This window comes from Yersinia sp. 2540 StPb PI (assembly GCF_052217165.1).
GTDB lineage: Bacteria > Pseudomonadota > Gammaproteobacteria > Enterobacterales > Enterobacteriaceae > Yersinia > Yersinia enterocolitica_E.
Window position 1 is genome coordinate 1,037,807 of sequence record NZ_JAZGQC010000001.1, and the last position, 230,686, is coordinate 1,268,492.

Consider the following 230,686-nt stretch of genomic DNA (forward strand, 5'->3'; position numbering starts at 1 on the left):
TGAGTGTATCGGATATTGCCAATAAGGGCAGTGAGGCCGTGAGTCATGTGGTTGATAAGATGCAGGCAATTACCACCAGTTCGCGCCGTATCTCCGATATTATTGCCGTAATTGATGGTATTGCGTTTCAGACTAATATTCTGGCACTTAACGCTGCGGTTGAGGCCGCCAGAGCCGGTGAACAGGGGCGTGGTTTTGCTGTGGTCGCGGGTGAGGTACGTAATCTGGCACAACGCAGTGCGCAGTCGGCGAAAGAGATCAAAGATCTGATTGTTGAGTCGCAAAGTCGGGTGAAGGAGGGCGCAGACATGGCCGAATCGGCAGGGAAAACCATGCATGAGATCGCTGATGAAGTTAGCCGGGTAACGGCATTGATGCGTGAGATCTCAGCCGCAAGTTATGAACAAAGTAGCGGTATTGAGCAAGTGAATGTAGCTATTGCGCAAATGGATCAGGTTGCCCAGCAGAACGCCGCATTGGTTGAACAGGCCGCCGCGGCGACGCGATCATTAGAAGAGCAAGCCAATGCATTGTCAGCCAGTATGGCAGTGTTTAAATTGCACAATCATGAGTTGGCGGTTGGAGCATAAAAAAGCAGCGGCTTAGGGGCCGCTGCTCTCTTTTTTAACTGTATTTACCCAAATTACTTGGCTTCTTCATCCGGGAATTTGGCAATAAAACCTTCCGCATCTTCCACCATGGATTTGGTACCGACAAAGAAAGGTGCGCGCTGATGCAGTTTCTCTGGCACGATATCCAAAATGCGGTTCACCCCATCCGTCGCCTTACCACCGGCTTGTTCTGCCAAGAAGGCCATAGGGTTGCATTCGTACAGTAAACGCAGTTTCCCTTGTGGGTGGCTAGCGGTGCTTGGGTAAATATAAATACCGCCTTTCAATAAGTTACGATGGAAGTCGGCAACCAGTGAACCAATGTAGCGTGAGGTATACGGGCGCTGGGTGGCTTCATCTTGTTCCTGGCAGTACTTGATGTATTTCTTCACACCCAATGGGAATTTAATGTAGTTCCCTTCGTTGATGGAATACATGCAACCGGTTGCGGGATAACGCACTTTTTCGCCGGATAAACAGAAAACGCCCAGCGACGGATCATAAGTGAAAGTATGGACACCGTAACCTGTGGTATAGACCAGCATGGTTGAAGAACCGTAGACGACATAACCTGCGGCAACTTGTTTAGTGCCAGGTTGCAGGAAGTCAGCTTCGGTAATCGGAGTACCAAATGGGGTAATGCGGCGATAGATGGAGAAAATAGTACCGACGGATACATTCACATCGATATTTGAAGAACCATCCAGCGGATCCATCAGAACGACATATTTGGCATTTTCTGCCCGGCCACCATCAAAGATAACAATATCATCTTCTTCTTCGGAGGCGATACCGGCAACTTCGCCACGCGCTTTTAGGGCCGCTTTTAATTTTTCATTGGCAAACAAGTCCAGTTTCATCTGGTCTTCGCCCTGAATATTGGAAACACCGCTGGCACCTAAAATATCAACCAGACCTGCTTTGTTGATATCGCGATGAATAATCTTCGCGCCGAGTTTGATTGCTGAAAGTAATGCAGTTAATTCGCCGGTGGCGTGAGAGAAGTCTAGCTGTTTCTCAACGATGAATTCGCCTAACGTTTTCATGACTCAATCCCTGGATCTACGGTTAAATATCGATTTATTAACAAACAACACACCTGATGGCAGCAGTGTAGCCCAAAGGTGAGAATGATTCATAGGCAATTCCATTTCTTCTCTTTGATTCTGAGCGGTAGAATGGTTACAAACTCGAAGCTTATTAATACGGAAAATTTATGCGCATTCACATATTAGGTATCTGCGGCACTTTTATGGGCGGCCTGGCAATGCTGGCCCGCTCATTAGGTCATGAAGTGACAGGAGCGGATGCTAACGTGTATCCACCAATGAGCACGTTGCTGGAGAATCAAGGGATCGATTTAATTCAGGGATATGACCCAGCTCAACTGAGTCCCACCCCGGATTTAGTGATCATTGGTAATGCCATGAGCCGTGGTAACCCTTGTGTTGAAGCAGTATTAGAGCAAGGCATCCCTTATGTTTCCGGCCCACAATGGTTACATGACCATGTATTGCCAGAGCGCTGGGTATTAGCGGTGGCGGGTACACACGGAAAAACCACCACTGCGGGTATGGTGACCTGGATTCTGGAAGCCTGTGGTTATGAACCGGGATTCGTCATTGGCGGAGTGCCGGGTAATTTTGATGTATCAGCACGTTTAGGTAATAGCCCATTCTTTGTCATTGAAGCTGATGAATATGATTGCGCCTTCTTTGATAAGCGCTCTAAGTTTGTTCACTACAGCCCAAGAACGCTGGTTATGAATAACCTTGAGTTCGATCATGCGGATATTTTTGACGATCTGAAAGCTATCCAGAAGCAATTCCATCATCTGGTACGTTTAGTGCCAGGGAAAGGCAAAATCATCGTGCCGGATAATGATAATCACCTGAAGCAAGTGATGGCGATGGGCTGCTGGAGTGAGCAAGAGTTGGTCGGCGAAACTGGCAGTTGGTCGGCGCGCAAAGTATCAACCGATGCCAGTGTTTATGAAGTGTTTCTTGATAATAAATTAGTGGGTGAGGTCAGCTGGTCACTGGTGGGTGAACACAATATGCATAACGGTTTGATGGCGATCGCTGCCGCCCGTCATGTGGGGGTTTTACCCGCCGATGCTTGCAAGGCACTGGGTGATTTTATTAATGCTCGTCGCCGGCTGGAATTGCGGGGTGAAGCTCATGGTGTCACGGTTTATGATGATTTTGCTCACCATCCAACCGCTATTCTTGCCACTCTGGCGGCACTGCGCAGTAAAGTGGGTGGGACTGCGCGTATTTTGGCTGTTTTAGAGCCACGTTCTAACACCATGAAATTAGGGCTATGTAAAAATGAGTTAGCACCTTCATTAGGCCGTGCGGATGAAGTGTTCCTGTTCCAGCCGCAGCATATCCCTTGGCAGGTAGTGGAAGTGGCCGAAGCTTGTATTCAGCCTGCACATTGGAGTGCTGATATTGATGCGTTAGTCGATATGATCGTGAAAACAGCACAACCGGGTGATCACATTCTAGTGATGAGTAACGGTGGTTTTGGTGGGATTCATAACAAATTGCTGAGCGCTTTGGATAAAAAAGCGGAGCAAGAAGCTCTATCGCAGGATTAAGTCGGATAAAAAAAGCCCCCGCGATAGCGGGGGTAAAGGGTTCGTCGGATAGACGAGGGATTATTCGGATGTGGGCTGACTTCAGCCAATACCTTGTTGCAATCAATACTCTATTCAATAAGCTAAAAATTAGTATTTATCTTTATTTTCAGTCTATTGAATAAATCATCAAGATACGAAAGTATGCCCCTCTGAGCGGGGCATTTACTTTCACTGCTGGCGCTTAATCTTATTTGTAAATCTTAGCTGTGGCGTGCCAACCATTGTCTTGATGCATACCAATGATTTTGTATGCCGTAGCGCCTTCACTATCAGCTTTTTTCGCGATGGCCTGCTCAATATCAGAAGGAGCACCGGTAATCGCGCTCACACTGACTGCGCCTAAATCAGTCATTTTGCTTGCTTGGGCGGCATTGATTGATTCCGCAGCAGATGCGCCGAAAGCAACAACAGAAAGTAAACTCAGGGCTGCCAGAGTAGTTTTGATTTTCATGATTTTTCCTTAATCAGATTCAACAATCCAAAAGTACTTTTAATGATTCTGGTACTTTTAGTTTATTGTTTTTACTGTTTATTTAATTTTTTTCAATTTGGGCTTCACGCCATTTTTGATCTATCTATCGCGAATTACTGGTAAATCTTGGCAGTGGCATGCCAGTTATTTTCTTCTCGCACTTCGATCACTTTGTAAGCTTTAGCGCCCATAGCATCAGCTTTATCAGACAGCGCCTGACGAATATCGGATGGTGCGCCGTTAAGGCCACTGACGGTAATGGTGCCCATTGGTTGTAATTTTGCAGCCTGATTCTCATTGATAGAATCTGCTGCAAAAACACCAAATGACAGTACAGAGAGAATGCTGGCGGTTGCGATGGTAGTTTTAATATTCATGTTATTGCCTCTATTTATTCTTTATCACTTTGCATGAAGTGTGATTTACGTCACGAAAATGAGTATACATCTAGTAACTGAGAATATTAATAGCAAGCTAATAATATTTAAGGTCACTTTATCGTTAGTGACTACTTTTTAAGAACTAAAAGGAATAAAAAGTGATTAAAAAACAGCACGCTCAAGTAAAAACTTAATGTTTTCAATTGAATAAGCGTTTTTGACTAAAAGTGCGTTAGTCAGTGGTAGGTTTGACTGTAAGGGAGAGATAAGCAGAATTATTTTGTGGCTTAGACCGAAATCAGTAGTTATATGCCCTGGTTAAAGGCTATGAAGGTATGATTAATCGGATAACGGTGACAGGGATACAGTGCGGCGCAGAAGGCCGCATCTATATACATCAGACATAAAGATGTGGAATTAAAGCTCTTGTTCGAATAGCCCAAGAATGGCTTCATGCAGTTGTTTAACCGTAAAACCTCTGGCAGGCGTTGTGAAAATGGTATCGTCACCAGCAATACTGCCTAAGATCCCTTCAGCCTTACCTAATGAATCCAGCAGGCGGGCGATCAGCTGTGCCGCACCAGGGCTGGTATTAATCACAACGACTGAATCATTATAATCGACATCCAAGACCAGATTTTTTAGTGGGCTACTGGTTGTTGGCACCCCCAATTCTGCGGGTAAGCAGTAAACCATCTCCATTTTGGCATTACGCGTTCTAACCGCACCGAATTTGGTTAGCATACGTGAAACTTTGGATTGGTTGATATTTTCGAAGCCTTCTTCCTGCAAGGCCAAAACGATCTCACCTTGAGAACTGAATTTCTCTTCTTTCAATAACGCTTTAAACGCTTTGATAAGATCTTCTTGTTTTGCGGGATTACGCATTTTCTATGCCTTAATCAGTCAATAGTGAATAGGATTATTATGCATATAAATGAATTTTTATTCAACATGACTATGGAGTATTGGTGATAAAAGCACTGATATCAAGGTGTGGTGAAATTTTCACATCATCTTACTGTTACGATTATGCTAAATCAGTTTTTATCAACATTCGGCGTGAGTAACTAAAATGTTATTAAAATGATGTTGTTCTGATGTAACGGAAGGGTGTAATGTAACCGCCGATTAACCTGTCATGAATACTTCAGTAAATTTTAGAATAATGTGCGCTATATCATTAATGAATAAGCGATTTACTCTAAAATGCATACGTCTTATGCGCCTTTTTGATGCGTGATATCTCAATCTGACTGTTAATAGATTGTGTTTAAAATCACAATAAATTAAGGTGCCTAAATAGATGAATTCACGGCAAATTTAAATTAAATATAAAAAGGAGTATAGGATGAAAGTTGCAGTTCTCGGTGCCGCTGGTGGTATCGGCCAGGCCCTCGCTCTTCTACTCAAGACCCAGCTTCCTTCAGGTTCAGACCTCTCATTATATGATATCGCGCCAGTGACTCCCGGTGTTGCGGTTGATCTGAGCCATATCCCGACCGCTGTTAATATTAAAGGCTTCAGCGGCGAAGATGCTACCCCAGCCCTTAAAGGGGCCGATATTGTTCTGATTTCTGCGGGTGTTGCACGTAAACCGGGCATGGATCGTTCAGATCTGTTCAATGTTAATGCTGGCATCGTCCGTAATCTGGTTGAGCAAATCGCGCGTACTTGCCCGAAAGCATTAATCGGTATCATTACCAACCCAGTTAACACGACAGTAGCGATCGCCGCAGAAGTACTGAAAAAAGCCGGTGTTTACGACAAGAATAAATTATTTGGCATTACGACACTGGATACCATTCGCTCTAATACCTTTGTTGCTGAACTGAAAGGTAAGCAACCTCAAGATATCGAAGTGCCGGTTATCGGTGGCCACTCTGGTGTTACCATTTTGCCATTGTTGTCACAAATTCCAGGCATTAGCTTTACCGAGCAAGAAGTGGCTGACCTGACTAAACGTATCCAGAATGCGGGTACTGAAGTTGTTGAAGCAAAAGCCGGTGGCGGGTCAGCGACTCTATCGATGGGGCAGGCTGCGGCACGTTTTGGTCTTTCTCTGGTTCGTGCTCTGCAAGGCGAAAGCAATGTTGTTGAATGTTCTTACGTTGAAGGCGACGGTAAATATGCCCGTTTCTTTGCTCAGCCAATCCTGTTAGGTAAAGAGGGTGTTGCTGAACGTAAAGACATTGGCAAACTGAGTGCGTTTGAACAGCAAGCGCTAGAAAGCATGCTTGATGTATTGCACAAAGATATTGAGTTGGGCGAGCAGTTCGTCAATAACAAGTAGTAGCAGGGGCTTAAAGCTGCCCCTGAGATAATATTATCAACCGCCGAAGCTATGCATCGGCGGTTTTTTTATGCCCGAAGAATAGCCGGCCGTATCCTCACTTTTCGGTCAAGAAGAACCCCTGTTTTCGGATCAAAATAGCGTGTTGGCCAAATTTCGGAAGGATGAATCTCTAAACATTCGGCAATCAACCATTCCCCTTTTGGCCAAGGGCGAGTTAACGCATTGGCAAGAGTGGAGGAACTTAACCCTGCCTCACGAGAGAGGGCGGCTAAAGTTGTGCCTTTTTTACGTAGTGCGGCAATGATGTCTGCTGGGTGCCAATCAGATTTCCTTAAAATCATCTTTAATCCTTTTTTTTTCTAAGCAGCTGACGTGTTAGTGATATAAATAACAGTACATTGTTAATCGTACTGTGAACAGAAAGTGACCATTTAGAAAGATCATACCATTTATTTTCTAAAAGATTTTAAATGTTTTCTAAATATTCCTTTTTTGTGTCGCAACGCATATTAGGAAGCAACACCATGAAAAAAGAGTGGTTTGCCGCTAAGGAACTGGCAGGTCTTGAGGGATTACCCTCATCACCACAAGGCATTAACCTCATGGCGAAACGTGAGGGGTGGGAACAGCGCCGTCGTCGTGGCGTTCAAGGGAAGGCGGTGGAGTATCATGTTGAAAGTTTACCTTCCACCATACTGAATTCATTACATTTAAGAGAAGAGCCGGCACAGTATACGCCAGTACGGCAAGACCCATTAGCCCTATGGATAGAGGCTTACTATCGTTTTACGGAGGCTGAACGGGAGCAGGTTATTACCTTTATTTTTCGTGAAGGAGCTAAAAGCCTGATCGAGCAATTGAGAATCGATTAAGTCCGCCAGATGTGCACTTTGTGCCAGGAACTTGCTACAGCAGCTCATTGATAGAGAATGGATATGAAAAAACAATGGATTACCGCTGCTGAGCTTATTGGTATTGGCGGGTTGCCTAAAACGCCTGCAGGGGTTAATGGTCGAGCCAGAAAGGAAGGTTGGGAACGCAGACGTAAACTTGGGGTGCAGGGAAAGGCGGTAGAGTACGCTATCGAGGGGTTACCATCTGATGTACTGAGTGTTTTACGCTTGAAAGAAACCCCCGCGGAATATGTTGTGCAGCGCAATGACCCATTGGCTATATGGATTGAAGCTTACAATCAACTCACTGATGCTGAGCGCTCGCGAGCTATTGCATTTTTGCTGCGGGAAGGGGTAGGAACACTGATGAAACGTTTGGATTAATAGCAAAAAAGATAAACCCGGGCGGCAAAGCGCGGGTTTCTTAATGGTTTCTCAAAAATCGCGTTGTACGGCAATGTGCGCTAAACCCTCAAGAGCCAGACGGTATTCACTTTCAGGGAGAATCTGTAACGCAGCAATAGCTTTGTCAGCCTCTTCCTCTGCACGCCGACGGGTATAGTCAAGTGAGCCACACTGCTGCATTGCAGCCAATACGGGTTCGAGTAAATGGCGGCCATTGCCTTGTTCAATTGCTTGCCGAATCATGGCTGCTTGTTCCACTGTGCCATTACGCATGGCATGCAGTAGGGGCAATGTAGGTTTACCTTCATTGAGGTCGTCACCGGTATTCTTACCCAAAGTGGTGCCATCAGAGCTGTAATCGAGCAGGTCATCAATGAGCTGGAATGCAGTACCCAGATAACGGCCATAATTCTGTAACGCTAACTCCTGCGTTTCAGTGGCATCCGCCAGCACGGCCGCAGACTGTGAGGCTGCCTCAAACAAGCGAGCCGTTTTGCTGTAAATAACCTGCATATAGTTTTCTTCAGTGATGTCTGGGTTATTACAGTTCATTAACTGTAAGACTTCACCTTCAGCAATAACGTTTGTGGCTTCTGACATCAAAGTAAGAACGCGCAGTGATTCGAGGTCGGTCATCATCTGGAATGAGCGCGTATAGATATAGTCGCCCACCAATACACTGGCGGCATTACCAAATGCCGCATTAGCCGTCGCTTTACCACGGCGCATATCAGATTCATCGACCACATCATCATGCAGCAAGGTCGCTGTGTGGATAAATTCAATCAATGCCGCGACAGTGATATGCTTACTGCCTTGGTAGTGCAACGCACGGGCCACCAAAACGGCGATCATAGGGCGAATTCGTTTCCCGCCACCACTGATAATGTAATGGCCCAATTGATTGATGAGAACAACATCAGAGTTCAACTGGTCGAGAATTGTTGTGTTTACTGCCGCCATATCCGGCGCGGTTAACTCGATAATCTTTTCTAGGTTCATTGTTATATTCAGCTGTTTTTCTCTTTAACTGCGATGAGATTACCGCCCACATTATTACATGACGTTCCCTGAGACTATGATTGTACTTGAAAAATCCATCAAATAAACATGATGTAAGAAACTGTGCTTTTTTTCTTCGCTTGGGCTGATTATATACTTGTCATTCACTACATTTTTGCGTAGAATTCGCGCCCTATTGTGAATATTTATAGTGCGCTCTGGACTACAAAAGTGGAGTGCACGGAAAGCGGAGTTTTATATGTACGCGGTTTTCCAAAGTGGTGGTAAACAACACCGAGTAAGCGAAGGTCAAACCATTCGCCTGGAAAAGCTGGACATCGCAACTGGTGAAACTGTTGAGTTTGACCAAGTTCTGATGATTGCTAACGGTGAAGAAATCAATATCGGCGCTCCTTTAGTCGATGGTGGCAAGATCAAGGCTGAAGTAATTGCTCACGGTCGTGGCGAGAAGATTAAGATTGTTAAATTCCGTCGTCGTAAGCATTACCGTAAGCAGCAAGGTCATCGTCAGTGGTTCACTGATGTTAAAATCACCGGTATCAGCGCTTAAGATTTAGGAGAGCGGATAAATGGCACATAAAAAGGCTGGTGGCTCGACTCGTAACGGTCGTGACTCCGAAAGTAAACGTCTTGGCGTAAAACGTTTTGGCGGCGAAGCAGTTCTGGCAGGCAGCATCATCGTTCGTCAACGTGGAACTAAGTTCCATGCAGGCACCAACGTAGGTTGCGGTAAAGACCATACTCTGTTTGCTTTGGCTGACGGTAAAGTCAAGTTCGAAGTTAAAGGCCCGAAAAACCGTAAATTTATCAGCATCGAAGCTGTATAAGTTTTTCGCGTCCTGTAAATAGATGTAAGCCCTGCAATTTCGTTGCGGGGCTTTTTACATTTCAGGGTTAACCCCCTTCGGTAAAAAATGGATACGAAGCAGCAGGCTGGTTTAGGTATTTTTTTGGCACTAACCACTGCCGTATTCTGGGGTGCCTTGCCGATCGCAATGAAGCAAGTGCTTGAGGTGATGGAGCCTTTTACCATTGTTTGGTATCGCTTCACGATGGCGGCTATCGGCTTGGGGATTATTCTGGCTTCGCGTCGTCAGCTACCCTCGCTTACACTTTTTCGCCAACGTCGCTGGCTGGTATTACTGATAGTTGCGACGTGTGGCCTGCTGGGGAATTTCATCTTCTTCAGTTCATCATTACAATATCTAAGTCCGACGGCATCCCAGGTTATCGGGCAATTATCACCAGTCGGTATGATGGTTGCCAGTGTGTTGATTTTAAAAGAGCGGATGCGCATTACCCAGGTTATTGGTGCGGGTATGCTGATTTGCGGCTTGTTGTTATTTTTTAATACCAGTCTGCATGAAATCTTTACCCGTTTGACTGATTATACGCTTGGCGTGGCATTGGGTGTCTGTGCAGCGGTTGTTTGGGTCAGCTATGGTGTCGCCCAGAAGGTGCTATTAAGGCGTATGGCATCGCAACAAATCCTATTATTGTTGTACACTTTATGTGCAATTGCATTATTCCCAATGGCGAAACCAGCCGTTATTTTTCAGCTAAATGGGTGGCAGTTTGCCTGTTTACTATTTTGTGGGGTTAATACCCTGGTGGGTTACGGTGCTTTGGCTGAGGCCATGGCGCGCTGGCAGGCAGCTCAGGTAAGCGCACTTGTCACATTGACGCCGTTGTTTACCTTGTTTTTTTCAATTCTATTGGCGCTGGCCTGGCCAGAAATGTTTGCTGCACCGTCCCTCAATCTTGTGGGATACGCAGGCGCATTCGTGGTAGTGGCCGGCGCAATGTTTTCCGCAATTGGACATCGTTGGTGGCCACGTCGGACAGAAATAAACCTGGTTGCTCCGCAAAAGCAGCGGCCCGGTGAATGATTTACGGAGAAAGTAAATGAAGTTTGTTGATGAAGCTACGATTTTGGTTGTAGCCGGTGACGGTGGTAACGGTTGTGTCAGCTTCCGCCGCGAAAAATATATCCCTAATGGTGGTCCTGACGGTGGTGATGGTGGTGATGGCGGCGATATTTACCTGCTGGCCGATGAAAACCTTAACACGCTGATTGATTACCGTTTTGTGAAGTCTTTCCGTGCTGAACGTGGGCAGAATGGCCAGAGCCGTGACTGTACCGGCAAACGTGGTAAAGATATCACCATTAAAGTCCCGGTTGGTACCCGCGTACTGGATCAGGGTACGGGTGAGATTGTGGGTGATATGACCCGCCATGGTCAGGTTCTGATGGTCGCGAAAGGGGGGTTCCATGGGTTAGGGAACACTCGATTCAAATCATCGGTAAACCGTGCGCCACGCCAGAAAACCATGGGTACTGAAGGCGAAACACGTGAATTGATGCTTGAGTTGTTGCTGCTGGCTGATGTGGGGATGTTAGGTTTGCCAAACGCGGGTAAATCCACCTTTATTCGTGCGGTTTCTGCGGCTAAACCAAAAGTAGCTGATTATCCATTTACGACATTGATCCCAAGTCTGGGTGTGGTACGAATGGATCATGAGCAGAGCTTTGTGGTTGCCGATATTCCCGGTTTGATCGAAGGCGCATCAGACGGTGCTGGTCTGGGTATTCGCTTCCTGAAGCATCTGGAACGTTGTCGTGTACTGTTGCACTTGGTTGATCTGGCTCCGATCGATGAATCAGATCCGATTGAGAATGCCAAAGTCATCGTTAATGAGTTACAGCAATACAGCGAAAATCTTGCAGAGAAGCCACGCTGGCTTGTTTTCAATAAGATTGACCTGATAGGTACAGAAGAAGCTGAGGTCCGCGCTAAGGCCATTGTAGAAGCGCTGGGATGGGAAGATAAGTACTACATGATTTCCGCAGCAAATCGCGACAATGTAAACGCGCTGTGCTGGGATGTCATGAAATTCCTTAACACCCAACCTAAAGCTATGGCCATTGCAGAAAGTGCGCCAGAAAAAGTTGAATTCATGTGGGATGATTATCACCGTGAACAACTGGCTGAAGTGGAAGCGGCAGCGGTAGAAGAAGATGATGACGATTGGGATGAGGAAGATGATGACGGCGTAGAGTTTATCTACGAACGTTAAATTTCCGGTTGTTGTGAGTCATAACGTTGTTATGAGTATAAATGAGGGCTGCCACTTCACCTGTGGCGGCCCTTTTATTTGAACACCTAATGGGCGACACTAGCTAAATGGAGGTAATGCCGTGCCATGGGTGACGGCAGGTATCCAGCATTGCGCCTGCAGTCCTGAACGGTCTGGGCGGTTCTCCAGTGTTAACCTGCCTTGGTGCAGTTGAACAATACGGATCACGATATTTAGCCCTAACCCACTGCCGCCATAGCGTTGATCCATACGACGAAACGCTTGAGTCAGTTCACCCGCCTGTTCTGGTTTTATTCCCGGCCCTTCATCCATCACTTGCAGAATGGCACCCAAGTTTTCAGTAACGAGTTTGACTGAAATCTGGCTACCAACCGGGCTATAACGATGGGCATTTTCAACCAGATTTCGCAACATCAGGCGCAGTAGCGTGGCGTCACCTTCTGTCTTGGCATAAGGCGGAAATTCCCACTGGATAGTTTGTTGCCGAAGATCACACATTTCCTGTAATTCATCTTGCAGTGGCTGCACCACATTTTCAGTCCAATCAAGAGATTGATATAGGCCACTAGCAAAATTTTGGCCTGCTCTGGAGAGTGTCAGTAACTGTTCAATAGTATGCATCAATAAGTCGATGCGACTAATCAATGAGTTACTTTCAGTGATCCCTTGTTGTTCCATCAACTCAAGGTGCAGACGAATCCCGGCCAGAGGTGTGCGTAACTCATGTGCGGCATCGGCAGTGAACAGGCGTTCTTGCGCAATAGTATTAGAGAGCCGGAATAACAACTGGTTAAGTGTCGATGTTACAGAGACGATTTCTTGCATATCGCTCTTAACAATCACTGGGGTGAGATTATCGGCTGAACGTTCAGCCAGCTTTTTTTGCAATTGATCCAGTGGACGAATAATCCAACTGATCGCCCAGAAAGAGAGCAAAAGGGTGATGGCCATCATGATGAGCGACGGCGCAAGCAGTGATGCAATGGCTTCCGCTATTTCCGTATCAACCCGCTCATTACGCGCTTGTGCGCTAAGGGTTTCATCAACCAGGAAGCTGATTTGCTCCTGACTTTCATGCCATAACCAAAAGGCACTGATCAACTGGGTAACCAATAATATTAACGCCAGCATTAAAATCAGACGGCGTCGCATACTGATCATGATTGTGCCTCCAGACGATAGCCAATACCCCTTACGGTACGAATACGATCTTTGCCTAATTTGCGGCGAAGATTATGGATATGCACTTCTAGCGTATTGGAGCCGAGATCATCATTCCAGGTATACAGATCCTGCTGTAATAACTCACGGTTAACGGTTTGACCGGCCCGCATAATTAAGCGCGAGAGGATCGCAAACTCCTTGGGCGTGACTTCCAGCGGCTGATCCTGCAAACAGACTTGCTGTGTTGATAAGTTAAGGCTCAGGTCATCTTGTTGCACCAAATTGTCACTTTGCCCCTGATAACGACGAATCAATGCGCGAACGCGTGCCAGTAACTCGGCTAACGCGAAAGGTTTGATAAGGTAATCGTCAGCACCGGCATCCAGCCCGTCAACCCGATCTTCCAGTGCATCACGGGCGGTGAGGATAAGTACCGGTAAGGTGACATGCTGGCGCCGCCATTGACGCAACAACACGGCACCATCTTGATCCGGCAGGCCGAGATCGAGGATTACCATGCTGTACTGACTGGTGTGTAATAAACTGTGCGCTTCGGCTGCGGTACCGGCACAGTCACAGGCATAGCCCTGATTGGTCAGGGCCATAGCTATCCCGCGTTGCAGCAGTTCATCATCTTCAACAATCAGTAGTTTCATAATTTTTAATTATTCTGATAGATGTCTTTATACAGGCGGCTTTCGAAGCGAACCAAAGGTGCCCGACGATTTTTTTGATCTTCAGGTGGTACGGCGTAACCCGACAAGAATTGGACAAATGCCATGCGTTGCCCACTGGCGGTAGTAATAAATCCGGCCAGATTGTATACGCCTTGTAGTGCACCGGTTTTGGCCGAAACTTTGCCATCAACACCCGCTTCATGCAGGCCACCACGATAACGTAATGTACCGTCATAGCCCGATAATGGCAGCATTGAGATAAAATTAAGTTCTTGATCATGTTGAGCTATATATTGCAAAGCTTGCATCATGGTTGCCGGTGAAATGAGATTATGACGTGACAAACCCGATCCATCCACGACAATACTGTTCCCCAGATCCACACCGGCCTTCTGGCGCAGAACCTGACGCACCGCATCGGCACCGGCGCGCCATGTGCCCGGTACACCAAATCGCTGATGACCAATGGTCCTGAATACGGTATCGGCAATCATGTTGTCAGACTTTTTCAACATGATTTTCAGTAAGTCATGTAACGGTGCTGACTGCGCTTGCGCTAGCACGGTGCCAGCGGCATTGGGGGTCGTCTGCCGGCGTAGGCTGCCGTCAATCTGAATATCCGCTTTTTTCAGTTCATCTTTCAAGATGGCACCGGCATAGCTGGCACCATTTTGTACTGCAAAGGCCAGAGGCAGCGGTTCACTGCGTTGTGTCAGGCATCCGGTAAGCGTGAATCGGTTTAATTCGCCTGGAACGACATCTAACTCGCAATATTGCGCATCTGGTGAACCTTTAGCTAAAGTACGTACTTCACTGAACATTTGCACCGGATAATAGGATGCAACTCGGATAAATGCCATGTCACCCGGATTAGGTGCGCTGTATAGTGAGACTGAAAAACAGTTACGATCGACAATGGCCGCCGCAGGTGGGGCACTAAAACATTGTGTCATATCGTTCCACGGCCAACCGGGTGCTTTGTCGTGGCTGGCAAAAACCGACGTATCAATGATCAAATCACCTGCAACTTGTTTTACACCGGCTTTTCTTAGCGTAGCCACCATATTACGCAACTGCTGGCGTGTTAAAGTGGGGTCACCATCAAAACGTGCAACTAAATTGCCGCGCAACACACCATCGGTGATCGGACCGTGACTTTCTAGTGTGGTATTGAAGCGAAAATCAGGTCCAAGCTGTAGCAAAGCGGCCAATGCGGTCAGGACTTTTTGCGTACTGGCGGGTAAGGCCATCTGCTGAGCGTGATAGTCTATTGCTGGGGTCGTAGCCCCGATTTTTTGTACTACTAACGCAAGATTTGCCCCATCAGGCAGATACTGTGTGTAATTTTCGACCTGAGCCGCATTGGCGTTAGATATGCTGATATTGATCGCAATAGCACAGGCCAATCCACTGACAATTCGTGAAAAATGCATAATTTCGGTATAACTGCTGAATAACGTGTTGCCATACTACGGTGCAACGAGGGCGAAAGTAAACGATGACCCTAAAGGAACTCTACGTTAAAATGCATATCAAAATGCAGAATTGATCCTGACTTGGGGTTTTGGCTCCGGGGTGATTTTTTTTGTTTATCGCCTGGAGGCGGGTAGGCTATCAAACTAGCCGCATTTTCATTCGAAAACGTTAGGATGACGGTTTTTTGAACAGGATAGATTTAGAGGTATTTAAAAGATGAAACAGATTCCGATGACGGTAAATGGCGCAGAGAAACTGCGTGAAGAGCTGGATTTTTTAAAAGGCGTTCGTCGCCCTAAAATTATTGCTGATATCGCCACTGCCCGCGAACACGGTGACTTGAAAGAAAATGCGGAATATCATGCAGCCCGCGAGCAACAAGGGTTCTGTGAAGGCCGGATTCAAGAAATAGAAGCAAAACTCTCTAATGCGCAGGTGATTGATATCACCAGAATGCCTAATAATGGCCGCGTTATTTTTGGTGCCACGGTTCGTGTATTAAATGTGGATAGCGAAGAAGAGCAGCAATACCGGATTGTGGGTGATGATGAAGCGGATTTTAAACAAAATCTTATTTCGGTTAACTCACCTATCGCTCGTGGCCTGATTGGTAAGGAAGTCGATGACGTCGTTGTTATTCGAACTCCAGGCGGCGAAGTAGAATATGAAATTCTTAGCGTGGATTATGTGTAATACTTGTCCATCTGAGCAGCTATTACGCGTTATTTCTCAAAAATGAAGTTGTAAAGAAAAGTAAAAGGCCGCTTGCGGCCTTTTATCAGAACAAAGTGCATGGCACCTTTTCTCTAAAACAAGCGTCATTAACGCGGTAAAATAATTTTCCGCTCTTTCGCTGGGCGATAGAGCACTAAAATATTACCGATGATTTGGACGTTAACGGCACCGGTCTCACGCACGATGGCATCAGCAATTAGGGCTTTGGTTTCACGCTCTTCAGCAGTGATCTTCACCTTAATAAGTTCATGATGTTCCAGCGTTTGTTCGATTTCAGCCAGCACCCCTTCGGTTAACCCGTTATTGCCCAGCATGACTACTGGCTTTAATGGATGGGCCAGGCTTTTCAGGTGCTGTTTTTGTTTGTTATTCAGATTCATCGTCTTTTTTGCTTAAGTTGGGATTGAAAACGGTTCATTCTACCGCCATCTCATGTGTATCACCAAATCGGTCTACGTCGATGGGGAGTTTACGCGAGCTAAGCAACAGATGCGCGGGCTCTTAATTAAGATAGTTGGAAAAAGAGATGTCTAATAAAAAGCGTTCGGCTAGCTCTAGTCGCTGGTTACAAGAACACTTTAGCGATAAATATGTAATTCAGGCACAGAAAAAGGGGCTACGCTCCCGCGCCTGGTTTAAACTTGATGAAATACAACAGAACGATAAACTTTTTAAACCCGGTATGACAGTAGTCGATTTAGGCGCTGCACCCGGCGGTTGGTCCCAATATGCAGTAACCCAAATAGGCGGTAAAGGGCGGGTCATCGCATGTGATCTTCTACCAATGGATCCTATCGTTGGTGTCGATTTCCTTCAGGGCGATTTTCGTGATGAACTCGTCCTGAAAGCTTTACTTGAGCGTGTTGGGGATAAAAAAGTTCAGGTGGTCATGTGTGATATGGCCCCGAATATGAGTGGTACTCCGGCAGTCGATATACCTAAATCAATGTATCTGGTTGAATTAGCTTTAGATATGTGTCGTGATGTACTTGCGCCAGGCGGAAGTTTCCTGGTGAAGGTGTTTCAGGGAGATGGCTTTGATGAATACCTACGGGAAATTCGCTCCCTGTTTACGAAAGTTAAGATTCGTAAGCCAGACGCTTCTCGTGCGCGATCGCGTGAAGTGTACATTGTAGCGACAGGGCGGAAACTGTAGTACCCTAACGCTGTTTGTTAACACAGTTGTAATATGAGGTTAATCCCTTGAGTGACATGGCGAAAAACCTAATTCTCTGGTTAGTTATTGCAGTCGTACTGATGTCTGTATTCCAGAGCTTTGGACCCAGCGAATCGAATGGCCGTAAAGTGGATTACTCTACTTTCATGTCCGACGTAACCCAAGAACAGGTTCGTGAAGCGCGTATTAATGGGCGTGAAATTAACGTCAGTAAGAAAGATAACAGCAAATATACGACTTTCATTCCGGTCAACGATCCAAAGCTGTTAGATACCTTATTGACTAAAAATGTGAAAGTTGTTGGTGAGCCACCGGAAGAGCCGAGCTTGCTGGCCTCTATCTTTATTTCCTGGTTCCCAATGTTGTTGTTGATTGGGGTCTGGATCTTCTTTATGCGTCAAATGCAAGGTGGCGGCGGCAAAGGGGCGATGTCCTTTGGCAAGAGCAAAGCCCGCATGCTGACAGAAGATCAAATAAAAACCTCTTTTGCTGATGTGGCCGGTTGCGACGAAGCAAAAGAAGAAGTCAGTGAATTGGTTGACTATCTGCGTGAGCCAAGCCGCTTCCAGAAACTGGGCGGTAAGATTCCGAAAGGCGTATTGATGGTTGGTCCTCCAGGGACAGGTAAAACCTTGCTGGCGAAAGCCATTGCAGGTGAAGCTAAAGTGCCATTCTTCACTATTTCTGGTTCTGACTTCGTAGAAATGTTCGTTGGTGTGGGTGCATCCCGTGTCCGTGACATGTTTGAGCAGGCTAAAAAAGCCGCACCTTGTATCATCTTTATCGATGAAATCGATGCGGTAGGCCGTCAACGTGGCGCTGGTTTGGGTGGTGGTCATGATGAACGTGAACAGACACTGAACCAAATGCTGGTTGAAATGGATGGCTTTGAAGGCAATGAAGGCATCATCGTCATCGCAGCAACTAACCGTCCAGACGTTCTTGACCCGGCGTTACTGCGTCCAGGTCGTTTTGACCGTCAGGTTGTGGTTGGCTTACCTGATGTCCGTGGTCGTGAACAGATTCTGAAAGTTCATATGCGCCGCGTGCCATTAGATACCGATATCGATGCTTCAGTTATCGCACGTGGTACACCAGGCTTCTCTGGTGCTGACCTGGCTAACCTGGTCAACGAAGCCGCGTTGTTTGCTGCTCGTGGTAATAAGCGTGTTGTTTCGATGGCTGAGTTTGAGAAAGCGAAAGATAAAATTATGATGGGTGCGGAACGTCGCTCCATGGTAATGACAGAAGCACAAAAAGAATCAACGGCTTATCATGAAGCAGGCCATGCGATCATCGGTCGTCTGGTACCTGAACATGACCCAGTACATAAAGTGACCATTATTCCACGTGGTCGTGCGTTGGGTGTAACATTCTTCCTGCCGGAAGGTGATGCTATCAGCGCTAGCCGTCAGAAACTGGAAAGCCAGATCTCTACCTTATACGGTGGTCGTCTTGCTGAAGAGATAATTTACGGGCCGGAAAAAGTCTCTACCGGTGCATCGAATGATATCAAAGTTGCCACGTCTATCGCGCGTAACATGGTGACGCAGTGGGGCTTCTCCGAAAAACTGGGGCCGTTGCTGTATGCTGAAGAAGAAGGCGAGGTATTCCTTGGCCGTTCTGTGGCAAAAGCCAAGCATATGTCTGATGAAACCGCGCGTATTATCGATCAGGAAGTTAAATTACTTGTCGAGCGTAACTATCAGCGTGCACGTACTTTGCTGATGGAAAATATGGATGTTCTGCATACCATGAAAGATGCTTTGATGAAGTATGAAACGATTGATGCACCGCAGATTGATGATTTGATGAATCGCAAAGAAGTTCGCCCGCCAGCGGGTTGGGATGATGCGACCAAGAATAAATCATCTGACAATGACAGCACACCAAAGGCACCAACGCCGGTTGATGAGCCAAATGTACCAACGCCAGGCAATTCAAATACCATGTCAGAACAGTTGGGCGATAAGTAAGTCAACTGTTGGCATCTAAAAGCGTTGTGATTAATATAAACCTCGGGCTTGCCCGGGGTTTTTCTTTTTCTGTCATATCCTGCTTACTTGGCGTTGCTGCGGTTCCCACTTGAATCACTGAACTTTGGTTTGTTCATCGGGGCTTGTTCGGTTTGCCTTGCTGCAACGCAATGACTTTGGGTATAAAATTAAAGTGAATTGCCACTTTTGAGGCGTAATTACATGCAGTTAACTGCCAGAGATCGGGTTCTGGATCTCTCTCTCCCACAAGTTATGGGTATCTTGAATGTCACCCCGGATTCGTTTTCGGATGGTGGACATCACAATAATATTGATAAAGCATTACAGCATGCCCAATTGATGTTATCAGCAGGTGCTACGCTGATTGATATTGGTGGCGAGTCCACCCGTCCTGGTGCTGCACAAGTGAGTGAGCAGGAGGAGCTTGATCGGGTAGTGCCAGTTGTCGAGGCATTAGCCAAGCGCTTTGATATTTGGTTATCTGTAGATACCTCTAAAGCGGCGGTTATCACTGAATCTGCTCAAGCTGGCGCCCATCTGATTAATGATATCCGCTCATTACAAGAGCCAGGTGCGCTTGACGCTGCGGCAAAAACCGGTCTGCCGGTGTGCCTGATGCATATGCAGGGGCAACCGCAAAGTATGCAGCAGTCACCGCATTACGATGATTTACTGGCTGATGTAAACCAGTTCTTTGAATACCATATCGCTCGCTGTGTTGCGGCCGGTATCGCAAAAAGTAAATTGTTACTCGACCCAGGCTTCGGTTTCGGTAAAGATTTGGCGCATAATTATCAGTTATTGGCGCGACTGGCTGAACTGCACCATTTTGGGTTGCCATTGTTAGTGGGAATGTCGCGAAAATCGATGGTGGGTCAGTTATTACATGTTCCGCCACAACAGCGGGTCATCGGGAGTGTCGCTTGTGCTGTCATTGCCGCTATGCAAGGCGCACAGATTGTCCGAGTGCATGATGTCAAAGAAACTGTCGAGGCGATGCGTATCGTCGAGGCAACACTTTCAGCGAAGGGATAAACAAAAATTATGAGTAACCGTAAATACTTTGGTACAGATGGCATTCGCGGCAAAGTGGGTGAGAGTCCGATTACGCCTGATTTTGTATTAAAGCTCGGCTGGGCTGCCGGTAAAGTTCTGGCTCGACATGGTTCTCGTAAAATTATCATCGGTAAAGATACGCGTATTTCCGGCTACATGCTGGAATCGGCGCTGGAAGCCGGCTTGGCTGCCGCTGGGCTATCGGCATCATTTACCGGCCCGATGCCGACCCCTGCTGTTGCTTATCTGACCCGAACTTTCCGCGCTGAAGCCGGTATTGTTATTTCAGCGTCCCATAACCCTTTCGAAGATAATGGCATTAAATTCTTCTCAATTGATGGCACCAAACTGCCTGATGATGTGGAGGAGGCCATTGAAGCAGAAATGGAAAAACCATTAACCTGCGTTGAATCTGCCGAATTGGGTAAAGCTAACCGTATCGTGGATGCGGCCGGGCGCTACATTGAGTTCTGTAAAGGCACATTCCCGAGCGAACTTAGCCTGAAAGAGTTAAAAATTGTGGTCGATTGCGCCAATGGTGCCACCTATCACATCGCCCCAAGTGTATTACGTGAACTCGGGGCAAATGTTATCACCATCGGCTGTGAACCTGATGGAATGAATATCAATGAAGAATGTGGTGCCACGGATGTTCGCTTGCTGCAAGCGCGTGTGCTGGCTGAAGAGGCACATGTTGGCCTGGCATTTGACGGTGATGGTGACCGCTTGATGATGGTTGATCATCTAGGCAACAAGGTTGATGGCGACCAGATTTTGTATATCATCGCGCGCGAAGGCTTGCGTCAGGGCCAACTGAAAGGCGGTGCGGTTGGTACGCTAATGAGTAATATGGGCCTAGAGCTTGCACTGAAACAGCTCGGCATTCCTTTTGTTCGTGCCAAAGTGGGCGACCGCTACGTGCTGGAAGCCATGCAAGAGAAAGGCTGGCGTATTGGTGCTGAAAACTCAGGCCACGTGATTTTGTTGGATAAAACTACCACCGGTGACGGCATTGTTGCTGGTCTGCAAGTGCTGACGGCGATGGTGCGTAACCATATGAGCCTACATGACCTGTGCAGTGGCATGAAATTGATGCCACAAATTCTGGTCAATGTGCGTTTCTCCGGCGATCATGACCCACTGGAATCAGAGAAAGTTAAAGAAGTTAACCACCAGGTTGAAAAAGAATTGGGCGAGCGTGGCCGCGTTCTGTTGCGTAAATCAGGTACCGAACCATTAATCCGCGTGATGGTTGAAGGTGATGCTGAAGAATCATTGATTGCTGAAATGGCAAACCGGATCGCAGATGCGGTGAAAGCGGCAGGTTAATGGTGTTTTTATGGGGGAGGGTGTGACTCTTTCCCCCATAAATTGCGCTGAAGTTGAATAACTTGACGTTTTTTTCTGCAAATGAACTCGTGTTGTGAAATTGCCCTTGCGTGTACTATGCGCTTTGGTTAGTATTCACACCCGCTTAAGTGGGTGAATAAGTCCCCGCTGATGGGTGAAAAGCATTTGGCATGCGGTGAATCCGCAAGGATACAGGTACAACTATGTACGAAGCTCTTCTGGTATTTTTCTTGCTGATTTCGATTGGGCTAGTTGCTCTGATCATGTTGCAGCAAGGTAAAGGCGCGGATATGGGAGCCTCATTCGGAGCAGGTGCGTCTGCAACTCTGTTCGGTTCGAATGGTTCCGGTAACTTTATGACTCGCATGACGGCTTTATTGGCGACGCTGTTCTTCGTCATTAGCTTGATTCTGGGCAATATGAGCACCAACCAGGGCCATACAGGCAGCGAGTGGGAAAACTTGGGTACGCCTGCAAAAACTGAGCAGACTACAGCTCCAGTAGCACCAGCTAAGCCAAGTAGCGATATCCCGCAGTAATGTTTTGCCAGCAGTAAGTAGTAACGATAGAAAAAAGTTTTAAAATGGTTGTGACGACTTAAATAGTAAAAACAACCAGTTGAATCAGTGCCGGGGTGGTGGAATTGGTAGACACGCTACCTTGAGGTGGTAGTGCCCGATTGGGCTTACGGGTTCAAGTCCCGTCCTCGGTACCAAATCAGTCAGATAACTTGCTTTTTTGTCGTTATCAACGTAATATTTGCCACGTTTTCGGACGCGGGGTGGAGCAGCCTGGTAGCTCGTCGGGCTCATAACCCGAAGGTCGTCGGTTCAAATCCGGCCCCCGCAACCACTTTCCTAAAGTGTTTTTTTTCAAATGTTGTATTCGGTAGACCTCAGATACTTTCGATTTCAATTTGAAAAAAATACTTGTCAGAAAGTTGTACCGAAGCCGCTTTGCGGCAAACAGGGTCCAGTTGCATAAAGCCCCGAATTTCGGGGTTTTTTGTTATTTGACAGCAGAATCACTGGGCTATTAGGCCCTTTTTTTATGTCTTGGGGGTGGGCTTGTCCACATTAGAACAAAAGTTAACAGAGATAATTTCAGCACCGGTTGAGGCCTTAGGCTATGAATTAGTCGGCATCGAGTTCATCCGGGGGCGCCAATCGACGCTACGAATCTATATTGATAGTGACGACGGAATCACTGTTGATGCTTGTGCTGATGTCAGCCACCAGGTCAGCGCTGTATTGGACGTAGAAGATCCAATTACGGTCGCTTACAACTTAGAAGTTTCCTCTCCGGGCCTTGATCGCCCTATGTTCACCGCTGAACACTATACTCGTTACCTCGGTGAAGAAGTCACTTTGGTTTTGCGTATGGCAATGCAGAACCGCCGTAAATGGCAGGGCATTATTAAAGCCGTTGATGGTGAAATGATCACGGTTACTGTGGATGGAAAAGATGAAGTGTTCGCGCTGAGCAACATCCAGAAAGCGAACCTGGTACCCCACTTTTAAAGTTTGGATGAGGCAACTAGGATGAACAAAGAGATTCTGGCTGTTGTAGAAGCAGTTTCCAATGAGAAATCCCTTCCGCGCGAGAAGATTTTTGAGGCGTTGGAAACCGCTCTAGCGACAGCGACCAAGAAAAAATACGAACAAGAAATTGAAGTTCGCGTCAGCATCGACCGTAAAACCGGTGATTTCGACACTTTCCGCCGTTGGGTCGCAGTTGACGAAGTTACCATGCCAACGCGTGAAATCACGTTGGATGCGGCTCAATATGAAGATCCAACCCTCCAGTTGGGTGATTATGTCGAAGACCAGATTGAATCTGTTACTTTTGACCGTATCACAACCCAAACAGCTAAACAGGTCATCGTACAGAAAGTACGTGAAGCCGAACGTGCTATGGTGGTTGATCAGTTCCGTCAGTATCTGGGCGAAATTGTTACCGGTGTGGTGAAAAAAGTTAACCGTGACAGTATTGCACTGGATCTGGGTAACAATGCTGAAGCCGTTATTGGCCGTGAAGACATGCTACCGCGTGAAAACTTCCGTCCAGGCGACCGTATCCGTGGTGTTCTGTATGACGTGCGTCCAGAAGCTCGCGGTGCTCAGTTATTTGTCAGCCGTTCACGTCCTGAAATGCTGATCGAACTGTTCCGTATTGAAGTGCCAGAAATTGGCGAAGAATTGATCGAAATTAAAGCTGCCGCCCGTGATCCTGGTTCGCGTGCTAAAATTGCGGTCAAAACCAACGACAAACGTATCGATCCAGTCGGTGCTTGTGTCGGTATGCGTGGTGCCCGAGTTCAGGCTGTTTCCAGCGAGCTTGGCGGCGAGCGCATTGATATTGTATTGTGGGATGATAATCCAGCCCAGTTTGTTATTAATGCCATGGCGCCAGCTGATGTTGCGTCTATTGTGGTTGATGAAGACAGACACACGATGGATGTTGCCGTTGAAGCCAGCAACTTGGCCCAGGCAATTGGCCGTAACGGCCAGAACGTACGTTTAGCAGCACAACTGAGTGGCTGGGAACTGAACGTAATGACGGCGGACGATCTTCAGGCGAAGCATCAGGCCGAAGCTCATGCCGCTATTGATACCTTCACCAAATATCTTGATATCGATGAGGACTTTGCCACCATATTGGTAGAGGAAGGTTTCTCTTCTCTGGAAGAATTGGCTTACGTGCCAATGAAAGAACTTCTGGAAATCGATGGTCTTGACGAAGATACGGTTGAAGCGCTGCGTGATCGCGCCAAAGCTGCATTGACCACGCTGGCCCTGGCACAAGAAGAAAGTCTTGGCGACCAAAAACCCGCTGATGATCTGCTGAACCTGGCGGGTCTGGAACGTAGCATGGCATTCAAATTGGCTGCGCGCGGTGTGTGTACGCTGGAAGATCTTGCCGAGCAGGGTATCGACGATCTGGCAGATATTGAAGGGCTTAGCGATGAGCAAGCCGGCGAGCTGATTATGGCTGCACGTAATATCTGTTGGTTTGGCGATAACGCGTAATAAACTGTAGCAGGAAGGAACAGCATGACAGATGTAACCGTAAAATCGCTGGCAGCTGAGATTCAGACCCCAGTTGATCGCCTGGTACAGCAATTTGCTGATGCAGGGATCAAGAAGTCTGAAGTAGACTCAGTTACCCAGCAAGAAAAAGAAACATTGCTGGCGCACTTAAACCGTGAACACGGCAGTGCGCCTAATAAACTCACGTTGCAACGCAAAACGCGTAGCACCTTGAATATTCCGAGCACCGGCGGAAAAAGTAAATCGGTGCAAATCGAGGTCCGCAAGAAACGCACTTATGTAAATACGCCGGAAGCTGAACAAGCGAAAGCGGAAGAGCAGGCACAGCGTGAAGCGGAAGAGCAGGCACAACGTGAAGCGGAAGCAGCAGCGCAGAAAATCGCTGAAGAAAAAGCTAAACGTGCGGCCGAAGAACAAGCCAAACGTGAGGCCGCTGAAAAAGCTAAACGCCAAGCAGCGGAAAAAGAAAAAGTGACGAATCAACAAACCGACGAAAAAATCAAGCCAGCTCAGACCGATAAAGCACGCCGTGAAGCTGAAGCTGCCGAGCTGAAACGCTCAGTAGAAGAAGAAACACGCCGTAAGGTCGAGGAAGATGCTAAACGCGTTGCTGAGGAAGCCCGTAAAATGGCAGCCGAAAACGAAGGTAAATGGCCAGAACCTGTGGCTGAGCAGACTGAGTCTGCTGACTACCATGTAACCACCTCACAACATGCGCGCGCCGCGGAAGACGAAAACGACGCCAAAGTTGAAGGTGATCGCCGTAGCCGCACTCGTGGTGGTAAAGCAACTAAGCAGAAAAAAGGCAATAAACTCTCCGAGTCTAAAGCTGATCGTGAAGAAGCACGTGCTGTTGGCCGTAAAGGCAAACGTAAACCAAGCACACTGCAACAGAGCTTCAACAAGCCTGTTGTTGCGGTTAACCGCGATGTTGTGATTGGTGAGACTGTAACAGTTGCTGAACTGGCAAACAAAATGGCTGTTAAAGGCTCTCAGGTCATCAAAGCAATGATGAAACTGGGTGCTATGGCAACCATTAACCAGGTTATCGATCAAGAAACAGCACAGATGGTTGCTGAAGAGATGGGCCACAAAGTGATTCTGCGTCGTGAAAACGAACTGGAAGAAGCTTTGATGAGCGACCGTGATACTGGCGCTGAAGCCGCAGCCGAGCATCGCGCTCCGGTTGTGACCATCATGGGCCACGTTGACCACGGTAAAACCTCTCTGCTGGATTACATCCGCTCCACGAAAGTGGCGTCAGGTGAGGCCGGTGGTATTACACAGCACATCGGTGCTTATCACGTTGAAACTGAAAACGGCATGATCACCTTCCTGGATACCCCAGGACACGCCGCGTTTACTTCAATGCGTGCCCGTGGTGCTCAGGCGACTGATATCGTGGTGTTGGTTGTTGCAGCCGACGATGGCGTGATGCCACAGACTATCGAAGCTATTCAGCATGCCAAAGCGGCGAAAGTGCCGGTTGTGGTTGCAGTGAACAAAATCGATAAGCCAGAAGCTGATCCAGACCGCGTTAAAACCGAGCTGTCTCAGTACGGTGTCCAGCCAGAAGAGTGGGGCGGTGACTCTCAGTTCATCAACGTATCTGCGAAAGCTGGTATCGGTATTGATGAATTGTTGAACGCAATCCTGCTGCAAGCTGAAGTTCTGGAACTGAAAGCAGTTCGTACTGGCATGGCAAACGGTGTGGTTATCGAATCCTTCTTGGATAAAGGCCGTGGCCCTGTTGCTACCGTGCTGGTTCAGAAAGGTACCTTGAACAAAGGTGATATCGTACTGTGTGGCTTTGAGTATGGCCGTGTACGTGCGATGCGTGACGAGTTGGGCCGTGATATCACGTCTGCTGGTCCGTCTATTCCGGTGGAAATCCTGGGTCTGTCCAGTGTTCCTGCTGCCGGTGATGAAGTGACCGTGGTTCGTGACGAGAAGAAAGCTCGTGAAGTTGCACTGTACCGTCAGGGCAAATTCCGCGAAGTTAAACTGGCTCGTCAGCAGAAATCTAAGCTGGAAAACATGTTTGCTAACATGACCGAAGGCGAAGTTTCTGAACTGAACATCGTAATCAAGTCTGACGTACAGGGTTCTTGTGAAGCTATCTGTGATTCACTGGAAAATCTGTCTACCGATGAAGTGAAAGTGCGCATTGTTGGCTCAGGCGTTGGTGGTATCACCGAAACTGACGCAACACTGGCCGCAGCTTCTGGCGCAATCATCCTTGGCTTTAACGTTCGTGCTGATGCTTCAGCCCGTCGTGTGGTTGAAACTGAAGGTCTGGATCTGCGTTACTACTCAGTAATTTATAGCCTGATCGACGAAGTCAAACAGGCGATGAGTGGTATGTTGGCACCTGAGTACAAACAACAAATCATTGGTCTGGCTGAAGTTCGTGATGTGTTTAAATCACCGAAATTTGGCGCCATTGCAGGTTGTATGGTTACTGAGGGTGTGATTAAGCGTAACAATCCAATCCGTGTTCTGCGTGACAACGTGGTTATCTATGAAGGCGAGCTGGAATCTCTGCGCCGCTTCAAAGATGACGTTAACGAAGTTCGTAATGGTATGGAGTGTGGTATCGGCGTTAAGAACTATAACGACGTCCGTACTGGTGATGTGATCGAAGTCTTCGAAATTATCGAAATCAAACGTACTATCGATTAATCGCCTCAGATCTGCTTATATCCATTTGGGGGGCCTTGGCCCCCCAATTTGTCTGGAGAATCCAAATGGCAAAAGAATTCAGCCGTTCTCAACGTGTTTCGCAGGAAATGCAAAAAGAGATCGCACTCATCTTACAACGCGAAATCAAAGACCCACGTGTTGGCATGGCTACCGTATCCGGTATCGAGCTGTCCCGTGATTTGGCTTACGCTAAAGTCTTTGTGACCTTCCTGAATGTGTTAACCGATAACGCAGACCCGGATACAGTTAAAAATGGCATTAAAGCACTGCAAGATGCCTCTGGTTATATCCGCACTCTGCTGGGTAAAGCGATGCGCTTGCGTATCGTACCGGAACTGACCTTCGCTTATGATAACTCATTGATTGAAGGCATGCGGATGTCTAACCTGGTGACTAACGTCATCAAAAATGATGTAGAACGTCAGGTTAATCCAGGTAACGACGAGGAGAAGTAATGGGGCGTCCACGTCGTCGCGGCCGTGACATTAACGGCGTTCTGTTATTGGATAAGCCGCTGGGCCTCTCCTCTAATGATGTTTTGCAGAAAGTAAAACGTCTCTTTAGCGCTAACCGCGCAGGCCATACCGGTGCACTCGATCCACTGGCGACCGGTATGTTGCCTATCTGTCTTGGTGAAGCGACCAAATTCTCTCAATTCTTGCTCGATTCTGATAAGCGCTACCTGGTGGTTGCCCGTTTGGGCCAGCGCACAGATACTTCGGATGCCGAAGGTGCGTTAATCAGTGAGCGTGAAGTTAACGTCACTCAGGCGCAGATGGATGCTGCTCTGGATAGTTTCCGCGGCGATAGCCAGCAGATACCTTCCATGTATTCGGCACTGAAGCATCAAGGTAAACCGTTGTATGAATATGCCCGGCAGGGGATTGAAGTAGAGCGCGACGCCCGTAGCATTACCGTGTATGAATTGCTGTTTATCCGCTGGGAAGGCAATGACCTTGAGCTGGAAATTCATTGCTCAAAAGGCACCTACATTCGCACTATTGTTGATGATTTGGGTGAATTATTAGGCTGTGGGGCACATGTTAGCTATCTGCGTCGTTTGCAAGTGGCCGCTTACCCAAGTGATCGCATGGTGACTTTAGAGCAGTTGACTGCCATAGTTGAAGCGGCACAGGCAGAAGAGCGCTCACCAAATCCAGAGCTGGATTTACTGTTGCTACCGATGGACAGTGCAGTATTAAACTTCCCTGAAGTCAATCTGTTACCTGCTGTTGCAGCCTATGTAAAGCAAGGACAACCGGTGCATGTTGCTGGCGCGCCAAGCGAAGGTATGGTCCGTATCACTGAAGGCGAAGAGCGTAATTTCATTGGTATCGGCACTATCGCAGAGGATGGCCGTGTTGCACCCAAACGCCTGGTAGTAGAGGCGCAGGAAAATGCACTGTAGGCCATACCTTATATAATTCGAGTTGCAGGAAGGCGGCTACCTTGCGATTCCGCAGTGCAAAGAGTAGAATAGTGCGGCTTACATATTGGGTTGCTGAATTAGAGATCGGCGCCTGTTTTAATTTATCTATATATTTGGAGTTGTATCATGTCTCTAAGTGTTGAAGCGAAAGCTAAAATTGTTGCTGACTTCGGTCGCGGTACCAATGACACCGGTTCAAGCGAAGTTCAGGTTGCTCTGTTGACTGCTCAAATTAACCATTTGCAAGGTCACTTCTCCGAGCACAAAAAAGATCACCACAGCCGTCGTGGTCTGCTGCGTATGGTATCCACGCGTCGTAAGCTGCTGGACTACCTGAAGCGTGAAGATGTAGCACGTTATGCTTCCCTGATCGAGCGTCTGGGTCTGCGTCGCTAAGTCTGCGAGTTTCGGGAGAAAGGGGCCAAATTGGCCCCTTTTTTCTAAGAAGCAATGATAGAATACGTTAGTATATTGTTGTTCATTACCCAAAGTAATTGAAGTTGTAAGTAAGCAGCAAACGGATCCGCCCCGCAGAGTTGGCTCAGGTCAGTGATTCTGGTGAGTGAGAAAGGTTAACACTGCTGTGGCGTCAAGTATGAAGCGTAAATTTCAAACATAGGATCTTCCGGTGCAGAGGTTCGCGCGGCTAATGAGAGACTTTAACTCAATGAGAGTTAAGGATTGTCATTAGTCGCGAGGATGCAGTGTGAAGGTATTAGTAACAGGTGGATGAGGTCGTCAATACGATCCGGCACCGCATAGTATAAGGATACTATTTTGCTGACTCCGATTATTCGTAAATTCCAGTACGGTCAACATACCGTTACCATTGAAACCGGTATGATGGCTCGCCAGGCAACGGCTGCTGTAATGGTAAGCATGGACGACACCGCAGTATTTGTGACTGTTGTTGGCCAAAAGAAAGCCAAGCCAGGTCAGAGCTTCTTCCCTCTGACTGTTAACTATCAGGAGCGTACTTACGCTGCTGGCCGTATCCCAGGTAGCTTCTTCCGTCGTGAAGGCCGCCCAAGTGAAGGCGAAACACTGACTTCACGTCTGATTGACCGTCCGATCCGCCCACTGTTCCCAGACAGCTTCTTGAACGAAGTGCAGGTGATTGCGACCGTTGTTTCTGTTAACCCACAAGTTAACCCAGACATCGTGGCACTGATTGGTGCCTCAGCGGTGCTGAGCCTGTCAGGTATTCCATTTAACGGCCCAATTGGTGCTGCTCGTGTTGGTTACATCAACGACCAGTATGTGCTGAACCCAACGACCGATGAGCTGAAAGAGAGCCGCTTGGATCTGGTTGTTGCCGGTACTGCTGACGCAGTATTGATGGTTGAATCAGAAGCACAGATTCTGTCTGAAGATCAAATGTTAGGCGCGGTCATCTTCGGCCACGAACAACAACAAGTTGTGATTGAGAATATCAACGCTCTGGTTGCTGAAGTTGGCAAACCTAAGTGGGATTGGCATGCAGAGCCAGTTAACGAAGCGCTGCACGCGCGTGTTGCTGAGCTGGCAGAAGCTCGTCTGGGTGATGCTTATCGTATCACTGAGAAACAAGAGCGCTATACTCAGGTTGATGCTATTAAAGCTGACGTCACTGAAGCGCTGTTGGCACAAGATGAATCTTTAGATGCTAGCGAGATTCATGACATTCTGGGCGATGTTGAGAAAAACGTCGTTCGTAGCCGCGTATTGCGTGGCGAGCCACGTATCGATGGCCGCGAAAAAGACATGATCCGTGGTCTGGATGTGCGTACTGGCGTATTGCCACGTACCCATGGTTCTGCGTTGTTCACCCGTGGTGAAACTCAGGCGCTGGTTACTGCAACACTGGGTACTGCCCGTGATGCGCAAAATATTGATGAGCTGATGGGTGAGCGTACTGACTCATTCCTGCTACACTATAATTTCCCTCCATATTGTGTTGGTGAAACAGGTATGGTTGGTTCACCTAAGCGTCGTGAGATTGGCCATGGCCGTCTGGCGAAACGTGGTGTACTGGCAGTAATGCCAAGCCCGAGCGAGTTCCCTTACACTGTTCGTGTGGTTTCTGAAATCACCGAGTCTAACGGTTCTTCCTCAATGGCTTCTGTTTGTGGTGCTTCTTTGGCCCTGATGGATGCAGGTGTGCCAATTAAAGCCGCTGTTGCGGGTATCGCGATGGGTCTGGTTAAAGAAGGCGAAAACTTTGTTGTTCTGTCTGATATTCTGGGTGACGAAGATCACTTGGGCGACATGGACTTTAAAGTGGCCGGTAGCCGTGACGGTATTACTGCACTGCAAATGGACATTAAAATTGAAGGTATCACCCGCGAAATCATGCAGGTGGCTCTGAACCAGGCCAAGGGTGCGCGTCTGCACATTCTGGGTGTTATGGAACAGGCTATCAGCACACCTCGTGGTGATATCTCTGAGTTTGCTCCACGTATCTACACCATGAAAATCAATCCTGAGAAAATCAAGGATGTGATCGGTAAAGGTGGTTCTGTGATTCGTGCGCTGACTGATGAAACTGGCACCACCATTGAAATCGAAGATGATGGCACCATTAAGATTGCAGCAACCGACGGCGATAAAGCGAAACACGCTATCCGCCGTATCGAAGAAATCACTGCTGAAATCGAAGTGGGCCGTATCTATGCGGGTAAAGTAACTCGTATCGTTGATTTCGGTGCATTTGTGGCAATCGGCGGCGGTAAAGAAGGTTTAGTTCATATTTCTCAAATCGCTGACAAGCGTGTAGAGAAAGTGACTGACTATCTGCAAATGGGCCAAGAAGTGCCAGTTAAAGTAATGGAAGTTGATCGCCAGGGCCGTATCCGCCTGAGCATCAAAGAAGCCACTACTCCTGACGCAGAAGCTCCGGCACCAGAAGCAGCAGAGTAATAAAGTATTCCATAGCCCCTTACCTCTGGTGAGGGGCTGTGTTATCTCGAGGGCAGGATGCTCTTGTGTTAAACAAATGGATGAAAGGATATTTATCCAATGTTTGTCTTCGGGAGTAGGAAATGAAGCCTTTCTTGCGCTGGTGTTACGTTGCGACAGCACTCATGCTGGCAGGATGCAGCAACCATGATTGGCGTAAAGACGAGGTGTTGGCTATCCCGTTGCAACCTACGTTGCAGCAGGAAGTGATTCTGGCTCGCATGGAACAAATCCTTGCAAGTCGGGCACTTACGGATGATGAGCGCGCGCAGCTTTTATATGAGCGCGGAGTGCTGTATGATAGCCTCGGGCTACGGGCACTAGCGCGAAATGATTTTTCGCAAGCGTTAGCTATTCGTCCTGATATGCCAGAAGTTTTTAACTATCTGGGCATTTATTTAACGCAGGCAGGCAATTTTGATGCTGCCTATGAAGCGTTTGATTCTGTACTAGAGCTTGATCCAACTTACAATTACGCGCGTTTAAACCGGGGTATCGCTCTGTATTATGGCGGTCGACTCCCGTTGGCGCAGGATGATCTGCAGGCGTTTTATCAAGACGATCCAAATGATCCCTTCCGTTCGTTATGGCTGTATCTGGTGGAAAGAGAAATCGATCCCAAGGCGGCTGCAGTAGCGTTACAACAGCGCTATGAAAAATCGGACAGAGGGCAATGGGGATGGAATATTGTCGAATTCTACTTGGGCACGATCAGCGAAAAAACGCTGATGGAAAGGCTCAAGTCAGATGCAATGGATAACACTTCGCTCGCTGAGCATCTCAGTGAAACTGACTTCTATTTAGGTAAACATTACCTAAGTCTGGGGGACAAGGACACCGCTTCGGCGCTGTTCAAACTGACGGTAGCTAACAACGTTCATAATTTTGTTGAGCACCGCTATGCATTGTTGGAATTGGCGCTTTTGGGCCAAGAACAAGACGACCTATCGGAATCGGACCAGCAATAGCTGACGAACAACTATTAGCCTGACTATCTTGGTTTTTACCAATGTTAATCACCCTAACAGGTGATGGCCTTTTTGTTCGTTTTATAATCTAATTTGAGCCGGTTCACACTTTTCAATGAAAATGACTGAAAATTTTCTCGACGAGTTATGTAGACTGGCTGCCATTATTAATGAGGCACGTGTACATGACTACTGAGCTTGAAACCTCTTTTGCTGATCTGGGGCTATCTGCTCCTATTCTTTCCGCTCTGACTGATCTTGGTTATGAAAAACCATCTCCTATCCAGTTGGAATGTATCCCACACCTGTTAAACGGCCGTGATGTTCTCGGCATGGCGCAAACAGGCAGTGGTAAAACAGCCGCGTTTGGTTTGCCGCTGTTACACAATATTAAAGCTGAGCTGAAAGCTCCACAGGTTCTGGTGCTGGCACCAACCCGTGAGTTGGCTATTCAGGTCGCACAGGCATTGTCTGATTTCTCTAAACACATTAATGGCGTCAACGTTGTAGCCCTTTACGGCGGCCAGCGTTATGACGTTCAATTACGCGCTTTGCGCCAGGGGCCACAAATTGTTGTTGGTACCCCAGGTCGTCTGTTAGACCACCTGAAACGCGGTACTCTTAACCTGTCCAACCTGAGCGGTTTAGTGTTGGATGAAGCAGATGAAATGCTGCGTATGGGCTTTATCGAAGACGTCGAAAACATTCTGGCGCAGATGCCGGCTGAGCATCAGACCGCACTGTTCTCTGCGACTATGCCAGATGCGATCCGTCGTATTACCCGTAAATTTATGAAAGATCCACAGGAAGTCCGCATCCAGTCTAGCGTGACTACCCGCCCTGACATCAGCCAGAGCTTCTGGAGAGTGGGTGGCGGCTATCGCAAAAACGAAGCACTGGTACGTTTCCTGGAATCTGAAGATTTCGATGCAGCTATTATCTTCGTGCGTACCAAAAATGGCACACTGGAAGTGGCTGAAGCCTTGGAAAGTAGCGGTTATAACTGCGCTGCCTTGAACGGTGACATGAACCAGTCTTTACGTGAGCAGACACTGAACCGCCTGAAAGATGGCCGTCTGGATATTCTGATTGCAACTGACGTTGCGGCACGTGGTTTGGATGTTGACCGTATCAGCCTGGTCGTAAACTATGATATCCCTATGGATTCAGAGTCTTACGTTCACCGTATCGGCCGTACTGGTCGCGCCGGTCGTGCTGGTCGTGCGTTGCTGTTCGTTGAGAACCGTGAACGCCGTCTGTTGCAAAACATTGAACGCACCATGAAACTGACTATCCCAGAAGTTCAGTTGCCAAACCCCGAATTGTTGGGTGAACGTCGTTTAGCTCAGTTTGCTGCTAAAGTTGGCCAACAGCTGGAAAGCAGTGATTTGGACCTGTACCGTGCATTGCTGGCTAAGCTGCAACCAGAAGAAGAGTTTGATCTCGAAACCCTGGCTGCTGCACTGCTGAAAATGGCACAGGGCGAACGTCCTCTGATTCTGCCACCAGAAGCTCCGCGTCGTCCGCAGCGTGAATTCAATTCCCGTGATGACCGTGGTAGCGATCGTGGCCGTGATCGTGGTGACAGTCGTCGTGAGCCTCGTCCTGACAGCCGTGATGGTGGTGAGCGTCCAGCACGTCGCGAACGTCGTGATGTTGGTGAGATGGAACTGTACCGCATTGAAGTGGGCCGTGATGATGGTGTTGAAGTCCGTCATATCGTTGGCGCGATTGCTAACGAAGGCGACATTAGCAGCCGTTACATTGGTAATATCAAGCTGTTTGCTTCGCATTCAACTATCGAGTTGCCAAAAGGCATGCCGGGCGAAATGTTATCTCACTTCACCCGTACCCGTATCCTGAACAAGCCGCTGAACATGCAGTTGTTGGGTGATGCGCAGCCACATGAACGCCGTGAGCGTCCTGCTGGTGGTGCTGGTGCCGGTGGTGAGCGTCGTGGTGGTGGTGGCCGTTCATTCGGTGGCGAACGTCGTGATGGCGCAGCAGGTGCTCCTCCTCGTCGTTCATTCGGTAGTGACCGTGCTCCAGCCGGTGGTGGCGAACAACGTCGTGGCAACCGTGATGGTCAGCGCTCAGCAGCTCCGCGTCGTGAAGATGCACCAGCGCCTGCACCAGCAGCAGCGGCACCTACTCGCCGTCGTTTTGGTGACGCATAAGTCTTAATCATTTCTGATGATTAAAAATAAAAACCAGCCCTCGGGCTGGTTTTTTTATGTCTATAATTTTGCTTCAGTTGGCGGGTTATAGGTGCTCAACAGCTTGTAACTCTGGCTGTAATCCGGCAACTATTTCAAATGAATATAGTCGTGCCTGATGGTCGAAAATCTGGCCATTCACCATCAATTCGTCAGCCTGGGTCTCCCGCAGTAATGACTGAAGCCCATGCCGCACTTTACTTTTATCACCAATAATAGATAGGCGTAGCGCCTGATCGACACCAAATTGTTCGGCGGGTGAGCAGATCTTATCCATGTTTTCTACTGGTGGCGGTAGTTGACCCGGCGTGCCGCGGCGCAAATTGACAAATTGCTGCTGCATGGAGGTAAACAGGAAACGGGCATCGCGCTCGCTATCTGCGGCCACCACGTTCACACAAACGATAGCATAGGGTTTTGGCCATTGAATGGACGGCTTGAAGTTTTCCCGATAGAGCTTGAGCGCCTGGAATAACATATCTGGTGCGAAATGTGAGGCGAAGGCGAACGGCAGACCCATGGCCGCAGCCAATTGAGCGCTATACAGACTGGAACCCAGTAGCCACAATGGAACGTGCAAACCCTGCCCAGGCACCGCTTGTACCGCTTGCCCCGGTTGTACTTCAGCAAAGTAGTTTTGCAGTTCGCCAACATCGGCGGGGAAGTTATCCACTTCACCGGACAGATGGCGGCGTAATGCCATCATGGTGCGTTGGTCACTGCCGGGCGCACGGCCAAGACCGAGATCGATACGGTCTGGGTAGAGAGAGGCGAGGGTACCAAACTGTTCTGCAATCACCAGTGGTGAGTGGTTAGGTAGCATGACGCCGCCGGAGCCGACACGGATGCTCTTGGTACCTCCGGCAATATAGCCAATCAGTACTGAGGTCGCCGCGCTGGCAATACCTGTCATGTTATGATGCTCAGCGAGCCAATAGCGGTGATATCCCCACTTTTCAGCATGTTGAGCCAGATCCAGCGAAGCATGAAAAGCCTCTCGTGGTGTTTTGCCTTGCGCTATCGGCGATAAATCAAGCACTGAAAGCGGAACTGTCTTTTTGTCAGTCATAGAATCGTCCATCTTAACCTTATGTCGAGTCGCTTGAAGGGCGAACGCACTAATTTATTAATCCAAACAGGGGAGCTAGCCGCATTAATACGCACATAAGAAGCCACATACAGTGCGCGACTATCACCTATAAAAGCATAATCTAAATCGTGGTTTGGCAAGGGGGAATAAATGCGGCGGCAAAAGGATGATTGAAGCGATGAAAAAGAGAACGCTATGGCCCCTACGATTCGTTGTGGTAGCTATATCGAGTGACTGGGTAAGCATGCCTGCGCATGGAGTGATACGGGCGTAGTGCTACGCCCGATGGGTTCTTATGACACCAATTCCAGCCCGGCGAGACGCCGCCAGTAGCCGTTACAGTCGGCTTTATCGGTCAAGATGAGTGGGCTCAATCCCTGCTCATTAGCCCGGAACTGCTCGATAACTGTCAGCGTATCCAGACCTTGCGGAGAGAGTCGCACGATATCCACTAATCCTTGCATGGAAATCAGTTCATTACCGAGGTTATAGCAGTAGCCACTTTGGGTTTGAATACCGTTTAGGATGAATACCTGTTGGTCTTCTTGTGATAATACCGGCCGCCCTTGTGGGTAGTTGATGCAGCAGGTTTCACACTCATCTTTGGCTCGGTCTTCTGAGCGCGCGGTGAAGCAACGGGCAGAATAAGCCAGCGGCAGGTGGCCGTAGCTCAATACTTCTACCTCAAACTGATTGCGGAACCCCAACTCTTCGCACTGTTGCAGCACATTAACCAGCCAGTCACGTGATAGCTCAACCGGCATACACCAACGCATCATGCCCTGACGGTGTAAAATTCGCAGAGTATAAGCGTTGTAGCAATTCAGGGCATGGCCGGCAACAAAGGGTAAGCCACGTTCAGCGGCCATATTCACCGCCCCCAGGTCATTGGCTTCCAGCAAAAACTCACCGTTTTCCACATAACGCTTTAATTCATTCAACTCTGACGGTGCTTGCAGCAGCGCCAGTGTGGAAATCACCACCTGTTTGCCACTGGCAGCCACTTCTTTAGCAAGTGCCAACCAGTCACCCACCTTCATTTCACGGCGTTTGGTACAGACATTCTCACCGAGATAAATAATGTCGGCGCTGCTGTTGGCCGCAGTCTGGTAAAAGGTTTCGATATCAGTTTTTGGCCAGTAATAGAGTACTGCGCCTAAGGCGTACTTCATGTTTCCTCCGGCTACTGCCACTTACGATGATAAGCACCCAATGTAGTTTGAGTACCTTCGGACATTGCGCCCAGTTGTTCCATCCATTCCGCTTTGGCGACAAACTGCGAAGGGTTGGCCTGATAGCGGTCAATCGCCTGTCGCCAGACCTTGGCAACCTGGCTGACATAAGCTGGACTGCGTTGGCGGCCTTCAATTTTCACTGACGCAATGTTGGCAGCAAACAGCTCCGGTAATAACTCAAGCGTATTCAAGCTGGTTGGCTCTTCCAACGCATGATAGCGCTGACCGTCTACCCGATAACGGCCTTTGCACAGGGTGGGATATCCGGCATTCTCATTATCTTCATAACGGTCGATCAGCACTTCATTAAGGCGAGACTCCATCCCCTGTGGGGTTTGCTGCCAGCGAACAAAGCGCGCTGGAGAGCAGGCTCCGACCGTATTGGGTGATTCACCGGTCAAATAGGAAGAAAGGTAGCAACGCCCTTCAGCCATAATGCATAAGCTGCCAAAGGCAAATACCTCCAGTGGCACCGGGCTGGTACGCGACAGTTGTTTCACCTGATGCATTGACAGTACGCGTGGTAAAACCACTCGCGCCACATCGAAATGACGTTGATAAAAGCGGATAGCTTCATCATTGGTGGCCGACGCCTGTACCGATACATGGCGCTCAACCTCCGGGTAACGTTCGGCGGCATATTCCAGCATGGCCAAATCAGCCAGGATCAGGGCATCCGCCCCAAGTTGTGCCGCCATATCCACCGCCCGCTGCCACCGGGAATAACCGTCAGGGTGGGCGAAGGTGTTAATGGCGATATGCAGTTTACGTTTGCGGCTATGAACGTAATTGACCGCTTCCTGCAACTTTTTATCGGTGAAATTGAGGCCAGCAAAATGGCGGGCGTTGGTATCATCTTTCAAGCCAATATAAACCGCGTCGGCACCATTATCGATGGCGGCCTTTAATGCGGGTAAGTTGCCGGCAGGACAAAGCAGCTCCATAGAGTTTTCCTGAATGAGTCAACGGCTCGCCTTGCTGAGGTTACCGCTGGCAATTATTGTTCCCCATCCGAAGATGATATTCGTGGCGATGAAAATTTTATCGAGTGGCGATTCTAGTTAACCTGCTCCCCCCGGACCTTGATTTAAGGCAGTTTCTTTGGCATTGGTGTCATTCTTCTGATATTTAGCAATACTTTCAGCGATAACTTGGTGCAAAATTTATCGATATAACGCGCTTTCCGGTTTTGCTAATGTGGCAAAATAGAACTTTATTTTATGCAGATTGATACCCAAAGTAATTGGAATTGCAGGTAGCCAACACCCCTGCGGCTTCAAGTACAAAGGGGATATCACCAAAAAGGAGTCTGCCTGTGTTGGGAGAACTACGAGCACGTCTGGTGCGTCAAGGGCCGGCGCTACTGCGGGGTCCGTTAAAATTGACCCCCTTTGCCTTAAAACGTCAGGTAATAGAGCAAGTGCTGGGGTGGCAACTTCGTCAGGCTCTGCTGGACGGAGAACTGGAATTTTTGGAATCCCGCTGGTTAAAAATTGAAGTGCGAGACCTCGCATTGCAATGGTTTATGACAGTAGAACACGGTAGGCTGGTCGTAAGCCAACAGGCTGAAGCTGATGTGAGCTTTAGCGGTGATGCCAACGATCTGATTTTGATCGCTGCCCGTAAAGAAGATCCGGATACGCTGTTTTTCCAGCGCCGGTTACGAATTGAAGGGGATACCGAATTGGGCCTGTATGTCAAAAATCTAATGGATGCCATTGAGTTGGAGTCCATGCCAACACTACTGCGTGTTGGCCTGCAACAACTGGCTGAATTTATCGAGGCAGGTCAGCAAGAGGGTGCGGTGAGTGCTTCCCGTACATTAGCATCGTGCTGATCCGGGTTGAAATTCCGGTGGATGCGCCGGGGATAGACGCCCTGTTGCGTCAAGTCTTCAAGCAAGATGCAGAGGCCGAGCTGGTACAGCAACTGCGTGAAGATGGCTTATTGACGTTGGGTATCGTGGCAACTGACGATGAAGGCGGTGTGGTTGGCTATGCAGCATTCAGCCCGGTTGAGGTGGGAGGTGAAGACCGTCAATGGGTCGCACTGGCACCACTGGCCGTGGCGGAGGGGTTGCGCCGCCAGGGTTTGGCTGAAAAACTGGTCTACGAAGGGCTAGACTCTCTGAATGAGTTTGGCTATGCCGCTGTCGTGGTGCTAGGCTCCCCAGCCTATTATCAGCGTTTCGGTTTTGTACCAGCGGCTCGTCATCAATTGACCTGCCGTTGGCCCGGTACTGAAGAGGCTTTTCAGGTTTATGCGTTGGCGGAAGATGCACTGGCGGGTGCTGATGGTGAAGTGGTGTTCTCTGCCCCGTTTAATCGCTTTTAACGCCTGGTAACGATAGCAACGAAGAAGGCTGGCTAATTACCAGCTTTTCTTTTTGCTGCTTATTGAGTTGCTTCACCCGATATTCTAACTTCAATGCTGTCGATCTATCCCCTGCCTCACACTGAAATACCAATGTTAACTCACCTTTTCCTCGCAGCGCTTTCGCGCCTTTCCCTACCTGATGTTGGGCCAATCGCCGTGTTACATCTGTGGTGATACCGGTATAGAGCATGCCAGTGGGGGTGCGCAGTAGATAGAGATACCATAGGCTGTCCGACATAATTTTATTCCAGTCCGGGGGTAGCGGTGCGGAACATTATTACCGGAATCGGCTGCGGTATCCTGATTTTTTATCTACTGGCACCTGATTGGTTAAATATACGGGGGAAGTGACCTTCCACCCGCAGGGTTATGGCGAGTTATTTGGTTTTTGCTGCAAACTCAAAGCGTGGTGAAACCAAACCGTACAGTGTCCAACCAAGGAAGGTAACAATCGCACCCCATGTCATGGCTTCTTGCCCTGAGCTGTAAAGCGCATAGAAGCTATACATCGCACCAATGAAGGCAATGATATTGGCTTTACGCGCTTTGGCTGGTGGCACATTGGCGGTTTTCTGGATAATGACCAGCGCCGCCATCGACAGAATATAAGGGATGATATTGGTGACTACCGCCAGATTGACCAGCACGTTGAACTGTTTGTTCAGTGACGGGCTAATGGTCATCAGGGACAGCACACTCTGGATGACAACAATGGTCAGCATCCCTTTGATGGGTGCATCGGCTTTACTGACTTTTGAGAAAATTTTCGGGAAGAAGCCTTCATCAGCAGAGGATTTGAATACCTGAGCGATGGTGAACTGCCAACCCAGTAATGAACCCACGCAGGACATGATCATCAATGCCATGATGATTTTACCGACCGCAGGGGTGAACATATAAGCGAATGCCAGGCCAAACGGCGCTGTAGAGTTAGCCAAATCCATATTTGGTACGATACCGGCAATCACGTTGGTTGAGATGATATAGATAACTGCTGCACCTAAAGTCCCACCGAGTACGGCGATCGGAACGTTACGTTCAGGGTTTTCGACAGCATCAGTATTGGCACAAGCAGATTCCAGACCAAGGAAGGCCCACAGCGTCATTGAGATTGAAGAGCCGATGGCTTCAAAAGTGGGAACTGCATGTGGGTTCCAGGCCGCCATATAGGCTGAACCACTAAACCAGAACCAACCAACGATTGAGATACCGACCACTGGGATAATAACCCCCCAGATAGTAACACTACTGATCTGCCCGGTAATGCGCGCGCCACCGAAGTTAGCAACTGTTGCCAGCCACAGCACGCCAATGGTTGCAATACAAATACCCAGTGGTGTTAGTGTCGCTCCCAACAATTCAGTGCCGTAACCTACCGCAGAGATTGCAATGGCGATATTGGCAATCAACAGTGAAGCACCATAGGTGTAGTTCGCCATAAAGTTGCCAGATTTGCCGAACGCATATTCAGCATAGCCGCCCATACCACCGGATTTACGGCTGAACATCCCACATTGGGCGAAGGCATAGGCCAGTGCCATTGAACCTACTGCGGTGACTAACCATGAGACGATAGAGATTGTCCCGACTTCGGCGAGTTTGGTTGGCAGCATAATTATTCCTGACCCCATCATATTGACGGCGGTTAGAATTGTTAGCTGTACTACTCCCATCTTATTATTTGTTTTACTCATTTTTATTATCTCTTTTTTAATTTCAGAGACTGCAGGAATAATTTATTCCCGCAGGTTTGAGTTATTGGTGTCGTCAAATCCCTTTTTATTTGAAATTACAGCCTTGTTGGCGATTATCATTACTCGGTCCATCCTACTTGGACCACGCAAATAGAGTTGTCACCCGAATCACTTAATGTTAACCAGTGATTCGGGATTATTTCGTTTGCCGCTAGGCTGTAACGCCAACTAAATTGGGTATAAATTTATTATTGTTAACTTATTGCTTCATCATATAACCGTATGCACGGTTCCAACCATCTTCGTCGACTTGTAAATAAACGCCTTGTAACTCAGGCGCAAACCCTGGTAGTAAATTAATACTTTCTTCTAATGCCAGGAAATAACGCTGTGCAGCACCCCCCCAAACTTCACCAGGGACTACACACAATACTCCCGGTGGGTAAGGAAGCGCACCTTCAGCAGCAATTCGACCTTCGGCTTTACACAATGGTACTAATTCGGCATGACCACGGACGAATTCAATATTGGCATCCTGTGGATTCATCATAACTTTAGGGAAATACTGTTTGCGGAACATCTCTTTCTGTAGCTGTTTAACATCATAGCTGACATAAAGGTCATGCATTTCCTGACATAATTTGCCAATAGTATAACCTTTGTAACGTGTTTCATTATTACGATACACAGTAGGTAATACATCGCTTAACATTGCATCTTCTTCGATGAAACGTTCAAAACGGGCAATTTGTGCGACCAGGTGCTGCATTTTCGCCAAGTCTTCTGCTGGCGTTAATAAGAATAGAATCGAGTTGAGGTCACATTTTTCTGGCACGATACCATTTTCGCGCAGGAAGTTAGCCAGAATGGTTGCTGGGATCCCTGATGCTGTATATTCACCAGTATTAGTATCAATACCCGGAGTGGTTAATAATAGTTTGCATGGGTCAACAAAATATTGTGACTCTTCATAACCTTCAAATGCATGCCATTTTTCGCCAGGAATAAAGTTAAAGAAGCGTAAGTCTTGTGCCATGGCATCGGTGTCATATTGCTGCCACAGTTTGCCATCAACTTCTACCGGTACAAAAGGCTTAATCATATTACAGGTATTCAAGATCATTTTACGTGCTTCAATACCGGTCTTAACACAATCAAGCCACATGCGTTGACCACTTTTGCCTTCATGCATTTTTGCGTTAACATCTAAAGCAGCAAACAATGGATAGAATGGGCTGGTGGAGGCGTGTAGCATAAAGGCGTTATTAAAGCGTTTATGATTGCAGTAACGATCCTGACCTTTAATATGTTTATCTTTTTTATGGATCTGCGACGTTTGTGAGAAACCGGCTTGTTGTTTATGTACTGATTGAGTAACGATAATGCCCGGATCATTTTCATTCAGTTCAAGTAATAATGGTGAACAATCTTTCATCATTGGAATGAATTGTTCGTAACCTACCCAAGCAGAATCGAACAGAATATAGTCGCAAAGGTGGCCAATTTTATCCACAACCTGGCGAGCGTTATAGATGGTGCCGTCATAAGTACCCAGTTGGATGATAGCCAGACGGAATGGGCGCGCTTCGTTAGCACGATCAGGTGCTACGCTACGGATTTGTTCACGCAGGTATTTTTCTTCAAAACAGTGGGCATCAATACCACCAATAAAGCCAAATGGGTTACGGGCAGTTTCCAGATATACCGGTGTTGCACCGGCCTGAATCAGCGCACCATGATGGTTGGATTTATGGTTATTACGGTCAAACAGCACCAGGTCACCACGCGCTAACAGCGCATTGGTAGCGACTTTATTAGAAGCCGAAGTGCCGTTCAGTACGAAATAAGTTTTATCGGCGTTAAATACTTTTGCTGCATGTTTTTGAGCATCACAAGGTGCGCCTTCATGAATAAGCAAATCACCTAATTTTACGTCGGCATTACACATATCAGAGCGGAAAATAGTTTCGCCGTAGAAGTCAAAAAATTGGCGGCCCGCTGGGTGTTTACGGAAGAATTGACCACCCTGATGACCAGGGCAAGCAAAGGTAGAATTACCCATCTCCACGTATTTCTTTAGTGTACTAAAGAACGGTGGCAGCAGCTCTTTTTCATATTTTTCTGCGGCTGATTCCAGTTGTTTACCATAAAAATCAGTATTGTCGCCACACAGTTCAAATACCCCATTTAAAGAGGGTAATACATCGGTATTCAACTCTTCTTCACAGCAGACAGCGGCAAAAATTGGAATCTCTAAACCCAACTCATGAATGCTATCAATTACACCATTATTAATGTCCTGAACTGAAAGCACCACGGCTGCAATATCAGTAAAATCGGTATGTAAAACATCTACGACTTCGCGCTGTGATTCAAAGCAAGGTATTGCCGATAAACTTGCCGCGATATTTAATTTTTTCATCATAAATTCTCTTTTATTTTAAGAGGCTATTTTACTTGTCACTTTGAGGTTGAGCAGTGCTCGAAATCCTCACGTAACCATGATTTATAAGGTCATGGTGTACGCTCCGGTTTCTGTGCGCTGGTCGTACTAAAATTGCCTGTGACAATTACGCCTACATTATTTGTTGGTTTATTTAAGTTAATTGCCATTAAATTTTTTGTATAGCAGTCCGTATCAATGAAATAACATTCATTAATAGTCTTGGCTGCTTTCTGCGTAACACCGTGACTGAATTTCAGACGCAGTGATCCTCTGGTCATTTAGCATTAATGACAAAGGTGACAGTAAATTTTACAGGATAGCTATGTTTCTGCTGAAAGATGAATAACACAGGCTGAGTATCGATTGGTTAATAAAAACCCACAATCAGATAGACGTATAAATATAATCGAGTGTTAGTCTCTTCGGAGAAAGCAGACAATAGTTAACTCAACGTAAAGGTCGTAAACACTTTTCGCATTTGTTAAATATTGTGCATAGACAATGACTATCCAATAAAAGTGGATGTCATCGCAGGGAGGATGTTATCTATAGTGATAATAAGAAAAGTTAAAATAACTACGATGTGCCGGCATCATTAAATGCGTTGTTCGCCTTATATGCGCCATTTTTTTGTTGTTATTTTCCATTTACGTAAGGTCTCTATTTTTTAATCAAGGTTTACGAGCAATGAACTGATGGTGGCTATTTTAGTCATAACACTTATTCATTCTGTGACTCAAGTCATGTTTTCTACCGATTTTAAAAGGTGACATGACTAAAAAATGAATAATTTATCGATTTTATTCATTTTAAACGTTGTTTATTCAAAACTGTACTGTATGTTATGCAAAACAGTAAGGTTATATTTAACACGACGGATACATTGGCAGGCTTATTATTATCCAATATTAGTAATGAGAGCGGGTTCTTAATAGTTTTTGTATTTTATTTGTTAATCCATAATTATTTGTTACATCCAAATTTATACGTAAATTTTGCATATAAATTCATATGTGCCTTATGCGGTAAATGTTAGCTAAATCACGTTATTAGGTTGTTTCTCGGCTAAGACCCTATTATCAGGAAGGATATGCTGGCAATGATCCCCTGCTCAGAGATAAGTATGGGGAAGGAGGGGCAATGGCTTTTCAGTGTGAGTAAGCTCAACTGAATAGCCGCAGAGCTGCTTGTTGCGGGGGACTTGATGTACAATCAGGACTATTTCTAAGCCAGAGGGTGTTGTGAATTATGAGTGACGTGAATAACCCTGAGGATCTGCTTGGTATTAACCGCTTTCTGCGCCAGCAACATGTACTGACGCTGTGTGCGGGCAGTGGTATCGATATGTGGTGTGCCAACTGTTTTTACGTATTTGACGAAACACAGATGGCACTTTTTATCATGACAGAAAAGCACACCCGACATGGTGAACTGATGCAGATAAACCCACAGGTTGTCGGCACCATAGCCACCCAGCCGCGTACAGTAGCCTTGATTAAAGGTATTCAATACCGCGCAGAGATAAGCGAATTAACGGGAGATGCGGAACACCGCGCCCGCCAGCGCTACTGCCGCCGTTTTCCGGTGGCTAAAGTGGTATCCGCCCCACTCTGGCAGCTCAATCTGCTGGAAATCAAGATGACCAATAATACCCTTGGTTTTGGCAAAAAACTGTATTGGCAGCAAGACTCTTCACTATAAATTCCCTGTTTTAATGATAACTGCTATTTCTCGATGCTATGTCATATATCCGTCATACTTCAAGCTGCATGTGTGTTGGCTGCCTTTGTTCACCCCAGTCACTTACTTATGTAAACTCTTGAGGATTCGCTCAGTTGCCGCCTTCATGCAACTCGAATTATATAGGGTATAGTGTTTCTGGTATGTATTATTCATAACGATTGATTTCAATAATTGTTTCTGCACTTTTTCGCGGCATTATCATCAATACCAGAAGGCAGGAGGTCAGATGGCGAAGGTATTATTACTGGGCGCAAGTGGCCTGGTGGGGGGCGAATTACTGCGCCTGTTACGTTTGGATGCCAGAGTGACATCCATCATTGCACCTAGCCGTAATCCCTTGCCAGCCATGAATAAACTGATTAATCCGCAGGGTGAAAATATCGGTGAGTTGCTGAAAACCTTGGATCAACCGGTGGATTTGGTCTTTTGCTGTTTGGGGACCACTCGTAAGCAAGCTGGCAGCCAGGCGGCATTTCGTTTGGTGGATTATCGCTTGGTATTGGCCGCTGGTGAAACCGGCTTGCGGCTGGGCGCACGGCATTTTCTATTGGTAAGCGCGATGGGGGCTAATGCCAACTCATGGGTGTTTTATAACCGCACCAAAGGTGAGGCCGAGCGTGACTTACAGGCTCAGGGCTGGCCACAACTTACTTTTGCCCGGCCCTCAATGCTGGCGGGTCAGCGCGACAAGCCCCGCTTGATGGAGAGCCTAAGTGCACCTCTGTTTGCCTTATTGCCGGATAAGTGGCGCTTGATTAAAGGCAAAGATGTAGCTCAGGCGATGCTGGATCAGGCTTTTGCGCCGCCGAAAGAGGGCGTGACAATCTTAACCTCCGCTCAGATGCAGCAGCGTTGATCATAATAGGGTAATCGTCTGATTATCATGGGCGATTGCCACCTCTGCCGGTAATGGGTGGTCAAGCAACCATCGATCAAGTTGGTGGCTGGCGTGGGTCAGCAACGTCTGTTGTGGCATTAGCAAATCCTTAATGGCTAACGCGATGGTTACATCATTATGATTGCGTGGCGGCGGCGTCTGCGGCGGATGGCTGCAATCCAGCACCAGCAGATCGATATTTTTGCTGGTCAGAAATAGCGCACTATCAGCGGGTAGCCCGACGGTATCGGTTAAATAGGCGATGGTCCGGCTGGGGCTTTGCAATAAATAGCCGAAGGTTATTTTGGAATGGGTTAGCGGCACCGGTGTGACCCGTAAGTCACCAAAATGGATGGTCTGGAATGCGGCCATCGGCGGCTGAAAATGCAGAATTCCAGGATGTTTGAACAGATCGTCACAGCCGTCTGGATCCGGCGGTCCGTAGATCGGGATCGAATTTCCGCATCCCCAACGTAACGGAAATAACCCCTGAACATGATCCATGTGGTAATGTGTAAGCAAAAAACGCTGAATTTCCCCCGCAGTAAACTGCTGATCCAGTGTCGGTAATCCGGCATCAATCAAGGTAGTTTCCCCTTGATATCGCAACATGGCACTGCAAGGTTTGCGGCCCAATGCGGGCTGCACTCTGGCTTTAGCACAAATCACGCAGTCACAACCAAATACCGGCACCTGCTGGGCGCATCCGGTGCCTAACAGTGTCAGTTCCATTTTTTATCCCCCATTTCTTTACCAGCTAGGGGAGCTACCAGTAATTGTTGTAACTGCCCCAGTGTGTGGTGCAACTCACCATCATTAGACAGTTGTAAACAGTTAACCGGTAGCTGTTGCTGATAGTGCTGCGCCCGTTGTAATCGTGCATTGATCTGTTCACTGTTCTCTCGGCCACGTTGTTGCAATCGTTGCGCCAAAATAACCGGAGAAACCGTCAGACAGAGCGGCAAAAGTTGGTCGGGATAGCGCTGTTGTGCCTCTGGCAGATAAGCTCTGGAGCCATTAACCACCACATCCAGCCCGTTTTGTAGCCAGATATCAATCTCAATACCTATCCCATAGCGATACTGATGTGCTTGCCAGTACAACGCGAATAATCCTTGGGCCGCCCGCAGTAAAAACTCCTGTTCACTCAGCGCAACATGGTTTTCCGCCCCGGCATTGGCCTGGCGGGTGATATAACGATGTGCCACGATAATATTTGCCGGATTGGCTGCCCGCAGAGCCGACAGTAGGCAATCTTTTCCGGCCCCCGATGCCCCCATCAGATAGATTAAGCGCCCCATCAGAACACCTGTATTCCCTGACGCCAGACGTTTTGCACGTACACATGTTTACTTTGCGCACTGTCATGAGCGCGTGCCAGTATCAAATCAGCTCGTTTACCTTCGGCAATAACACCGCGATCCTTTAGTCCCAAGGCGTTGGCAGGATTACGTGTTACCAAATTAACCGCTTGCGGTAAGGTGAAGCTATTGGTTGCATCGTGTGCGATACGAAAGGCCGCATCCAGCAAGCTGGCCGGGTAATAGTCAGACGATAAGATATCCAGTACTCCAATAGCGGCCAGTTGGTGTGCTGCAACATTGCCTGAATGGGAGCCGCCACGGACGATATTTGGCGCGCCCATCAATACTTGTAAACCATGCTGATGTGACGCTCTGGCTGCCACCTCCGTGGTTGGAAATTCAGCAATCACACTGCCCAGTGCTTGTGATTGTGCCACATGTTCCGCCGTGGCATCATCGTGGCTGGCGAGGGCAATGCCCCGCTGAGAGCAGTGATCGGCGATCGCTGTTCGATTCGGCGCGGACCAGCGCGCTGATAGTGTGATTTGCTCTTCCTCAAACTCTGCCATTTGTTGATCATTAAGATGGTATTTGCCCTGATAATACTCACGATATTTTGCCCGGGAGGCGAATTGACGCTGGCCTGGTGAGTGATCCATCAGCGATACCAATGACAGTTCAGGCTGCATCATCAGTTCTTCAAACAGCGGCAGAGTACTTTCATGAGGTAATTCACAACGTAAATGAATCCGGTGTTCTGCCCGGTTCAGTCCCGCCCGCTGACTATCCACCACCGCATTAATCATTTTTTGCAGATTATCCAGACGATGCCCGCCATCGCGTACATCGCCAATCGCCACTGCGTCCAACACGGTGGTGATCCCACTGGCAACCATCAGCGCATCATGGCTGCTCATCGCCGAATGAGCTGGCCAATCAACGTTGGGGCGTGGGGTAAAAAACTTATCCAGATTATCGGTATGCAGCTCGATCAATCCCGGCAACAGCCAGCCATTTTGTCCATCTATGGCGGCAGAGAGTTGGGTTGGGCGATCACTGTAATTGTGGATAACCCCGTTTTTGATTTCGAGTGATCCGTTGACCACCTGATCTTCAAGAATAAGGTTGATGTTATTGAGGATCATGCAGGTATCTCCGGACTGGCATCGGCGGGAAAGGGCGTCATGACCAGTAAGCGATCACTGACATGGTTACGTACGGCCTCATCGTGGAAAATTCCAATGATGGCGGCCCCTCGCTGTTTAGCTTCATCAATCAGGCTAACAACTGCCGCGCTATTGGTGCTGTCGAGCGAGGCCGTTGGCTCATCAAGCAGCAATATGGGGTAATCTTTGATAAAACCACGGGCGATATTGACCCGCTGCTGCTCGCCGCCGGAAAAGGTCGAGGGGGCCAGATCCCATAACCGTGGTGGAACATTAAGGCGAGTCAGGAGATCCTGCGCGCGTTGTTGGCATATATGGCGTTCAACGCCAAGCTCCAGTAGCGGTTGCATCACCACATTTAATGCACTGATCCGTGGGATCACCCGCAAGAATTGGCTGACCCAACCCACGGTATGACGGCGTACCGCCATAATTTGTCGCGCTGGGGCTGCCACAATGTCGAGCCATTCCCCCTGATGCTTGACCCAGATATGACCGCTGTCTGGCAGATAGTTGGCATATAAAGAGCGTAGCAGAGTAGATTTACCGCTGCCGGAATGGCCGTGTAATACCACACATTCACCGCTACTCACTTCCAGTGAGGTTTGATGCAATACCGGCAAGCGAATACCATGCTGGTGGTGTAGTACGAAGGTTTTACTGAGATTTTCAACTCTCAGTTGTGGGTGATTGATAGGCGGTTGCTGGTGATTCATAGTGAGTTCTCGTTAATCTATTCACGGGTTAACAGACAAAACAGTCAGTTTTGTAGCACCGATGAAACCAATAGTTGGGTGTAGGGGTGATGGGGATCGTCTAGCACTCGATCGGTCAGGCCGCTTTCGATAACCTGACCCTCCTTCATCACCAGCAACCGGTGTGCCAATAGCCGGGCCACACCGAGATCATGAGTGACAATCACCACTGCCAGTTGCATTTCCACCACCAGATTGCGCAGTAAATCCAGTAGTCGCGCTTGTACTGATACATCCAGGCCGCCCGTCGGTTCGTCCATAAATACCAGCTTGGGATGGGTCACCAGATTGCGGGCAATTTGTAGGCGTTGTTGCATGCCGCCGGAGAAGGTAGTGGGTAAGTCATCCAGGCGTGATAGTGGGATCTCGACATCCTCCAGCCAGCGCCCTGCTTGTTGGCGGATGTCGCCGTAATGGCGCTGGCCAATAGCCATCAGACGCTCGCCGATATTGCCACCGGCGGAAACCTGTGGGCGCAAACCATCCAGTGGATGCTGATGAACCACCCCCCATTCGGTGCGCAGTAAACGGCGGCGCTGACTTTCAGCCATCTGATATAAATCAACCGGTTGCTGGGCACCAGAGTGGTAAATAACCTGCCCATGCTGTGGCGGCAACCGGGCAGAAATCGATTTTAATAAGGTGGTTTTGCCAGAGCCGGATTCACCGACAATTCCCAATACTTCACCGGGATAGAGCTGGAAAGAGACGTTGCTAAACCCCTTACCTGGCGCATACAAATGTGTGAGATTCTCCACTGATAGCAGTGGGTGAGCGGCTGCGGATGATGAAATAACCTGTTCGGAAATCATTGAATATTTACCTCTTGTGCCACCAGTTGCTGCTGGCAAAAATCAGTATCAGAACAGACAAACATTCGGCTGCCCTGATCGTCCATCACCACTTCATCAAGATAGCTGTGGCGCGAGCCGCACAAGGCACAGGGTTCATCCCATTGCTGCACGGTAAATGGGTGATCGTCGAAATCCAGACTTTCCACCTTGGTAAAGGGAGGCAGGGCATATAACCGCTTCTCGCGACCGGCCCCGAACAGTTGTAGCGCGGGCATCATGTGCATTTTGGGGTTATCAAATTTTGGGATCGGCGAAGGGTCCATCACGTAGCGATCGTTCACTTTGACCGGATAGGCGTAGGTGGTGGCGATATGGCCGTAGCGGGCGATATCTTCATACAGTTTTACCTGCATCACGCCGTATTCTTCCAGCGCATGCATTTTGCGCGTTTCGGTTTCGCGTGGTTCGATAAAGCGCAGTGGCTCTGGGATCGGTACTTGATAGATAAGGATCTGATCTTCGCTCAGAGGTGTTTCAGGAATGCGATGCCGGGTTTGGATCAAGCTGGCATCGACCGTGCTTTCGGTGGTCGCCACCCCGCTGACGCGCTGAAAAAAGCGGCGGATAGAGACAGCATTGGTGGTGTCATCTGCCCCTTGGTCGATCACTTTTAACACATCTTTGCGGCCAATCAGGCTGGCGGTCAGTTGAATGCCACCGGTGCCCCAACCATAAGGCATCGGCATTTCCCGCCCGCCGAACGGCACTTGATAACCGGGGATCGCCACTGCTTTTAGCAGCGCGCGGCGTAAAGTCCGTTTGGTTTGCTCATCCAGGTATCCCAGATTATAACCGGTGAGAACCTCAGTCATGGCGTGGTTCCTGTTCTTGAGAGGATGGCTGTTGCGAGGCGAGTAAGTGCTCACGACGCAGGCGTTTTAGCAATTCCAGTTCCGCTTGAAAATCTACGTAGTGCGGCAGTTTAAGATGAGAAACAAACCCCGCGGCTTCGACATTATCGGCATGGGAGAGCACGAATTCTTCATCCTGCGCCGGGCTGGTGACCTTTTCGTCATATTCGCGGCTTTGTAAGGCTCGATCCATCAGCGCCATCGACATCGCTTTGCGCTCACCACGGCCAAACACCAGACCATAACCACGTGTAAAGTGCGGAGGTTCTGATTCCGGGTTGACAAAGCCATTCACCATCTCGCATTCGGTCAGTAAGATTTCGCCGATATCAATAGCAAATCCCAGTTCTTCCTGCTGAATTGAAACGGTCAGGTGACCGGTGCGGATCTCGGCGGCAAAGGGATGGGTGCGGCCATAACCGCGTTGCGTGGAATAGCTCAGCGCCAGCAGAAAACCTTCGTCACCACGGACCAATTGTTGCAGCCGGGCCGAGCGATTGCAGGGATAAACGGGGGGATTGCGGGTGATATCTTCCGGCTGAGTATCGTCATCTTGCTCTGTCAGGGCAAGCTGCTCTTGAACTAATAAATCAAACACATGGGCACAGTTATTGCGCAATAAATCATCGGATAATGTTTCGCCACCGTTGCGGGCTTGCGGTGCATCGCCTGCGGCCAGCAGGGTAAAATCCAGCAGCCGGTGGGTGTAATCATAGGTTGGACCGAGCACTTGCCCGCCGGGCAAGTCTTTGTAAATGGCTGAAATACGACGCTCTAGCCGCATATGCTCGCTTGCTAGCGGTTGACTGACAGCCAAACGGGGTAAGGTTGTGCGGTAAGCGCGTAGTAGGAAAATGGCTTCCACCATGTCACCACTGGCTTGTTTAATTGCCAGTGCGGCCAGCTCGCGATCATAGATGCCCCCTTCGGTCATCACCCGATCAACCGCCAGACCGAGTTGTTGCTCAATTTGCTCGCAATCGACTGCCGGGATCTGGCTGTCGCCACGCCGTTGCTGTTCCAGCAATTGATGGGCTGCTGCAATCGCTTTTTCGCCCCCTTTGACGGCAACGTACATCAGCACACCTCCACATGGGTGGTTCGTGGGATTGCCATCAGGTTCTCGCCACAGGTAAACAGAAAATCGATGCCAGCCGGAAATGCAGCAGGGCGGTTAAGCAGATAATTCAAGACGGTGGCGGGCAGGTGTGGTGCAACGGTGCGGCTGTGTTCAATACCTGGCCCGCGTAACCGTAATGGCATGCCGTGATGTAGGCTGTCGGTCTGAATCACCACCGTAGTGGATTGTTCCGGTGACAGTTCATTACCTGCCGGGCAGGTGGCGAGTTGCTCCGCTGTTATCTCATTATTAAATAATGAAAAAGAGGATTTATCACTGCATGTCATCAGGGGCGCACCGGTATGAAAACGCACATTGTGTTGCACGCTGTCACTATTAAGTGCCGCGTCGAGATAGAGCGGCGTCTCTTGGTCGGCCAGCGTGAGCAGAACACTGGTGGTTGCTGGGTTCAGTGGTTGCCAGCCGGTAGCATGGGGCAGTGTTACCAGCACGCCCGGTTCACTCAACGCTTTGAGAATACGACGAAAAGTGTGCTGCGCATCATCTACCGGATGCTCAAAATGAGTTAATAAGTTCATCAGTCCTCTCCCCGCACCAAGGTGAAGAAATCAACCTTACTGGCGGTGATAGCATCAGCGCGTAATTGCCGCCGTTCTTGTTGTATTGCGGCCAGTGGGTGAATCACGGTTTTCAGCAATAATTCATTCAACCCGGCGGGTTTACCCTTGACGGTGGAGAGTTGTAACAAGGCATCCAGCACGGCGCACAGCTCGGCATGAGGCTTATTACGCCCGGCAATGTAGCTGTAACCATAAACATCCGTGCTGTCGTTAAGCTTGATAACGGCACGCGTTATGGTCATATCACCAAGGATAAAACGGCGACCAGTAGCTCCCATCCGTGCCTGTAATTGGTTTAAACCTATCTCTGGGGCGCGGATCACCTGATATTCCGGTGATAAATTCAAGGCTTGCCAGTGAGCGAGCAACTCTGCTGGCTGGCAGTGGGCTAACACCGACATCCAGTTTTGCCGAGTGGTATGGCGAGTTTCCATTCAGTGCTCCATCGTCAATTCAATCATGTCGGCCCGCGTCAGGCTGACGGAGTATTCCGCCACCAGCTGGCTATCAACACAGATATTTAAGGTCCGCACACAGAGCAGCGGCGCATGAGTCGCAATCTCGAGTAAGCGGCTCTCTTTTGCCTGCGCACGACGTGCGCTGATGCGGGTTTGGCTACGACTCAGTGGTTGTTGTAAATGCTGGGTGATGAATTGATGCAATGAACCGGAGTTGAATTGTTGTAAAGCAGGCCACCAGCGTAGGTCTGGCAGGTAGTGATCGATAACACAGACTGGCACGCCATTAACCCGCCGCAGAGTACGTAAATGGATCACTGTGGTGCCTTCTGCCAGTGAGAGCGCTTTGGCTACATGCTCTATACACGGGCGCAAGACTGCGAGTAAGCGCTCACTGGTGGGGTCGCTACCTTGATCCAGCAAGTTCTGGCTAAAGCGAGCATTAGCATGCAGTGGATAGTCATACGGGCGCATTAATACCAGCGTGCCGATACCCTGGCGGCGTTGTAGCCAGCCACGCTCAACCAGTTCATCCACTGCCCGGCGCAAGGTATGGCGGTTAACTTGATAGCGATCAGCCAGTTGTTGTTCAGAAGGCAGGTAATCGCCACAACGATAGGCACCACGCAATTCCTGTTCTAATTGGGCCGCAATTTGTTGATAGCGGGTGGGGTAGCTGGTCGGTGGTCTAGATAAGTGCATGGCAGATATACCCTCTCAGTGCTATCCCCCTCATGGCCGTTTCTAGCCGCAGCGAAGTAACAGCAGTAGCAAAACGGACGAGCAGAGGGCGGATAGTCATAGTGATAACCGGTAAGTGATCTCACCGCTATGCTGGCTGTTTTTGATGACAGTAGGGTTAAGCTGAGATGGCGGAACGATGAAGTTTTTGCGCTTATCGGTGCGGGTTTTATTCAGAAAATAGAGATTTTTATAAGAAAAAGTTTTATCGCATTATCAAAATGATACATATCCAGCCGATAAATTTTCATTTCAAACAAAAAATAAACATTGTCTTAACTTGAGTGAAACATAAGTGTCTCTTATAGTTATTTCACGCCGCTGTGGCGTTCTCTCTGGGGGGTTATGCTATGAGCCCTAATAATATCAGCCGTCTGAGCACAATCAGTTTGGTAATATTGCTTGCCAGCTCACTTGCGGCATGTAGTGGAAGTGGTGGTGGTTCTCACAATACTGCGAAGAATAATTCGGGTCAGGCCGCCGGTGGAACCGGTTCTGGTAGTGATGGCAGTGGCGGCGATGGCAATGGCGGCACTGGCGGCGGAACGGGCGGAGGAACAGATAACGGTGGTGGGACAACCGCGAATAATTCCGCGGTCGGGAATGTGGTTAGTGGTGTCGGTACCGCCGTAGATGGTGTCGGCAATACGGTCAGTGATGTTGTCAGCCAAACACCTGTCGGCAGCTTGCCAATCGTCGGTGGTGGTTTGGTCACCGTGGTCGACAGTGCAGGTAATGCAGTCAGTGAGGTTGGGACCGGATTACAGAATGGCGTCGGCCAATTAGGAAATAATCCTAATGCTTTAGGCACGACAGCAGCCAGTGTACCGAAAGCCGTCGCTGATGTCGGTACTGGTGTTTCAGGATTGGGAGGCACGGTCTCAGGTATCGCTGCTAATACACCATTGGGCGGTGTTACCAGTACGGCAGGTGGGCTGGTGGATAAGACCGGCGGTGCGGTAACGTCCATTGGTAATGGGCTGGCGCAAGACCTGCAAACCGGTACCACCAGTAAGTTGACGACCGCAGCGACTGGCATAGTGACGCCGGTGGTGGGTCAGGTACAAGACATTACGCAAACCGTAGGTGGAACAACGGGGATTGGCGCGCCGGTTAATAACTTATTGACCGCGGTCGGCGGCACCGTTGCGGCGACGGGGACACAAGTGGGTACGAGTGTGTCAACCTTAGCGGGCGTGGGCCAGGTATTACAAGGCACCGGGCAGGCAGTTGAGAAGGCCGGTGGTCTGGTCACTCCTCCTGCGTCAACTGGTGGTTCGAATGGCTTATTGGCGGGCGTTACCACGACCTTGACTCCCAGCACCGGTGGCAGTAATAGCGGGTTGCTGGCAGGTGTGACTAACACCGTTGGTGGCATTACCGGTGGGTTGACTGCGGGCGTCTCCGCTAACGCAAATGCCAGTGCGGGGGGAGGCTTGGGCGGAATATTAAAACCAAAAACCAATTAAAAATATAATGAGATTTGCTCTCCCTTACTCTCTGGGGAGAGCCTCGCTATCTGACGATAATAAAAATAGGCTATTAAAATTATAATTTAATGTGCGCATAAGGAAATATTCTATGAATAATAGAGTGTGGCTGTTATTGTTATTTGGTACTGGTGGGATATGGCAATATAGTGCATGGGCCAATACGGTTCCCATGTTGATTGATCAGAATAACCCGTCCAGAATATCACGTGACATTGCTAAACCCCAAACCACACGAACAGCGCCACCTGCTATTTCAGTGCCTGCTCCCAACGCTAAGTTAACACTTGAAACCTTAATTGATGTGCAGCATATTCAATTTATTGGTGGTACGCGTTATGATCTTAAGTTACTTCGTGAACCGTTCAACGGTTATATTGGTAAAAAAGTACCGTTAAAGAATTTATTGGTGGCAACCCAATCTATTACTACATTATATCAGCAAGACGGTTATATTCTCTCTTATGCTTATTTACCCTCAGATAACTTTATTAATGGCACGGTAAAAATAGGCTTGGTTGAGGGTTACATTGCCAATACGCGGATTCAAAGTGAAAATGTTGCGATAGGCCGCTGGCTAACCAAGCTATCACAGCGCATCATGGCAGAGAAGCCACTGACGCAGGACACCTTTGAACGCTACAATATTTTGATGAGCCGGACCCCGGATACCAAAGTCATTGCCACGGCTAAAAACCCGGATAATATTTATGGCGCGACACTACTGGACGTTAAAGCCAGACATCCACGTAACTGGAATGTTAGTACTGCGCTGGATAGCCGCAAAGGAGTATACAGTGGTGTACTTAATGCAACCTTAAGTGGATTTACACCCTATGCCGAACAATTTGGTGTGGCGACGTTATTACCGCTCGACAGTAAAAATCGCGACCAATATCTTGGTTTAAACTATCAGCAATATCTAGGGAGCAATGGATTATTACTACAAACCCGTGGCAGCTATTATAAGCAGGTGCCCAAAGACTATACCGATGTACTGACATTGTATCCGCAGGATATTACCTTATCAACGCGTTCCGAGCAGACGCAATATACCGGTGGTGTGGTATTGAGTTATCCATTGCAATTAACGCGCAAGCGGCAATGGACCCTGAGTGGTGGCGTAGATTATCTGGAGAAAAGTTACAATCTAAAAACTCGCGCCCGATTTAATACTGTTAATAATTATTTGCTGGATTTAGAAGAGCAGAATCAGCGAATGCGTTATCCGGCGGCTGAATTAGCACTGGCGGGTTATCAGGAATATACCCAATCTTATTGGAGCACCCGCGCCAGTGTGCGCAAGGGGATCAATGGTGCTCTGGCATCCAGTTCGGTACCGTGGGGCGACTTGGGCTTTACCCGCTGGAAACTCACCGGTGACGGGGCATATCTGATGGATGAGAAATGGCGCTTGAGTGCCTCGGCAGAAGGGGATTGGTCGGACAATGATTTACCCGAGGCCGAGCATGTCACATTTGGCGGACTGCGCTTCGGCCGTGGTTATCCAGACAGTGACGCAACCGGGGATTATGGTTATGGCGGGCAGGTAGAAATGCGCTATCTGCATAACCGGGAACAGGGCAACTGGTTGAAGACGGTTCAACCTTATGTGGTTTTGGATACAGCCCACACGTGGTACAACTCTGCCATTTTCCCCGCGAAGAAGCTGGCTTCATATGCCGTTGGGGTGACCTTTGGTGACAACAAACACTATTCACTGTCATTGGAAGGGGCGAGGCCGATTGGCGACCTCCCCAGTGATAGCACACGCCGTGATTGGCGGTTTAATGCTACTTTGACCTATAATTTTGCCAATTAACGCAGGTGATGGATAACCTGATTAACGCAGGTGATGGATAACCTGATTACCGCTGCCACGCCAGATAAGCGAAGGATCTTTTAGATCTTGTACGAATTTGCCGTCAACCAACACGTTGATCAGATCAACCACTTGCTGTTGTTCGTCGCTCAGTTCAGCCAGGGTGTAGCCCGTCCAGACCCAAATATCTTTGCTATCGCACTCATTACGCACTCGCTTAACCAGTTGCAGTATCGCAGACAGGTTTTGCGGGTGCAGCGGATCACCGCCGGAGAGGGATAACCCCTGCCGATGGATGCGGGCGTCATTGAGATCAGCCACTATCTGATCCTCTAGTTCACGAGTAAATGGCTTACCCGAATTCAGTCGCCAGGTACTTTTGTTATAACAACCCACACACTGGTGCACGCAGCCAGAGACGAACAGCGTGCAACGGGTGCCGGGGCCGTTGATGACATCGACCGGGTAGTATTGATGATAGTTAATAATTACTTGTCCAATATGTTCCCCTTCGTACTTGAAGCTGAAGGGGGGGCGCTGCTTTCACAAACCCGAATCACTTGACTGCGTAAGTTCATCGGGATTAATGAGCCTCATCCTTGAGGCTCACCCTACGGGCTAGCATAAATGCTGTTCAAATCAGTTCCCGACCGATTTGTTATTCGCTTGCTGCCTACCTGCAACTCCAATTCCTTTGGGGGCGATTAATATTATTGGGGCAATTTCAATATTGAAAATCAGCCCAGTTGTCCGTTCGCCAGATGTTTCACGCGCCGCTTCACTTCTTCTTGCTTACCGGCATTGAATGGTCGTGCATCCGGGCTACCCAGATAGCCACATACTCTGCGGGTTACCGAGACTTTCGATGGCTCATGATTGCCACATTTCGGGCAGGTAAAACCTTTACTGGTACAAGAGAATTCACCGGTGAAGCCACATTCGTAGCACTCATCAATTGGCGTGTTAGTACCGTAATAAGGCACCCGACTGTAGCTGTAGTCCCAGACATCTTCCAACGCTCTGAGGTTGTGCTGCAAGTTAGGGTATTCGCCGTAACAAATGAAGCCGCCGTTCGCCAATGGTGGGTAAGGTGCTTCGAAGTCCAGTTTGTCGTATGGGTTAACTTTTTTCTCAACATCCAGATGGAAGCTGTTGGTGTAATAGCCTTTGTCGGTGACGCCGTCCACCACACCAAATTCAGCGGTATCAAGGCGGCAGAAACGGTCACACAGGTTTTCACTTGGTGTGCTGTACAGGCTAAAGGCGTAGCCGGTTTCATCTTTCCAGCTATCTGTTGCTTGTCTCATCCGTTCGACGATAGCCACGCCTTTTTCACGCAACTTTTGGTCATCAAAGACATGGGTCTGATGACCAAACAGCGCATTAACCGTTTCATGAATACCGATAAAGCCCAGCGAGATGGATGCGCGGCCATTTTTAAAGATCTCAGAAACGTTGTCGTCGGCTTGTAAGCGCACGCCGCAAGCCCCTTCCATATACAGAATCGGAGCCACACGGGCTTTAATCCCTTCCAGACGGGCAATACGGGTCATCAGGGCTTTCTTGGCTAACAGCAGGCGTTCATCCAATAATTGCCAGAATTGGGCTTCATCGCCTTTGGCTTCCAGCGCAATACGTGGCAGGTTGAGACTTATAACCCCGAGGTTATTACGGCCATCGTGGATCTGTTTACCCTCTTCTTCATACACTCCGAGGAAGCTGCGGCAACCCATTGGTGTTTTAAAGGAACCGGTTACTTTTACCACTTGGTCGTAATTTAGAATGTCCGGGTACATGCGTTTAGTCGCACACTCCAGCGCCAACTGTTTGATATCGTAATTGGCATCGCCAAACTTGTGATTAAGACCGTCACGGATAGCAAACACCAGTTTCGGGAATACCGCGGTTTTGCGATTTTTGCCCAAACCGGCAATACGGTTACGCAAAATGGCCTGCTGGATCATGCGCGATTGCCAACTGGTACCTAAGCCAAAACCGAAAGTGACAAAGGGGGTCTGACCATTGGCGGTGTGGAGGGTGTTAACTTCATATTCCAGTGACTGGAAGGCGTCGTAACACTCTTTCTCGGTGCGCGACATGGCATAACCGGCGGCATCAGGAATTTGCCACTCTTGAGCCACAGATTTATGTTTGTTAAAACTTTCAGTGACAAACGGGGCCAGAATTTCATCGATACGGTTAATGGTTGTACCACCATAGATATGGCTGGCAACCTGCGCGATAATCTGTGCGGTCACTGCGGTGGCGGTAGAAATGGATTTCGGTGGTTCAATTTCCGCATTACCCATTTTAAAGCCTTGGGTTAGCATGCCATCGAGATCAATCAACATACAGTTGAACATTGGGAAGAAGGGCGCGTAATCCAAATCGTGATAGTGGATTTCACCACGTTCATGCGCTAACACCACATCCCGTGGCAAGATATGCTGTTTGGCATAGTGTTTCGCCACAATACCGGCCAGCAGATCGCGCTGGGTGGGGATCACTTTACTGTCTTTATTGGCATTTTCGTTAAGCAGCGCTTTGTTACTTTGCTCAACCAATCCACGGATTTCCTGATTCAGGCGACCACGCAGCTCCCGCGAGATATCCCTGTCATGGCGATATTCAATATAGGCGCGGGCTAACTGCTTGTATTGACCGGCCATCAGTTGGTTTTCTACCGCAGTTTGGATGTCGCGGATATCAACTTTCGGCTGGTTTTCCATCGTCTGAGCGACCACACGGGCAACAGTTGCACAATAATCTGCGTCCACAACGTCAACAGCCAAGGCTGCGCGCTCGACGGCTTCCTTGATCCGCACCTCATCAAAAGGTACCTGACAACCGTCCCGTTTAATCACTACTGTTTTCACAATGCCTGCTCCTGTAGCCGGTAATAATTATCCACAAGAAATCTTATCCACAAGGCAAGCCGCAGCGGGTAAGGGCTGCGAGGGAGGTGTGGATGGTTTTGTGGATAACTACTACATATAGATGTTTGAATTCCTACAACCACTATATATGGGTAATGGCAGAAGTGACAGTCAACTAATTTGACTTAGAACAAGGAAATCGACGTTAGGTCTATTCCCTGCTCAGTGCGTCACAAAAACGATATTTTTATGTGACTTATTGTGCGGATAAAGCGTGATGTGGGCCGAAATGTTTTAACAGAAAATCAACCCAAACACGGACTCTGGGGGGTAAATCGGCAGAAGCATAATAAAGCCATACTGGGGTCGGGGCGGGCCAGTAACTCACCAATACCGGCATAAGGCTGCCATCGGCAAAGTGTGGCGCTGCATGCCATTGTGCCACATAGGTGATCCCCATATCCGCTAATGCGGCATGTAGCAGCATATCCGGCTGGGAAGAGATCAAACGACCTGACAACTCTAAGGATTGAACCTCATTATTCTGCTGCAATTGCCATTTTACTCTCCGGCCATTTGATGGATTACGGTGTATTAAACACTGATGCTGATAGAGGTCTTGTGGGTTACTGGGTGAACCATTGCGGGCCAGATAAGCAGGGGATGCCGCCAGCAGCATTTGCATTGGGTAAAGCTGACGAGCAATCAAGCGGCTATCGGGATCGATGCGAGTGCCGATACCGACATCAAATCCTTCTCCGACCAAATTCACCACTCTGGCCTCCAGTGAAAGATCCAAATCAATCTGCGGATAACGCGCCATAAATTTTGGAATAAGTGGCATCAACAGTTGGCGGCCAAAGCCGGGGATGACACTGACCCGCACCGTACCACTGGGTTGTCGCTCATCATTACGCACCGTATCCAGAGTGGTGGAAAGTGCCTGCCACAGTGGTGCCACTCGTGCCAATAATGTTTTGCCTTCATCCGTTAGCACCACGCTGTGGGTATTGCGCTGAAACAGACGTAGCGCCAGTTTTTCTTCCAGTACGCGGATATTCTTGCTGACCGCAGCGGGTGTGATACCTAGCTGCCTGGCTGCGGTGGAGAAGTTGTCACTCTGAGCTGCGGTGAGAAAAGCGGGCAGTAAACGATGAATATCCAGAGGCAGCGACATAGTGGTTGATACCTTTAGTTGAAATTAATGTGACTGATAGCAGCCTACACCGACCAGCCGGAAAATGAAAAAATAGGTTTATCAAACTGGTTGGAGAAGTGCTATGCCCGCTATTTTAGTCTTAACATCTCATCGTCACCCGGATGAGTCTCGTATTAACCGTCGGTTGATAGAGGCCATCCGCCCATTAGTGAATGTCACGGTGCATGAACTGATGCGTGAATACCCTGATTTTCAGATAGATGTGGCGCGGGAACAGGAGTTGTTGAAGTCACATGATGTGATTGTGATGATGTTTCCGTTTTACTGGTACAGCTCACCGGCTATTTTAAGTGAATGGCAGGATGCGGTATTAACCCATGGTTTTGCCTACGGCAGTGGTGGCAATAAGCTACAGGGTAAGCCGTTGCAGTTGGTGGTCTCCACTGGAGGGAAGGCTCAGGATTATACGCCACAGGGATATAACCGTTATCCGGCGTTAGATCTGTTATTGCCCTTCCATGCCATGGCAAACCTGACCGGAATGGATTATTTACCACCGTTTTTGGTGCAGGGGGCAAATGAGATGGAGGAGGAGACGTTGGATGGTTATGTGCAGGGTGTGGTGGGGTTGATGAAGGGGTTTTAGTCACTCGTCCTGGTGGTAAGTGATCCGGTTGATTATTTTGGTTGATTTGGTGATCCGGTTGATTCGGTTGATTCGGTGATCCGGTTCGGTTGTTAGAATAGATCGGATCACTGTTTCGGTTGATAATCGTTCAGTGCTCAATTCATTTCCGCCGCCTCAACCGAGTTAAGGCCCATAAGCGTGGGCCTTAACAATCCGCGCTTGCGCACGTATCGCTGGCCTGCTTCGCAGGTGCCCTCAATCATCGTTCCGGCTAACGGACGGCTTTATTCGCGTCCCTGCTCATGACGCCTCAACCCGCCGTCCTTGGCGGGTTGCCTTGCCTACTCTCTTCACTCGGCTGCTCAAATGTGCTTTTAAACATCAAAACCTAAAGAAAAGGTTTTGATTTTGACGTTGGGCGCAATCAGGAATATTGCCGACAAAGATTGCAGGCCGAATGAGCCGCATGGACGCGGCGAAAGGGGCTGTCGAGCTGGGAGCGAGTCGGGCCCGGTTCGATTAGCCTGCAAGCTGCCGGAGGGCATGGCGAAGCCACAATATTTCGCGCAAGCGCGGGATTCCATAAGGGGGCGCGCCCGCCCCCTTTGGCGGTTGAGGCGACTAAGGTTAGGTTAGCCGTAAAGTTATAACAACCGAATCCGAGCACCGAATTAACGGAAACAGTGATCCAATCTATTCTAACAACCGAATCCGAGCACCGAATCAACGGAAACAGTGATCCGATCTATTCTAACAACCGAATCCGAGCACCGAATCAACCGAAACAGTGATCCGATCTATTCTATCAACCAAACTTAACCCACGAGTGAACGGCAAAACGCTATCCCATAAAATGCTCAGCTAGCTCTAAATCCCGCCGGGCAAACTCTCTTACTATCTTCCCGCTCTCCATCAGGGCCGCGCGTTCAGACATATGGGCCACCACATCGCTGTCGTGGCTGACCAATAAATACGTCATGCCATGTTCGCGTTTCAAGTGATTGAGCAAATTGAGGATTTCCGCCTGAACCGACATATCTAATGCTGAAGTAGGTTCATCCAGTAACAACAGTTTTGGTCGCAATAACAGGGCGCGAGCAATAGCAATACGCTGGCGCTGGCCGCCAGAGAACTGATGAGGGTAACGCTGGGCGGCAGAAGCAGGCAGACCTACTTGCTCTAATGCACTTACGATTCGCTGCTGGATATTCTTTTCACCGTGAATCTGTAATGGCTCACCCAATGTGCGTTGAATATTATGCTGAGGGTGCAGCGACGCATAAGGGTCTTGAAACACCATCTGCACATCTTTACGCAGTTGGCCGGTGAAACGTTGCCCTGGCCGTAACGGCGTACCCAGCAAGGTTATCTCCCCTTGCCATTCTCGCTGTAGACCGGCCAAAGTACGTAATACCGTGGATTTACCACAACCGGATGCGCCGATCAGGCTGAAGGTTTCACCCGCTTCAACGGCAAAACTTACTGATTCAACCGCTGTTTTTACCTGATTCTTCTGAGGGAAACTGACCCGGAGATTATTGACTTCAATCAGTGCCATGGGAACCTCCAGAGAAATCAGCGCTGCGATCTAATACTGGCAAGTCAGTGCCATAGGTACCGGCATTCGGGCGGCAGGCCCATAACGTATGGGTATAAGGATGAGTTGAATAAGGCAAATCTGCCGCCGCCCCTTGATCGACCAGTTTCCCTTGATACATCACCAGCACGCGATGGCAATGCTCAGCGACCAACGGCAAATCGTGGCTTATCAACAGTAAACTCATATTGCGCTGCTCGGTTTGTTCAACAATCAATTCAAGAATTTGATTACGCAGTTTGGCATCCAAGGCTGATGTTGGTTCGTCGGCAATTAATACTCGTGGGTTATTCACCAATGCTATAGCTAACATTGCCCGCTGGCCCATTCCGCCGGAGAGTTGGCCAGGATAGCTGTGGTAAGCACCTTCATTCAGCCCGACGGCAGCCAGTGCATTTAATACTCGTTCATGAGCATCGGCCCCTGAGAGAGCATTATGTAACAGCAGGGATTCTTCAATTTGCTTACCTACGGTTCGCACCGGATTCAGTGCGTAGCGGGGATCTTGCAGCACCATAGCAATTTCACTGCCACGTAACTCACCCCACTGTTTCGGCTTAAGGGATGTCAAATCGTGTTCGACGATCTTACCGGGATTTCCTTGTTCATCGGTATTGTCAGAGTAATAACTCAGCTTTTTGGCGCTGACTTTGCCCGGTGAGCGAACTAACCCCATCAGTGCTCTGGCAGTAATGGATTTACCGGAACCGGATTCACCGACCAGTGCTACGCGCTCATGGCCGAGCTGGAAAGAGATATTATCCACCACCCGCTGTTGTTTAAAGTCGACACTCAAGCCTTCAACGGCGAAAATTTTATCAGTCATGGTGAGGATCCAAAATATCGCGCAGGCCATCGCCTAACAGATTAAAAGCCATGCTGCTGAGCAAAATGGCGCAGCCTGGGATCGCGGCGATCCACCATTGATCGAAGATAACCTGCATTCCGTCAGCAACCATTGATCCCCATTCGGACATGGGCGGTCTGGCTCCTAGCCCGAGGAAACCTAACCCGGCAGCGGCCAAAATAATGCCAGCTAAATCCAGCGCCAGACGCACCACCGCCGAGGGGAGACACATGGGTAAAATATGGCCCCACAATAGCCGAAGACCTTTAATTCCCATCATTTCAGCGGCGGCCAGATAATCACTTTTGCGCAATAATTGGATCTCGGCTCTGGCCTGACGGGCATAGGCCGGCCAGGTAGTCAGTGCCAATGCCAATGCACCGTTAATCAAACCGGGGCCGAGCATCGCCACGAAGGCAAAGGCCAGAATCAGCCGTGGCATCGACATCACTACATCAGTGATGCGCATCAAAATGCGTTCGAGCCAGCCACCGTAATAGCCGGACAGCACGCCGACCAGTAACCCCAATGGTAGCGTGATCACGGTAACCAGCAGTACCAGCCCTAAGGTTGGGCGGGTGCCGTAAATCAGGCGCGACAGCATATCGCGGCCATAACTATCAGTACCGAGCCAGTGGTGTGCACCCGGCGGTAATAAACGGTCGGCTGCGTTTTGCCAGTTGGGATCTTGTGGCGCTAACCACGGAGCGAAAATCGCAATGATCACCAGCGAGGAGAGAATAAACAGTCCAATGCTGGTGGAGGGGGAACGCTTTAGCGCGTGGCAGAAGGTTATCATCGACATATCAGCGCGTTCTCGGATCCAGCAGGCGGACCAGCAGATCCGTCACATTGTTAATCAAAATAAAGCAGATACCTAGCAGCAGTGTCCCGCCCATAATCGCGGTGGTATCGCCAGCAAATAGTGCGCTGGTCAGGTAACGGCCAATACCCGGCCAGGCAAAAACGGTTTCGGTTAACACCGCACCTTCCAACATACTGGTATAGGCCAGCGCAATCACGGTCAGTAATGTGCCACGGATATTGGGTAGTACATGCATCAGCAGAATTCGCATTTCACCCGCGCCTTTCGCTCGCGCCAGTGTAATGTACTCTTTATTCAGCTCGCTCAAGCAGGCTGAGCGGGTCAGGCGGGTGATACTGGCCAGAGCATAGTAAGAAAGCAGGGAAACCGGCAAAATTAAATGGGCGATGGCATTACTAAAGGCACCGGTATCATTGGAGCGCCAGGTGTCAATCAGCGCAAATCCGGTCTTCGCTTCCACAGTATATTGATAAATATCGTCAAGGCGACCGGGCCCCGGGCTCCATTGCAGGCGCGCATAAAACAGCAGCAACATCAGCAGGCCAAGCCAAAAGATAGGTACCGAGTTACCCAGCAAGGTGATAAAGCGAATCGTGGCATCCAGCTTGCTGCCTGCCCAGCGGGCGCACAACAAGCCGAGGATAACCCCCAGTGCTGCGCCAATCACTAATGACAAGGTGGCCAATTCTAACGAGGCGGGGAAAACTGTCAGCAGATCCTGTAACACGGGTTGGCCGCTGGCACTGGCAGTACCCAGATCGCCATGCAGCAGCCGCACCAAATAGTGCCAGAACTGCACGGCTAATGGCTGATCCAGCCCAAGTTGGTGTTTAACTTGTTGATAGGTAGCCTCACTGGCGTGGTCCCCCACGATTTGTAATACCCTATCTACCGGCGACAGCGCCGACAGGAAAAAGGTAATTACCAGCAGACCGAATAAGGTCAGGGCCAGGGTAAATAAACCCTGTAAAAACCCCCAAAGACGACGCCGGGATTGGGTTCCCGGCGTATTATTTAGTGCTACAGACATCGACTAGCAACTCACTGTTTCATAGATACATTTATCGATATATCAACCAGCTATGCCCAAGAACTTGGCGTTACAGGTAGGCGGCAAATGAACGAGTCCCGATGAGCTTACACTGGTAAGTGATTCGGGTAAGTTCACGCAGCTAACAACCCTGCAACTTCAAGTACGCAGGGAATAGGCTATTTGCTGACACGGTCATAATAGACCATATCCGCATTCAAACCTTGCTGGTAGCCTTTTACGTTATCGCGCAGCACAACTTGTGCTTTGGCTTGATCAATAAAGATATAAGGCGAGTTCTGTTGCAGCTCTTGTTGCAACTGGGTATAGAGCGCAGTGCGTTTCGCCGGATCGGCTTCTGCGACGGCGGCCAGTGTTTGTTTATTCAGCTCAGGAATAACCCAACCGTTTAAACCGGCAACAGTGCTGCTCTTGCCGTCGTTATAGGCAAAGGCGCTGGCATTGGAGTGCGCATCAAAGTAATCCGGGATCCACAAGCGGATAGCAGACTGATGTTGTTTAGCGCGGACTCGACCATACACTTGGCTGCCTGCTGCTGGCAGTAACACCAATTTCACGCCACCTTGAGCAAAACTTGCCTGTAACGATTGAGCGATGGTGATAAACGGAGGTTTGTTCTCAACATCCAGTGTCAATGTGGCATCTTTAATGCCTGCTTTGGCCAAAATCTCTTTAGCTTTAGCCGGATCAAAGGTGAATGGATTGCTTTCGAGAGCACCTGGTAAACCGACCGGCAGGAAACTTTGATGCACGAAATATTGGCCTTTCAGCAGATCTTTGGTAATTCCTTCATAATCAACCAAATAGCGTGAAGCGAGCCAGAATTCAGGTTTGCTCAATAGTGGGTTAGCAGGGTTGGCGGTGTTGAATACCAAATAGTTTTGTTCCGCTGAAGGGATCTCAACCACCTTAACGCCAGCTTGTGTTTTCAGCGCGGCGGTCTGATCTGGCCCCAATTCACGGGCAATATCGGCATCACCCTGCTGAATAAGCAGGCGGCGGGCACTTGGGTCCGGTACGTTTTTGATAATGATATTTTTAATCAGCGGCTTATCACCCGGAGATGTCGGGTTGGCATCCAGCACGATGGCTTGGTGCGGCTGATATACCCGCATTTTGAACGGACCACTACCGGCGGAATGCATTTTCAGCCAGGCATTACCATAGTCGTTTTCTTTAACATTGGCGCTGACGGCTTTCTTATCAACAATTGAGGCGATTGGGGTTGATAAGATATTCAGAGCAACCGCTGGGCTGACATCAGCGCTCCAGCTCAGTTGAACGGTCTTGTTATCAATCTTTTTCAGATGTTGATCGATGTTGCTAGCATCCCAGCCCAGTACGTTAAGGATGAAAGCCGGTGAACGGTTCATTTTTATCGCACGGGTAAAGGAGTAAATCACGTCATCGGCCTGCACTGGATTACCAGAAGCAAATTCAGCCTGCGGACGTAATTTCACGGTAAGGGTTTTGGCTGCGGCATCACCTTGCCAACTTTCAGCAAGGATCGGCACCACTTTTGCCGGGTCATCACGATCAGCCTGTACCAGCCGCTGGTAGAGACTTGGAACCGTTTGAATACTCGACAGTTCATTACTTTCAGCCGGATCAAGGCTGACGATATCATCCAGGGATTGTACTACGACCAGAGTATCTGGTGGCGTTGCTGCCAATGCACCGCCAGATAGTGCTGTCAAAACCAATAATGACAGAATTTTAGCTTTCATTGTGACTCCCCGAAATGGGCTACAACCACGAATGTTTTCGCGTTAATAGCAAGTATAGATAGTTAACATCGCTAGGAAATTATTGTTTTTTCGACTATTTCATCGCAGTTTCTCACGATAATGGCTTTACTGTCTGTGGTCAAAGTCTCAACAGTTATTTGTTATAACAATTAGTGATAAAAAAATTTTACAAAAAAGTAATGATTATTAATTCGTCCAGCAGCACAATCTTTATTCCAGCTTAATAAATGTTAAACACTTCCCACTAAATGAACAGTGAACTGGTTATAATGAAACGTTATTTCATTTTATTTACACGAAAGGGAAAGCCATGATTACCGGAAATATTCATCATTTGGAATTGTTGCCTTATCTGCCTGCACAATTAAAAGAAGCTATTGAGTATGTGAAGAGCCATATCACCGCAGAAACCCCATTGGGTAAGCATGATATTGATGGCAATAATCTATTCGTATTGATCTCCAATGACTGCACGGATTATCTGGAAAATCGCCGTGCGGAATATCACGCTAAGTATCTGGATATTCAGATTGTTTTGGCGGGCGTCGAGGGGATGACGTTCAGTAATCAGCCTGCCGGTAAGCCGGACACTGACTGGTTAGCGGACAAAGACATCGCTTTTTTACCGGCGGGTGTTGATGAGAAGCAGTTTGTTATGCAGACCGGTGATTTTGTGGTGTTCTACCCGGGTGAAGTGCATAAACCACTGTGTGCGGTGGGGGAACCGGCTAATGTGCGTAAAGCTGTTGTGAAGATATCTGTAAAATAAGCTATTTCACTTGTCAGCTTGAGCTTCGGGCAGTGCTCGCCGCCGTCACATACTCCGTGTATGCTCCGTTGGCTGCGCGCTGTCCGCACTCAATCTGCCTGCGCCAATAACGCTTATTGATTAGATGTGAAAATAATTAAAAGCCGACACATCAGATGATCGGCCCTGTTATGTTTAGTCTTGACCCAATGTCGCGACCATCACTGCTTTGATGGTATGCAGGCGGTTTTCTGCTTGATCAAATACGATGCTGTGAGCAGATTCAAACACCTCTTCGGTAACCTCCATTCCCCCCGGCAAATCATACTGTTCGGCCATTTGTTTGCCCACGGTAGTTTGGTCATCGTGGAATGCAGGCAGGCAGTGCAGGAATTTGACCTGCGGGTTACCGGTGAGTTTTACCACCTCCATATTGACCTGATAAGGTTTCAGTAAGGCAACACGTTCTTGCCACACCTCTTTCGGCTCACCCATTGACACCCAAACATCGGTGTACAGGAAATCAGCGCCTTTTACCCCTTCGGCAATATCTTCTGTCAGCGTGATTTTTCCGCCCGTTTTCTGTGCCTGCGCTCGACAAGCCGCCACCAAACTGGCCTCCGGCCAACATGCTTTTGGTGCAACCAGGCGCAGATCCATTCCAACCAGAGCCGCCGCTTCCAGCATGGTGTTACCCATGTTGTTACGCGCATCACCAAGATAGGCAAACTTCATTTCACTCAGCGCCTTACCCGGCAAATGCTCTTGCATGGTCAGCAAATCAGCCAGTAGCTGGGTTGGATGGAATTCATTTGTCAGACCATTCCATACCGGGACGCCGGCAAATTCGGCCAACGTTTCAACGATTTGTTGCCCGTGACCGCGATATTGGATACCGTCATACATGCGGCCTAGCACTCTGGCGGTATCTTTAATTGATTCTTTATGCCCAATTTGGCTCCCGCCTGGGCCGAGGTAAGTCACGCGAGCACCTTGATCATATGCGGCAACTTCGAAAGAGCATCGGGTACGAGTCGAGTCTTTTTCGAAGATGAGCGCGATATTCTTACCTGCTAATTTTTGCTGCTCACAGCCTGATTTCTTGGCTTGCTTGAGTTCAGCAGCTAGATCCAGCAGGGCCGTAATCTCGATGGGGGTAAAATCCAGTAACCTTAGAAAGTGACGTTTATAGAACTGACTCATCTGTTCATCTCCATTTGCCCTTCATACTTGCTGTCTGGCTACAACACCAATTATTGGGGGGATTAATTGAACTTCAATGTGAATTTAAATTCAATTTATACGTATAAATATTCAATTACAACCCTAATCAATAAATCTTTCTCGTTTATAGTGGAGGCATTAGCGTGGGTGTGGGAAAATAGCATCATACAAAGCCCATTGACTGAGGATAAAGGCATGGCAAACCGCGAAATGCTGGACGAACAACGTGACGAGACCCGCCTGATCATCGAAGAACTGCTAGACGATGGCAGTGACCCAGATGCGCTATACACCATTGAACATCACCTTTCCGCTGAGAAGTTCGACGTGTTGGAGAAGGCTGCCGTTGAAGCATTCAAGCTGGGTTATGAAGTGACAGATGCTGAAGAGCTGGAAGTGGAAGATGGCTCATTAGTGATGTGTTGTGACGTGATCAGTGAAGTTGCACTAAATGCTGAAATCATTGATGCACAGGTTGAACAACTGATTGCACTGGCCGAAACCTGTGGCGTTAACTACGATGGTTGGGGCACCTACTACGAAGACCCGAACGCCGAAGATGACGAAGAGGGTGATTTCGACGGTGAAGAGTTGGTGGATGAAGACGACGACGGTAAGCGCCACTAAATTACCCTTCGTCCTTGACGCTATAGCGGTGTTAGCTGCACTCACTCACCCGAATCACTGACTTGAGTCAGCTCATCGGGATTTGCTCGTTTGCTGCCTTGCTATAGCGCCAATGACTTTGGGTAATTGCCCTGGTGCTTGACGCTATAGCGGTGTTAGCGGCATTTTCCAGCTAATACTATCAGGGCGCTCGATGCGCCCTGAATAATCACAGTTTTTTCAACATCGTCACTTCGCAGTCCACATGGCCGGTATTGCCCATCGAACAGTTAATATGCTCAAAACCCAGTTTCTCATATAAGCCAATGGCGCTGGTCAGGCTGGCAGTGGTTTCCAGATAGCAGCGACCAAAACCCTGCTGACGAGCAAACGCCAACGCTTGTAACGCTAACTGTTTTGCCAAACCTTTACCGCGTAATATGGGCAGGAAATACATTTTCTGCAATTCACACAGATCGGCTTCGCCACCTGACAACGGTGCTACGCCGCCGCCGCCAGCGATATTACCGTCGACCTCGATCACCCAATAAGCGCTACGTGGCTGACTATACAGCTCAAACAAGTGATCCAGATTAGGATCAGATACGGTATAGCCTTTATCTGCGGTCAAGCCGAATTCAGCCGAAACATCACGGATAACATTGGCGATAGCGAGATTGTCTGCGACAGTGATAGGGCGCACCAGCAGACGGATCGGTGTGGCAGTGGTCATGGCGTATTACTCTATAAACCAATGGGTAATAACATAGTAATAATCTGTAATACCATCTATACCCGTCATACTTCAAGCTGTATGTGCGTTGGTTGCACTCAATAACCCGAATCACTTACTACCAGTAAGCTCATCGGGATGAATGAGCCTCATCCTGCGGGCTGGCATAAATGCTGTTCAAATCGGTTCCCGACCGATTTGTCTCTCGCTTGCCGCCTTCCTACAACTCGAATTATTTAGGGTATGACACTGAATGAATGTAATGATAAAAAAACAGCGGCTAAATAATTAGCTCGCTGTTCTTATCAGGCTGTCGGGACCCGGGTTAATTACAGAGCAGCGATGACTGCCTGCTGCTCAATTAACTTTTGTTTGGCTTCAGCACAGGCCGCCATTCTTTCACGCTCTTTGGCAACTACCGCTTCAGGCGCGCGCGCCACAAAGCCTTCGTTACCCAGTTTGCCTTCGATACGCTCAATCTCGGCTTCCAGTTTTGCGACTTCCTTCGCCAAGCGATCCAGCTCAGTGGCTTTATCGATCAAGCCCGCCATTGGAATCAGCACTTCTGCGCCTTCAACCAGTTTGGTCACCGACACCGGGCCTTTATCACCGTCAGCGAGCAGAGTGAGAGAGGACAAGCGTGCCAGCGACTGGATGAAACTCTGGTTTTCTAACACACGGCGCTGAGCTTCAGCACTGGCTCCACGCAGTATGACTTCCAGCGGCTTACCTGGCGCGATGTTCATCTCTGCACGGATATTACGCACCGCAATGATGGTTTGCTTGATCCACTCCAAATCACTCAGGGCTTTCTCATCGACCTGGCTGGCATCATATTCTGGGAAAGGCTGTAGCATAATGGTATCTGCTGTGATGCCTTTCAGGGTTTTAACCCGCTGCCAGATAGTTTCAGTGATGTAAGGAATGATTGGATGCGCCAGGCGCAGCAATGCTTCCAGAACCTCAATCAGGGTATGACGGGTACCGCGCAGTTCAGCATCAGAACCACTGTTCATCACCGGCTTGGTCAGCTCCAGATACCAGTCACAGAACTGGTTCCAGGTAAACTCATACAAAATACCCGCCGCCAGATCGAAGCGGTAAGTATCCATCGCTTCACGGTAGGCTTTGATGGTCTGATTGAATTCCGCCAGAATCCAGCGGTCAGCCAGTGATAGCACCATTTCGCCGCCGTTCTGCCCGCAATCTTGTCCTTCAGTATTCATCAGCACGAAACGGCTAGCATTCCACAGCTTATTACAGAAGTTACGATAGCCTTCCAGGCGTTTCATGTCCCAGTTGATATCACGGCCGGTAGAGGCCAGCGCTGCCAGCGTAAAGCGCAGGGCATCAGTGCCGTGCGGTTCAATACCATTCGGGAACTGTTTCTCGGTGCGCTTGCGGATTTTTTCCGCCAACTGTGGCTGCATCATGTTACCGGTACGTTTTTCCAGCAACTCTTCCAGTGAAATACCGTCAACCATATCCAGTGGGTCGATGACGTTACCTTTCGACTTGGACATTTTCTGCCCTTCGTCATCGCGAATAAGACCGGTCATATAGACGGTCTTAAACGGCACCTGCGGCTTACCATTTTCATCTTTCATAAAGTGCATGGTCATCATGATCATGCGAGCAATCCAGAAGAAAATAATGTCGAAACCACTGACCACAACACTGGTCGGGTGGAAGGTTTTCAACGCATCGGTTTGCTCAGGCCAGCCCAATGTGGAGAATGTCCACAGACCGGATGAGAACCAGGTATCCAGCACGTCTTCGTCTTGACGCAATGCCACGTCTGCGCCCAGATTGTTTTCGCGGCGCACTTCAGCTTCATCGCGGCCGACGTACACTTTACCTTGCTCGTCATACCAGGCCGGAATACGGTGGCCCCACCACAGTTGGCGAGAGATACACCAATCCTGAATGTCGCGCATCCATGAGTAATACATGTTTTCGTACTGCTTAGGCACGAACTGAATTTCACCGTTTTCTACCGCTTCAATGGCAACTTTAGCCAGCGGTGCTGTGCGTACATACCATTGGTCGGTCAGCATCGGCTCGATAACCACGCCGCCACGGTCGCCATAAGGCACCGTCAGGTCGTGCGGTTTAACCTCTTCCAGCAGGCCAAGTTTATCAAATTCAGCGACGACAGCTTTACGGGCAGCAAAACGTTCCAGACCCTGGAATTGTTCTGGGATTGCACCGCTGCAAGCATCGGTAGCTTCACCGTTAGTATCAAACACTTCAGCTTCAGCACGGATATCACCGTCGAAAGTCAGAATGTTGATCATCGGCAGGGCGTGACGTTTACCTACTTCATAGTCATTAAAGTCGTGCGCTGGGGTGATTTTCACGCAACCGGTGCCTTTTTCCATATCGGCGTGTTCATCACCGAGGATCGGAATACGGCGGCCAACTAACGGCAGGTAAACTTCTTTACCGATCAGATCTTTATAGCGCGGATCTTCCGGGTTCACTGCAACACCGGTATCACCCAATACGGTTTCCGGGCGAGTGGTGGCGACCACCAGATAATCTTTACCTTCGGCGGTTTTGGCACCATCGGCTAGCGGATAACGCAGATGCCACATGGAACCTTTGGATTCGCGGTTTTCTACTTCCAGATCAGAAATAGCGGTGCGTAGTTTTGGATCCCAATTCACCAGGCGCTTGCCACGGTAAATCAGATCTTCTTGGTGCAGGCGAACAAACACTTCTTTAACCGCATTAGACAGGCCATCGTCCATGGTGAAACGCTCACGTTCCCAATCCACGGAGTTACCCAGACGGCGCATCTGGCGAGTGATGGTGCCGCCGGACTCGCCTTTCCACTGCCAGATTTTATCGATAAACGCATCGCGGCCATAATCGTGGCGGGTTTTGCCTTCTTCTGCGGCAATCTTACGCTCAACCACCATTTGGGTTGCGATACCGGCATGGTCGGTACCCGCCTGCCAGAGGGTATTTTTCCCCTGCATGCGCTGGTAGCGAATCAAGGTATCCATAATCGTCTGCTGGAAAGCATGGCCCATGTGCAAGCTGCCGGTTACGTTTGGCGGCGGGATCATGATGCAATAGCTTTCTTTACTGGTATCGCCGTTCGGTTTGAAATAGCCCTGTTTTTCCCAGTGTTCATACAGCGGCTGTTCGATTTCTTGCGGGCTGTATGTTTTATCGAGGGACGGCTCAGTTTTGTCGATATTAGAAGGTGTGTTTTCCATTTTCTTTTTATTTCAATTAGTTGGCGGCGTTGCCGTAGTCAAGTGGAAGCCGACGCTGCGATAAGACTTATATCGGTCGCGCGCCAACTGTTTCAAATTTTCTTCGTAAGGGACGAAGTCTACCACTTCATGGAAAGCGGTGGCAAAACCTGCGAACTCTGGCAGCAGGCTGATAAGCAGGTCGCGGGGTGAATTACCGCGCCGTTCCGGCCAGGCAAGTTCGACTGGCGCGCCATATTTTGGCCCTTCACCGGCCAGATTGTGTGGCACAAATTGGTCTGGTGCTCGTTGCCACAGGGCTTCATCCAGCCGCTGAGCCTGTTCCTGACTTTCACAGGCGATTAGCACCCGTTTGCCCGCCCGCCAATGGACAGCTGCAACTTCGCAGGCCAACGCCTCATGAGCACGTAGTTCACCGGCGGGCGTGTCGTGTTCGAGCAGGTAAAAGGTGGCGTTTTTCATAGGTTCTCAGCACCCTTGGTCCTTGACGCCGCAGGGGTGTTGGCTGCACTCACTCACCCGAATCACTTGACTGTGTAAGCTCATCGGGATGAGTTCGTTTGCCGCCTACCTGCAACCCCAATGAGCTTGGGTGTATATCAAATGGAATATATCAAACGATTAATCGTCGCCGTTTAGTCCTGCACGATTTAGCAGGAACTGAGACAACAACGCGACCGGACGGCCTGTTGCACCTTTGTTCTTACCTGAACGCCATGCAGTGCCAGCGATATCCAGATGCGCCCAGCTATATTTACGGGTAAAGCGCGACAAGAAGCAGCCTGCGGTAATGGCTCCACCAGCACGGCCACCAATATTTGCCATATCGGCAAAATTGGAGTCCAGTTGCTCGGCGTATTCATCACCCAGCGGCAAGCGCCATGCACGGTCACCGGCTTGTTCGGACGCCCCAATCAGCTCATGAGCCAATGGATTATGATTCGACATCAAACCGGTAATGTGGTGCCCTAATGCCACCACACACGCGCCGGTCAGTGTCGCGATATCAATCACCAGTTCTGGATCAAAACGCTCAACGTAGGTCAGCGCATCGCACAGTACCAAACGGCCTTCCGCATCGGTATTCAACACTTCGACTGTTTGGCCGGACATGGTGGTTAGAATATCACCAGGGCGATAAGCACGGCCACCCGGCATATTCTCACAACCCGCCAATACACCAATTACGTTCAACGGCAATTGCAGCTCAGCCACCACCCGCATCACGCCATAAACGGTTGCTGCACCGCACATGTCGTATTTCATCTCGTCCATGCCTTCGGCCGGTTTGATGGAAATACCACCAGAGTCGAAGGTCAGCCCCTTGCCTACCAGCACAATTGGCTTAGCGTCAGGGTTCGGATTACCCTTATATTCTATCACCGACATCAATGATTCATTCTGCGAACCATGGCCAACAGCCAGATAAGAGTGCATTCCCAGCTCTTTCATCTGTTGCTCGCCAATAACGCGAGTAATGATGTTGGTGCTAAACGCATCGGCCAGTTGGCGCGCCTGAGACGCCAGATACGCGGCGTTACAGATGTTGGGTGGCATATTGCCCAAGTCTTTAGCGGCTTTGATACCAGATGCCACAGCCAGACCGTGCTGTATTGCGCGCTCACCGCTGGTCAATTCGCGGCGGGTTGGCACATTGAACACCATTTTACGCAACGGGCGGCGAGGCTCGGTTTTATTACTTTTAAGTTGATCGAAGGTGTAAAGCGTTTCTTTGGCTGTTTCTACCGCCTGACGCACCTTCCAATAAGTATTGCGGCCTTTAACATGCAGTTCAGTCAGGAAGCAGACTGCCTCCATTGAACCGGTGTCATTAAGGGTATTGATGGTCTTCTGGATCACTTGCTTGTACTGGCGTTCATCAAGCTCACGCTCTTTACCACAACCAATTAACAAGATGCGCTCGGAGAGAATATTCGGCACATGGTGCAGTAACAGCGTCTGCCCGACTTTGCCTTCAAGTTCACCACGGCGCAATAAAGCGCTGATGTAGCCATCACTAATTTTGTCGAGTTGTTCGGCAATTGGAGATAGACGACGAGGTTCGAAAACGCCGACTACAATACAGGCACTGCGCTGTTTTTCCGGGCTGCCGCTCTTTACACTGAACTCCATGCACTCTCCTGAATCTTAAAGACAAAGGCGGAAGCTGCCGCTAGAATGTAGCGCTCCGCAACGATCTCTCTCCGTTGTGTTAACGACGTGTGTTAACCTTAACGGCATAAGTTGTTTTGTTTTGGCGACTATAAGCATGTTCCTATAGGACACCTAAACGCTAGATGCTGTAATACTATTTTAGCTGTGAAGGTTGCCATATGATGAGAATAAATGGCGGATTAACGATGAAACTATCGATTTTCCTGCAAAAAGACAAGTTTTCACAGGCGTATTAGCGTGATCATCATTAGATATCTGGTACGGGAAACACTTAAGAGCCAAATTGCGATTCTGTTCATCCTGCTATTAATCTTCTTTAGTCAGAAGTTAGTACGGATATTAGGCGCTGCGGTCGATGGTGAAATACCGACAAACCTGGTTTTATCCCTTTTGGGGCTCGGTGTGCCGGAAATGGCACAACTTATCCTGCCATTGAGCTTATTCCTTGGCCTGCTGATGACGTTGGGCAAATTGTACACGGAGAGTGAAATCACCGTGATGCATGCCTGCGGCATGGGCAAAAAATCCCTCATAATGGCTGCATTGATTCTGGCGCTGGTGACTTCTGCTCTGGCGGCGGTTAATACCATCTGGCTTGGTCCGTGGTCTTCTAAACATCAAGATGAAGTATTGAACGACGCCCGCGCTAACCCAAGCCTGGCCGCTTTGGCCGGTGGGCAGTTTAAGTCTTCAACCGATGGCAATTCAGCCTTATTTATCGGTAATGTGACAGGCAAAGAGTTTAACCGTGTATTTTTGGCACAATTGCGGCCAAACGGTAATCAACGCCCCTCTGTGGTTGTGGCAGATAGCGGCCATATGACCGAACGGCCAGATGGCTCACAAGTGGTTATTTTAAACAAAGGTACCCGCTATGAAGGCACCGCGTTGTTGCGCGATTTCCGCATCACTGATTTTGTTGATTACCAAGCAATAATCGGCCATCAGGAAGTGCAACAAAACAACAATGTGGCTGAACAGATGAGCATGAAACAGCTATGGCGTGCAAATGAACCCGATGCCCGCGCAGAGTTTCATTGGCGTCTGACACTGATTGTATCGGTGATTATCATGGCGTTGTTGGTGGTGCCACTGAGTGTTGTCAATCCACGTCAGGGGCGAGTGCTGAGCATGTTGCCGGCAATGTTGCTGTATTTGATTTTCTTCCTGTTACAAAGCTCCCTGCGCTCTAATGCAGGTAACGGCAAGCTGGACCCACTTGTCTGGATGTGGACCGTAAACGGTGCATATCTGGCGGTTGCGGTGGTATTGAACCTGTGGGATGGCCTGCCGGCTCGTAAGTTACGTGCGCGATTGAGAGGTGCTGCCTGATGTTTGGTGTATTAGACCGTTATATCGGACGGACTATCCTCAATACCATTTTGATGACGTTATTCATGCTGGTATCGCTCTCTGGCATCATCAAGTTTGTCGATCAGCTACGTAAAGTCGGGCAGGGTGACTACTCAGCAGTTTCCGCTGGCATGTACACCCTACTGAGTATCCCTAAGGATATTGAGATCTTTTTCCCGATGGCGGCGCTATTAGGCGCATTGCTGGGTCTTGGGTCATTAGCGACTCGCAGTGAACTGGTGGTGATGCAGGCATCAGGTTTTACCCGCATGCAAATCGCTGCGTCGGTGATGAAAACCGCGATTCCGCTGGTATTGTTGACAATGGCGATCGGCGAGTGGGTTGCGCCTCAAGGTGAGCAGATGGCGCGTAATTTCCGCGCTCAGCAGATGTATGGCGGTTCACTCTTATCAACGCAATCGGGTCTGTGGGCGAAAGACGGTTCTGACTTTATCTATATCCAGCGGGTATCGGGTGACAATGAACTGACCGGGGTTAACATTTATCATTTTGATAAACAAGATCGCCTGCTTTCGGTGCGTTACGCCGCAACAGCCACTTATGACGACAATATTTGGCGTTTATCGCAGGTTGATGAATCTGATCTTACCAATCCTAAGCAAGTGACTGGTTCTCAGACCTTGACTGGCGAGTGGAAAACCAATCTGACCCCAGAGAAACTGGGGGTGGTTGCGATGAATCCCGACTCGCTCTCCATTCGTGGTTTATACGATTACAGTAAGTACCTGCGGCAAAGTGGGCAGGAATCGAGCCGTTACGAGTTGAACATGTGGGGCAAGATATTCGCACCATTCTCAGTCGCGGTAATGATGCTAATGGCGTTGTCATTTATTTTTGGCCCATTACGTAGTGTACCGATGGGGGTTCGGGTGGTTACCGGTATCTTCTTCGGCTTTGTTTTCTACGTACTGGATCAGATTTTTGGTCCACTTAGTTTGGTTTACAGCATTCCACCGGTCATTGGTGCACTGTTGCCGAGTATACTTTTCCTCCTAATCAGTGTTTATTTGCTGCTAAAACGGCGTTGATGGCGTTTTTTTCGACACTTAGACTAAACTTGGTGGGATAACAGTTGCATGCAGATCATTGCTAGGTATAATTCACCTCGTTCTCCGCATACTACTTCAGTGCCGAAGTGGCGAAATCGGTAGACGCAGTTGACTCAAAATCAACCGCCGCGAGGCATGCCGGTTCGATTCCGGCCTTCGGCACCATTAGTATGTAAATAGACCTCAACTGAGGTCTTTTTTTATGTCTAAAATCCAGTCCCCGCAAGGCTCCTCTCGCTTTTTCAGTCAACATAAGTCAACCTGATTCAATCTACATCAACTTACTGATGCGGGTACAAATGCGGGTATATCCCGGTTCGATAATATTTGTACCCACACAGAACCCTTGAAAGGATACTCATCATGGCTCTGAGTGATGTGAAGGTTCGTACGGCCAAGCCAGAAGTAAAAGCCTATAAGCTTACTGACGGCGAAGGTATGGTGTTACTGGTTCATCCTAATGGTTCCAAATATTGGCGGCTACGTTATCGCTTTGGCGGTAAAGAAAAGATGTTAGCGTTGGGGAAGTACCCTGAAATATCACTGGCTGATGCCAGGGCGCGACGTGATGAAGCTCGTAAGCAGTTAGCTAATGGTGTGGACCCAAGTGAGAGCAAGAAAGCCGTTAAGGTAGAGCAGGAGCAAGAAGCGATAACTTTTGAAGTGGTAGCCAGAGAGTGGCATGCCAGTAATCGTCAATGGTCAGAAGCTCACAGTGCTCGAGTGCTCAAAAGCTTAGAGGACAATCTCTTTCAATCCATAGGCAAACGGAATATCACAGACCTCGGAACCCGTGATCTTTTACCTCCCATTAAGGCCGTAGAGATGTCTGGGCGTCTTGAGGTGGCTTCCCGCCTGCAACAACGAACCACAGCGATAATGCGCTATGCCGTTCAAAGCGGTTTAATTGATTACAACCCCGCGCAGGAGATGGCGGGCGCTGTTGCTACCGGTAAAAGAAAGCACCGTGCTGCACTCGAGTTAAACCGTGTTTCAGAGTTGCTTCATCGCATCGACTACTACAGTGGCAGGCCACTCACTCGACTAGCGGTAGAATTGACTTTATTGGTCTTTATCCGTTCCAGTGAATTACGCTTTGCCCGTTGGTCAGAAGTAGATTTTGAGACCGCCATGTGGACCATTCCCGGAGAACGTGAACCACTGGAAGGTGTTAAACATTCGCACCGTGGCTCAAAGATGCGCACTCCCCATCTTGTCCCCTTATCCCGCCAGGCTCTCGCCATTCTGGAAAAGATCAAAAACATGAGTGGAAATCGTGAGTTGATCTTTATCGGTGATCATGACCCACGCAAACCAATGAGTGAAAACACGGTAAACAAAGCCCTGCGGGTTATGGGATATGACACGAAAACGGAAGTTTGTGGGCATGGTTTTAGAACCATGGCCTGTAGTTCATTGATTGAGTCGGGATTGTGGTCGAGGGATGCAGTAGAACGACAGATGAGCCATCAGGAGCGTAACTCTGTGCGTGCGGCTTATATTCATAAGGCCGAGCACTTAGATGAGCGCAGATTGATGATTCAGTGGTGGGCAGACTATCTGGATGCTAATCGGGAGAAGGGGGTGAGTCCGTTTGATTTTGGTAAGATAAAAAGTCGTTAGACACGTATTCTGAAGCAGGGGATGTTATGTATACGGATGAGTTATTCGCTATTCAATCTGATTGGTCAAAAGATTCATTGTTATTAATGAGAGAACTCCTACCCTTAATGACTCCGGTTGCTTTATTTGACCAATGGACCAAGGAAGAGCAAAGTACGATTGGTTTTTTACTTGCTGCATCAGCAAGGTCCACAGAAAGTCTATTTTTATTGACCTCGTATGGGCAGCTTTGGGACGCAGAAATGATGCAAAGGGCTATCATTGAAGCATCGTTAAAATTTGTATTTCTTCTTGAATCTAGAGAAACATTTAAAGATAGGTTTAATGAATACTCAACAGCTCAATACGAGATATCCCTACTCAAGGATGATAATAAGGTTTTAGAGCTATTAAGCATCCTGCCTAACCTTGATGATGAACAGTGGCTCCCTTTGCGGAAACGTTTGCTTGCTGATGAGGAAAGAAAAAGGATTAATGAAACGTACGAGAAAAGTTATCGCAGATCTCTTGAAACGCGATGGGGGTTTACTAGTATTATAGGAAGCTTGACCCGTAGCGAAAAACTATTTCATGGGTTCAGTGGGTTATCATATGGGTACTCTGTATCAAGCCATGTTCTACATGCCGATTATTTAGGGGTAGCATTACCGATTGAAAGAGGTAGTAGAGAACATGAGCATCGATCCGCTATACATTTGGCTCATTTGAGTAGACATATCTCTGATGCTTTCACATGTCTGATAATGCGACTATATGCTGGGTATCGATTTGCTGGGATAGATACGGCGCCTATAAATGAAGCTATTAAGAAAATAGATGACCTACAGGTACCATTTCACGAAGAATATAAGAAATGGATAGATATAGAGTACGGAGGTAAATAGAATTAAGAGCCTGTCCGCAATTCTGTGTAACTGCCCACTTACTAAAAGTGATCGTTTAGATGATCACCGAACTCGATAATAAAACGACTCATTGCTAGCCGCAAGTTCTGTATCGTCATATTGCATTTTTTCGACGCTGACTGGGTCGACAGATAAATAACCTTCCTATCGAGTCGTCTGTCGGGAAAACTTTACGTTTCTTAATCGCCTGCCGGATCACGTTGTTCAGGGATTCGATGGCATTAGTCGTATAAATAACCTTGCGAATTTCAGATGGATAACTGAAGAATATATTGATATTTTCTCAGTGGGACGCCAATTTGTGGGTCTTTCTCATCCAAGATGTCAGCGAACTTATCCAACGCCATCAGTGCTGTTTCTTCTATACCATTTTTAATCCGCTGGTCGCTGCGTAATAGCCTGACTTGCTCCCCAGAAATTATAATCTCGTTCAATATAATCAAATACCGTTATTTTCATCGCTTCTTGACTGCTAAACCGTTCAACGTGAATACAGTCCACTTTCAGATGGTAAAAAAGCTTTCCACACAGGCATTATAACAACAACCCTTGACACCCATACTGCCTCGCAGATTATGTCGTATCAGCCAACTGATAAGGTAAAAAATAATCATCCACAATAATATCGCAAGAACCTTTGGCAATGGTTCGTTGAGACCATAATGTTTTTTGGTTATTAGATGAATCAACTGATTATTAAAACCATGAGTTACATCAATATTTTAGCCTCTAAATAGCTCAACTCTAGGTTTTTTTGGATTTGATGGGTTACTATCTTTCAGATACACAATTGGCATGGTACTGAAGTAAGAGCCGTTATCCTTAGCAAGCTCCTTGGGACACTTATATCTAGTTGAAGGGTTATCCTTGTATCGTTTACGAGGCAAAGAATATGATATCACTCCTTTTCCTGTGAGGGCGACGTTGTGTACTGATGTATATAGGATTTCGATCAAAGAGTCGTCTCTTGGATAGCATTGTGGGAAAGCTCAATCCGCTATTGCGGCTAGCAGCCATTTCGGGCGTTGAGGCTGCGATCACATTTCATATTCTTCGGGGTGATGACTTGGATGCTCGCGATAGTAGTGGCTCAACGCCTCTAATCCTTGCCGCATCTAGGAAAAACAGCGGAGCTGTAAGGCTTCTACTTGACGCGGGGGCAAATCCGGTGCTTGTCGATCCAAAAGGGATGAATGCTCTAGCGTATGCCTTACGAGCCAATTGTCCCGAAACAGTTGGGATACTAAGTGAGGCATTCAATATTTCACCCTTGGAGTCTTCTGAGTCAGAGGAAGTGATTACAGAAAATCAGGAGGAGATATCCTCTTGCTTCGATAAAATATCAGATGGCCAGGCATCGGGGAGCGAATCCCATGCAGTGGGCAAGAATTTACCTACCTTTCCTGAATATCACTCCGAGTTCATCTTCCCTAAGGTAACAACACGATATATTTTAGACGTAGATTCCCTCTCCCTAGATCCCTTCCCCTTGGATGCTGAATTTGAGGACTTCTGGGAAGTTGAGATCAATCCTGTTGCGCCCGTTGGTGACCAGCATGTTGCAGAGGCCGTCAAGAATGTTCACAAGGCGATAGGTCAACATAAGGCAGTAGACAACGACGAAGATTGGGGTGATGTCGATCTCTATCTTCCTGTAATAAAATCTATTTTAGACAATGGGAGGGGGGATTATACCCTCCGGATTTTCCTCCTTGCTGTAATCCGCGATGGGGTTGTCTCTAAAGAAAACCTTGTTGAAATTTGCTTAAACCCCGACGGATCGCGCAATGAAGATTTTGAGAGATTCATTGGTGTTGCTGTAGGAGAGCTTGGTGCAATTGTGGACGAACAGAGTGGAGCCACTATAAATGATACTTCTCTCGATGAGTCGTCTCTTGAGGAAAAACTCCTTCTCGAGGAGGCAATTGAGTTCATCAAGGATCTAGCCTCGGATCACAATGAACCATTTAGATTTTATTCCAAGGATATCCGATGCAGGCTCCTTGAAGCCCAAGAAGAGATCGCTCTTAGTCGAGAGATGGAAGAGGCTTGGCAAGATGTGTTATCGGTCCTTGCTCAATGGCCAGAAGGACTCGCGGTGTTATTTGACAACGCTGAAAAGGTTTTGAGAGGAGAGGCTGATGCTGGAGCTTTCAGCACTGGACCTGATTCGGTTGTGGAAGATGAGGCTACAGAACATGAGGATGTATACGATGAGGATGGAGAGGAAAAAGAACACGATGCAGGTTCAGCATTTGTGACTGCCATAGCAGCCGTTCGGAGTAAGGTTGGAGACTTCCAGCGAACCAAAGAAGCATTAGAAGCGGCTAAGCTAACTCGTGGATTTCTTTATGAGCTAACCGAACGAGCCAAAGATGATTCTACTGCAAAGGGCCTTGTTGATGCTCTTGAGCGGCAGTCTTACGCTAGGGATCGCATGATTCAGTGTAATCTTAGACTCGCTCTATCCATTGCCAAGAAACACCGATGGTCAGGGGTCCCAATAGACGATCTTGTTCAAGAGGCAAATATTGGTCTTATGAAAGCGGTTGAGCGTTACGACTGGCGTCGAGGTTTCCGCTTCTCCACATATGCCACGTGGTGGATTCGTCAACAAATAACACGTTCTATCGCTGATAAAAGCCGGTGCGTTAGGGCACCGGTACACATTCAGGATAAGGCTTGGAAGATCATACGGGAGCGTGATGATATAGAGTTACGGGGAGGGTATCCCGAACTCAATATCGATACAGCTAAGCGGCTTGGAATGCCTCTATCAAAATTATGGACTCTCCTGTCGATGTTTGATGATGCTGTGTCCCTTGATGAGATCGGTTCAAACATGGAGTGTGCTCGAGTTGATCTTCTCGTGAATCAAGATGACTTAGAACCATCTAGGCTTGTTGAACAGTCATCCCTTTGTTCTACGCTTTCAGGAATGTTGGAAGAGTTAGACGAAAGGTCTCGCGCGGTGATCTTGTATCGCTTTGGGTTAGGCAACATTGAAGCGATGACCTTGGAGGAGGTAGGGCAGATCTTCGGGGTTACAAGAGAGCGTATCCGCCAGATAGAGTTTAAAGCGATACGTAAGCTTTCCAGCGAGAAGAGGAAGGAGATTCTAGCTCCCTTTATGGGCGAGGATGATTATCAATAATGCAGAAAACCAGATATGCGCCGCCGAAAGCCAACGCAATGATGGAGGCCCTCAGAGGGCTTGGTTATTCAACCGCAGCAGCCTTGGCCGATGTTGTAGACAACGCTGTTTCTGCAGGTGCTTCCGAGGTGTATCTGCGATTTGAATGGGATGGAACGCAAAGCCGAATTTCAATACTAGATGATGGTCATGGTATGACTGATGCCGAGCTTGAAGCTGCCATGACCCTTGGGACGATAAATCCGTTGAATGAAAGGACTGCGACTGATCTCGGACGCTTCGGTATGGGTCTGAAGACAGCCTCGTTCTCACAATGCCGTAGGCTTACCGTTGCTTCCAAGCGAGAAGGTGGAGCTCTGGTTTGTTTACGCTGGGACTTGGACGCTATCGCTACAGATCCGCAGGTTGATTGGCGTATATTCGAGGGGCCAGCTATTGGTTCCGAGCGGTTCATTGAACCGATAAATGACTTGAGTTCGGGGACACTTGTTCTTTGGGAACTAATGGATAGAGTTGTCACACTTGGCTCGGACTTGGATCACTTTTCTGACTTAATTGATGATGTGGAGTCCCGTTTATCGATGACCTTCCATCGGCTTATTGAGGGAGCTCGCCCTGATTTCCGTCTGTTCATCAATGGAAAACCGGTGATCCCTTGGGATCCGTTTATGGTTGGTCACCCTGCGAAAGCCTTAGAATCTCCCGTGGAGCGTAGGATCACTCAGTCAGGAGTTTTGGAAGTCCAATGCCATGTTCTCCCGCACAAAGATAAATTATCGAACGAGGATCTTTTCAAGGCTGGCGGCCCTGACGGCTGGATATCTCAGCAGGGGTTCTATGTCTATCGTAACAAAAGGCTCCTTCTGGCCGGTAGCTGGCTAGGGCTTGGAAGAGGAAGAGCATGGAGCAGAGATGAATCACACCGGCTTGCAAGAATTCGGGTTGATATACCGAATACCGCCGACACAGATTGGAAGATCGATGTTAAGAAGTCCACTGCCCGACCACCTGTCTTTGTTCGTAACTGGTTGACTGGATTAGCAGAAAATACGAGAGACAGAGCTCGTAAGGTGTTCGCCTTCCGAGGATCTCCGACGTCTAGGTTGAGCAGTGCTCCTATCGAGCAGACTTGGCGGGTTGAACATCTGAAGAGCGGCGTTCGATACCGCATAGATGAGATTCACCCCGCTGTCGCGGCAGTTATTGAGGCTTGCTCAGACCAAAAGCATCTTGTTAGAGCAATGCTCCGGGTCATTGAGGAGACTGTCCCTGTCCAACGGATATGGCTCGATACTGCCGAGAACAAGGACACTCCTAGAACAGGGTTTGATGGGGAACCGAACGAAGCCGTTATAGAGGTTGCGAGCGTCCTTTTCAATGATTTGATCGAGCGCAAGGGACTGAGTGTTGAGGAAGCCCGTAAGTCGATGCTCAAGACTGAGCCCTTCCAAAAATATCCCTCGCTAATTGCAAATTTACAGAGAGATGAATGAACATGATGGAAGAGGTTGGTTCGCAAGCCGAACTGCTAGAAAACGTTATCGCCACAGCTCAACGGTTAGTAAAGGCAGAGAAAGATAAATCTAAGATAACCCCGGCGTTCATTGCTGAGAAGGTAAGCTTTGCTGCGAAGGTATTTGCTGATGCCTCACCTCACTCGGTGGATCAACATCAGGCTACCACGATACTGATTCAGCGTTTCAGCCACCGAATCGGCAAGCCAACCACGTTGAAGAACGATATAGACCATGTTGTTTGGCTTTCCGCGGCGAGGAAACGTGATTGGCGCTATTGGCGTCGATATGGAGACTACTTGGAATCCAAACTTTCCGACGTTGTAGTCGAGGGGCTTAACGAGACCACTGATGACATCCTCAGTCTCCTAGAGGATCCAGAAAGGTCGGACCCATGGGATCGTAGGGGTCTTGTCGTCGGGCATGTGCAATCAGGCAAAACCAGCAACTACTCAGGACTAATTTGTAAGGCAGCTGATGCTGGCTACAAAATTATCATCGTCCTTGCAGGTATGCACAATAACTTGCGGTCGCAAACTCAGATGCGGCTAGAAGAGAGCTTTCTTGGCTACGAGACGACCACTGATCGTGATGTCGGTATACCAATAGGTGTTGCTGAGTACGGTGATGACCTGAAGACCAACTCTGCAACAACGCGAGCTGAGAACGGTGATTTTAGTAAGGCGATTGCGAGGCGATTTCACGGCATATCCCCAGAGGAGAGGCCATGGCTTTTCGTTGTAAAGAAGCAAAAGACCGTTCTCACAGCTTTGTTAGACTGGATTCAAAAACGGGTAGCTGATAGCACCGACTCAATTGATGGTCGCAAGCTTGTGACTAAGCTCCCGCTTCTAATGATCGACGACGAGGCAGATAACGCGTCAGTTGATACCGGAGAGCAGATATTCAAGGATGATGGTACACCTGACGAAGAGCATCAGCCTAAGACTATTAACAGTCTTATTCGTCAGATCCTTCATACTTTCACCAGAAAGGCGTATGTTGGCTACACTGCAACGCCTTTTGCCAACATTTTTATCCACCACAAAGGTGCAACAGCGAAGGAAGGTCCTGATCTTTTCCCTCGTTCTTTCATCATCAATTTGGCAGCTCCATCCAATTATGTCGGTCCTACGCAAATGTTTGGCAAGATGACGAAGGATGGCCGTACGGATGGACTACCTCTAGCTAGAAATATCCTTGATCACTATGATCCCAAGTCAGAGTCTGGTTGGATGCCACCAAAGCACAAGAAGACTCATCACCCTAATTACAAAGGCGAAGAGGAGATTCCTCCATCGTTGATGCAAGCTATCTGCACGTTCATTTTGTCATGCGCTGCCCGTCAATTGCGGGGGCAAGGTGGCCAACATAGCTCCATGCTGATTCACGTGACCCGTTTCGTTGATGTTCAAAAACTTGTGCGCGAACAGGTTGATAAGACAGTGCGTCGTATGCGGCAATGTATAACTCGAGGAATAGGGACTGAGGAGATTCTAGGACAGTTACACCAAATTTGGATCGATGACTTTCTTCCTGTTCGAGATAAAGTCGCAACGCTTCTCCCAAAAGAGGAGTGCCCTCCGAAAATGCCGATTTGGAATGATATTCTCGCTGTTCTACCTGAGGTGCTGGAGGATATTGAGGTTCGTTCCATTAATGGTACTGCCAAGGATGCTCTCGACTATGCAACCCCAGGTGCGGCTCTGAAAGTAATTGCAATAGGGGGCGACAAGCTTGCTCGCGGACTTACATTAGAAGGGTTATGTGTAAGCTACTTTGTGCGCACAACGAAAATGTATGACACGTTAATGCAAATGGGGCGCTGGTTCGGCTATCGCCCTGGTTATCTGGATTTGTGTAGACTATACACATCTCCTGACTTGGTGAGATGGTTTGGTCATATTGCTGACGCTTCGGAGGAGCTCCGTGAAGAATTTGATTTCATGGCAGAGGCAAATCTCACTCCTGAGCAGTATGGGCTTAAAGTAATGTCACATGAAGTTATGACGGTAACTTCTCCCTTGAAGATGCGTAATGCACAGACTCTTTCATTTACTTACAGTGGGGCGCGCTCCCAGACTATCCTCTTTCATCGTGATTCCAAGATTCAGCAACAAAATCTCGATGCTACAGACGCTTTAGTGATGTCTCTTGGCACTTCTTGGAAAGAATCACCTAGATATGAACGTGAAGGAACCCCTGACTCTTGGCTTGATGCACGTCTTTGGATGGATGTTGATGTTTCCAAAGTTCTTGATTTTCTTAACACCTATTCAACGTATCCTGCACCCCGCGCAAATGCGGCTGTACTGTCCGAATTTATCTCAAAAATGGTAGAGATAGGCCAATTAACCAAATGGAATGTCGCTCTGCTAGGGGGCGGTGAGGGCGATGGGGACAGTCATACTTTCCCTGGAGGAGTCCCTTCAGGAAGATATTTCATCCGTAAAACAGAAGAGTTGGGGTCGCTTGACCAAGAGGAGCCGAATAGCTTCGCTATTGGTGTACTTACTGGTCCGAGAGATGAAAGTATCGATCTTAACGACGACATTTGGCATAAAGCCTTGGCTTTAACTCGTGCGGCTTGGAAAGAAGATTCTGCTCGTGGTCGCGTCAATCAACCGGATTTTCCAAGCGGCAAAGCTATCCGAGAGATTCGTGGGAAACTCGGCGGTGAGACTGACAGAGGGCTACTACTGCTCTATCCACTTTCTCCCTATTCATACAAAGGTAAACAAAAGGACAGGTTGATTGTTCCCGGATGGAGTAAACCAATCATGGCCTTCGCTATTTCTTTCCCTGCTAGCGACACAGCGATTAAGGTGGAGTACAAAGCTAACCTTCTTTATTGGATGCAAGAATATGGCCCGTCAGAGTGAAGAATTCATTTTAGCTTGGCTGTCCCTCTCCAGTGACAGTGAAGTTACCGGCTGGCAAGTTATCTCACTACCCTCTTCTGGCACCGTCGAGATTCAGGCTGGCCGACGCTTGCCGGATAACGCCGAGGCAGTCTTATTCTCTTTCCCCACATCGCGCCTGGCACGTGCCGAGAAGTTGCCAGGGGGCAAAGGATTCTTGCTGGAGAGGGCGGAAGCTATAGGGTCGAATGGCCTCCAATTGGCACTGACTCGACAGGAGGAAGGGAACATTGAATTGTTCACTTCGATGGTCTGCGACGTTGTTGGTGCAATAGATCAGGGAGTTGCAGAGGGTGTTGTAGAGTCTGGCCTGTTGCAAATTCTGGTCAGACGAGTACTTGCTTGGCAGCAGTTTATGTCTCATGGTTTGAGCCCCCTGAGCCCTGAAGCAGAGTTGGGTCTTGTGGGTGAGCTCTACTTTATGACCATTCTTCTTGATTCGCAGTTGCCACCCATGGAGGTTCTGAGTGCATGGGTCGGTCCCGATGATGCACCTCAGGACTTCCTTCTAGGTGATGGGGCAATCGAAGTGAAAGCGACCATGTCTTCCTCTGGCTTTCCTGTGAGAATAAGTTCGCTGGAACAATTAGATGACGCTGTTGCTTCGCCGTTGTTCTTGGCGGCTGTCAGGTTCGCTAGGCTGGAGGAAGGGTTTACCTTGCCAGAGATAATTGCCGAGATTGGGTTGCGTCTTAAAGAAGAGCCCACCGCGGTCAACTTCTTCTGTGAGCGGCTCATGCTTGTTGGATACTCCGAGGCCTATGAGAGCAACTATACTCGAAGATTTAAACTAAAAGAGAAACTTTATTTCTCTATATCCGAAGGTTTTCCTCGTTTAACTCTTGGATCCGTTCCCATCGGAGTGACGCGATCACTATACGAAATAAACTTGGACCATGCCGGGGGCTTCCTTACTGAGCTTGATGTGGTTCTCAAAAAACTAGGAGTTAGTGGATGACCCTTGATGATTTTCTGTCTGAAACCAGGGCTGAAATAGCGGCTCAAATGAGCGATGGTTCTTCCTTCACGGAATTGATCTTTTGTGAGGTGGTGATGCAACACCTCATGGAAGCCGGAATGACTTTTGAACCCGTTGTTTGTCATTTTCAAGGGAGAGTTGGTAATGCAAATCTGCGACTGAGTGGTTACACCATTTCTGAAGATCTTGACCAACTTGACCTGTTTGTCAGTCTCTACGAGGGATTCGAGGTTCTAACGCCTATCCAAGATCAAGATACCAAGATGGCCGCTCAGCATTGTGTTCGCTTTCTTGAACTATGTGCAACGGGCCGTCTTCTGAACAAACTCGACCCATCAAGCGATGTCTACTCGCTCGCCCTCATTATTAGTGAGATATATGATAGCTTGGAGCAAGTACGTGTATTCGTGCTCACTGATGGAGTTGCCAAGTCCAAGAATTTTAAACCTCGTGACGTCGGAGGTAAGACAGTTCGACTCGAGGTTATGGACATAGAGCGACTCTTTCGACATCGTTCTGAGGGCAAGCCACGCGACGAGCTTGTTATCGACTTCAAGGATGTTTCAGGCTCCCCACTTCCATGTGTTTATATACCTGGAGATACAGGCGATTACGATTACGCCCTGACCGCCATCCCTGGGGAGGCTTTGCGCTTCATCTATGAGAAGTTTGGCCCTAGGCTCCTTGAAGCCAACGTACGATCTTTTCTTAGCGTCAAGTCTAGAGGGGTGAATGCAGGTATCCAAAGCACCTTACGCTCAGCACCAGAGCGGTTTATGGCCTTCAACAATGGCATCGTCCTTGTGGCCGACGAGATGAAGCTCGAACGGGCTAATGACGGCTCTCCTGGAATCATTTGGTTACGTGGAATGCAGATAGTGAACGGTGGTCAAACTACTGCCTCCATCTATTTCGCAAAAAAGAAATACCCGGATACCGATTTAAGCAAGGTCAGGGTCCCTGCAAAGATCATTGTCATGAAGGAGTCGGACCCTACAAAAGAAGAATCTCTAGTCTCCGATATCTCACGATATGCTAACTCCCAAAATTCAGTGCGGCAGTCGGACCTCTCCGCAAATAAGCCTTTCCATGTTGAGGTAGAGAGGCAGTCACTGGCAATTTATTGTCCAGATGGTGTTGGCCGTTGGTTCTATGAGCGAGCTGCAGGAAGCTACAACACACTTCTCATTCGTGAGGGTACAACCCCAGCACGGCTTCGCGCCCTGAAGGATTCTGTGCCAACATCGCGTAAGATCACCAAGACAGAGTTGGCGAAATATTACATGGCTTGGGATGTTAGACCGGAGATAGTTAGCCTTGGAACACAGAAGTGTTTTGAGCGCTTCATGATGATGCTCAGCGAGGTTGAAGCTGCTGGGAAACCTATCGTATCAGATTCAGTTTTCTTCAAAACGTTAGTTGCTAAAGCCATTGTGTTTAAGATGGTTCACAAAACGGCCCGTCCTCAAGTTTCCGCTTTCCTTGCAAACGTTGCTGCTTACACCGTGGCAGTTGTGGCCGATTACTATCACGACACCTTTGATTTGGAGAAAGTTTGGCTTCGACAGAGCGTTTCCCCGCAATTCATAGAGCAAGTCAAGATTTGGTCTCTTGAGGTGAACAATCGTCTCCACCAGACCGCCAGCGGAAAGATGATATCGGAATGGGCTAAACGGCCCGAATGCCGAGAGGAAATGTTTGCTCGTCCTTTTTCCCCACCGTCAGTGGATATTCCTGAATTGCGTCGATCGGAATTTTGATCTTTGTCTCCGCAGAAAGTAAATCTAATAAATGTTTAATTGTGTCAGAATTTATAACACTAACTTTATGATTTTTTTTACCAATAATAGCGGGGCTGCCGATAGTCTGGATTTGTTCAAGGGAAGACAGAACGCTTTGAAATACTTGAGAGAGATCGAATGCTGAATATTGACTAGTTTGGGCCATTGCAAGTTATTTACTTAAGCAATGGCCGGTATGTAGACCGTCTAGAATGGGGGTAGCCTTGGAACTCCTATGCCAAAATCGTGGCTACAATTTCTGCTATTTGCTTAGCTAGAAATGGAGGAACGGCATTCCCGACTTGGTGATATTGCTGAGTTCTTCCACCTTGGAAAAAATAGTTGTCAGGGAACGTTTGTAATCTAGCGGCTTCTCTTACAGTTAAGCTTCTACATTGTAACGGATCGTAGTGGATAAAATAATGTCCATCCTTCGAAATATGGCTGGTAATAGTTGTCGATGGACTATTTTCAATTTGTACTCGGAATCGATCTGAAAATTTGCCCGTTTCCCAGTTTTTATGGGCAGGAGCCAAGCCCGGCAAGTTAAACTCTTTATGGCCTTTGGGTGAACGTTTATGAATTAATGCAAAAATTGCTGCATAACCATAACGAGCTAGATCATCGATACGATGCCCACGAGTTTCATGATTTAGCCAGACGTTCAATCGATGATCCAAAAACCATTTATCTAAATAATCATACGTTGTTTGACCGGTGAAATGATCTTTAGGCATTCTTGTAGCACCGGTATTTCTATAATAACCAATTGTGTTCGATGCTTTTTCTAAACAGCCTGATAAGGTCTTTTCGTGTTCAGGGGATTTTAATGCATACTTAGCAAGTAAATTTAGTTGATTACTAACCTGATTCTCCCACTCCTCGCTGGTATCCTTCTGCCTACTTAATAGGCTTCTTAGCGGTGGGAGGTTTCCAATTGCCTCTTTAACGCTTACGGGGGCCTGGGCTGACAATTTTGGTAAATTCTCTTTGTAGCGGTCTTCGCGTACCCCCAACAGAATAACTCTATGGCGAGCTTGAGGCACGCCATGCTCCTCAGTTCTGATAATGTATTTTGTAGCATCCAATAAATTTGGGTCTTCCCCGTCGCAAAACTCTTGTTCACTGACCAATGAAACAATTCGATAGCACTGGCCATCTTTAGATCCATTCAAAGCTGTATTGGGATTTGCCAGATCTTTTAAAATTTGGTTGAATATTTTTTCACCATTTATTTTTGAAGATAAAATCCCTTTTACATTCTCCATTACGAAAATATCAGGCTGATAACTCTGAATAATTCGTAAGTACTCACGATAGAGAAAATGGCGGTGATCTTCTTCCGGTATATAATCGGCTTTCCCTTTGTTTCTGGCTCTACCCACTAATGAATAGGCTTGGCAAGGGGGACCACCAATCAAAACCCAAGGTTGATGAGTTTTGCGTTTTGAAAGCATTTCAAGAATGGCTGTATCGAGAGCCGCATTTCCATCCGGGCTACCGATTTCAATGCACATTGCCTCTTTGCCAGCTAGCTCCCAGAGGTCTTTTGTCTTGTTACTAAAAGGTATCTCTACCTCACCATTACAAAACTGGTAATAGTCATTAAGATTTTCTGGTCTATTGTTACTCAATAACCTATAGAAAGCTCTGAGGTGAAGTGTTTGATGGGCAATAGAATCTTTTTCAGCAGAAACAGCAATTTGAAATATATTGCCATTCTTTAGTGATGAAAAACCCTCTCCTAACCCTCCAGGTCCGGCAAAAAGGTCGACTACTGGGATCGGTAACAAAGTGGTACTCATGATATATATCTGTTGATTCATTTGGCATCCAGGATACCAGGAAGAAAGGCAAACAGGAAGCAGACATAATGGATATTGTCGATCGGAAAACACACCCCCGCATGATGTCCGGCATTAAGGGGAAAAATACTCGACCGGAGTTGATTATACGCAACTATTTACATGCGCAAGGTTTTAGGTTCAGATGAGGTTACAGGGCAAACCTGATATCGTTTTACCAATGTACAAATTATGCATTTTTGTGCATGGTTGTTTCTGGCACCGCCATGATGGTTGCAGATATGCAACAACACCAAAACTAGGCCAGAATTCTGGATGAAAAAATTTGCAGAAAACAGGCAGAGTGATATTCGGGTTAAGATACAACTGCACAACGGAGGATGGTGTGTATTTGAGCTCTGGGAGTATGGTCTTAGAAATCAAAGTGGTGATTCAATTAATTGGTTACTATAATATATCAAAAGTGATATCTCAATATTTATAAGTATCCATAATGCTGAAATATTGAGTGACACAGAATTCTGCACGCTCTCGACTTTACCTGTCGACAAGGGGATGACGCGATCCACTATCTTTCACCAGAAACGGTCTAATATTGACGTATTGTTTTATTCAGTATTAGTTATCTGTGATAACTCCGATTATTTTTTGGGGAAGCTTTCTCTTTTAAGAGATGGTCTTTGCGCCCTTGATTAGTAGGCTCGAGATGAATGCCTCTATGGTAAGCTTTAACCCTCTACATATGCTAATGGAGGATTATCCTCCTTAGAGGAGTTAAGCTCATAGTAAATCGCCAATTGTCGCAGGCTTGATATCTCAAGGTTGATAACGGGCTTGCCTGCACGATCTTTTCTTTCGGAGACATCCGGGTTTAACAAAAAGACGCGAAAATATCTGACATCTTCTGTTCCTAAAATTTCATCAACATAATGACCGAATCGCCCTTTCTCCATAAGGTTCTTATCGATATACAGATGAATGGGTTTATCATCATGTTTATCGAAGAAATTAATGAGAAAACCACGGCCATAGCGTTTCATCAGAGAGGCACCTCCAAAAATGACGCCTGCGTATTGGTTTGTTAGTCCTTTCTGAATATGCGTTATGTATTCATGGAGATAGATATGCCCATAGGGTAGGACTCTTAGTCTTAATGCTCTGAATTCGTCGTAAGTTAGAATTTCCCTAGCCTCCTGCCATGTGTCTACAAGTCGCTGGAGCTGGTTAGTTCGTGTATAACGACTCCACTTGTGGGCTTTATCGGTAGAAGAATCATCGTCTTTGACGGGATTTTTTATCTGTGAAAGCGGTGCAGGTTGACCAGATTTATTTTGCTCAGTATCTTTCTCATCAGTACAAGGATCGAAGCAATTGATAAAATCATTTAGCTTCTGCTTGGCCTTTCTTTCTGTGTAGTCAGCCTCTGTCTCATCAGTCTGACGGACTTGATCAGCTTCCTCAGTAAACTGCATCCATTCACATCCCTGATGATGCGGATGAGGTGAACGAAAATGTGCAGCTTTGAATTTGTTCCCGTCTTCCGCTTTGACATGATAGTTAACGCCACTAATGGTGACGTTGCAGTTGCGATCGCTGCAGGAAAAAGTGAATCGTTGTCTGTCATGCAGCTTTCTGGAAAAGAATTCTGTTCTTGCTTCATCAATGGATACACATTGATCTAATTCATGGCAATAAGCGAACAGCACTTTCGTCTTTGACATATTTCCTCCATGCTGATTGTAGCAATCACTTTATCTTTATGAATTTACTTTTTTTAAAGGATTTAACCAGATCCTTTTTCATCTGTTCAACCAGTTCATCAGCATACGCTTTAGCTATTTTCATCCCTTTCGATTTAGCAACGATGAGTAGAGATGTCACGTCATTTTCCCTCCCGCAGTTGGCACAAACGACAAAACTGTGACCTGGAGGTGAGTAATCCTCGTAAGGTAGGGCGAACTGCTCCGAGCGACAGAATGCACAGCGCAACCGGATCGTTTTTTTAAGGTCTTCCATCATCCCATTAGACCTGGAAGCGAACCAGCGAGACCTCCGACAATAGAGCCAACCAAAGGATGTTCCAAAAATTTAGCCAGGCGGCTTTTGGCTTCCTGCTTTTCTTCGTCAGAGGCTGAGGACTCCTCGATCTGCTGAAGTAATTGATTAAATACATTGTGAATATTTTGCGTGTTGCCGTTGCCTACCTGTGCTGGCCCATGAACATTTAGCGTCGCGATTTGCATGCTGGCTCCTAACTCGTATGAGCGGTTTTTCCCGTGTTTGACCGAAATAGCACGACTTTGGCCTTCCTCTGTCAGGGATACATATTTAAAGTTTCCATAGTCTTTATGCAAAAGAGAGCGAGAATGGCAAATATTGATGATTTTAAATAAATACTCTTCTGACCAGTGAAGCCGCTCGTCAATAGCAATGCGATCGTTCTGGTTCACATCGAATCCAAATGAAACGGTTTTGATCGTTTCTCCGAGGTTCTCCATATCGTCATTCATGTATGTCAAAAAAGCATCGATATCTGCTTGAATTTTCTCAGCGTCCATTCTTTACCTTATTTTTTTAAGAGAGCTAGGAAATAAACATCGTGATAATCAGGTTGCGTGCGTTTTTACTCGTGATCCTCATCCAAAAAGCCATTTGAAAATCTTTATAACTATATTTTTGTGAGAGGTTTGCTGCTTTGAGATTGTAGCAGTGCTTGGAATATTTTGAGTTGACGATGATTGCTGTGAAACTGAGGTTCTAGTCGGTACTACATAATGCGCTGATGATTTATTAGGCACTACATGCTGTGTTTGCACTATCGCTGGTGTAGAAGGCTGCGTTGATGCTCGTATCTTGTCGAGGATTGCCTGGTTTGCCGATGTGGCCTTAGCGCTCATAGGCTGAGGAATTGAAGTGGTATTCTTACCCTTTATGCGCTCCAAGGCTTCTTGGTTGCCTCTTGTAGAAGTTAGCGTTTGTTGGCTATCGTTTGGCCCAGCAAGGCGCCAGCGGGCATCTGTTTCTGAGAGAACTGTCATTTGACCGATGGTCGTTACAGTAATTGCGAGATGCGAATATTTATATTTGGCGTTAGCGAAAGGTGGTTCCATAAGACCGATGACACTAATCCATTTCCCCACCCATGAGGCATCAGGTTTGACAGGTAAAACCTTGAGGCCTTCGCTCCATATTGATATTTTGAAGATATTACCGCGCCAATCTCCGAAATTAACGAAGATATATGGTTTGCCATTTCTGGCCCTATTGAGTTTGACGTCAATAATTTTCCCGATAACTTCAACTTTATCACCAACTCTTTGAAGGCAGGCACTGTACTCTAACGCTGATAATACGGCGTAGGCGCCGATGTAACCGTGTTTCAGCCTGCTGGCTGGAGCATCCCCATTCATACTGATCGAAGCTAGTGGCATGGGGATGTTTCTAGCGGCAATGAAGTCACCAAGGGAAGGCGTTTTTTCCATCGCTGAAGCGCAGACTGCGGCAAAATTCTTTATAAGGGGGGAAAGCTGTTGAATGCCCGATAGCACCCCTAAGATGGAAGATGAACCAGGGTCTACAAAGTCATTAGCTCGAAAAATGATTGCATCCAGTTCTGAATTTGATCTATCCCAAATGGACGGGTCGATTTGCAAGGCTTTAAGAGCCAGCCAGAGTGAAATTAGTGAGAAACGGTCCAGAGTATGATTGAACGGATTCGTTGCTTTACGACGGGGATGCTGAAAATTGACATGCCCTAGCTCTGAGCTTCCTAATGTCTTAATTTCATCAACGAACATTCCGTCATAGTCGATTAACTGAACGGTTGCTCCTCCGTCGGAAACCATCAAGTTTCCGGTCTGGAAATCACCATGTGCAATTTTTTCTTTTTCAAGGTAGGCGGCAAGTGATTCAATCGATGTAGATAGTTTCGCCATTGCTTGCGTAGAACGCCTGTTAACCTCAAGGAACTCTCCTAGCGTCTCTCCCTTAGCCCATGCCATTTTGACGATAGGGTAAGATACTCCTTCGACTTTGATCCCTTGAGGTTGAAACTGGAAGTCGAGAAAATAGGGTGAGCGAAGACTGGAAATCTTCCTGGATATAGCCTCATAACGGCGTTCTAAAGCTTTTGATTCCCTGTGAAAACAACGAACAGCGTATTTCTTAACGCCTGATGTGATCGTATAGGTCAGCGCAAAACCACCACTAATGGCGAGTGGCAACCCCAACCCTGTCGTTGCGACTGAGCCTGATCTCAATTCAGGATCGCTTAACAGCTTACTATGTAGCTGAAACGCTTGGTTGTATTGTTCAAGAGATGGGTAAGGCATCTTTGTTTCCGCGTTAAAGCGATAGTACAAGCAGCGTTGAGTCGTCGATATGCATACGTTTTGCTACACGCTCTCTCAGGACTAATTCTGTAAGCTGCTCTTCCGTTTGCAGCGAAAGTAATTCGATAAAACCAGAATCCTCCGCCAGCGCTTGTTTCAGTGCCCATTCGCCGAGTGCATCGGTCATACAGAGAAGTTTGGGCTGGGTTAGTTTTTCAAGGTAAAAAGTTTTCCCATGTAGTGTCCAAAAATTACTTCCGCTAACGAAATTGTTATGATCGGGGAGAGTAGCAAGTAGTGTCGGCCGCTCTTTAAATTTTTCCGGATCATCGAAGGGCCAGGCGCGAATGAGTTTCCCGCAATCAACCAACATGGTGATGCTATCTCCGATCGCAAGAATTTCTACCGTCTGATGCTCTTCAAATTGCTCTACGCCTATAAGTGTTGCAAAGCTGCCTCTTTCGAATGCCGCTTGTTTGGACCAGGGCATAGACGGGAAGTCATGCGCGGCAGAATATTCAGCTAAAGCAGATGTTACCCATTCAGGATTGACTTTCGGATCTGCAATAAATTTACGAGCAAGAAGTTCAGCCCATAACTTTGAGTTGAAGGACTCGCTCGCCCCATCGCAGAGAGCAAGCCTTCTCCCGTCTTCGGAGAAAGCAAATTTGTCCTCATTTTCCTCAGGGCATTCAGGATCTTTTGGAACTGTCCCTGAGAATTCCAGTTTCATTGCTGACTCAGCGCAGTTGAGAAGCGCGGGTTCCGATGTCGAAGAAATCGACGAGTTCGGCAGCCTCAGCATTGAACATGAAACCACGGGATTCTATACCGACTGTATGGCCTTTTTCCTGTGCGAAATGTACCAAGTGCTCAGGTAGGGGGCTGGACATGCGGAACAGTAGTTTAGCGTAGGCATCTGGCAAGCCGGTATCAGAGGAGGGGAATCTGATTGGATCGTTTCCAAGGGAGCTAACATGGATATTGAGAATCAGAACTTCTCCGTCATTGGTACGAATTTGCCGGAGGTGATTGGCAATTTCTTCTGGGTCCCCGTCGTTTGATTCGCCGTCAGTGACATGCAGGATAGTCGGAGGATAGCAATCCGGATGGGAGTCACACCAAGTGACCAATTCTTCGGCTGCTCTGGTTAGGGCTTCACGCATAGGCGTGCCACCACTAGCAATAGGATCGAACCATACTGGAAACTTAATTGCTGTCTCGATGATTCCGCCTGCTCCATCATCCATCTTCCGTTTGCGATCTTCCACTCTGGCTGGATTCTGTTCGAGAGCAGAAATTGGATTGAGGACTTGTCCTCCCAGTGGGCCAGAGAAGCCATTAGAAACCCCTTGACCGCCGTAGCCTAAAACACCAATTTCGAAATAGTCACGTACGCCCTCCGACTTAGTACAGCGAGTGATTAGGTTCATTAAAGTTCGATTAAGCGCATCGGCGACGAATTCAGCCTTGCTTCGACCGGAGGACATTTTGTCTGACATCGAACCAGACTGATCGACGACGAAAAGAAATGCTGCTGGGTTATTACGACTGATCTGAGCTTCGTAAGCCATATGTCTTTTTCCTCTTTGAAATTGTTTCTATCGTATCAATTTGTTAGCTGAATGCGAGAAATGCTCGAAGAACAGTTCAAATTTTTAGCTAGGTCTTGACTAAAATCACACTAAGCCAATTTATTGAGAAGGCAACTAACATAGCGTGCTTATTATTATGATTTTAATGGCTAAATTATATTAATTGACCTAGACCACGCATTAATCGCTACAAGTAATGGCATAGATCCAGTCTCCACATTGTGGGCATACCTTTTCACCATGCCAACAGATATAACACCTGACCTGCTCCCTGTTGATTAGTACACCCCGGTATTACTGATGCTGAACAGCTTGAGGTGACCGCCGCGCGCGGAGTGCTCCGATTGCGGCGGCGGGAAGAGGAAGGATTTGGGGTTTAAAAAACAGCCCCCGAGAACAAATTGGGGGCTATATGATAATTATAGAGATGTATTAGTTATTACATAGATTCACTAATTGTGAATCATTCAGTATTTCATCACATATCGCATCATAAAAAGAAAGCACCCCATCATTTTCAATGATACTTAAACCACCAGAATCAAACTGAAGATATATACCAATACATAAATCATTCTTCTTCGTTAGCCTATACTCCATGACATTTTTCAACATCTTCCCTTCATACTTATCAAGTATATCTATTTTTTGTATCGGGTAAGCGAAGGCGTCAGTGATCTCCTGCAAAGAAATAATCTTAGGCTCTGATTTTTCTAATAAAAATATACATTCCCCATCATCTATTGTTAGGGAGTACCACCTGCCTTCGTCTATCTTAATAAATAGTACAATACAAGGGGAAACCAGAGATTTATCAATATAAAATAATCTAGCTCTAAACTCGTCAATGCTATGGCCAATAATATCCATGTAACTACTCCCGTTAGAATTTAGATGACTTCTCTGGAATTAATGTATCGAATTCATACTTACCATTAGGCAAAACTCTTAAGCTTACCGTGCTATTTGTTTTTTCACTATATACATGAATTAGGTCATATTTCCCTCTAACAGAGGATGCCGGTATTATATCACTCACGGATGTAATATTAGATAAGGTGTCTTTTACCTGAGCAGTAGCCTTTGCAACACCAGTCTGGCTTTTTTCAAACGGTAATCGTCCCTGACCGATTTTTGTCCCCAACTTTTTGTTTATGTTTGAGGTTTGCGAGAGAATAAAGTCATCCACACCACCTAAATTGGGAACTGTCGGACCTTTCCCTACGTCTGGTTTCGCACCTAGTGCAGCATCCTTCCCGAACTGCTTCGCCAGTGCCCCTGATGCCACTACCGCACTGAAGCCACCCGTGATGTACATTGTACCAACATAGGCTCCTGCTCTTGCTCTGGCCTCTTCCTCCGTGTAGCCGAAGGTCATAAACGCCTGCGTATACCCTTCCAGAATGTTAAACACTTCCTTCGCATTCGGGTCTGTAGAGTTCAACAGATTCTGTATCTGTTGATACCCAGCCTGAGCCTCTTTCGGGTTCTGGTAAGTTTGGTTGAAGTAGGTATTTAGCGCTTCTTTGGCTTTATCCTTCTCCGAATCACAAGCTTTACCACTTTGTTGGCAAGCATTCAAAAACGCCAGATCACTTTCCAGATCCTTGCGATTTAACGCCTCCTTATCTTTCTGTTCTTCTGGCGTCAGGTTCTGTTTGTAGTTGAGATATGTCTGGCGGTCCTTGTCGCTACTGCTCAGATAGTTATTCTCAACCGCATTCTTCCCAGCCTGCGCCCCGGCAACGGCACTACCCGTGCTATCGCCTACTAGGCCACCGGATAGTCCCGCCGCCAGGGAGCTGAGGTTAACAATAACCTGCTTCTGCGCTTCGGTCAGGTCTTTGGTCTCGATATTCGGGTAGAGGTTGTTTTTGATGTAGATGGCGGCCAGTTCGCCACTTAAAGCTCCGGCACCACCTGCGGCAGCGCTGTTACCTTGCAGGTGAGAGAGCACTGCGCCCAACACCGCATGTGCCCCAATGCGTGCCGCTTCATTATCTTCACCGGCGACATCTTTAATCATCTGCGCCAGATACGGGGCTGATGCACCCGCCAGTGCTTTGGTCATATCACCACCAGCCAATCCTTGCAGAGCAGCGGTGGCTGCTTGCGCGATCTTTTGGTAGGTGCCACCAATGCCATAATCTTTCATGGCATCTTTATAGACTGGCGATGCTTCTATCTCTTTCTGGGTTGGGTTGAGATTACCACCTTTCGCCAATGCATCTTTCGCCGCAGTGGTGGCCTGGATCTGCCCCTGCGTGCTAATAACATCAAACACCTGCCCGCCAATCTCGCCAATCAACTGTGCTTCTTTCAGGCGGTTTTGCTCTTTCTCTTTATCAAAGATAGGGGTGAGGGCGTTATTGGCATGTTCGACGTCACGGCTCAGGTCGTCGACATTTTGCTGCTGTTTGTCTTGATCGCGAATGATGATGCTACCGTCAGACACTGCCGCATGGGTGGTGCCTTGCGCGTTGCCATCATTATTGGCCCCGACCAGCACCAGATTGCCCATGTTGCCGAGGAAGTTATCCGCCACACTACCGCTGGTGCTGATGCTGCCACCCTGATGTTCGGTTTTGAACTCTGCTTTATTTTCAATATTGCTAAAGCCCAGTGTGCCGGTATCAAGTTTATTCTTATCCGCTGTTGCCGTAGAGCCAATCACCGCACCGTTAAGCTGGGTGTGTTCCCCTACGGTAATATCAAAGCCACCTTTGCCTGCAAAGATACCGGTCTGTTCTTGCACCGAATCAAAGTTGCTGTGCATTTTGTCCTGGCTGATACTCAGGTTCGCCGAGCTGTTACCGACACCCCATACCACTACGCTGACGCCGCCGCTGATGCTTTGCTGCTTCGAGTCGTAACGGTCACTGTCTTGCTGGCTTTGTAAGGCCAGATTGCGGCCGACATCGGCTTCCACTTTGTCGCCACTGAGTTGTGCACCCTGCAAGGTAGTATCACGGCCACTGGTGAGAGAGAGAGTATTGCCACTGTCGAGGGTAGTTTCAGACCAATAAGTGCCATCACCACTGTCGTTGCCTTTGGATTTATTGGCATTGGCAAAAACACTCACCCCGATTTTGTCACCAAAACTGATACTGGCACCGATATTACCGCCACTGCTGCTGTTGCTGCCTTCGCTTTTCTGGGTATTAGCTGCCCCGAGTAACAGCAGGTCTCGATCGGCATCCAACGTAGTGTCGTGGCCCGCTTGGAGCTGGCTCCCGCCGATGATGATATCACCACTGTTGGCAAGTTGACCTTTACCGGTGGCAGTGATATTGAGGTCATTGCCTGCGGTGAGAGTTGAACCACTGACGGCTTGTTGTTCCTGATGTTGTTGCGAGGTCGATTTTTGTGAGCCTAATGACACACTGATACCAATCAGGCTGCCGGTATCGGTATTGCCCTGTGCCTGAGCCAGATCCGCGGCCTGTTTAGCCGATATTCCTGTCAGAGCCGCTTTGGTGCCTTTTAATGCTGCCAGACGGCCATTGGTTTCGTCTTTTGCCTCTTGTACGGTTGTCACCGCCGTGTTCAGCGCTGAACCTACCGCGCCGGAAAGCGCGAGTGTTAAGCCACTGCTTTTTTGTTCATAAAGCTGATCGCTGCTGCGTTTGTCCTGACCCGGTTCAATGATGACGCTATCACCGGTGACACTTAGATTTTTATTGGCCAGAATATCTGCGCCACCAATATGGGCGGTGCCGCCCGCCTTGATGGCGACATCGCCGCCCGTGCTACCAATAGTGCTGGCACTTTGGCTTTGTGTCGTCCCTGAATCACGACTTTGTTGGCGTGATGAAGTGCTGCCAATAGTGACCCCGATGCCACCACCACTGAACATGCCGCTTTTTTTCTGTTCAGACAAACGGTAGCTGGATTGTTCTTCGGTGGCCGCCACAATATCCACATTGTTGCCCGCAGTCAGTGCGACATTATTGTCACCGACAACCGCAGAGCCTTTCACCAGTAAGTCATTACCGGCAGATACCGACACATTTTTGCCACTGAGCAGCGAGCCTTGCTCTTGTGTGGCGTAATCTTCAGATACCACGTGGGTAGTGGTCTTCGACAGCCTTTTCTTCTTAACGGTGGTTTCTTCAAAGAAGGAATAATCACTTTCTCTCGCCGTGGCCACATTAATGTCATGGCCGGCTTTCAGGGCAATATCACCACTAGCCTGCGCCTGTGTGGCCTGTAAATTAATGTCATTACCGGCCAGAATGGTGGTGTCCCCACCGCTAACGATTTCAGTCCCTTGCTGACGGATGGATTCATTAATTTGCTGTTTCCGATCACCGTGGCTTTCGCTGTAGGTGCTGCTTTGCTGGGCATTAAGATTGACGTCACGGCCAGCCTTGAGTGTGCTGTCGTTATCTGACACCAGCGCTGCTGCCTGTGAGTTGATATCACGCCCGGCATCCAATGTCAGATTATTGCCACTGGTTATCACTGAGCGGGTGGCATCAGTGGTACGATTTTCACTGTTATTGGTTTTTTGTTGGCTATTTTTCTCCGCTGTTTCCAGCGAAATATCACGCCCTGCAGACAGCCCGACGTTCCCCTTCGCGGCCAGTTCACTGGCCGTCAGTGACACATCGTTGCCTGCATTGAGGGTCAGGTTACCCCCAGCACTAATTTTACTGCCCAGACTGTCGCGCTGCTCACTTTGTTTATAACCGTTGCGGCGATCACGCTGTTGATTATGTTCATTATTGCTGAGCGTGGTATTGGCTTTGATATCAACATCACCACCCGCTTGCACATCCAAATTACCACCAGCAGACACCTTGGCACCCGTGACTAAAATGTCTTTTCCTGCATTCAGACTGAGAGAGTCCCCGGCGCTGATAGTGGCGGTATCGCCAATTTCTGTACGGGTTAATGACAATGACTCTCTATCCCAACGACCATTACCTGCCGCCGTCGCTGTCCACTGCTGGCTGAGTGTTTGATTGATAATATTACCATCAAGGCTTTCTAGTTCCACTCGCTGACCGGCGATGCTGGAGCCGATGTTACTGATATCACTGATAGCACTCAGTTGCAGGTCACCGCCGGACGTTATTTTCCCGCCTTGCAGGTTACTGAGGGTGGTTAGACTATTCACCGCCAACAACTGGTCGGCTTTGAGGGTACTTTCCACATTAATAACTTTACCGGCATCAAGATTAACCTGATTACCCGCGATGATGCTGCCAGTTAATGAGGCACTATCTGCTTTTGCCAGATACAGCTTCGGTGCTAAAACAGTCTGGCCGTTAACATTAATCTCTTCCCACCAGACAATACTTTTGTTCAGGGCGGCAACCTGTTCCGCTGTCAGGCTGACACCCAGTGTTAGTCCCAGCCCGCTTTGGGCTTGTGCCGCGTTGTCGATAAGATATTGCATCTGAGCTAAATCCGACCCAAGGCCAGTGAGGTAGCGCTGACCAGTTTGGCTCAGGACCGCATTACTGATATAGCGGGTGTCAAAAGCCGCATCGCCGAGGAAGCGATAGTCATAATCGGGTTTCAGGTTTAAGCGGTCTAGGAAATAGGCTGAGCCTAGGAACTGCTTTTGGTCAGTAAACTGGCTATTGTTTTCCTGTGGTGCAGCTTCCGGTTGCTGGCCCAGCATCGCATACAACCCGTCGAACAGACTGTTATCGAGTTGTCCCAATTCATTCAGTTTGGGATTGGTGGTGATAAGGTAGGGGCTGCTTGGGTCAGGGGCCAACACAAAGTGGCCATTGTTGCTATTCGGCAACGGATAATCCGCCAACTCCGTGGCATTATTGCCCAAGGAACCCAGCGCGTTCTGCAAGTTATCTTTCCAGACTGGTGTCCCTACGGTGATATGTTGATCGTCCTTCAGGTCTTGTGCCTGAGCAGTGTCGATATTATCCGGTTGTGATAGTAAATCCAGCTTAGGGGCCGCCAGCGTATGACTCACTCCACCTGCATTTGGTGTGGCTGTGGTGTTACTGATGTCACCAGTGAAATGGGCGTTAACTGCGCCACTGGCTTGAATGACGGAGCGATAGAGCTGACTGTCTTCACTGCGTTCAGTACGAATATCGCCATCAGCGGTGTAAGTAACAGACTGGTCCTTGATTTGCCCCAATGCGTAGATATTGAGAGGCCGTAATTTGGACACCTCATACCAATATCTGGACTGAGGAAGCTCTCCTGTGCGGTAGGTTTGATAACGTGTTTCTGTCCCCGCCAACCAGGACTGATTATTCAGCGTGTTACCCGTAAGAGAGATATCACCGTTAGAGAGGATATCGCTGGCCAGGTTATCGAACCTTTGAGCGGTAACGATAAGATCTTTACCGGAAGATATACGTCCAGCCGCTCCCTTGCTGGTGACTGAAAGGGTCGAAACAGATAATGCCAGCTCTCGTGTTTTCTCAAAGGGGGCGGCATAGGTATCTGTGTGACTTACTTGGCGGGCATCGTCTCCAGCTTCTTGCCGGGTGATCATTATCGTGTAGTAACCAATCTCACCTGCCTCGAAGAAACTGAGTGGAACCTTTACCAATGCACCATTTAACCAAGGATATTCATTAGTCAGATCCTTGTCAGTACGGGTCACACTCAATCCATCACGCTGATTCAGCAAATGGGCGGTGTTGATGGTGATATCACCGTGCCCCGTTTCAATGGTGCCAGAGGTGTTAATAACCTCACTATTGGCATTGCCAGTGGTGTCTTTCTGCATCCACAGACTGTTGTCCGCTAAAATATCGCCGTAGTGGTTGGTGATCCGGTCTGCCAACAGTTGCATATTGCCACCGCTGTACAACATGCCGCTGTTGAACAATTGGCTGGCCGCGTTTAATAGCAGGTCGCCCGCGGTGCCGATAAAGCCGTTATTGCTGATAGTGCTGCTACTCAATAGCTGTATGCGGCCTCCAGCCTGCAGGCTGGCAGTATCATTTTGTGTGATACCCGCGGCATTGATACGGACATCACCGTTACCACCGCGCAGTGTTCCGCTGTTGGTGAACTGCCCCAGACTATGGATAGCCAGACTTTGACCCTGCGTAGTACCCGCGAGGGTGATATCCCCATTACTGGACAGGTTCAGCACTTTGCCTGCGGCGAGTGTGCCGTGTTGTGTAAGGGCATCATTGAGTGTCACGGAAAGGTTGCCCAAGGCGACCAATTGTCCAAACAGGCTAAATGTACCACCGACTACTGTCAGGTCGCCTGCGCTGAATAACTTAGCATCCTGTTGGTTCTCAATCTGTTGCGCCTGAACGCCCATCTGACGTGTGGCCAGCAGGGTACCTGCGTTATTCAGGCTGCCAATCGTCATTTGCAGGTTGTCGCCCTGTACCGTTCCCCGATTGTTGAAAATATCGAGCGTCAACAGATTATCGCCCGCAGCTATCAACGTACCGGTGTTATCCAGTCGCGTGCCGTTAAAAGTGATGTTATTCGCTTGCAGCCAGCCGCTGTTGTTGAGGGCGAGAGAGCCAATATCTAAATCCCCCCCGACAACAATTTTTCCCGTATTAAGCATCGGCGTCGTCAACACGAATGTGCTGGCTCCCGCGCCCTGAATGTTACCCGCGTTATCTAGCCCCGCAGCATTGAGGTTCAACCCGTTTTGGCTGCGCAGATCACCGCTGGCAAGGTTATGGAACACGCCACTCAGTTGGGCACTGAACGTATCCTGCCCTTGCATCACCCCGGTATTGGTAATGTCTGCCGTGTGTAGCGTCAGAGAACTGGCCTGAATACGCCCCTGATTATCGACTTGAGTGGCATTCAGGGTCAGTAAGCCCTTGCTCAACATCTCACCGTTTTTTTGTTGGGTGATGCCATCACTTATTTCAGACTTAAGCTGATTCACCCCGACGATGACACCACTGTTGAGCAGTGAATCTCCTTTCAGGAACAACGAGGTCGCCTGCCAGTTGCCGTGGTTAACCAACGTCAGCGCATTAATCGCCGCCTCACCGAGAGTGATAATTTGGCTGCCTGCACCACTGTTAATATCGCCGGTGAGATCGAGTTGGATGACGTTATTCGCCTGTAAAGTCCCGGTGTTATCCAGTTGGTGCGCCGCCAGAATAATCTGTTCACCTTGCCACGTCCCGGCATTGCTAACAGTCCCTGCATTCACCTTGAGATCACCGCCGCTCAGTAGCTTACCGCCAGTGGCGTTGTTCAAGTCCTGTTGCAATTGCAACATCAGGCGTTCGACGCCAATCAGATGACCTCTGTTGGTTAACTGCTCAGCATTTAACTGTGTAGTGGTGCCTTGCGCTTCACCCTGGTTGATAAACTCCTGTGCACTGAGGCTGAGTTGGCTCTCACTGAGTATTTTTCCATTATTGGTCAATGACTCCGTACTCAACGTGATAGGGCCCTGACTCAGCAGTTGCCCGCTGTTGGTGAGGCTTTGTGTGGCGTTTGCCGTGAGTTGGCTAATACCTAACGCACTGCCGGTGTTATCCCAGGTTTGTGTTTCAATATTCAGGCGATTGGCTTGCAGTTTACCGGCATTGTTCAGTTGCACACCTTGCAAAGTCAGAGCGCCCCCTGCTAGCAAACGTCCTTCAGCTCTATTGTTGAATGTTTGTGCATCAATAATGGCATTGACGTCGGCCTGCATTAGCCCTCTGTTATCTAGATTATGGGCTTTCAGTGCCAGTGTGCTTGCCGCCAGGGTGCCACTGTTGCTCAGTGAAGGAACGTCCAGAGTTAACCCCTGACTTGCTATCAATGAGCCGCTATTGTCCAGACTACGAGTAAATGCCAGTTCGAGCTGCGGGGCACTAACCAGTCCACTGTTGACCAATTGCTCACCACGCAGCGTCAACTGTTGTCCTGCTTGCAAGGTTCCTTGCTGGTTAAGCTGATTGACTGTCAGTGTCAAATCGTGGTCAGCCTGCATACGACCTTGCTGGGTAAGGCTGTCACTGTGCCAACCAATATTGCGTGCAACTATATCCGCCCGGTTTTCAGTGGCTCCAGAGACAACATTCAGGTCACCAAACGTAGTAAAAATACCGGCAAGCTGGGCATTCTTCTCAGCATTCAATGTGATGCTATCTTTGGCTTGAATTTGCGCGCTGCTGCCCGTAGTGAACTGCTCTCCCGCCACGGTCAGGGCATGATCGCCAGACAGCAATCCGCTCAGCAGTAACGCCCCCCCTTGCAGGTGAATATCGCCAGTACTGAGTAGCGCCGAGCCTTCAGCGGTCGTCAGGTTGCTGTTGATAGCGATACCTTGTTTCCCGGTCGCCCGTCCCGTCAGCAGGAACTCACCTGCTCGTACGTTCAGTGGCCCTTCGGCATACAGCGACCCATCGACGTTCAGCGTATCGCGCACCGTCAGGGCTAACTGCTGTTGTGAGCCAATCAGACCGCGGTTATTCACCGTATTGGCATTCAATGTCAATGTGCCAGCTGATTGCAGTTGGCCATTATTGTCGAGTTGTCCGACGTCCAGATTTTGGGAGCCTTGAGCTTGCATCAGCCCACTATTATTGAGACTTTGTGTCGTTATCTGGCTGTGGCGATTGGCTGCAAGTTGCCCACTGTTATCCAGTGTTGCGGTCTGTAGTGTAAGATCCCGCCCAGCGGTAAGCTGCCCTTGCCAATCCGCATTACCACTGAAAGTGAGATGAATATCGCCCTGTGCATTAAACTGGCTGTTGCGGGTACTTTGCAGGTCAGTACCTTGCAGTGTGACATCACCGCCAGAGCTGGTTTTACCCGCCAAATTCAGGGTACCACCTTGTAAGGTCACACCATCTAAACCCGTTAGTGTTGAACTGCCATCCAGAATTAGGTTGTTCTGCGCGGCCGCCAGCACGGTTCCAGCCCCGAGTTGGCTATTCAACCATTGTTGTTCGGTACCTATTAGCGTCAGCGTTTGTCCGCTGACCAATTTGCCTTGATCATCGCGACCCGCCAGTAACGTACTGTTGGCTGCACGCAACTTGCCCGCCGAGTCCAGAGTCATGGCTTTGGCCGCACTGAGTGTGGATTGCTCCAGTGCCAAATCGCCGCCGGTGAGTACTACTTGCTGATCCGAATTTAGCGAAGCGTTGTTCACTGCCAGCTTGCCTTGGCTGTTCAACACCATATCTTGCCCGGCTTTGTGGCTGCCACCCAGCGTCATTTCGGTCGCGCTGACATTCAGGCTGCCCTGTGCCAGCGAATTATTGAGGGTCAGCTTGCCGCTACTATCCAGTTGGATATTCCCCTGACGAGCATTGAGGTTACCGAGGTTAACACCCACCCCTTTTTCACTGGACACCAGACGGATGCGATTCGCATACATCCCACCTAACGCACCGGTATCAACCGCCACTTTGGGCACATCACCTTTGCCTTGCAACGCGCTGACATTACCGGCAGCATCCACCCGGTTGCTACCGGCAATCAGAGTGAGGTCTTGCGCATAAAGTTGGGCGTTAATCTCAGTGGCACGGCTGATAATTGACAATGCACCGCTTTTGCTGGCATCGAGGCCTTTGCCCTGAATCGAGATAGCTCCCTGAGTGACTTCCAACGCCTGCAATTTACCGTTGGCATCCATTATTGGCTTGCCGGTAGTCAGTGTCACATTCGGGGTATTAATAAATCCGCAGCCATCGCAGGTGATACCATAAGGGTTTGCCACCATGACACTGGCTTGCTTACCGGCCACTTCCAGATAGCCTTGCAACTGTGAACGGTTAGCGCCCACCACTTCATTAATAATGGCTTTGGCTTCGTGACCGGCTTGCAAATTAGGGTTGTTTTGAATCAATCCACCCAGTTGAGATTGCGTCAACTGGCCGGTAGCGTTATTGAGGATCAACCCCTCTTTACCCACATTGAAGTCGTTATATTGGTTGTGGGAAATTCCGGACTGATTCGGTGTCGCAATATTCACCACCGGCACACCATTACCGGCTTTATCTAGCTGTGTATTACCCCCGGCAATACTCACCTCAGCAGCCAGTGCGGGCATAACCGGTTGCAATACCAGCAGGGCGCACAGGGTATAACTCAGCAATTGATGATGAGTTTTGATGGTTGGCTCGTTATTTTTCTTCATCCCTGATAACCCTATATATACAAACAGTTAGATAATGAAATTGATACGGTAATAAACAGAAACACGGTCTGGCTCCAGCCAGTCGGGATATGCCAGTGGCCAGCCGACAGTAAACTGGCTACTGAAATAGCGATTACGATGCCCCAACCCGATGGCGCTGCCCCACAACTTGCCAGAGGCATAACTGTCAGCAGTGTCATGGCGCAGATAACCCCCGTCAATGGCTGCCAGCGCAGTGATATCCCCCAGTAACGGCAGGGTGGTCAGTGACCAGTTAACCTCGTTGCGCCAATAACCGCCTTTATCGCCGGACAGATACTGTTCTTTAAAGCCGCGCACTGAGGTTTCACCACCAATAGTCAGTCGTTCACTGCCGTATAAATTATCGGGTGTCCATTGACCGTAGAAGCTGGTGAGCCAGCTCCAGTCATGCGCCAGAGGCAGGTAATAACTGCCGGACAGTGTCCACTTATTGAATTCGGCCTTGGGTGCGCCGCTATTTTTGCCATTATCATCTTCGGCACCCAGCCAGGGTACACCGCGACTGTAAGAGGGGTTCAAGGTGCTATAACCCCCCCAGAGTTTCTGGCTGTGATTAACCCCCAATACGACACTGGATAATTTGCGGCTGCTGCTTTGCAAAAGACTGTCATTGAGATAATTGCGATTAAGGCGATGGGTTAGGCCGAGCGACAGGCCAGTTTTCATATCACTGTCCCGATACACAACACGCGAAATGGCGAAACGGTGCGTCTGGCTGTCGCCACTGGAGAGCCAGTCAAAGCCACGGTTAGTCACGGTGGAGAGGTAATCACTGTATGAATAATTGTAATCTGCCAGCCAGTAACCATAGGGGACACTGACTCCAGTCTGCACACTGCGGGCATTATGGCTGCTGGCAAAATCGCTACTACGCGAACCGGAAACAAACCACTGATCAGCTAAACCAAGCAGATTGTTGGCTGTTAGCGAGCCATTAATCTGGCCAGTACCGGTACTTTTTTGCCCACTATTATCAAAACCGACACCAAGATTTAGAGGAAATTCAGGTGTCGCGGTGAGATTGACGATGGAATAACCGGCTTCGGTCCCTGGCAATATTTCAATTTGCACTGGAGTTTGGCGTAAACGGTTAATTTGCTCCATGCCCTGTTCAATATCACGCAGATTAAGAATCTTCCCCTCGAGCCCTGGGAATGCCATTTTTAACTGGCGAGAAGTTTTTCCATCTAGCTCGATTTTTTGTAGTTTACCTTCCAGCACAGCCAGTTGTAGGGTGCCTTGTGATAAATCCTGCTCAATCAGAAATACCCGACTGGTAATATAACCACGCGAAATATACCAATCAGACATTTCTTGTATTAAGGTCTGGATCTGACTTAAGCCCAGACATTTATTCAAGTAAGGTTGAAGTAATTTTTGTTTGTCCCGTGCAGGTAAATGCTCTGCGCCTTGTAGATGAACAGTATTAATCAAAAAACAGGCGCCAGCCGGTGCTGGGAGCGGTTTTGGTGCGACGAGCTCGGGAGTTAGGCTACGTTGTAATTCCTGACGCTGGCGCTGGTTCTGTTCCAAAATATCGCGCTGTTGCTGCTGAATAGTATTTCTATCAGCAGGGCTCAGCATATTGGCATAAGCAGTAAATGAGAATGACAGGGACAGCAAAGTGGCTGCTATCTGTAAATATTTAGACATGGCATCCATTCCAGTTTTTATTGGATTTATTATTTCGGCGTATTATATCTATTAGCCTAACTACTGCAATTGATGAAATGAAAGGCTAACGGTAGCCTCTTTGTGTAACGATCTGATGTGGAAGAAATAATATTAAACACGGGAAGTTTTTTTAAAAGTATAATTCAATGGATTATATTCATTTTTAAGTATATTACCCTGACTTATTATAAACAAATAAAGAATTGATCTTAAGGTTTGGCTTTGTTTGAATGTTTATTCTCTGTGTGGGGGCTGCGGAACTAGCAGCCAGTTAAACAGGAGCTGGTATGGAATTGCAGGGTTTTGGGCTGAACTAAATCAAGAAATGGCTACCTGAAGTCTCCGTGAAGTACAAAGACGGTAGCTATGATAAGAGATCAGAACAACACAGAGACAGTGATTGAATCTGGATTATGTCGAGGGACATGGCTTAATCAGGCGTATCTGACCTGTCAGTATGGGGTGCGCAGGTCAGGGTCTGTGCTCAGTAGGGAACGAGTCGGTATAGCACCACTAGCATCACTATATTCACTATCACACTGATGATGAACCAGGTTTTAAACGGCTGCTTTTGCGTTTTATGCCGGAAGATTTGCTGACTGAGCATGGCTCCGGGCCACCCACCGATAAAACCAAATGTCAGTAAGGTGGGCTCCGGTACTCTGCGCCAGGCTTTGCGGGCCGCCATTTTATCCACGCCATAAATTACTAGCGTCAACACGTTAACGAACAGGAACCACATCACAAGAGGATGAAGCAAAAATGAGCAGCCGATAGCAACTAAGGCCAGAAGTAAATAACAGAAGCGATTGAGGTTCATACGATAGCAACAGCATTAATCAATCAGAATGGAAGGGAACTATATCCGATTCTTAAGGCGGCGGTAATCTTAACGTTTTCCAAACGGCCGTTTACAGGCAAAAGTACTGCTTTAGCGGTTGTTGTTACCGTAGAATAACGTCGGGTTTGACGCTCAGGGCAACTTGATTGTCATCGCTCAAACTGCTTTCCGTCGTATACAGGAGTTGTTGGCATTGGGGGCATGTTTTTGTTCCAGTATAATTATGCTGGCATAGCACACAGAAGTAAGCTCTGTGTGGCAGAGAACTCAATGGCACATGTTGGGCCATGATAGTCCTGCGCAGGGTACTTAAGGTATCAGTAGTTTGTGACGATGTTGATGCCATTTTTGCTCGGTATTTACAGTTTATATCGGGGTTAAAATCGGGATGCTCCTGGTCATGAATGAATAGACGCCCTGCGACATGAGTATGTTGTAATTGCAGCGGGTTATGGCAGGAAGGGCAGTAATAGCATTCAGCTGCTGAACCTAGAAAAATACTTGCACTATTCACTCGTGAGCCCTCTGTTGTCAGGGCGGTTCTGATGCGTTGATACATGATGATATCCTTAATTACCCTAAGTTTTACGTTTGGTTAAATCGGCCTACGGTATATATGGCGGTCCATGGAATTGCTTTGGGTGTATAGCTATACGGTGAGAAAATTGAGGCTCAGAAGCTTGTTTGGGATGTATTTGATACTGTGAATACCGGTCTGGCAGGGGCTACAGTATTTCTCCCATAGTAGTGACCCGCGCATAATGAGGTATAACCCCTTTCCGCCGAATTGCAGGTATGCGTCATCCGACCCTTGAGGGCTGATATTGATGCAAGCAGTAGACGGAAATTGTGGGGGAGGTTGGTGTCGATTAATTGCTAAACAAGATGCTATTGGCGGGACTGGGCGATACGTTCATTTAACCAGCTTTCTACTTCGCTTTTTAGCCACCGAGAGCTTCTCCCCATCTTAATGGGTTTGGGGAATGAGCCATCGCTAATCAGTTTGTAGAACCATTTATCCGTCATTTTGGTGTAGGTAGTTATGAATGACATATCGACTAGCTGGTCGCTGAGCAGGCTAGCATTGTTATTCTGAGTTGTCATAATGACGGTCTCCATATGTAACGTTGAGAGGTATGGAGATGTGCCGTATAGGTATGATTGACCGTTGGCACTTTCTCCTTCTCAACATCCACATGTGAGTAATAAAATACTGTCTTAATACTTACCCCTGAGAACAACCCAGATTACGCCTGCCGTCTGAGTGGTTTTTACTAAATTCTTTAGCCAAATATATTGCTCTCTCGATTAATGCCTCGTAATCAGCCTTAAAGTGAGGTTTATTATGATTTAAAGAATAAAAACCCCTGATAGGAAGATGGATAAGCCCATGATGGTTTTTTTCATGGTCATCACGTTTAATTGCCCGGATCCAGGCGTTAATCACGATTTGATAGATGCTGTAAAAATTAAACCGCGGTTCTGTTTGTATTTTACCAGGCCAGGGATAGGCATCCTTGTTAAGTAGCAAAAGAACGTGATAGTGGTGCTTTGTTTCATCCTGATTGAGTTCTCTTACCCATACGAACCTTACCTTACAGGTCAGCTTTTTTTTACCGGCTTTTCGCTTGCGCTTGATGTCCTCTTCAATCTGGGATTTAACTGAGGCAATAAAGTTGGAAATAACATCGGGAGCGTCGTAATAGCGTGTAGGGCAGTCCATCCTGTCTTCTTCATCGGGGAAGCGAAGGTCAAATCTGACAGCCATCACACGCGGATAGTCCGCCAGGGCTTTATCTATCGTTTCGCTGATCCTTTTGACATAGTATTCATTAGGCGTGCATTTATCTGATTTCTTCTTGTTCATTACGTTGAGTCCTTAGCTGATTGAGTTCAGTTCATCGGATCTCTGGTAATTTTTTACTGAGTGTCAGCCCCTCTTCTACTGCCACTATTCCAATACGTATCAATGGTTATTAGTACTAATTGCTCTATTTGTATCCATATATCCTCAGATAACCTTATGTCCATTATTAACAATACGGAGACAAGGGCGAGTGGATAAAGGCAGTTTGCAATAGTAGAAGGATTAGCCAAAATTAGGCCCAAACGAGTCAGTAAACCTGCTGTAATCACTCCCGAGTTATCGTTGAAGTTTTCGATGAGTTTAGCTCGTATTCCTCTTGCGCTTATACGTTGTCTGAAGAGGTTCACCACGTTTGCTTATCCCCCAGCAGGCGCACTTCCACCGGAACCAGTCTGGTTCGGCACCAGACCTACATAAGCAGCGAACTCACGCCCTGATTTGAATGCTGATGCTTCTTCCATGGTCGCAACTTCCGCCGTGGCAATTAACGGCCCCACTCCGGGAATTTCCATCAGGCGCTTACAGGTTTCACTCTGCTGCTCTTCTGTTTTGACTGCAATATCTTTAAAAAAACCTAGAGTTACAGGTCATTATCGCCTGCAAGGTGGTTTTTATATATTAATATGATTGCCAACATATAAATTAAAAATAGGTCACTTATATATAGGTTACTTAAATATTTTATATAAACTAAAAGTAGGTCATAATCATGCGATGACATCGTTTTTTGACCAGTACGTAGCGATGACCATTTTGGATGAGGAAAGCTTAAGCAGTTACCGAAGGAGTATTACTTTTGATGCTGTTGCTATGGAGAGAGGTACGAAAAAATGGGTTATAAATACAAAGCGACGATGTATTACTCTGATGATGAAACGGACAGGTTTTTGAGGGAAAAAACCGCAAAGCCAAATGGAAAGAGAAGCGCTTCATTCTATCTTTATTCGCTGGTAACACGTGAAAGAGAAAATGCAGCATCTGCTGAATTGAACCAGGAAGAAGTCGATGTGGTGCGGATTTATCCTGAGTACACCAGTTTAACAAGGATTGAGGTTAGCGGGCTGATTTCCTTTACAGCTCTGCCTACATTTTTAGAGAGTAAAGCAACTCAAAAGAGACTTGAACACAAAGATTTGATGAAGGAAATTGATGGTAAGATCCATCTCGATATCACTTCGAAGTTCAATAATCATAACAATGATTTTAACCATAATGGGAGTTTCCTGGTTGTGATTAAAACAGATGTTACCTGTTACTATAACCGTACCGTCTCAGGGGCTGGATATTGCGAGGGGAATTTTTTGGCAAACTGTACCATCCTCCATATCACTCGGTCTGAATGGGAACGATGGGGAGGTAAATATGATTTTGAGCGTATCAAATATATAAAATTCAGAGACCTTTCAAATCCCAGAGCAAGAAAAAGTATGGGATTATGCCAATTAGCAGAAATAGCGCCCTTAGACACAGCCGGTGCATTTTTCATCCCTGTACGAACAACCGCTAAAGCTTATCCATCAGACAAGTTTCTTGCCCCTCTGATTATAGGGGTTGATATCACCTTCAATAAAGACAGGGTCAGACTGAAGCCAATGAATGACACGCAGAAAAAAAGACATTTCGGATAAGCCAGCATCTGAGATTTTTAACTGCAAGAATTTTCAGACTGATATTACCTCCATAAGAACGGCAGCAGATTTTGCTACCGTTTTGTTATTTCAACTCACGGAGGTTAATGTGCCAGATAAAACCGAACAAGGCCTCTCGGCCTTGACACAACCACTCTCCCTTCTCCCTGACAACCTCTCCCGTACCATTCTCAAACATGTACATCAGTGCATTCATTACGAACCCACTATCGGGGTTATGGGAAAGACCGGTGTGGGTAAATCAAGCCTCTGCAATACCTTATTCAATCCGCCTCCCGCCAAGGTCAGCGCCATTAAAGGATGTACCCGCCGTGTACAAACGTATCAATTGGCTCTTGCGCCGCATGCGTTGCTCATCGTGGACTTTCCGGGTATAGGTGAAACGCCCGAACTTGACCGCATCTATACGCGGTTATATCAACACTGGCTGGGTCAACTGGACCTGATTATCTGGGTGCTTAAAGCTGATGATCGGGCATGGAACGATGACATTCGTTGCTATCGGCAATTGATTTCGCAGGGAGCAGACCCCGTGCGCTTTCTTTTCGTCCTCAATCAGGCTGATAAAATTGAGCCCTGTCGGGAATGGGACCTCGTCACTCACCAACCTTCTTTACGTCAGCAACAGCACTTGCAGGTAAAAATAGCGCAGGTCAATGCGCTGTTTTCACCCCGGCATCCTGTTCTGGCCGTATCAGCATCAGAGGGGTTCAATATGCTCCTCTGGGCCGAAACCTTCATTCGTGCTTTGCCAGATAACGCCAGCAGTGCAGTCACACGCCAACTGGAGTCGGGTTATCGTACGGAGAACGTGATCAACACGGCGCGCGACAACTTTGCCCGTGGCGTGGGCGATATTTTCGATGATGCGCTCTCTGCAATGCAAACCACCGGTGCGCTGGTGCATCAGCTTAAACGGCTTCGCCACCGACTGCTTTCGGTTGTTCACGCTGTCTGGCATTTCCTGTTCTGATTTCTCACGGCCAACGGTTTATTCGTTCGATCTGTTTCGCCGATCGAACACCTATTTACAATAGTTATAATCTATCAATAATTGATTTATGATCGACAATGCCAATAGGTTTCAACGATCGGTTTTAGCTTATTGATCTTAATTAACGATTATCTCTCTTTCCCACATCTCGCTACGATCCCCTTTCCAGAACGGTCGTCATCCCTCAATTTCTGTCTACTTATTCATGAATACAGGAGTATTCCCATGATGCAACGCAGTTTCCCTTATCCGGCCTTTGTGCTGCACAATACGAGGTCCCCATGCTAAAACCTTATCCTCTATCCAAGCAGGACAGCTATGCCTGGGCTCTGGCCATTGTTCCTCCACTACTCTGGGCCCCCTTATCCATTTTCTTTTCTAAAGAGATTGCCCTTGGCTTTTATCTGGTTCTCTCCCTGGTTTGGACCCTTCTTGACCGGTTAAGCCTGATGAAGCAAGAAAAAGTACCGCCTTCGTTTTGGTATTTTCTGCTACCCATGGTTTATCTGCGTCAACGTGACGAACGTCAGGGGAAACCCTGGCGTTTGTTGCAGGTATGGCTGATATGTACTGTTTTGTCGGTGATAGCCGGTGAGCAATTAAAAAAGCAGTCGGGCACAGAACAACTTGCGCAGAGCGCTTGTTCTATTGTTACCCAGCTCATGAAACAGGAAGGTATTGATGAACGCTGTATTCGGGTAATGGACTTAAAGGAAGAGGTCAGCGGGCGTTTTTATCGGGCACAGGCTCTGATGAACACCGGTAATAAAGAGCCGATGACGATTGAAGTCAGAGGCAGGGATATTTATGTCGTTTTACCTGAGTGGGAGGAATGAAAATGAAAGGTCAATTTAAAAGTCTCGTCCGCGTTTTTCTCTTAAGCACTGGGCTGTTGTTGTCATGTGTACATGCAGTACAGGCTGACAATTCGCGCTGTGCAAAACCTGTTTTTTATGCCAAAACGCTCAACCATAACAAAGAAGTCACTATCTGCATGGATACCCCTTACGTGTCTTACTCTTTTGGTAAGACCGGCACCCCACATAAAGAGATGGATATCACTGTTCCGGCGGCCAACACCACTTACGCATACCAGAATAATCAGGTTATCAGCATTCAGGAATTCACCGTCAGAAAGGGTGATACCCGCTATCAGGTCTCCGCCGGAACAAACGATGACGGTGAGCCTGTCGCGTCACTCTACGTTTATAAAGGCGCGCCGGACACCGGAAAACTGCTGGCAGAGATAAAACTCGATACCCATACGGTGGTGAATAACATTAGCCACGCACTGGCAGATGACGGTATTGCTGAATCTGGCAGCCTTTAATCGCCCACAAAAGGAGTGAGCAAGTGAACCATAACTGAATAGCGATATCACGATGCTTATTCACCACTGACCTTACTCTTTATACATCGTCACCCTACTGGCCCTCAGTCTATTTAGACTGGGGGCCTTTTATTTGGAGAAAACACTGATGACCCGTTTAGCGTCCCGTTTTGGTCGAGTGAACTCTGTTCGCCGCGACCGTCCCCTGACCCATGATGAGTTAGCCTATTATGTGCCCAGCGTGTTTGGCGAAGACAAGCATGCCTCCCGCAGTGCCCGATACACGTATATTCCGACCATTACCTTATTGGATAAATTACGTGAAGAAGGGTTTGTGCCGTTCTTTGCCTGCCAGACCCGAGTACGAGATTTGGATAAACGTGAGCACACCAAGCATATGGTGCGACTGCGCCGAACGGGACAAATTACGCAGAGAGAAGTGCAGGAGATTGTTTTGCTCAACAGTCACGATGGCTCCAGCAGCTATCAAATGCTACCGGGGATGTTCCGTGAAATTTGCAGCAACGGCCTGGTTTGTGGTCAGAGTTTTGGCGAAATTCGTGTGCCGCATAAAGGGGATGTGGTGGAAAAGGTGATTGAAGGGGCCTACGAAGTGCTGGGGATATTTGACCAGATAGAAGAAAGTCGTGAAAGCATGCAGTCATTAACGCTGTCAGCGGAGCACCAACATGCATTGGCCCATGCTGCACTGACCTACCGTTACGGCGAAGCACACCATCCAGTCACGGAGTCCCAAATCCTGATGCCCCGTCGCTGGGAAGATAAAAAAGATGACCTCTGGACAACATTTCAGTGTGTGCAGGAGAATCTGACCAAAGGCGGGCTATCGGGTAAGAGCGCCGGAGGAAAACGTGCTCGAACCCGTGCTATCAGTGGTATTGATGGTGACATCAAACTCAATCGGGCGCTGTGGGTCATGGCTGAACAGCTTAAGCAGTCAGTGGCGTGACCCAGCCTCACAGCTTCGGTGACGATCGATTTCAACGATCGGTTTCGCGTTATTGATCTGCACAACCCATTATCTTTTCTTTTTACCCATCGATAAAATTGACAGAGTTACCTGTCGGCAAAATGTAGTTAAAACAGCGGTCAGGCACAGGCGTTATGCCAATATTCAGGGAAAACCACCGCCCGTTATCCCCACGATAACGGGTTTTTAATCTAAGAGATGCTGCCTCTCCCGTGTTCTACCTTCACTCACGATTTTAAATATTAAGTCACATTCTTTACCCATTCCATGAGCAGGCTCCCCGGTTTTCCGGAGGGGCCTGTTTTGCTATTTATCCCCATATAAAGAAGGATATTACTCATGAATACTCCAACCCCAGCTCAGACGGGCACACTAACCGCCACACGGGTTTCTGATGCACAGCGTATCCATTTCTGGCCAAAACACTTTGGTCAGGTGCCTAAATGGGCGTTGATTGAGCCACAGGTTTTTCGCTGGCTGGATCGGTTGTGTGCTGAATATCAGGGAGATTTCTGGGACTTCTACACCTTGCCCAACGGTGGGGTATTTATGGTACCGGGCACGGAGCAAGACTATGAGCTGTTTAACGCGCTCAATGGCAATGGGGCCACCGTCGGCCGTGAAGCGACGGGTATCACTGCCTGCCTGATGGCCTACAGCCATTATGCCTGCAGCACCGAGAGCGAGACCATGAACGAACACTTCTACTGGCTACGGGAATACGCCCTACAACACCCCGAAAGCCGCGCCATTTTCTCCCTGATTGACTGAGCAACAAGGACAACATCACCATGGAAACAATAACATTATCGCCTACCGCTGCCGAGATACCACCCACAACCCAACGGGCCATCAAACGTGCCTTAACCCTGCTGGAGACTCATCTGCGTGAACCGGGAACCTCATTCACTTCACTCGGTACCGTCAGCGATTGGCTGCGATTGCGAATGGCTAGACTGGAGCGTGAAGTGTTTATGGTGCTCTGGTTGGACAATCAACACCGATTGTTGGCCCACGAAACGTTGTTCACCGGCAGTATCAACAGTACCGAGGTCCACCCCCGCGAAATCGTGAAAGCGGCACTGCAACACAATGCTGCTGCGGTGCTTCTGGCGCATTGCCATCCCTCCGGCCACGCTGAGCCCAGTGTTGCCGACCAGCAAATCACCGGCAAGATTAAAGATGCACTTGCAATGGTTGAGGTCAGGATGCTGGATCACTGTATTGTCGGAGGCATGACGGTGTATTCGTTTGCTGAACACGGCTTGTTATAGGGGCAATACGATGCCATCAATCACTACCCCAGCCTGGGGACTTAAACGCAACGTCACTCCGCAGTTTGGTGCCCGCCTGGTACAAGAAGGCGACCGGCTGCATTTTCTGGCCGACCGTGCCGATATCAGCGGGAAATTCAGTGACGCGCAGGTATGTGATTTAAATAACGCCTTCCCGCAGTTTATCAACCACTTGGAACTGATGCTGCTTTCTGGTGAGCTCAATCCCCGTTATCAGCACTGTGTCACGCTGTATTGCAATGGCTTGACCTGTGAAGCCGATAGTCTGGGATCTCACGGTTATGTGTATCTCGCTGTTTATCCTATACCCCAATCCAATGCATAAATTTTCGCCTTTTATACCTACCTATTTCTTCCTTTCATCTAGCTAACGACGAGATAACCAACATGCAGACCTTACCTGTTACCTCGAAACGGGCGGCTTACGCTTGCCCATCACCCGTTGTTGTCTGGCAATCCATGCTTACGTATCTGCTGGAACAGCATTACGGATTGGCGCTTAACGATACCGAGTTCAGTGATGACGCCGTGATCCACGAATATATTGAGGCTAGTATCTCTCTGGCCGATGCGTTGAATTTCACGGTGGAAAAGTTTGGCCTGGTTCGTATCGATCGCCGGGGATTCTCCTGCCAGGAACAATCTCCCTTCATCACGGCTATCGATATTCTCCGTGCCCGCCGAGCCACCGGCCTGATGACCCGTCTGGGTTACCAGACCATCACCTCAGTTATCCGGGGCGAAAAGCAGACATGAGCCTGTCCGGATTACTGATGGCATGCTGATTACCGGCGTCCAGTGCAGTACAGCCCACAATGTTTTTAACACTATCACTACCCAACACCCACCCTTAAACCGGCGGGTGTTTGCGTTTATGGAGAAAGAAATATGCAGACTGAACCCGAGGTTTTAACTGACCATACAGAGGTGATTTGTTCCACCAGCATCGAACGCGTTGTGTCTGGACGTAATGCCGCTCTGGCGCAGATTGAAGCCCTTATTCACCAGCTTGAAGATATCTCGGCCATCACTAACAGCATCGGTGGAGGAATAGCAAGAGATTGGGCCATGCGACAAGATTTTCGCTGCGGTTGCTGGCTGATGGAAAAAGCAGAAACGGCCATGCCAGTGATCACCCGCAATCTTGATCGCGATATATGGCGGGATCTGATGAAGCGCTCCGGCATGCTCAGTTTGATGGATGCCCAGGCGCGTGACCAATGGTACAGAAACCTTGAGGGAGATAATATTCCTACCATCAGCGAGGAAAGCATTTACAGCACATTTGAGCAGTTGCACCGTGATAAGGACAACGTATTTGAGCGAGGGGTGATTAATGTGTTCAAGTCGCTATCATGGGATTACAAGAGCAACCATCCTTGTAAGTTTGGCAAGAAAATTATCGTCAACAATTTGGTGAGTTACACCCAATGGGGATTTACCCTGAACCACAGCTACCGGCGGGATCAACTGGCGGATCTTGAACGGATGTTGTTCCTGCTCGAGGGCAAGGCGATCCCGGACAACCGGGGAGATGTGACAACTCGGCTGTATGAACATATGAGTGCCAATCGGCAGATGACGAAAGTTTATGAAGACGATTATTTTGCGATAAAATACTTTATGAAGGGCTCAGCGCATCTGACATTTAGGAAACCTGGGTTGATGGACAAGATGAACGATATCATCGCTAAACATTACCCAAGCGTATTGGCAGAACGGGTATAGGGCAGCAGTGCATGTTAGGTTGTATTAGCTGTGCCTTTATCTAACGGTGCCCTCTGGTAGGGCACTATTAAATCTGACCGTCGGATAAGTGCCAGAAGCGGATATTTCACACTTCTGCTTATGTGGTCAAAATCGGTATACCACTACTCTTTATAGAATTTATATCAATAGTTAAGATAAAATGAAGGTTAATTGGAGTTTCATTCGGTTATATAGACCCACCGTTCAATTAATGATGGACTCAGAAATTATCACTGCCAGGGTTCATGTAAACAATACAGGTAAGGGAATATCAGATGCCATCTCAATACACATTCAATGACCTGCTCGGGCTGTTTGTTTTTTCACGCAAATATCACTTTCTCCACAATGATCTGGACTGCCTGATCATTGCATGGGCTGAAGATCAAATCACCGAAGGAAATGATTCGGAGACTCTTTTAATTCTCGCTTCACTGGGGCTTGATAAGCAACCTGAACGGACCGAGGTTGAATTATATATGTCACGGTACATGGCAGAGCAGCGGATAGATCTGCCACCGCTAAAAACAGCAGCATTGGTCTGGATCAAGCTATTTATGAGTCAACTTTCCCAGTGCGCGTCCATCCATGATGCAGAACAGAAAATGTATTTTCTGGTGTGTCATTGGCTTGAACCTGACGTAAAGATTTTCGCGGCGGTGGTCGATACCCTGAAATCGCTTTACTGGCATCTCTTTGATGAATGGGAGGGACCTGGCACAAGCGAAGCAGTAAGGATGGAGGAGTCAGAATTCTTTGAGCTGATTAATCGTGCGATGCTGCCCTATTCCCGTAAAATTGAGAACCCAGATTGGCTGGATCTGCTTGTTCGGTAATTTTTACCAGCATCCTGAAAGGTGCCTTTCCTGTGTGCATAATTCCATCTGATTTGAATTCCTTTTCGCATTCTACTTGAGTATATCCAGCAAAAACATCATCGTTCACCCTAGGAACCTAGACACAAAAGTTAACCTAACTGAGTAGCCGCTCTGTGCCAGGAGCGGACCTTAAGCTTCAGTAATCTGCTCTATGATTAACATACAGCTGCAGTATTGCTTTTGTAAGGATGAACTGCAGTTCCCTATACTTAATCGTGAAATAAATTATGATCTGCATTTTTATTTAGCAAAGTGCTGATAAATCGCTGTGGTGGCCCATCGAGTGGGCCACCACAGTTAAATAACTATCGTAATGATTTATTTCTGGCTGAAGCTTTCTATGATTATTTTTGCTAAATTTTCTGGCTGTAACTGCCCAAATGATATTACCTCTTTGTTTTTAATTGTCTGTTTTAATTTGGCATAATCCTCTTGGTTAACAACGTTTGCATCAGAAAAATAAGCATGCCCCTCATCCATTTCTATATTGGTATAGGTAACCTTTGCGATGTGTTTTAACTCAAAATTAATATAGTCCGGGTGGTAGTTGTCTAGGATGCTCTTGGTTTTTGTTTTAATCTCAAGAAGTTTTTTGATGTTGTTTTCACCAATTCCGCTCGTCATTTCACCTTTGCCACCGGATTTGTGTGACATAACTGAAAAATAATCTAGATTATAAATCAAAGTCTTTGATTGATGATTGAATGAATAATATATCGTTAGTATGCTATCAACGTCCGATGAGTAATTGTTAACCGCATACCCTTCGTTTGTGATTTTAATTTCATCAGTTCCTGTTGGTATAAAGTCTTTTGTATACAACTGGTCCTTGTCTAAAACGAATAGAGGCGAGTATTCCAATTTGGAAATTCTATTCTGCTTTTCACTTATAGTGTAGGTAAAATAAATTGTTGCTAAGGCTAATAATATTTGGGCGCAAGTGGCGACAATATTAAATTTACTAGTGATTTTGCTATTTTCTTCTTCCATACGAGAGTTCCTCCCCTTTAAGTTAAATTTCAAGTATGCTCTGTGCTTTTTTTATAAATACGGACTATTAAACTTAGCAAAAATCCATCCACGACAGTTATTTGTTTTCAATGTATTGCATGATAGTCCATGCTTCATCAAGAAAGTCGTAGCGAGCTAAGTTCAACATGTTATTGAGACAAACAGCTACTATAGCTTGGGTGATTAAGGGACACAGCCTGGTTTTGATGGCTAATCAATTTATAAAAATTCCCCGAGGGGCTGACAAAAAAGATTGAACTTCCGCTTCTCGCTCATATTGGACCTTAGGCTTCGTAAGCTTGTCCGCTCAGTGCCAGAAGCGGAAGTTGATAGCATCCGCTCTGTTTTGATTATTGGAGGTAGATTAATAGTGCTCTGCATGTTCAATCATCAGTAATGGGAAGCCACTAATGTGGTGCTTCTTATCGGATAAAAGTTCTTTTTACACGAACTGATGTAATGAAATATGGAATCCAAATAAGAGCCGATATCACATTTCTAAAAATAGGAACAAGCTCATTGTATCCAATTTTAACATCGGGGATTAACATGTAAAGCATGTAGATATTTAATGACATTGTCGCCACGACTGATATCAAAAATAAAATATAAAGCTTTGGCAGAAACTTTTTCTTTTTTAAGAAAAATGAAAGGACTGTGACTGAAAATAAAAAACAAACAATATAAATAGCAAGAGAAAGCATGAAGAATATTTTTGCATTTACATTTAAGTGCGAATAATTTTCCGTCATAACTCTAAATGCATCTGTCATTGCAAATAGATAAGAGGCAGCAGTGACCACTAATCCTATGAGGGGTAAAAATAGAAACCCTCCAATTTTCCTGAAATGTTTTTCTTCACATTTATCGCAAAACTCTCTTTCCTGAGGTATTTCGACCCCACACTTTGTGCATCCCCATTCCATATATGGACCTTTGAAATATTTTTAATTATCATAAGATTAAACGAACTGTACCGCGGATGCAACTGAAGGTAATGTATACAATGCCGATGATTTCTGGATAAATTTGTGTTTAGGGTGAATCTTCGCAGTATAGATACTCATCTTTTAAACGATTTAAGTTTGCCATAGCTAACAGTTGCCCTATTGCTCAGCCCCAAATACCTCATTTCCGAGCAGAATATTATCCCAAGTCTTATTTCAGACTAAAATTTCGCGTCATAATGCCGATACCTTTGTTCCTTAATCAATATATGAAGATACATGTATGTACTGCATTCGCCCTCTCATTTTTCTCTCTCTGCTGCCCATCTCTGTAGTAGCAACTGCTGATAAGCCCACATTGACAGATGGCGGCATTAACCCTTTGTCTTTAGTCAGGATCCACGATCGTGTTAATTATATTGTAAGTATCCCTGTAATCCGCACCATTCACTTTTAGAGATCTTCCGCAATATTTAACAATCATATGCCAAGGAAGTCTACTTCGCCTGCACCAAACAATCAGGTTTGATTGTGTTCTATCTACGAAGCCTGTCAACTTAGGTCTGAGCTGATGCAATTAATCAGTAAGTTGGGAGTATTACCATCAATTGCATCGGGTTGTTATGAGTGCACACTAAAGCCGTTTTGTTCTGCTATTTCCCACGCTGAAGCAAACTCAGTTGGCGTTGGTGGAATAATATCAAACCAGTCAAAATTAAATACTTTTTCTCTCTTTTTATGTAAATCACCTGTCGTATCAAACCCATCTCCAGGTAATCCTGTCTCAGAATTTACAACCAATACACTTAATGGTGGTAATTTGTTTTGAGCACAAAAGTGAAGAATATGACCTAGTTGACGATCCATCGTACCTGCACCTTTATAACCAAGAATATCAGCAATCTCTCCATATGTAGTTATCTTACGCGCATAAGCGAATCCGATAAGAATTTGCCATATTTGTAATGCTCTATTCTCGAGGGTGTTTTTTTCAGAAAAATATTGGATCATAGATTCCTCTTCAGAGTTATGATACACATAACAGGGCAGACTAAATAAGCGCAGCGTTTTGTGTGTCCCGCGACTACAGGGAGCACACTGCTTGCGATAGTTCTTCCTTGAATAGGATATCATGATCAAGGTTGTCCGCCATTCCCCGATTTTCAGTAGCGCAGAGTTATAGAGTGGAGACAGCTGCCAAAGACAGCAATTAGCTCATAGCAGTCCGAAGCCGCACCGGTGGCCGAAGCAGACGTTGCTCATATCATGTTGCCTTAATCAATGAGGAACAGGCCATTTGGGGGAGATCATTGACTTTTGCTCAGTAAATGAAGATGATAGACAAATTCGATAGAGGTCGACTGGTGTCTATATGTGAGCTTGCTCACTGAATAGGGTTCGATTCCCTAACCTCGGTTCTTCTCTTTGCGAATTTAATACTTGGGTTTTTCTCCTTGAGCGCGATCTTAATCTCATCCGAACATTTAATGTAATCTAAATTTTCAGCTTCAATCATTCTCTCTGTGTTGATATTTCTTGCGCCTAAAATATTCACACTTAATAAAGTCGCTTTTTCATATGTGACATCTTTAAAATCGCAGTTTTTCATAATGCAGCTTTTCAAGTTACTGTGATTAAAAAATCCGCCAGAAAAGTTACATTCATCGAACTCAACATTTTGAAATATTGCATTAGTCGCTTTAATATTCTTGAGATTACACTTTATAAATTTTACGTTTTTAACTCTGTTCCCATTAATATTTAAGGCTTGAATTTCACAATCTACGAATGAACAGTTTCTAATGTAGGACTCGGACATATTCAAGCTTTTTAAATCAGCGTTTTTAAAATTCAGGTATTTTATGACGGATAACTTAGTCAATTCTATGCGTTGAACATTGATGTTAAAAACACCTTTGCTGTTTAATTGCCTTATGATTTTAATCTTCATTATATTTAACTCGGCGGACGAGTGTTTTGCAAGATTTTCGAGGTCTTCGAGGAGTTCTTGAACAGCCTCCTTGTTCTGCCGTTTGTGTTCAAAATAATAAAGAATAACACCTAGAATAAGGAAGTCGAGAATTGAAGAATTTGCATTAACAAGGAAGTTTTCTAAAAAAGTATCAGAGTAGTTATTGGTTGCTAATGTAATGATAATAATTACCATTGCATATGCTGAGAAAATAAAAACTATATTCCTCATATTTAACATGGTTCGATTGAATGATTCAATTTCCTCGGATGACTTTTTTATACATTCTTTTTTTAGTTGAATAAGAGCATTAGCTGCATATTTACCATCGGAATTTAAAATTTCAAAGTAGTTTTTAATTGAAAGTGATTTTTTTCTGACTAGTGACTTTATTTTTTCTATTTTAATGTATAAAAAAGATGAAGTGTTCATTTGTGTCCTGTTAAAATTTAGGCTACTTCATTGAAAGTTAAGTTATACATGATTCAATGTGCTGTTGTGTAGTATACCAGACAAAGGAACACTATAGTTCGAGATCTTGGATCAGCACAATCTCGTGCGAAGGCTATCTAAATTATTTATATTATATAGCAGGCACGATACGTAACACCATCGGTACCGGCATTGTGACTGTCCTCCCCCTCATCGAGGAATTCTGTCGTGTTCAAACTAGATGCATGCAAACCATCAGGCCAAATTTGTTACGACTTGTGCCCTATTGATCAACATATAGAGCTGTTAGTAATCCTCTCGTTATGAACTGATAGACTTTACAGATTAGAATATCAATATGTCCGCTCATCGCTCTTAACTGACGACCAGACCTTCTCATTCTCTTCCATCGTTCTCAGTCAATCCAAATCACAGTTGATACGTATCAGTCAGTAAATCCGTGCGGCATCCATAATAATTTCATCGTATTCCCATAGCTCCACGTCAGTAGGAATAAGATGATTAAATTTATTTACGTAATATTGGCACAATGTCTCATCAGATTTCTGCCTTTTGTCTTTAAGAACAAACATTATTTTTCGATACTCAGTTGGTGCCAAATGGAAATAAAACATTGCTTCATTCCATACCGTTAATTTGGCACTTGGTACATTATTTCCTGTTGTCCAACGATGAGACTTACACTCAACTAATATTTTTTGTTCGGAGCAGCCTAAATCAAATCGATGAGATTTCTTAATACTATCTATTCCCACCATTACTTTATAATTTCTTTTCAAGAAAATATCTTGTCCTTTAAAAAATAATTGGACTTTAAATTCAAAATCATGACCGACGTGTGCGTTCGATACAGAACCAATGCGTTGAAATCCTTTTTCCATCAGATATTAATCCTGTAATAGTATTTTTATTCAACGTATGTTACACGAAAACTGAGTTAAAACATTGAGCTCAATGTAAGAATGGACTAATGCACCTGAGAACAGAGGTAAGTAAAAACAAAGCATAAACCTTATAATCTGCTTGTTGTGGTCTTTTAGTCTTGATTGCATTAGATAAGTGCCTTCCGAAGACATTGACGGTCCGCTTTTCGCTCATAGCGGACGGTGGTCAAGGTTGTTGGCAATTGGGGGCTAATGATAAAAGCTTTTTGGCCTGCCTAAACCTTGCTTTGATAGCCATATTGATGTTGTACTGATATGGCTTTGTACCCGCTGGCAATGTCTGATTTTTGTACGGATTTTTGTTTGTGGGTACAAGTGTGGGTACAAGCTCCTAGTGTTAAAAATAAATAATATTGATATCAGTAGGTTGTATGATATTAGCGAGTCCGGCCTTCGCACCATTCGTATGTAAAGAGATGTCTACGAGCGTCTTTTGTGTATCTATAACCCAGTCTCCGCAAGGCTTTACCCCCGCTTTTCAGTCCACCAACGTCAATCTGAGTTACCCCACATCAACCTGCTTGTGTATATGCAGGTTCGAGTATGTTTATACTGCCGAGCTTGAAGCTAAAGCTTATAAGCCCACAGATGGCGACGTTATGGTTGAAGGAATGTATAGAGAGGTAAATGAGCCATTAAGAACGTAGCTCTGTACGTGCGGCTTATATCCATAAAGCTGAGCGATCCAATAGGGGCTGATTATTTAGATGCCAACCGGAAACGGATGATTAGGTCGTTTGATTTTGCCAAGAAAAATAACCTGTAAAGATCACTGATGGCGGATAATTCTGATTAGTCAGCTGGTCAGCCATCGACAAAAGGGGCGTTAGCCCCAGTAGTTAATTAAGACGGAACTTATTTACGATCTTTATTCGCTTGTGCTAATACAGAGGCCGCTAGCTGCTTTGTCAATGCACAGGAATTTGGGTTATCAAGTGCAACCGATGCTTTATGTTCCATTTCTCCACTTGTCTGATTTGGTGTTCCTCGTTGGGAGAGAGCAGAACCAGCAAGGCTTTTCTGGATTGCAGAAGCGTTAGGGTCATTTAAAGTCTTCGCAGCAACGGAAGCTACATTGCCAGATGTTTGTTTTGTATTTTTACTCATGGCCTGAATCCTTATAAGAGAAGTATTGATGTAGCATATATGGTATCTCGTTTATATCTAGACACAATATATGGTGTTAATCCTAATATTTAGTGGTTAATTTTTCAATAGTCACTCAGACGGTTTACTGGACTAAATTACAGTTAGTAGAATGTTCAGTATTTTATGTTGAAAATATGACTTAAAATGATGTTATTTGGATTTGTTAACTACTTTATTGAGATGGGTGCACAGACTTGAACGTTTGGAGTCATAATTTAAATCTATGAACTGTGATGCTCTAATTGATCCGGGATTATGATTATGCAAAATAATTGAGCTATAAATTAAATGTCAGTAAATTATTCATATCTAATACTGACATAACGATTAACTGCTTCGACCACCTGGGTTTCTGCTGTAGGTTCTCCAGTCCTTGTCCAATATAGCGTAAATATAATAGCTCCCTGGGCAGGGAGGAAAGGTTATAATACAGCAAATAATACACTAGCTATTAATATAAAATAATATGGGTGTGACGAAAAAACCTCCTTAGTCAATATTTTTGATATATGAATATAAAATATTGTGCGCATTATGTTTATATAAACGTTACTTATAGCGTATTTTGTCGTGAGAGTACGATAATGAAAGTAGGGATAACTGAATAATAAATAGTGTTAAAAAGAAATAAAGTAAATTAAATTGCATTTAATTCATTATTTAATATGGCTCTGATCTTTATTCTCATGGAAGAGAGATTGTAAATCCGATGGCCTGTTGGCGGTCAACTCTTCCGATTTGCGACAATACAGAAATATTTATGCCGGACTGGTACTAAAACACGATATTGAGTACAGACCTACTGTTGAGGATCTCTCGACAAGCTTGATCTCAAGCCCATAGTGAGTGGTAAATAAAAACGGAACGGCCAGTTTTTGACTGGGTAGACGCTAAATGAGCATATTAAGCAATAAAATTTATGGATTTTGGGGAGGATGAGCGGCCCCCCTTTGGCAAGTTAGCCTTGCTCTACAGGTGGAGCCGTGAGTTATTGATAGGTTTCCCCGATAAAGCCCTGGTGAGGCGAAATCAGTATTTGCAGACAGAGCAGGCCAAACAGATAACATTCACGAGATAAGTTGGTATTTTTTAGCTCTGTCACATTAAATATAAACACTTAACGCCATTGTGGGAACGGGTGAAAACCACTCTTGTAACACTTTAAGAAAAGTGATATTAAAATCAGTTGGAGTTTATTAATTTGATTGCAATTTGAATTATTAATATAGGAAGGTATGTTACGAAAATGAATATTAACGTCACGGATACGCCAAACCCACAAGACGAAGAGTATGTCATTGATAGTCTTTGGGCTCACAATAATAAAACTGAAGCTGTAGACATTCATCCGCTATTCTTAACGGTTACCAACGACAACGGCAAAATTGTGGCAGGATTGGTTGCCAGGACCTGGTGGGGTGGGCTTGAGGTCCAATATCTTTGGGTCAGTGATGAATATCGTAAAAGTGGCTATGGTCGCCAATTAATGGAAAAAGCAGAAGAAGAAGCCATAAAACGCGGCTGTCATATGGCTTATGTAGATACTTTCGATTTCCAGGCCAGAGGTTTTTATGAAAAGTTAGGCTATCGTGTCTATGGCGATTTATGTGGATATGCCAAAAAACATACTCGGCACTATCTGGCAAAAGAAATTTAACCGGTTTTAATCGGCGAGGTCGTAATGGATTTGCCCGATAAAAATAATGAAATTTATTTCAAGGGCCTTATTGCCATGATGGAGCACCTCAGTGAGCCATGGGGCATTAAAGATCTGAATTCCCGCCATATCTATATGAACAAGGCAGCCTATCTTTATACCAATACACCATTGAACTTTGAGATAGAGGGGAAGCTGGACGATGAGTTTCCTGCTAACTGGGCTGAATTTTCTCCCGAGTTTATGGAGCATGATAAGAGAACCGAAGAGTCACAAGATCGGGTTACTGTCATAGAAACACATTATTGGTATGGTAAAGATACTCTGACCCCCTTTATCAGTGAAAAGCTGCCTATTTATAATGATAAAAAAGAAGTCATTGGTGTTATGTGGAGTGCCAAACCACTTAATACTTTATCTCCACTCAAATACATAAACCAACAAAAACCAAGCGTCCTGACCACCGAAATTAATAGTAAAACTTTTACCCGCGCTGAGCTTGACGTTATATTTTTAATGTTGCAAAGACTTTCTGTTAAAGAGATCGCTAAGATATATAACATCAGCACTAAAACAATAGAAAACAGAATATATACTATTTATCAAAAATCTGATGTCCACACGTTGCAACAGTTTGAGGAGTTTTGCAAATTTGCACATTTGGATAATTATATTCCGGATCGACTGGTAGCAAAAGGAATCCAGTTTATCTGAACTACAAGGGTGCACTTTATCGTGATCAAAATTGAAGACTATCCATTAAGCCGCGTGCCACAGGATAAAAGGGTTTCATTTTTAAGCGTTGCCATCGTTCACATGGGTATGTTGACTGCGCTGGATCAATTTATGCTGGGGGCGGTGCTGGGTAACTCCATGACACTGACTGATGCATTCACCGCAATCCTTATTGGCAGCATAATATTTGGTGTGGTGACCTACGGTCTTGGGCTGGCCGGTATGCGTGAAGGGATCTCCGGTAGCCTGTTGGCTCGCTGGTGTGGCTTTGGTCGCTTAGGCTCAGTACTGATCGGGATTGTGGTGGCGGTGAGCTTACTGGGTTGGTTTGGTATACAAAACGCTATTTTCGCCAAATCGCTTGATTTCGCTTTGGGTAATAAACTGGGATTCGGATTCGCGGCAGCTTTATCGGGTAGCCTGCTGACTATCTTGGTGGCATTTGGTTTTAAGGCATTGCGCATCGCCGCACGTATTGCGGTTCCGATGTTTATTTTGCTGGTGGCTTATATCTCTATTAGTACGCTGTCCGGGCATAATCTGCATGAAATTATGCAGTTGATACCACCGGGTGATCCTCTGTCTATCAGCGCAGGTATCACTATCGTTGTCGGGGGCGCTATCGTGGCAAGCCTGATGACCCCTGACCTAACGCGTTATTCCAAAAATGGGAAGCATGTGTTGGGTGTGACGATTTTCACCATTGTGGCCGGGGAGTTCGTGGTCAATGGCCTGGCTATCTTGATTGCTAAAACGCTGGGAACAGCTGATGTGGTGACTATTATGTCTCAGGCCGCGGGTGGTGCAGGCTTGCTGGTGGTGGTGTTCTCAACATTAAGAGTTAATGACCTTAATCTGTACTCTTCGTCCCTCGGTATCGTCAATGCGGTCGAGGGGTTGACCGGGAAAAAACTGAAATACACCTTAACCACGTTAGTTATCGGCGTTCTGGGTACGACACTTTCCGTGTTAGGGATTTTGGATCGGTTTGTGGACTTCCTTACAGTGCTAGGCGTGGTATTCCCGCCGATTATCGGCATCATGCTGGTGGACTATTTTGTGTTGCGCTCTCATCGCAATATTCTGGATAAGAGTCGACTGGAAGGGAAACTCCCTGACGAAACTCAAACACCGGTTATCGGTTGGGTTGCCATTATCGCCAGTATTGTCGGCAGTGTTATCGGATTGGTGACTGAGTGGGGGATTCCAACCATTAACTCGCTGGTTGCCGCCAGCTTGATATATTGGCTATTCAAAGTGGCAGTCAGTCGTAATCAAAAAAGCATTGAATCAGAAAAAGCGATTTAACGTTATTCTGAATACTCCTCGCAGTGCGGGGAGTATTTGGAAATTCATTAATCTCGTCAGTTATTGTGATTGGAATTTGCTCTGTGTAACGCGTTCAGCGCAATATTGGCGACGGCCAATGCCGTATCAGGATTTGCCTCACTTTCTATATGCCAGGCGGCTGATAGCCCAGCCCATGCGACGACCCATGCAAGCAGGCGACACCGATCAAGGGCGGCGGTTTCCGCGATGATATCTACTTGCCTGATAAGACGCCCCGGCGAGGTGGCGACAACGAAATTGGGGTTACAAAAGATATTGGCAAAGTCAAAACCGCGTTCGCCGATCAGACCTTTAGGATCAATCGCCAGCCAGCCCCGAGGGCCGGCATCAAGTATATTGGCATGATGAATATCACCATGTAGAACAGTGATTTCTTGTGGTTCTGTGAGTAATTTTTCTGCGATAAATGCCGCATTAGCGAAAATTCCATCCTGTGTTTTTGCGGTGATTTCCAGTGATCGAAATTGGCTTGATAAGGTGGGTAGTTCGGGGAGTTGTGGCCTGTCTTGTGCGTGAAGACGAGCAACAACACGGCAGATAATCCGGCTGGCTTCGTCATCCTGACCACCACGAGCCATCTCTAACAACGACCGCAGCCCGGAAATCCGTTCGAGCAGAATGGCATCTTCTTCTTGTTCTAACACTCGGGCGGCTCCATCGCCTCCCCACCACACCATAAGTTGTGCGCCCAGACACTCATCTTTTGTCATCGCAATCTTCAGCATTGCGGGTTGGTTGCGATACAGTACCGGTTGCAGCCAGCTTGATGGTGTATGGAATGCCGCACCGTCTGCGGCCAGTTGCCAGCGCTCAAAATAGTGATGCAGTTTCGCTAAACCTGCGGTGAGTGTCGGTTGTTCCATTTTATCCTGTTTGAGAAAAGCGCAGCCTTAAGCCGCGCTCTGCCATTACCTATTCTATTATTTCAACAAGAACGATTGACCCTGTTTCAGCACTAAATCACAGGCTTTGGTTTTGATTTTTTCAGTGATTTGCTCACTGCCCAGATCGTTCAAATTCAAACTCTTACCTTCACCGGTTTTCAGTAATCCGCCTAAACCTTCCTGATAGTCCTGGCTCTTGGCATTTTCGGTACTGGTGATACCCAGTTTACTCATCAATTGGTCTTTAATCGCCGAAGTGCCATTGGCCGACAGTACATTGTTTTGTACGCAATATTGCAATATACCGGCAGCATTGGTCATGGTGCTAGCACTAAGCCCTTTATCGCCGCCATTGAGTAAGCCGGTCAATGACGACAATGAAGATGAGCTATCACCCGATTTACTGTATTGGTCAGCAGCACTTTTTACTGAATCCAATAGGCTATTGGCGTGAACGGTAGCCGTCAGCAGCGTGGTAGAAAAAGCCAAAGCCAGCGCCAGGCGATAAGTGGTGTTCATAGAAACTCCTGTTTTACAGCGGCCTCACTGCCATGAGGCCGTGATACCACCAGAAAGACTGCTAATTATTTTCTTCGGCGCTAAGAATAACGCAAAGGAGACATTTTGCTGATAGGTGTTATCTGATAACGCGGCAACTTGCTGAATTACCACGGGCTTCATATCGCGTTTAAATTCCCCCTATTAATGCCCATACCTTAGGCGCAAAACCTCCGGGTAAGGGTCAAAATAGCGCTGCTGGGCAAGATAGCTGTCGGGATATTCAGCTAAATAATGTTTGAGCAGGGTAATGGGGGCAAGCAGTGGCTGACTGCCTTGACGATAACGCAAAATCAGTTGTGCCAGCTCGCTGCGTTGCCGGGGGCTGAGTTGGTTGCTGAAATAGCCTTGGACATGCTGCAAGACATTGGTGTGACCACGGCGCGAGGAGTGTTGGCTCATCAGGGCCATCAGCCGGTTACGGTATTCAAAAGCACATTCATTAATTGAAGGCCATTGGTCGATAGCCGCAACGAAACGCCCTAATTCACGGTAGGCAGGTTGCGAATGAGCTAGTAATAATAATTTATAGCGGCTATGGAAAGCGATCAGCCGGGCGCGGCTCATGCCTTGTTGCCATAGCTGATTAAACTCGTGTAAGGCATAGATTCGTGCCACAAAATTCTCTTTCAGCTCTGGGTCACACAGGCGGCCATCTTCCTCAATGGGGAGCCACGGTAGTTGGCGCATTAATTCTTGAGTGAAAATGCCAGTACCACTTTTGCGGTTATTTTTGCCATCGGCTTCATACACCCGCACCCGCTCCATGCCGCAGCTAGGGGATTTGGCGCAAACCACATAGCCACTTAAATGCTGCAATCCCGCAATTCTTTTCGCGGAGAAGTCCTGCATGGCGCGGGTCAGGTCGGTTTCTGGTTGGTTACTAAAGCTGAGACGAATATCATCAGCGCCTGCTTTAACCAAGCGTAGCGCTGGGCGGGGCGAAGGCAGCCCGATTGCCATCTCAGGGCAGACCGGCTCAAAATGAACAAAAGGGGCCAACTCGTCCACGGCAAATGTTAGACGTTTATGCCCGCCATCGAAACGTACTTTCTCACCTAACAGGCAAGCGCTGATACCGACGGCGATTTTGTCTGACATGGTTTTGCCTCATTATTTATCGTGATTACACTTATCTACCTTCATTATAGTTAAGGTCTAAGCATTTCCGGTACTGGTGATGATCAGTTTACTCATTAAGCATTTTGCTGATAGGTATCATCTTATAACGCGGAATATTCCCAATATATCGGGGCCAATAATCCTATAATTATCAGCCCCGGAGTAATACGAGTCAGTTTTTACCCTTCATTAACGGCTGGCTTTGATTGGCGAAATTTACGTACTACTCGCAGGATTGGCGGCAGCACCAACACCAGCACGGCCAGTATTAGCAAGCTTTTTGCAATAGGGCTCGACCACAAAATAGTGTAATTGCCATTGCTAATGGACAGTGCACGACGCAGGTTTTGCTCCAGCATTTCGCCCAGAACAAAGCCTAAAATCAGCGGGGACATGGGGAAGTTCATTTTTCTCAGCAGATAGCCAAAGATACCCAATCCGACCATGAGCATCAGGTCGAAAGTGGTGCTGTGCACCGCATAGACCCCCACCGCAGAGACTGCTGCAATGGCGGGGACCAGGAACCATAACGGAATGGTTAACATGCGGGTGAAGAAGCCAACCAGAGGTAGGTTCATCAGCAGTAATATAACGTTGGCTATCAACAGCGAGGCAATTAACCCCCAGACAATATCCGGTTGCTCGGTGAACATTGCAGGCCCCGGTGTGATGTTATACAGGGTCAATGCTCCCATCATTACCGCCGTAGTGCCTGAGCCTGGAACGCCCAGAGTGAGCATCGGAATAAAAGATCCACAGGCAGAAGCATTATTCGCCGCTTCAGGTGCGGCAACACCACGAATATCCCCTTTACCAAAACTATCGCTGTTACCACTGATGCGCTTTTCGGTCATATAGGTCAGCGCACTGGCGATGGTTGCCCCTGCGCCCGGCAAAATCCCAACAAAGAAACCGATCACTGAAGATCGCAGTGTTGGCCCAACACATTCTGCCGCTTCTTTGCGGTTGAACATCAGGCGACCGGTTTTACGCACCAATTTCTGGCCGGTACTGGTACTTTCCAGCATCAACAAGATCTCACTGACCGAGAACAAGCCGATCACCACTACGATAAATTGAATTCCATCAGAGAGGTGGACACTATCAAAGGTGAAGCGATAAACGCCGGTGTTTGCATCAACGCCTACTGTCGCCAACCCCAATCCGATTAAGGCGGCTAGCAGTGATTTCAAGGGGTTTTGGCTCATCATGCTGCCAAGGCAGGCGATGGCGAAGACCATTAACGCGAAATACTCCGATGGGCCGAATGCCAGTGACCACTGTGCCAGTAGCGGTGCAAACAGAATGATCCCACCAATAGCCAAGAGTGAACCAACAAATGAGCTAACTGCTGAAATGGATAGCGCTACACCGGCACGGCCCTGCTGCGCCATCGGATAACCATCAAGGGCGGTCATGATAGCCGCGGCATCACCGGGGACATTAAGTAATATGGATGAGATGCGCCCACCATATTCACAACCGATATAAACCGTAGCCAGCAAGATCAGGGCAGACTCGGCGGGCAGTTTTAGGGCAAAAGCGAGTGGCAGCAAAATGGCCACGCCGTTGATCGGCCCCAGTCCTGGGAGTAAGCCAACAATGGTACCGATAAAGCAGCCTATCAGGGCAATCATCAGGTTTTGTGGTGTTAATGCCACCTCAAATCCTTGCGATAAATACATCCAAGTTTCCATCACAGCCTCGTTAGTTCAGCCAAACGCCAAGTGGTAGGGTGACATCAAGTAAATAGTCAAAGGCATAGAATAATGACGCGCCCAGAACCACGCCGGGCAGCGCAGCGACCCATATTTTTGCCTCAAATAACAATGCGATGCTAAATGTTAGTAGGGCTGTCGCCAGCGGGAATCCAAGCGACTCAAATCCCCAGGCATAGAGCACCAGCGTAATCACCATCACCAACAGGCGATGCAATACTTTGGCGTGCGGCCATGCGATAACGTCTGGTTTACGCAGCAACAATAGCACCGCGCACAGTGTCATTAACGCCAGAATTGCCATCGGGAAAGGGCGCGGGCCTAGCGGCTCGTAACTGTATTCGCTTTGAATTCCCCAGCCGATAAATAAGCCGCTGATACAGAGCAGGATCCAGATACTGGCAAAAATACGATCGCTCATGATCTTTCTCCTTAATTATTTGGCCAGCCCGAATGCTTTAGCTTGTTCACGATATTGTTCAATCTGTTTTTTGACATACACATCCAGCTCTTTGCCGGTCAGGTTGAACTCAAATAAGCCGCGTAATTCACGCTGTTTTTTGAACTCGTCAGTTTGTACCAAGGTGTTAAAGGTCTCCGTCCACCATTGATATTCGGCATCACTGACCTTCGGCCCGAGATAGAAACCACGAATAATCGGCCACACTAAATTGAAGCCTTGTTCTTTAGCCGTAGGAATATTAGCCAGTTGGCCAGGCAGGCGTTGTTCTGCATAAACAGCCAAGATCCGTAGTTTGTCGCCTGCCAGATAGGGCACCATTTCACTTAAGTCCCCGGACACCGCCTGAATATGGTTACCTAACAATGCGGTAACCGGTTCACCGCCACCCTCAAAGGCCACATAGCGCATTTTATGGGGATCGACGCCCACCTCACGGGCCAGTAACGCTGTTTTCATCCAGTCCTGGCTGCCAATCGAGGCACCGGCCCCGAATACCACGCTGTTAGGATCTTGTTTAAAGGCATCCATCAGATCTTTTAGCGTTTTATAGGGAGAGTCAGCCCGCACGGCGATCATGCCGTAATCAGTGCCAACGGCCGCCAACCACTTCACATCGTCAGGGCTATAACGGCCAAATTTATTTTGTGCCAGATTAAGTAAAGAGCCGCCGGAGAACGCGACCACGGTGCCAAACTCTGCTGGCCGTTGCGCGACGATGGCGTTATAGGCAACCGCTCCGACACCTCCCGGCATATAGCTGACCCGCATCGGGCGATCAATTGCTTTAGTCTCTTGCAGGGAAACCTGAATCAATTTACAGGTAAGATCAAAGCCGCCGCCGGGTTTGGCCGGCGCAATACATTCTGTTCTGCCAGGTGCCTCGATAGCCTGTGCCATTTGTGCTGTCAGTATCAGAATCGAGGCGGCTAAAGTGCGGGTAATTATCCTTTTCATATTATTCCCTCATTATTTTCTTCTAAATTGTGAGCCTTCCCGCGATTGCGAGGTTGCTGAATTGTTAATAGATTAACCTTTCAGTTACCTTTCAATGGGAAGGAAAAAGTACAGGATGTGATATGCGTCTCTTGTTGGTAGAGGATCACCCCGAGTTATCTCACTGGTTACAGAAAGCATTGACTCATGCGGGCTTCGCTGTGGATGTGGCAAATGATGGTGTTGCCGCCGATCATTTGCTGCAAAACGAAAATTACACGCTGGTGGTATTGGATGTGGCGTTGCCACGTTTGAACGGGTTAGATTTGCTGGCCCGGCTACGTAAGCGTGGGCAAACGCTGCCGGTGCTGTTGTTGACCGCCAGAACGGAAGTGGCAGACCGGGTGAAAGGACTGAACTTGGGGGCGGATGACTATTTGACGAAACCGTTTGAACTGGATGAACTGGATGAACTGGAGGCGCGGATACGTGCTCTATTACGGCGTAGTGTCGGCGGAACCGGGCAGGCGGTGCAATTTGGTGAGTTGACCTATCACGACGAAGGTTACTTTCTGTTAGCGGATAAGCCATTGGCGCTGACACCGCGGGAATCGGCAGTATTAACCTCACTGATGCATCGCCGGGGTAGGCCAGTTGCCAAACAACAACTGTTTGAGCAGGTATTTACCTTATCTGATGATGCCAATCCAGAAAGTATTGAACTGTATGTGCATCGGGTGCGTAAAAAGCTGCATGGCAGTAATGTCTCTATCCAGACTTTACGCGGTTTAGGTTACAGCCTGGAATGCACTGATGGCGTGCTCTAACACGACTGTGCCACGATGGTTTAAAGCCCCACGTTCGCTGTTTCATCAATTGCTGCTGTTTTTTGGTGTCCCGCTACTGATTTTGGGCGGGATCTCTATTTATACCCATTATATCAGTGCAATGAATGCGGCTACGTTAGCTTATGACCGCACGTTATTAGCCTCTGCCCGAACGGTGGCGGAGCGGTTGGTTGTTCGTCATGGGCAGCTAGAGGTTGATGTCCCTTATATTGTCCTCGATAGTTTTGAGCGCAATATGAATGATCAGCTTTACTATCAGGTGATTACGCCAGAGGGGAAAAGTATAGCTGGCTACAATGATTTACCGCCTTTCCCGCTGAATACGCCACGATCTCTTCTCTACCCTGCATTGGTACATTTTTATGATGCCGAGTACCGAGGCAAACCAATACGTGTGGCTGCGCTTTATCAACCGGTTAATGAGTCTGGTGTTATGGGGATGGCGATGGTGCTGGTGGCTGAAACGCTAGCATCCCGCCATGATCTGGCACAGCAGATCATGATATCGGCAGTCTTGACCCAAGGTACGCTGGTGCTCTTGACGCTGGTAATGGCGTATATCTTACTCAAAGGCATTCTCAAGCCACTACGTAAGCTGTCGGGCCTGATGCTGCGTCGAGATCCCGGTGAGCTGACCCCGCTCCCCAAAGTGTTGCCATGGTCAGAAATGGAACCGTTGTTATTGGCCTTTGATCGCTACATCGAGCGTTTACGGGAAATGGTGGCACGTCAGGGGCGCTTTAGTGCTGATGCCTCTCATCAATTGCGTACACCGTTAACGGTGTTGAAAACGCAGGTGGCGGTGGCCCTGGCCAGTGACTCCCCACAACAATGGCGTGAAAGCCTGGTGGCGATGCGCGGGACACTGGATCACACCGTTTCCCTGACGGATCGGTTATTGCAATTATCACGGATGAAAGTACACGAGCGCAGACTACAACCGGTTAATCTCGGCCCACTATTACGTGACGCGTGTTTTGCACACCTTGCTCAAGCCCGCAGCAAGCAGATTGATCTGGGCTATGAGGGGGGGTCTGAGTGCTGGATCGAGGGGGATGCCTTATTGCTGACTGAACTGTGCGATAACCTGCTGGATAACGCGTTGAAATACACGCCAAAGCATGGCGTGGTGACGGTACGGTTGGTTATAGGCGGTGACACAGGGCGCTGTTGGTTAGAAATAGAAGACAGTGGCCCTGGTATTGCACAAGATGAAGCTGCGCAAGCGCTGATGCCATTCCACCGGTTGGATAATGTGGGTGAGCAGCAAGGGGCGGGGCTGGGGTTAGCATTGGTAAAAGACATTACGACCTACCATAAAACCCGCCCAGAGTTATTGCACAGTGAGTTACTAGGCGGTTTATGGGTGCGGATAAGTTTTAGCGTGTGCGCGTGATGTGGCTCAGTCGCTAAATTTGCCATGTGGTTCCAACATGCGGGCAGCGTAGGAAATCGGCTGCCCGTGCCGGCTAAGGCATCAGGCCGATAAATACTGTTTTCTTGCGTGGGCCGGTCATCAATCCCTCTAGTTGCTCGACACACTTCAGGTAATGGGGGGTTTTCTTGTGGGCCGCCACCGCAGCTTCATCGGTATAGGCTTCATAGATATAAAAACGGGTTGGGATCGTCTCGTCCCTTAGCACATCAAAACGCAAGTTCCCCGCCTCGCGGATAGAACCCTGATGATTGGCGCGAAAAACCTCAATAAACTGCTCAACTTTGTCATCTTTCACATTAATTTCGACGAGAGTCACGTGCATATTTGTCTCCTGATTACCAAAGGTCTCCTGATTACCGAAGACCTTCTTGTCACGGCTTACCAGTCACTGACTGGCAGCGATGCCCACTCAACCTTTTTCATCTAAGAACAGCTTATAGGCTGTTTGTGCATTTTCATTTTTATGTACCACCGCATGAACCGCTTTCAGCATGGCAATTGGGGCTTCTGACTGGAAGATATTGCGCCCCATATCTACACCTGACGCTCCCTGATCAATGGCTTGATAGCACATTTCCAATGCATCGCGTTCTGGCAGTTTCTTACCACCGGCAATGACGATAGGCACTGGACAACCGGCAGCGATACGTTCAAACCCACTGTCGACATAATAGGTTTTGATCACCTGTGCGCCCATCTCAGCGGCAATTCGGGTAGCCAGAGAGAAGTAGCGCTGGTCGCGAGCCATGTCTTTACCGACGCCAGTCACGGCCATGGTAGGCATGCCGTAGCGCATTCCCTGATCAACTAATTGAATGATATTTTTAATCGACTGATGCTCGTGTTCAGTGCCGATATAGACTTGTGCAGCCACGGCGCAGGAGTTGAGCCGCAATGCATCTTCCATTGCCACCGCCACCGCTTCGTTGGATAAATCAGTCAGAATCGAGTTGGCACCAGATGCGCGCAGTACTACCGGGCGATTGGCCGACGCGGGGACGATACTGCGCAAAATGCCACGGGTACACATTAGGACGTCGGCATATTCAAACAGCGGGGCGATATTGATATCAATCCGCTCCAGGCCAGTGGTCGGCCCCTGAAAATAACCGTGATCAAATGCCAGCATTACCGTGCGATTGGTTTTCGGATTGAAAATTCGCGCCAGCCGGGATTGCATCCCCCAATCCAGTGAACCTGAGCCTTTCAGTGTAAAGGCAGGATTTATCTGCGGTACGCCAATACCGAAATCTTTACCGTCTTTAATATCGTCTAAATCAGCCATCTGTTATTACTCCCTTAGTCCTGTTCCGGCCCGCCGGTGGACGGGCCGCCGAGATTAAAAATCGTATTTGTCGATGTTTTCTTTAGTGAAAATGACCCGCTGTGGCAGTAACACAATGCCGCTGCCTTTGGCCTCATGGTCATAGCCCTGAATGCTATTCGGTGCCACTTCAACCACACCAATGTTCGGGATATCAATTTTATCGCCGACATTCAGGTCGCCTTTTTTCAGCATTTCATTGGCGACATAAACTGAAATCTTGCCTTGATTAACCACATCCCACAGACCGAATTCCTTGACCGTGCCGCGCTGAACATAAGGGCGCATCACGTTTGGAGTACTGAAGCCGACGATCGCCACGTTGTCGCGTTTCAGGTTTTCTGCTGCTTGCGCCGCAGCGGGCAGGGCGTTGGCATCTGGGGCAATAATGGCATCCAGATCGCTATAAGCTTTTAAGATGCCCTCTGCGGTTTGCAGTGATTTTGTGGCATCGTTATAGCCGAACTGGGTGGTAACCACTTCCCAACCGGGGTGATCTTGTTGGATTTTTTTCTTCGCTTCATTGACCCATTGGTTCTGATCGGTAACCGTCGGGCTGGAATAGAAGAAGGCGACCTTGGCTTTATCTTTTCTCACTTGATTCGCGGCCATATCGACCAGCATCGAACCCAATTGATTCGGGGTACCTTGGTTGATGTAAACCGAGCGACATTCTGGTTTGGTATCAGAGTCCCAGGTCAAGATTTTGACACCCCGTTGCATCGCGCGTTTTAACGCTGGGCACAGTCCATCCGGTGAGACTGCCGAAACCACAATGGCGTTGTAACCCTGATTGACGAAGTTATTGATTAACTGAACCTGGCCGGAAACACTCGGTTCTGTCGGGCCATCGTAGGTCACATCCACACCCAGCTCTTTACCGGCATCAACGGCACCTTTACCGCCGCTGGTGAAGAAGCCGACCCCGACCAGTTTCGGGATAAATGCGATGCGTTCTGCCGCTTGAGCAGTAGTGATACAGGCAAATCCAAGGGCACAAACCAGTGCCAGCTTTTTTAATCTTTGTGTTTTCATTGCTATCTCCGAAGAAGCTAGGGGTAGAGGTGTTGGCAATTTCACTACAAAAGAAAACAGGTATTAACTTAGGGTGTGTCTGCTGCGACGACGTTGCAGCCATTCATGAATCAGATGTCGGTGCAGGCTGATAGAGCGCCCAACCACCACCAGAATCAGCAATGCACCGGACAACGCACTCGATATCTGGTTTGGTGTGCCAATCATTTGCAAACCTTGCTGTAAGTAACCCACCAGTAATACCGCCAGTGCCGTCCCGAGGATGGAGCCAGAGCCGCCGTAGATGTTAGCGCCCCCCAGTACCACTGCGGTGATGGCTGGCATCAGGAACGAAGCCCCCAAATCAGAGCGTGCCGAACCGAAATAAGAGACCAATAGGACCGCGGCAATCGCAGACGCCACCCCCGTCAGGGCATACAGGATGCATAAGGTACGCGCGACGGGCAGGGCGCTGTAACGGGCCACCCGACTGTTTTGCCCGATAAGAAATACGTTGCGGCCGCTATGGGTGCGGTGCATCAGTAGCCAGAACAGCAGCACGCAGACCATAAAGATAACCAGTGGGACGGGCAGGCCGAACAACGTTTGGTTGGCAAAATCGGTAAAGGCTGTTGGGAAGCCGCCAATGCCCTCATAGCCGGTCGCGCCGGAAATGCCGGACAACAGCAAGGCGCTGCCGCCGAACAGGTACATGGTGCCTAGAGTTATGACCAACGGGTTGACGCCGGTATACAGAATCAGCCCGGCATTAATCAAACCGCATAACGCACCAACCACCAGTGTCAGCGGGATCGCGACACTCATGGGGACGCCAGCTTGAAACATCACGCCTAGGAATATGGAGCACAATCCGATAGTTGAACCGAATGAGATGTCAATTCCGCCACTGACAATCACCATGGTCAGCGGCAAAGCTACAATGCCGATGCAGATGAAATCACTGGTACTGAACAGCAGTACGTTGATATCCAGCATGCGAGAATTCGATAAACCAAACAGCAGGATTTCCAGCACTAACAGTGCAACCAAGGCCAGTTCCCATCCATAACGGCGATAAATATTCATCGCGCTACCTCTTTTTATACCCTTCATCTTTCAAATTGCAGGTGTGTTACCTGCTTCGTTTACCCGAATCACTTACCACTGTAAGCTCATCGGGATTCTCTCGTTTGCCGCCTTCCTGCATCATGAAATCTATTGGGTATAACGTTTTTCTTCTTATCCGAAGTTGTCGACTTACCAGAAACTGCCGGGCGAGCATTAAAGCGAGCATATTTCTGCCGGCGGATATTGCGCTCAATGGCACAGCGCAGGCGGCCATCGAACACCAGTACACCCAGCAGCACCAAACCGGCAATAAAGTCATTCCACCACGCAGGCAGGCGCAGTAGCACCAGCACGCTGTCGATTTGTGTTAATAGGTAAGCCCCCAGAATGGCCCCGAGAATGGTGCCGGTACCACCGAGCAGGCTGATCCCACCGAGAACACAGGCGGCGATGGCTTTCATCTCTAACCCACTGCCCGTCTGATTAGGGATAAAGCCAATTTGGGAGGCGAAGACAATCCCCGCCAGCGCGGCCATCACCCCATTCATTGAGAAGGCAAAAATACGAATACTGTCGGTGCGGATCCCCAGTTGGCGTGCACCCTGCAAGTTATCGCCGGTAGCATAGAAACTGCGGCCAAAGGCGGTTTTACCTAGCAACAAGGCCATAGCTACAATCAGCAGCATAATTAGCCAGCCGATAGGAGAGATAGAAAACAGAATCGGGGTGGATAAACTTTTCAAGTCTGCCGGCAGCCCTTCTATCCATTTCCCGCCGGTTATCAATAGCATCAGGCCGCGATACAACCCCAGCGTACCCAGGGTGGCGACAATCGCCGGGATGCGCAGCCAGGTAACCAAAATGCCATTAAAGAAGCCCGTCACCATGCCGACCAGCAGAGCAAACAGGCAGGAGATTGCCAGCCCGAAACCCGCATTGAGCGCCATACCCACAGTGACGGCACATAAGCCGGTAATGGAGCCGACGGACACATCGATATTGCGGGTTAGCATCACCATGGTGGCGCCGATGGCTAACAGGATCAGGATCTGTGCGCTGCTGAAAATCATGGTGAAGGTTTGCAAGGTGAAGTAATTACTGTCGATCACACCAAGCAAGGCAAATAAAGCCAAAATTGCCAACAGCGCGGTACCTTCGCGATTGCTTTGAATAAATTGATAGCTTTGAATAAATTTCAACATGATGCGCCCTCGCTTTCAGCAGATTGGCGCGCATCGGTATTATGTTCACCAAAGGCCAGATGCATAATGGTATCGACATTCATTTCCGCCCCACTGACTGCGCCACTGATTTCACCCTGATGCATGACCAACACCCGGGAAGCCATCTGCACGACTTCTTCCAGATCTGACGAGATAAAAATGATCGCCACATGCTGAGAGGCAATACTGCGGATCAATTGATAAATATCGCTGCGCGCTGATACATCTACGCCACGAGTAGGCTCATCAATAATCAGTAGCAACGGATTGGCCTCAAGGCATTTCGCAATCAACAGCTTTTGTTGATTGCCACCGGACAAGGTGCGCACGGGTTGCTCGAGGTGACTGAACTTAATATTTAGTGCCCGCCGATAGCGTTCCAGAATGGCGGCTTCCTGTGCCGGATGTGTCCATAACCCCTGATTACCCTGGGTGAGCGAGCAGACATTCCAACTGAGCGGAGCATCCAGATAGAGGCCGGAGGCTTGACGGTCTTCCGGCAGATAAACCAACCCGGTTGCCAGACGATTGACGGTTTTCATCAATGTGATATCAATCCCTTCCAGCCTGACGTGGCCACCGCTGGCGGGTCGTAAACCATAGAGTGTTTCCGCGAGTTCTGTTCTGCCCGCACCAACCACCCCCGCTAATCCCAGGATTTCACCGGCATGCACCTCAAAAGAGATATGGGCAAAACCTTCACCACTCAGATCGGCAACTTCTATCACCGGTTGATTGGACTGAGCACGCGCTTGAGAGCGGCGGTTACCGGGCAGCTCCAGCCATAGCTTCTGGGTATCAGATAATTCGCTGTTTTTGGTCTGTGGCTTAATAGCCTGAATAATCGTATCGATGGAGAAATCAGTGGTGGCGCCACTGAGAGCGATGCCACCATCACGCATGACACTGACCCAATCTGCCAGTTGACGAATTTCAGGCAATTTGTGGGAGATAAATACCACTCCGACACCTTGCTGCAATAACATTTTGATTTGGCTAAATAGACGATTGGTTTCCGCCGGTGTTAGTGACGCTGTTGGCTCATCAAGGATCAAAATACGTGAGTCACGCATCAGGCCGCGCATAATTTCTACTAACTGTTGATCTGCTACATCCAGTGAACCGGCGCTGACTGACAGATCCAAATGGCAACCCAGGTTTTTGAGTAATTGCGCCATCTTCTTCTTGTCAGCCTGATGTTTGGGCAAACGAAACAGAATATTTTCTTGTACCGACAGATTGGCAAATAGCATCGGTTCTTGGGGGACCAAATAGATACCGAGTTGATGTGCTTTTGCTGGGGTAAGGTTAAGGCAGGGTTGCCCATTGATCTCGATGGTACCGCTGTCTGGTGGCAGCACGCCGGCGATGATCTTCATCAACGTCGATTTCCCCGCGCCATTTCCTCCCAACAGGGCATGTACCTGTCCTGGTTGCAGAGTAAAGTCGATACTCTTCAATACCACTACGCCGGAAAACTGCTTGCTGATACCACGAACCTGGAGCAGCGGTGGCGGATTGGTGTGCGGCATCAGTGGCTCCTGTTTATGAACAAAAATATTTTAAATTTAAAAGTGTTCAAAAAAGATAGCTGCATAATCCCATTTGTGGCGTAATCAAGATCACATTTACGTGAATAAAAAAATTTAAATTAAAATATGTTCAAATGTATTGCCTAAGCTGTTAGCGTAGTTATCAACTGAGATTTATACCCGTCATCTTTCAAGTTGTAGGTGTGTTGGCTGTGCCCAATCGCCCGAATTACTTACTTATGTAAGCTCATCGGGATGATGAACCTCATCAGAGGCTCACCCTACGGGCCAGCGCTTGCCGCCTCCCTGCATCTTGAAATCTCTTGGGTATAGCATTTATCAGACCGTGGATTTTTGATCGATGATGAATCAATGAAGAATGAGAAAGCGGCAATAGGGATCACGGCTAATGATGAAAGAAAAATCAGTAACAAAAGAAAAACCCATGTCGTCTAACGATGAATACAAATATCCGGGTAATAGCATGAGTGAAGAGGAACTGCTCGCTCGCATTGCGTGGTTTTATTATCACGATGGCTTAACACAAGGGGATATTGGCGAACTGTTGGGGTTAACCCGGCTGAAGGTCTCCAGATTGCTGGAGAAAGGCCGCCAGTCTGGGGTTATTCGGGTACAGATTAATTCGCGCTATGAGGGTTGTCTGGAACTGGAAAACACCTTGCAACAGCATTTCGGCCTCAAGCATATCCGCATTCTGCCTTCTCTGGCTGATCTCAGTATCAGTAGCCGGTTGGGGATTGGCGCTGCACATTTATTGATGGCATTGATACAACCACAACAACTACTGGCAGTCGGCTTTGGTGAAACCACCATGTGTGCCTTACAGCATTTAAGCGGTTTTATCGCTTCGCAGCAGGTCAGACTGGTGACGCTTTCCGGTGGGGTTGGCTCTTATATGACCGGTATTGGCCAGTTGGATGCCGCTTGTCAGGTCAGCATTATTCCTGCGCCGTTGCGTGCTTCCAGTGCCACAGTGGCGGAAACATTCCGTCAGGAAAACAGTGTGCGCGATGTGATGCTAGCCGCCCGAGCGGCTGATGTTGCCGTGGTGGGTATCGGTTCGGTCAATCAGCAAAAAGAGGCCACCATTTTACGCTCCGGCTATATCGGTGAAGGCGAACAACTGATGTTCAGTCGCAAGGGGGCGGTCGGCGATATCCTTGGCTACTTTATGCAAGCCGATGGCGCATTGGTGCCGGATATGCAGATTCACCAGGAGCTGATTGGCGTCTCACTGGCAGATCTGACCAACATCCCGACAGTGATTGGTGTCGCCGGTGGCATTGAAAAATCAGAAGCGATTGTGGCTGCACTGCGCGGAAAATACGTGAATGCATTAGTGACGGATGAGCTGACAGCAAGATCAATCATCAAATTGATTTAATTGGTTATTTTACTTGCCAGCTTAGGCTTGCGCAGGGGTTCAAGAATTACGCCAATAGTTTTGGTTATTCTTTTGAGAAAAAAGCAGTAGAGGACAGGTTTATTCATAAATTCATATAAAACAGAGGATAGCGTAATGAGTCAATTCTCTACGACCACATCGGCTGAATACCTGATGGCGCTGGATGCCGGCACCGGCAGTGTCCGGGCTGTCATATTTGATCTTAACGGTAATCAGATAGCGGCCGGACAGGCTGAGTGGCTACATTTGCCAGTACCTGATGTCCCAGGGTCGATGGAGTTTGATTTAGCGACTAACTGGAAGTTGGCCTGCCAGTGTATCCGCCAAGCATTGCATCAGGCTAAGCTACCGGCGAGTGCTATTCGCGCCGTGGCTGCCTGCTCAATGCGCGAAGGCATTGTGCTTTATGATCGCAGTGGCAAACCTATTTGGGCGTGTGCCAATGTGGATGCCCGTGCCAGCCGTGAAGTCAGTGAGCTTAAAGAGCTGCATAATGATGGGTTTGAATTCGAGGTTTATCAATGTTCAGGCCAAACTCTGGCACTGAGTGCTATGCCTCGGTTACTGTGGCTGGCGCATTACCGCCCGGATATCTATCGCCAGGCGGGTACATTAACCATGATAAGCGACTGGCTAGCCAATATGCTCAGTGGCGAACTGGCGGTTGATCCTTCGAATGCAGGAACCACCGGCATGCTGGATTTAGTCACCCGTAACTGGCAACCGAGCTTGCTGGAGATGGCTGGACTACGTGCCGATATTTTATCGCCGGTCAAAGAAACCGGAACACTGCTAGGCCATGTCACAGCACAAGCCGCAGAAGAGAGTGGTCTGTTGGTGGGAACGCCAGTGGTGATGGGCGGTGGTGATGTACAATTAGGTTGTTTGGGGTTGGGGGTCGTTCAACCGGGTCAGACCGCAGTATTGGGCGGCACCTTCTGGCAGCAGGTGGTTAATTTGCCTAAGCCGATTACCGATCCGAATATGAATACGCGTATTAACCCTCATGTTATTCCCGGTATGGTACAGGCTGAATCCATCAGTTTCTTTACCGGCCTGACCATGCGCTGGTTCCGTGATGCATTTTGCGCCGAAGAGAAATTACTGGCGCAGCGGCTGGGTATCGATACCTACAGTTTATTGGAGGATATGGCCGCCCGCGTACCGGCAGGGGCATACGGCATCATGCCGATTTTCTCCGATGTAATGCGCTTCAAATCCTGGTATCACGCCGCACCTTCCTTTATTAACCTTTCACTTGATCCAGAAAAATGCAACAAAGCTACCCTGTTCCGTGCTCTGGAAGAGAATGCCGCGATAGTCTCGGCCTGTAACTTAGCGCAAATTGCTGAGTTCTCCGGCGTCAAAGCAGCCTCAGTGGTATTTGCAGGCGGAGGTTCAAAAGGGAAACTGTGGAGCCAGATTTTGGCCGATGTGACCGGGGTTCCTGTCCGAGTACCAGTTGTCAAAGAAGCCACGGCTCTCGGTTGTGCTATCGCCGCGGGTGTGGGGGTCGGGCTGTATGACACGCTAGATAAAACCGGTGAGCGGCTAGTGCGCTGGGAGCGGGAATACACCCCGAACACCGAGCATCAGGCACTGTATCAAGCCGCAAAAGTAAACTGGCAAGCAGTATATACCGATCAGTTGTCGCTGGTGGATAGCGGGTTGACGACTTCCCTATGGAAAGCGCCTGGCCTCTAAAATTGGCTATCTTACTTGCCAGCTTGAGCTTCGGGGCAGTGCTCGCCGCCGTCACGTACTGCGTGTACGCTCCATTGGCTGTGCGCTGTCCACACTCAATCTGCTTGCGCCGATAACGCCAATTTCTTCTGATAATTATCTTACTTGCCAGCTTGAGTTTCGGGGCAGAATGATCATTACAATCATTCGTGGCTTTATAGAGTTAAGTAAGAAAGATATTTCAAGTAAGTGACTGGGGTGAGCGAGGGCCGCCAACGCACATGCAGCTTGCAGTATGACGGATATAAAAGAATTGCCATGCAGCAAACACTTGGATAGCATTATTGCCCCCCTTCGTTGCCGATGATGGCGCATCCTATGATGAATACATCAAATAAGACAGAATCACCTGCCGGGCAACCTTCTGCTCTTGTTGCTACCGCCCAACAGCGAGCATTTAACCTGCCAGATACACTGCGGGACAAAAGTAACGTTCAGCGTATTTTAGTGATTAAATTACGCCATTTCGGCGATGTTTTACTCACTACGCCACTACTGAGTACCTTAAAAGCCAACTACCCACAAGCAAAAATCGACGTGCTGCTGTATGGCGGAACGCAAGATATGCTGCGGGAGAACAAAACGGTCAATCATGCATTTATTGTTGACCGTGGCCTCAAGCATGCGGGTCTAAAGGCCCAAATCAGTGGCGAAAAAGCGCTGTTTAATGCATTGAAAGAACACCATTATGATCTGATTCTCAATTTATCCGATCAATGGCGAGCCGCAGCGTATTGTCGTTTATTAAAACCTGGCTTCAGTATTGGTTTTCATTATCCCAAACGCGATACCTGGCTATGGCGCTATTGTCATTCTACATTGGTTGATATCCCCAATGCGGCCAAAAGGCATACCGTACTCAATAATCTGGATATTCTCGCACCACTACAACTGACGGATATTATTACTGATGTTACCATGTCTTATGGTGTGCACGATGTTGAACGGGTACAGAAATTGTGCCAACAACGCCATATCAATGACTATATATTGATCCAACCTTCTGCTCGCTGGAAGTTCAAAACATGGGCCAGTGAATCATTTAGCCAACTGGTAAATCATCTCACTGAGCAAGGTGAAACCATTCTACTTACCGGCGGCAAAGATCAGGCTGAATTGGATTATATTGCTGAGATCATTGCCGGATGCACACAACCCGAGAAGGTGGTTAATTTGTCTGGCCTGCTGGCGCTACCGGAACTGGCAGTATTTATTGATAACGCTAAGCTCTTTATTGGCGTAGATTCCGTGGCAATGCATATGGCCGCAGCCTTACAAACACCCGCAGTGGTCCTCTTTGGCCCCAGTAATCTTAACCAATGGCATCCGTGGCAGGCTCCTCACACGCTGTTATGGGCCGGGCATTACCGCACGTTGCCACACCCTAATGAGATAGATACTGACACTACCGATCGGTATTTGAACGCCATTCCGGTGAGCGAAGTTATCAGTGCTGTTGATGCGTGGCGCGCTCAAAGCCATTAACGGGGGGCACATCAGTAACCTTATTTTCCGCTAACCAGCTTAAGCTGAGAGAATTATGACAATCCCATCGACTTCTTCACCGGCCGCTTTCACGGTCAACCGTCGCAGTGAAATGCTGGGTGGTATTGCAGCATTGCTGCTAGGTATCTCCTTACCGACATCCAACCCACTGATCAATATCTCACTGGTTTTAATCCTGATCTGTTTGATAATGAATCGCAACACATTGCAATTCAAACCATTACTGACGAATCCGTTGGTTTACCTGCCTGCTGCGATGTTTGCATTGTTGGCATTGTCACTGCTGTTTCATCACAACAGTTATGGCCCGGATATGGTGGGTAAAGATAAGAAATTTCTTTATGTATTGCCGTTAGCCCTGTTTTTTATCAACCAACCACGGTTGATAAAATTGTTTGGAATCGGCTTCTTAGCGGCTAACGCGCTGGCATTAGTCGGTACACTGGCCGTTGGGGTGTTACACATTCCCATTGGCAATGTAGATCCAACCAATCCGACTATCTTTAAACTGCAAATTACCCAAAACTTCTTTATGGCTTTGGCCGCCATGTTGTGGCTGGCGCTGGCCTTTAAAAATCAGGGCTGGAAACGCTGGGGGTATGGCTTGCTGGTGGCAGCGGCGAGCTACAGTATTCTGTTCTTGGTATTGGGGCGAACCGGTTATGTGGCATTAGTTGTTGGGCTAGGGATATGGTTATTCTTCTCTCTGGGGCGCCGCCAACGCTGGCTATTGGTAGTGTTAGGGGCGATAGCCTTTGCTGCACTACTACTGATACCCAATAAAGCGACCGACCGTATCGTGCAGGGTGTCGATGAGATAAAAGTCTGTATGGCCGCATCTGCGGATGATGTAAATGATGCTTGTCGTAGTTCGATGGGGCAACGTTCGGCCTTTGCCATTGAAGCGGTGCGGCTAATTAAAGAGTCACCTATTCTGGGGCACGGTGCTGGCGGCTTCTATTATGAGAACCCAGAGATCAATTACAAAATCAATAATCCACACAACCAATATCTGTTGGAAACAATCCAATCAGGCTTTGTTGGCTTAATTATCTTTTTGGCATGGATTGTTTGTTGTTATCGCGTTATTTGGCAACAAACACCGGTTTTACGCAATGTACTACTGGCTGTATTGACCAGTTATATGGCGTGTAATTTCTTTAATTCATTCCTGCTGGACTCATCTGAAGGCCATCTATTTATGATCTTCGTAGCAATTTTGGCGGGCTATTCAGTGACAGAGACGCAGCATGTATCGGATAAGCAATTGACATAACAGTGTACACATTTCTGCGAATTTGACGTGCTATAAAACGGCTCCCAATGGGGGCCGTTTTTGTTGATTCCGTCATGATGATGCATGCTTTGAAGCTAAAAAGTGAATTTTAACGGAAAGGCTGACATCTCTATTTGAAATCGGAGGTCTTTAATAAAATGTACATATTACACACTAAATATATGTATTTTATTTACGCTTTCTTATCCATTGTAGGAATAATAAGAGAAAAAATTGGCTTTTTCCTACGTGATTTCATCATTATAACCCTATAAATTATAAGATTTTTCGACATTAAATATCAATATTCCTAATGAAATTATGGGAAAGATGAATATATTCGCTATCTAAAGCACTTTGTTTTGCTGGTGATTAATCCTGTATTTTTTTATTTTGTAAAATTAAAACACTAGTTTTATGTGGTTTATTGGCGTTAGCGAGTGACGATTCTCACTTGATTAGATGTAACAATCGAATATTTACATTTTCACAATAAATGTAAATGAAATCTAAATGAAGCATAAATGAAATCGAAATAATTATTGTAATAATGCGATTTTTATTGATTTCATCTCTAATAGTAACTACGCAATAATGATTTAAAAAACTATTACATCCGTTTTATAAAAATTAAAACGGAGTATATAAATGTGGTTGTCATCTGATCGTCTGTGTCTGACTGATGGCGGATATAGGGGAGTAAATGTGAGCTAATAGAGAATTTTAATAAGACATTGCCTATTTTAACAACGGAATGCTTTCTTTTTAACTTATTGAAATTTAAGGCTATTTAAATTATATTTTCAATGGTTAATCAATAAGCTTAGTTCATAGAACGAGAGTCCGCAAGATGGCAAGGACTCTCGTTCATATGTCTATTATTAAATTAATGCGGATACTGGAATCATCTGAAATGATCCGTCTAATAAAAAACAGATTTCTATGCTAATAGAGTGGGTGGATTGCAGTGAATTAAACTGAAATGTGATTTTATGAATATACAAAATGATGATTTTGCACACTGTTACAAAATTCTGATGTATGTGATAATTTTTTCAAGAATTTACATATTGTAAGATTTGGTCTACTTTCCGGGCATTATGCAATAGTTTTAAAGGAAGCTATGATAACTATGTATTTATATTGATAAGTGGGTCTGGGTGAATCTGTTTGTAGGATAAGCAGAATTTACATTTAACTTAATTTATCCAATGTCATTGAGAGCATCATGGCCAATTCAACAACGAATAAATTATCTTTACCGGCCCTTACCTCTTTGGTGGTCGGTTCAATGATCGGGGCCGGTATATTTTCATTGCCGGCAACATTTGGACGAGCAACCGGTGGGTTTGGCGCACTTATCGCCTGGTGTATAGCGGGGGGTGGGATGCTAATGCTGGCTTTTGTTTTTCAAACATTAGCGCAGCGTAAACCTAATCTCGATTCTGGTGTATTCATTTACGCAAAAGAGGGCTTTGGGGATTATCTTGGTTTTGCTTCTGCATTAGGTTTCTGGGCCGGTACCTGTATTGGTAACGTCTCTTATTTTGTTCTGATCAAATCAACGTTAGGGGCATTCTTCCCTATATTTGGTGATGGTAATACTATTCCGGCGGTGTTAATTGCCTCCGTTATCTTGTGGGGATTCCATATCCTGATATTGCGCGGCGTTAAAGAAGCTGCGGCAATTAATACCATCGCCACCTTCGCAAAAATAATTCCAATCTTCATTTTCGTCATCGTGCTGATTTTTGCCTTTAAAGGTGATGTTTTTGCGCTGAACTTCTGGGGTACGCCAGATGTGATTAAAGGTGCTGATTTATCCCATCTGAATGACTATGGCTATGTTGGTCATGCAGCGGCGGCAATCACCACGTCAGTTGAACCTGAGTCTCTATTCTCTCAGGTACGTAGCACCATGCTGGTCACAGTATTTGTATTCTTGGGTATCGAAGGTGCGAGTGTTTATTCACGTTATGCCAAAGAACGTAGCCATGTTGGTATCGCGACCGTTCTGGGCTTTATTGGTGTGCTGTGCCTGCTGGTATTGATCACCATGTTGTCTTACGGCGTGTTACTGCGCCCTGATTTGGCGGCATTACGCCAGCCATCAATGGCCGGGGTGTTAGAGGCGATAGTCGGCCGCTGGGGTGCAATATTTATCAGTGTGGGTCTGATTATTTCCGTGTTGGGTGCTTATTTATCATGGTCACTGCTGGCAGCGGAAGTGCTGTTTTCGGCGGCTAAGAGTAACAGCATGCCAAAAATCTTCGCGACTGAAAACAGCAATGCTGTGCCTTCAGCAGCGGTTTGGCTGACCAACATCTTTATACAGATATTCTTAATTCTCACCTTGTTTACTGATTATGCTTTTCAACTGGCGCTGGAATTAACCAGTTCATTAACGCTGATCCCTTATCTGTTAGTAGGAGCTTATGGCCTGAAATTGGCATGGACCGGTGAGACTTACGAAACGAATAACCGTGGTCATAGAAAAGATTTGATTTTTGCCATCATTGCGACTTTCTACTCTGCTCTGATGATTTACGCCGGCGGCCTGAAATACGTGCTGTTGTCGGCCATTATTTACGGACCGGGCACTATTTTGTATCTGATTGCCAAACGTGAACAGCATCAAAAAGCCTTTAATTCCTATGAAAGAATACTGTTTATTGTTCTGATTGTTGCTGCGGTGGCTGCGATTTATAGCATTGCTACCGGGATTATCACCATATAATTTATTGGAGTTCTTATGTCAGATAAAGCTAAGAAAACTCACGCTAAACCTAAGTTTGGTGTTCACTCTGAAGTCGGCAAGTTACATAAAGTAATGGTGTGCGCCCCAGGGCGTGCCCATAACCGCCTGACGCCAAGTAATTGTGATGAATTATTATTTGATGATGTCCTGTGGGTAGATAGAGCCAAGCGCGACCATTTTGATTTTATGACCAAAATGCGTGACCGCGGTGTTGATGTGGTTGAGATGCATAATCTGCTGGCCGAAACGGTTGCCATTCCAGCGGCGAAAAAGTGGATTTTGGATCAGCAAATTGTGCCGAATGAAGTGTCACTGGGCATTTTGCAAGAAACCCGCAGCTATCTGGAAAGCCTGGAGCCGCGCGTGCTGGCTGAAGTGCTGATTGGCGGCTTGTCCACCACCGAACTGCATAAAGACGGTAAATGTGACAAAGAAGAGTTGAAGCTGATCCGCGAAGCGGTTGGCATTACTGAATACTTGTTACCACCGTTGCCCAATACACTGTATACCCGCGATACCACTTGCTGGATCTATGGCGGTGTGACACTAAATCCACTGTATTGGCCGGCGCGTCATGAAGAAACCATCCTCACCACGGCTATCTATAAATTCCACCCGGACTTTGGTGACGCCAATGTGAAAGTGTGGTGGGGTGACCCGACGCAGCACCACGGCACTGCGACGCTGGAAGGCGGTGATGTGATGCCAATCGGTAATAAAACCGTGTTAATCGGCATGAGTGAGCGAACTTCGCATCAGGCAATCACGCAGTTGGCGCAATCGCTGTTTAAAAATAGCGAAGGGCAGGTGGAGCGCGTCATGATTGCGGCCATGCCTAAATTGCGTGCCGCTATGCATCTGGATACCGTGTTCACCTTCTGCGACCGTGATGTAGTGACGTTATATCCGGCGATTGTTAATCAGATCCAAACCTTCTCACTGCGCCCTGATAATGGCCCGACCGGTATTAAGTTAAGTCGTGATAAAGGCACCTTTGTTGAAGCAGTTGCTGGCGCGCTCAACCTGAAAAAACTGCGTGTGGTTGAGACCGAAGGTAATGATTACGATACAGAACGTCAACAATGGGACAGTGGTAATAACATGGTTGCGCTTTCACCAGGCGTGGTGCTGGCCTATGACCGTAATACCAAAACCAATACCCAGTTGCGTAAAGAAGGGGTCGAAGTGATTGAGATAGTCGGCAGTGAATTAGGCCGTGGACGCGGGGGCGGTCACTGTATGACGTGTCCAATCATCCGGGATGCCGTCGACTACTAATCCCCTTCGGCCTTGAAGCCACAGGGGTGTTAGCGGCACGCACTTACCCGAATCACTTGACTGCGTAAGCTCATCGGGATTCGTTTGCTGGCTGCCTACCTGTGGCTCGAATTATATAGGGTATAGCGCAGTTGCTCTTAAAAAATAGCTGATAGTGAGTAGCAGAGTAGTGCTATTTCGCTATTGGCTATCTCTGTTTTAGCAGCCAGAGATTTGTATTTGGCAAGAAAGCACGACATTACGTTTTTAAAGCCGAAAAATGATGAACTAAGATGAAAAGGGTGATCAAGTGAAATACGTGTATTTAGTGTGCTTTTTGCTGATAGTGGCCCTGATGACGCTTTTTGTATTTCAAAACAGCGGGCTAGTGAACTTATCTTTACTTTCCATGCAAATAACACTACCCATTTCGGTGCTAATTGTGCTGATCTATTTTCTAGGGATGTTTACCGGGGGATTATTAATCACACTAATAAGAGCGCTGGTGCGCCGTCTGTCACAAAAAAGTGAAGCCCAAAACAGATAAAGAAGTGTGAATAATTAATCTGCAATAATTATTAAAATCTGACTCAACGAGATCTTATAGTGAAGATAAAAACAGTAATCACTCTGCTATTAACGTTTCTTCTCGCTGCTTGCGACAGAACTCCCCCTGAAGTCGCAGAAAGTGTGCGCCCGGTAAAAATATTTACCGTTGAAGACAGTGGGCAAAATGGCACTCGCTATTTTCCAGCGCGATTACAAGCTGGCGATGAAACTCAGCTCTCCTTTAAACGAAGTGGGCAATTGCAACAGTTGCTGGTGCGTGAAGGTGAGCAGGTGAAAAAAGGCCAAGTCATTGCCAGACTGAATGATACGGATTTGAATCTACGAGTCAGGGATCGTCAGTCTACCTTTAATCTGGCTCGCGATCAGTTTAACCGTTTCAATACCTTGCAAGGGCAAAGGGCGGTATCTCGTGCTGAGCTGGATGTACGTCGTGCTGAGATGGAATCGGCTCGTGCTGCTTTGGAGATTGCGCGTAAAGAGCTGAGTGATGCCACCATTACCGCGCCATTTGATGGCATTATTGCCAATGTGAATGCGCGTAACCATCAGGTCATGGCCCCAGGTCAGGCGGTTGCCACATTAAGTGCACTGGATACGTTAGATGTGGTGTTTAGTGTGCCTGAGCGCCTGTTTACCGCACTAGATATCAGCAATCGTAACTACAAACCAACGGTATTACTTAATCATATGCCGGGGCGCGAATTTATTGCTGAGTATAAAGAACACACCACCTCAACCACCTCTGCTTCACAGACTTTCCAGGTGACACTGACGATGAAGCGCCCGGCTGATATGCCACTGCTTTCAGGTATCAGTGGCCGGGTAAGAATCAACTCTGGCAATCTGTCTGGCACTGATCATCCGACGATTATCGTACCAGTGGAAGCCGTGTTTAACCCAGATACTGCCCAATTGAATGATGCAAGAGTCTGGGTTATCAAGAATGATGATGGTCAGATGCATGTTGAAGAGCGCAAAGTTCAGGTGGCTCAATTGACCGCCAACGGCATTCAAATTACCTCTGGTCTGGCTGATGGCGAGCAGATTGTCTCCGCAGGTACCGGTGAGCTTCGCCCAAATCAGGTTGTCCGGGCTTGGGTCCGTGAGCGGGGTCTCTGATGAAGCTGACTGACAATTTTATCAATAATAATACCCGTATCTGGCTAACGATTCTGTTGCTGGGTATTGGTGGCATTATTGCCTATCTCAATATAGGCAGGCTGGAAGACCCAGCCTTCACCATCAAAACGGCGGTAGTTGTCACCCGTTATGATGGTGCATCAGCACAGCAGGTAGAAGAGGAAGTCACACTCCCATTGGAGAATGCCATTCAGGAACTCTCTTATGTTGACGACGTCACCTCTATTTCCAGTGCCGGTTTATCACAAATAACCATCAATATTCGCGCACAATATGGCGCGAATGAGTTACCGCAAATCTGGGATGAACTGCGGCGTAAAATCAACGATAACAGTGTGCGTTTGCCACCGGGAGCCAGTGCGCCGATGGTCAATGACGACTTTGGCGATGTTTATGGCTTCTTCTTCTCACTCACGGGTGATGGTTACAGTAACCAGGATTTACGTAATTTTGCCGAGCAACTGCGACGTGAACTGGTACTGGTACCTGGGGTAGGTAAAGTTGGTATTGTGGGTATTCTGCCTGAAGAAGTTCAGGTGGAGATTTCTCGTGCCCAGATGACCGCCGCAGGTATCACGCCACAGCAGTTATCCGATTTACTGAGCCGCCAGAATGTGGTGTCCGATGCGGGCCAGTTGCAGGTGGGCAGTGAGTCTATTCGTTTGCATCCGACCGGTGAATTCCAAAGTGTACAAGAACTGGGGAATTTACTGGTAAGTCAGCCTGGCAGCCCGAAAAGCGTGTATTTGCGTGATATCGCCACTGTTTCTCAAGGTTTTGGCCATTCACCGACCAATATTTATCGTGCCAACGGTAAACCTGCATTGGCACTGGGGATTTCGTTTGCCCCGAATGTCAACGTGGTAAACGTAGGTAATGCGATTAAAGCCCGACTGGCGCAGCTTGACGGTGAACGCCCGTTAGGTATGCATATCAACGTGTTCTATGATCAGTCTCATGAAGTTGAAGGGGCGGTTAACGGTTTTATCCTTAACTTCCTGTTGGCACTGTTGATTGTTGTGGTCACTTTGCTGATTTTCATGGGGGTGCGCAGCGGTATAGTAATTGCTATCTCGTTGGCACTTAACGTACTGGGTACGTTGCTCATTATGTGGCTATTTAATATTGAGCTACAGCGAGTGTCGTTAGGGGCGCTGATTATCGCGCTAAGTATGTTGGTGGATAACGCCATTGTGGTGGTGGAGGGGATCGTCGTTGGTCGCCAGCGAGGCGAAAGCATCTTTACCGCTATTAGCAATGTGGTGAAGCGCTCAATGATGCCGTTGTTAGGCGCGACTATCATTGCCATTCTGGCCTTTGCACCTATCGGCCTGTCCAATGATGCTACGGGTGAATACTGTAAATCGTTATTCCAGGTGTTGTTGATCTCGCTGATGTTGAGTTGGTTCACGGCACTGACGCTAACACCGGTCTTTGCTAAGTGGGCATTCCAAAATCAGAAACCGGCGAAAGTGGATGCCGATAAGCCTGTCAAGCAACCTTATGATGGCTGGTTATTCCGCTATTATCGCGTGGTATTGAATAAGTTACTGCAACATCGCAGTATCACTTTGGTGCTGCTGGCGGCCATGTTAGTGGCATCGGTGGTGGGTTTTGGTAATGTTCGCCAGAGCTTCTTCCCGCCCTCTAATACGCCAATCTTCTTCGTTGATATCTGGCTGCCGAATGGCACTGATATCAATTATACCGAAGGGATAGCGAACAAGGTTGAGCAGTATATCAAGCAGCAAAAAGGGGTGGCGGACACCATGGCAACGATTGGTCAGGGCGCGATGCGCTTTATGCTGACCTACAATGCCCAACGTCATTATCCTAACTATGCGCAGGTGATGGTTCGTACCGAGGACCTCAGCCAAATACCGGGTTTGATTGATGAAATCGAATCCTATATGCATGACGAATACCCGCAGGTTGATGCGCAGATAAAACGCATCATGTTTGGGCCATCCAACAACAGCTCCATCGAGGCCCGCTTTGTTGGCCCGGACCCTGAGGTGTTACGTACCCTGGCAGCGCAAGCGGAAAAAGCGATCATTGCTGATCCGATGGCGGATGGTGCGCGGCATGACTGGCAAGACCGTAGCAAAATGATCCGGCCACAATTCTCCGATTATCTGGGGCGCGAACTTGGAGTCGATAAGCGCGAGGTCGATGGGACATTGCGTATGAGCTTTGGTGGCCTGCCGGTGGGGTTATACCGTGATGGTACTCGCTTAATGCCGATTGTACTGCGCACACCGGATGCAGAACGACTCAATGCAGAACGACTGAATGATGTGATGGTCTGGAGCCAGGCGCGCCTGGCCTTTATCCCGATTGATAACGTTGTCACCAGTTTTGAAACCGAGTGGGAAGATCCGCTTATTATGCGTCTGGATCGCAAGCGGACACTGACGGTGCAAACGGATCCGACCCAACAGGGCGGTGAGACCTCTGCTGAGTTGTTGCGGCGTATCAAACCTGGCGTAGAAGCCGTTCAGTTACCGCGCGGATATGAGCTGGAGTGGGGCGGTGATTATGAAAGTACCAAAGAAGCACAACGCGGTATTTTCATCAGTTTGCCGATCGCGTTCCTGATTATGTTCATCGTAACGGTATTGATGTTCAGCTCAGTGCGCAATGCTGTTGCCATCTGGCTGACGGTACCACTGGCATTAATTGGTGTCACGGTAGGCTTCCTGTTGACGGGAATTCCATTCGGATTTATGGCTTTGTTGGGGCTGCTAAGTCTGAGTGGTATGTTGATACGTAACGGCATTGTGTTGGTGGAAGAGATAGGCTTACAGCGACAGGAAAAACCACTGCGCGAAGCTATTATTGATGCCTCTACCGCCCGTTTACGGCCTATTATGTTGACGGCATTTACCACGGTTCTGGGGCTGGCTCCGCTGCTCAGTGATGCTTTCTTCCAGAGTATGGCGGTGGTCATCATGTTTGGTCTGGGCTTTGCAACGGTGCTGACATTGCTGGTGTTACCAGTAATTTACAGTTGTATGAATCCAGAACCTAAAGAGAAAGTGAGTGACGAACCCGTCAGTGAATAACGGTTAGTGTGGCGTTAGCACTACCGAGAATGACTAAAGCTGCCCCTTTTATCGGGGTGGCTTTTTTTTATGGCTGGTGCCTATCGCGCGTAAACCTATTTCTATTTTACCTTCTTACACTGTTGGGCGGCTTCTGTGCGCCACTTCTCTTCCTGTCCCTGTGTCACGGCATTATCGTTCCAATATGAAACCATACTGAGATAACGGAGTTTCATAATGGAACGTTTTCACTGTTGGTTCTCAGCCTGTTTTTTGCGCTTATAGTGGATGCAGTTTCATCAAATTGACCCTAAAAATTATTTATTCTTACATTATCTCTTACGCTACAGGAGCAAGATATGCTGAAAGTCATTCAATCTCCGTCCAAATATATTCAAGGTGCCAATGCATTACAGTCCATTGGTGAGTTTGCTAAATTATTGGCTAATAACTATTTTATCATTGCTGATGATTTCGTCATGAAGCTGACTGCTGATACCGTCGGCTCCAGCCTGCAAGCCAGTGAGCTGGAACATCATTTCAGCCGCTTTAATGGCGAATGTTCCCGTCACGAAATTGAGCGGTTGACGGTTGAGCTGAAAAAGCACGGCTGTAATGGCGTGGTTGGTATCGGTGGCGGGAAAACCCTCGATACGGCTAAAGCGATTGCTCACTATCAGCATATCCCTGTCGTTGTGGTGCCTACTATTGCCTCTACCGATGCCCCGACCAGCGCCTTATCCGTTATTTATACCGAACAGGGCAAGTTCGCTGAATATATGATTTACCCGAAAAACCCTGACATCGTACTGATGGATTCCACCATTATTGCCAAAGCACCAGTACGTTTGCTGGTCGCTGGTATGGGTGATGCGCTGTCTACTTACTTTGAAGCACAAGCCTGTTTTGACGCTAAAGCTACCAATATGGCTGGTGGTGCATCGACATTAGCGGCAGTTACACTGGCTCGCTTGTGTTACGAAACCCTGCTGGCGGAGGGCTATAAAGCCAAACTGGCGGTAGAGGCGGGTGTTGTGACCGAAGCGGTTGAACGTATTATCGAAGCCAATACCTATCTGAGTGGTCTTGGTTTTGAAAGTAGTGGTCTGGCGGCCGCTCACGCCATTCATAACGGTTTCACCGTATTAGATGAGTGCCACCACTTGTATCACGGTGAGAAAGTGGCCTTTGGTACCCTAACACAGCTCGTATTACAGAACAGCAGCATGGAAGAGATCGAAACAGTGCTCTCATTCTGCCAGCAACTGGGTTTACCAATCACATTGGCTGAGATGGGCGTTTCTCAGGATATTGAACGCAAGATCCATGATGTCGCCAAGGCCAGCTGTGCTGAGGGAGAAACCATCCACAACATGCCGTTCAAGGTCACACCTGACAGTGTCTATGCTGCAATTATGGTAGCTGACCGCTTGGGTCAGGCTTTCCTCAACTAATCTGTGCGGCAAATACGTTCTGAGTCAAAAATCGACCGAGTCTGCCGGTATTTCTCATCATCGGCAGCTCTGTTCTCCAGCCATTCCCGTTCGCGGAGCATAAAATGAAAAAATTAATTAACAGCGTTGAGAGTGTGTTACAGGAGCAAATTCAGGGGCTGGTTGCGGCGCATCCTGAGCTGACATTGCATCAGGAACCCCTTTTCATCACCCGTGCAGATGCGCCAGTGAGTGGCAAAGTTGCATTGATGTCCGGTGGTGGCAGTGGTCACGAACCGATGCATTGTGGCTTTATTGGCGAAGGCATGTTAGATGGTGCCTGCCCGGGTGAGATTTTTACCTCGCCGACCCCCGATCAAATGTATGAATGCGGCCAAGCCATTGATGGTGGGCCAGGTGTGCTGATGCTAATTAAGAATTACACTGGCGACATTCTAAACTTTGAAACTGCCGCCGAGCTGTTGCATGCCGGTGGCACTGCTGTTGCTACCTTAGTGATAGACGATGATGTGGCGGTCAAAGATAGCCTGTATACCGCCGGGCGGCGTGGGGTGGCGAACACGGTCATTATAGAAAAATTACTCGGTGCTGCTGCGGCACGTGGTGATTCATTGGATGAATGCGCACTACTGGGGCAGAAAATTAATAATCAGGGGCATTCTATTGGCATCGCGCTTGGTGCTTGTACTGTGCCCGCTGCCGGTAAGCCGTCATTTATTTTGGCTGAAAATGAGATGGAATTTGGTGTGGGTATCCATGGCGAACCGGGTATTGAGCGTCGGCCATTTACTTCACTGAATAACACGGTAGACGCCATGTTCCAGACCTTGATTGATCACGGCAGCTATCAGCGCACATTACGCCACTGGGATCGACAAGCCGGTGACTGGAACGAGACGCGCCAGAGTAAGCAACCCTTAGCCAAAGGCGATCGGGTCATTGTTCTGGTCAATAACCTTGGCGCGACCCCCTTATCGGAACTTTATGGTGTCTGGCACCGTCTGGCGGAGTGCTGTACACAATTCGGTTTGACCATTGAGCGTAAATTGATTGGTTCTTATTGTACGTCATTGGATATGCAGGGTATGTCCATCACCGTACTGAAAGTTGATGATGGACTCCTGTCATTGTGGGATGCGCCGGTAAGTACCCCCGCGCTGCGCTGGGGTTGCTGATATCTCCTTGGTACTTGAAGCCGCAGGGACGCGCGGCTTTCACCAACCCGAATCACTGAGCTTAAGTCAGCACAAGTGCTGAAAATAATCTTATAAAACCATGTGCCAGGAGAAAAATATGGGACTCACCAAACAACAAATTGTCAGTTGGTTACAGCTATGTGCTGAAGTTTTCAGCGAGCAGCGAGATTTTTTGACGCAGTTGGATACTGAAATCGGCGACGGCGACCATGGCCTGAACATGAATCGCGGCTTTAATAAAGTGGTCGAAAAGTTACCGACCTTTGCCGATAAAGACATTGGTTTTATCCTGAAAAATACCGGTATGACACTGCTTTCAAGTGTTGGCGGCGCCAGCGGTCCGCTGTTTGGCACGTTTTTTATTCGCGCAGCACAAAGCACGAATGCTAAGCAGAGCCTCGATCTGACGGCGGTTTGTCAGATGTTTAAAGATGGTGTGGAAGGGGTGGTGATGCGCGGTAAAGCGGAGCCGGGCGATAAAACGATGTGTGATGTTTGGTGGGCGGTAGTGGCGCAACTCGAACAGGCAAATCAGCAGGGAGTCACGGTGGTAGATGCATTGCAGCAGGCCGTTGAACGTGCCCAGCAAGCATTGGCCGACACTATTACTATGCAGGCCCGCAAAGGCCGTGCCAGCTATCTGGGTGAACGGAGTATTGGTCATCAGGACCCAGGGGCAACATCAGCTATGCTGATGATGCAGGCGTTATGGCAGGTTGCCAGTCATTAATCAGGCTGGACTGACACGTTTATCAGGAGGAAAGATGGTCAATCTCGTTGTAGTTTCTCATAGCGCGCTGCTGGCTCAGGGTGTGGCCGAACTGGCACAGCAAATGACACAAGGGAGCTGCCAGTTAGCGGTTGCTGCCGGTGTAGACGACCTGGATCATCCTATTGGCACGGATGCCATTAAAGTGATGGAAGCCATTGAGTCGGTTTACACCCCATCGGGCGTACTGGTATTGATGGATTTAGGCAGTGCCTTACTCAGCGCAGAAACGGCACTGGAGCTATTAGACCCCGATATGGCGCAGCAGGTGCAACTCTGTGCCGCACCACTGGTGGAAGGGACTCTCGCAGCTGTCGTCGCTGCATCATCTGGCGCTTCACTTGCCGACGTCCGTGCTGAAGCAATGGGGGCGTTGATAGCTAAAGCCACTCAGCTAGGGGAAGAAGCCGTGGTACCTGCTAGTAATGCGGTGGCTAAGGCGGCAGCGGATGCTCAGAGTGTCAGTTGGGTGGTGCGCAACCCTAACGGGTTACATGTGCGACCGGCGGCTAAATTGGTCGAAGCATTGGCTCCGTTCGCGGCAGATTTACTGCTGGAAAAAAATGGTCAGTGTGTGAATCCACGCAGCCTGAACCAGCTCGCAATATTGCAAGTTCGTAAAGGTGATACCATTCGTTTGCTGGCCAGTGGTGAGCAAGCAGGCGAGGCGCTAGATGCTTTTATGCAATTGGCGCGACAACATTTTGGCGAATTCGTCACCACCACCAGTGAGGGGGAATTTACTGGCGTCATGGTGCCTCGTGGCGCGATTAGTGCACCATTGTTGCAATGGTTACCCGCCATTCCGGTTTTTTTACCTCAAACAATCAATGCTGAACAGGTAGCTAAAGAGCAGCGGCGTTTACAACAGGCGTTGGCGCAAACTGTGGCTGATTTGCAGCAGTTGGCACAACAGGCAGAACAACAGATTAGCCCTGAAGCTGCGGCTATTTTTAACGCTCATGTGATGCTGATTGATGATGAGGAACTGCATCAGGCGATGGATGCGCGCCTGGAGCATCAGTTAGTTTGTGCAGAATCGGCATTGCAGGATGAATTGATGGCAATGGTGGAAGATTATCTGGCTCTGGATGATGAGTATCTACGCGTTCGGGAATTAGATATCCGCGATATACTTAACCGCACATTGGGCCATTTGACCGGGCTACCACCAGTTTCGCTTTCAGTTAGCGGTGAAATTATATTATTAGCCGAGGAGTTATTGCCTTCACAAATGGTTGGGCTGAACCACCGGCAGGTAAAAGGCATCTGTTTAAGCAAGGGGCATATCATGTCTCATAGCGCTATTCTGGCTAAAGAGTTGGATATTCCAATGTTAGTCGGTGCCATGGGGTGCCTGGAAGCCAGCCGTAATGGGCAAAATGCAATATTAGATACCGCAATCGGGGCACTGAAACTGCAATAAAAAATCACCGCCAAAATGCTTAACTGAACATTGTAGCTCTGCATCAGTCCAGAGCTGCAATTTGCGGAATCAGATATCTCAGTGGAGACAAAATTTGGTTTCGCCAGTTATAGCGCTCTTCTATTAATGTAGCTCCGGCTTGCCTGATTTTATCTATTTCGCCGTCGGTTAATTGGCAAATCTGGCGTATTATTTCCGCTAAACTTGCTGCGTTCCCGGGGATGTGAAGGAACCCATCGATCCCATGTTCAACCTGCTCACTCAAACCGCCGGAGTCGGCAACAATTAACAATGCTCCCTGTTGTCTGGCCAGCCAACGTGATTCCATCGGAATCAATCCATTAGGTTCATTCTCAGCAGAAAGAACGCAAACCCGCGTATTACGCCATTGAATAAGGCATGCCATTAGTTCGCGATCAAAAGAATTGATCAGAGAGGCAGAGATCTCGAGTCGGCTCGCTAAGGCAGATAACTCCGGCAAAATCGGGTCACTCATAATAACGGGATGAATATCATTACCCAGATAACAGGCTGCTCTGAGCAACAGATCATGGCGTTTGTAATGAACCCCTCTGCCTAAAGTGATAGCTAATGAGTGATCCAGCGATATTCCGTGTGATGAGAGTGTGTCACTGATTTCCTGATCACTGCGTATTCGAAACCAGGGGTCATTGATATTTATTCCCGCAGGTGTCGGTATAAATGATTGTGGGTCAGCACCGTATTGTGCCACTAAGTGCATTGCCAGGAAGTCGCTGATATTACCGAGCTTGATATTAGAATCAATCTTGGCCCAGTGAACAGCCAATGATTCAGCCATAATACGTTCAGGATTCGGTAATGGCATTTCATGATTAAATGCCGTGCCATGGGAAATATAGATAATCTTTAGATTACGTTTCTCAACAGCCGCATGCAAACGAGCAATTAGCGGCGTGAACGAGAACGGCAATTCATGACAAAAGGCCAGAGTGATATCGTAATGGGTACTGAGATCAATAATTTTTGCCGCCCCTGCCGCAGAAGAGATTTGCCAGTTCTGTAAATTACCAAGAAAAGCATCACCGTAGGGCCATGAACAATCAACGCCTTTCCCCAATGTCATATCTGGTACAGTTGAAAACGTCCCTCCCATATTATGAATTTGGTTAATAAAATAACCATAATTACTTGTGTCAAAAAAATAATTATATTTACTGGAGGCAATTTCAATAAAATGGGGTTCTAAGCTGATATTATTATCAGCCAGTAATTTAATAACCTCCGGTAATGCCATGATTTGCCCTCTGATATAAGAACCTACTCCGCCGACAAAAAGTTGTACGCCTTCTGTTATTAAATGGATAATGCCAATTTTTAGGCTGTTATTATCACCAATAGATGATTTATCTTCATGCATAGAAACCTCATGTTTTTAACATACATTTGATTTACAGTTGTATTAATACAAAGAAATTAATGACGTATTTTTCTTGTATATCATGTAATTGTTGATGAACAGGAAATCTAGCCCACAGTTTAAGAATAAATTGATGGCATCCTTAGGGGTTTCCACTATTGGCATTCCTTTGGTGTTCAACGAGGTATTCAGTAATATAGGCACGCCAGTCTCGGCAAAAAAATAATTTATCAAGGTATGGAATTTTTTATTCATCTCCTTTTTGACAGTTTGCACACGGGCACTACCGTCTACATGGACAATCGAAGGTAGTGCTACTCGATATTTTTCTTTGACATAGGCAATAAATAGCATGTGATCACTGTCATGGTTCAAGTCGAAATAGTCATTCGCTTTTTCATGCAAAACGGCAGGAGCAAAGGGGCGAAAATCCTCGCGATATTTAACGTTAGTATTAATATGGTCTTTCATTCGAGGGTTACGGGGGTCCGCTAAAATACTTCTGTTTCCTAAAGCGCGAGGTCCAAATTCAGACTCCCCTTGGAACCAGGCAATAACATTACCTGCCACGATGGATTTTGCGGCAATAGCTTCAATATCATCATAGTATGTATATTCAATTTTATCGGTATGCTTTTCAAGCTCTGCCATAACACTAATATCATCATATTTTTTGCCAAAGTATGTTGAGCCAGAGTGTTTTACTCGCTCTTTCTTCAGCACTTCCAACCAGCCATAATAGCAACAACCAATTGATAGCCCGTTATCTCCCGCCGCAGGTTGGATATAGAGATGCTCAAACTCACTATGAGTAATGAGCTTTTCATTTGCGGTGGCATTTAATGCAACCCCTCCGGCATAAGCAAAGTTTTTCATAGGATAAAGTTGGTAGTAATGGCTGAACAGATAAAACAGTGCTTCCTCGAGTTTGGTTTGCGCCCAATAGGCTAAATCGGCGTAATATTGGAAGTTGTCACGAAAATGAGTAGGGCCAGAGTTTAAAAGAGGGTCTATTTTTGCCCACCAGTCACTACGCAACACCACTTTGCCGGAATCGAAAAAGAAGGGCACCCAATCGATTACATTCGGCCTTCCGTAAGGGGCTAATCCCATCAACTTACCTGCGCAATCCAGCTCGCCAAAAATATACAGTGCTATCCCTTCATAAAACTCACCAATAGAATTTTCTATTTCCCAGCTCGAAACAGGATAGTCTTTGCGATTCTTTCGATTAACCCACCTGGAGAAATCTTTGAAGATAGGCTTGATTTTACTATCTTGATAAACGTAGTAGCTGCATGTTTCCCAGTAACGGTAACGATTGTTAACGTGGATACTATTCGCACCTTTGATATCCGCAACAATGTCATTACAACTGTCTAAGCTACCTCCATGGCCATCAATAACCACAATACCCATATCATCAAAAGGTGATGTTCCTATGGCACTGTAGGCATGTGCCAAGTGATGAGAAAGTGTGATGATCGGCACCATGGGGGGTAAAACCCTATTTTTCCGCTGTTCTAATGATTGGCTAAATAATGGATTATAAGAGTTTTGTTCTACTATCAATGAGAGGTCTTTATATTCAATACCCGCAGCATCTAAACAATATTGAATAGTTGAATTATCATTAAATCCATCATGTTTTACTCGGGATATTCTTTCCTTCTCAATCGAGAATATAATCTTGCCATCTTTCATTAGACATGTTGAGCCATCATGCGATAGAGCAGTACCGAGAATATAAATTGGTTTACACATAAAAGTAATATCCTTATTAATTTAGCCTTCTGTTAATTAAGAATGTAAGCAAGTCGCCGTGATAGTGCGAGTGTTGTTAACGATGGATTAGCCGCACCGGGTCGCGGGAATGTACTTGGGCCAACAGCATATAAATTTTTGATATGATCAAATTCATGATTTTCATTCAATATCTCTCCCAGTGGCAGAGTACTACTTTCATGGTTTTCCGTTCCAAGTGGGCTTATCCATGTGACGGGTTTGTTGGCATGGACTACCCTCGATGGGGAATGAAATTCATGATAAACATCCCCCATGGTTCTGGCATGGACAGTAAAACCGCCTTCAAAAACTAATGGGGAAAAGGGAATTGATATATTTTCACAAATGCCATGCCAGAATATATTTAGTTCATCCCGCTGTTTTTGTATCAATACATTATCATCATTATTTAAACCACTATAAATTGATAAAGGCATATTCTCATCATTTCTATTTATGCAAATATATCCATGATCGGAGGGGATCTGTTCGCCCATTGTCCATACTTCTAATTCAATGCCAAAATCTGATTGGGTGATAGTGAAAAATAAATTAAATCTTTCTCCTGCGGAACTATGGCAAAAGAATATAGTGTCAGGTTTATATTCAATTAACTCTCTCAGCATATCGGGTAGTTTATAATACTCAAATGTCACATTAAATCCCTGAACAATGTGATCGACGAGTCCAGTTATTTTTTCCTCAATTAAATGTCCCGAATCATAAAGTACTTGCGCTGCCAAACGTGTATTCTCAATGGTACCTAAGGCGAGAACACATTTATCAGCGAAGATGGTATATACCTCATTAGAGCTAATATGTCTCAACTTAGCGCCAATACAGTGACCATTTTTAATAATGAGTGACATAACTTCATACCCAGGAATTATTTTCGGGTTAGATCTTAATTGGTTATCCTCTTTCCAATAGGAAAGTGGTGAATAAGATTCCCAGCCACCTGATGAATCAATATTACGAATAACCTGAGGTGTTATTTTAAACTCAAAACCAGAAAGCTGAAGAGAGTAATCTATATCGTGATTCTTATCTGCCCATGCGAGCATTTCAGACTGCACCTGTGTGTAAAGTGATGGTCCACCTAACCAACTTTCAGTAAGATCATGGGCAATATTTGAAGGCCAGAATTTAAGTGTCTCAGCCTCTATTGGTAAAATAACACCATGCCAATAAAGGGATCTACCGCCGACTCTACGACGTAGACAAGTTCCTTTAGCAAAATGAGGTTCATTTAAAGAATGCCATGAACGGTAGGAGTATTTATCAGATCCTTCATTTTTCCAATATTCATTGGCTCGTTCATATTCACCTCCTGCATTTATATGGTTGTAATCATCTGCTGGACCAGCTTCTATAACGACGATATCTTTTATTCCTCTACAATTTAAATGCTTAGCTAACTCTAAACCCGACATTCCAGCACCGAGTATTAAAATGTTTATTTTGGGTGGGATTTCGCTTTTATTTTTGCGTATGTTAATATCTATAATATTCATTATATATTCCTTTGAATTGAGTTTTTTATTGAAAGTAATAATCTATATTTATAATAACTTATGCATAAATTTACACCACGGTTCTCTAGGGAATTTTGATTGAACAAATTTTTTATTATTAGCTAATAGAGTTTTAATCTCGTCAGCCTCGGCAGCATGTAACTGCATCCATTCAAATAACTGTTGTGCAGCATCCCTGGGGTGTTCTGGGATTACTTTAATATGATGGTACTCAGTGCCATAAAACTCGGTGAAGGCCGTATACTGTGTCACTGCGCAGGGAATACCTGCAATAGCAGCAAGTGCTGGACCTAAACCGACACTTTCCACGTTCTCTACATTAGGCGTAAATAAAACTGCGCCGGATAACGTATGGCAAATGATAAGTAAGTCAATTTCATCTAAATGCCATTTGTTGTCTTTATCTTTATATGTTTTTATCGGTACTTCATCTAAAAATATAATACTATTGTCTAGGTTGTATTTTTTTACCTGCTCTTTTAAATCATGAGCATACTCAGGATCTTCATTCATGTTCCCGAATATCAACAGTTTCGGCGTGGGTAGTTTTTTTTCTTTATAAATATCAAGTAGCTTATTAAAAACACTTATTGATATTTCGATACCCTTGACTCTAAATACTCTAACGGGAACGATAACAATAGATGAATCTATAGCTATATTATATTGGTTTAAAAAATCAATGTGAATATTGCTAAAAGCAGATACATCGATTGACGGTAATATATTAGGAATGACATCAGGTACCAGTTCTGTTGGATAGTCTCTACTTTCCTTCGCCAAGGCTTCAGACGCAACTATCCATTTAGTATAGGTATTATCTTGTGGTATGGGTGTCAATATATTGGGTTTTTCAGGATATAGTCTTTCTTCATGTTCATAAATGGCATAACTACCAAATAGGTCATGATCCCAAAAAATAATACCGCCGTTATCTTTTTTAGCCCAATACCTTCTCGCTGCGTTGTGCAGTGCCAGGCTAACAGGAACGGCATCCGAAAGTGTAATATTTAAGCAAAATACCCAATCGACGTTATTATCTTCAAACCAACTTAGGAAATAATCCTCATAAATTTTAGCAATAGAATTAATATCTTGATTGATCTGTTTAATTTCTTCTCCTGTTAATGATTTATATTTTACTACCCTCTTTCTGATATGAGTAAAACAGTGCCCATGATCGCTATCATAAGAGTATTTTTGATGGATAGAACTTATCCTCATCCATGTTGGATATTGTGATTCTGTACTACCATGAGGGAAAAAGTTTTTTTTGTCCGGCCGCCAAGAAAATCCTAAATCGGCGGGTATTTCATTTATAATATTATTGTTTTTTATAGCTATTTCTGCAACATTTCTAAAAATAGTGAGTAGACCACTCGTTGGGAGTCCATCCCCTGATATGATAGCCCACTTTGTTTTTTTCATTATCTATCTCCTGAGGTTAACTGTTTAATTAGTGTATTTGATAGTGTATTAATTAATAAGAATGCCAGTACGCAACTAACCAATATCATAATCAATGCAGTTCTTAATGATGTCATGTCGGCTAACATCCCTATTAACGGTGGAAATATAAGTAGGCCAACTCTTGATATCCAAGTTGCGAATGCGACTCCACTCGTCGAGTTTATATTGGGTATTTGGCCAATAAATGAAATTGTTAATGGAAATACCACTGACATCCCTAATCCGATTAGTGAAAAACCTAATATTGAAACAATTGGTGAATGAATAGTTATCACAATTAAGATTCCCAATGCTGCCATTAGAATTCCGTATCTTAATACTGGGATATTACCCAATTTATTGGTCAGGTAATCACCAAATCCTCGCCCTATAACCATTGATACCTGACATGCTAAATAAGGCAAACCTGAAATAACAGATGGAACTTGATAGTAACCATTCATATAGATAGCCCCCCAAACACTTGCTGTTTCCTCTATACCGCAAGTGAATGTTAGCAAGATTAACGCAATGATATACAGTTGAGTACCTGTGGTGCCCATACTTTTTTTAATATTTTCACGAAGGGAAAGTTCATCAAGTGAATCCCCTTTTCGGAAAAATATCATATAATTAATCAATATTATTAGGTTCATAAGCAATACGGAAAAACTAAATTGTCCCATAGACAGTCCGAATCCAATTGCTGATATGGCGATGCCCCCCCCCATGATTGTGCCGATACTTTCTGCACCATGAAATCTATTAATCAAGCTTCGACCATATAATCTTTGTATGTTAAGTGCCTGCACATTCATACAGGTATCTGCCCAAGCATCGAAAACCCCAAACAGGAAGAGCAGTAGTGTTATTTCATACCATGATGATGCAAATGGTATTATTGATATGATAATTATAAAAAATAAAAATGTTATAATTGTCGCCCAATATAATCCAATGGTGTTAATGAAATTCTTGGACAATAACCCCATAACAATTGCTCCTGCTGGGATTGCAGATATCATTATGCCAACCATATAATGACTTAGATGAAACTTTTCTTTTATGTCTGGAATCCAGGGAACGATACTCGCGTAGGCTATTCCGTGGATGAAAAACAGTAATGATAGTGTAATATTTTGTTTTGTTTTTATTTGATTTATTTTAATTTTCATTAAATTAATTTCACATGAGGGTATTGTTACTGCATATAGTTTAAATCGAAGCCTAATATATTTCTGTAACCTGTTTTTATTAATGGATTTTTTAATTTTATAGGGGTCACTTTGTGCCAAATGGTTGAATTTCTATCGATATGAAACAAACCTTCACCACAGTTCAATGTTTGTGATTTAATAAACTCTTCTCTTTCTGTACAGTAGAGTTTACTCGTTCCTCCGTCAATATTGTATTTATCAATAATTAATGCTGATACAATATAGTCACATCCATCCTGATGTAAGCCCTCTGGCGAATTACAGACCGAATTCATTGTATTATCAATAATCAAAGACATCTGATGACAGGTAACTTCAACCTTTTCTATTTTTTGCCCATGCTCACATTCGCACAGCATTTCGACGAAACTCCTTATGAGCTTTTTTAATATAAGTGAATGACTTATTGCCGGGTCCATTGGCGGGAATTGACGTTTTAATTGCCTTAAATCTGAGGGGTAGTCAGCATGTTGAGTAAAGTTAGTTAATTCTGGGCAGGCAATATTACTGACTTCCCATTGATTATTAATGTATTTAACAATAAATCGGCTAATACTTATTTTTCTAAAAGGTTTATAGGAGTAAAAAATTTGTCTATCTATATCAGATAAACGCAATATGAGTTTTTGAATGTTTGGTGGTGGGGATTTATCATCCAGATAACGTTGAGCCTCCTGAAAGATGATGACTTTATCGTTATAAAATTTTCTGGCCAAGAATTTTAATTGAGATATTTTTATATCATTAGTATCCCACGCTAATGATTTAAATGACAAAGTATTTTTAACGTGATTTATATCCATCCCAAGCTCATTGATATTAAACTGAATGATTTTATATTTAATCCCCATAATGAAAATATCCTAGTAAGTTAATTTGTTATTGATAAATTACATTGATAAAAATAAGCCATATAAACACACATGTATTAGTGGGCCTGTTTTTATTGATGACTTGCTATTTTTTATTGTTTCTTTCTTTTTTATATATCAAAGATCCCTTTTCGGCAAGTTTTTATCAATATCTATCATTGTATCTATATTTAGCTAATAATATGTTTTTGATTAAATATTGTTTTTATTGGTGGTTGCTTTTTATAAAGTAGTAACGCGAGTGAATAAAATGCAGTTGTTACTGATAGGCGTGCCAGATGAGTTAAAAATTATCCATACTTTCAATATAAGATGGTTTTTTATGATTTAACTATAAATGTCAAAAAATGTGATCCACGTAAATAGAACAATGTTCCATTTTTGATATTATGCCACTTTACCATAGTGTAACTGGCTTTTCTTAATCGATAATAACCTAAAACCATTTTAATCTGGCGAGCATTAATAACTAAGGATCATGTAATGCCAATTAACTTTCTGGGTAAAACGCTATTGTTAGGAGTGATGTCAATTGCTGTATTGGGGCAAGTCAGTGCTGCCCAGTATAATGCTGTGGTTTCTACTGCGCCTCAGGATAATGAGTTTCCCTCGATTAATGCTGCGTTAAAATCAGCACCAGCGGATAATTCGCTGTTTGTGATTTTCCTGAAAAATGGCATTTATAACGAAAGGCTAGAGGTCAATCGTAATAACGTTACTTTGAAAGGGGAAGACCGTGATGGTACGGTGATCAGTGCCAATACGGCAGCCGGTATGCTTAACCCGCAAGGAGAAAAATGGGGAACATCTGGTAGTAGTACGGTACGGGTCAATGCGGCAAATTTTACGGCTGAAGAACTTACTATTCGTAACGATTTTGATTTCCCGGCCAATAAAAAGAAAGCTGACAGCGATCCGACGAAGTTAAAAGACACTCAAGCTGTGGCATTATTATTAGCTGAAAGCAGTGATAAGGCGCGCTTTAAGCAAGTAAAACTCGAAGGTTACCAGGATACGCTGTACAGCAAAACGGGCAGTCGTAGCTATTTTACTGATTGCGAAATCAGTGGTCATGTCGATTTTATTTTTGGTTCAGGTATTACGGTATTTGACCGGTGTAATATTATTACCCGCGATCGTCGTGATATTGAGCCACCCTATGGCTATATTACTGCCCCCAGTACATTAAACACATCACCTTATGGTTTGATTTTCCTCAACAGTCGTTTGACCAAAGAACCCGGTGTTCCAGCCAAAAGTTTCGCTTTAGGGCGTCCGTGGCATCCGACCACTGCCTTTGACGATGGTCGTTATGCTGATCCTGCGGCCATTGGCCAGGCGGTATTTATAAATACGACGATGGATGACCACATTTACGGGTGGGATAAAATGTCTGGTAAAGATAAGCAAGGCGAGAAAATCTGGTTCTATCCACAAGATTCACGTTTCTTTGAAGCAAACAGTCAAGGGCCGGGCGCAGAGATTAATGCACAGCGGCGTCAACTCTCTGCTGAGCAGCTAAAAGCATTTACTTTGCCGATGATTTTCCCTGACTGGGCGGTGCATTGAGATTATGACTCGCCACCCTTAAATTGGCTGATATCCAGCCGATGAAGTTTTACTTTTCGCCATAAGGTTGTGCGGCCTATCCCTAATAAGGTCGCCATTTCATTTAGCTGACCTTGGCACACCAGTGCCGCACGAATAATGGCCTGTCTTTCTAATTCTTGTAGTGATAAGACAGGCTGAGGTTGCGGCATCTCCGGTTCTAATAACAGCCTCTCCCCCAGTAGATGCTCTGGCAAATCATTGAGGTTAATGCGGTTATTGCGGCAAGCCATGGCGGCCCGCTCCACCACACTTTTCAGTTCCTGATCATTCCCGGGCCATGGGTATTGGCATAACTGACGGATAACACTCTCATCTGGCTGGTATTGGCAGTGGAAATGTTGCCCAATGCTTGCCAATGTATGCTGTACCAGTGGGGGGATATCCTGTTGACGCTGACGCAGTGGTGGAATATGTAATTCGAAAGATTGTAGGGTATAAAATAGCTGGCGGCGAAAACGCCCTTGTTTAACCAATAAGGGCAAATCTGCCCCGGTGGCGGTAATAATTCGGACATCGACTGGGATCACCCGATTAGAGTTGACCCGCATTACCATGCCAGTTTTGACGATTTGCAGCAGAGCTGACTGCATTTCCGGCGACAGATATTCAACTTGTTCCAGATATAAGGTGCCACCGTTAGCCAGTTCAAATTTGCTGGGTTGGCCGGATTCCCCTTCACTGGCATCACTACCAAGAAATTCTCGCGCCATGAAATTTTGTGGCAATGCCTGACAATTTAAGACGATATAAGGGCCATCGGCGCGATTGCTGGCATTATGGATTGCTTGCCCCAACTGCTGTTTACCGACCCCTTCTTCCCCGTGCAGTAAAATCGGATGCCGGCCTTTGGCAGCCTGCTTGCCATAACGCACCAGGCGGCGCATTTCTAGTGAAGCAACCGGCATATCATCAAAAGTACAATTAGCCCCCCCTAATTGGTTGTGCACCATTTGCCGCAGTAATTCTTGTGGATGGAGTAATGCAATAAAGCCGCAGCGGTTACCATCTGGGATGGGTTTGAGGGTTAAGAGAGCCGGAATAAATTGCTGCTGATTCTCAAAGGTCACCTCGACGTGGCTGAGGGGATTACGGTGTAAAATGGCGTGGGTCAGTAAGGAGGGTAAGGTCAGCAAATCTGTGACCGGCTTGCCGAGGCTACTGGTTTCATCTAGTTGTAAAATAGCCGCAGCACGACGATTGAGATACAGCAGGCAACCGCGTTGGTCCCATGCCATGACACCATCGTCCACACCATCGAGTAGGGCATTGAGTTCATTCAGATGACGGTTAGTTTCTGCTAATAAACTATCTGCGTGGAGATAATTGCCAATTTCGCGGGCGATAGCCAATGTCAGAGGCAAATCACTTGCCGCATGTTCGGTGAGCAGGCTACCTAAAACAATGACCGCCCGTTGGCGGCCACTGTTGTCATACACCGGAGTGGCGCAAAAGCGCCACGGATGCAGCGCCTGTTTAAAATGCTGCTGGCCACTGACTTGTATCGGGTTGCCTTCAGCAATTGCCAGCGCCGGGGCATTGGTACCCATTAGCCCTTCTGCCCAATAACTGCCGCAATCAATCCCTAACGCCTGTAGCTGACTTATCGTTTGCGGATGCCCGCATTTCCATAGAGTACAGCCACTTTCATCCAGAATCAGCAGCACACAAGGGCGTGATTCCATATATTCGTAAGCATCTTCCAATGCCGCCTGACCTAATACCAGCAAGTCATTTTTGCGCTGACAAATTGACTGGAACGTCGCACCCACGGCCCGGTGAGGTACTCGCCATTGGTGGGCTTGCATCAATTTTTGGCAGCGCCGCCAGGAGTCGGCTAATGCAGGGGTGGTCACCGGTTCAGTGTTGCTCATTGAGCGCCTTAGAACCCGGATGTCGCCAATGGATCTGCCCTGGCAGAATCAGTTGATTTTGCGCCAGTGCTGATTCAGCAATCAAGCTGGTGATCATCTCAAAGCTGTGGCGTGCCAGCCCTTGGCAATCTTGTGCGATGGTATCTATTTTCAACGGCAGGCAGTCAAACAGATAGTGATCGTCAAAACTGCATAAATGAATCTCACTGTCCATTAATTGATGCTGATTGAGATAGCGCAGTACACCTTCTAACAAGCCACAGGCGGCAGTAAACACCGCTTTGGGGGGGCGGCCTAATTGGGCACAGAGTTGGGCAATCATTTCATAACCGGAACTGGGTAGGTAATGGCCATTTAGGACCCACTCAGGGCGGCAGGTAACTCCTGCCTGTTGCAGCCCCTGCTGAAAACCAGCCAGCCGATCGCGTGTAGGGGAGATGCGTGGCTGACCACCAAGAAAATAAAACTCATCAGGATGTTGGCGGGCAACGTTTTCAACCAGTATGGCGGTGGAGGCTACCGAGTCAGTGATAACCAGCGGCAAATCTGATTCACCAATTAATCGATCCATCTGCACCACTGGCAGGCGGGCATTGATCTTTTGATATTCGCTGTCATTGAGCTGGCTGGAGGCGACAATCAGGCCATCGACCTGACGTTGAACCAGGCTATTGACCGCCATCATTTCCTGGCCGGGATTCTCATCGGTGCAGGCAATCAGTAGCTGTAATCCAGCTTCGCGACACAGCATCTCCAGCTCACGTGAAATCAGGGCAAAACCGTGATTGGTCATCTCCGGGACCACCAATCCTATGGTGTGGCTGCGGGTTGAGCGTAGAGAACGGGCGTGGAAGCTCGGTTGATAGTTATGTTCGTTGGCCAAGGCAATTATACGATCCCGCGTTTCATCGGAAACACGATACTCCTTGCTACGCCCATTGAGCACCAAACTGGTGGTCGATTTCGACACACCAGCCAGTTTGGCAATATCGTTAATGGTAATTCGTTTATGATTTTTCACAGGTTATTGTTTTTCACTGAGTGAATCTGTCGCCTTGAAAGATAGTTCATTCTAACATGGGCGAAGACAACAACCAGTGTTGCAGACACAGTTCAGCATTTCCGTTAAAGATTGCTATCGGGTCTTCAGTCGGGAAGTAGCATGTAGTCATTACCGCCTCTCCCTGATTGATAAATATCTCTATGCTGCAACTATCGCAGAGCAGTTGTAACTGTTGCAATTGGCCGCGCCAATAACGGAACTCTTGCAGCCCGGTACGCAGATTGCGGCGGCTTAGTGTGATACGTTCACCATCCCATATCAGCATCATTTCATCGCCTAATTCGAGGATAAATGGCGCACTAACCTCGACTATCATTTCAGCACTGCGGATGGAGAGTGCCGGTGCCTGTTGAGCACGACCTTGCCACTGACGATGCTCACGGCGCAATGCCTGCAATTCACGCGCGGGTCGTTGAATGACTTTGCCGTCAACCAGACTCAGCTCTCGTGGGCAGGTCATGGTATGGATCCAACCATGGGCTACGGTGGGTTGATACAACTCATCTTCATCCGGGATGCCCATCCAGGCGAATAACAGGCGGCGGCCATCTGCGGCCAGCGTGGTTTGTGGCGCGTAGAATTCGAAGCCGAGATCCAGTTCGTGGAAATCCTGATGGGTGAATGCTGCCTTGGTATAATCCAATTGGCCCAGTAAATAGCCAGCCTGGAAGGTATTACGGTAACGCTCTGCTTCAGCGGCGATGCCCTGCGGGCAGAAAATCAGCACCTCTTGATCCGCTAACCTGAACATGTCAGGGCATTCCCACATATAGCCAAACGGGCCTAATCCACCCAGACCAGAACCGGCAATTTCACCCAGATTGTGCCATTCACGTAAATCATCGGAGCGTAATAGCAGCACTTTCCCTTGCAGTTGCTTATCCTGCGCGCCTAAAACCATGAACCACTGACCGTCGTGCTGCCAGACTTTCGGGTCGCGAACATGGCCGGTATAACCCGCAGGTAATGGGAGCACTGGCCCTAATTTGTCGTATTCCCCTCGTTCATTCTCCTGTGCCAGACATTGGAATGCGGTGCGCGAGCCATCAGGATATTTCACATTACCGGTGTAAATCAGCGTGATTCGGTCATCAGCAATGACGGCAGAACCTGAGTAGCAGCCGTGGCTTTCATATTCTTCACTGGGTACCAATGCGACAGGCTGATGCTCCCATTGAACCAGATCGACACTACGCCAATGGCCCCAGTATTTACTGCCATGGCGGCAATCCAACGGGTTCCATTGATAGAATAAATGGTAATAGCCAGCATGATAAATAAACCCGTTGGGATCATTCAGCAGCCCGACACTGGGAGCCAGGTGCCAGCCTGGCCGATGAGGGTCACGCGATGCGCGGATTTGGCCACGCATCACTGCCAGCGTAAGTTGTTTTAGCAAACTGACTTCTTGCATTATTCGCTGTCCGTTTTGTACTTAAGCAGTAGAGAGATAATAAATGCAGCGCCAAATGCAATAACCAATCCAATCAGATAATTAACAATTGAATTGCCTTGTACGATAGCGATGCCCGGGATGCCGGTTAAGCCCACCGCGGTCATATTGACATGATTCGCGACGACCCAAGCGCCTCCTAATGCACCACCTGCCAGCGCAGCAAGGAAGGGTTTGATAAAGCGCAAATTAATCCCAAAAATAGCCGCTTCGGTAATACCAAGCATGGCAGAAAATGCCGATGGGATGGCGATGGCTTTAATTTTAGCATCGCGGGTCTTAAAGTAGACCGCCAAACAGGCTCCACCTTGTGCCACGTTTGCCATTGACCAGATGGGTAACAGGAAATTGACGCCGATATTCGGATTACCCAATAGCCCGGCCTCGATGGCGTGGAAGCTATGATGGATGCCGGTTATCACTATCACGGAATAAAGCCCACCAAACAGTAACCCGGCCAGCCAACCAGCATGGGTAATCAGAGTGCTAAGTACCAGCGAGATCCCATCCCCCAACACTCGTCCGGCAGGGCCGATAAATAATAGTGCAACGAAGCCAGTAATGATTACGGTCAAAAAGGGTGTGAGGATCAGGTCCAGCGCATCAGGTATCACTTTGCGCAGGCGTTTTTCCAACATACTCATAAACCACACTGCCAGTAGCACCGGGAATACAGTGCCCTGATAGCCAATCATCGCCACCTCCATACCGAAGAAATTCATAGTATGGAAACCGCCCGCCACTCCCCAGGCATTGGTTAGCGCTGGGTGCGTCAAAATGCCGCCCAGTGTTGCCCCCAGATACGGGTTACCGCCAAACTCTTTGGCAGCGGTGAAACCAATCAAGATAGGCAGAATGATAAAGGCAGCGGAGCTGAACATATCCAGCATGATAAACAGCGCGCTGTCAGCATCGGCCCAACCATAGGTTTTCACCATGCCGAGCAAGCCCATTAACAGGCCGGACGCCACAATTGCCGGAATGATCGGGACAAAAATATTAGATAGCAGGCGGGCAATGCGCTGGAACGGGTTGAGTTTACGCGCGGCCACAGCGGCAGCTTCAGATTTACTGGCTTCGTTTACACCTGCCACCTTGATAAATTCTGCATAAACTTTATTGACCAGCCCGGTACCGAAAATAACCTGTAACTGCCCGGCATTGCTGAAGCAGCCCTTAACGCCATCGAGTTTCTCTACCGCTGATTTTTGCACCAAAGAGTCATCTGCCAGCACCAAACGCAGGCGAGTGGCGCAGTGGGCAGCACTGACTATATTCTCTTTACCACCAAGCAATGGGAGCAGAGCCGTTACGGTCTCATTGATATTCATGATATCCCTCGCAAATTTATTTTGATTCCTGCATGCCGAGGATCGTCACGGCAGCAGGCGGTATTCGTCGTGATTACCGCGGTGAGCAATAGTTAGAACCAGGTTTCCATTTGGATACCAAAGTTCCATTGCCCACCGGCGGCAAAACCATCTTTACCGAAGGAATCATCCTTGGCGTAGTTATCCAGATCTTGGCTCCAATCCATATAGGTGGCGAACACCCGTATTTCTGGTCGGCTGAAGAAATTACTGATATCACCGGCTTTAAAGGTTGGGGCGAAGGTCAATTTATAGAAACCGCCACTGACTTTGTGATAATCCTTATAGCCTTGTGGGTCCAGGTTCATGTACTGATAACTACCTTCATAAGCCAACGCAAAGTTCTCGGTGATTTCTTGAATCAGGCGGGTATTGAATGTTATCCACTTATAGCTATCGCCCGAGACATAACGATCCTTACTTTGTTGCGCCAATATTGCTGGGGCCAGACTCCAGTTTTTACTTAATGCGGTGGTGCCGTAAGTCGCCAAACGCCAGGTATCTGCGCTGCTGGTTAAGTTGCCATCGGACCCGATAGATTTTACTTCAGCCCCTAAACCATGGCCGTACAGCAGCGCGGTTTTTGACGTACCATCACGTAGCCCATAGAAGCTGTCACCGTGATAGGCCAACATGCTGTGAATACCTTTATCTGTGGCATTAGTATTAACGGTTTCACCGCTATTTTGGCGCGCCTCATTATCTTTGGCGCGCAACCCGCTCACCATCCACTGGAAGGGGCCGCTATAGTTATTGGCAGTGAAAATATAGCTTTGAATATCGCTATTAACATTCTCGATCTCACCATAATTACGGCCATATAACGAGAAGTTACTCTTCAGGTTATCGGTCCATTTGATGTCATAAATACCGCCACCGGTACCGGCAAGGAATACCACGTCGGAATCCAGCCAGTGAATATCGAAGTTATCGCGATCGAAACGTTTACCGGCCCACAATGTACTGTCTTTAAAAATACCGTTAAAGGTTGGCAGGGTGCCCAGTTCGACAAATGCCTGGCGCACATTGAGGTCACTACTGTCGGCTGTCCAGTCGTTATAGCTGCGCTGACCATCTGCCAGCATTACTTTATAGCGGGTGGTGGCACCGTTATCCAGCTTCTGCTTTTTCTCCAAATTGACTTCGACATAAGTGTCAGGCTCATTACCCAAGCGGCCAACTGCCCCTCCGGTACTGCCGGCTGGCGAAACATATGGGCCACCTTGGGTGCCGGTGCCAGAGTCGTTCATTAGCAGGCCGGAACGGGCATAACCATGAAACTCAAAACCGTTGCCATCCTGTGTTTTGCTTTCCAGTTTATCTGTGCGCTTAGCCACCTGAACGGTCTTTTCTTCTGCCTGACGCGTTCGAGTTTCCAGCTTTTGTGCCTGTTTTTCGGCAATTTCGGCGCGTGTTTCTGCATTTTTTGCCCGTTGTTCCGCTTGTTGCAATCGTTGCTCCAGCGCATTGAGGCGGGCTTCAATATCCATGTTTGAGGAAGACGAGGGTGAGGCTGCAGAGGTGGTTGTCGCTGCACAAGAAAGGATAAGTCCTATTGATACAGCAAGATAGCTTGGTTTTATCATCATTTTATATCACTCGGTATGTGATTGATTGTATTTATGCTAAACAGCTAAACCGGTTTTTCATGGCTAACATAAGGGGGATCCTTGGGGATTAGCAAAACATTTTGCTAACCCGATTCAGCTATTGTGATCCAGACTGCAAAGTGCATGACTTTTTGAGGCGAATAAGGCGATGAGCAGGAAGAAGGCGCGCGCGATAATGCATGTGGCAGGCGCTAACATGCTGGGTGTTTAGCAAAAAGAGTGACAGGTAAGAGGAGGGGGCGGATGCCTGCCTGTCAAAGGCGACATCCTAAATGGTTTATGCAGAGGAGGATTTATGCAGTTAGTGGTCGGGTTGGAGAAAATGCCGCAACTGTTGAGCATTAGGTAACGCAGTCATTGCTCCTTTAGCGCTGGTGGCTAAAGCACCACAGGCTTGCGCCTGATCGATGGCGGCGGTGAGATCTGCACCTAAATGCCAATTCGGTAGCCGTGCCAATGCTGTCAGCAACCCAGCGACAAAGGCATCACCCGCGCCAGTCGTGTCTATTGGGGTGATTTTCCTACTCGGGTATTTTTGCAGACGATGGCGGTTATGTACCCAAACGCCATCGGCACCCAGTGTTACCAGTAGCAATTTGCAGCAATAGTCGGCCATCAACTGTTCCATTGCGCCAGCAATATCCTGATCTGGGCAGATAAAGTTCAGTTCTTCCAACGACAGTTTCACCACATCGGCCAATAACAGCGCCTGTTGCAGACAGGGGAGCAACGCTTGTGGTTCGCGCCAGATATCGGCACGGATATTGGGATCAAAGCTGACCCAACCACCGTCGGCTTTCATACGGCGCATCGCCTCAAAGGCGGCACTACGGCTCGGCTCTTGGCTTAAGGCAATAGAGCACAAATGCAGCCACTGATTGCTTTTAAATTCAGGTAAATCATCTGGTTGTAAGAATAGATCGGCACTCGGTGTCACCATAAATGTAAAAGTGCGTTCGCCATGCTCATCTAAATCCACCACAACTGTAGAGGTATGGTGCAGCGGATCCTGTGTCATCGCGTGGGTATCGACGTTTTCCTGTTGTAATATCTGCTGCATAAAACGACCAAAACTGTCTTGCCCAACCCGGCCAATAAAGGCACTTTTACCACCCAATCGGGCGATGCCGACCGCCACATTGGCAGGTGCGCCACCTGGACACTTAAGGTAATTATTTGAATTTTCAGGAACTAAATCAATTACAGCATCACCTAAAACCCAAATGGTATTTTCCATGATAAACCCCTGTTTTCTTCAATCCTATTTGCTGCTAAAAGTAGAAGAATCGGTTTAGCAAAGCAACAAAATAATCCGTTATAGTAAAAAACAGTGCTAAGCCCCAGACCCTGATTCGCAATACTCTCCCTGCATGGTTTTTCTTTATATAAATGATAATCATTATTGTACATGTATTGTGATATACGAATATGGGCCAGATTACCCTGAGACATTGAGCAACATTGCCTGGATGATGGATGGGTATTTGAACTGGGGGGTAATAGCGCAATTTACGGTTTTAAACGCTAATTATGTTCAACTGTGCGGAAGGATGATTCGCTTAAATAGATGTTATCTGCCAGCAGATGAGCTAGTGATTTATTTTTTTTAGATGCAATGACAAGGTTTAATAACATAATGAAAGTGAAATATAATATCGCAGTATTAAACTCAACCATTATCGAAGAAAATAATAATTGAGTTTGTACCGCGTCATTTAATCAAGGTGACGATTCAACGTTTGATAATTTCTCTCCGGCAAAGGCAACTTTATTCCGGCCATCTTTTTTGGCCCGGTAAAGTGCTTCATCCGCGGCTTTAAGCGAGGAGGCCAGATCATAGGCTTGCAGAGGAGAAATACCTGCGCTCAATGTCACGGTTGTAGAAACCTTATGGTTAAAAACATGTGGAATATCAAGTCCTAAAACCCGTTGGCGCACGCGCTCAGCCAACTGGCTTGCATACTCTTCACTCACATGAGTCAGTAGCACTAAAAACTCTTCGCCACCGTAGCGCACCACGATATCCCGTGAACGAACAGCATCACGGATAGCCGCCGCAACACGTACCAGTGCTTGGTCCCCCATCGTGTGACCATAGTTATCGTTATAAGCTTTAAAATGGTCGATATCGAGCAACAATACGTAATGATTGCCGGGAGACTGAGCCAGCAGTGTTTCAAGTTTATTCTCCAGACCACGGCGATTATACAAACTGGTTAAGGGGTCTATCATGCTTAAATCACTGAATTTTTCCCTTTCATTATAAAGGCGTGCGACAAGTTTTCGGGTAAAGTCATCGCTACGACGTAGCATCAAATGATGTAAGGAGAAACCAATCAGTGGCAGCATGATGGTGAATACAATACGGAAAATATTTTGAAAATCGTCGAGTAAAATAACGGTTAATGCTGCTGGTGCACTGTGTAGACAAAAAGCAAGGAAATTATCAGACAGGGCTATGGTGCTGATAAAGAAAATCGTAAACAGGCTGAGTAGTAAGTAGTTATTTTCATTATTACCCAAATATTCGTATTTAAGAATGATTTGCCAGGCCCAAAGCAGGCCCATGATTATTGAAAATAAATTCAGTTTATTGGCATAATTCTTCGAAATAAAAATCAGATAAGCTGCGGTACTCAGGCTGATAACCGTGATCAGTACTATCGGTAATGTCACTGCTGGCGTTTCAGGTGACGGTAATATCATACTAAAAATAGCAGACGACGCATTAAGAAATAAAAAAAGCAGTAAAGAGAGCCGATGCTTACTTTTCAGAAGCTGATCGTAGGAATGGCTATTCATATTCAATTCACTCTGCATAATGTCGTGCTGTCAGTAGACAAATAAACAATATCCTCATGAAGCCCTATTATTTAGGCATCACGATAAATAGTTTTTCTTAGTAATTATTTTTGTTTGAAGCGTTTTAGTATCGTTTTAGGAATTTTCTTAACCAAAATTACCATTTTTGTTTCAGCCTGTCATCATGATGTTTCTTAACTTGATGTTGTCGCTGTCTGTCCGCTGCTAACAACTTCATAGTGCAGACTGCGACAGAGTGATATATGATATTGGTTATCATTATCACTTGGGGCCATTATTATGATTACAGCCAGATTAGCCGCTTATCGCTGGTGTGGGATCAGTGGATTATTGAGCCGTGGTATGTCTAGTGGTTGGGGGATATTGCTGCCTTTTGCTTTACTGCCGGTTTTGGGATGGGCAGATATCACCGTCGGTCAGTTACGTATCCTGATTGTGCTCGCCATGCTGGCCACGGTTAGCATGTTGTATCACGCGCGGTTACGGCATTTCTTATTGCTGCCATCATGTCTGGCGCTGTTGGGTGGCCTGACGGCGGTGTTAATGCACAGTGGGATGCATTGAACCCAATCGCATTGGCTGAATTTTCTGTATTACAGGCATTTACGTGTATTTCAGGAAGAGGTCCTGCCAGAAGAGAGGTATTACTGTGCTTTTGAAATCATTGTGGTGCGAAGGGAGGGACTTGAACCCTCACGTCCGTAAGAACACTAACACCTGAAGCTAGCGCGTCTACCAATTCCGCCACCATCGCCCAAATGATTTCTTACTGCTTATATCCGTCATACTTCAAACTGCATCTGCGTTGGCTGCCTTTGTTCACCCCAGTCACTTACTGGTGTAAGCTCTTGGGAGTTCACTCGTTTGCCGTCTTTCTGCAATTCGAATTATTTTGGGTATATCTTAAAAAAGTAAAGCTTAGGATTTATATCACCAGCTTGGTGCGAAGGGAGGGACTTGAACCCTCACGTCCGTAAGAACACTAACACCTGAAGCTAGCGCGTCTACCAATTCCGCCACCATCGCATGTGCTGTGCAATATAAATCTCCCCTCGTACTTGAAGCCACAGGCTATTAAACCTCAATCACTTACCGCAGTAAGCCTATCTGGGTTGGTTTGCTGCCTGCAATGCCAATTACGTTGGGGATATACTACGAATCGCCAAGAAAAGTATGTTTGGTGCGAAGGGAGGGACTTGAACCCTCACGTCCGTAAGAACACTAACACCTGAAGCTAGCGCGTCTACCAATTCCGCCACCATCGCGTACCGGAACATCACTTTTATAAAGCAACTACGGAGGCGAATTCTAGAGATTTTCACGTTCAGGTCAATACTTATTTCCCCTAAGCGGGACGTTTGCTGTAAAAAGCATCATATGTTGAGCAATTGATTTGATTACAGAAGTATTTTTAGTTTTTAACGCCCGCTTGGTCGTGTTGGTGATAACTGTGGATAATCGGAAAACAGTTCAATCAGCCAGTCAATCAGCACTCTTACTCTAGGGGCAAGAAAGCGCCCCGCAGGGAACATAATAAACAGCGGCATGGCCGGTGGTGGACAGTGGGGCAACACCTCAATCAGTTCGCCTTGGGTTAATTGGCCCTGAATACCTGGCGTGGGAGCTTGAATCAATCCCAGGCCTGCGACACCGGCTGCGATATAAGCATCGGCACCATTGACACTCAAGATGCCAGGTAACGTGCGGCTTTCAACTTTCCCCTGATAAACAAATTCTAATGGGTAATCACGGCCATTCATCTGTGAAAAATAACCCACCGCTTGATGGCCGGCCAGGTCGTCGAGGGACTGCGGAACACCATATTTGGCGAGATAAGCTGGTGACGCACAGGTTATCTGTGGTTGCTGACCAATATTACGTGCTGCTAATTGCTCATCATGGGGCAGCCATGCACGCAAAACACAATCGACACCTTCACGCATCAGGTCAATGGTACTGTCATTCGCGCCGAGAATCAGCGTGATATGGGGATAACGCTGATAAAAGTCATTTAGTGCGGGGATAACCACATTGCGGGCTAGCGAATGTGGCATATCAATGCGTACTTTCCCTTCCGGTTGCAGCCGCTGATGGCTGAACAGCGAGTCAGCCTCTTCAAACGCCGACAGTAATTGCAAACAACGCTGGTAATACAGTGTGCCTTCCGCGGTGATATTCACTTGCCGGGTGGTGCGCACCAATAAACGCACGCCTAAGCGCTGCTCTAACCGTTTTAAGGTATGGCTGACCGTTGCGCGGGGCAATTGCAGTTTCTCCGCCGCGCGACTGAAGCTACCTAATTCAACAATACGGACAAATATCCGCATAGCTTGTATTTGGTCCATGATTGCACTCGTCCATTGTTGGTGTTTTTTGAACAGTAATGAGCAATCTGCATTATTTATCTTTCCTCGCTAAACAACCACACTTTCTTCCGACATCATTAACGGGGAATATCACAATGCAACAACGTCAATTAGGTTCGAATGGCCCACTAGTCTCAGCGCTGGGGCTTGGCTGCATGGGGATGAGTGACTTTTACTCCACCAATCAGGACGTGAATGAATCCATTGCGACGTTACATCGCGCGCTGGAGTTGGGGGTGACTTTACTCGATACCGCTGACATGTATGGCCCATTTACCAATGAGGAGTTGGTTGGACGCGCCATTAAAGGCAAACGTGATCAGGTCTTTCTGGCCACTAAATTTGGCATTGTACGTGATCCGACTGACCCGACAGTGCGGGGCGTCAGTAGCCAGCCTGATTATATTCGTAAGTCTGTTGACGGTAGCCTGAAGCGGTTGGGTGTTGATGTTATTGACCTTTATTACCAGCATCGTGGCGACCCGAGTGTACCGGTTGAAGATGTGATTGGCACTCTGGCTGATTTGGTCACTGCCGGTAAAATACGTTATATCGGTTTGAGTGAAGTCTCAGCGGCAACATTAGAGAAGGCCCATCAGGTGCATCCAATTACCGCAGTACAGAGTGAATACTCACTTTGGACCCGAGATGTGGAATCTTCTGTATTGGCGACCTGCGAACGGTTAGGTGTGGGTTTTGTGGCTTATAGTCCTCTGGGGCGCGGTTTTCTGACCGGAGCGTTACGCCGCCCGGAAGATCTGGCTGCTGATGATTTCCGCCGTCATAACCCGCGTTTTCAGGGGGATAATTTTGCCATGAATCTGGTATTAGCTGATGCGGTGGTGGAAATGGCGCGCACGAAAGGGGTTAAACCCTCTCAACTGGCGCTGGCCTGGGTATTGGCGCAGGGGAAATATATTGTCCCAATCCCTGGGACCAAACGGCGTGCTTATCTGGAAGAGAATCTGGCGGCACTCGATCTGGCACTCAGCCCGCAAGAGCTGGCAGCACTGGATGCAGTATTCCCGTTCCATGCCGCAGCGGGTGAACGCTACGGCGTGGAAGGGATGGCCCATCTTAACGCCTAGTTTTAACGTTTTTTCTTGGCGTCTCGTGGCGCACGCCCGACAGTTGCCTGATACACCTTAAAACGGCCATTCTGGGCCAGCACTTCATGGCTGCCAAATGCCGCATCCAGCAGTGCAGGGTAAGGCAGGAAGGAGTTCGCCACTATCCGCAATTTACCACCGACATGCAGGTGAGCAGTTGCGCCGCGGATCAACAATTCCGCCGCAGTCAGACTGGTTTGAATACCATCATGGAACGGTGGATTCGAAATAATCATCTCGAAGCGGCCTTTAATGTCGGAATAGACATTGCTGGCAATCACCTGCGCGTCGATGTTATTCGCCGCTAATGTCGCTCGGCTGGCTTCAATAGCGGCCGCAGAGACATCACTCAGAGTCCATTTGATTTTAGGTGATTGCTGCGCCAATACAGAGGCCAGCACACCTGCACCACAGCCGACATCCAGCACATTGCCTTTAAATGGCTCACTGAACGTAGACAGTAACAGATGGCTACCGGAGTCCAGCGAGTCACGGCTGAATACGCCGGGCAATGTTTTAACTGTCACATCGCCCACCTGGTAACTTTCCCACCAGGCATCGGCATCAAATTCCGGCTGTTTATCCAACCGGCCATGGTACAGACCGCAACGGCGGGCGCTGTCGATTTTAGTCAACTGCGCAAATTCAGATAACATTTCTTCTGCACTGCGCACGCCACTACGGTTCTCACCCACCACAAAAATATCGGTACCGACAGGCAATAACGAAAGGAGATTAGCCAATTGGAACTGGGCTTCCTGTTTGCTTTTCGGCCAGTAATAAACCAGCGTATCGCAGTTAGCCACCATGTCGGCAGTGGCCAAAAGACCGAATTGCACATTCTCTTCCAGCGTATTGCTCAGTAATTGCCAGTGGTGATATTGATTGGTATGAACCCGTACCCCGGCTGCATCAAACTGCGCTGGCAGCGCATCTTGTAAATCACCGGCAAACAACACATGGCGGGCTATAAATTCATCACTATGGCGCAGTATCACTTCACTGGCTGGGGTTAATGCTGACATCAGTCTTTGGCTCCTTAATAATATGATCGGGGATTATAGAGGTTTGTTGGCGCATGTTCGATGGGTTTGCTAGCATAGCGTCGAAATACGGGTCGCTCTGACAGGAAATGGCATGGCATCAAGACGAGACTTGCTGTTACAACAGCTAGGCATTACGCAGTGGACATTGCGCCGCCCGGCCGTCTTGCAGGGTGAAATCGCAGTTCGTTTACCCGAAGATACCCGCCTGCTGATTGTGGCACACCAGCTTCCTGAATATGATGATCCCCTGTTGTGTGATGTGTTGCACAGCTTGGGTCTCACGCCGCGTCAGGCTTATGCGCTGACGCCGGACAGGGTTGCAATGTTGCCGGAAGATACGCAGTGCAACAGTTGGCGATTGGGCATCAGTGAACCGCTTGCGGTCGCTGGCGCGCAGTTACACAGCCCGGCATTGGCCGGACTTTATCAAGACGCGAGCGCTAAGCGCGCACTTTGGCAGCAGATTTGTCACCATGAAGCAGATTTCTATCCTGACGCCAGCCGATCTGGCCACAGCGTACAAAATTGAGCAAGCCAGCCACGCTTTCCCGTGGACGGAAAAAACCCTGGTCAGTAACCAAGGGGAGCGCTATCTCAATTTTAAGTTGAGTGTCAGTCAACAAATGGTCGGTTTCGCCATTACCCAAATGGTGTTGGATGAAGCGACGCTGTTTAATATCGCCATCGATCCGCACTATCAGCGGCAGGGGTATGGCCGTTTACTGCTTGAACATCTGATTGAGCAGTTGGCAACACGTGATATCGTCACTCTCTGGCTTGAGGTGCGGGCTTCAAACGCACGGGCTATCGCCCTCTATGAGAGTTTAGGCTTTAACGAGGTTTCTGTGCGGCGCAACTATTACCCGAGTGCCGATGGGCGTGAAGATGCCATTATGATGGCGCTGCCGATGGGATAGCCCCGTTTTGCCGATTGTCAGTCGTGAATAATGACTGTTTGTTTTGAATAACGACTGTTTGTCTTGAATAAATTGTCTATCTCGCATAAATCAGAGAAAATACCGCGCTATAGCCACTTATACCCGACGTGATAGGAGTTGCCGCTAAGCCTGCTGCAATTTCCAATAAGCAGGGTATAGCGCCACAATCAATGCCTCGCTTTGCCTGACCCGCATATCAATAGGATATGAGGCCCAGAGCAGGGCGGCCTAAAAGTAGAAATCTCAAATTATGTCTCCAAGTGAATACGCACTGGAAGTCGCGAAAAGACGTACTTTCGCGATCATTTCCCACCCCGATGCCGGTAAAACCACCATTACCGAAAAAGTGTTGTTGTTCGGACACGCAATTCAGACCGCCGGTACGGTAAAAGGCCGTGGCTCAAGCCATCATGCCAAATCAGACTGGATGGAAATGGAAAAGCAACGCGGGATCTCCATCACCACCTCGGTGATGCAATTTCCGTATGGCGGTTGTCTGGTTAACTTACTCGATACCCCGGGGCATGAAGACTTCTCCGAGGACACTTACCGTACTCTGACCGCCGTGGACTGCTGTCTGATGGTGATTGACGCGGCAAAAGGGGTTGAAGATCGAACCCGTAAGCTGATGGAAGTAACCCGTCTGCGTGATACACCAATCCTCACTTTTATGAACAAATTGGACCGCGATATTCGTGATCCGATGGAAGTGCTGGATGAAGTGGAACGTGAGCTGAAAATTGCTTGTTCACCAATCACCTGGCCGATTGGCTGCGGTAAGTTGTTTAAAGGGGTTTACCACCTTTATAAAGATGAAACCTATCTCTATCAGACGGGTAAAGGTCACACCATTCAGGAAGTGCGCATCGTCAAAGGGCTGAATAACCCAGACTTGGATGCGGCGGTAGGTGAGGACTTGGCTAAACAGTTCCGTCAGGAACTGGAACTGGTACAGGGGGCTTCTCATGAATTCGAGCATGATGCTTTCTTGTCTGGTGACTTAACGCCGGTGTTCTTCGGTACCGCTTTGGGTAACTTCGGCGTCGATCATATGTTGGATGGTTTGGTTGAATGGGCTCCGGCCCCGATGCCACGTAAAACCGATACCCGTGAAGTGGTTGCGGCTGAACCCAAATTTACCGGTTTTGTGTTCAAAATTCAGGCAAATATGGACCCGAAACACCGTGACCGTGTTGCCTTTATGCGGGTAGTTTCTGGCCGTTTTGAGAAAGGGATGAAACTGCGTCAGGTGCGAACCAAGAAAGACGTAGTAATTTCAGATGCACTGACCTTTATGGCTGGTGACCGTTCTCATGTAGAAGAAGCTTTTGCTGGCGATATCATTGGCTTGCATAACCACGGTACCATTCAAATTGGTGATACCTTCACCCAAGGTGAAGATATGAAGTTCACCGGCATACCGAACTTTGCCCCTGAATTGTTCCGCCGTATTCGCCTGCGTGATCCATTGAAACAGAAGCAGTTGCTAAAAGGTCTGGTTCAGTTGTCAGAAGAGGGCGCGGTGCAAGTGTTCCGCCCGTTGACCAACAACGATTTGATTGTTGGCGCAGTCGGTGTTCTACAGTTTGAAGTGGTCTCTTCACGACTGAAAAGTGAATACAACGTGGAAGCGGTGTATGAATCAGTTAACGTCTCTACCGCCCGTTGGGTTGAATGTGATGACGTGAAGAAGTTCGAAGAGTTTAAACGTAAGAATGAGGTTAACCTGGCATTAGATGGTGGTGATAACTTGAGCTATATCGCCCCAACGATGGTAAATCTTAATATTACGCAAGAACGTTACCCGGAAGTGAATTTCCGTAAAACCCGCGAACATTAATCACCCGCCAAGCCGCACTCTATCGGGGTACAGGGTACCCCGATTCATTAATTCTCTTCACTATTTCCTCCTTAGGATAACTCCTACTTAATCATAAAAATCCGGCTTTAGGGCGATTCCGACTGTATTTATTCTGAGATGCTCTATCTTTATAGGTACACGCAGGATTGACGTGCATCAATTTTAGGTCAAATAACCTGTAGTAATCGTAAAGTATTCATCAACTGGTCACCTCTCTGGGTGGCGTAAAAATCCGTAAGTTTGGGTGTTATAACAAGTTAAGTTTCATAACCCTTTACGGTTTATAACGACAAAGGAAGAAATCGATGACAAATACAAAATTTGCCCGTTCAATGATGGCTGTTGTCTTAGGTACTGCACTTATGAGTGGTAGCGTGTTCGCTGAAGACACCATGCTCAATAAGACAAACAACGTCGTAGACAGCACTGGCGCGAAACTCGATAGCTCCATGAAGAAAGTCGATAACTACATGGGTGACAGCGCTGCAACAGCTAAAGTGAAAAGCGCTCTGTTGGAAGAGAAATCTCTTAAAAGCACTGATATCTCTGTTGAAACCAACCATGGTGTGGTCACTCTGACTGGTTTTGTGACTTCTCAGGCTGAAGCTGAAACTGCCGTTGAAATTGCTGGAAACGTTGAAGGCGTTAAATCTGTCAGCGATAAGCTGCATGTGAAAGACCAGAAATCACAATCAGTCAGTGAATATGCTGGTGATGCTGCAACAACCAGTTCAATCAAAGCCAAATTGCTGGCTGATGACATCGTACCCTCACGTAAAGTGAAAGTAGAAACCACCGAAGGTGTGGTGCAGTTATCAGGTAGTGTTGAGAATAAAGCTCAGTCCGAACGTGCTGAAAGTATTGCTAAAGCCGTTGATGGCGTGAAAAGCGTTAAAAATGATCTGAGCATCAAACCTTAATTATTATCGGCTGATGGGTATTTCGTGAGGGAGAAATACCTTACGGAATAAGCTTTATAAGCCCGTCAGCCAAATAATAAATCTGTTAATAATGCGACTTCTGTTAAACGCACTACTGTTAAATAGACAGAGAGAGTTAAAAACGCTGTTTTTAACCTAAGTGTAGAAAGCCATTTTTTAAAACGGGAAGGAGAGGCTTATGTTTCGCTGGGGCATTATATTTTTGATTATTGCTTTAATCGCTGCGGCATTAGGTTTTGGTGGGCTAGCCGGTACGGCAGCTTGGGCCGCAAAAGTCGTCTTTGTAGTGGGTATTGTCCTATTCCTCATCAGTCTGTTTACAGGCCGTAAGCGCCTTTAGTCAGGCGAGAGGGTTACAGCAAAGGGTAAGACGGGGTATCCTCGGCACCTGTTGTAACGAATTAAGGATAGATGGTGGGATACAGAATACCTATCACGCTCGGTAATATTGAGCCACTCGCCTATAAACCATACCAACCCGGAAAAATGGCGTTGGTTTGTGAGGGAGGCGGGCAGCGGGGAATTTTTACAGCCGGTGTGCTGGATGAATTTCAACGCGCCCGCTTTAACCCTTTTGATCTGATGATTGGCACCTCTGCCGGTGCACAAAATCTATCTGCCTTTATCTGCGGTCAACCCGGCTACGCTCGCCGCGTCATTACCCGCTACACCACCACAGCTAATTTCTTTAACCCATTACGTTTTGTGCGTGGTGGCCACTTAATTGATCTCGACTGGTTGGTGGATATCACATCCCAGCAGTTGCCTCTGGCCATGGATCATGCTGAAGAGCATTTACGCAATGGCCGTGAATTCTTAATGTGTGCCTGCCGCAGTGATGATTTTGAACCTACCTATATTTCCCCCACTCGAGAAAGCTGGCTGCCGACCATTAAAGCGTCCAGTGCTATTCCTGGTTTATACCGTCAAGGGGTGGATTTGGGGGGGATCAGTTATCAGGATGGTGGCATCAGTGATGCCATCCCGGTGGAGGAAGCCTACCGCCGTGGCGCTGATACTATTGTGGTGATTCGGACTGTACCGTCGCAGGCCTATTACACGCCGCAATGGATGAAGCGGATGGAACATTGGCTGAGTGAAAGTAGTTTGCAACAACTGGTGCGGATTATGCAGCAACATGAGCAGAGCTATCACCGTATTCAGCAATTTATTGAAAAGCCGCCCGGTGACCTGCGTATTTTCGAAATTTTTCCGCCTAAGCCACTTGCCAGTAATGCACTGGGGAGCCGAATTGCGGCACTAAATCGTGATTATCATTTAGGCCGCCGTTGTGGTCGCTATTTTTTGGCTACCGTCGGGCACTGGCTATTACCGCAAGATCAACGGGATCCGACTGGAATCAATGGGGAGAAAACCTCGATTTCACTTTCACGTCGTATCATTCAGCCACAAGATATTAATCAACCAGATGATATGGCAGAGCTAATTGATACTGATGACTCTTCATTTGATATTACTCAAACGCCGGATATCATTACACCAGCGGATTCAGTGACCGCCACTCACTATGGCCTACCGGCTCAGATGAGTATGAGTGACAATGGGTTGATTATTCCAACGAATACCAATAGAAAGCCCTTGCCAGTAGAGATAATTTTGCCTGCCAGCGTGGCAAAAAACAAAGGTGATACCGCCTAATGGTACAAGTGAGTGAGCAGATAGTGAATCTTAGCGATAAAGCTTATTTTATCGATACCCACTGTCACTTTGATTTCCCTCCATTCAGTGGTGCTGAAGCGGCCAGTTTAGTCACTGCGGCTCAGGCGAATGTCAGGCAATTGATTGTTCCTGCGGTGGGTGCTGCTTATTTTCCCCGTATTTTAGCCTTGGCTGCGAACTATCCGCCCCTTTTTGCCGCACTCGGCATGCATCCACTTTATATCGCTCAACATCAAGAGGCCGATTTGGCGACACTGGCATCCTATCTGGCGAACAAAACTCACAAGCTGGTGGCCGTGGGGGAAATTGGCCTGGATCTTTATATGGATGAGCCGCAGTTACCACGCCAGTTGGCGCTATTGCAGGCGCAACTTAAGTTGGCTAAACAGCATGATCTGCCTGTTATTCTGCATTCTCGCCGTTCCCATGACCAATTAGCCTCGGTGCTGCGTAAAACGGTGTTGCCGCGCACTGGTGTTGTACATGGTTTCGCCGGTAGCCTGGCGCAGGCGCAGGCATTTATTCGCTTGGGTTATTATATTGGTGTGGGTGGGACCATTACTTATGTGCGGGCACAGAAAACCCGGAGTGTCATGGCCGCATTGCCTCTTTCCGCATTACTGCTGGAAACCGACGCGCCAGATATGCCGTTAGCCGGTTTTCAGGGGCAACCAAACCGGCCCGAGCGGGCTGCTGATGTGTTCAGCGTGTTGTGTCAGCTACGCTCTGAAACGCCACAACAGATTGCCAGCCAGTTGTTAGCGAATAGTCAACGTTTGTTCCGATTACCGCCCGCCGATAGCTGCCCACTTTAAATCACCACCGGGAATATACAAATCATACTAATAATTTGTGTGATCTCTTTATTTCCGCTTTTTAATGTGACTCTTGTCACACTTACGTTGATTCGGTTGCTTTTAGTTGTGTTTATTTGTGACAGAGATTATTTGATAGCGTCTTCATGTCGGTATAATCCCCCGAAAATTATTTCAATTTAATTAATGATTTCACTATTAGGGATAGCGACATGCTAATGAGTCTGGTTGGAATGGCAGTACTGATATTAATAGCCGTACTTCTTTCAAGTAATTATAGGGCGATTAATATCCGCACTGTTGTAGGTGCATTTATTATCCAGATCGCTATTGGTGCGCTGGTATTATATGTGCCCATCGGGCGCCGCATTCTGGGCGGTATGTCAGAAGGCGTCGCTAACGTTATCGCCTACGGTAATGAGGGGATTTCATTTATTTTTGGCGGTTTGGTTTCTGACAAAATGTTTGAAGTTTTTGGTGGTGGCGGCTTTGTATTCGCCCTGCGAGTATTACCGGTAATTGTATTCTTCTCATCATTGATTGCCGTTCTGTATTACCTTGGCATCATGCAAATCGTTATTAAGGTATTGGGCGGTGGTTTGCAAAAGTTGCTGGGCACTTCACGTACTGAATCCCTTTCCGCCACAGCTAATATCTTTGTTGGCCAAACTGAAGCGCCGTTAGTGGTGCGCCCTTATATTGCCACCATGACCCAATCTGAACTGTTTGCGGTAATGTGCGGCGGTTTAGCTTCCGTTGCCGGTTCAGTATTGGCCGGTTATGCGCAAATGGGGGTACCATTGGAATATCTGATTGCTGCTTCCTTTATGGCAGCGCCGGGTGGGTTACTGTTTGCTAAACTGATGGTGCCGGAAACTGAAAAAACGCACGATAACGTTGATGCTACGACCTTGATTGCTGAAGATGAACGCCCAGCTAACGTTATTGATGCAGCGGCCTCTGGCGCGGCTTCCGGCATGCAACTGGCATTGAATGTAGGGGCAATGCTGTTGGCCTTTATCGCTTTGATTGCTCTGCTCAATGGTATTCTGGGTGGGATTGGTGGCTGGCTTGATTATCCACAACTTTCGCTAGAGTTGATTCTGGGTTGGGTATTCTCGCCGATTGCTTACTTGATAGGCATCCCATGGAGTGAAGCGATGGTGGCTGGTTCATTTATCGGCCAGAAGATTATCGTTAACGAATTCGTAGCATTTATGAATTTCGGTCAGTATCTCCAGGCGGAAGAGTTAGTCAAAGCCGCGGGTTTACAGGTTCTTTCCGAGCACACTAAGGCTATTATCTCCTTCGCGCTGTGCGGTTTTGCTAACTTGTCATCTGTTGCCATTTTATTGGGTGGCTTGGGTAGTATGGCCCCAAACCGCCGTCACGATATCGCGCGTTTCGGCCTGAAAGCGGTAGCGGCAGGCACATTGTCGAATCTGATGAGTGCGACGATCGCCGGTTTCTTCCTGGCATTATAATTAGGCTAGCTTGACTTGCCATTTTGGGATTGGGCAGTGCTCGGGGCTTGTCACCTACTTCGTGTACGCTCCAGTCCCTGCGCGCTGTCCGCACCCAAACTGTCTGCGCCGCTGACGCTTAATTTTTTATGGTTCAGGCCTACAATACTGCGTATTCCTGCCCATAGGCTATTCTTGAAGCGAGTGAGCGTATCGTGGTCAGAAAGCTATAAATTAGGTTATTTTGTGACTTTAATCACATATAATTCCGTCTCGTTACAAGTTACTATTGATTAGTGTGAAATTGAACACACCCAAGCTGCCGATAACGTGTTCAAATAGTGTTATTGGCTTTCGGAATGAAAGCCTAAAGTGTGTACGGAGTCTCATTGCATCAGTGATGTAAGCAATGACCAAGTAGTTAGTGCGGTGAGATGGATCTCAATTGCCACCCATAGGGGCTATCTTCAAGGAACCAAGTCCGCTCGCCAACGTATTGAGCTTAGAACCTTCTCATTAGGGCTATGTTATTTGCCTGACTGCAACAATTACGCCTACTGAGGGGGACTTTTAATCACCAAAGATGCCGGTACGGTCTCTTTGTCCGCTCATAAATAGATGCTCAGTTCTGGCAAGGTGCTGGGGCTGAAATAGTGTTGGAGAGTTTTATGACCGATTTAACCGCCTGCGCGAATCTTAACGATTATGCCAAACGCGCACTGAGTTTGATGGATTTAACTACCCTGAATGACGACGATACCGATGATAAGGTTATCGCGCTGTGTCATCAGGCAAAAAGCCCTGCCGGTAACACGGCCGCAATCTGTATTTATCCCCGCTTTATTCCTATTGCGCGTAAAACGTTGCGCGAGCAGGGTACCCCTGAAATCCGTATTGCAACAGTGACTAACTTCCCACATGGCAATGATGATATTGCTATTGCACTGGCCGAAACCCGTGCCGCCATTGCCTATGGTGCTGATGAAGTGGATGTGGTTTTCCCTTACCGCGCCTTAATGGCGGGTAATGATAAGGTCGGCTTCGAATTAGTGAAAGAGTGCAAAGAAGCCTGCGCTGCCGCGAATGTATTACTGAAAGTAATCATAGAGACCGGTGAGTTAAAGCAAGAGCACTTGATCCGTCAAGCCTCTGAAATTGCTATTAAAGCTGGCGCGGATTTCATCAAAACCTCCACCGGTAAAGTGCCGGTCAATGCCACACTGGAAAGTGCGGGTATTATGATGAGCACTATCCGTGATTTAGGTGTGGGTAAAACCGTCGGCTTTAAGCCAGCGGGCGGAGTACGTACTGCCGAAGATGCCGCGCAATTCCTGCAACTGGCCGATCAATTGATGGGTGAGGGTTGGGCCGACGCCCGCCACTTCCGCTTTGGCGCATCCAGTCTGTTAGCCAGCTTATTAACCACGCTGGGCCATCAGAGTGATAGCAAAAGTAGCGGTTACTAATCATTATCGCAATCATTGAGTTTAGCCGATGCGCTGCGGGCGACTAGCCTGCCGTGCGGCTTTTATCCTTATTTAGGTCAGGGGGATGCTGTGTTTCTGGCACAAGAAATTATCCGTAAAAAACGCGACGGTCAGCCACTGAGCGAAGAAGAGATTCGTTTCTTTATCAATGGGATCCGCGACAATGTGGTTTCCGAAGGGCAGATTGCTGCTTTGGCGATGACCATCTATTTCCATGACATGAGCATGCCGGAGCGCGTGGCACTAACCATGGCAATGCGTGATTCTGGCACGGTGCTCAACTGGCAGAGCCTTAATCTAAACGGCCCCATCGTGGATAAACACTCTACCGGTGGCGTGGGTGATGTGACATCACTGATGCTCGGCCCGATGGTCGCAGCCTGTGGTGGCTATGTGCCGATGATTTCTGGCCGTGGTCTGGGCCATACCGGCGGAACCTTGGACAAACTGGAAGCTATACCCGGTTTTGATATTTTCCCCGATGATAATGCGTTCCGTAAAATCATTCAGGACGTCGGTGTCGCCATCATTGGTCAAACCAGCTCATTAGCACCGGCAGATAAACGTTTCTACGCTACCCGTGATATCACCGCCACTGTAGATTCCATTCCACTGATTACCGCTTCTATTTTGGCGAAGAAACTGGCTGAAGGGCTGGATGCGTTGGTGATGGATGTGAAGGTGGGTTCTGGTGCCTTTATGCCGACATATCAATTATCTGCCGATTTAGCACAGGCTATTGTCAGTGTGGCTAACGGCGCGGGTTGTAAAACAACGGCACTATTGACCGATATGAATCAGGTGTTGGCTTCCAGCGCCGGTAATGCGGTTGAAGTGCGCGAAGCGGTACGTTTCCTGACGGGTGAATATCGTAATCCACGCTTGTTAGAAGTGACGATGGCGCTGTGCGTTGAAATGCTGTTATCAGGTGGTTTGGCGCAAGATGATGCTGACGCCAGATCCAAGCTACAGGCGGTGCTGGATAACGGTAAAGCAGCAGAACTCTTTGGTCGCATGGTGGCGGCGCAAAAAGGCCCAAGTGATTTCGTTGAGCGCTATGACAGCTACCTACCGGTTGCCATGTTGAGCAAGCCGGTATTTGCTGAACGAGCAGGCGTGGTTACTGCGATGGATACCCGTGCACTGGGTATGGCGGTGGTTTCCCTCGGCGGCGGTCGTCGTCGGGCAACTGATCCTATTGATTATAGTGTTGGTATCACTGAAATGGCACGTCTGGGGACCGGTGTTGATGGTCAGCAACCCTTAGCGGTGATTCATGCCAATAACGAAGATGACTGGCAGCAGGCAGCAGATGCACTACGTGCGGCGATCACCTTGGGTGACAAAGCGCCGGAAGAAACACCGGTTATCTATCGCCGTATTACTGAATAAACGCCATACTTTTGTTATTGAAGATATTTGCCCTTGAAGGCAAGTGTTAGCGAAAACAGATTGATTAATTACATGGGGGAGCCGATGAACATTGCTGCCCCAGAGCGTGAACCCACGCAGGAGAAAATGATGAAACGTACATTTATTATGGTATTAGACTCATTTGGTATCGGTGCCAGCGCAGATGCTAAAAAATTTGGTGACGAAGGGGCCGACACTCTGGGCCACATTGCTGAGGTCTGCGCCCGTGGTGAAGCTAACGTTGGTCGTAGTGGCCCATTGACGCTGCCAAACCTGAGTCGTTTAGGGTTGGGTAAAGCTGCCGAAGAGTCCACCGGTAAATTCCCGGTCGGGCTGGATAAGAATGCAGATATCATTGGTGCCTATGGTTATGCCAGTGAGTTATCCTCCGGTAAAGATACACCGTCAGGCCACTGGGAGATTGCGGGGGTGCCGGTGCTGTTTGACTGGGGTTACTTCAGTGATGTCGAAAACAGTTTCCCACAGGAACTGTTGGATAAACTGGTAAAACGGGCCAACCTGCCGGGTTATCTGGGTAACTGTCACTCAAGTGGGACCGTTATCCTTGACCAACTGGGTGAAGAGCATATGAAAACCGGCAAACCGATTTTCTATACCTCGGCTGACTCGGTGTTCCAGATTGCCTGCCACGAAGAGACCTTTGGCCTGGATCGCTTGTATGAATTATGTGAAATTGCCCGCGAAGAGCTGACCGAGGGTGGCTACAATATTGGTCGTGTGATTGCGCGTCCGTTTATTGGTGACAAGCCAGGTAACTTCCAACGCACCGGTAACCGCCATGATCTGGCCGTTGAACCGCCAGCGCCAACCATGTTGAAAAAACTGGTGGATGAGAAAGGGGGAGAAGTGGTTTCTATCGGTAAAATTGCCGATATCTATGCGCATGTGGGTATCACTCAGAAAGTGAAAGCCACCGGTCTGGATGCGCTATTTGATGCCACGATAGAAGAAATGAAGAAAGCCGGTGACAACACTATCGTGTTCACTAACTTTGTGGATTTTGACTCTTCTTACGGTCACCGTCGCGACGTTGCTGGTTATGCTGCTGCATTGGAACTGTTCGACCGCCGCCTGCCTGAGTTGATGGCGCTGGTAAAAGAAGATGACATCCTGATCCTGACGGCTGACCACGGTTGTGATCCAACCTGGCCGGGCACTGACCATACCCGTGAGCACATTCCGGTCTTGGTTTACGGCCCGAAAGTCAAACCAGGATCGCTTGGGCATCGTGAGACCTTTGCTGATATTGGGCAGACGGTAGCGACATATTTCAATCTATCCCCAATGGATTACGGTAAGAATATGCTTTAAGTCATTCAGCTAAGCTGAGCGTGCCATTTTGAACCCGGGCAGTGCTCGCCCTCCTCACGTACTGCGTGTACGCTGCGGGGCTGTGCGCTGGCCGTGCCCAAACTGTCGGTGCTCATCTACGCTGGCGATGGCTGATTTTCTCTGAACTGTGCAAAGTAGTTCAAACTTAAAAACAGTTCAGTAATATAAATTTTAATTCTCTGATTTTTAAGGAAAGTGATTATGGCAACGCCACATATTAATGCTGAAATGGGTGATTTCGCTGATGTTGTATTGATGCCAGGGGATCCACTGCGTGCGAAATTTATCGCCGAAACCTTCCTGCAAGACGTGCGCGAAGTGAACAATGTGCGTGGCATGTTGGGCTTCACCGGTACTTATAAAGGCCGCAAAATCTCTGTAATGGGCCACGGTATGGGTATCCCGTCCTGCTCCATTTACGCCAAAGAACTGATCACTGATTTTGGCGTGAAAAAAATCATTCGTGTCGGTTCATGTGGTGCGGTTCGCGCTGATGTGAAACTGCGTGATGTGGTGATCGGCATGGGGGCTTGTACCGACTCCAAAGTAAACCGTATGCGCTTTAAAGATCACGACTATGCAGCGATTGCTGACTTTGAAATGACCCGCAATGCAGTGGATGCGGCAAAAGCGAAAGGTATCGACGTCCGTGTAGGTAACATCTTCTCTGCTGACCTGTTCTACACGCCAGACCCGCAAATGTTTGATGTGATGGAAAAATACGGCATTCTGGGCGTGGAAATGGAAGCGGCCGGTATCTACGGCGTTGCCGCGGAGTTCGGTGCTAAAGCCCTGACCATCTGTACTGTTTCTGACCATATCCGTACCGGTGAGCAAACCACCGCTGCGGAGCGCCAGACCACCTTCAATGACATGATTGAAATTGCATTAGAATCGGTGTTGTTGGGCGATCAGAAGTAATCCCGTCTCTGCTTCCCTCTATTCAGCGGCAGCGATTTCTGCCGCTGAATCTATTCATAAAATCTGCCAGAAAAAATAGGTTTCTTTACACATCAGATAATTAGCGCTATAAATCTATTCATCATTCTATTCACGAATCTATTCATATGCTCTCTCTGGAAACGTTATTACGCCAAAAACCGGCGACCGCGAGCTATCTGGCGCAAGCTATGGCAATCAGTCAACCCACGGTTTCCCGGCAGTTAAGCGGGTTAAAAGAGAGGGTGCTGAAAATAGGTAAAGGCAAAGCAACACAATATGCCTTGCGGCGGTACATTGCTGGAGATAGTGCCGCAGAGCATGCATTTCCGCTATATCGTATCGATGAGCAGGGTCATGCAACCCATGTCGCGATACTCTATCCTATCCATCCGGCTGAAATGTGCTGTGTACATCAACTGGCATCTGATACATGGCAGCTATTTGATAGCTTGCCGTGGTATTTGACTGATATGCGGCCTCAGGGGTTTCTCGGGCGGATTTGGGGGAAGTCAGTTGCAGGTAAGTTACAGCTCACCGATGACGTTCGTTTGTGGAATGAAGACCATATCTTATTAGCTCTGTCACGTCAGGCCGATGATATGAATGGCAATATATTGATTGGACAACAAAGTTATCAACATTGGTTAGCAGCACCTGATGCGATACCTATCGATCCGGTAGATAAGTTATCTCGTTATGCAGAACTTTCTCAAATGGCTCTGGCGGGTGAAATGGTCGGTTCTTCTGCGGGCGGCGAACAACCGAAATTTACTTGTTATGCAGGGAATCTGGAGCGGCCTTCGTCATATGTTATTGTCAAATTTTCTGCCTCTTCACAAAACGCCAATAGTCGGCGCTGGGGTGACCTACTGATATCTGAGTCGCTTGCACTTAGCACCTTGAATAATGGGGGTTATAAAGCGGCCACAAGTCAGGTTTTACAGGGTGTTGGTAGGCAAATATTCCTTGAGGTAGAGCGATTTGATCGCTGCGGGCAGCGTGGTCGTTTAGGGATAGTTTCTTTAGAGGCGGTTAATGCCGAATTTGTTGGCAACCCAGTCGCCAGTTGGCCACAAGTTTGCCAACAATTAGTCGATAAAGGATTACTGGCCGCGCCGGCATTAGAACAGGTTAACGTTATCTGGGCATTTGGCAAATTAATCGCCAATACCGATATGCACCAAGGTAATCTTTCCTTTCTGCATCCTGAGAACACACCACTATCATTAGCGCCAGTTTACGATATGTTGCCAATGGCATTTGCCCCGACGAGCACGGGGAATATGCGCCACAACGTGCCGGAAATCTCTTTATCTGTTGATATCAGCAAACTGCACTGGCAACGCGCACAGCAACTGGCAAATATATTCTGGCAACGGGTGATAGATCACTCGAACATCAGTAATGAATTCAAACTTATTGCCCGACAGATGCAGGGACAACTGCTTTCTCTCACCACGCTAATTGAGCGCATGGCATAATATCTATCCGCAGTATTATTTATCGCCCGTCTTTTTATCTGCATCTGCCTGACTGGCAGCTGTCTCTGGTGTTTCATCCTCATCTTCTTTGACCGGCGTATTGGCGGTGAGCAGATAAGGTGATTGCTGCCAACGGCTGCGGCGACCTTGCAGCAGAGTGCGAGCCAGAATGATCCCCACCGCCAGCGCGACGAGAATCATCAAGCGCAGCAAATTGGTGGTATTATCCACTTGCTTGGATTCCGTCGCCAGCACATGGGTGTCCAGCGTCATACGCAGAAAGCCGCTTGGCCCGCTTTTTCCGGGGATCAGCTCGACAATCTGGTGGTTGAAATAGCTGCCGGGGCGTTTACCATCCAAAGCCAGTCGATCACGTACTTTTACGTTCTCTCCGGCGCTGGCGACCAGCGTTCCGTCAATTTGATATACACTGGCATCCAATACGCGGCTTGATTGCGTCAGTTGCTGGAGAATTTCGTCAACTTTTTGGCTGTCGATATCATCATCCCCACTGTCCATGATGGGGGCGAGGCTGAAAGTGACTTGTTTTGCCAGTGTTTTCGCCAGCTCTTCAACTTGTTCCGAACGAGCGAGTTGATGACTGAGGCTGAAATAGGATGCACCTTGCATCAGCAAGACTAATAATGCCAGGCAAATCAGCACAATAGCCGTACGGTGCAGTCGGAATTTTAGTTTGGCCTTAGCCATGCAGGTTCCTTGCAAGAATCGGTGACTTTATGTTGCCAGAAGCAAGGGCGATAGGATAGCTTGATGCGTCCTTTTGTCTGGTCTTTACCCCGTTTTCTACAGGAGTCATTCATGTCTAATAGTCTGACCTATTGCGATCTCCCCGCGGAGATCTATCAATGGCCAGGTCTGCCACTTTCGCTCAGTGGTGATGAGGTCATGCCGCTGGATTATCGTGCCGGTCATACAGGTTGGCTACTGTACGGTAGAAAGCTGGATAAACAGCGTATTACGGGTTTTCAGGGCCAATTGGGTGCCGCCATGGTGATTGTCTCCGCCTGGTGTGTGGAGGATTATCAGGTCATCCGTTTGGCCGGCAGTTTAACCCCACGGATTAAAACGTTAGCGGATGAAAACGGTCTTGATGTCGCCCCTCTGGGGGCTATCCCGCATTTGCGTACCCCGGGCCTGCTGGTGATGGATATGGATTCAACTGCCATCCAAATCGAATGTATTGATGAGATTGCCAAGCTCGCCGGTGTTGGCGAAGAAGTGGCTGCCGTCACCGAACGCGCCATGCAAGGTGAATTGGACTTCGCCGCCAGCCTGCGCCAGCGGGTTGCCACCCTGAAAGGGGCGGATGCCAATATCTTAAAACAGGTACGTGACCAACTGCCATTGATGCCGGGGCTGACCAGCCTGGTCCGTAAGCTTCAGGCATTAGATTGGCATGTGGCGATCGCCTCCGGTGGTTTTACTTATTACGCTGAATATCTGCGCGACAAACTGCGTCTGGTCGATGTGGCAGCCAATGAACTTGAAATCAAAGACGGCAAGCTGACCGGCAAAGTGTTAGGGCCGATTGTCGATGCACAATATAAAGCCGATACCCTGCTCAAGTTGGCGGAAAAACTCAATATCCCTATTGCTCAAACAGTGGCTATCGGCGATGGCGCCAATGACCTGAAAATGATGCAAGCCGCCGGTTTAGGGCTGGCTTTCCATGCAAAGCCGAAGGTGTATGCCAAAGCGAAAGTGGCGATCCGTCACGGTGATTTGCTGAGTGTTCTTTGCATTTTGACCGGCAGTCTGAAGCATGAAGAACGATGAAATAGGCTGTTTTATTTGCCATTTTTGAGCTTGTGCAGTGCTCACAAAACGCATGCATTTTGAACACCCTTAAGGGCGGCCCGTAGGGGGAGCGTAGCGAATAAAATCCTCATGTCGCCATGGTTTACAACGTCATGGTGTACGCTGCGGTTTCTGCGCGCTGTCTGCACTCAAACTGCCTGCAACAATTACGCCTATTAGGTAATTTGGGGTTCAGGCAGGTGTGAGCTAATTAAATTGAGGTGAACCGTGGCTAAAGCGCCAAAACGAGCATTTGTCTGTAATGAGTGTGGTGCCGATTATCCTCGTTGGCAGGGGCAGTGCAGTGCCTGTAATGCCTGGAATACCATTACCGAAATCAGGCTGGCGGCGGCAACCTCGTCGTCGTCGCGCAATGAGCTTTTTGGTGGCTATGCCGGTGATGCAGGCGTCAGCCGGGTACAGAAGCTGTCAGATATCAGTCTGGACGAACTACCGCGCTTTTCAACGGGCTTTCTGGAGTTTGATCGGGTGCTGGGTGGTGGTGTAGTGCCGGGCAGTGCCATTCTGATTGGTGGTAACCCCGGCGCGGGGAAAAGTACCTTACTGTTGCAAACGCTGTGCAAGCTGTCTGAAAACATGAAAACCCTGTATGTCACCGGCGAAGAGTCGTTGCAGCAGGTGGCGATGCGTGCGCATCGTTTGGGGTTGCCTACTGCGGGCCTCAATATGCTGTCGGAAACCAGTATCGAGCAAATTTGCTTGATTGCTGAGCAAGAGCAGCCGCGCTTGATGGTGATCGACTCCATTCAGGTGATGCATATGGCGGATATTCAGTCGTCGCCGGGCAGCGTGGCCCAAGTGCGCGAAACGGCCGCCTACCTGACCCGTTTTGCCAAAACCCGGGGTGTCGCCATTATCATGGTGGGCCATGTGACGAAAGATGGTTCACTGGCCGGGCCGAAAGTGCTGGAGCACTGTATTGACTGCTCTGTGATGCTTGATGGTGACGGTGATACTCGTTTCCGTACGCTGCGTAGCCACAAAAACCGCTTTGGTGCGGTTAATGAGTTAGGCGTATTTGCCATGACCGAACAGGGCTTGCGTGAAGTTAGCAACCCGTCGGCGATTTTCCTCAGCCGTGGGGATGAAGTCACTGCTGGTAGCTCGGTGATGGTGGTATGGGAAGGGACTCGCCCGCTGCTGGTAGAGATTCAGGCACTGGTCGATCACTCAATGATGTCCAACCCACGTCGGGTGGCGGTCGGTCTGGAACAGAACCGGCTGGCAATCTTGCTGGCGGTATTGCATCGCCATGGCGGATTACAGATGTCGGACCAAGATGTGTTCGTCAATGTGGTGGGTGGTGTGAAAGTGACAGAAACCAGTGCTGATCTGGCATTGCTGATGTCGCTAGTATCCAGCTTGCGTGACCGCCCGCTGCCACAGGATTTAGTGGTGTTTGGTGAGGTAGGGCTAGCCGGTGAAATTCGCCCAGTACCCAGTGGTCAAGAGCGTATCTCTGAGGCGGCCAAACACGGTTTTAAACGCGCTATCGTGCCGTATGCCAATATGCCGAAGAAGCCCCTGCCCAATATGCAGGTGTTCGGTGTGAAGAAATTGGCTGATGCGTTGGCGGTGTTAGAGGATTTATAACCGCTAATTTAGTCGTGTTCATCTTGCAGCATACTGTGTTATTTTTGTTTAGCGCACTAAACAAGGAGGCGGTATGCTGCAATTCGACTATCTCAAAACAGCAATTAAGCAAAAGGGTTGCACCTTACAGCAAGTGGCCGAATGCAACGGCATGACCAAAGGTTATTTAAGCCAGCTACTCAACGACAAAATCAAAAGCCCCAGTGCGCAAAAGCTTGAAGCTCTGCACCGTTTCCTCGGGCTGGAGTTTCCCCGCCGTGAGAAAAAAGTCGGCGTGGTGTTTGGTAAATTTTACCCGCTGCATACCGGCCATATCTATTTAATCCAGCGCGCCTGTAGCCAGGTTGACGAGTTGCACATCATTCTTTGTTTCGATGAGCCACGCGATCGTGAGCTGTTTGAGAACAGTTCGATGTCACAGCAACCGACGGTCAGTGACCGTTTGCGCTGGTTGTTACAAACCTTTAAATATCAGAAAAATATCCATATTCATTCGTTTGATGAGCACGGTATCGAGCCGTACCCCCATGGCTGGGATGTGTGGAGCCATGGCGTAAAAAGCTTTATGAATGAAAAAGGCATTGTTCCGAATTTTATTTATTCCAGCGAAAGCCAGGATGCGCCGCATTACAACGAGCAATTTGGCATCGAAACCATCCTGATTGATCCACAGCGCTCATTTATGAATATCAGTGGTCGCCAGATCCGCCGTGACCCTTTCCGTTACTGGGACTATATTCCGACTGAAGTGAAGCCATTTTTTGTCCGTACTGTGGCGATACTGGGCGGTGAATCCAGTGGGAAATCCACTTTGGTCAATAAGTTAGCCAATATCTTCAATACTACCAGTGCGTGGGAATATGGCCGGGATTATGTCTTCTCCCATCTTGGCGGCGATGAGATGGCGTTGCAATATTCTGATTACGACAAAATCGCGCTGGGGCAGGCACAGTATGTGGATTTTGCGGTGAAATACGCCAACAAAGTGGCATTTATCGATACTGACTTTGTTACCACGCAGGCCTTTTGCAAAAAGTATGAAGGCAAAGAGCACCCCTTCGTGCAGGCGCTGATTGATGAATACCGTTTTGATCTGGTTATTTTGTTGGAAAATAATACGCCGTGGGTTGCCGATGGTTTGCGCAGCCTGGGGAGCGATCGTGACCGCAAATCCTTCCAGAACTTACTGGAGCAGATGTTGTGCAGTAACAATATCGAATATGTTCACGTCGAATCGGCAGACTATGATGAACGCTTTCTGCGCTGCGTCGAACTGGTGCAGCAGTTACTGGCCGCGGACCTGCAACGCCTTGCCCGCCCTTCATTATTGAGTGATGTACAACAATAGGGTTGATGAAAATTTGATATCTGAGGGCGTGATTGTTGCAGTCAGTTTGCATGCGGACAGCGCACAGAAACCGGAGCGTATACCATGACCTTATAAATCATGGCTACGTGAGGATTTTATTCGCTACGCTCCCCCTACGGGCCGCCCTTAAGGGCGTTCAAAATGTATGCATTTTGTGAGCACTGCCCAAATGTAAAATGGCAAATAAAATAGCCCTTTTAATAATATATTTAGTAAGCAATAACCACTTTACCCTGCATATGCCCGCCTGCAACTTGCGCGTGGGCGGCATGCAGGTTTTCCACTGTTAGGCCGTGCAGTGTTTCACTTAAGGTGCCTGGCAGTTTGCCCTCATCCACCAACTGGCTTACCTGTTTTAAAATTTGCCCTTGTTGGGCGATATCCGGGGTAGAGAACATACTGCGGGTGAACATAAATTCCCAATGCAGGGCGGCACTTTTTAGTTTTAACTGATTCTGATCCAACGGTTTTTCATTCTCAACGATGGTACAGATTTGCCCCAATGGTGCGATGAGCTCACTGATTGCGGGCCAGTGGCCGTCGGTGTCATTCAGGCAAAGAATATAATCAACTTTATCAATACCTTCTTCTGCCAGCTCAGCTTTCAGATGGTGATAATCAACGGTTAAGTCCGCTCCACGTTCACGACACCAGGCGGCTGATGCTGGCCGTGATGCTGTTGCTATCACTTTTAGCGGGCTACGTAATGCCGCCAGAGGAATAGCTAATGAGCCAACCCCGCCCGCTCCCCCGATGATCAATAAACTTTGTCCGGCACTGGCGTGCTGAATTTTTAGATGTTCAAACAGCGCTTCCCACGCAGTTATTGCGGTTAATGGCAATGCAGCGGCCTGCGCCCAGTTGAATGAGCGGGGTTTGTGGGCCACGATGCGAGCATCAACCAACTGTTGGTTAGCATTGCTACCGGGGCGGGTGATATCGCCGGCATACCACACTTCATCACCTGCACGGAACTCGGTGACGTTCGCACCGACGCTGATGACCACTCCAGCGGCATCCCAACCCAGAATTCGCGGCTGTTGCAGGCCATTCTTCTTCAGGCCAGCATGTACTTTGGTATCAACCGGATTGATGGATGCGGCTTTAACCTCAACCAGCAAATCAAACGGACCGGGAGTGAGTGAGTCCAGAGCGACTTCAATAAAATCGGTGGGTTGTTGCGGGTTCACGGCAATGGCTTTAACTGACATGGTAATACTCCTGTTTAGCGTATGGATTGAGTCTAGACCTTCTTGGTGGTGGTGATAAGATGGACAATCACTAACGCAGTGTTCGTCTAAGATAAACAATCATGTTTAAACAACTTCAGGATATGGCGCTGTTTGCACGAGTCGCGGAGTGTGGCAGCTTTACCCGCGCCGCTGAAATGGCGGGTTTGCCGAAATCCAGTGTCAGCCAGCGCATCAGTCAATTAGAACAAAACTTAGGTATCCGTTTACTCAATCGAACCACCCGTCAGCTGAACCTGACCTTTGCCGGTGAGCGCTATCTGGTGCATTGTCAGGAGATGCTACAAGCCGCAGAGCGCGCTGATCTGTCGCTGCAACGCCTGAAGGATAACCCCAGTGGCCGCTTGCGCATCTCAACTCCGGCAGGGCTGGGCGCGACTTTACTGGCGCGGTTGGCAACAGATTTCCAGCGGCAATACCCGGATGTGCTGTTGGAGGTGTTAGTCTCGGACACCATGGTAGACTTGGTTGAAGAAGGCTTCGATGTGGCATTGCGCACCGGTAAGCCACAGGACTCGTCACTGATTGGCCGCCGATTGGGCTATGCGCCACGCTATCTGTTGGCGTCACCCACCTATCTGGCACAGCATCCGCCACTCACTCATCCAAGGCAACTGGATACTCACCGCTGCATTGCCCACCGTGCCTGGCAGGCGCTGATTTTACGCCGTGAAGATGAGTTTTACCGCTGGCAGGTACCTGCGCTACATGTCACTGATAATCTACTGTATGCCCGTGAATGTGCCCTGGCAGGTGGTGGTATCACCCTATTACCGGCATTTTTAAGCCGTGAAGTGGTGGCAAACCGTCAATTAGTGGAAGTGTTACCACAATGGCAGGCTGAAGGTAATGAGCTGTATCTGGTGTATCCGAGTCGTAAGTTGAACTCACCGGCGCTGAGCTGTTTTATTGATGTGGTGATAGGTCATCCGGTGTTTGAAGACTATGTGCAGGGACTGGCAACGTCCTGAAAGATGTGGAGCCAGGCTCCACATCGGGCGAGCTATGCCAAATAGAACACTTCTCGTAGTGCCTGGCTTACCGGGCTGTTATCAGGGTTGGCTGGCATCACATCGGCCATATGTTGCCACCAGCGCTGGCAAATGGCGGTTTGGGCCACGGCATTCCAGCGCTCTTCTGATTCAATTTCGACAAAACCAAATAGCAAATTGCGCGTGTCATCGAGAAAAATTGAATAGTGGTGAGCGCCATGGGCTTTCAGTACCGCTTCCAGTTCTGGCCAGATGGGTGAGTGCCGCCGCTGATATTCTGCATGGGCATCAGGGTTAACCTGCATTACAAAGGCTTTGCGTATCATGATATTACTCCGATCAAAGTGCCTGTAAGTACAGTGCGCGGACTTGATCTCTGTCCGCAGTACGTGGGTTACAAGGAGCACAAGGATCCGCCAGCGCTTTATCTAACCAGCCTTCGATATCACTTTCCTGAATACCTAATGCTGAAAATCCGGCAGGAATGCCAACACGTTGTGACAACTGCCGAATGGCGCTTATCGCTTGATGGCTGGCTTGCTCATCAGTCAACTGCTGAGTATTTACCCCCATGGCTTGTGCTATGCGGGCAAAACGGCTGACTGCCTGTGGGCGGTTATACTCTTCAATGATTGGCAGTAAAATAGCATTGCACACCCCGTGTGGAAGGTTATGGGTAGCACCTGGTTGATGGGCCAGTGCATGCACTAAACCTAGCCCGGCGCTGTTAAATGCCATCCCCGCCAGATACTGGCCGCACGCCATCATTTCACGTGCGTGCAGATTCTTACCGTCATCGACTGCCAGAGGCAGCCATTGGCTGATCAGGCGAATAGATTCAAGCGCTGAATGGTCGGTTAGGGTGTGTGCGCCCAGCGATACGTACGCTTCGATAGCGTGGGTGAGGGCATCCATTCCGGTCGCAGCAGTCACACTGGCGGGAATATTCAACATGACAGCGGGATCATCGACGGCGATATCAGGAATGATATTGGTGTCGATAATGACTTCTTTTACTTGCCGCTGGCTATCAATAATCACTGCATTACTGGTCAGTTCTGCGGCTGTTCCGGCGGTGGTATTGATGGCGACCAGAGGGACGCCGCTCTGTTTTACTTTGCCGACACCGGAATACGCCGTGGATGGCCCCGGATTGGCGGTCAAAATTTTAACGGCTTTGGCTGTATCGATTGGGCTACCGCCACCAAAAGCTATCAGATAGTCACACTGATGCTGCCTGAAAGCAGTGAATCCTGCCTGTACTAACGTTTCGGTAGGGTTAGGAAATACCTCGCCAAACAAGGCATAAGGTAGCTGATGCTGCTGCATCGCAGCGAACAGACCGTCGAGTAGGCCGAGCTCGACCAATTGCCCATCAGTGACAATCAGGGCTTTGCCCCACTGTTTGTCACCGAGTAATTTAACCATATCCTCGATTGCACCTGTGCCGTGCAAGCTGATTTTTGGTAGTGCCAACATAAAGCTCATGCTGTGCTCCTCAAAGAAAGCAGACCAGATAATGACCAGCCCCGGCCTGAACCGGAGCGTTGGTCGAAGGGGTTAAACGTCCAGTGCAGCGGCTAATGGGGTCACGTCAAAACGAGCCGCGAGTGCTATCAGTTGTTCACGAGAAATGGTTTGCTGCTTGCCACCCATCGACAGGACTTTCACCATGATTTCGGCGGATTTCTCGGCGGTATCAATCAGACCAAAGGCATCATCCAGTGTTGGCCCACTGCCGAAAATACCGTGGAATGGCCACAGCACTAGGCTGTGTTCACGCATCTGCTCGGCGGTTTGGCTACCAATACCGTCGGTTCCCGGCACCATCCATGGCACGATGCCGATACCGTCGGGGAACACCACCAGACACTCGGTGCTGCCCTCCCATAACAATCGAGTGAAGCTGGCATTTTCCAGTTTTTGTACATAACTCAGAGCAATCAGATTGGTGGCATGGCAATGCATGATCACTCGGTTGCTGCCAGCACTGACTTGCATGCGAACAATATGAGATTGGAAGTGCGCGGCAAGCTCTGAGGTTGGCAGCCCCCCTTGGGGCAGGCCCCAGTGAATGTGATAAGCCATACCATCATTGCTGACTTGCAGTAGTACCAGATTGTCTTCTGGGTTTAACTCAACATTGCGGAAAAATTTGCCAGAACCGGTGACTAAGAACCAACTGTTCGCCAGTTCGGGGGCGGGTTGAGTGAGTTCTACGTTACGTGGTTGCGCTGCGAAATCACCACGATAGGGTTCAACCTCTTCAGCCAGTAAGCGCAGGCTGATATTGCCACCGTTACGTTCATCCCACCCTTTGCGCCACATATCGCTGGTGGCTTTAATCATTCCCTGAATAAACCAGGAAGATTGAATAGCTTGCATAATCATGAGTCCTTAACGTTGGCTGAGAGTCTGTTGTTCGTAATCACGTACTGCATTGAGCCAGCGGGCATCGACTGGCACATCGTTGCGCTGACAATACCCTTCCCAGATGGCTTGCCATGGCAGGGATTTCTGTTCTTCCAGCAGCGCCAGGCGTGCGGTGTAGTCACCGCGCAGTTCCAATTGGCGTAGCATCTCGGTCGGTTCCAATAAGGCGCGCAGCAAGGCTTTCTTCATGTTGCGAGTGCCAATGACCCAGGCGGCGATACGGTTGATGGAGGCATCAAAGAAGTCGAGACCGATATGTACCCTGTCGAACAGGTCGTGGCGGATAATTTCGCTGGCGATAGCCTGTGTTTCATCATCGAGCAAGACCACATGGTCGCTGTCCCAACGCACCGGGCGGCTGACATGCAGTAGCAGGCGCGGAACATACAACATGGCGCTAGAGATCTTGTCGGAAATCACTTCAGTCGGGTGGAAGTGACCGGCGTCCAGACACAGTGCGGTCTGGCGGCTGGCGGCATATCCCATGTAAAACTCGTTAGAGCCGACGGTGTAGCTTTCAGCCCCAATACCAAACAATTTGCTTTCGACGGCATCAATGTGATGGTTTGGGTTTAACTTTTCACTGATAACCTCATCCAGTGCTGATAGCAGCCGTTGGCGGGGTGCCAAACGGTCGATGGGGGTATCCTTCATGCCATCGGGGATCCAGATATTCATCACCGATGGTGTCCCTAGTTGCTCACCAAAATAGGCAGAGACCCGGCGGCTGGCCTGACAATGTTCAATCCAGAATTGGCGAATTTCAGGGTTGGCATGAGACAGGGTAAAACCATCGGCACTCAGTGGATGAGAGAAGCAGGATGGGTTGAAGTCCAATCCCAGATGATGTTTTTTAGCCCACTCAACCCAGCGGCTAAAGTGACGTGGCTCAATTTTATTACGAGCCACGGGGGTATCCGATTCGAGATAAATTGCATGTAAATTTAGTCGTTTAGGGCCGGGAATCAATGTTAGGGCCAGCTCGAGGTCAGAACGTAACTCAGCAGCATTACGCGCTTTACCGGGGTAGTTACCGGTGGCCTGAATCCCGCCGGTCAGTACGCCATCCGGGTTTTCAAAACCGGTGACGTCATCACCTTGCCAGCAATGCATGGAGACCGGCAGGATATCGAGGCGGGCAAGTGCGGCATCAACATCCACGCCGACGGCGGCAAATCGCTGTTTAGCCAGGCTCCAGGCCTGTTCAATAGAGTTCGTCATATGCAAAGTTCCTTAGGTAATTGACTCAGTGACTGGAATTGCGGCCAATGGGCTGCAAAGTCAGTATTGTCGTGAGGGGATAAAGGGTGGAGTGGGAAGTTATTCGCCACGATACGGCGGTAGTGAGCAACATCGCTCACCTCTCCCAGTGCAATTAATTGGCTGCCAATATTGCCCAGTGTCGAGGCCTCAACCGGCCCCATGGTGACATTCAGGCCACAGGCATCAGCACAGAGCTGATTAAGGAATTGGTTTTGGCAGCCGCCACCGACGATATGCAAATGGCTGATTGGACGCCCGCGTAACTCTGCCAGTTCTTGGGCAACTTGCCGGTACAACATGGCGAGGCTATCAAAGATACAACGAGCCAGTTGGGCTGCGGTGGTGGGGATTGGCATGCCATATTCGCGGCAGGCGTTCTGAATCTCGCCGCACATATTGGCTGGATTGATAAAGCGGCTGTCATTGGGGTTAATCAGCGAGCGGCAAGCTGGTTGGCGTGCCGCCTGTTCGATCAACTGCGGCAGGTCTTTAATCTGCAACTCATCAGTGGCCCGTTGCAGTAACCACAAACCCATAATATTTTTCAGTACCCGATAGCGGCCTTCAGCGCCACCTTCATTGGTGATATTGCTGGCCAGCGCCTGCCCATGGGTTATGGGGGTGAGGCTTTCAAACCCCATCAATGACCAGGTACCGGAGCTAAGATAGGCAGCATCCGCATCAATCAATGGTGCGGCAAGTACCGCGCTGGCAGTATCGTGGCTGGCAACGGCAATGACCGGCACCTGCTGGCCGCTGGCGCCTGGCCAATAGCCGATGGTATTGCCGGGTTTAGTGGGTTTGGCAAACCAATGGGCCGGTACGCCGGCATAGGCTAATAGATCGCTATCCCAATCATTGGTTTCAATATTAAGTAACTGGGTGGTAGTGGCATTGGTGTATTCCCAGTTAAGCTGGCCAGTAAGACGATAGTGCAAATAGTCCGGGATCAGTAACAGATGGGCGACATCGGCCAACAAATACGGTTGCTGTTCGCTTAATGCCCGTAATTGATACAAGGTATTGAACGGTAAAAATTGAATACCGGTACGGCGATAAATGGCACTGCTTCCCAGCGTTTGTTGCGCTTGCTCCATCACACCCTGCGTACGACTGTCGCGGTAGGAGACTGGCTGTCCGACTCGTTTCCCTTGCTTATCAAGTAAAACAAAATCAACACCCCAGCTATCAATGCCAATGCTGTCGAGCTGAATCCCTTCGCTATCGAGCTGATTCAGGCCCTGACGGATTGATTGTTCAATAGCATCAATATCCCAGACATCGGTACCATCAATGGATTTAATCTGATTAGCAAAGCGGCAAACTTCTCGCAGCTCAAGTTGCTGTTGGCTGGGATGATAACTCGCCAGCATCACGCGCCCGCTGGATGCGCCAAGGTCAATGGCGACTATGTGCCGTGGGCTGATAGATGGTGTCACTGCTGATTGTGTGGGCATGATTAGTGGCCTGTCATTTCTCAATGCCCACAGTGTAGAAACTTGCCTTACCTACCACCTTCTCATCACTGCCAGCCCCTATGGCTTGCTGGCAAAATGACGAAAGTGAAAGTGAAACAGCTCACAGTTTCGTATTTAAACAGGACATCGCTCGCCTGTGACCCTGCGCATACTTTTCAACATTGCTGCACTTATCTAAAAAAAATCACCGCTAAAGTCGCTTTTAACGTCAAAAATTGAAGGTTTCATTACCGCTGCTGCTTTTACTATCGAGAGCTGAAGCAGGGCGATTTCGCCATGCCTGTTGAAAGAGGGCAAAAGATGACTGTCTTGCACAGTATTGATTTTTTCTCTTCAAGTTCCGCATCGGTTGCAATTGAAACCCGGGCGCCACAACCAGTATTTCCAGAGCATCATCATGATTTTTATGAAATTATTATTGTTGAGCAGGGGGCCGGGGTCCATGTGTTTAATGGCAACCCCTACACCTTAAGCGGAGGGTGTGTTTGTTTTGTCCGTGACCATGATAGTCACCTGTTTGAGTCAACCGACGGTTTGTTCCTCACCAACGTCTTATTCCGTGCGCCCGATGCTTTTCGTTTCTTGTCTGGCGTAGAACATTTTCTGCCACGTGAAACGGAAGGGGTTTACCCCTCTCATTGGCGGATTAATGGACAGGTTTTACAGCAAGTAAAACACTTGATTCGCTGCCTTGAGCACTCGCCTCACAGTGAGCAAGCTGAAGATATTGCACTACATGAAAGTGTGTTTATGCAGTTGTTGGTACAACTGTGGCAAGGGTGTCGGGCGCAGGTGGGTGAGGATCAGGAAGGGCGGTTATGCCAATTATTAGACTGGCTACAGAACCACTACAGTGAGGTAATTGAGTGGCCGGAACTGGCTGATCGCTTTGCTTTACCATTACGCACCCTCCATCGGCAGTTAAAAAACCAGACCGGCATGACCCCACAACGTTATCTGACGCGTTTGCGTTTGCTACAGGCGCGTCATCAATTGTGTTACAGCGACAATAGCGTTACCGAGATTGCCTACCAATGTGGTTTCGGTGACAGCAATCATTTTTCAACGCTGTTTAAGCGGGAGTTTTCTCAGTCTCCCCGTGATTTGCGCCGTCAACTGTAGTGCAACCCGTGGAGGCGTGAATAGCATCACGGTAAAAATCGGTAGTTTCATGATAATGAGCTGCTTATTAATTGACCTGTAAATATAGGGCGATAAACATGCGGATACCACTGCGGTTAGAAAGCCGGGATTATTTGCCATCGGAGCAGATGCCGGTGGCGGTAACCAACCGATACCCGCAGGAAGTCTTCGCAGAGCATACCCATCAATTCTGCGAGATTGTGATTGTCTGGCGGGGTAACGGGTTACATGTCCTAAATGACCATCCTTACCGCATTACCTGTGGCGACGTTTTTTATATTCAAGCCACAGATCATCATAGCTACGAATCCGTGCATGACTTGGTATTAGATAACATTATTTATTGCCCGGAACGGTTACACCTAAATGCACAGTGGCATAAGTTATTACCTCTATTTGGGCATGAGCAGAATCAAGGATACTGGCGGTTAACCACGCAGGGCATGGCACAGGCTCGGCCGATTATTCATCAGTTGGCACAGGAGTCACGTAAGACAGATTCCTGGTCGATACAACTGACGGAGGCGCTATTATTGCAACTCGCCATCGTACTAAAACGCCATCGCTACCGAGCTGAACAGGCACATCTATTGCCCGATGGTGAACAGCTAGATCTCGTGATGTCTGCCGTACAACAAAGCCTGGCAACGCATTTTGATATGGCAGAGTTCTGCCATAAAAATCAGTTGGTTGAACGTTCACTTAAACAACTGTTTCGCCAACAGACCGGAATGAGTATCAGCCATTATTTACGCCAAATTCGCCTTTGTCATGCCAAATGTTTGCTGCGGGGAAGTGAGCATCGCATCAGTGATATTGCTGCGCGTTGCGGGTTTGAGGACAGTAATTATTTCTCTGCCGTTTTTACGCGTGAAGCAGGCATGACACCACGCGACTATCGCCAGCGTTTTGTTCGAGCACCGTTATTCGCGGGTAAGAATAGGCGGGAAGCAGAACAGCCGCAGGGTACGACCATCATTTAGCAATGCCAATTGGCGAGGACGTTGCTTAACGTCACCCGCCAATACCATTTTATCTTTAGTTTTGCGATTATGCTGCCATACCCAAACCGACTATATTTGCTGCCAGAATGATCACCAGACAACCAATACACAGCACCGTCACTGGTTTCTTGCTAGAGCATTTCCACTCTTTGAGTAACAGACCCACAATACCACCACACAACACATAGAAACTCATGTGCAGCATCCAGCTCATATAGTCATACTGTGGTGGGATTTTGGCGTGACCCCAGGCATAGAAGAAGAATTGCAGATACCACATCAATCCCCCCAAGGCTGAGAACAAAATATTAGTGATCAACAGCGGTTTGGCGATAGAAAAATCGGCTTTGACCGACAAATTCTTGAGGCTGGCTAAACGAATAAAACAGTAACTCAGGTTGATGATGGCCCCACCGCCCATGATGATGACGTAACTTGGCAACGCCACATACAGAGGGTTAATCCCTAATGCGCTGGCGGCTTCATGCATCGGTTTCGCGGCATCCATGGCAAATGACATACCGGCTGAGAAAATACCGCACATCACCGCCAGAATAAGCCCTTTCTTCAGGTTGAACTCTTCCGCCTGAATGCCCATGGCGCGTTCTTTCAGTAATCCAGCGTAACTGACAATAGCTACCCCGATCAGTGCCACGACGACGCCCAGCAGGGTCATTTGGCCGCCAGCAGTGCCGAGCAGTACATCAAAGCGCCCTTGCAGTATGGGGGTCATTAATGTGCCGATAATCAGGGTGATACCGATGGCAATCCCAATCCCCATCGACATGCCGAGGTAACGCATGGTCAGGCCGTAGTTGATATTACCAATCCCCCACATGGCACCGAACAGAAATACTGGCAGTAGGGTTGCTATGCTGAAGGAGCCGTAATATTGCCAAAAATCAGGCAATAACAAATAGCTGACCGTCCAGGGTAGGATAAGCCATGACACCAGGCCACCAATCGACCACATGGTCTCCCATGACCACTTTTTAACTTGCTTAAACGGCGCGTAGAAACACGCCGCACTGGCAGCGCCCACCAGATGCCAAATTATCCCCAATATAATCGCATTGTTCATCTTATTATCCTTCGTTGTGATGGTGCGGGTAGGCGCAGAACCAGAAGGGCGCATAAACCGCTGATGACGAAGGAGTCTAAATAGTGTGCAGTCTTGTCACCTTCGGCTGACTGCCTTAGGACAAGGAATACTGGCAAAATTCAGTGGGTAAGAATGATAACGATCACAGAATGGAATTCTGGTGGTTGGCGGCTTGTTGGGGGGAGAGAGTCGCTGGAGTATTCGGCTCATTTGATGAGCCGAATAGCGGCTTTAATCGGCTCACGTGATGAGCCGATGTCATATTACTTGGTCATCTTCTTATACTTGATACGGTGTGGTTCCAGTGCTTCGGCACCCAGAGTGCGTTTCTTCCACTCTTCGTATTCAGTAAAGTTACCTTCGAAGAACGCCACTTTGCCCTCATCCTGATAGTCGATGATATGGGTAGCAATTCGGTCAAGGAACCAACGGTCATGGGAAATAACCATCGCGCAACCCGGGAATTCCAGTAAGGCGTTTTCCAGTGCGCGCAGCGTTTCGATATCCAGATCGTTAGTCGGTTCATCGAGCAGCAACATGTTACCGCCAACCTGTAGCAGTTTGGCCAAATGGATACGGCCGCGCTCACCACCGGACAGCTCACCCACACGCTTGCCCTGATCAATCCCTTTAAAGTTAAAGCGGCCTACATAAGCACGGCTTGGAATTTCAAAGTTACCGATCTTCATGATGTCCTGACCGCCGGAGACTTCTTCCCATACGGTTTTGCTGTCGTCCATGTTGTCACGGAACTGATCAACCGATGCCAATTGCACGGTATCGCCCAGTGAAATCGTGCCGGAATCAGGTTGTTCCTGCCCAGATAACATGCGGAACAGGGTTGATTTACCGGCCCCGTTTGGCCCGATGATCCCCACTATCGCCCCTTTCGGCAGCGCAAAGGTCAGATCATCAATCAGCAGACGGTCACCGTAAGACTTGCTCAGGTGCTCAACTTCCAGCACTTTGTCGCCCAACCGTGGACCCGGCGGAATGAACAATTCACTGGTTTCATTACGTTTTTGATACTCAACGCTGTTAAGTTCTTCAAAGCGGGCCAGACGTGCTTTACCTTTCGCCTGACGGCCTTTTGGATTCTGGCGAACCCATTCCAGCTCTTTCTCAATAGACTTGCGACGTGCGGCTTCGGAAGAGGCTTCCAGTGCCAGACGAGCATCTTTCTGCTCCAGCCATGAGGAGTAATTGCCTTCCCACGGAATACCTTCGCCACGGTCCAGTTCCAGAATCCAACCCGCCACATTATCAAGGAAGTAACGGTCATGGGTAATGGCGACAACAGTGCCCTCATAGTCGTGCAAGAAGCGCTCCAGCCAAGCCACGGATTCGGCATCCAAGTGGTTAGTTGGTTCATCCAGCAACAACATATCGGGTTTTTCCAGCAGCAGGCGGCAAATTGCCACGCGACGACGTTCACCACCGGACAGATTGGCAATTTTGGCCTCCCACGGTGGCAGGCGCAGAGCATCGGCAGCACGCTCTAACTGGTTATCCAGGTTATGGCCATCATGAGACTGGATAATCGCTTCCAGCTCGCCTTGTTCCTTCGCCAGCTTATCAAAATCAGCATCAGGATCAGCGTACAGTGCATAAACCTCATCCAGACGGGTCAGCGCGCGTTTAACGTCACCCACCGCCTCTTCAACCGACTCACGCACGGTTTGCTCAAGATTTAGCTTAGGTTCCTGCGGCAGGTAACCAATTTTGATACCAGGCTGCGGGCGGGCTTCGCCTTCAATATCAGTGTCAATGCCAGCCATGATACGCAGTAGGGTAGATTTACCCGAGCCGTTAAGGCCCAGCACACCAATTTTGGCCCCAGGGAAGAAACTCAAGGAGATGTTTTTCAGAATATGTCGTTTCGGCGGAACTACTTTGCCGACGCGATGCATGGAATAGACGTATTGAGCCACGTTGCGTCTGCCTCTCTAGATCAGTTTTTATTAGGATATCTGGTGCGGAGTGTAGCCCGTTTTACTATACCCGTCATCTTTCAAGTCGCAGGTGTGTTCGCTACTGTCGCTAACTCGAATCACTTACTTATTGTAAGCTCATCGGGATTACCTCCTTTGCTGCCTTCCTGCGGCTCGAAATCTATAGGGTATATGTTGGTGGCATCTTTCAAGTCGCAGGTGTGTTCGCTACTGTCGCTAACTCGAATCACTTACTTATTGTAAGCTCATCGGGATTACCTCCTTTGCTGCCTTCCTGCGGCTCGAAATCTATAGGGTATATGTTGGTGGCATCTTTCAAGTCGCAGGTGTGTTCGCTGCTGTCGCTAACCCGAATCACTTAAGTGATTCGGTGAGAGTCGTTTTATATCTCCCTGTAGCACTCGTTGGGAACGCAAAAAGGTTAGGGTGCGGTGACTATCATGGCCACCCGGCGGTTTTCTGCCCGCCCTTTAGGGGTACGGTTATCGGCGACCGGCTCTAACTTACCGCGGCCTCGTACCTCAATATTGGCTCGCGGAATACCTATGGTTGCCAGTGCATCCGCTACCGCAGAGGCACGTTGCAGCGATAACTGTTGGTTATACTCATCTTTACCGATGGAATCAGTATGCCCATCAACCCGCAGATGAGTAATGCCCACACTCGATAGCGCACGGCCAATGTTTTGTACTGTTTGCCCGCCAGACGGATTCAATTTTTTCACGTCACTATCGAATAACACTTTGTTTGCCAGACCAAATTCCCAGCCATTTTCAGTTAATTTAAATCCTTGTTCCTGTAAGGCTGCAATCTGCTCGGGTGTTAATCCTGGTGGTTTGGTTGCCTGACACCCCGCCAATATCAATAAACTCATGGCGAAAAAACTCATCCAGATATGGCTTATCAGACTGTTGTTTTTCAATCCCTGCATGTCACCTATCCTAAGCTTTCAGTAAGAGTAATATCCGATTGGTAGGCAATGACGCTGCCACCGAACTGGAAACGTTTCTTTGCTTGATACATGGCTTCGTCGGCCCGTTGTAATAGCTCTTCGGGGGTCAGCGCATGATCAGGGTAAATCGCAATACCGATGCTGATAGAGGCGGTTATCTCACTACCATCTACCAAATCAATAGGTTGATTCATACTGTCGATAATATTATTAGCGATGGTAACAACATCATCGGTGTCGTGGATCGGTGCCAGTAATACGGCGAATTCATCGCCGCCCAAACGTGCCACCAAATCGGTTTCACGTAACAGTGCGCGGATACGATCGGCAATCGCGGTCAGCACCAGATCTCCCGCTGCATGACCATAGTTATCATTGATTTCTTTGAAGTGATCACCATCAATAAATAACACGGCCAGTTGTTCATCATCGGCGCAATCACTCAACGTGCGGCTTAGTCGGCCCTCAAAGAAAGCACGGTTAGCCAATCCAGTCAGGCTATCATGGGCAGCACGGTGTGCAAGAAAGTCATTTTCCTGCGTTAAATGGGCTTGCCAAACCTCGAGCTCATCAAGTAATCCATTGAAGTCATTACTTAATTCGTTAAGTTCGACAATTTTTGCTGACGGCACTCGCTGACCAAAACTGCGGTGGCGGCTAACACTATGAGCAACTTCGGTGATTTTGTTCAACGACTCGATAATGCCAAACAGCATCCGGCGCGACAGGAATAGTGCCACTAACGTGCTGAGAATTAGGCAGACGAATAAGCCCACTAACCCTTGCAACAGAAAACGTAGCAGACTACCACCATGGCCAACAATCACGATGCTGCCGACTTCATTACCGGCATGCATCATGGGGAGTACCACCGGCTCAGGCAAAGCCCAACGGGCGACTTTTTGTTCCATATCATACATTGGACTATCTTTTGGTAGCGTCCAGTTAGCTATTTCTCGGCCATTCACATCGAGAATTTTAGCTTGGGCAACTTCTTCATTTGCCGCAATCAAGGACAGCGCCTCGTTAGCGGCCACGCTATCACCAAACACCACGGCAGCTTCAGTGGTGTAACTGATTGAACGGGCAATTAAATGTAGGTTATGGTCGGCATACACCCGCAAGGCAAATAGTGCCGCCAGTGTGAGAAAAATACCTGCCGTTGCGACCGAGACCAATGCCACCGTCAGATGTATACGACCAAGTACCCGTCCCAGAGTGGGGAGCTTCGCGATGTTTGGACGATTTTTTGTCTGTTTGACTGACTTATTCTGTGTTGAATTCATAATGCGTCTGTCTTTTTACGCGCAAGTTGCAACACACTGGGATGAACCTTTACCCCACCGCGTGCCAATGCATCCATATTGACCTTGAAAGAAGCCTGCTTACCTTCCAGTAACAAACAAAATGCACTGCCAAATGTACATTCGTCATAATCTTCACTGATGGTAAGAATCGGATATCCCGACAGTCGGGCTGTCAACTCCTGACGCTGTTGTCGCTCGGTACGCCCCAGATAAACGACATCGCAATTGGTTGCAATCGAGCTATCCGAGAGGGAATAGCGCTGAGTTTTAATGGGATGTGTGGTTTCCATAAACGCGGGATTAAACAGCTCTTCTGCATAGATTGTCGGGGCTACCACACACAAGCGCGTTACGACGGGGGCCACGGGCCAGCGTGCATAGCTGATAATACCCAACACCATTTTGGTGGCGGCATTACTGCGTTCATGGATAAGGGCTTCATTGATGTTATCCGCAGCCATTGATGGTAAGGGGGCAAGTAAGCCAGAGAGAAGTAATAAAATAGAAGCACAGGCCCGCCAGACACGCCATAGCGTCATTAGTTTTAGCGGATAGTCGCGTTCATAATTGCTGACGCCGTTAATTGCGCAAGTTGCGGTGTTCATTTTTGCGCTTCCTGTAGGGCGGCATGGTTCACATGTTCATTGCAGCGATCGCATAATAAATCGCCGCCATTCTATTATAAGATTTAATTGATGCAATAATAGTCATGCTATCGGCAATATGCGATTTATCTTAAATCATATTTATGGGCGATAAAAAAACCCGGCTAATTAGCCGGGCTTTATGTATCGCAACGTATTGATATCAGACCGGATTCGATCCGCGCTTAAAGCGACCGATAACCCACTTTTCGATCTCTACTACCAAGAAGATGGCGATAGAAACCAACAGTGTTAAGCCCCAGTAATAGGCTGGCAATGGTTCGGTACCGAAAGCAGTATTCATAAATGGCAGGTAGATGATGGCTAACTGCAACACGATCAATACACCGGATACTAACCACAGCCCTTTGTTAACAAAGACTTCTTTGTTCAGTGGGAAGCGGTCCATCACCCGGCAGTTAAACATATAAATCCACTGCGCGGTAACCAGTGTTTGCATCAATACTGTACGGATAAATTCAGTGCTGTAACCGCGTGGTTCCATGTAGGCTTCCAAGGCAAAAGCACTTAAGGCAATCAAGGTACCAACAAACGCGATACGCCAGATGGCATGGCCATCTAACACATGTTTTGATGGGTCACGTGGATTGCGGCGCATAATGCCTCTTTCTGCCGGTTCAAATGCTAAACCGAAAGAGAGCGTGGTAGAAGTTGCCATGTTTATCCAGAGGATTTGCAATGGCGTTAATGGAATAACAGCCCCCGCGAGGATGGCAAAGATAATGAGCAACCCTTGCGCCAGGTTGGTGGGCAATACAAACAGAATGGTTTTCTTCAGGTTATCGTAGACACGACGGCCTTCTTCAACTGCACTGGCAATGGTCGCGAAGTTATCGTCTGACAGCACCATATCGGCGGCTTCTTTTGTCACCTCGGTGCCTTTGATACCCATGGCGATACCCACATCGGCCTGTTTCAGCGCTGGCGCATCATTCACACCATCACCGGTCATGCCGACAATTTCGCCTTTCTCTTGTAAAGCTTTAACCAAACGCAGTTTATGTTCCGGGCTGGTACGGGCGAAAATATCATAATGAACGGCAGCTTGTGCCAGTTCTTTATCGTCCATATGCTCCAGTTGGCCACCGGTAATGGAGTCTTTACCATTGCCAATTCCCAGCATGGCACCAATCGCCATCGCGGTTTCCTGATGGTCGCCGGTGATCATTTTCACGCGAATACCAGCCTGCTGGCAGGTCGCTATGGCGTCGATGGCCTCAGGACGTGGTGGGTCCATCATGCCAGCGATACCAACAAACACCATGCCCTGCTGGATATCACTGTGGTCCAACTCACTGACAGGTTGTTCTGTTGGGCGGAAGGCTGCTGCTACCATGCGTAGACCTTGCTTGGCATAACGCGCCATCTCGGCTTCCCAGTAATCGCGGCGGAACGGTGCAACACCCTGGTCGGTCAGTTCTTGTTGGCAGAACGTAAACAACACATCAGGTGCGCCGGTCAGGAAGATACTATTTTCTGCTTGAACCTGATGGCTGGTAGCCATGTATTTATAGGCAGAATCAAAAGGAATTTTACCGTGCTGAGTCACTTGACCCAGCTCAATACCGGATTTGGCGGCTAATACTTTCAGTGCGCCTTCTGTCGGGCCGCCAGTAATGGCCCAATGACCTTGGTCGTTCTTCTGAATCTGGCTGTCATTACACAAATTCACCGCAGTGATAAATGTCTTTAACGTGCCGTTGGTATCGAGCGAGGCTTGCTGGTCACTCCCTTCCGGGTAAATGTTGCCAACCGGTTCGTAGCTTTCACCTTCTACGCGATAGCAGTGGTCTGCCAGAATCACTGCTTTAACGGTCATTTCGTTCATCGTCAGTGTGCCGGTTTTATCGGAACAGACGACAGTCATAGCACCTAAGGTTTCTACCGTTGGCAGCTTGCGGATAATCGCGCGGTTGCGCGCCATCGCTTGTACACCAAGGGAGAGGATGATCGAAATAATCGCCGGTAAGCCCTCGGGAACCGAGGCCACCGCCAGACTTATCAATGCCAGTAACAGCTCATCGACCGGCAGGTCGCGCAGGATAAAGGCGAAGACGAACAGGAATGCCATCATGACCAGGATCAGGATGAATATGGCTTTGCCTAAACGATCCATCTGTTGCAGCAGCGGAGTACGGGTTGATTCAACCGTCGACATCATTTGGTTGATATGGCCCAGTTCGGTATCACCGCCGCTGGCAATCACCAAACCTTTCGCGGTACCGGCACTGATGGTCGTCCCTGAGAACAGCAGGTTTTTGCGATCGCCAATCACCGACTCGTTCTCAATCACGCCGATTTGCTTCTCGACTACCGTTGACTCACCGGTCAGGATAGCTTCTTCAATCTGAAGATTGTGGGCTTCCAGCAACCGCAGGTCTGCGGGGATTTTATCCCCTGGTTTCAAGGTGACGATATCACCAGGGACCAGATCCTGTGCATCAATAATCTGGGCGCTACCATCACGAATGACCACCGCTTTACTGGAAAGCATATTCTGTATGCTTTTCAGAGACTTCTCGGCTTTATTTTCCTGAACATAACCAATTAAGGCGTTAATAACCGCAACACAAAGGATAATAATAGTGTCAACCGAGTGACCCATCAGGCCCTTGACCAATGCTGCCGCTAATAAAATGTAAATCAGCACATCATTAAAGTGGGCTAAAAACTGTAGCAGGGGATGTTTGCTTTTTTTGGCCGGTAACGCATTGGGACCGTACTGTTTAAGGCGTTCCTCCGCCTCTTGTGGCGTTAACCCTTCTTCGCGGCTATTTAAATGCTGCAAAGACTCTTCCGCAGTAAGTTGATACCAGGCCTTACCCTCTGGGGGCGGGGAGGCGGATTTATGGTCTGATGAGTTTTGCATTGAAAGAACCTTCTTAAAAATTAATAAATCTAAAATCTATCTATTCGTTTCATGGTGGGACGGGGCAGAGAAAGTTTTTATCATTTCTTCCGTGAACAGTGCCAATTCCTTAATGGTTTGATTTTGATTAAAAAGCAAAGAAAATATTTTGAAGGATATATTTACAACAACATAGTTATATTAAGCAAGGATAGTCGATTTTTATCAAAGCAGTGCCTTGATCTTAGATAATAAACAAGAAACATTTAGCAACATATTGTTGGTAACCTTGTGAATAGTAAGTAGTTACAGGCTGAACTATTCTGCTATTGATCTTCTTGCGGGTGTTGAATGTTTCGCGGGTATTAAGTGATAACACCAAGTGATTAATCTTCAGCTCCTATTGCTTTATGTTATTACTGGCTA

At 47.7% G+C, this 230,686-nt stretch carries 197 protein-coding genes, 6 tRNA genes and 4 pseudogenes (1 of these 207 only partly in view); 99 read left to right on the forward strand and 108 right to left on the reverse strand.

The genetic code is table 11. The features are described from left to right. Positions 1-590: the 3' end of a methyl-accepting chemotaxis protein gene (locus tag V1956_RS04660; protein ID WP_420070715.1), read on the forward strand. Its footprint begins 991 nt before the window's first position; only the last 590 of its 1,581 coding nucleotides appear in the window; its start codon lies off the left edge, out of view; the stop codon is at positions 588-590. 53 nt (positions 591-643) lie between these two features. Here V1956_RS04660 and fbp read toward each other — a convergent pair whose 3' ends face one another. Further along, on the reverse strand, positions 644-1,657 hold the full coding sequence (gene fbp / locus V1956_RS04665) for a class 1 fructose-bisphosphatase (RefSeq protein WP_004875434.1): 1,014 nt from the start codon (positions 1,655-1,657) through the stop codon (positions 644-646). Positions 1,658-1,827: 170 nt separating this feature from the next. Between fbp and mpl the strand changes: the two genes are divergently transcribed. Next, positions 1,828-3,213 (forward strand): UDP-N-acetylmuramate:L-alanyl-gamma-D-glutamyl-meso-diaminopimelate ligase, encoded by a 1,386-nt coding sequence (gene mpl, locus V1956_RS04670; protein WP_372557837.1) that lies wholly within the window; start codon positions 1,828-1,830, stop codon positions 3,211-3,213. A 229-nt stretch (positions 3,214-3,442) separates the two neighbouring features. Here the strand turns inward: mpl and V1956_RS04675 are convergent, their stop codons facing one another. The 3 genes from V1956_RS04675 to argR form a co-directional block, all read right to left on the reverse strand. After that, positions 3,443-3,706 carry a YdgH/BhsA/McbA-like domain containing protein gene (locus V1956_RS04675; protein WP_083160931.1) on the reverse strand — a complete coding sequence of 88 codons (264 nt, stop codon included), beginning with the start codon at positions 3,704-3,706 and terminating at the stop codon, positions 3,443-3,445. A gap of 134 nt (positions 3,707-3,840) precedes the next feature. After that, positions 3,841-4,104 (reverse strand): peroxide/acid stress response protein YhcN, encoded by a 264-nt coding sequence (yhcN, locus tag V1956_RS04680; protein WP_372557838.1) that lies wholly within the window; start codon positions 4,102-4,104, stop codon positions 3,841-3,843. Between the two features lie 420 nt (positions 4,105-4,524). After that, on the reverse strand, positions 4,525-4,995 hold the full coding sequence (gene argR, locus V1956_RS04685; protein WP_004707043.1) for a transcriptional regulator ArgR: 471 nt from the start codon (positions 4,993-4,995) through the stop codon (positions 4,525-4,527). Between the two features lie 463 nt (positions 4,996-5,458). Here argR and mdh point away from each other — a divergent pair, with 463 nt between their 5' ends. Beyond that, positions 5,459-6,400 (forward strand): malate dehydrogenase, encoded by a 942-nt coding sequence (gene mdh / locus V1956_RS04690; RefSeq protein ID WP_083160927.1) that lies wholly within the window; start codon positions 5,459-5,461, stop codon positions 6,398-6,400. Between the two features lie 68 nt (positions 6,401-6,468). Here mdh and V1956_RS04695 read toward each other — a convergent pair whose 3' ends face one another. Further along, on the reverse strand, positions 6,469-6,744 hold the full coding sequence (locus tag V1956_RS04695; protein ID WP_083160925.1) for a helix-turn-helix domain-containing protein: 276 nt from the start codon (positions 6,742-6,744) through the stop codon (positions 6,469-6,471). Between the two features lie 183 nt (positions 6,745-6,927). Between V1956_RS04695 and V1956_RS04700 the strand changes: the two genes are divergently transcribed. Together V1956_RS04700 and V1956_RS04705 are read left to right on the forward strand one after the other, a co-directional pair. After that, the gene (locus V1956_RS04700; protein WP_372559808.1) at positions 6,928-7,275 is read left to right on the forward strand and encodes a DNA-binding protein; all 348 of its coding nucleotides are present in this window, start codon (positions 6,928-6,930) and stop codon (positions 7,273-7,275) included. Between the two features lie 63 nt (positions 7,276-7,338). Then, the gene (locus V1956_RS04705) at positions 7,339-7,680 is read left to right on the forward strand and encodes a DNA-binding protein (RefSeq protein ID WP_372557839.1); all 342 of its coding nucleotides are present in this window, start codon (positions 7,339-7,341) and stop codon (positions 7,678-7,680) included. Positions 7,681-7,731: 51 nt separating this feature from the next. Here the strand turns inward: V1956_RS04705 and ispB are convergent, their stop codons facing one another. Then, on the reverse strand, positions 7,732-8,703 hold the full coding sequence (gene ispB / locus V1956_RS04710) for an octaprenyl diphosphate synthase (protein WP_442824848.1): 972 nt from the start codon (positions 8,701-8,703) through the stop codon (positions 7,732-7,734). A gap of 259 nt (positions 8,704-8,962) precedes the next feature. On the opposite strand from ispB, the gene rplU reads away from it, so the two are divergent. The 4 genes from rplU to cgtA all read left to right on the forward strand — a co-directional run bounded on the left by rplU (position 8,963) and on the right by cgtA (position 11,802). After that, a complete protein-coding gene (gene rplU, locus V1956_RS04715; protein ID WP_005186422.1) occupies positions 8,963-9,274 on the forward strand; it encodes a 50S ribosomal protein L21 in 312 nt (103 codons plus the stop codon). Positions 9,275-9,293: 19 nt separating this feature from the next. Beyond that, positions 9,294-9,551, forward strand: a complete 258-nt coding sequence (gene rpmA, locus V1956_RS04720) for a 50S ribosomal protein L27 (protein ID WP_083160917.1) — start codon at positions 9,294-9,296, stop codon at positions 9,549-9,551. Between the two features lie 87 nt (positions 9,552-9,638). Next, the gene (locus tag V1956_RS04725; RefSeq protein ID WP_372557841.1) at positions 9,639-10,613 is read left to right on the forward strand and encodes a DMT family transporter; all 975 of its coding nucleotides are present in this window, start codon (positions 9,639-9,641) and stop codon (positions 10,611-10,613) included. 16 nt (positions 10,614-10,629) lie between these two features. Then, positions 10,630-11,802 (forward strand): Obg family GTPase CgtA, encoded by a 1,173-nt coding sequence (gene cgtA / locus V1956_RS04730; protein ID WP_083160913.1) that lies wholly within the window; start codon positions 10,630-10,632, stop codon positions 11,800-11,802. A gap of 99 nt (positions 11,803-11,901) precedes the next feature. Here cgtA and pmrB read toward each other — a convergent pair whose 3' ends face one another. From pmrB to dacB, 3 genes are read right to left on the reverse strand one after another with little or no spacing between them, the layout of a single operon-like run. After that, positions 11,902-12,984, reverse strand: a complete 1,083-nt coding sequence (gene pmrB, locus V1956_RS04735) for a two-component system sensor histidine kinase PmrB (RefSeq protein WP_372557842.1) — start codon at positions 12,982-12,984, stop codon at positions 11,902-11,904. Then, on the reverse strand, positions 12,981-13,643 hold the full coding sequence (gene pmrA / locus V1956_RS04740; RefSeq protein WP_005186436.1) for a two-component system response regulator PmrA: 663 nt from the start codon (positions 13,641-13,643) through the stop codon (positions 12,981-12,983). Before pmrA ends, pmrB begins: the two co-directional genes overlap by 4 nt. Positions 13,644-13,648: 5 nt before the next feature. Beyond that, positions 13,649-15,097, reverse strand: a complete 1,449-nt coding sequence (dacB, locus tag V1956_RS04745) for a serine-type D-Ala-D-Ala carboxypeptidase (protein ID WP_420070901.1) — start codon at positions 15,095-15,097, stop codon at positions 13,649-13,651. Between the two features lie 259 nt (positions 15,098-15,356). Between dacB and greA the strand changes: the two genes are divergently transcribed. Beyond that, positions 15,357-15,833: a transcription elongation factor GreA gene (gene greA, locus V1956_RS04750; RefSeq protein WP_005186441.1), complete on the forward strand. Its 477-nt coding sequence runs from the start codon at positions 15,357-15,359 to the stop codon at positions 15,831-15,833. A gap of 128 nt (positions 15,834-15,961) precedes the next feature. On the opposite strand, the gene yhbY is transcribed toward greA, so the two are convergent. Then, on the reverse strand, positions 15,962-16,255 hold the full coding sequence (gene yhbY / locus V1956_RS04755; RefSeq protein ID WP_004389225.1) for a ribosome assembly RNA-binding protein YhbY: 294 nt from the start codon (positions 16,253-16,255) through the stop codon (positions 15,962-15,964). Between the two features lie 146 nt (positions 16,256-16,401). On the opposite strand from yhbY, the gene rlmE reads away from it, so the two are divergent. From rlmE to V1956_RS04840, 17 genes are all read left to right on the forward strand, one after another. After that, entirely contained in the window at positions 16,402-17,031 is a 630-nt protein-coding gene (rlmE, locus tag V1956_RS04760) for a 23S rRNA (uridine(2552)-2'-O)-methyltransferase RlmE (RefSeq protein WP_083160905.1), read from the forward strand. A 56-nt stretch (positions 17,032-17,087) separates the two neighbouring features. After that, positions 17,088-19,028: an ATP-dependent zinc metalloprotease FtsH gene (gene ftsH, locus V1956_RS04765; RefSeq protein ID WP_083160903.1), complete on the forward strand. Its 1,941-nt coding sequence runs from the start codon at positions 17,088-17,090 to the stop codon at positions 19,026-19,028. 222 nt (positions 19,029-19,250) lie between these two features. Continuing rightward, entirely contained in the window at positions 19,251-20,084 is an 834-nt protein-coding gene (gene folP / locus V1956_RS04770; protein ID WP_372557844.1) for a dihydropteroate synthase, read from the forward strand. A 9-nt stretch (positions 20,085-20,093) separates the two neighbouring features. Beyond that, positions 20,094-21,434: a phosphoglucosamine mutase gene (gene glmM, locus V1956_RS04775; protein WP_420070902.1), complete on the forward strand. Its 1,341-nt coding sequence runs from the start codon at positions 20,094-20,096 to the stop codon at positions 21,432-21,434. A gap of 224 nt (positions 21,435-21,658) precedes the next feature. Then, the gene (secG, locus tag V1956_RS04780; RefSeq protein ID WP_005186467.1) at positions 21,659-21,994 is read left to right on the forward strand and encodes a preprotein translocase subunit SecG; all 336 of its coding nucleotides are present in this window, start codon (positions 21,659-21,661) and stop codon (positions 21,992-21,994) included. 89 nt (positions 21,995-22,083) lie between these two features. Next, positions 22,084-22,170, forward strand: a tRNA-Leu gene (locus tag V1956_RS04785). Between the two features lie 60 nt (positions 22,171-22,230). Next, positions 22,231-22,307 (forward strand) — tRNA-Met (locus V1956_RS04790). Between the two features lie 215 nt (positions 22,308-22,522). Further along, positions 22,523-22,975 (forward strand): ribosome maturation factor RimP, encoded by a 453-nt coding sequence (rimP, locus tag V1956_RS04795; protein ID WP_002222054.1) that lies wholly within the window; start codon positions 22,523-22,525, stop codon positions 22,973-22,975. Positions 22,976-22,996: 21 nt separating this feature from the next. Continuing rightward, positions 22,997-24,484 carry a transcription termination factor NusA gene (nusA, locus tag V1956_RS04800; RefSeq protein ID WP_083160895.1) on the forward strand — a complete coding sequence of 496 codons (1,488 nt, stop codon included), beginning with the start codon at positions 22,997-22,999 and terminating at the stop codon, positions 24,482-24,484. 24 nt (positions 24,485-24,508) lie between these two features. Next, complete coding sequence (gene infB, locus V1956_RS04805) at positions 24,509-27,187, forward strand: translation initiation factor IF-2 (protein ID WP_372557846.1); 2,679 nt, start codon at positions 24,509-24,511, stop codon at positions 27,185-27,187. A gap of 65 nt (positions 27,188-27,252) precedes the next feature. Then, positions 27,253-27,663 (forward strand): 30S ribosome-binding factor RbfA, encoded by a 411-nt coding sequence (gene rbfA / locus V1956_RS04810; RefSeq protein WP_032816249.1) that lies wholly within the window; start codon positions 27,253-27,255, stop codon positions 27,661-27,663. Further along, positions 27,663-28,616 carry a tRNA pseudouridine(55) synthase TruB gene (gene truB / locus V1956_RS04815; RefSeq protein ID WP_372557847.1) on the forward strand — a complete coding sequence of 318 codons (954 nt, stop codon included), beginning with the start codon at positions 27,663-27,665 and terminating at the stop codon, positions 28,614-28,616. The genes rbfA and truB overlap by 1 nt, the downstream gene beginning before the upstream one ends. A 147-nt stretch (positions 28,617-28,763) precedes the next feature. Further along, a complete protein-coding gene (gene rpsO / locus V1956_RS04820) occupies positions 28,764-29,033 on the forward strand; it encodes a 30S ribosomal protein S15 (protein WP_050085613.1) in 270 nt (89 codons plus the stop codon). Between the two features lie 381 nt (positions 29,034-29,414). Then, complete coding sequence (gene pnp / locus V1956_RS04825) at positions 29,415-31,535, forward strand: polyribonucleotide nucleotidyltransferase (RefSeq protein ID WP_083160892.1); 2,121 nt, start codon at positions 29,415-29,417, stop codon at positions 31,533-31,535. A gap of 122 nt (positions 31,536-31,657) precedes the next feature. Continuing rightward, complete coding sequence (nlpI, locus tag V1956_RS04830; RefSeq protein WP_083160891.1) at positions 31,658-32,542, forward strand: lipoprotein NlpI; 885 nt, start codon at positions 31,658-31,660, stop codon at positions 32,540-32,542. Between the two features lie 121 nt (positions 32,543-32,663). After that, complete coding sequence (yrbN, locus tag V1956_RS04835; RefSeq protein WP_223499600.1) at positions 32,664-32,738, forward strand: protein YrbN; 75 nt, start codon at positions 32,664-32,666, stop codon at positions 32,736-32,738. Beyond that, positions 32,728-34,719: a DEAD/DEAH family ATP-dependent RNA helicase gene (locus tag V1956_RS04840; RefSeq protein ID WP_442824849.1), complete on the forward strand. Its 1,992-nt coding sequence runs from the start codon at positions 32,728-32,730 to the stop codon at positions 34,717-34,719. Before yrbN ends, V1956_RS04840 begins: the two co-directional genes overlap by 11 nt. 85 nt (positions 34,720-34,804) lie before the next feature. Here the strand turns inward: V1956_RS04840 and V1956_RS04845 are convergent, their stop codons facing one another. From V1956_RS04845 to ubiU, 3 genes are all read right to left on the reverse strand, one after another. Further along, positions 34,805-35,827 (reverse strand): luciferase-like monooxygenase, encoded by a 1,023-nt coding sequence (locus V1956_RS04845; protein ID WP_442824850.1) that lies wholly within the window; start codon positions 35,825-35,827, stop codon positions 34,805-34,807. A 314-nt stretch (positions 35,828-36,141) separates the two neighbouring features. After that, positions 36,142-37,020, reverse strand: a complete 879-nt coding sequence (locus V1956_RS04850; protein ID WP_372557850.1) for a U32 family peptidase — start codon at positions 37,018-37,020, stop codon at positions 36,142-36,144. 11 nt (positions 37,021-37,031) lie between these two features. Further along, positions 37,032-38,027 carry a ubiquinone anaerobic biosynthesis protein UbiU gene (gene ubiU, locus V1956_RS04855; RefSeq protein WP_083160887.1) on the reverse strand — a complete coding sequence of 332 codons (996 nt, stop codon included), beginning with the start codon at positions 38,025-38,027 and terminating at the stop codon, positions 37,032-37,034. Between the two features lie 371 nt (positions 38,028-38,398). Here ubiU and ubiT point away from each other — a divergent pair, with 371 nt between their 5' ends. Further along, on the forward strand, positions 38,399-38,920 hold the full coding sequence (gene ubiT, locus V1956_RS04860) for a ubiquinone anaerobic biosynthesis accessory factor UbiT (RefSeq protein ID WP_372557851.1): 522 nt from the start codon (positions 38,399-38,401) through the stop codon (positions 38,918-38,920). Next, on the forward strand, positions 38,914-39,417 hold the full coding sequence (locus tag V1956_RS04865) for a GNAT family N-acetyltransferase (RefSeq protein ID WP_372557852.1): 504 nt from the start codon (positions 38,914-38,916) through the stop codon (positions 39,415-39,417). The genes ubiT and V1956_RS04865 overlap by 7 nt, the downstream gene beginning before the upstream one ends. Here V1956_RS04865 and V1956_RS04870 read toward each other — a convergent pair. From V1956_RS04870 to speFL, 4 genes are all read right to left on the reverse strand, one after another. Continuing rightward, on the reverse strand, positions 39,404-39,697 hold the full coding sequence (locus tag V1956_RS04870; RefSeq protein ID WP_083160882.1) for a GIY-YIG nuclease family protein: 294 nt from the start codon (positions 39,695-39,697) through the stop codon (positions 39,404-39,406). The two genes, V1956_RS04865 and V1956_RS04870, sit on opposite strands and share 14 nt — an antisense overlap. 139 nt (positions 39,698-39,836) lie before the next feature. Then, on the reverse strand, positions 39,837-41,153 hold the full coding sequence (gene potE, locus V1956_RS04875) for a putrescine-ornithine antiporter (protein ID WP_050085596.1): 1,317 nt from the start codon (positions 41,151-41,153) through the stop codon (positions 39,837-39,839). Positions 41,154-41,412: 259 nt separating this feature from the next. Then, positions 41,413-43,575 (reverse strand): ornithine decarboxylase SpeF, encoded by a 2,163-nt coding sequence (gene speF, locus V1956_RS04880; RefSeq protein WP_372569846.1) that lies wholly within the window; start codon positions 43,573-43,575, stop codon positions 41,413-41,415. Positions 43,576-44,141: 566 nt separating this feature from the next. Next, entirely contained in the window at positions 44,142-44,246 is a 105-nt protein-coding gene (speFL, locus tag V1956_RS04885; RefSeq protein WP_105877053.1) for a leader peptide SpeFL, read from the reverse strand. Positions 44,247-44,847: 601 nt separating this feature from the next. Here speFL and V1956_RS04890 point away from each other — a divergent pair. Then, the gene (locus V1956_RS04890) at positions 44,848-45,300 is read left to right on the forward strand and encodes a YhbP family protein (RefSeq protein ID WP_193784741.1); all 453 of its coding nucleotides are present in this window, start codon (positions 44,848-44,850) and stop codon (positions 45,298-45,300) included. 268 nt (positions 45,301-45,568) lie between these two features. Next, the gene (locus V1956_RS04895) at positions 45,569-46,198 is read left to right on the forward strand and encodes a hypothetical protein (protein WP_372557853.1); all 630 of its coding nucleotides are present in this window, start codon (positions 45,569-45,571) and stop codon (positions 46,196-46,198) included. On the opposite strand, the gene phnP is transcribed toward V1956_RS04895, so the two are convergent. The 10 genes from phnP to phnF form a co-directional block, all read right to left on the reverse strand. Next, positions 46,199-46,951, reverse strand: coding sequence for a phosphonate metabolism protein PhnP (phnP, locus tag V1956_RS04900; RefSeq protein ID WP_372557854.1), 753 nt, complete (start codon positions 46,949-46,951; stop codon positions 46,199-46,201). It abuts the gene before it with no gap. Next, the gene (gene phnN / locus V1956_RS04905) at positions 46,942-47,520 is read right to left on the reverse strand and encodes a ribose 1,5-bisphosphokinase (protein WP_372557855.1); all 579 of its coding nucleotides are present in this window, start codon (positions 47,518-47,520) and stop codon (positions 46,942-46,944) included. Before phnN ends, phnP begins: the two co-directional genes overlap by 10 nt. Beyond that, positions 47,520-48,668, reverse strand: coding sequence for an alpha-D-ribose 1-methylphosphonate 5-triphosphate diphosphatase (phnM, locus tag V1956_RS04910; protein ID WP_372557856.1), 1,149 nt, complete (start codon positions 48,666-48,668; stop codon positions 47,520-47,522). The genes phnN and phnM overlap by 1 nt, the downstream gene beginning before the upstream one ends. Then, positions 48,665-49,384 carry a phosphonate C-P lyase system protein PhnL gene (phnL, locus tag V1956_RS04915; RefSeq protein ID WP_372559810.1) on the reverse strand — a complete coding sequence of 240 codons (720 nt, stop codon included), beginning with the start codon at positions 49,382-49,384 and terminating at the stop codon, positions 48,665-48,667. The genes phnM and phnL overlap by 4 nt, the downstream gene beginning before the upstream one ends. Before the next feature lie 65 nt (positions 49,385-49,449). Continuing rightward, positions 49,450-50,256, reverse strand: coding sequence for a phosphonate C-P lyase system protein PhnK (gene phnK, locus V1956_RS04920; protein WP_372557857.1), 807 nt, complete (start codon positions 50,254-50,256; stop codon positions 49,450-49,452). Then, positions 50,253-51,110 (reverse strand): alpha-D-ribose 1-methylphosphonate 5-phosphate C-P-lyase PhnJ, encoded by an 858-nt coding sequence (locus V1956_RS04925; protein WP_420074635.1) that lies wholly within the window; start codon positions 51,108-51,110, stop codon positions 50,253-50,255. The genes phnK and V1956_RS04925 overlap by 4 nt, the downstream gene beginning before the upstream one ends. Further along, positions 51,103-52,227, reverse strand: a complete 1,125-nt coding sequence (locus tag V1956_RS04930) for a carbon-phosphorus lyase complex subunit PhnI (RefSeq protein WP_442824851.1) — start codon at positions 52,225-52,227, stop codon at positions 51,103-51,105. The genes V1956_RS04925 and V1956_RS04930 overlap by 8 nt, the downstream gene beginning before the upstream one ends. Beyond that, positions 52,227-52,808 carry a phosphonate C-P lyase system protein PhnH gene (gene phnH / locus V1956_RS04935; protein ID WP_372557859.1) on the reverse strand — a complete coding sequence of 194 codons (582 nt, stop codon included), beginning with the start codon at positions 52,806-52,808 and terminating at the stop codon, positions 52,227-52,229. The genes V1956_RS04930 and phnH overlap by 1 nt, the downstream gene beginning before the upstream one ends. Next, on the reverse strand, positions 52,808-53,284 hold the full coding sequence (gene phnG, locus V1956_RS04940) for a phosphonate C-P lyase system protein PhnG (RefSeq protein ID WP_372557860.1): 477 nt from the start codon (positions 53,282-53,284) through the stop codon (positions 52,808-52,810). Before phnG ends, phnH begins: the two co-directional genes overlap by 1 nt. Next, positions 53,285-54,010, reverse strand: a complete 726-nt coding sequence (gene phnF, locus V1956_RS04945) for a phosphonate metabolism transcriptional regulator PhnF (protein ID WP_420074638.1) — start codon at positions 54,008-54,010, stop codon at positions 53,285-53,287. 389 nt (positions 54,011-54,399) lie between these two features. Between phnF and V1956_RS04950 the strand changes: the two genes are divergently transcribed. Beyond that, entirely contained in the window at positions 54,400-55,518 is a 1,119-nt protein-coding gene (locus V1956_RS04950; RefSeq protein ID WP_442824852.1) for a collagen-like triple helix repeat-containing protein, read from the forward strand. A gap of 112 nt (positions 55,519-55,630) precedes the next feature. Beyond that, positions 55,631-57,361, forward strand: a complete 1,731-nt coding sequence (locus tag V1956_RS04955) for a ShlB/FhaC/HecB family hemolysin secretion/activation protein (protein WP_442824853.1) — start codon at positions 55,631-55,633, stop codon at positions 57,359-57,361. 21 nt (positions 57,362-57,382) lie between these two features. Here V1956_RS04955 and nrdG read toward each other — a convergent pair whose 3' ends face one another. The 3 genes from nrdG to V1956_RS04970 all read right to left on the reverse strand — a co-directional run bounded on the left by nrdG (position 57,383) and on the right by V1956_RS04970 (position 61,414). Continuing rightward, a complete protein-coding gene (gene nrdG, locus V1956_RS04960; protein WP_372559811.1) occupies positions 57,383-57,847 on the reverse strand; it encodes an anaerobic ribonucleoside-triphosphate reductase-activating protein in 465 nt (154 codons plus the stop codon). 251 nt (positions 57,848-58,098) lie between these two features. Further along, positions 58,099-60,237, reverse strand: a complete 2,139-nt coding sequence (gene nrdD, locus V1956_RS04965; RefSeq protein ID WP_372557864.1) for an anaerobic ribonucleoside-triphosphate reductase — start codon at positions 60,235-60,237, stop codon at positions 58,099-58,101. 256 nt (positions 60,238-60,493) lie between these two features. Further along, on the reverse strand, positions 60,494-61,414 hold the full coding sequence (locus V1956_RS04970; protein ID WP_420074642.1) for a LysR family transcriptional regulator: 921 nt from the start codon (positions 61,412-61,414) through the stop codon (positions 60,494-60,496). Positions 61,415-61,517: 103 nt separating this feature from the next. On the opposite strand from V1956_RS04970, the gene V1956_RS04975 reads away from it, so the two are divergent. Beyond that, positions 61,518-62,042, forward strand: a complete 525-nt coding sequence (locus tag V1956_RS04975) for an NAD(P)H-dependent oxidoreductase (protein WP_420072244.1) — start codon at positions 61,518-61,520, stop codon at positions 62,040-62,042. 823 nt (positions 62,043-62,865) lie between these two features. On the opposite strand, the gene V1956_RS04980 is transcribed toward V1956_RS04975, so the two are convergent. The 5 genes from V1956_RS04980 to V1956_RS05000 all read right to left on the reverse strand — a co-directional run bounded on the left by V1956_RS04980 (position 62,866) and on the right by V1956_RS05000 (position 68,072). Then, entirely contained in the window at positions 62,866-63,582 is a 717-nt protein-coding gene (locus V1956_RS04980; protein ID WP_420072171.1) for an ABC transporter ATP-binding protein, read from the reverse strand. Beyond that, entirely contained in the window at positions 63,569-64,447 is an 879-nt protein-coding gene (locus V1956_RS04985) for an ABC transporter ATP-binding protein (RefSeq protein ID WP_442824854.1), read from the reverse strand. The genes V1956_RS04980 and V1956_RS04985 overlap by 14 nt, the downstream gene beginning before the upstream one ends. Continuing rightward, on the reverse strand, positions 64,440-65,273 hold the full coding sequence (locus V1956_RS04990; RefSeq protein WP_005186584.1) for an ABC transporter permease: 834 nt from the start codon (positions 65,271-65,273) through the stop codon (positions 64,440-64,442). The genes V1956_RS04985 and V1956_RS04990 overlap by 8 nt, the downstream gene beginning before the upstream one ends. Before the next feature lies 1 nt (position 65,274). After that, positions 65,275-66,324: an ABC transporter permease gene (locus tag V1956_RS04995; RefSeq protein ID WP_372557869.1), complete on the reverse strand. Its 1,050-nt coding sequence runs from the start codon at positions 66,322-66,324 to the stop codon at positions 65,275-65,277. 179 nt (positions 66,325-66,503) lie between these two features. Continuing rightward, positions 66,504-68,072 carry an ABC transporter substrate-binding protein gene (locus V1956_RS05000; RefSeq protein ID WP_372557870.1) on the reverse strand — a complete coding sequence of 523 codons (1,569 nt, stop codon included), beginning with the start codon at positions 68,070-68,072 and terminating at the stop codon, positions 66,504-66,506. A 331-nt stretch (positions 68,073-68,403) separates the two neighbouring features. Between V1956_RS05000 and V1956_RS05005 the strand changes: the two genes are divergently transcribed. Continuing rightward, positions 68,404-68,862: a YhcH/YjgK/YiaL family protein gene (locus V1956_RS05005; protein ID WP_083160830.1), complete on the forward strand. Its 459-nt coding sequence runs from the start codon at positions 68,404-68,406 to the stop codon at positions 68,860-68,862. Between the two features lie 174 nt (positions 68,863-69,036). On the opposite strand, the gene argF is transcribed toward V1956_RS05005, so the two are convergent. Next, positions 69,037-70,044: an ornithine carbamoyltransferase gene (gene argF, locus V1956_RS05010; protein ID WP_372557871.1), complete on the reverse strand. Its 1,008-nt coding sequence runs from the start codon at positions 70,042-70,044 to the stop codon at positions 69,037-69,039. Between the two features lie 216 nt (positions 70,045-70,260). Here argF and rraB point away from each other — a divergent pair, with 216 nt between their 5' ends. After that, entirely contained in the window at positions 70,261-70,692 is a 432-nt protein-coding gene (gene rraB / locus V1956_RS05015; protein WP_420072174.1) for a ribonuclease E inhibitor RraB, read from the forward strand. 208 nt (positions 70,693-70,900) lie between these two features. On the opposite strand, the gene V1956_RS05020 is transcribed toward rraB, so the two are convergent. The 4 genes from V1956_RS05020 to pepA form a co-directional block, all read right to left on the reverse strand. Then, a complete protein-coding gene (locus V1956_RS05020; protein WP_372557872.1) occupies positions 70,901-71,404 on the reverse strand; it encodes a GNAT family N-acetyltransferase in 504 nt (167 codons plus the stop codon). 329 nt (positions 71,405-71,733) lie between these two features. Continuing rightward, positions 71,734-74,631 carry a valine--tRNA ligase gene (locus V1956_RS05025; protein ID WP_420072104.1) on the reverse strand — a complete coding sequence of 966 codons (2,898 nt, stop codon included), beginning with the start codon at positions 74,629-74,631 and terminating at the stop codon, positions 71,734-71,736. Positions 74,632-74,643: 12 nt separating this feature from the next. Then, on the reverse strand, positions 74,644-75,093 hold the full coding sequence (locus V1956_RS05030) for a DNA polymerase III subunit chi (RefSeq protein WP_004704882.1): 450 nt from the start codon (positions 75,091-75,093) through the stop codon (positions 74,644-74,646). Positions 75,094-75,252: 159 nt separating this feature from the next. After that, positions 75,253-76,764, reverse strand: coding sequence for a leucyl aminopeptidase (gene pepA, locus V1956_RS05035; protein ID WP_005186600.1), 1,512 nt, complete (start codon positions 76,762-76,764; stop codon positions 75,253-75,255). A 279-nt stretch (positions 76,765-77,043) separates the two neighbouring features. On the opposite strand from pepA, the gene lptF reads away from it, so the two are divergent. The 5 genes from lptF to V1956_RS05060 all read left to right on the forward strand — a co-directional run bounded on the left by lptF (position 77,044) and on the right by V1956_RS05060 (position 81,736). Then, a complete protein-coding gene (lptF, locus tag V1956_RS05040) occupies positions 77,044-78,138 on the forward strand; it encodes an LPS export ABC transporter permease LptF (RefSeq protein WP_372557874.1) in 1,095 nt (364 codons plus the stop codon). Continuing rightward, positions 78,138-79,208: an LPS export ABC transporter permease LptG gene (gene lptG / locus V1956_RS05045; RefSeq protein ID WP_083160821.1), complete on the forward strand. Its 1,071-nt coding sequence runs from the start codon at positions 78,138-78,140 to the stop codon at positions 79,206-79,208. Before lptF ends, lptG begins: the two co-directional genes overlap by 1 nt. A gap of 101 nt (positions 79,209-79,309) precedes the next feature. Then, positions 79,310-79,394: transfer RNA gene (locus V1956_RS05050), tRNA-Leu, on the forward strand. Positions 79,395-79,592: 198 nt separating this feature from the next. Beyond that, a complete protein-coding gene (locus V1956_RS05055; RefSeq protein ID WP_442824855.1) occupies positions 79,593-80,852 on the forward strand; it encodes a tyrosine-type recombinase/integrase in 1,260 nt (419 codons plus the stop codon). A 26-nt stretch (positions 80,853-80,878) separates the two neighbouring features. Then, positions 80,879-81,736: a DUF5677 domain-containing protein gene (locus V1956_RS05060; protein WP_442824856.1), complete on the forward strand. Its 858-nt coding sequence runs from the start codon at positions 80,879-80,881 to the stop codon at positions 81,734-81,736. A 41-nt stretch (positions 81,737-81,777) separates the two neighbouring features. On the opposite strand, the pseudogene V1956_RS05065 reads toward V1956_RS05060, so the two are convergent. From V1956_RS05065 to V1956_RS05075, 3 genes and pseudogenes are all read right to left on the reverse strand, one after another. Next, a pseudogene (locus V1956_RS05065) lies at positions 81,778-82,037 on the reverse strand (transposase); the annotation flags it as partial. Beyond that, entirely contained in the window at positions 82,006-82,191 is a 186-nt protein-coding gene (locus tag V1956_RS05070) for a hypothetical protein (protein ID WP_442825847.1), read from the reverse strand. The pseudogene V1956_RS05065 and the gene V1956_RS05070, both read right to left, overlap by 32 nt. Further along, positions 82,130-82,344: pseudogene (locus V1956_RS05075) on the reverse strand (IS3 family transposase); the annotation flags it as partial. The gene V1956_RS05070 and the pseudogene V1956_RS05075, both read right to left, overlap by 62 nt. A gap of 392 nt (positions 82,345-82,736) precedes the next feature. Between V1956_RS05075 and V1956_RS05080 the strand changes: the two are divergent. The 5 genes from V1956_RS05080 to V1956_RS05100 are packed head-to-tail and all read left to right on the forward strand — an operon-like array spanning position 82,737 to position 92,085. Continuing rightward, positions 82,737-84,911 carry a sigma-70 family RNA polymerase sigma factor gene (locus V1956_RS05080; RefSeq protein ID WP_442824857.1) on the forward strand — a complete coding sequence of 725 codons (2,175 nt, stop codon included), beginning with the start codon at positions 82,737-82,739 and terminating at the stop codon, positions 84,909-84,911. Then, a complete protein-coding gene (locus V1956_RS05085) occupies positions 84,911-86,404 on the forward strand; it encodes an ATP-binding protein (RefSeq protein WP_442824858.1) in 1,494 nt (497 codons plus the stop codon). Before V1956_RS05080 ends, V1956_RS05085 begins: the two co-directional genes overlap by 1 nt. After that, complete coding sequence (locus V1956_RS05090) at positions 86,401-89,307, forward strand: Z1 domain-containing protein (RefSeq protein WP_442824859.1); 2,907 nt, start codon at positions 86,401-86,403, stop codon at positions 89,305-89,307. Before V1956_RS05085 ends, V1956_RS05090 begins: the two co-directional genes overlap by 4 nt. After that, positions 89,291-90,304, forward strand: coding sequence for a PD-(D/E)XK motif protein (locus V1956_RS05095; protein WP_442824860.1), 1,014 nt, complete (start codon positions 89,291-89,293; stop codon positions 90,302-90,304). Before V1956_RS05090 ends, V1956_RS05095 begins: the two co-directional genes overlap by 17 nt. Beyond that, positions 90,301-92,085 (forward strand): AIPR family protein, encoded by a 1,785-nt coding sequence (locus V1956_RS05100; RefSeq protein WP_442824861.1) that lies wholly within the window; start codon positions 90,301-90,303, stop codon positions 92,083-92,085. The genes V1956_RS05095 and V1956_RS05100 overlap by 4 nt, the downstream gene beginning before the upstream one ends. Before the next feature lie 254 nt (positions 92,086-92,339). On the opposite strand, the gene V1956_RS05105 is transcribed toward V1956_RS05100, so the two are convergent. Next, positions 92,340-93,932: a DNA cytosine methyltransferase gene (locus tag V1956_RS05105; protein ID WP_442824862.1), complete on the reverse strand. Its 1,593-nt coding sequence runs from the start codon at positions 93,930-93,932 to the stop codon at positions 92,340-92,342. An 83-nt stretch (positions 93,933-94,015) separates the two neighbouring features. Between V1956_RS05105 and V1956_RS05110 the strand changes: the two are divergent. Continuing rightward, positions 94,016-94,230, forward strand: a pseudogene (locus tag V1956_RS05110) (hypothetical protein). Between the two features lie 409 nt (positions 94,231-94,639). On the opposite strand, the gene V1956_RS05115 reads toward V1956_RS05110, so the two are convergent. From V1956_RS05115 to V1956_RS05180, 14 genes and pseudogenes are all read right to left on the reverse strand, one after another. Further along, positions 94,640-95,632 (reverse strand): hypothetical protein, encoded by a 993-nt coding sequence (locus V1956_RS05115; RefSeq protein WP_442824863.1) that lies wholly within the window; start codon positions 95,630-95,632, stop codon positions 94,640-94,642. A 25-nt stretch (positions 95,633-95,657) separates the two neighbouring features. Beyond that, a complete protein-coding gene (locus V1956_RS05120; RefSeq protein ID WP_442824864.1) occupies positions 95,658-95,930 on the reverse strand; it encodes a hypothetical protein in 273 nt (90 codons plus the stop codon). Further along, positions 95,927-96,469 carry a hypothetical protein gene (locus V1956_RS05125; protein ID WP_442824865.1) on the reverse strand — a complete coding sequence of 181 codons (543 nt, stop codon included), beginning with the start codon at positions 96,467-96,469 and terminating at the stop codon, positions 95,927-95,929. Before V1956_RS05125 ends, V1956_RS05120 begins: the two co-directional genes overlap by 4 nt. 78 nt (positions 96,470-96,547) lie before the next feature. Then, a complete protein-coding gene (locus V1956_RS05130) occupies positions 96,548-98,242 on the reverse strand; it encodes a serine/threonine protein kinase (protein ID WP_442824866.1) in 1,695 nt (564 codons plus the stop codon). Positions 98,243-98,255: 13 nt separating this feature from the next. Continuing rightward, positions 98,256-98,975: a TerY-P anti-phage system serine/threonine phosphatase gene (locus tag V1956_RS05135; protein WP_145548637.1), complete on the reverse strand. Its 720-nt coding sequence runs from the start codon at positions 98,973-98,975 to the stop codon at positions 98,256-98,258. Between the two features lie 7 nt (positions 98,976-98,982). Beyond that, positions 98,983-99,816 (reverse strand): TerY-P anti-phage system-associated VWA domain-containing protein, encoded by an 834-nt coding sequence (locus V1956_RS05140; protein WP_427265333.1) that lies wholly within the window; start codon positions 99,814-99,816, stop codon positions 98,983-98,985. 453 nt (positions 99,817-100,269) lie between these two features. Next, entirely contained in the window at positions 100,270-100,707 is a 438-nt protein-coding gene (locus V1956_RS05145; protein ID WP_442824867.1) for a hypothetical protein, read from the reverse strand. A gap of 13 nt (positions 100,708-100,720) precedes the next feature. Next, positions 100,721-110,899 (reverse strand): hemagglutinin repeat-containing protein, encoded by a 10,179-nt coding sequence (locus V1956_RS05150; RefSeq protein WP_442824868.1) that lies wholly within the window; start codon positions 110,897-110,899, stop codon positions 100,721-100,723. 27 nt (positions 110,900-110,926) lie between these two features. Then, a complete protein-coding gene (locus V1956_RS05155; RefSeq protein ID WP_005186613.1) occupies positions 110,927-112,603 on the reverse strand; it encodes a ShlB/FhaC/HecB family hemolysin secretion/activation protein in 1,677 nt (558 codons plus the stop codon). 496 nt (positions 112,604-113,099) lie between these two features. Then, positions 113,100-113,435, reverse strand: a complete 336-nt coding sequence (locus tag V1956_RS05160; protein WP_442824869.1) for a DUF1294 domain-containing protein — start codon at positions 113,433-113,435, stop codon at positions 113,100-113,102. 124 nt (positions 113,436-113,559) lie between these two features. After that, positions 113,560-114,015 carry a putative zinc ribbon protein gene (locus V1956_RS05165; protein ID WP_442824870.1) on the reverse strand — a complete coding sequence of 152 codons (456 nt, stop codon included), beginning with the start codon at positions 114,013-114,015 and terminating at the stop codon, positions 113,560-113,562. 329 nt (positions 114,016-114,344) lie between these two features. Then, on the reverse strand, positions 114,345-114,560 hold the full coding sequence (locus V1956_RS05170; protein WP_050875877.1) for a helix-turn-helix transcriptional regulator: 216 nt from the start codon (positions 114,558-114,560) through the stop codon (positions 114,345-114,347). A gap of 121 nt (positions 114,561-114,681) precedes the next feature. Then, positions 114,682-115,323: an inovirus Gp2 family protein gene (locus V1956_RS05175; protein ID WP_072098947.1), complete on the reverse strand. Its 642-nt coding sequence runs from the start codon at positions 115,321-115,323 to the stop codon at positions 114,682-114,684. Between the two features lie 342 nt (positions 115,324-115,665). Beyond that, positions 115,666-115,862, reverse strand: a pseudogene (locus V1956_RS05180) (transposase); the annotation flags it as partial. A 291-nt stretch (positions 115,863-116,153) separates the two neighbouring features. On the opposite strand from V1956_RS05180, the gene V1956_RS05185 reads away from it, so the two are divergent. From V1956_RS05185 to V1956_RS05235, 11 genes are all read left to right on the forward strand, one after another. Further along, positions 116,154-116,951 carry a hypothetical protein gene (locus V1956_RS05185; protein WP_050875875.1) on the forward strand — a complete coding sequence of 266 codons (798 nt, stop codon included), beginning with the start codon at positions 116,154-116,156 and terminating at the stop codon, positions 116,949-116,951. After that, positions 116,920-117,945: a GTPase family protein gene (locus V1956_RS05190; RefSeq protein ID WP_442824871.1), complete on the forward strand. Its 1,026-nt coding sequence runs from the start codon at positions 116,920-116,922 to the stop codon at positions 117,943-117,945. Before V1956_RS05185 ends, V1956_RS05190 begins: the two co-directional genes overlap by 32 nt. 302 nt (positions 117,946-118,247) lie before the next feature. Further along, on the forward strand, positions 118,248-118,802 hold the full coding sequence (locus tag V1956_RS05195; protein WP_442824872.1) for a hypothetical protein: 555 nt from the start codon (positions 118,248-118,250) through the stop codon (positions 118,800-118,802). A gap of 2 nt (positions 118,803-118,804) precedes the next feature. Continuing rightward, positions 118,805-119,296 (forward strand): hypothetical protein, encoded by a 492-nt coding sequence (locus V1956_RS05200; RefSeq protein WP_230596550.1) that lies wholly within the window; start codon positions 118,805-118,807, stop codon positions 119,294-119,296. 148 nt (positions 119,297-119,444) lie between these two features. Beyond that, entirely contained in the window at positions 119,445-120,266 is an 822-nt protein-coding gene (locus V1956_RS05205; protein ID WP_442824873.1) for a DUF932 domain-containing protein, read from the forward strand. A gap of 360 nt (positions 120,267-120,626) precedes the next feature. Then, the gene (locus tag V1956_RS05210; protein ID WP_442824874.1) at positions 120,627-121,058 is read left to right on the forward strand and encodes an antirestriction protein; all 432 of its coding nucleotides are present in this window, start codon (positions 120,627-120,629) and stop codon (positions 121,056-121,058) included. A 20-nt stretch (positions 121,059-121,078) separates the two neighbouring features. Beyond that, positions 121,079-121,561 (forward strand): RadC family protein, encoded by a 483-nt coding sequence (gene radC / locus V1956_RS05215; protein ID WP_442824875.1) that lies wholly within the window; start codon positions 121,079-121,081, stop codon positions 121,559-121,561. A 10-nt stretch (positions 121,562-121,571) separates the two neighbouring features. Continuing rightward, positions 121,572-121,907: a type IV toxin-antitoxin system YeeU family antitoxin gene (locus V1956_RS05220; RefSeq protein WP_442824876.1), complete on the forward strand. Its 336-nt coding sequence runs from the start codon at positions 121,572-121,574 to the stop codon at positions 121,905-121,907. A 62-nt stretch (positions 121,908-121,969) separates the two neighbouring features. Further along, positions 121,970-122,338 carry a TA system toxin CbtA family protein gene (locus tag V1956_RS05225; RefSeq protein WP_442824877.1) on the forward strand — a complete coding sequence of 123 codons (369 nt, stop codon included), beginning with the start codon at positions 121,970-121,972 and terminating at the stop codon, positions 122,336-122,338. 132 nt (positions 122,339-122,470) lie between these two features. Then, a complete protein-coding gene (locus V1956_RS05230; RefSeq protein WP_442824878.1) occupies positions 122,471-123,310 on the forward strand; it encodes a DUF4942 domain-containing protein in 840 nt (279 codons plus the stop codon). A 296-nt stretch (positions 123,311-123,606) separates the two neighbouring features. After that, entirely contained in the window at positions 123,607-124,167 is a 561-nt protein-coding gene (locus V1956_RS05235) for a hypothetical protein (RefSeq protein ID WP_050536341.1), read from the forward strand. A 360-nt stretch (positions 124,168-124,527) separates the two neighbouring features. On the opposite strand, the gene V1956_RS05240 is transcribed toward V1956_RS05235, so the two are convergent. The 6 genes from V1956_RS05240 to V1956_RS05265 form a co-directional block, all read right to left on the reverse strand. Next, on the reverse strand, positions 124,528-125,199 hold the full coding sequence (locus V1956_RS05240; RefSeq protein WP_145601766.1) for a hypothetical protein: 672 nt from the start codon (positions 125,197-125,199) through the stop codon (positions 124,528-124,530). 443 nt (positions 125,200-125,642) lie between these two features. Continuing rightward, the gene (locus V1956_RS05245) at positions 125,643-126,146 is read right to left on the reverse strand and encodes a DUF2569 family protein (RefSeq protein ID WP_050074571.1); all 504 of its coding nucleotides are present in this window, start codon (positions 126,144-126,146) and stop codon (positions 125,643-125,645) included. Between the two features lie 642 nt (positions 126,147-126,788). Further along, positions 126,789-127,178 carry a hypothetical protein gene (locus tag V1956_RS05250; RefSeq protein WP_442824879.1) on the reverse strand — a complete coding sequence of 130 codons (390 nt, stop codon included), beginning with the start codon at positions 127,176-127,178 and terminating at the stop codon, positions 126,789-126,791. A gap of 373 nt (positions 127,179-127,551) precedes the next feature. Then, positions 127,552-128,571 carry a pentapeptide repeat-containing protein gene (locus V1956_RS05255; protein WP_442824880.1) on the reverse strand — a complete coding sequence of 340 codons (1,020 nt, stop codon included), beginning with the start codon at positions 128,569-128,571 and terminating at the stop codon, positions 127,552-127,554. A 449-nt stretch (positions 128,572-129,020) separates the two neighbouring features. After that, positions 129,021-129,473: a hypothetical protein gene (locus V1956_RS05260; RefSeq protein ID WP_226718248.1), complete on the reverse strand. Its 453-nt coding sequence runs from the start codon at positions 129,471-129,473 to the stop codon at positions 129,021-129,023. Positions 129,474-130,391: 918 nt separating this feature from the next. After that, complete coding sequence (locus V1956_RS05265; RefSeq protein ID WP_372557899.1) at positions 130,392-130,643, reverse strand: hypothetical protein; 252 nt, start codon at positions 130,641-130,643, stop codon at positions 130,392-130,394. A gap of 1,288 nt (positions 130,644-131,931) precedes the next feature. Between V1956_RS05265 and V1956_RS05270 the strand changes: the two genes are divergently transcribed. From V1956_RS05270 to V1956_RS05280, 3 genes are read left to right on the forward strand one after another with little or no spacing between them, the layout of a single operon-like run. After that, positions 131,932-132,342: a GNAT family N-acetyltransferase gene (locus tag V1956_RS05270; RefSeq protein ID WP_420075545.1), complete on the forward strand. Its 411-nt coding sequence runs from the start codon at positions 131,932-131,934 to the stop codon at positions 132,340-132,342. A 24-nt stretch (positions 132,343-132,366) separates the two neighbouring features. Beyond that, on the forward strand, positions 132,367-133,056 hold the full coding sequence (locus V1956_RS05275) for a helix-turn-helix transcriptional regulator (protein WP_083160791.1): 690 nt from the start codon (positions 132,367-132,369) through the stop codon (positions 133,054-133,056). Positions 133,057-133,077: 21 nt separating this feature from the next. Beyond that, complete coding sequence (locus V1956_RS05280) at positions 133,078-134,385, forward strand: cytosine permease (RefSeq protein ID WP_372568624.1); 1,308 nt, start codon at positions 133,078-133,080, stop codon at positions 134,383-134,385. Positions 134,386-134,441: 56 nt separating this feature from the next. Here the strand turns inward: V1956_RS05280 and V1956_RS05285 are convergent, their stop codons facing one another. From V1956_RS05285 to V1956_RS05315, 7 genes are all read right to left on the reverse strand, one after another. Further along, positions 134,442-135,290 (reverse strand): aminoglycoside phosphotransferase family protein, encoded by an 849-nt coding sequence (locus V1956_RS05285; protein ID WP_420074922.1) that lies wholly within the window; start codon positions 135,288-135,290, stop codon positions 134,442-134,444. Positions 135,291-135,347: 57 nt separating this feature from the next. Beyond that, positions 135,348-135,830, reverse strand: coding sequence for a DUF2501 domain-containing protein (locus V1956_RS05290; RefSeq protein ID WP_372557903.1), 483 nt, complete (start codon positions 135,828-135,830; stop codon positions 135,348-135,350). Positions 135,831-135,854: 24 nt separating this feature from the next. After that, complete coding sequence (locus tag V1956_RS05295; RefSeq protein ID WP_193784736.1) at positions 135,855-135,992, reverse strand: hypothetical protein; 138 nt, start codon at positions 135,990-135,992, stop codon at positions 135,855-135,857. 21 nt (positions 135,993-136,013) lie between these two features. Then, the gene (locus V1956_RS05300; RefSeq protein WP_372557904.1) at positions 136,014-136,970 is read right to left on the reverse strand and encodes a YbgA family protein; all 957 of its coding nucleotides are present in this window, start codon (positions 136,968-136,970) and stop codon (positions 136,014-136,016) included. Between the two features lie 200 nt (positions 136,971-137,170). Continuing rightward, complete coding sequence (locus V1956_RS05305; protein WP_372557905.1) at positions 137,171-138,688, reverse strand: tripartite tricarboxylate transporter permease; 1,518 nt, start codon at positions 138,686-138,688, stop codon at positions 137,171-137,173. Between the two features lie 10 nt (positions 138,689-138,698). Beyond that, positions 138,699-139,130, reverse strand: coding sequence for a tripartite tricarboxylate transporter TctB family protein (locus tag V1956_RS05310; RefSeq protein WP_442824881.1), 432 nt, complete (start codon positions 139,128-139,130; stop codon positions 138,699-138,701). A 15-nt stretch (positions 139,131-139,145) separates the two neighbouring features. Then, positions 139,146-140,126 (reverse strand): Bug family tripartite tricarboxylate transporter substrate binding protein, encoded by a 981-nt coding sequence (locus tag V1956_RS05315; protein WP_372557906.1) that lies wholly within the window; start codon positions 140,124-140,126, stop codon positions 139,146-139,148. Positions 140,127-140,248: 122 nt separating this feature from the next. On the opposite strand from V1956_RS05315, the gene tctD reads away from it, so the two are divergent. Further along, on the forward strand, positions 140,249-140,932 hold the full coding sequence (gene tctD / locus V1956_RS05320) for a transcriptional regulator TctD (RefSeq protein ID WP_442824882.1): 684 nt from the start codon (positions 140,249-140,251) through the stop codon (positions 140,930-140,932). Further along, a complete protein-coding gene (locus V1956_RS05325; RefSeq protein ID WP_372557908.1) occupies positions 140,919-142,349 on the forward strand; it encodes a sensor histidine kinase in 1,431 nt (476 codons plus the stop codon). The genes tctD and V1956_RS05325 overlap by 14 nt, the downstream gene beginning before the upstream one ends. 73 nt (positions 142,350-142,422) lie before the next feature. On the opposite strand, the gene lsrG is transcribed toward V1956_RS05325, so the two are convergent. The 6 genes from lsrG to lsrA all read right to left on the reverse strand — a co-directional run bounded on the left by lsrG (position 142,423) and on the right by lsrA (position 148,552). Continuing rightward, entirely contained in the window at positions 142,423-142,713 is a 291-nt protein-coding gene (gene lsrG / locus V1956_RS05330) for a (4S)-4-hydroxy-5-phosphonooxypentane-2,3-dione isomerase (RefSeq protein ID WP_372557909.1), read from the reverse strand. 87 nt (positions 142,714-142,800) lie between these two features. After that, positions 142,801-143,676, reverse strand: coding sequence for a 3-hydroxy-5-phosphonooxypentane-2,4-dione thiolase (lsrF, locus tag V1956_RS05335; RefSeq protein ID WP_083160768.1), 876 nt, complete (start codon positions 143,674-143,676; stop codon positions 142,801-142,803). Positions 143,677-143,730: 54 nt separating this feature from the next. After that, positions 143,731-144,750, reverse strand: a complete 1,020-nt coding sequence (lsrB, locus tag V1956_RS05340; RefSeq protein ID WP_442824883.1) for an autoinducer 2 ABC transporter substrate-binding protein LsrB — start codon at positions 144,748-144,750, stop codon at positions 143,731-143,733. A gap of 63 nt (positions 144,751-144,813) precedes the next feature. Continuing rightward, positions 144,814-145,815, reverse strand: coding sequence for an autoinducer 2 ABC transporter permease LsrD (lsrD, locus tag V1956_RS05345; RefSeq protein WP_372557911.1), 1,002 nt, complete (start codon positions 145,813-145,815; stop codon positions 144,814-144,816). A gap of 86 nt (positions 145,816-145,901) precedes the next feature. After that, positions 145,902-146,999 (reverse strand): autoinducer 2 ABC transporter permease LsrC, encoded by a 1,098-nt coding sequence (lsrC, locus tag V1956_RS05350; protein WP_442824884.1) that lies wholly within the window; start codon positions 146,997-146,999, stop codon positions 145,902-145,904. Then, positions 146,993-148,552: an autoinducer 2 ABC transporter ATP-binding protein LsrA gene (lsrA, locus tag V1956_RS05355; RefSeq protein WP_372557913.1), complete on the reverse strand. Its 1,560-nt coding sequence runs from the start codon at positions 148,550-148,552 to the stop codon at positions 146,993-146,995. Before lsrA ends, lsrC begins: the two co-directional genes overlap by 7 nt. A gap of 412 nt (positions 148,553-148,964) precedes the next feature. Between lsrA and lsrR the strand changes: the two genes are divergently transcribed. From lsrR to dhaM, 13 genes are all read left to right on the forward strand, one after another. Beyond that, positions 148,965-149,957, forward strand: coding sequence for a transcriptional regulator LsrR (gene lsrR, locus V1956_RS05360; RefSeq protein WP_372559815.1), 993 nt, complete (start codon positions 148,965-148,967; stop codon positions 149,955-149,957). Positions 149,958-150,092: 135 nt separating this feature from the next. Next, positions 150,093-151,682 (forward strand): autoinducer-2 kinase, encoded by a 1,590-nt coding sequence (gene lsrK, locus V1956_RS05365; RefSeq protein ID WP_372557914.1) that lies wholly within the window; start codon positions 150,093-150,095, stop codon positions 151,680-151,682. A 357-nt stretch (positions 151,683-152,039) separates the two neighbouring features. After that, positions 152,040-153,206 (forward strand): putative lipopolysaccharide heptosyltransferase III, encoded by a 1,167-nt coding sequence (gene rfaQ / locus V1956_RS05370; RefSeq protein WP_372557915.1) that lies wholly within the window; start codon positions 152,040-152,042, stop codon positions 153,204-153,206. Between the two features lie 55 nt (positions 153,207-153,261). After that, positions 153,262-154,503, forward strand: a complete 1,242-nt coding sequence (gene waaL-ps, locus V1956_RS05375) for an O-antigen polysaccharide ligase WaaL-ps (RefSeq protein ID WP_372557916.1) — start codon at positions 153,262-153,264, stop codon at positions 154,501-154,503. 1,228 nt (positions 154,504-155,731) lie between these two features. Then, a complete protein-coding gene (locus V1956_RS05380) occupies positions 155,732-157,240 on the forward strand; it encodes an amino acid permease (protein WP_083160751.1) in 1,509 nt (502 codons plus the stop codon). A 15-nt stretch (positions 157,241-157,255) separates the two neighbouring features. Then, positions 157,256-158,539, forward strand: coding sequence for an arginine deiminase (gene arcA, locus V1956_RS05385; RefSeq protein WP_372557917.1), 1,284 nt, complete (start codon positions 157,256-157,258; stop codon positions 158,537-158,539). 289 nt (positions 158,540-158,828) lie between these two features. Then, positions 158,829-159,065, forward strand: coding sequence for a LapA family protein (locus V1956_RS05390; RefSeq protein ID WP_372557918.1), 237 nt, complete (start codon positions 158,829-158,831; stop codon positions 159,063-159,065). Between the two features lie 59 nt (positions 159,066-159,124). Then, positions 159,125-160,207, forward strand: a complete 1,083-nt coding sequence (locus tag V1956_RS05395; RefSeq protein WP_372557919.1) for an efflux RND transporter periplasmic adaptor subunit — start codon at positions 159,125-159,127, stop codon at positions 160,205-160,207. After that, the gene (locus tag V1956_RS05400; protein WP_372557920.1) at positions 160,207-163,293 is read left to right on the forward strand and encodes an efflux RND transporter permease subunit; all 3,087 of its coding nucleotides are present in this window, start codon (positions 160,207-160,209) and stop codon (positions 163,291-163,293) included. The genes V1956_RS05395 and V1956_RS05400 overlap by 1 nt, the downstream gene beginning before the upstream one ends. 338 nt (positions 163,294-163,631) lie before the next feature. Next, positions 163,632-164,726, forward strand: a complete 1,095-nt coding sequence (locus V1956_RS05405) for a glycerol dehydrogenase (protein ID WP_372557921.1) — start codon at positions 163,632-163,634, stop codon at positions 164,724-164,726. A 104-nt stretch (positions 164,727-164,830) separates the two neighbouring features. Continuing rightward, positions 164,831-165,901, forward strand: a complete 1,071-nt coding sequence (dhaK, locus tag V1956_RS05410) for a dihydroxyacetone kinase subunit DhaK (protein WP_442824885.1) — start codon at positions 164,831-164,833, stop codon at positions 165,899-165,901. Positions 165,902-166,019: 118 nt separating this feature from the next. Next, positions 166,020-166,652: a dihydroxyacetone kinase subunit DhaL gene (gene dhaL / locus V1956_RS05415; RefSeq protein WP_372557922.1), complete on the forward strand. Its 633-nt coding sequence runs from the start codon at positions 166,020-166,022 to the stop codon at positions 166,650-166,652. A 34-nt stretch (positions 166,653-166,686) separates the two neighbouring features. After that, the gene (gene dhaM, locus V1956_RS05420) at positions 166,687-168,117 is read left to right on the forward strand and encodes a dihydroxyacetone kinase phosphoryl donor subunit DhaM (protein ID WP_420071715.1); all 1,431 of its coding nucleotides are present in this window, start codon (positions 166,687-166,689) and stop codon (positions 168,115-168,117) included. A gap of 43 nt (positions 168,118-168,160) precedes the next feature. Here dhaM and V1956_RS05425 read toward each other — a convergent pair whose 3' ends face one another. From V1956_RS05425 to V1956_RS05450, 6 genes are read right to left on the reverse strand one after another with little or no spacing between them, the layout of a single operon-like run. Beyond that, positions 168,161-169,516 carry a glycosyltransferase family 4 protein gene (locus V1956_RS05425; protein WP_372557924.1) on the reverse strand — a complete coding sequence of 452 codons (1,356 nt, stop codon included), beginning with the start codon at positions 169,514-169,516 and terminating at the stop codon, positions 168,161-168,163. 42 nt (positions 169,517-169,558) lie between these two features. Further along, positions 169,559-171,280 (reverse strand): carbamoyltransferase family protein, encoded by a 1,722-nt coding sequence (locus tag V1956_RS05430; RefSeq protein WP_372557925.1) that lies wholly within the window; start codon positions 171,278-171,280, stop codon positions 169,559-169,561. 32 nt (positions 171,281-171,312) lie between these two features. After that, positions 171,313-172,815 (reverse strand): GMC family oxidoreductase, encoded by a 1,503-nt coding sequence (locus V1956_RS05435; RefSeq protein ID WP_442824886.1) that lies wholly within the window; start codon positions 172,813-172,815, stop codon positions 171,313-171,315. A 48-nt stretch (positions 172,816-172,863) separates the two neighbouring features. Further along, complete coding sequence (locus tag V1956_RS05440) at positions 172,864-174,264, reverse strand: hypothetical protein (protein ID WP_442824887.1); 1,401 nt, start codon at positions 174,262-174,264, stop codon at positions 172,864-172,866. Next, positions 174,264-175,460: an MFS transporter gene (locus V1956_RS05445; protein WP_442824888.1), complete on the reverse strand. Its 1,197-nt coding sequence runs from the start codon at positions 175,458-175,460 to the stop codon at positions 174,264-174,266. The genes V1956_RS05440 and V1956_RS05445 overlap by 1 nt, the downstream gene beginning before the upstream one ends. Positions 175,461-175,486: 26 nt before the next feature. Next, positions 175,487-176,353: a 2OG-Fe dioxygenase family protein gene (locus tag V1956_RS05450; protein WP_442824889.1), complete on the reverse strand. Its 867-nt coding sequence runs from the start codon at positions 176,351-176,353 to the stop codon at positions 175,487-175,489. Positions 176,354-176,857: 504 nt separating this feature from the next. On the opposite strand from V1956_RS05450, the gene V1956_RS05455 reads away from it, so the two are divergent. Continuing rightward, on the forward strand, positions 176,858-177,943 hold the full coding sequence (locus V1956_RS05455) for a pectinesterase family protein (protein ID WP_442824890.1): 1,086 nt from the start codon (positions 176,858-176,860) through the stop codon (positions 177,941-177,943). Between the two features lie 2 nt (positions 177,944-177,945). On the opposite strand, the gene dhaR is transcribed toward V1956_RS05455, so the two are convergent. The 7 genes from dhaR to V1956_RS05490 all read right to left on the reverse strand — a co-directional run bounded on the left by dhaR (position 177,946) and on the right by V1956_RS05490 (position 188,172). Beyond that, entirely contained in the window at positions 177,946-179,856 is a 1,911-nt protein-coding gene (gene dhaR, locus V1956_RS05460) for a dihydroxyacetone kinase operon transcriptional regulator DhaR (RefSeq protein ID WP_372557931.1), read from the reverse strand. After that, on the reverse strand, positions 179,843-180,877 hold the full coding sequence (locus V1956_RS05465; RefSeq protein ID WP_372557932.1) for a LacI family DNA-binding transcriptional regulator: 1,035 nt from the start codon (positions 180,875-180,877) through the stop codon (positions 179,843-179,845). Before V1956_RS05465 ends, dhaR begins: the two co-directional genes overlap by 14 nt. A 46-nt stretch (positions 180,878-180,923) precedes the next feature. After that, complete coding sequence (locus V1956_RS05470) at positions 180,924-182,333, reverse strand: glycoside hydrolase family 32 protein (RefSeq protein ID WP_372557933.1); 1,410 nt, start codon at positions 182,331-182,333, stop codon at positions 180,924-180,926. Next, on the reverse strand, positions 182,333-183,703 hold the full coding sequence (locus V1956_RS05475; protein WP_032907263.1) for a sucrose-specific PTS transporter subunit IIBC: 1,371 nt from the start codon (positions 183,701-183,703) through the stop codon (positions 182,333-182,335). Before V1956_RS05475 ends, V1956_RS05470 begins: the two co-directional genes overlap by 1 nt. A gap of 92 nt (positions 183,704-183,795) precedes the next feature. Next, positions 183,796-185,331 (reverse strand): carbohydrate porin, encoded by a 1,536-nt coding sequence (locus tag V1956_RS05480; RefSeq protein WP_420074589.1) that lies wholly within the window; start codon positions 185,329-185,331, stop codon positions 183,796-183,798. Positions 185,332-185,653: 322 nt separating this feature from the next. Continuing rightward, complete coding sequence (locus V1956_RS05485; protein WP_420074590.1) at positions 185,654-186,589, reverse strand: aminoimidazole riboside kinase; 936 nt, start codon at positions 186,587-186,589, stop codon at positions 185,654-185,656. Positions 186,590-187,071: 482 nt separating this feature from the next. Continuing rightward, positions 187,072-188,172: a GGDEF domain-containing protein gene (locus tag V1956_RS05490; protein WP_372557937.1), complete on the reverse strand. Its 1,101-nt coding sequence runs from the start codon at positions 188,170-188,172 to the stop codon at positions 187,072-187,074. Between the two features lie 282 nt (positions 188,173-188,454). Between V1956_RS05490 and V1956_RS05495 the strand changes: the two genes are divergently transcribed. After that, complete coding sequence (locus V1956_RS05495) at positions 188,455-188,739, forward strand: DUF1435 domain-containing protein (RefSeq protein WP_372557938.1); 285 nt, start codon at positions 188,455-188,457, stop codon at positions 188,737-188,739. A 103-nt stretch (positions 188,740-188,842) separates the two neighbouring features. Here V1956_RS05495 and V1956_RS05500 read toward each other — a convergent pair. The 4 genes from V1956_RS05500 to V1956_RS05515 form a co-directional block, all read right to left on the reverse strand. Further along, positions 188,843-188,929, reverse strand: a tRNA-Leu gene (locus V1956_RS05500). A 185-nt stretch (positions 188,930-189,114) separates the two neighbouring features. Continuing rightward, positions 189,115-189,201, reverse strand: a tRNA-Leu gene (locus tag V1956_RS05505). 152 nt (positions 189,202-189,353) lie between these two features. Beyond that, positions 189,354-189,440 (reverse strand) — tRNA-Leu (locus V1956_RS05510). A gap of 153 nt (positions 189,441-189,593) precedes the next feature. Then, the gene (locus V1956_RS05515) at positions 189,594-190,520 is read right to left on the reverse strand and encodes a LysR family transcriptional regulator (RefSeq protein WP_420074591.1); all 927 of its coding nucleotides are present in this window, start codon (positions 190,518-190,520) and stop codon (positions 189,594-189,596) included. Between the two features lie 116 nt (positions 190,521-190,636). On the opposite strand from V1956_RS05515, the gene V1956_RS05520 reads away from it, so the two are divergent. Continuing rightward, entirely contained in the window at positions 190,637-191,629 is a 993-nt protein-coding gene (locus V1956_RS05520) for an aldo/keto reductase (protein WP_442824891.1), read from the forward strand. Between the two features lie 2 nt (positions 191,630-191,631). Here V1956_RS05520 and rsmC read toward each other — a convergent pair whose 3' ends face one another. Beyond that, positions 191,632-192,675, reverse strand: coding sequence for a 16S rRNA (guanine(1207)-N(2))-methyltransferase RsmC (gene rsmC, locus V1956_RS05525; RefSeq protein WP_420070895.1), 1,044 nt, complete (start codon positions 192,673-192,675; stop codon positions 191,632-191,634). 112 nt (positions 192,676-192,787) lie between these two features. On the opposite strand from rsmC, the gene V1956_RS05530 reads away from it, so the two are divergent. The 13 genes from V1956_RS05530 (at position 192,788) to yjjJ (ending at position 207,070) form a co-directional block, all read left to right on the forward strand. Beyond that, the gene (locus V1956_RS05530) at positions 192,788-193,225 is read left to right on the forward strand and encodes a DNA polymerase III subunit psi (RefSeq protein ID WP_372557941.1); all 438 of its coding nucleotides are present in this window, start codon (positions 192,788-192,790) and stop codon (positions 193,223-193,225) included. Next, positions 193,170-193,613 (forward strand): ribosomal protein S18-alanine N-acetyltransferase, encoded by a 444-nt coding sequence (rimI, locus tag V1956_RS05535; RefSeq protein WP_083160698.1) that lies wholly within the window; start codon positions 193,170-193,172, stop codon positions 193,611-193,613. The genes V1956_RS05530 and rimI overlap by 56 nt, the downstream gene beginning before the upstream one ends. Positions 193,614-193,884: 271 nt before the next feature. After that, positions 193,885-195,474, forward strand: coding sequence for a peptide chain release factor 3 (gene prfC, locus V1956_RS05540; protein WP_005191790.1), 1,590 nt, complete (start codon positions 193,885-193,887; stop codon positions 195,472-195,474). A gap of 326 nt (positions 195,475-195,800) precedes the next feature. After that, on the forward strand, positions 195,801-196,415 hold the full coding sequence (gene osmY / locus V1956_RS05545; RefSeq protein ID WP_372557942.1) for a molecular chaperone OsmY: 615 nt from the start codon (positions 195,801-195,803) through the stop codon (positions 196,413-196,415). A 199-nt stretch (positions 196,416-196,614) separates the two neighbouring features. Further along, positions 196,615-196,776 carry a DUF1328 domain-containing protein gene (locus tag V1956_RS05550; RefSeq protein ID WP_004876076.1) on the forward strand — a complete coding sequence of 54 codons (162 nt, stop codon included), beginning with the start codon at positions 196,615-196,617 and terminating at the stop codon, positions 196,774-196,776. 71 nt (positions 196,777-196,847) lie between these two features. Next, positions 196,848-198,095, forward strand: coding sequence for a patatin-like phospholipase family protein (locus V1956_RS05555; protein ID WP_420070893.1), 1,248 nt, complete (start codon positions 196,848-196,850; stop codon positions 198,093-198,095). Continuing rightward, positions 198,095-198,931 carry a TatD family hydrolase gene (locus V1956_RS05560; RefSeq protein WP_420070892.1) on the forward strand — a complete coding sequence of 279 codons (837 nt, stop codon included), beginning with the start codon at positions 198,095-198,097 and terminating at the stop codon, positions 198,929-198,931. The genes V1956_RS05555 and V1956_RS05560 overlap by 1 nt, the downstream gene beginning before the upstream one ends. A 212-nt stretch (positions 198,932-199,143) precedes the next feature. Next, positions 199,144-200,415 (forward strand): NupC/NupG family nucleoside CNT transporter, encoded by a 1,272-nt coding sequence (locus V1956_RS05565; protein WP_442824892.1) that lies wholly within the window; start codon positions 199,144-199,146, stop codon positions 200,413-200,415. A 647-nt stretch (positions 200,416-201,062) separates the two neighbouring features. Beyond that, positions 201,063-201,860, forward strand: coding sequence for a deoxyribose-phosphate aldolase (gene deoC, locus V1956_RS05570; protein WP_050072495.1), 798 nt, complete (start codon positions 201,063-201,065; stop codon positions 201,858-201,860). Positions 201,861-201,950: 90 nt separating this feature from the next. After that, the gene (gene deoA / locus V1956_RS05575) at positions 201,951-203,273 is read left to right on the forward strand and encodes a thymidine phosphorylase (RefSeq protein WP_420070891.1); all 1,323 of its coding nucleotides are present in this window, start codon (positions 201,951-201,953) and stop codon (positions 203,271-203,273) included. A 129-nt stretch (positions 203,274-203,402) separates the two neighbouring features. Then, on the forward strand, positions 203,403-204,626 hold the full coding sequence (gene deoB / locus V1956_RS05580) for a phosphopentomutase (protein WP_372559816.1): 1,224 nt from the start codon (positions 203,403-203,405) through the stop codon (positions 204,624-204,626). A gap of 222 nt (positions 204,627-204,848) precedes the next feature. Next, positions 204,849-205,568 (forward strand): purine-nucleoside phosphorylase, encoded by a 720-nt coding sequence (deoD, locus tag V1956_RS05585; protein WP_372557947.1) that lies wholly within the window; start codon positions 204,849-204,851, stop codon positions 205,566-205,568. A 146-nt stretch (positions 205,569-205,714) separates the two neighbouring features. Beyond that, positions 205,715-207,070 carry a type II toxin-antitoxin system HipA family toxin YjjJ gene (gene yjjJ, locus V1956_RS05590; protein ID WP_442824893.1) on the forward strand — a complete coding sequence of 452 codons (1,356 nt, stop codon included), beginning with the start codon at positions 205,715-205,717 and terminating at the stop codon, positions 207,068-207,070. Between the two features lie 15 nt (positions 207,071-207,085). Here the strand turns inward: yjjJ and V1956_RS05595 are convergent, their stop codons facing one another. Beyond that, entirely contained in the window at positions 207,086-207,778 is a 693-nt protein-coding gene (locus V1956_RS05595) for a YtjB family periplasmic protein (RefSeq protein WP_372557949.1), read from the reverse strand. A gap of 111 nt (positions 207,779-207,889) precedes the next feature. On the opposite strand from V1956_RS05595, the gene serB reads away from it, so the two are divergent. From serB to nadR, 3 genes are all read left to right on the forward strand, one after another. Further along, the gene (serB, locus tag V1956_RS05600; RefSeq protein WP_083160679.1) at positions 207,890-208,867 is read left to right on the forward strand and encodes a phosphoserine phosphatase; all 978 of its coding nucleotides are present in this window, start codon (positions 207,890-207,892) and stop codon (positions 208,865-208,867) included. A gap of 249 nt (positions 208,868-209,116) precedes the next feature. Further along, positions 209,117-210,502 (forward strand): DNA repair protein RadA, encoded by a 1,386-nt coding sequence (gene radA, locus V1956_RS05605; RefSeq protein ID WP_442824894.1) that lies wholly within the window; start codon positions 209,117-209,119, stop codon positions 210,500-210,502. 73 nt (positions 210,503-210,575) lie between these two features. After that, complete coding sequence (gene nadR, locus V1956_RS05610; RefSeq protein ID WP_372557951.1) at positions 210,576-211,850, forward strand: multifunctional transcriptional regulator/nicotinamide-nucleotide adenylyltransferase/ribosylnicotinamide kinase NadR; 1,275 nt, start codon at positions 210,576-210,578, stop codon at positions 211,848-211,850. Between the two features lie 230 nt (positions 211,851-212,080). Here the strand turns inward: nadR and V1956_RS05615 are convergent, their stop codons facing one another. Then, a complete protein-coding gene (locus V1956_RS05615) occupies positions 212,081-213,082 on the reverse strand; it encodes a zinc-binding alcohol dehydrogenase family protein (RefSeq protein ID WP_372557952.1) in 1,002 nt (333 codons plus the stop codon). A gap of 101 nt (positions 213,083-213,183) precedes the next feature. On the opposite strand from V1956_RS05615, the gene V1956_RS05620 reads away from it, so the two are divergent. Continuing rightward, entirely contained in the window at positions 213,184-214,092 is a 909-nt protein-coding gene (locus V1956_RS05620) for a LysR family transcriptional regulator (protein WP_442824895.1), read from the forward strand. A 32-nt stretch (positions 214,093-214,124) separates the two neighbouring features. Here V1956_RS05620 and rhaM read toward each other — a convergent pair whose 3' ends face one another. The 5 genes from rhaM to rhaB form a co-directional block, all read right to left on the reverse strand. Next, positions 214,125-214,439: an L-rhamnose mutarotase gene (rhaM, locus tag V1956_RS05625; protein WP_083160673.1), complete on the reverse strand. Its 315-nt coding sequence runs from the start codon at positions 214,437-214,439 to the stop codon at positions 214,125-214,127. A 13-nt stretch (positions 214,440-214,452) separates the two neighbouring features. Further along, the gene (gene fucO / locus V1956_RS05630) at positions 214,453-215,601 is read right to left on the reverse strand and encodes a lactaldehyde reductase (RefSeq protein ID WP_372557954.1); all 1,149 of its coding nucleotides are present in this window, start codon (positions 215,599-215,601) and stop codon (positions 214,453-214,455) included. 72 nt (positions 215,602-215,673) lie between these two features. Then, entirely contained in the window at positions 215,674-216,498 is an 825-nt protein-coding gene (rhaD, locus tag V1956_RS05635) for a rhamnulose-1-phosphate aldolase (RefSeq protein ID WP_420070886.1), read from the reverse strand. Positions 216,499-216,510: 12 nt separating this feature from the next. Then, the gene (locus V1956_RS05640) at positions 216,511-217,767 is read right to left on the reverse strand and encodes an L-rhamnose isomerase (RefSeq protein WP_372557956.1); all 1,257 of its coding nucleotides are present in this window, start codon (positions 217,765-217,767) and stop codon (positions 216,511-216,513) included. After that, positions 217,764-219,221: a rhamnulokinase gene (gene rhaB / locus V1956_RS05645; RefSeq protein WP_442825782.1), complete on the reverse strand. Its 1,458-nt coding sequence runs from the start codon at positions 219,219-219,221 to the stop codon at positions 217,764-217,766. Before rhaB ends, V1956_RS05640 begins: the two co-directional genes overlap by 4 nt. Here rhaB and V1956_RS05650 point away from each other — a divergent pair. From V1956_RS05650 to rhaR, 3 genes are all read left to right on the forward strand, one after another. Next, positions 219,211-219,366 carry a phosphoribosylaminoimidazole synthetase gene (locus tag V1956_RS05650; protein WP_372557957.1) on the forward strand — a complete coding sequence of 52 codons (156 nt, stop codon included), beginning with the start codon at positions 219,211-219,213 and terminating at the stop codon, positions 219,364-219,366. The two genes, rhaB and V1956_RS05650, sit on opposite strands and share 11 nt — an antisense overlap. Positions 219,367-219,587: 221 nt before the next feature. Beyond that, positions 219,588-220,409: an HTH-type transcriptional activator RhaS gene (rhaS, locus tag V1956_RS05655; RefSeq protein ID WP_442825783.1), complete on the forward strand. Its 822-nt coding sequence runs from the start codon at positions 219,588-219,590 to the stop codon at positions 220,407-220,409. 98 nt (positions 220,410-220,507) lie between these two features. Then, a complete protein-coding gene (rhaR, locus tag V1956_RS05660) occupies positions 220,508-221,413 on the forward strand; it encodes an HTH-type transcriptional activator RhaR (RefSeq protein ID WP_083160663.1) in 906 nt (301 codons plus the stop codon). A gap of 67 nt (positions 221,414-221,480) precedes the next feature. Here rhaR and rhaT read toward each other — a convergent pair whose 3' ends face one another. The 6 genes from rhaT to V1956_RS05690 form a co-directional block, all read right to left on the reverse strand. Further along, complete coding sequence (gene rhaT / locus V1956_RS05665; RefSeq protein ID WP_372557958.1) at positions 221,481-222,515, reverse strand: L-rhamnose/proton symporter RhaT; 1,035 nt, start codon at positions 222,513-222,515, stop codon at positions 221,481-221,483. A gap of 284 nt (positions 222,516-222,799) precedes the next feature. Beyond that, complete coding sequence (gene ettA / locus V1956_RS05670; RefSeq protein ID WP_083160659.1) at positions 222,800-224,467, reverse strand: energy-dependent translational throttle protein EttA; 1,668 nt, start codon at positions 224,465-224,467, stop codon at positions 222,800-222,802. 442 nt (positions 224,468-224,909) lie between these two features. After that, positions 224,910-225,419, reverse strand: coding sequence for an OmpA family protein (locus V1956_RS05675; RefSeq protein WP_372557959.1), 510 nt, complete (start codon positions 225,417-225,419; stop codon positions 224,910-224,912). 5 nt (positions 225,420-225,424) lie between these two features. After that, positions 225,425-226,726: a diguanylate cyclase domain-containing protein gene (locus tag V1956_RS05680; protein WP_372557960.1), complete on the reverse strand. Its 1,302-nt coding sequence runs from the start codon at positions 226,724-226,726 to the stop codon at positions 225,425-225,427. Next, the gene (locus V1956_RS05685) at positions 226,723-227,352 is read right to left on the reverse strand and encodes a YfiR family protein (RefSeq protein WP_372557961.1); all 630 of its coding nucleotides are present in this window, start codon (positions 227,350-227,352) and stop codon (positions 226,723-226,725) included. Before V1956_RS05685 ends, V1956_RS05680 begins: the two co-directional genes overlap by 4 nt. Before the next feature lie 202 nt (positions 227,353-227,554). Continuing rightward, entirely contained in the window at positions 227,555-230,281 is a 2,727-nt protein-coding gene (locus V1956_RS05690) for a cation-transporting P-type ATPase (protein WP_372557962.1), read from the reverse strand. Positions 230,282-230,686: the final 405 nt, after the last annotated feature.

What these genes read in the sequence shown, in the direction of transcription:
- lsrK (WP_372557914.1), top strand. Translation starts at nt 150,093, where the DNA reads ATGAGTCAATTCTCTACGACCACATCGGCTGAATACCTGATGGCGCTG.
- V1956_RS05380 (WP_083160751.1), top strand. Translation starts at nt 155,732, where the DNA reads ATGGCCAATTCAACAACGAATAAATTATCTTTACCGGCCCTTACCTCT.
- fucO (WP_372557954.1), bottom strand. Translation starts at nt 215,601, where the DNA reads ATGAGCTTTATGTTGGCACTACCAAAAATCAGCTTGCACGGCACAGGT.
- V1956_RS04925 (WP_420074635.1), bottom strand. Translation starts at nt 51,110, where the DNA reads ATGACTGAGGTTCTCACCGGTTATAATCTGGGATACCTGGATGAGCAA.
- rbfA (WP_032816249.1), top strand. Translation starts at nt 27,253, where the DNA reads ATGGCAAAAGAATTCAGCCGTTCTCAACGTGTTTCGCAGGAAATGCAA.
- greA (WP_005186441.1), top strand. Translation starts at nt 15,357, where the DNA reads ATGAAACAGATTCCGATGACGGTAAATGGCGCAGAGAAACTGCGTGAA.
- rsmC (WP_420070895.1), bottom strand. Translation starts at nt 192,675, where the DNA reads ATGTCAGCATTAACCCCAGCCAGTGAAGTGATACTGCGCCATAGTGAT.
- V1956_RS05140 (WP_427265333.1), bottom strand. Translation starts at nt 99,816, where the DNA reads ATGGCTTACGAAGCTCAGATCAGTCGTAATAACCCAGCAGCATTTCTT.
- dhaL (WP_372557922.1), top strand. Translation starts at nt 166,020, where the DNA reads ATGGGACTCACCAAACAACAAATTGTCAGTTGGTTACAGCTATGTGCT.
- V1956_RS04845 (WP_442824850.1), bottom strand. Translation starts at nt 35,827, where the DNA reads ATGACTGACAAAAAGACAGTTCCGCTTTCAGTGCTTGATTTATCGCCG.
- V1956_RS05620 (WP_442824895.1), top strand. Translation starts at nt 213,184, where the DNA reads ATGTTTAAACAACTTCAGGATATGGCGCTGTTTGCACGAGTCGCGGAG.
- cgtA (WP_083160913.1), top strand. Translation starts at nt 10,630, where the DNA reads ATGAAGTTTGTTGATGAAGCTACGATTTTGGTTGTAGCCGGTGACGGT.
- ispB (WP_442824848.1), bottom strand. Translation starts at nt 8,703, where the DNA reads ATGAACCTAGAAAAGATTATCGAGTTAACCGCGCCGGATATGGCGGCA.
- V1956_RS05000 (WP_372557870.1), bottom strand. Translation starts at nt 68,072, where the DNA reads ATGAAAGCTAAAATTCTGTCATTATTGGTTTTGACAGCACTATCTGGC.
- rhaM (WP_083160673.1), bottom strand. Translation starts at nt 214,439, where the DNA reads ATGATACGCAAAGCCTTTGTAATGCAGGTTAACCCTGATGCCCATGCA.
- V1956_RS05640 (WP_372557956.1), bottom strand. Translation starts at nt 217,767, where the DNA reads ATGACGAACTCTATTGAACAGGCCTGGAGCCTGGCTAAACAGCGATTT.
- lsrF (WP_083160768.1), bottom strand. Translation starts at nt 143,676, where the DNA reads ATGGCTGATTTAGACGATATTAAAGACGGTAAAGATTTCGGTATTGGC.
- ftsH (WP_083160903.1), top strand. Translation starts at nt 17,088, where the DNA reads ATGGCGAAAAACCTAATTCTCTGGTTAGTTATTGCAGTCGTACTGATG.
- V1956_RS05565 (WP_442824892.1), top strand. Translation starts at nt 199,144, where the DNA reads ATGCTAATGAGTCTGGTTGGAATGGCAGTACTGATATTAATAGCCGTA.
- pmrA (WP_005186436.1), bottom strand. Translation starts at nt 13,643, where the DNA reads ATGAAACTACTGATTGTTGAAGATGATGAACTGCTGCAACGCGGGATA.
- fbp (WP_004875434.1), bottom strand. Translation starts at nt 1,657, where the DNA reads ATGAAAACGTTAGGCGAATTCATCGTTGAGAAACAGCTAGACTTCTCT.
- infB (WP_372557846.1), top strand. Translation starts at nt 24,509, where the DNA reads ATGACAGATGTAACCGTAAAATCGCTGGCAGCTGAGATTCAGACCCCA.
- V1956_RS04850 (WP_372557850.1), bottom strand. Translation starts at nt 37,020, where the DNA reads ATGAAGTACGCCTTAGGCGCAGTACTCTATTACTGGCCAAAAACTGAT.
- rfaQ (WP_372557915.1), top strand. Translation starts at nt 152,040, where the DNA reads ATGATGAATACATCAAATAAGACAGAATCACCTGCCGGGCAACCTTCT.
- V1956_RS05135 (WP_145548637.1), bottom strand. Translation starts at nt 98,975, where the DNA reads ATGAAACTGGAATTCTCAGGGACAGTTCCAAAAGATCCTGAATGCCCT.
- mdh (WP_083160927.1), top strand. Translation starts at nt 5,459, where the DNA reads ATGAAAGTTGCAGTTCTCGGTGCCGCTGGTGGTATCGGCCAGGCCCTC.
- V1956_RS05190 (WP_442824871.1), top strand. Translation starts at nt 116,920, where the DNA reads ATGACACGCAGAAAAAAAGACATTTCGGATAAGCCAGCATCTGAGATT.
- lsrB (WP_442824883.1), bottom strand. Translation starts at nt 144,750, where the DNA reads ATGAAAACACAAAGATTAAAAAAGCTGGCACTGGTTTGTGCCCTTGGA.
- V1956_RS05185 (WP_050875875.1), top strand. Translation starts at nt 116,154, where the DNA reads ATGGGTTATAAATACAAAGCGACGATGTATTACTCTGATGATGAAACG.
- V1956_RS05555 (WP_420070893.1), top strand. Translation starts at nt 196,848, where the DNA reads ATGGTGGGATACAGAATACCTATCACGCTCGGTAATATTGAGCCACTC.
- V1956_RS05290 (WP_372557903.1), bottom strand. Translation starts at nt 135,830, where the DNA reads ATGAACACCACTTATCGCCTGGCGCTGGCTTTGGCTTTTTCTACCACG.
- V1956_RS05055 (WP_442824855.1), top strand. Translation starts at nt 79,593, where the DNA reads ATGGCTCTGAGTGATGTGAAGGTTCGTACGGCCAAGCCAGAAGTAAAA.
- V1956_RS05255 (WP_442824880.1), bottom strand. Translation starts at nt 128,571, where the DNA reads ATGAACACTTCATCTTTTTTATACATTAAAATAGAAAAAATAAAGTCA.
- glmM (WP_420070902.1), top strand. Translation starts at nt 20,094, where the DNA reads ATGAGTAACCGTAAATACTTTGGTACAGATGGCATTCGCGGCAAAGTG.
- rplU (WP_005186422.1), top strand. Translation starts at nt 8,963, where the DNA reads ATGTACGCGGTTTTCCAAAGTGGTGGTAAACAACACCGAGTAAGCGAA.
- speFL (WP_105877053.1), bottom strand. Translation starts at nt 44,246, where the DNA reads ATGGAAAATAACAACAAAAAAATGGCGCATATAAGGCGAACAACGCAT.
- V1956_RS04675 (WP_083160931.1), bottom strand. Translation starts at nt 3,706, where the DNA reads ATGAAAATCAAAACTACTCTGGCAGCCCTGAGTTTACTTTCTGTTGTT.
- V1956_RS05130 (WP_442824866.1), bottom strand. Translation starts at nt 98,242, where the DNA reads ATGCCTTACCCATCTCTTGAACAATACAACCAAGCGTTTCAGCTACAT.
- dhaM (WP_420071715.1), top strand. Translation starts at nt 166,687, where the DNA reads ATGGTCAATCTCGTTGTAGTTTCTCATAGCGCGCTGCTGGCTCAGGGT.
- V1956_RS05325 (WP_372557908.1), top strand. Translation starts at nt 140,919, where the DNA reads ATGGCGTGCTCTAACACGACTGTGCCACGATGGTTTAAAGCCCCACGT.
- phnP (WP_372557854.1), bottom strand. Translation starts at nt 46,951, where the DNA reads ATGGAACTGACACTGTTAGGCACCGGATGCGCCCAGCAGGTGCCGGTA.
- V1956_RS05305 (WP_372557905.1), bottom strand. Translation starts at nt 138,688, where the DNA reads ATGGAAACTTGGATGTATTTATCGCAAGGATTTGAGGTGGCATTAACA.
- V1956_RS05160 (WP_442824869.1), bottom strand. Translation starts at nt 113,435, where the DNA reads ATGAACCTCAATCGCTTCTGTTATTTACTTCTGGCCTTAGTTGCTATC.
- V1956_RS05030 (WP_004704882.1), bottom strand. Translation starts at nt 75,093, where the DNA reads ATGAAAAACGCCACCTTTTACCTGCTCGAACACGACACGCCCGCCGGT.
- V1956_RS05125 (WP_442824865.1), bottom strand. Translation starts at nt 96,469, where the DNA reads ATGGACGCTGAGAAAATTCAAGCAGATATCGATGCTTTTTTGACATAC.
- V1956_RS05025 (WP_420072104.1), bottom strand. Translation starts at nt 74,631, where the DNA reads ATGGAAAACACACCTTCTAATATCGACAAAACTGAGCCGTCCCTCGAT.
- V1956_RS05270 (WP_420075545.1), top strand. Translation starts at nt 131,932, where the DNA reads ATGAATATTAACGTCACGGATACGCCAAACCCACAAGACGAAGAGTAT.
- lptG (WP_083160821.1), top strand. Translation starts at nt 78,138, where the DNA reads ATGTTTGGTGTATTAGACCGTTATATCGGACGGACTATCCTCAATACC.
- V1956_RS04705 (WP_372557839.1), top strand. Translation starts at nt 7,339, where the DNA reads ATGAAAAAACAATGGATTACCGCTGCTGAGCTTATTGGTATTGGCGGG.
- V1956_RS05685 (WP_372557961.1), bottom strand. Translation starts at nt 227,352, where the DNA reads ATGAACACCGCAACTTGCGCAATTAACGGCGTCAGCAATTATGAACGC.
- V1956_RS05425 (WP_372557924.1), bottom strand. Translation starts at nt 169,516, where the DNA reads ATGCATGAAGATAAATCATCTATTGGTGATAATAACAGCCTAAAAATT.
- yhbY (WP_004389225.1), bottom strand. Translation starts at nt 16,255, where the DNA reads ATGAATCTGAATAACAAACAAAAACAGCACCTGAAAAGCCTGGCCCAT.
- V1956_RS05295 (WP_193784736.1), bottom strand. Translation starts at nt 135,992, where the DNA reads ATGAAGCCCGTGGTAATTCAGCAAGTTGCCGCGTTATCAGATAACACC.
- V1956_RS04840 (WP_442824849.1), top strand. Translation starts at nt 32,728, where the DNA reads ATGACTACTGAGCTTGAAACCTCTTTTGCTGATCTGGGGCTATCTGCT.
- dacB (WP_420070901.1), bottom strand. Translation starts at nt 15,097, where the DNA reads ATGCATTTTTCACGAATTGTCAGTGGATTGGCCTGTGCTATTGCGATC.
- V1956_RS04985 (WP_442824854.1), bottom strand. Translation starts at nt 64,447, where the DNA reads ATGACTGATAAAATTTTCGCCGTTGAAGGCTTGAGTGTCGACTTTAAA.
- rpmA (WP_083160917.1), top strand. Translation starts at nt 9,294, where the DNA reads ATGGCACATAAAAAGGCTGGTGGCTCGACTCGTAACGGTCGTGACTCC.
- V1956_RS05470 (WP_372557933.1), bottom strand. Translation starts at nt 182,333, where the DNA reads ATGCAAGAAGTCAGTTTGCTAAAACAACTTACGCTGGCAGTGATGCGT.
- V1956_RS05475 (WP_032907263.1), bottom strand. Translation starts at nt 183,703, where the DNA reads ATGAATATCAATGAGACCGTAACGGCTCTGCTCCCATTGCTTGGTGGT.
- V1956_RS05020 (WP_372557872.1), bottom strand. Translation starts at nt 71,404, where the DNA reads ATGACCACTGCCACACCGATCCGTCTGCTGGTGCGCCCTATCACTGTC.
- V1956_RS05205 (WP_442824873.1), top strand. Translation starts at nt 119,445, where the DNA reads ATGACCCGTTTAGCGTCCCGTTTTGGTCGAGTGAACTCTGTTCGCCGC.
- V1956_RS05145 (WP_442824867.1), bottom strand. Translation starts at nt 100,707, where the DNA reads ATGGATATTATTGGCCATAGCATTGACGAGTTTAGAGCTAGATTATTT.
- lsrR (WP_372559815.1), top strand. Translation starts at nt 148,965, where the DNA reads ATGAAAGAAAAATCAGTAACAAAAGAAAAACCCATGTCGTCTAACGAT.
- waaL-ps (WP_372557916.1), top strand. Translation starts at nt 153,262, where the DNA reads ATGACAATCCCATCGACTTCTTCACCGGCCGCTTTCACGGTCAACCGT.
- V1956_RS04930 (WP_442824851.1), bottom strand. Translation starts at nt 52,227, where the DNA reads ATGTACGTTGCCGTCAAAGGGGGCGAAAAAGCGATTGCAGCAGCCCAT.
- deoB (WP_372559816.1), top strand. Translation starts at nt 203,403, where the DNA reads ATGAAACGTACATTTATTATGGTATTAGACTCATTTGGTATCGGTGCC.
- V1956_RS04695 (WP_083160925.1), bottom strand. Translation starts at nt 6,744, where the DNA reads ATGATTTTAAGGAAATCTGATTGGCACCCAGCAGACATCATTGCCGCA.
- rimI (WP_083160698.1), top strand. Translation starts at nt 193,170, where the DNA reads ATGAAGCAGATTTCTATCCTGACGCCAGCCGATCTGGCCACAGCGTAC.
- V1956_RS05615 (WP_372557952.1), bottom strand. Translation starts at nt 213,082, where the DNA reads ATGTCAGTTAAAGCCATTGCCGTGAACCCGCAACAACCCACCGATTTT.
- phnG (WP_372557860.1), bottom strand. Translation starts at nt 53,284, where the DNA reads ATGGAAACTCGCCATACCACTCGGCAAAACTGGATGTCGGTGTTAGCC.
- speF (WP_372569846.1), bottom strand. Translation starts at nt 43,575, where the DNA reads ATGAAAAAATTAAATATCGCGGCAAGTTTATCGGCAATACCTTGCTTT.
- V1956_RS05115 (WP_442824863.1), bottom strand. Translation starts at nt 95,632, where the DNA reads ATGTCAAAGACGAAAGTGCTGTTCGCTTATTGCCATGAATTAGATCAA.
- V1956_RS05260 (WP_226718248.1), bottom strand. Translation starts at nt 129,473, where the DNA reads ATGGAAAAAGGATTTCAACGCATTGGTTCTGTATCGAACGCACACGTC.
- V1956_RS05595 (WP_372557949.1), bottom strand. Translation starts at nt 207,778, where the DNA reads ATGGCTAAGGCCAAACTAAAATTCCGACTGCACCGTACGGCTATTGTG.
- nusA (WP_083160895.1), top strand. Translation starts at nt 22,997, where the DNA reads ATGAACAAAGAGATTCTGGCTGTTGTAGAAGCAGTTTCCAATGAGAAA.
- V1956_RS04725 (WP_372557841.1), top strand. Translation starts at nt 9,639, where the DNA reads ATGGATACGAAGCAGCAGGCTGGTTTAGGTATTTTTTTGGCACTAACC.
- phnF (WP_420074638.1), bottom strand. Translation starts at nt 54,010, where the DNA reads ATGCACTTATCTAGACCACCGACCAGCTACCCCACCCGCTATCAACAA.
- V1956_RS05310 (WP_442824881.1), bottom strand. Translation starts at nt 139,130, where the DNA reads ATGAGCGATCGTATTTTTGCCAGTATCTGGATCCTGCTCTGTATCAGC.
- V1956_RS04950 (WP_442824852.1), top strand. Translation starts at nt 54,400, where the DNA reads ATGAGCCCTAATAATATCAGCCGTCTGAGCACAATCAGTTTGGTAATA.
- V1956_RS05675 (WP_372557959.1), bottom strand. Translation starts at nt 225,419, where the DNA reads ATGCAGGGATTGAAAAACAACAGTCTGATAAGCCATATCTGGATGAGT.
- lsrD (WP_372557911.1), bottom strand. Translation starts at nt 145,815, where the DNA reads ATGAATATTTATCGCCGTTATGGATGGGAACTGGCCTTGGTTGCACTG.
- V1956_RS04975 (WP_420072244.1), top strand. Translation starts at nt 61,518, where the DNA reads ATGCCCGCTATTTTAGTCTTAACATCTCATCGTCACCCGGATGAGTCT.
- rhaT (WP_372557958.1), bottom strand. Translation starts at nt 222,515, where the DNA reads ATGAACAATGCGATTATATTGGGGATAATTTGGCATCTGGTGGGCGCT.
- V1956_RS05250 (WP_442824879.1), bottom strand. Translation starts at nt 127,178, where the DNA reads ATGATCCAATATTTTTCTGAAAAAAACACCCTCGAGAATAGAGCATTA.
- deoD (WP_372557947.1), top strand. Translation starts at nt 204,849, where the DNA reads ATGGCAACGCCACATATTAATGCTGAAATGGGTGATTTCGCTGATGTT.
- V1956_RS05495 (WP_372557938.1), top strand. Translation starts at nt 188,455, where the DNA reads ATGATTACAGCCAGATTAGCCGCTTATCGCTGGTGTGGGATCAGTGGA.
- V1956_RS05230 (WP_442824878.1), top strand. Translation starts at nt 122,471, where the DNA reads ATGCAGACTGAACCCGAGGTTTTAACTGACCATACAGAGGTGATTTGT.
- folP (WP_372557844.1), top strand. Translation starts at nt 19,251, where the DNA reads ATGCAGTTAACTGCCAGAGATCGGGTTCTGGATCTCTCTCTCCCACAA.
- V1956_RS04980 (WP_420072171.1), bottom strand. Translation starts at nt 63,582, where the DNA reads ATGGCACTGATTGAAGTCAATAATCTCCGGGTCAGTTTCCCTCAGAAG.
- V1956_RS04890 (WP_193784741.1), top strand. Translation starts at nt 44,848, where the DNA reads ATGAGTGACGTGAATAACCCTGAGGATCTGCTTGGTATTAACCGCTTT.
- rhaR (WP_083160663.1), top strand. Translation starts at nt 220,508, where the DNA reads ATGCGGATACCACTGCGGTTAGAAAGCCGGGATTATTTGCCATCGGAG.
- V1956_RS05440 (WP_442824887.1), bottom strand. Translation starts at nt 174,264, where the DNA reads ATGAAAAAAACAAAGTGGGCTATCATATCAGGGGATGGACTCCCAACG.
- phnH (WP_372557859.1), bottom strand. Translation starts at nt 52,808, where the DNA reads ATGAACTTATTAACTCATTTTGAGCATCCGGTAGATGATGCGCAGCAC.
- argR (WP_004707043.1), bottom strand. Translation starts at nt 4,995, where the DNA reads ATGCGTAATCCCGCAAAACAAGAAGATCTTATCAAAGCGTTTAAAGCG.
- ubiU (WP_083160887.1), bottom strand. Translation starts at nt 38,027, where the DNA reads ATGGAGCTGCTTTGTCCTGCCGGCAACTTACCCGCATTAAAGGCCGCC.
- V1956_RS05235 (WP_050536341.1), top strand. Translation starts at nt 123,607, where the DNA reads ATGCCATCTCAATACACATTCAATGACCTGCTCGGGCTGTTTGTTTTT.
- dhaK (WP_442824885.1), top strand. Translation starts at nt 164,831, where the DNA reads ATGAAAAAATTAATTAACAGCGTTGAGAGTGTGTTACAGGAGCAAATT.
- V1956_RS05220 (WP_442824876.1), top strand. Translation starts at nt 121,572, where the DNA reads ATGCCATCAATCACTACCCCAGCCTGGGGACTTAAACGCAACGTCACT.
- lsrC (WP_442824884.1), bottom strand. Translation starts at nt 146,999, where the DNA reads ATGTTGAAATTTATTCAAAGCTATCAATTTATTCAAAGCAATCGCGAA.
- V1956_RS04970 (WP_420074642.1), bottom strand. Translation starts at nt 61,414, where the DNA reads ATGTCGCTGCCTCTGGATATTCATCGTTTACTGCCCGCTTTTCTCACC.
- V1956_RS05650 (WP_372557957.1), top strand. Translation starts at nt 219,211, where the DNA reads ATGGCGACTATGTGCCGTGGGCTGATAGATGGTGTCACTGCTGATTGT.
- arcA (WP_372557917.1), top strand. Translation starts at nt 157,256, where the DNA reads ATGTCAGATAAAGCTAAGAAAACTCACGCTAAACCTAAGTTTGGTGTT.
- nadR (WP_372557951.1), top strand. Translation starts at nt 210,576, where the DNA reads ATGCTGCAATTCGACTATCTCAAAACAGCAATTAAGCAAAAGGGTTGC.
- phnN (WP_372557855.1), bottom strand. Translation starts at nt 47,520, where the DNA reads ATGGGGCGCTTAATCTATCTGATGGGGGCATCGGGGGCCGGAAAAGAT.
- V1956_RS05210 (WP_442824874.1), top strand. Translation starts at nt 120,627, where the DNA reads ATGAATACTCCAACCCCAGCTCAGACGGGCACACTAACCGCCACACGG.
- V1956_RS05090 (WP_442824859.1), top strand. Translation starts at nt 86,401, where the DNA reads ATGAACATGATGGAAGAGGTTGGTTCGCAAGCCGAACTGCTAGAAAAC.
- V1956_RS05680 (WP_372557960.1), bottom strand. Translation starts at nt 226,726, where the DNA reads ATGAATTCAACACAGAATAAGTCAGTCAAACAGACAAAAAATCGTCCA.
- V1956_RS05150 (WP_442824868.1), bottom strand. Translation starts at nt 110,899, where the DNA reads ATGAAGAAAAATAACGAGCCAACCATCAAAACTCATCATCAATTGCTG.
- serB (WP_083160679.1), top strand. Translation starts at nt 207,890, where the DNA reads ATGTCTAATAGTCTGACCTATTGCGATCTCCCCGCGGAGATCTATCAA.
- V1956_RS05405 (WP_372557921.1), top strand. Translation starts at nt 163,632, where the DNA reads ATGCTGAAAGTCATTCAATCTCCGTCCAAATATATTCAAGGTGCCAAT.
- dhaR (WP_372557931.1), bottom strand. Translation starts at nt 179,856, where the DNA reads ATGAGCAACACTGAACCGGTGACCACCCCTGCATTAGCCGACTCCTGG.
- prfC (WP_005191790.1), top strand. Translation starts at nt 193,885, where the DNA reads ATGTCTCCAAGTGAATACGCACTGGAAGTCGCGAAAAGACGTACTTTC.
- V1956_RS05455 (WP_442824890.1), top strand. Translation starts at nt 176,858, where the DNA reads ATGCCAATTAACTTTCTGGGTAAAACGCTATTGTTAGGAGTGATGTCA.
- V1956_RS05560 (WP_420070892.1), top strand. Translation starts at nt 198,095, where the DNA reads ATGGTACAAGTGAGTGAGCAGATAGTGAATCTTAGCGATAAAGCTTAT.
- V1956_RS05445 (WP_442824888.1), bottom strand. Translation starts at nt 175,460, where the DNA reads ATGAAAATTAAAATAAATCAAATAAAAACAAAACAAAATATTACACTA.
- rhaS (WP_442825783.1), top strand. Translation starts at nt 219,588, where the DNA reads ATGACTGTCTTGCACAGTATTGATTTTTTCTCTTCAAGTTCCGCATCG.
- V1956_RS05690 (WP_372557962.1), bottom strand. Translation starts at nt 230,281, where the DNA reads ATGCAAAACTCATCAGACCATAAATCCGCCTCCCCGCCCCCAGAGGGT.
- V1956_RS05200 (WP_230596550.1), top strand. Translation starts at nt 118,805, where the DNA reads ATGAAAGGTCAATTTAAAAGTCTCGTCCGCGTTTTTCTCTTAAGCACT.
- V1956_RS05165 (WP_442824870.1), bottom strand. Translation starts at nt 114,015, where the DNA reads ATGTATCAACGCATCAGAACCGCCCTGACAACAGAGGGCTCACGAGTG.
- V1956_RS05430 (WP_372557925.1), bottom strand. Translation starts at nt 171,280, where the DNA reads ATGTGTAAACCAATTTATATTCTCGGTACTGCTCTATCGCATGATGGC.
- V1956_RS04870 (WP_083160882.1), bottom strand. Translation starts at nt 39,697, where the DNA reads ATGTCGGACAGCCTATGGTATCTCTATCTACTGCGCACCCCCACTGGC.
- V1956_RS05285 (WP_420074922.1), bottom strand. Translation starts at nt 135,290, where the DNA reads ATGGAACAACCGACACTCACCGCAGGTTTAGCGAAACTGCATCACTAT.
- V1956_RS05485 (WP_420074590.1), bottom strand. Translation starts at nt 186,589, where the DNA reads ATGGAAAATACCATTTGGGTTTTAGGTGATGCTGTAATTGATTTAGTT.
- V1956_RS05490 (WP_372557937.1), bottom strand. Translation starts at nt 188,172, where the DNA reads ATGCAGAGTGAATTGAATATGAATAGCCATTCCTACGATCAGCTTCTG.
- V1956_RS05245 (WP_050074571.1), bottom strand. Translation starts at nt 126,146, where the DNA reads ATGGAATGGGGATGCACAAAGTGTGGGGTCGAAATACCTCAGGAAAGA.
- V1956_RS04955 (WP_442824853.1), top strand. Translation starts at nt 55,631, where the DNA reads ATGAATAATAGAGTGTGGCTGTTATTGTTATTTGGTACTGGTGGGATA.
- V1956_RS05225 (WP_442824877.1), top strand. Translation starts at nt 121,970, where the DNA reads ATGCAGACCTTACCTGTTACCTCGAAACGGGCGGCTTACGCTTGCCCA.
- V1956_RS05300 (WP_372557904.1), bottom strand. Translation starts at nt 136,970, where the DNA reads ATGTCAGACAAAATCGCCGTCGGTATCAGCGCTTGCCTGTTAGGTGAG.
- osmY (WP_372557942.1), top strand. Translation starts at nt 195,801, where the DNA reads ATGACAAATACAAAATTTGCCCGTTCAATGATGGCTGTTGTCTTAGGT.
- V1956_RS05550 (WP_004876076.1), top strand. Translation starts at nt 196,615, where the DNA reads ATGTTTCGCTGGGGCATTATATTTTTGATTATTGCTTTAATCGCTGCG.
- secG (WP_005186467.1), top strand. Translation starts at nt 21,659, where the DNA reads ATGTACGAAGCTCTTCTGGTATTTTTCTTGCTGATTTCGATTGGGCTA.
- V1956_RS04990 (WP_005186584.1), bottom strand. Translation starts at nt 65,273, where the DNA reads ATGTCGATGATAACCTTCTGCCACGCGCTAAAGCGTTCCCCCTCCACC.
- V1956_RS05480 (WP_420074589.1), bottom strand. Translation starts at nt 185,331, where the DNA reads ATGATGATAAAACCAAGCTATCTTGCTGTATCAATAGGACTTATCCTT.
- truB (WP_372557847.1), top strand. Translation starts at nt 27,663, where the DNA reads ATGGGGCGTCCACGTCGTCGCGGCCGTGACATTAACGGCGTTCTGTTA.
- V1956_RS05400 (WP_372557920.1), top strand. Translation starts at nt 160,207, where the DNA reads ATGAAGCTGACTGACAATTTTATCAATAATAATACCCGTATCTGGCTA.
- tctD (WP_442824882.1), top strand. Translation starts at nt 140,249, where the DNA reads ATGCGTCTCTTGTTGGTAGAGGATCACCCCGAGTTATCTCACTGGTTA.
- V1956_RS04895 (WP_372557853.1), top strand. Translation starts at nt 45,569, where the DNA reads ATGGCGAAGGTATTATTACTGGGCGCAAGTGGCCTGGTGGGGGGCGAA.
- V1956_RS05105 (WP_442824862.1), bottom strand. Translation starts at nt 93,932, where the DNA reads ATGAATCAACAGATATATATCATGAGTACCACTTTGTTACCGATCCCA.
- rhaD (WP_420070886.1), bottom strand. Translation starts at nt 216,498, where the DNA reads ATGCAAGCTATTCAATCTTCCTGGTTTATTCAGGGAATGATTAAAGCC.
- lsrG (WP_372557909.1), bottom strand. Translation starts at nt 142,713, where the DNA reads ATGCACGTGACTCTCGTCGAAATTAATGTGAAAGATGACAAAGTTGAG.
- mpl (WP_372557837.1), top strand. Translation starts at nt 1,828, where the DNA reads ATGCGCATTCACATATTAGGTATCTGCGGCACTTTTATGGGCGGCCTG.
- V1956_RS05530 (WP_372557941.1), top strand. Translation starts at nt 192,788, where the DNA reads ATGGCATCAAGACGAGACTTGCTGTTACAACAGCTAGGCATTACGCAG.
- rraB (WP_420072174.1), top strand. Translation starts at nt 70,261, where the DNA reads ATGGCAAACCGCGAAATGCTGGACGAACAACGTGACGAGACCCGCCTG.
- lsrA (WP_372557913.1), bottom strand. Translation starts at nt 148,552, where the DNA reads ATGCCGCACACCAATCCGCCACCGCTGCTCCAGGTTCGTGGTATCAGC.
- V1956_RS05170 (WP_050875877.1), bottom strand. Translation starts at nt 114,560, where the DNA reads ATGACAACTCAGAATAACAATGCTAGCCTGCTCAGCGACCAGCTAGTC.
- yjjJ (WP_442824893.1), top strand. Translation starts at nt 205,715, where the DNA reads ATGCTCTCTCTGGAAACGTTATTACGCCAAAAACCGGCGACCGCGAGC.
- V1956_RS05100 (WP_442824861.1), top strand. Translation starts at nt 90,301, where the DNA reads ATGACCCTTGATGATTTTCTGTCTGAAACCAGGGCTGAAATAGCGGCT.
- pmrB (WP_372557842.1), bottom strand. Translation starts at nt 12,984, where the DNA reads ATGATCAGTATGCGACGCCGTCTGATTTTAATGCTGGCGTTAATATTA.
- V1956_RS04995 (WP_372557869.1), bottom strand. Translation starts at nt 66,324, where the DNA reads ATGTCTGTAGCACTAAATAATACGCCGGGAACCCAATCCCGGCGTCGT.
- V1956_RS05120 (WP_442824864.1), bottom strand. Translation starts at nt 95,930, where the DNA reads ATGATGGAAGACCTTAAAAAAACGATCCGGTTGCGCTGTGCATTCTGT.
- V1956_RS04700 (WP_372559808.1), top strand. Translation starts at nt 6,928, where the DNA reads ATGAAAAAAGAGTGGTTTGCCGCTAAGGAACTGGCAGGTCTTGAGGGA.
- V1956_RS05265 (WP_372557899.1), bottom strand. Translation starts at nt 130,643, where the DNA reads ATGAGTAAAAATACAAAACAAACATCTGGCAATGTAGCTTCCGTTGCT.
- V1956_RS05515 (WP_420074591.1), bottom strand. Translation starts at nt 190,520, where the DNA reads ATGGACCAAATACAAGCTATGCGGATATTTGTCCGTATTGTTGAATTA.
- V1956_RS05155 (WP_005186613.1), bottom strand. Translation starts at nt 112,603, where the DNA reads ATGGATGCCATGTCTAAATATTTACAGATAGCAGCCACTTTGCTGTCC.
- V1956_RS05275 (WP_083160791.1), top strand. Translation starts at nt 132,367, where the DNA reads ATGGATTTGCCCGATAAAAATAATGAAATTTATTTCAAGGGCCTTATT.
- phnM (WP_372557856.1), bottom strand. Translation starts at nt 48,668, where the DNA reads ATGATCCTCAATAACATCAACCTTATTCTTGAAGATCAGGTGGTCAAC.
- V1956_RS05315 (WP_372557906.1), bottom strand. Translation starts at nt 140,126, where the DNA reads ATGAAAAGGATAATTACCCGCACTTTAGCCGCCTCGATTCTGATACTG.
- V1956_RS05095 (WP_442824860.1), top strand. Translation starts at nt 89,291, where the DNA reads ATGGCCCGTCAGAGTGAAGAATTCATTTTAGCTTGGCTGTCCCTCTCC.
- V1956_RS05195 (WP_442824872.1), top strand. Translation starts at nt 118,248, where the DNA reads ATGCTAAAACCTTATCCTCTATCCAAGCAGGACAGCTATGCCTGGGCT.
- V1956_RS05520 (WP_442824891.1), top strand. Translation starts at nt 190,637, where the DNA reads ATGCAACAACGTCAATTAGGTTCGAATGGCCCACTAGTCTCAGCGCTG.
- rpsO (WP_050085613.1), top strand. Translation starts at nt 28,764, where the DNA reads ATGTCTCTAAGTGTTGAAGCGAAAGCTAAAATTGTTGCTGACTTCGGT.
- V1956_RS05085 (WP_442824858.1), top strand. Translation starts at nt 84,911, where the DNA reads ATGCAGAAAACCAGATATGCGCCGCCGAAAGCCAACGCAATGATGGAG.
- radC (WP_442824875.1), top strand. Translation starts at nt 121,079, where the DNA reads ATGGAAACAATAACATTATCGCCTACCGCTGCCGAGATACCACCCACA.
- V1956_RS05005 (WP_083160830.1), top strand. Translation starts at nt 68,404, where the DNA reads ATGATTACCGGAAATATTCATCATTTGGAATTGTTGCCTTATCTGCCT.
- deoC (WP_050072495.1), top strand. Translation starts at nt 201,063, where the DNA reads ATGACCGATTTAACCGCCTGCGCGAATCTTAACGATTATGCCAAACGC.
- V1956_RS05240 (WP_145601766.1), bottom strand. Translation starts at nt 125,199, where the DNA reads ATGGAAGAAGAAAATAGCAAAATCACTAGTAAATTTAATATTGTCGCC.
- rlmE (WP_083160905.1), top strand. Translation starts at nt 16,402, where the DNA reads ATGTCTAATAAAAAGCGTTCGGCTAGCTCTAGTCGCTGGTTACAAGAA.
- V1956_RS05435 (WP_442824886.1), bottom strand. Translation starts at nt 172,815, where the DNA reads ATGAATATTATAGATATTAACATACGCAAAAATAAAAGCGAAATCCCA.
- V1956_RS05060 (WP_442824856.1), top strand. Translation starts at nt 80,879, where the DNA reads ATGTATACGGATGAGTTATTCGCTATTCAATCTGATTGGTCAAAAGAT.
- V1956_RS05175 (WP_072098947.1), bottom strand. Translation starts at nt 115,323, where the DNA reads ATGAACAAGAAGAAATCAGATAAATGCACGCCTAATGAATACTATGTC.
- pepA (WP_005186600.1), bottom strand. Translation starts at nt 76,764, where the DNA reads ATGGAGTTCAGTGTAAAGAGCGGCAGCCCGGAAAAACAGCGCAGTGCC.
- V1956_RS05450 (WP_442824889.1), bottom strand. Translation starts at nt 176,353, where the DNA reads ATGGGGATTAAATATAAAATCATTCAGTTTAATATCAATGAGCTTGGG.
- phnK (WP_372557857.1), bottom strand. Translation starts at nt 50,256, where the DNA reads ATGATTTCCGAACAGGTTATTTCATCATCCGCAGCCGCTCACCCACTG.
- potE (WP_050085596.1), bottom strand. Translation starts at nt 41,153, where the DNA reads ATGAGTAAAACAAATAATAAGATGGGAGTAGTACAGCTAACAATTCTA.
- nlpI (WP_083160891.1), top strand. Translation starts at nt 31,658, where the DNA reads ATGAAGCCTTTCTTGCGCTGGTGTTACGTTGCGACAGCACTCATGCTG.
- yhcN (WP_372557838.1), bottom strand. Translation starts at nt 4,104, where the DNA reads ATGAATATTAAAACTACCATCGCAACCGCCAGCATTCTCTCTGTACTG.
- argF (WP_372557871.1), bottom strand. Translation starts at nt 70,044, where the DNA reads ATGAGTCAGTTCTATAAACGTCACTTTCTAAGGTTACTGGATTTTACC.